Annotated in this window: 168 protein-coding genes, 1 tRNA gene and 1 riboswitch; of the genes, 72 read left to right on the top strand and 97 right to left on the bottom strand. The window is 73.0% G+C overall.

The annotated features are described in order from the left end of the window. Positions 1-150 precede the first annotated feature (150 nt). The 7 genes from ACZ5D2_RS20230 to ACZ5D2_RS20200 form a co-directional block, all read right to left on the bottom strand. Complete coding sequence (locus ACZ5D2_RS20230) at positions 151-1194, bottom strand: zinc-dependent alcohol dehydrogenase family protein (RefSeq protein WP_371679156.1); 1044 nt, start codon at positions 1192-1194, stop codon at positions 151-153. A gap of 19 nt (positions 1195-1213) precedes the next feature. Continuing rightward, a complete protein-coding gene (locus ACZ5D2_RS20225) occupies positions 1214-1930 on the bottom strand; it encodes a lysoplasmalogenase (protein WP_371679155.1) in 717 nt (238 codons plus the stop codon). After that, on the bottom strand, positions 1927-2826 hold the full coding sequence (locus tag ACZ5D2_RS20220; RefSeq protein ID WP_468930843.1) for a sterol desaturase family protein: 900 nt from the start codon (positions 2824-2826) through the stop codon (positions 1927-1929). The genes ACZ5D2_RS20225 and ACZ5D2_RS20220 overlap by 4 nt, the downstream gene beginning before the upstream one ends. 186 nt (positions 2827-3012) lie before the next feature. After that, positions 3013-4233 carry an amidohydrolase family protein gene (locus tag ACZ5D2_RS20215; protein ID WP_371679153.1) on the bottom strand — a complete coding sequence of 407 codons (1221 nt, stop codon included), beginning with the start codon at positions 4231-4233 and terminating at the stop codon, positions 3013-3015. Continuing rightward, positions 4233-5516, bottom strand: coding sequence for an amidohydrolase family protein (locus ACZ5D2_RS20210; protein WP_371679152.1), 1284 nt, complete (start codon positions 5514-5516; stop codon positions 4233-4235). Before ACZ5D2_RS20210 ends, ACZ5D2_RS20215 begins: the two co-directional genes overlap by 1 nt. A gap of 11 nt (positions 5517-5527) precedes the next feature. Next, complete coding sequence (locus ACZ5D2_RS20205) at positions 5528-6412, bottom strand: SDR family NAD(P)-dependent oxidoreductase (RefSeq protein WP_371679151.1); 885 nt, start codon at positions 6410-6412, stop codon at positions 5528-5530. Between the two features lies 1 nt (position 6413). Next, positions 6414-7211 carry an acetoacetate decarboxylase family protein gene (locus ACZ5D2_RS20200; RefSeq protein WP_030233462.1) on the bottom strand — a complete coding sequence of 266 codons (798 nt, stop codon included), beginning with the start codon at positions 7209-7211 and terminating at the stop codon, positions 6414-6416. Between the two features lie 111 nt (positions 7212-7322). Here ACZ5D2_RS20200 and ACZ5D2_RS20195 point away from each other — a divergent pair, with 111 nt between their 5' ends. The 6 genes from ACZ5D2_RS20195 to ACZ5D2_RS20170 all read left to right on the top strand — a co-directional run bounded on the left by ACZ5D2_RS20195 (position 7323) and on the right by ACZ5D2_RS20170 (position 13705). Further along, positions 7323-7976, top strand: coding sequence for a TetR/AcrR family transcriptional regulator (locus tag ACZ5D2_RS20195; protein ID WP_371679150.1), 654 nt, complete (start codon positions 7323-7325; stop codon positions 7974-7976). Between the two features lie 114 nt (positions 7977-8090). Then, positions 8091-10727, top strand: coding sequence for an MXAN_6230/SCO0854 family RING domain-containing protein (locus ACZ5D2_RS20190; RefSeq protein ID WP_371679149.1), 2637 nt, complete (start codon positions 8091-8093; stop codon positions 10725-10727). Positions 10728-10776: 49 nt separating this feature from the next. After that, positions 10777-11754, top strand: a complete 978-nt coding sequence (locus ACZ5D2_RS20185; protein WP_371679148.1) for a DEDDh family exonuclease — start codon at positions 10777-10779, stop codon at positions 11752-11754. Between the two features lie 85 nt (positions 11755-11839). Then, a complete protein-coding gene (locus ACZ5D2_RS20180; RefSeq protein ID WP_078950449.1) occupies positions 11840-12073 on the top strand; it encodes a hypothetical protein in 234 nt (77 codons plus the stop codon). A gap of 80 nt (positions 12074-12153) precedes the next feature. Further along, the gene (locus ACZ5D2_RS20175; RefSeq protein WP_371679147.1) at positions 12154-12939 is read left to right on the top strand and encodes an SURF1 family cytochrome oxidase biogenesis protein; all 786 of its coding nucleotides are present in this window, start codon (positions 12154-12156) and stop codon (positions 12937-12939) included. Between the two features lie 10 nt (positions 12940-12949). Further along, entirely contained in the window at positions 12950-13705 is a 756-nt protein-coding gene (locus tag ACZ5D2_RS20170) for an SDR family oxidoreductase (protein ID WP_371679146.1), read from the top strand. A gap of 24 nt (positions 13706-13729) precedes the next feature. Here ACZ5D2_RS20170 and amaP read toward each other — a convergent pair whose 3' ends face one another. From amaP to ACZ5D2_RS20130, 8 genes are all read right to left on the bottom strand, one after another. After that, positions 13730-14287, bottom strand: coding sequence for an alkaline shock response membrane anchor protein AmaP (gene amaP / locus ACZ5D2_RS20165; protein WP_371679145.1), 558 nt, complete (start codon positions 14285-14287; stop codon positions 13730-13732). Between the two features lie 4 nt (positions 14288-14291). Next, the gene (locus tag ACZ5D2_RS20160; RefSeq protein ID WP_371679144.1) at positions 14292-14921 is read right to left on the bottom strand and encodes a DUF6286 domain-containing protein; all 630 of its coding nucleotides are present in this window, start codon (positions 14919-14921) and stop codon (positions 14292-14294) included. Next, positions 14819-15250 (bottom strand): Asp23/Gls24 family envelope stress response protein, encoded by a 432-nt coding sequence (locus ACZ5D2_RS20155; protein WP_371679143.1) that lies wholly within the window; start codon positions 15248-15250, stop codon positions 14819-14821. Before ACZ5D2_RS20155 ends, ACZ5D2_RS20160 begins: the two co-directional genes overlap by 103 nt. Beyond that, the gene (locus ACZ5D2_RS20150; RefSeq protein WP_266838355.1) at positions 15247-15444 is read right to left on the bottom strand and encodes a hypothetical protein; all 198 of its coding nucleotides are present in this window, start codon (positions 15442-15444) and stop codon (positions 15247-15249) included. The genes ACZ5D2_RS20155 and ACZ5D2_RS20150 overlap by 4 nt, the downstream gene beginning before the upstream one ends. Positions 15445-15462: 18 nt before the next feature. Further along, complete coding sequence (locus tag ACZ5D2_RS20145) at positions 15463-15894, bottom strand: Asp23/Gls24 family envelope stress response protein (protein ID WP_371679142.1); 432 nt, start codon at positions 15892-15894, stop codon at positions 15463-15465. A 196-nt stretch (positions 15895-16090) separates the two neighbouring features. Beyond that, on the bottom strand, positions 16091-16870 hold the full coding sequence (locus ACZ5D2_RS20140) for an enoyl-CoA hydratase/isomerase family protein (protein WP_371679141.1): 780 nt from the start codon (positions 16868-16870) through the stop codon (positions 16091-16093). Positions 16871-17034: 164 nt separating this feature from the next. Further along, positions 17035-17256, bottom strand: coding sequence for a helix-turn-helix domain-containing protein (locus ACZ5D2_RS20135; protein WP_007263382.1), 222 nt, complete (start codon positions 17254-17256; stop codon positions 17035-17037). A gap of 353 nt (positions 17257-17609) precedes the next feature. Next, a complete protein-coding gene (locus ACZ5D2_RS20130) occupies positions 17610-19208 on the bottom strand; it encodes an ABC-F family ATP-binding cassette domain-containing protein (protein ID WP_371679140.1) in 1599 nt (532 codons plus the stop codon). Positions 19209-19447: 239 nt separating this feature from the next. Here ACZ5D2_RS20130 and ypfJ point away from each other — a divergent pair, with 239 nt between their 5' ends. Further along, positions 19448-20338, top strand: coding sequence for a KPN_02809 family neutral zinc metallopeptidase (gene ypfJ, locus ACZ5D2_RS20125; protein ID WP_371679139.1), 891 nt, complete (start codon positions 19448-19450; stop codon positions 20336-20338). A gap of 68 nt (positions 20339-20406) precedes the next feature. Beyond that, a complete protein-coding gene (locus ACZ5D2_RS20120; protein ID WP_371679137.1) occupies positions 20407-20802 on the top strand; it encodes a VOC family protein in 396 nt (131 codons plus the stop codon). A gap of 23 nt (positions 20803-20825) precedes the next feature. On the opposite strand, the gene ACZ5D2_RS20115 is transcribed toward ACZ5D2_RS20120, so the two are convergent. Together ACZ5D2_RS20115 and ACZ5D2_RS20110 are read right to left on the bottom strand one after the other, a co-directional pair. Then, on the bottom strand, positions 20826-22241 hold the full coding sequence (locus ACZ5D2_RS20115) for a hypothetical protein (protein WP_371679136.1): 1416 nt from the start codon (positions 22239-22241) through the stop codon (positions 20826-20828). Positions 22242-22371: 130 nt separating this feature from the next. Further along, positions 22372-23502: an alpha/beta hydrolase family protein gene (locus tag ACZ5D2_RS20110; protein WP_371679135.1), complete on the bottom strand. Its 1131-nt coding sequence runs from the start codon at positions 23500-23502 to the stop codon at positions 22372-22374. Between the two features lie 321 nt (positions 23503-23823). Here ACZ5D2_RS20110 and ACZ5D2_RS20105 point away from each other — a divergent pair, with 321 nt between their 5' ends. The 7 genes from ACZ5D2_RS20105 (at position 23824) to ACZ5D2_RS20075 (ending at position 32517) form a co-directional block, all read left to right on the top strand. After that, on the top strand, positions 23824-25104 hold the full coding sequence (locus ACZ5D2_RS20105) for an inorganic phosphate transporter (RefSeq protein ID WP_371679134.1): 1281 nt from the start codon (positions 23824-23826) through the stop codon (positions 25102-25104). Positions 25105-25132: 28 nt separating this feature from the next. Next, entirely contained in the window at positions 25133-25354 is a 222-nt protein-coding gene (locus tag ACZ5D2_RS20100) for a hypothetical protein (RefSeq protein ID WP_371679133.1), read from the top strand. 164 nt (positions 25355-25518) lie between these two features. Beyond that, positions 25519-25605, top strand: a riboswitch (cobalamin riboswitch). A 59-nt stretch (positions 25606-25664) separates the two neighbouring features. After that, entirely contained in the window at positions 25665-26648 is a 984-nt protein-coding gene (locus ACZ5D2_RS20095) for a cobalamin biosynthesis protein (RefSeq protein WP_371679132.1), read from the top strand. Further along, positions 26645-28165, top strand: coding sequence for a cobyric acid synthase (locus tag ACZ5D2_RS20090; RefSeq protein WP_371679131.1), 1521 nt, complete (start codon positions 26645-26647; stop codon positions 28163-28165). The genes ACZ5D2_RS20095 and ACZ5D2_RS20090 overlap by 4 nt, the downstream gene beginning before the upstream one ends. A 172-nt stretch (positions 28166-28337) precedes the next feature. Further along, a complete protein-coding gene (locus ACZ5D2_RS20085; RefSeq protein WP_371679130.1) occupies positions 28338-30446 on the top strand; it encodes a putative cobaltochelatase in 2109 nt (702 codons plus the stop codon). After that, positions 30446-31045, top strand: coding sequence for a cob(I)yrinic acid a,c-diamide adenosyltransferase (cobO, locus tag ACZ5D2_RS20080; protein WP_371679129.1), 600 nt, complete (start codon positions 30446-30448; stop codon positions 31043-31045). The genes ACZ5D2_RS20085 and cobO overlap by 1 nt, the downstream gene beginning before the upstream one ends. Further along, positions 31039-32517, top strand: a complete 1479-nt coding sequence (locus ACZ5D2_RS20075; protein ID WP_371679128.1) for a cobyrinate a,c-diamide synthase — start codon at positions 31039-31041, stop codon at positions 32515-32517. Before cobO ends, ACZ5D2_RS20075 begins: the two co-directional genes overlap by 7 nt. Positions 32518-32530: 13 nt before the next feature. On the opposite strand, the gene ACZ5D2_RS20070 is transcribed toward ACZ5D2_RS20075, so the two are convergent. Continuing rightward, positions 32531-33256: a ZIP family metal transporter gene (locus ACZ5D2_RS20070; RefSeq protein WP_371679127.1), complete on the bottom strand. Its 726-nt coding sequence runs from the start codon at positions 33254-33256 to the stop codon at positions 32531-32533. A gap of 109 nt (positions 33257-33365) precedes the next feature. Here ACZ5D2_RS20070 and cobC point away from each other — a divergent pair, with 109 nt between their 5' ends. Continuing rightward, the gene (gene cobC / locus ACZ5D2_RS20065) at positions 33366-34787 is read left to right on the top strand and encodes an Rv2231c family pyridoxal phosphate-dependent protein CobC (RefSeq protein WP_371679125.1); all 1422 of its coding nucleotides are present in this window, start codon (positions 33366-33368) and stop codon (positions 34785-34787) included. A 65-nt stretch (positions 34788-34852) separates the two neighbouring features. Here the strand turns inward: cobC and ACZ5D2_RS20060 are convergent, their stop codons facing one another. Next, entirely contained in the window at positions 34853-35770 is a 918-nt protein-coding gene (locus ACZ5D2_RS20060) for an SCO1860 family LAETG-anchored protein (RefSeq protein WP_371679124.1), read from the bottom strand. Between the two features lie 307 nt (positions 35771-36077). Then, complete coding sequence (locus tag ACZ5D2_RS20055; RefSeq protein WP_371679123.1) at positions 36078-37172, bottom strand: amidohydrolase family protein; 1095 nt, start codon at positions 37170-37172, stop codon at positions 36078-36080. A gap of 64 nt (positions 37173-37236) precedes the next feature. On the opposite strand from ACZ5D2_RS20055, the gene ACZ5D2_RS20050 reads away from it, so the two are divergent. Continuing rightward, on the top strand, positions 37237-38307 hold the full coding sequence (locus ACZ5D2_RS20050) for an aminotransferase class V-fold PLP-dependent enzyme (protein WP_371679122.1): 1071 nt from the start codon (positions 37237-37239) through the stop codon (positions 38305-38307). Positions 38308-38373: 66 nt separating this feature from the next. Here the strand turns inward: ACZ5D2_RS20050 and ACZ5D2_RS20045 are convergent, their stop codons facing one another. The 8 genes from ACZ5D2_RS20045 to ACZ5D2_RS20010 form a co-directional block, all read right to left on the bottom strand. Beyond that, entirely contained in the window at positions 38374-39441 is a 1068-nt protein-coding gene (locus tag ACZ5D2_RS20045; protein WP_371679121.1) for an aminotransferase class V-fold PLP-dependent enzyme, read from the bottom strand. Between the two features lie 133 nt (positions 39442-39574). Next, a complete protein-coding gene (locus ACZ5D2_RS20040) occupies positions 39575-40282 on the bottom strand; it encodes a DsbA family oxidoreductase (RefSeq protein ID WP_371679120.1) in 708 nt (235 codons plus the stop codon). Positions 40283-40350: 68 nt separating this feature from the next. After that, on the bottom strand, positions 40351-40842 hold the full coding sequence (locus ACZ5D2_RS20035; RefSeq protein WP_371679119.1) for a GNAT family N-acetyltransferase: 492 nt from the start codon (positions 40840-40842) through the stop codon (positions 40351-40353). A 64-nt stretch (positions 40843-40906) separates the two neighbouring features. Continuing rightward, entirely contained in the window at positions 40907-42355 is a 1449-nt protein-coding gene (locus ACZ5D2_RS20030) for a peptidoglycan D,D-transpeptidase FtsI family protein (protein WP_371679118.1), read from the bottom strand. 62 nt (positions 42356-42417) lie between these two features. Next, a complete protein-coding gene (locus ACZ5D2_RS20025) occupies positions 42418-43083 on the bottom strand; it encodes a response regulator transcription factor (protein WP_266838377.1) in 666 nt (221 codons plus the stop codon). After that, positions 43080-44495, bottom strand: coding sequence for a sensor histidine kinase (locus tag ACZ5D2_RS20020; RefSeq protein WP_371681315.1), 1416 nt, complete (start codon positions 44493-44495; stop codon positions 43080-43082). The genes ACZ5D2_RS20025 and ACZ5D2_RS20020 overlap by 4 nt, the downstream gene beginning before the upstream one ends. A 207-nt stretch (positions 44496-44702) precedes the next feature. Beyond that, complete coding sequence (locus ACZ5D2_RS20015; RefSeq protein ID WP_371679117.1) at positions 44703-45686, bottom strand: hypothetical protein; 984 nt, start codon at positions 45684-45686, stop codon at positions 44703-44705. Between the two features lie 161 nt (positions 45687-45847). Then, positions 45848-46684, bottom strand: coding sequence for an IclR family transcriptional regulator (locus ACZ5D2_RS20010; protein ID WP_371679116.1), 837 nt, complete (start codon positions 46682-46684; stop codon positions 45848-45850). 137 nt (positions 46685-46821) lie between these two features. Between ACZ5D2_RS20010 and ACZ5D2_RS20005 the strand changes: the two genes are divergently transcribed. The 4 genes from ACZ5D2_RS20005 to ACZ5D2_RS19990 all read left to right on the top strand — a co-directional run bounded on the left by ACZ5D2_RS20005 (position 46822) and on the right by ACZ5D2_RS19990 (position 50288). Further along, positions 46822-48366, top strand: coding sequence for an aldehyde dehydrogenase (NADP(+)) (locus tag ACZ5D2_RS20005; protein WP_371679115.1), 1545 nt, complete (start codon positions 46822-46824; stop codon positions 48364-48366). A gap of 85 nt (positions 48367-48451) precedes the next feature. After that, a complete protein-coding gene (locus tag ACZ5D2_RS20000; protein WP_371679114.1) occupies positions 48452-48673 on the top strand; it encodes a hypothetical protein in 222 nt (73 codons plus the stop codon). Positions 48674-48739: 66 nt separating this feature from the next. Then, the gene (locus ACZ5D2_RS19995; protein WP_371679113.1) at positions 48740-49999 is read left to right on the top strand and encodes a TerD family protein; all 1260 of its coding nucleotides are present in this window, start codon (positions 48740-48742) and stop codon (positions 49997-49999) included. 112 nt (positions 50000-50111) lie between these two features. After that, positions 50112-50288 (top strand): hypothetical protein, encoded by a 177-nt coding sequence (locus ACZ5D2_RS19990; RefSeq protein WP_371679112.1) that lies wholly within the window; start codon positions 50112-50114, stop codon positions 50286-50288. Positions 50289-50361: 73 nt separating this feature from the next. On the opposite strand, the gene ACZ5D2_RS19985 is transcribed toward ACZ5D2_RS19990, so the two are convergent. Together ACZ5D2_RS19985 and ACZ5D2_RS19980 are read right to left on the bottom strand one after the other, a co-directional pair. Beyond that, a complete protein-coding gene (locus tag ACZ5D2_RS19985) occupies positions 50362-51810 on the bottom strand; it encodes an alkaline phosphatase PhoX (protein WP_371679111.1) in 1449 nt (482 codons plus the stop codon). Positions 51811-52090: 280 nt separating this feature from the next. Beyond that, complete coding sequence (locus ACZ5D2_RS19980; RefSeq protein ID WP_371679110.1) at positions 52091-53569, bottom strand: hypothetical protein; 1479 nt, start codon at positions 53567-53569, stop codon at positions 52091-52093. A 348-nt stretch (positions 53570-53917) separates the two neighbouring features. On the opposite strand from ACZ5D2_RS19980, the gene ACZ5D2_RS19975 reads away from it, so the two are divergent. The 3 genes from ACZ5D2_RS19975 (at position 53918) to ACZ5D2_RS19965 (ending at position 56768) form a co-directional block, all read left to right on the top strand. Next, on the top strand, positions 53918-55759 hold the full coding sequence (locus ACZ5D2_RS19975) for an endonuclease/exonuclease/phosphatase family protein (protein ID WP_371679109.1): 1842 nt from the start codon (positions 53918-53920) through the stop codon (positions 55757-55759). Positions 55760-55823: 64 nt separating this feature from the next. Beyond that, entirely contained in the window at positions 55824-56279 is a 456-nt protein-coding gene (locus ACZ5D2_RS19970) for a GNAT family N-acetyltransferase (RefSeq protein ID WP_371679108.1), read from the top strand. A 234-nt stretch (positions 56280-56513) separates the two neighbouring features. Continuing rightward, positions 56514-56768 (top strand): hypothetical protein, encoded by a 255-nt coding sequence (locus tag ACZ5D2_RS19965; protein WP_371679107.1) that lies wholly within the window; start codon positions 56514-56516, stop codon positions 56766-56768. Positions 56769-56817: 49 nt separating this feature from the next. Here ACZ5D2_RS19965 and ACZ5D2_RS19960 read toward each other — a convergent pair whose 3' ends face one another. The 3 genes from ACZ5D2_RS19960 to ACZ5D2_RS19950 form a co-directional block, all read right to left on the bottom strand. Further along, the gene (locus tag ACZ5D2_RS19960) at positions 56818-57363 is read right to left on the bottom strand and encodes a hypothetical protein (RefSeq protein WP_371679106.1); all 546 of its coding nucleotides are present in this window, start codon (positions 57361-57363) and stop codon (positions 56818-56820) included. A gap of 201 nt (positions 57364-57564) precedes the next feature. Next, complete coding sequence (gene dapD, locus ACZ5D2_RS19955) at positions 57565-58545, bottom strand: 2,3,4,5-tetrahydropyridine-2,6-dicarboxylate N-succinyltransferase (protein WP_371679105.1); 981 nt, start codon at positions 58543-58545, stop codon at positions 57565-57567. 9 nt (positions 58546-58554) lie between these two features. Beyond that, positions 58555-59784, bottom strand: a complete 1230-nt coding sequence (locus tag ACZ5D2_RS19950; protein ID WP_371681314.1) for an MFS transporter — start codon at positions 59782-59784, stop codon at positions 58555-58557. Between the two features lie 93 nt (positions 59785-59877). On the opposite strand from ACZ5D2_RS19950, the gene ACZ5D2_RS19945 reads away from it, so the two are divergent. Continuing rightward, entirely contained in the window at positions 59878-60753 is an 876-nt protein-coding gene (locus tag ACZ5D2_RS19945; RefSeq protein WP_371679104.1) for a winged helix-turn-helix transcriptional regulator, read from the top strand. A gap of 36 nt (positions 60754-60789) precedes the next feature. On the opposite strand, the gene ACZ5D2_RS19940 is transcribed toward ACZ5D2_RS19945, so the two are convergent. Both ACZ5D2_RS19940 and ACZ5D2_RS19935 read right to left on the bottom strand, forming a co-directional pair. After that, entirely contained in the window at positions 60790-61335 is a 546-nt protein-coding gene (locus ACZ5D2_RS19940) for a TetR/AcrR family transcriptional regulator (RefSeq protein WP_371679103.1), read from the bottom strand. After that, entirely contained in the window at positions 61335-61658 is a 324-nt protein-coding gene (locus ACZ5D2_RS19935; protein ID WP_371679102.1) for a DMT family transporter, read from the bottom strand. The genes ACZ5D2_RS19940 and ACZ5D2_RS19935 overlap by 1 nt, the downstream gene beginning before the upstream one ends. Positions 61659-61766: 108 nt before the next feature. Between ACZ5D2_RS19935 and ACZ5D2_RS19930 the strand changes: the two genes are divergently transcribed. Continuing rightward, entirely contained in the window at positions 61767-62597 is an 831-nt protein-coding gene (locus ACZ5D2_RS19930) for a hypothetical protein (protein ID WP_371679101.1), read from the top strand. Here ACZ5D2_RS19930 and ACZ5D2_RS19925 read toward each other — a convergent pair. The 10 genes from ACZ5D2_RS19925 to ACZ5D2_RS19880 form a co-directional block, all read right to left on the bottom strand. Further along, entirely contained in the window at positions 62594-63961 is a 1368-nt protein-coding gene (locus ACZ5D2_RS19925) for a hypothetical protein (RefSeq protein ID WP_371679100.1), read from the bottom strand. The genes ACZ5D2_RS19930 and ACZ5D2_RS19925 overlap by 4 nt on opposite strands. Continuing rightward, positions 63958-65376 carry a hypothetical protein gene (locus tag ACZ5D2_RS19920; RefSeq protein ID WP_371679099.1) on the bottom strand — a complete coding sequence of 473 codons (1419 nt, stop codon included), beginning with the start codon at positions 65374-65376 and terminating at the stop codon, positions 63958-63960. Before ACZ5D2_RS19920 ends, ACZ5D2_RS19925 begins: the two co-directional genes overlap by 4 nt. Positions 65377-65528: 152 nt before the next feature. Then, entirely contained in the window at positions 65529-65873 is a 345-nt protein-coding gene (locus ACZ5D2_RS19915) for a metal-sulfur cluster assembly factor (RefSeq protein WP_030388904.1), read from the bottom strand. After that, positions 65870-66331, bottom strand: coding sequence for a Fe-S cluster assembly sulfur transfer protein SufU (gene sufU, locus ACZ5D2_RS19910; protein WP_030237123.1), 462 nt, complete (start codon positions 66329-66331; stop codon positions 65870-65872). The genes ACZ5D2_RS19915 and sufU overlap by 4 nt, the downstream gene beginning before the upstream one ends. 36 nt (positions 66332-66367) lie before the next feature. Beyond that, positions 66368-67624 (bottom strand): cysteine desulfurase, encoded by a 1257-nt coding sequence (locus ACZ5D2_RS19905; protein WP_285537575.1) that lies wholly within the window; start codon positions 67622-67624, stop codon positions 66368-66370. After that, positions 67621-68385 (bottom strand): Fe-S cluster assembly ATPase SufC, encoded by a 765-nt coding sequence (sufC, locus tag ACZ5D2_RS19900; RefSeq protein ID WP_030237127.1) that lies wholly within the window; start codon positions 68383-68385, stop codon positions 67621-67623. Before sufC ends, ACZ5D2_RS19905 begins: the two co-directional genes overlap by 4 nt. Before the next feature lie 7 nt (positions 68386-68392). Continuing rightward, positions 68393-68710 carry a bifunctional 3-phenylpropionate/cinnamic acid dioxygenase ferredoxin subunit gene (locus tag ACZ5D2_RS19895; RefSeq protein ID WP_030237129.1) on the bottom strand — a complete coding sequence of 106 codons (318 nt, stop codon included), beginning with the start codon at positions 68708-68710 and terminating at the stop codon, positions 68393-68395. After that, the gene (sufD, locus tag ACZ5D2_RS19890) at positions 68710-69888 is read right to left on the bottom strand and encodes a Fe-S cluster assembly protein SufD (protein WP_371679098.1); all 1179 of its coding nucleotides are present in this window, start codon (positions 69886-69888) and stop codon (positions 68710-68712) included. The genes ACZ5D2_RS19895 and sufD overlap by 1 nt, the downstream gene beginning before the upstream one ends. Positions 69889-69965: 77 nt before the next feature. Further along, positions 69966-71381, bottom strand: a complete 1416-nt coding sequence (gene sufB / locus ACZ5D2_RS19885; RefSeq protein WP_214930288.1) for a Fe-S cluster assembly protein SufB — start codon at positions 71379-71381, stop codon at positions 69966-69968. Then, positions 71378-72115 carry a helix-turn-helix transcriptional regulator gene (locus ACZ5D2_RS19880; RefSeq protein WP_371679097.1) on the bottom strand — a complete coding sequence of 246 codons (738 nt, stop codon included), beginning with the start codon at positions 72113-72115 and terminating at the stop codon, positions 71378-71380. Before ACZ5D2_RS19880 ends, sufB begins: the two co-directional genes overlap by 4 nt. Positions 72116-72611: 496 nt before the next feature. Here ACZ5D2_RS19880 and ACZ5D2_RS19875 point away from each other — a divergent pair, with 496 nt between their 5' ends. From ACZ5D2_RS19875 to ACZ5D2_RS19860, 4 genes are all read left to right on the top strand, one after another. Beyond that, positions 72612-73538, top strand: coding sequence for an ABC transporter ATP-binding protein (locus ACZ5D2_RS19875; RefSeq protein ID WP_371679096.1), 927 nt, complete (start codon positions 72612-72614; stop codon positions 73536-73538). Continuing rightward, a complete protein-coding gene (locus ACZ5D2_RS19870) occupies positions 73535-74302 on the top strand; it encodes an ABC transporter permease (protein WP_371679095.1) in 768 nt (255 codons plus the stop codon). Before ACZ5D2_RS19875 ends, ACZ5D2_RS19870 begins: the two co-directional genes overlap by 4 nt. An 88-nt stretch (positions 74303-74390) precedes the next feature. Next, positions 74391-75527 (top strand): hypothetical protein, encoded by a 1137-nt coding sequence (locus tag ACZ5D2_RS19865; protein ID WP_371679094.1) that lies wholly within the window; start codon positions 74391-74393, stop codon positions 75525-75527. A 4-nt stretch (positions 75528-75531) separates the two neighbouring features. Continuing rightward, the gene (locus ACZ5D2_RS19860; protein ID WP_371679093.1) at positions 75532-76521 is read left to right on the top strand and encodes a COX15/CtaA family protein; all 990 of its coding nucleotides are present in this window, start codon (positions 75532-75534) and stop codon (positions 76519-76521) included. A gap of 40 nt (positions 76522-76561) precedes the next feature. Here ACZ5D2_RS19860 and ACZ5D2_RS19855 read toward each other — a convergent pair whose 3' ends face one another. From ACZ5D2_RS19855 to ACZ5D2_RS19845, 3 genes are all read right to left on the bottom strand, one after another. Next, positions 76562-77656, bottom strand: coding sequence for an amidohydrolase family protein (locus ACZ5D2_RS19855; RefSeq protein ID WP_371679092.1), 1095 nt, complete (start codon positions 77654-77656; stop codon positions 76562-76564). A gap of 242 nt (positions 77657-77898) precedes the next feature. Next, the gene (locus ACZ5D2_RS19850) at positions 77899-78243 is read right to left on the bottom strand and encodes a hypothetical protein (protein WP_371679090.1); all 345 of its coding nucleotides are present in this window, start codon (positions 78241-78243) and stop codon (positions 77899-77901) included. A gap of 24 nt (positions 78244-78267) precedes the next feature. Next, positions 78268-79215, bottom strand: coding sequence for a heme o synthase (locus ACZ5D2_RS19845; protein WP_371681313.1), 948 nt, complete (start codon positions 79213-79215; stop codon positions 78268-78270). Between the two features lie 312 nt (positions 79216-79527). On the opposite strand from ACZ5D2_RS19845, the gene tkt reads away from it, so the two are divergent. The 5 genes from tkt to pgl all read left to right on the top strand — a co-directional run bounded on the left by tkt (position 79528) and on the right by pgl (position 86238). Then, positions 79528-81615 (top strand): transketolase, encoded by a 2088-nt coding sequence (gene tkt / locus ACZ5D2_RS19840; protein WP_371679089.1) that lies wholly within the window; start codon positions 79528-79530, stop codon positions 81613-81615. Positions 81616-81651: 36 nt separating this feature from the next. Continuing rightward, on the top strand, positions 81652-82770 hold the full coding sequence (gene tal, locus ACZ5D2_RS19835) for a transaldolase (RefSeq protein WP_371679088.1): 1119 nt from the start codon (positions 81652-81654) through the stop codon (positions 82768-82770). Positions 82771-82772: 2 nt separating this feature from the next. Continuing rightward, entirely contained in the window at positions 82773-84302 is a 1530-nt protein-coding gene (gene zwf / locus ACZ5D2_RS19830; RefSeq protein WP_280914814.1) for a glucose-6-phosphate dehydrogenase, read from the top strand. Further along, on the top strand, positions 84299-85339 hold the full coding sequence (opcA, locus tag ACZ5D2_RS19825) for a glucose-6-phosphate dehydrogenase assembly protein OpcA (protein ID WP_468930790.1): 1041 nt from the start codon (positions 84299-84301) through the stop codon (positions 85337-85339). The genes zwf and opcA overlap by 4 nt, the downstream gene beginning before the upstream one ends. A 119-nt stretch (positions 85340-85458) precedes the next feature. After that, positions 85459-86238, top strand: a complete 780-nt coding sequence (gene pgl, locus ACZ5D2_RS19820; protein WP_371679086.1) for a 6-phosphogluconolactonase — start codon at positions 85459-85461, stop codon at positions 86236-86238. Between the two features lie 60 nt (positions 86239-86298). Here the strand turns inward: pgl and pgi are convergent, their stop codons facing one another. The 13 genes from pgi to ACZ5D2_RS19755 form a co-directional block, all read right to left on the bottom strand. Then, a complete protein-coding gene (pgi, locus tag ACZ5D2_RS19815) occupies positions 86299-88002 on the bottom strand; it encodes a glucose-6-phosphate isomerase (protein WP_371681312.1) in 1704 nt (567 codons plus the stop codon). Between the two features lie 166 nt (positions 88003-88168). After that, the gene (locus ACZ5D2_RS19810) at positions 88169-88504 is read right to left on the bottom strand and encodes an RNA polymerase-binding protein RbpA (RefSeq protein ID WP_007263454.1); all 336 of its coding nucleotides are present in this window, start codon (positions 88502-88504) and stop codon (positions 88169-88171) included. A gap of 179 nt (positions 88505-88683) precedes the next feature. After that, on the bottom strand, positions 88684-88914 hold the full coding sequence (gene secG, locus ACZ5D2_RS19805; protein ID WP_356214149.1) for a preprotein translocase subunit SecG: 231 nt from the start codon (positions 88912-88914) through the stop codon (positions 88684-88686). A 151-nt stretch (positions 88915-89065) separates the two neighbouring features. Then, complete coding sequence (gene tpiA / locus ACZ5D2_RS19800) at positions 89066-89854, bottom strand: triose-phosphate isomerase (RefSeq protein ID WP_266838409.1); 789 nt, start codon at positions 89852-89854, stop codon at positions 89066-89068. A 6-nt stretch (positions 89855-89860) separates the two neighbouring features. Then, on the bottom strand, positions 89861-91072 hold the full coding sequence (locus ACZ5D2_RS19795; RefSeq protein ID WP_371679085.1) for a phosphoglycerate kinase: 1212 nt from the start codon (positions 91070-91072) through the stop codon (positions 89861-89863). Positions 91073-91205: 133 nt separating this feature from the next. Beyond that, a complete protein-coding gene (gap, locus tag ACZ5D2_RS19790) occupies positions 91206-92210 on the bottom strand; it encodes a type I glyceraldehyde-3-phosphate dehydrogenase (RefSeq protein WP_030237192.1) in 1005 nt (334 codons plus the stop codon). A gap of 231 nt (positions 92211-92441) precedes the next feature. After that, positions 92442-95402, bottom strand: a complete 2961-nt coding sequence (locus ACZ5D2_RS19785; protein ID WP_371679084.1) for a M14 family metallopeptidase — start codon at positions 95400-95402, stop codon at positions 92442-92444. Between the two features lie 146 nt (positions 95403-95548). Beyond that, positions 95549-96544: a DNA-binding protein WhiA gene (whiA, locus tag ACZ5D2_RS19780; protein WP_030237199.1), complete on the bottom strand. Its 996-nt coding sequence runs from the start codon at positions 96542-96544 to the stop codon at positions 95549-95551. Beyond that, positions 96535-97611, bottom strand: a complete 1077-nt coding sequence (locus ACZ5D2_RS19775) for a gluconeogenesis factor YvcK family protein (protein WP_371679083.1) — start codon at positions 97609-97611, stop codon at positions 96535-96537. The genes whiA and ACZ5D2_RS19775 overlap by 10 nt, the downstream gene beginning before the upstream one ends. Further along, positions 97608-98555 (bottom strand): RNase adapter RapZ, encoded by a 948-nt coding sequence (gene rapZ, locus ACZ5D2_RS19770; protein WP_371679082.1) that lies wholly within the window; start codon positions 98553-98555, stop codon positions 97608-97610. The genes ACZ5D2_RS19775 and rapZ overlap by 4 nt, the downstream gene beginning before the upstream one ends. Next, the gene (gene uvrC / locus ACZ5D2_RS19765; RefSeq protein ID WP_371679081.1) at positions 98552-100603 is read right to left on the bottom strand and encodes an excinuclease ABC subunit UvrC; all 2052 of its coding nucleotides are present in this window, start codon (positions 100601-100603) and stop codon (positions 98552-98554) included. The genes rapZ and uvrC overlap by 4 nt, the downstream gene beginning before the upstream one ends. 131 nt (positions 100604-100734) lie before the next feature. After that, on the bottom strand, positions 100735-101514 hold the full coding sequence (locus tag ACZ5D2_RS19760) for a hypothetical protein (RefSeq protein WP_371681311.1): 780 nt from the start codon (positions 101512-101514) through the stop codon (positions 100735-100737). A 5-nt stretch (positions 101515-101519) separates the two neighbouring features. Further along, the gene (locus ACZ5D2_RS19755) at positions 101520-102170 is read right to left on the bottom strand and encodes a papain-like cysteine protease family protein (protein WP_371679080.1); all 651 of its coding nucleotides are present in this window, start codon (positions 102168-102170) and stop codon (positions 101520-101522) included. A 256-nt stretch (positions 102171-102426) separates the two neighbouring features. Between ACZ5D2_RS19755 and ACZ5D2_RS19750 the strand changes: the two genes are divergently transcribed. After that, positions 102427-103413, top strand: coding sequence for a hypothetical protein (locus ACZ5D2_RS19750; protein WP_371679079.1), 987 nt, complete (start codon positions 102427-102429; stop codon positions 103411-103413). A gap of 506 nt (positions 103414-103919) precedes the next feature. Then, positions 103920-104090, top strand: a complete 171-nt coding sequence (locus ACZ5D2_RS19745) for a hypothetical protein (protein ID WP_371679078.1) — start codon at positions 103920-103922, stop codon at positions 104088-104090. On the opposite strand, the gene ACZ5D2_RS19740 is transcribed toward ACZ5D2_RS19745, so the two are convergent. Beyond that, complete coding sequence (locus tag ACZ5D2_RS19740; RefSeq protein WP_371679077.1) at positions 104077-104508, bottom strand: Rieske (2Fe-2S) protein; 432 nt, start codon at positions 104506-104508, stop codon at positions 104077-104079. The two genes, ACZ5D2_RS19745 and ACZ5D2_RS19740, sit on opposite strands and share 14 nt — an antisense overlap. 83 nt (positions 104509-104591) lie before the next feature. Here ACZ5D2_RS19740 and ACZ5D2_RS19735 point away from each other — a divergent pair, with 83 nt between their 5' ends. Continuing rightward, positions 104592-105473: a carbohydrate kinase family protein gene (locus tag ACZ5D2_RS19735; protein ID WP_371679076.1), complete on the top strand. Its 882-nt coding sequence runs from the start codon at positions 104592-104594 to the stop codon at positions 105471-105473. On the opposite strand, the gene ACZ5D2_RS19730 is transcribed toward ACZ5D2_RS19735, so the two are convergent. Continuing rightward, positions 105463-106068, bottom strand: a complete 606-nt coding sequence (locus ACZ5D2_RS19730; protein WP_371679075.1) for a TetR/AcrR family transcriptional regulator — start codon at positions 106066-106068, stop codon at positions 105463-105465. The genes ACZ5D2_RS19735 and ACZ5D2_RS19730 overlap by 11 nt on opposite strands. 67 nt (positions 106069-106135) lie before the next feature. Between ACZ5D2_RS19730 and ACZ5D2_RS19725 the strand changes: the two genes are divergently transcribed. Continuing rightward, complete coding sequence (locus ACZ5D2_RS19725) at positions 106136-106786, top strand: NAD(P)-dependent oxidoreductase (protein WP_371679074.1); 651 nt, start codon at positions 106136-106138, stop codon at positions 106784-106786. 154 nt (positions 106787-106940) lie between these two features. Here ACZ5D2_RS19725 and uvrA read toward each other — a convergent pair whose 3' ends face one another. Further along, on the bottom strand, positions 106941-109943 hold the full coding sequence (gene uvrA, locus ACZ5D2_RS19720; protein WP_371679073.1) for an excinuclease ABC subunit UvrA: 3003 nt from the start codon (positions 109941-109943) through the stop codon (positions 106941-106943). A gap of 188 nt (positions 109944-110131) precedes the next feature. Between uvrA and ACZ5D2_RS19715 the strand changes: the two genes are divergently transcribed. The 3 genes from ACZ5D2_RS19715 (at position 110132) to ACZ5D2_RS19705 (ending at position 113023) form a co-directional block, all read left to right on the top strand. Continuing rightward, on the top strand, positions 110132-110824 hold the full coding sequence (locus ACZ5D2_RS19715) for a maleylpyruvate isomerase family mycothiol-dependent enzyme (protein ID WP_371679072.1): 693 nt from the start codon (positions 110132-110134) through the stop codon (positions 110822-110824). A gap of 26 nt (positions 110825-110850) precedes the next feature. Then, the gene (locus ACZ5D2_RS19710; RefSeq protein ID WP_371679071.1) at positions 110851-111507 is read left to right on the top strand and encodes an MBL fold metallo-hydrolase; all 657 of its coding nucleotides are present in this window, start codon (positions 110851-110853) and stop codon (positions 111505-111507) included. A 127-nt stretch (positions 111508-111634) separates the two neighbouring features. Next, a complete protein-coding gene (locus ACZ5D2_RS19705) occupies positions 111635-113023 on the top strand; it encodes an MFS transporter (protein WP_371679070.1) in 1389 nt (462 codons plus the stop codon). Here the strand turns inward: ACZ5D2_RS19705 and ACZ5D2_RS19700 are convergent. The 4 genes from ACZ5D2_RS19700 to uvrB all read right to left on the bottom strand — a co-directional run bounded on the left by ACZ5D2_RS19700 (position 113020) and on the right by uvrB (position 119213). Continuing rightward, on the bottom strand, positions 113020-114009 hold the full coding sequence (locus ACZ5D2_RS19700; RefSeq protein WP_371679069.1) for a TerC family protein: 990 nt from the start codon (positions 114007-114009) through the stop codon (positions 113020-113022). The two genes, ACZ5D2_RS19705 and ACZ5D2_RS19700, sit on opposite strands and share 4 nt — an antisense overlap. Before the next feature lie 261 nt (positions 114010-114270). Beyond that, a complete protein-coding gene (locus tag ACZ5D2_RS19695) occupies positions 114271-116322 on the bottom strand; it encodes a TerD family protein (protein WP_371679068.1) in 2052 nt (683 codons plus the stop codon). A gap of 58 nt (positions 116323-116380) precedes the next feature. Beyond that, positions 116381-116959: a TerD family protein gene (locus ACZ5D2_RS19690; RefSeq protein WP_356221145.1), complete on the bottom strand. Its 579-nt coding sequence runs from the start codon at positions 116957-116959 to the stop codon at positions 116381-116383. 88 nt (positions 116960-117047) lie between these two features. Continuing rightward, positions 117048-119213 (bottom strand): excinuclease ABC subunit UvrB, encoded by a 2166-nt coding sequence (gene uvrB, locus ACZ5D2_RS19685; RefSeq protein WP_371679067.1) that lies wholly within the window; start codon positions 119211-119213, stop codon positions 117048-117050. A 200-nt stretch (positions 119214-119413) separates the two neighbouring features. Here uvrB and ACZ5D2_RS19680 point away from each other — a divergent pair, with 200 nt between their 5' ends. From ACZ5D2_RS19680 to ACZ5D2_RS19670, 3 genes are all read left to right on the top strand, one after another. After that, the gene (locus tag ACZ5D2_RS19680; protein WP_371679066.1) at positions 119414-120334 is read left to right on the top strand and encodes a glycerophosphodiester phosphodiesterase; all 921 of its coding nucleotides are present in this window, start codon (positions 119414-119416) and stop codon (positions 120332-120334) included. Positions 120335-120378: 44 nt separating this feature from the next. Further along, complete coding sequence (locus ACZ5D2_RS19675) at positions 120379-120942, top strand: methylated-DNA--[protein]-cysteine S-methyltransferase (RefSeq protein WP_371679065.1); 564 nt, start codon at positions 120379-120381, stop codon at positions 120940-120942. A gap of 267 nt (positions 120943-121209) precedes the next feature. Continuing rightward, entirely contained in the window at positions 121210-122586 is a 1377-nt protein-coding gene (locus ACZ5D2_RS19670) for an MFS transporter (RefSeq protein ID WP_371679064.1), read from the top strand. Here ACZ5D2_RS19670 and ACZ5D2_RS19665 read toward each other — a convergent pair. After that, entirely contained in the window at positions 122576-122956 is a 381-nt protein-coding gene (locus ACZ5D2_RS19665; RefSeq protein WP_371679063.1) for a cupin domain-containing protein, read from the bottom strand. The genes ACZ5D2_RS19670 and ACZ5D2_RS19665 overlap by 11 nt on opposite strands. Positions 122957-123226: 270 nt before the next feature. Here ACZ5D2_RS19665 and ACZ5D2_RS19660 point away from each other — a divergent pair, with 270 nt between their 5' ends. Both ACZ5D2_RS19660 and ACZ5D2_RS19655 read left to right on the top strand, forming a co-directional pair. Then, positions 123227-124159 (top strand): pseudouridine-5'-phosphate glycosidase, encoded by a 933-nt coding sequence (locus ACZ5D2_RS19660; protein WP_371679062.1) that lies wholly within the window; start codon positions 123227-123229, stop codon positions 124157-124159. After that, positions 124156-125058, top strand: a complete 903-nt coding sequence (locus ACZ5D2_RS19655) for a carbohydrate kinase family protein (protein WP_371679061.1) — start codon at positions 124156-124158, stop codon at positions 125056-125058. Before ACZ5D2_RS19660 ends, ACZ5D2_RS19655 begins: the two co-directional genes overlap by 4 nt. A 159-nt stretch (positions 125059-125217) precedes the next feature. Here ACZ5D2_RS19655 and ACZ5D2_RS19650 read toward each other — a convergent pair whose 3' ends face one another. Next, the gene (locus ACZ5D2_RS19650; protein ID WP_371679060.1) at positions 125218-125889 is read right to left on the bottom strand and encodes a nucleoside/nucleotide kinase family protein; all 672 of its coding nucleotides are present in this window, start codon (positions 125887-125889) and stop codon (positions 125218-125220) included. A gap of 92 nt (positions 125890-125981) precedes the next feature. On the opposite strand from ACZ5D2_RS19650, the gene ACZ5D2_RS19645 reads away from it, so the two are divergent. Together ACZ5D2_RS19645 and ACZ5D2_RS19640 are read left to right on the top strand one after the other, a co-directional pair. Then, a complete protein-coding gene (locus ACZ5D2_RS19645) occupies positions 125982-127427 on the top strand; it encodes a WGR domain-containing protein (protein WP_371679059.1) in 1446 nt (481 codons plus the stop codon). A 177-nt stretch (positions 127428-127604) separates the two neighbouring features. Beyond that, positions 127605-128258, top strand: coding sequence for a DUF2293 domain-containing protein (locus ACZ5D2_RS19640; RefSeq protein ID WP_371679058.1), 654 nt, complete (start codon positions 127605-127607; stop codon positions 128256-128258). Positions 128259-128265: 7 nt separating this feature from the next. Here the strand turns inward: ACZ5D2_RS19640 and ACZ5D2_RS19635 are convergent, their stop codons facing one another. Beyond that, positions 128266-128694, bottom strand: coding sequence for a MarR family winged helix-turn-helix transcriptional regulator (locus ACZ5D2_RS19635; RefSeq protein WP_371679057.1), 429 nt, complete (start codon positions 128692-128694; stop codon positions 128266-128268). Positions 128695-128835: 141 nt separating this feature from the next. Between ACZ5D2_RS19635 and ACZ5D2_RS19630 the strand changes: the two genes are divergently transcribed. Further along, a complete protein-coding gene (locus ACZ5D2_RS19630) occupies positions 128836-129747 on the top strand; it encodes an MBL fold metallo-hydrolase (protein WP_371681310.1) in 912 nt (303 codons plus the stop codon). Positions 129748-129782: 35 nt separating this feature from the next. On the opposite strand, the gene ACZ5D2_RS19625 is transcribed toward ACZ5D2_RS19630, so the two are convergent. Further along, on the bottom strand, positions 129783-130490 hold the full coding sequence (locus ACZ5D2_RS19625; RefSeq protein WP_371679056.1) for a chaplin: 708 nt from the start codon (positions 130488-130490) through the stop codon (positions 129783-129785). A gap of 126 nt (positions 130491-130616) precedes the next feature. Between ACZ5D2_RS19625 and ACZ5D2_RS19620 the strand changes: the two genes are divergently transcribed. Continuing rightward, the gene (locus ACZ5D2_RS19620; RefSeq protein ID WP_371679055.1) at positions 130617-131165 is read left to right on the top strand and encodes a hypothetical protein; all 549 of its coding nucleotides are present in this window, start codon (positions 130617-130619) and stop codon (positions 131163-131165) included. Here the strand turns inward: ACZ5D2_RS19620 and ACZ5D2_RS19615 are convergent. Together ACZ5D2_RS19615 and ACZ5D2_RS19610 are read right to left on the bottom strand one after the other, a co-directional pair. Further along, on the bottom strand, positions 131146-132354 hold the full coding sequence (locus ACZ5D2_RS19615; protein WP_371679054.1) for an SWIM zinc finger family protein: 1209 nt from the start codon (positions 132352-132354) through the stop codon (positions 131146-131148). The genes ACZ5D2_RS19620 and ACZ5D2_RS19615 overlap by 20 nt on opposite strands. Then, on the bottom strand, positions 132351-135191 hold the full coding sequence (locus tag ACZ5D2_RS19610; protein WP_468930849.1) for a DEAD/DEAH box helicase: 2841 nt from the start codon (positions 135189-135191) through the stop codon (positions 132351-132353). Before ACZ5D2_RS19610 ends, ACZ5D2_RS19615 begins: the two co-directional genes overlap by 4 nt. Before the next feature lie 483 nt (positions 135192-135674). On the opposite strand from ACZ5D2_RS19610, the gene ACZ5D2_RS19605 reads away from it, so the two are divergent. Then, the gene (locus tag ACZ5D2_RS19605; RefSeq protein WP_371679052.1) at positions 135675-135938 is read left to right on the top strand and encodes a DUF6343 family protein; all 264 of its coding nucleotides are present in this window, start codon (positions 135675-135677) and stop codon (positions 135936-135938) included. A gap of 1 nt (position 135939) precedes the next feature. Here the strand turns inward: ACZ5D2_RS19605 and ACZ5D2_RS19600 are convergent, their stop codons facing one another. The 4 genes from ACZ5D2_RS19600 to rpsA form a co-directional block, all read right to left on the bottom strand. Beyond that, entirely contained in the window at positions 135940-136272 is a 333-nt protein-coding gene (locus ACZ5D2_RS19600; RefSeq protein ID WP_371681308.1) for a tetratricopeptide repeat protein, read from the bottom strand. A 172-nt stretch (positions 136273-136444) separates the two neighbouring features. Further along, positions 136445-137074, bottom strand: coding sequence for a dephospho-CoA kinase (gene coaE, locus ACZ5D2_RS19595; protein ID WP_468930764.1), 630 nt, complete (start codon positions 137072-137074; stop codon positions 136445-136447). An 81-nt stretch (positions 137075-137155) separates the two neighbouring features. Next, a complete protein-coding gene (locus ACZ5D2_RS19590; protein WP_371679050.1) occupies positions 137156-138094 on the bottom strand; it encodes a PAC2 family protein in 939 nt (312 codons plus the stop codon). Between the two features lie 179 nt (positions 138095-138273). After that, a complete protein-coding gene (gene rpsA / locus ACZ5D2_RS19585) occupies positions 138274-139794 on the bottom strand; it encodes a 30S ribosomal protein S1 (RefSeq protein ID WP_371679049.1) in 1521 nt (506 codons plus the stop codon). A 340-nt stretch (positions 139795-140134) separates the two neighbouring features. Here rpsA and ACZ5D2_RS19580 point away from each other — a divergent pair, with 340 nt between their 5' ends. After that, a complete protein-coding gene (locus ACZ5D2_RS19580; protein ID WP_371679047.1) occupies positions 140135-140983 on the top strand; it encodes a class I SAM-dependent methyltransferase in 849 nt (282 codons plus the stop codon). Position 140984: 1 nt separating this feature from the next. After that, positions 140985-143645: an ATP-dependent RNA helicase gene (locus ACZ5D2_RS19575; protein ID WP_468930758.1), complete on the top strand. Its 2661-nt coding sequence runs from the start codon at positions 140985-140987 to the stop codon at positions 143643-143645. Here ACZ5D2_RS19575 and pgfA read toward each other — a convergent pair. The 3 genes from pgfA to ACZ5D2_RS19560 all read right to left on the bottom strand — a co-directional run bounded on the left by pgfA (position 143635) and on the right by ACZ5D2_RS19560 (position 146284). Then, positions 143635-144609 carry a cell envelope lipid trafficking protein PgfA gene (pgfA, locus tag ACZ5D2_RS19570; RefSeq protein ID WP_468930755.1) on the bottom strand — a complete coding sequence of 325 codons (975 nt, stop codon included), beginning with the start codon at positions 144607-144609 and terminating at the stop codon, positions 143635-143637. The two genes, ACZ5D2_RS19575 and pgfA, sit on opposite strands and share 11 nt — an antisense overlap. 12 nt (positions 144610-144621) lie before the next feature. After that, positions 144622-144762, bottom strand: a complete 141-nt coding sequence (locus ACZ5D2_RS19565) for an SPW_0924 family protein (protein ID WP_106979781.1) — start codon at positions 144760-144762, stop codon at positions 144622-144624. A gap of 160 nt (positions 144763-144922) precedes the next feature. Further along, positions 144923-146284 carry a lytic transglycosylase domain-containing protein gene (locus tag ACZ5D2_RS19560; protein ID WP_468930752.1) on the bottom strand — a complete coding sequence of 454 codons (1362 nt, stop codon included), beginning with the start codon at positions 146282-146284 and terminating at the stop codon, positions 144923-144925. A gap of 148 nt (positions 146285-146432) precedes the next feature. On the opposite strand from ACZ5D2_RS19560, the gene ACZ5D2_RS19555 reads away from it, so the two are divergent. Continuing rightward, positions 146433-147305 carry a DUF4184 family protein gene (locus tag ACZ5D2_RS19555; RefSeq protein ID WP_468930749.1) on the top strand — a complete coding sequence of 291 codons (873 nt, stop codon included), beginning with the start codon at positions 146433-146435 and terminating at the stop codon, positions 147303-147305. Positions 147306-147338: 33 nt separating this feature from the next. Here ACZ5D2_RS19555 and polA read toward each other — a convergent pair whose 3' ends face one another. Next, complete coding sequence (polA, locus tag ACZ5D2_RS19550; RefSeq protein WP_468930746.1) at positions 147339-150059, bottom strand: DNA polymerase I; 2721 nt, start codon at positions 150057-150059, stop codon at positions 147339-147341. A gap of 239 nt (positions 150060-150298) precedes the next feature. On the opposite strand from polA, the gene ACZ5D2_RS19545 reads away from it, so the two are divergent. From ACZ5D2_RS19545 to ACZ5D2_RS19510, 8 genes are all read left to right on the top strand, one after another. Then, on the top strand, positions 150299-152569 hold the full coding sequence (locus ACZ5D2_RS19545) for an FdhF/YdeP family oxidoreductase (protein WP_371679041.1): 2271 nt from the start codon (positions 150299-150301) through the stop codon (positions 152567-152569). Between the two features lie 53 nt (positions 152570-152622). Further along, entirely contained in the window at positions 152623-153081 is a 459-nt protein-coding gene (locus ACZ5D2_RS19540; RefSeq protein WP_468930743.1) for a PaaI family thioesterase, read from the top strand. A gap of 490 nt (positions 153082-153571) precedes the next feature. Further along, on the top strand, positions 153572-153895 hold the full coding sequence (locus ACZ5D2_RS19535; RefSeq protein WP_468930740.1) for a hypothetical protein: 324 nt from the start codon (positions 153572-153574) through the stop codon (positions 153893-153895). A gap of 300 nt (positions 153896-154195) precedes the next feature. Beyond that, a complete protein-coding gene (locus ACZ5D2_RS19530) occupies positions 154196-155425 on the top strand; it encodes a branched-chain amino acid ABC transporter substrate-binding protein (protein ID WP_371679037.1) in 1230 nt (409 codons plus the stop codon). Between the two features lie 118 nt (positions 155426-155543). Beyond that, the gene (locus ACZ5D2_RS19525) at positions 155544-156473 is read left to right on the top strand and encodes a branched-chain amino acid ABC transporter permease (RefSeq protein ID WP_371679035.1); all 930 of its coding nucleotides are present in this window, start codon (positions 155544-155546) and stop codon (positions 156471-156473) included. A gap of 5 nt (positions 156474-156478) precedes the next feature. Continuing rightward, on the top strand, positions 156479-158296 hold the full coding sequence (locus ACZ5D2_RS19520) for a branched-chain amino acid ABC transporter permease (protein WP_371679034.1): 1818 nt from the start codon (positions 156479-156481) through the stop codon (positions 158294-158296). 3 nt (positions 158297-158299) lie between these two features. Next, on the top strand, positions 158300-159397 hold the full coding sequence (locus tag ACZ5D2_RS19515; RefSeq protein WP_468930734.1) for an ABC transporter ATP-binding protein: 1098 nt from the start codon (positions 158300-158302) through the stop codon (positions 159395-159397). After that, the gene (locus ACZ5D2_RS19510; RefSeq protein ID WP_280914703.1) at positions 159394-160110 is read left to right on the top strand and encodes an ABC transporter ATP-binding protein; all 717 of its coding nucleotides are present in this window, start codon (positions 159394-159396) and stop codon (positions 160108-160110) included. The genes ACZ5D2_RS19515 and ACZ5D2_RS19510 overlap by 4 nt, the downstream gene beginning before the upstream one ends. A 75-nt stretch (positions 160111-160185) precedes the next feature. Here the strand turns inward: ACZ5D2_RS19510 and ACZ5D2_RS19505 are convergent, their stop codons facing one another. Further along, positions 160186-160842: an ANTAR domain-containing response regulator gene (locus ACZ5D2_RS19505; RefSeq protein WP_356222476.1), complete on the bottom strand. Its 657-nt coding sequence runs from the start codon at positions 160840-160842 to the stop codon at positions 160186-160188. 100 nt (positions 160843-160942) lie between these two features. Here ACZ5D2_RS19505 and ACZ5D2_RS19500 point away from each other — a divergent pair. The 4 genes from ACZ5D2_RS19500 (at position 160943) to ACZ5D2_RS19485 (ending at position 162924) form a co-directional block, all read left to right on the top strand. Continuing rightward, a tRNA-Leu gene (locus ACZ5D2_RS19500) sits at positions 160943-161015 on the top strand. A 90-nt stretch (positions 161016-161105) separates the two neighbouring features. Beyond that, the gene (locus tag ACZ5D2_RS19495; RefSeq protein WP_468930846.1) at positions 161106-161810 is read left to right on the top strand and encodes a helix-turn-helix domain-containing protein; all 705 of its coding nucleotides are present in this window, start codon (positions 161106-161108) and stop codon (positions 161808-161810) included. Positions 161811-161856: 46 nt separating this feature from the next. Further along, the gene (locus tag ACZ5D2_RS19490; RefSeq protein WP_371679032.1) at positions 161857-162108 is read left to right on the top strand and encodes an EF-hand domain-containing protein; all 252 of its coding nucleotides are present in this window, start codon (positions 161857-161859) and stop codon (positions 162106-162108) included. Between the two features lie 75 nt (positions 162109-162183). Beyond that, complete coding sequence (locus tag ACZ5D2_RS19485; RefSeq protein ID WP_371679031.1) at positions 162184-162924, top strand: SDR family oxidoreductase; 741 nt, start codon at positions 162184-162186, stop codon at positions 162922-162924. 53 nt (positions 162925-162977) lie between these two features. Here the strand turns inward: ACZ5D2_RS19485 and pyk are convergent, their stop codons facing one another. Then, positions 162978-164405 carry a pyruvate kinase gene (pyk, locus tag ACZ5D2_RS19480; protein WP_371679030.1) on the bottom strand — a complete coding sequence of 476 codons (1428 nt, stop codon included), beginning with the start codon at positions 164403-164405 and terminating at the stop codon, positions 162978-162980. 157 nt (positions 164406-164562) lie between these two features. After that, a complete protein-coding gene (locus ACZ5D2_RS19475; protein ID WP_371679029.1) occupies positions 164563-165267 on the bottom strand; it encodes an SIMPL domain-containing protein in 705 nt (234 codons plus the stop codon). Positions 165268-165395: 128 nt separating this feature from the next. On the opposite strand from ACZ5D2_RS19475, the gene ACZ5D2_RS19470 reads away from it, so the two are divergent. Further along, on the top strand, positions 165396-167198 hold the full coding sequence (locus ACZ5D2_RS19470) for a bifunctional metallophosphatase/5'-nucleotidase (RefSeq protein ID WP_468930727.1): 1803 nt from the start codon (positions 165396-165398) through the stop codon (positions 167196-167198). A gap of 138 nt (positions 167199-167336) precedes the next feature. Here ACZ5D2_RS19470 and ACZ5D2_RS19465 read toward each other — a convergent pair whose 3' ends face one another. Both ACZ5D2_RS19465 and ACZ5D2_RS19460 read right to left on the bottom strand, forming a co-directional pair. Continuing rightward, on the bottom strand, positions 167337-168746 hold the full coding sequence (locus tag ACZ5D2_RS19465; protein ID WP_371679027.1) for a lysine N(6)-hydroxylase/L-ornithine N(5)-oxygenase family protein: 1410 nt from the start codon (positions 168744-168746) through the stop codon (positions 167337-167339). Further along, complete coding sequence (locus ACZ5D2_RS19460) at positions 168743-170134, bottom strand: pyridoxal phosphate-dependent decarboxylase family protein (RefSeq protein ID WP_371679026.1); 1392 nt, start codon at positions 170132-170134, stop codon at positions 168743-168745. Before ACZ5D2_RS19460 ends, ACZ5D2_RS19465 begins: the two co-directional genes overlap by 4 nt. Positions 170135-170488: 354 nt before the next feature. Between ACZ5D2_RS19460 and ACZ5D2_RS19455 the strand changes: the two genes are divergently transcribed. Next, positions 170489-172333 carry a hypothetical protein gene (locus tag ACZ5D2_RS19455; RefSeq protein ID WP_468930723.1) on the top strand — a complete coding sequence of 615 codons (1845 nt, stop codon included), beginning with the start codon at positions 170489-170491 and terminating at the stop codon, positions 172331-172333. Here ACZ5D2_RS19455 and pepN read toward each other — a convergent pair whose 3' ends face one another. The 5 genes from pepN to ACZ5D2_RS19430 form a co-directional block, all read right to left on the bottom strand. After that, on the bottom strand, positions 172334-174850 hold the full coding sequence (gene pepN, locus ACZ5D2_RS19450; protein WP_468930721.1) for an aminopeptidase N: 2517 nt from the start codon (positions 174848-174850) through the stop codon (positions 172334-172336). 86 nt (positions 174851-174936) lie between these two features. Next, positions 174937-175260 (bottom strand): chorismate mutase, encoded by a 324-nt coding sequence (locus ACZ5D2_RS19445; protein WP_030242160.1) that lies wholly within the window; start codon positions 175258-175260, stop codon positions 174937-174939. Between the two features lie 65 nt (positions 175261-175325). Then, on the bottom strand, positions 175326-176480 hold the full coding sequence (locus ACZ5D2_RS19440; protein ID WP_468930717.1) for a sensor histidine kinase: 1155 nt from the start codon (positions 176478-176480) through the stop codon (positions 175326-175328). Between the two features lie 85 nt (positions 176481-176565). Next, a complete protein-coding gene (locus ACZ5D2_RS19435; RefSeq protein ID WP_371679022.1) occupies positions 176566-177222 on the bottom strand; it encodes a response regulator in 657 nt (218 codons plus the stop codon). A gap of 244 nt (positions 177223-177466) precedes the next feature. Next, positions 177467-178285, bottom strand: a complete 819-nt coding sequence (locus ACZ5D2_RS19430; RefSeq protein ID WP_468930712.1) for a S1 family peptidase — start codon at positions 178283-178285, stop codon at positions 177467-177469. Positions 178286-178371: 86 nt separating this feature from the next. Here ACZ5D2_RS19430 and ACZ5D2_RS19425 point away from each other — a divergent pair, with 86 nt between their 5' ends. Both ACZ5D2_RS19425 and ACZ5D2_RS19420 read left to right on the top strand, forming a co-directional pair. Continuing rightward, positions 178372-179268, top strand: a complete 897-nt coding sequence (locus ACZ5D2_RS19425; RefSeq protein WP_468930709.1) for a hypothetical protein — start codon at positions 178372-178374, stop codon at positions 179266-179268. A 127-nt stretch (positions 179269-179395) separates the two neighbouring features. Then, complete coding sequence (locus tag ACZ5D2_RS19420; protein WP_371679019.1) at positions 179396-180058, top strand: HAD family acid phosphatase; 663 nt, start codon at positions 179396-179398, stop codon at positions 180056-180058. Positions 180059-180080: 22 nt separating this feature from the next. On the opposite strand, the gene ACZ5D2_RS19415 is transcribed toward ACZ5D2_RS19420, so the two are convergent. The 5 genes from ACZ5D2_RS19415 to ACZ5D2_RS19395 form a co-directional block, all read right to left on the bottom strand. Then, on the bottom strand, positions 180081-180371 hold the full coding sequence (locus tag ACZ5D2_RS19415) for a hypothetical protein (RefSeq protein WP_468930705.1): 291 nt from the start codon (positions 180369-180371) through the stop codon (positions 180081-180083). Between the two features lie 667 nt (positions 180372-181038). Further along, on the bottom strand, positions 181039-181299 hold the full coding sequence (locus ACZ5D2_RS19410; RefSeq protein WP_371679017.1) for a DUF397 domain-containing protein: 261 nt from the start codon (positions 181297-181299) through the stop codon (positions 181039-181041). Continuing rightward, a complete protein-coding gene (locus ACZ5D2_RS19405) occupies positions 181259-182107 on the bottom strand; it encodes a helix-turn-helix domain-containing protein (protein WP_371681306.1) in 849 nt (282 codons plus the stop codon). Before ACZ5D2_RS19405 ends, ACZ5D2_RS19410 begins: the two co-directional genes overlap by 41 nt. 160 nt (positions 182108-182267) lie before the next feature. Next, a complete protein-coding gene (locus ACZ5D2_RS19400) occupies positions 182268-182930 on the bottom strand; it encodes a DUF4360 domain-containing protein (protein WP_371679016.1) in 663 nt (220 codons plus the stop codon). A 35-nt stretch (positions 182931-182965) separates the two neighbouring features. Continuing rightward, positions 182966-183616, bottom strand: coding sequence for a DUF4360 domain-containing protein (locus ACZ5D2_RS19395; RefSeq protein WP_371679015.1), 651 nt, complete (start codon positions 183614-183616; stop codon positions 182966-182968). Positions 183617-184086: 470 nt separating this feature from the next. Between ACZ5D2_RS19395 and ACZ5D2_RS19390 the strand changes: the two genes are divergently transcribed. Next, positions 184087-184635, top strand: coding sequence for a DUF1062 domain-containing protein (locus tag ACZ5D2_RS19390; protein ID WP_371679014.1), 549 nt, complete (start codon positions 184087-184089; stop codon positions 184633-184635). The last annotated feature ends 100 nt before the right edge of the window (positions 184636-184735 follow it).

The raw sequence follows: 184735 nt of genomic DNA, 5'->3' as shown, positions 1-184735 counted from the left end.
TTTTTTCTCTGTTTCTTCGTGGGGGCCCAACACCCCCCCCCCCCCCCCCCTTCCTTCCCCCCCCCCCCCCCCTCCCCCTCTCCCCCCCCCCCCCCCCCCCCCCCCCCCCCCCCCCCCCCGCACCCGCGCGTCAGGGCGTGATCAGGACCTTCAGGGCTTGATCAGGACCTTGAGGGCGCTGCGGTCGTCCATCGCGCGGTAGCCGTCCGGGACCTCGTCCAGGGACACGGCGCGGTCGAAGACCGGCGCCGGGTCGATGGCCCCGCTCAGCACGTCCTCCAGCAGCTCCGGGATGTACGCGCGGACCGGCGCCACACCGCCGCGCAGCGAGATGTTGCGGTCGAACATCACGCCCAGGTCGAGGCCGGTGCCGCTGCCGTGCGGCACGCCGACGTAGCCGACGGCGCCGCCGTCGCGGGTGATGTTCACGGCGGTCCGCATGGACTGCTCGGTGCCGACCGCCTCGATGACGGAGTGCGCGCCCTGCCCGCCCGTCAGCTCGCGGACGGCCGCCTCGGCGGCCTCGCCGCGCTCGGCGACCACGTCGGTGGCTCCGAAGAGCCTGGCTATGTCGGTACGGACGGTGTGCCGGCCGAGGGCGATGATCCGCTCGGCGCCGAGCCGCTTGGCGGCCAGGACGCCGCACAGCCCGACCGCGCCGTCGCCGACCACGGCGACGGTGGAGCCCTTGCGGACCCCCGCGCCCAGGGCGGCGTGGTGGCCGGTGCCCATGACGTCGGAGAGCGCCAGCAGGCCGGTCAGCAGGTGGTCGTCGGAGACGGCCTCGGCCGGCAGCTTCACCAGGGTGCCCTCGGCGTGCGGGACCCGGACGGCCTCGCCCTGGCCGCCGTCGTGGCCGACCGAGCCCCAGAAGCCGCCGTGCACGCAGGAGGTGTACAGGCCTTCGGAGCAGTAGTCGCAGGTGCCGTCGGACCACATGAAGGGGGCCACGACCAGGTCCCCGGCGCGCAGGCCGGAGACGGCGGAGCCGGTCTCCTCGACGACGCCGAGGAACTCGTGCCCGATCCGCTGGCCGGGCTGGCGCTCGGCCTCGCCGCGGTAGGCCCAGAGGTCGCTGCCGCAGATGCAGGCACGCAGGACGCGGACGACGGCGTCCTCGGGGCGCTGGATCGCAGCGTCGGGCACCTCCTCCACGCGGATGTCGTGCGGGGCGTGGATGACGGTGGCGCGCATGGTGGTGCAGCCCTCCGGATCAGTTGGTTGAGTCTTGTATGACTTCCCTACGGTACGCCTGCGCCGGTGCGGTCGTGCCCACGGCCAGCAGGTACTGGGCCACCAGGTAGGTGGCCATGATCCAGAAGTCGGGGCGGGGCGGCTGGGGCCACTCGGCGACGCCGGTCGCGATGAGGGTGTCGGAGAGCAGGAACAGCGCGCCGCCGATGCCCGCGGTACGGCCCGGCGCGCTGGAGCGGTAGGCCATGGCGGTGAGCAGCAGGCTGTACCCGGCGACGGGGACGCGCAGGCCGGCCGGCAGGTCCCCCCAGAGCAGCGCGACGGTCCCGACGAGCGCGAGGGCGTACGCGCCCCCGAGCGCGGGGCTCGTCCGGCCGCGGCCGAAGAGCACGAGGTAGCAGACGTGCCCGGCGGCGAAGGAGCCCATGCCGACGAGGAAGGCGGGCTCGGCGTCGAAGAGCAGGGCGAGGTCGCCGCCCCAGCCGAACAGCAGGGCGGCGATCAGCAGGCGGGGGGCGCGGCGGGTGACGACGTGGGCCACCAGCAGCGGCATCAGCAGCGGCTTGGCGATCACGTGCCCGAGGTGCCAGCCGGCCAGCAGCGCGCCGAGGTCCACGGCGGCGGCCACGCCGAAGCCGACGAGCAGCGCCCGCCCGGCGGCGCCGGCCGCGGGCCGGGGCCCGGCGCCCGCGCGGCGGGCCGCCCAGGACGGCGTACGGGACCCGGTGGCACTCACGCGGCGCGCTCCGGCTCCGGCTCCGGCGCGGCGGCGGGCGCGCCGCCCGCCCCGGGCGCCCGCTCGGCGACGGGCTGCCAGCCCGGCCCGCGGAAGACCCGCCCGGCGCGCTCGCGCCAGTTGTCGGCGGCACGCACGTCGCGGGCGATGGCGGCGTACTCGTGGGTGGCCACGCGCAGCGGGTTGTGGGTGCCGATGTTCTTGGTCAGCCCGTAGACGGGCCGCTCGGTCTCCCCGACCCAGGACCCGAACATCCGGTCCCAGACGATAAGGATGCCGCCGAAGTTGCGGTCGAGGTAGCCGCCCTGGGAGGCGTGGTGTACGCGGTGGTGCGAGGGGGTGTTGAAGACGTACTCGTACGCCCGCGGCAGCTTCCCGATGCGCTCGGTGTGGACCCAGAACTGGTAGAGGAGGTTGATCCCGTAGCAGAAGGGGATCGCGGCCGGGTGCACGCCGAGGGCGACCATGGGCAGGTAGAACCACCAGGTGGTGGCACTGGTCCAGGGCTGGCGCAGGGCGGTGGTGAGGTTGAACCTGCGGCTGCTGTGGTGGACCACGTGGCAGGCCCACAGGATGCGGATGACGTGGTGCAGCCGGTGCTGCCAGTAGTAGAGGAAGTCCTGCACGAGCAGCATCAGCAGGGCGGTCCACCACAGGAACGGCACGCGCAGCGGGGTCAGTTCGTAGACGGCCGTGAAGACGGCGACGACCGGGACCTTCCAGAGCAGGTCGAAGCCGATGCTGCCGATGCCCATGGTGACGCTCGTGACCGCGTCCTTGGCGTCGTACCCGGCGGCGTCCTCGTCGGGATGCAGCCGGTAGCTCACCACCTCGACGACGGTGAGCAGGACGAACGCGGGTATGGACCACAGCACGACATCGGGCAGGTTCGGCATGCCCGCACCATAGAGGCGCCCCAGGGGGCTCCGCTAGAGGTTGTTACCGATCGGTATCCGACGAAGTTACCGGCGGTACCCCCACCGCGGTCCGGGCTTCGGGCACGACCCCGCCGGAGCGGCTCACGCGGCTGCCGTGAGCCGCTCCGGCGGGCGCCCGGGCGCTGTCACCGCGCCCGGGCGCTGTCACCAGACGCGTACCGAGGCGCCCCGGGCGAAGGCCGGGCTGGTGGCCTCGGCCGGGATGTGGGTCAGGGGTTCGGCGATCTCCGAGACCAGGGGGCCGTGTTCGGCGGCCAGGGCGTCCAGGAGGGGGAGGTCGAAGCCGTAGACGCGGGCGGCGTTGCCGCCGACCATCGCCGCGACCTCCTCCCTCGGCAGGCCCGCGTACGCGATGCGCAGGCCCTCCCGGGAGAAGGGGGTGGTGCCCTCGTCGTGGGGGTAGTCGCTGCCCCACATGATCTTGTCGAGGCCGATCCGGTCCCGCAGCGGGACCTCGTGGGGGCGCATGAAGCTCGCCCCCACGAAGCAGTTGTCCCGCCAGACCTCGCTGGGGCCCCGGCCCATGCCGTCGGCCAGGCCCGCCCCGAACTTGGCCTCCGCCGTGGCCGAGGCCGTGACGAGGCGGCCGTGGTAGTAGTCCAGCATCTCCAGGACGCCCGGGATCCAGCCCGAGCCCTGCTCGGTCAGGACCAGCTTCAGGCCGGGGTGGCGGCGGAAGGCCCCGCCGAAGATCAGGTGCCACAGGGCGCGGTGGGAGAACCAGGTGGTCTCCACCATGAAGACGGCGCGGGCCGCCGGTTCGTCCCCGAGCGGGGGCGAGGCCGAGCCGCCGTGGTGGTTGACGGGGACGTCGAGTTCCGCGCAGACGGCCCAGATCGGGTCGTAGACGGCGGAGTAGAGCTCCGGGACGGGTGAGCCCGGGGGGACTCCGGGCAGGAGGATGCCGCCCGTCAGGCCCGCCTCCCGGGTGCGGCGGATCTCCCGGACCGCCTCGTCCACGTCGTTGAGCAGGATCTGCGCCACCCCGGCCCGCCGGCCCGGCGCGTCCGCGCAGAAGTCGGCCAGCCAGCGGTTGTGCGCCTGCAGGCCCGCCCAGCGCAGCTCGTACTCCGCGGCCGTGGGCGGCTGCGTCATCAGGGAGGCCGCGGGGAAGAACGGCGGGATGGTGTTCGGGAAGAGGACCTCCGCGACGATGCCGTCCGCTTCGAGTTCGGCCAGCCGGCGGGCCGAGTTCCAGTTGCGGTCGGCGGTGTCGGCGAGGAGGTCCTCGTACGGGTTGACGTAGCCGGCGGCCCAGGCGTCGAAGGCGTCGTGGTGCCGCTTGGCCAGGTACGGCCGGTAGTCCGGCAGGTCGGCGCCCGCATGGCAGTCGGCCGAGACGACCGTGTAGCGGTCCCCGGCCATCAGGAGACCCCCAGGACCGGGAAGTCGCCGCCGGTCAGCCAGTGCCGGCCCGTCTCGCGGGAGCGGGCCCAGGAGGCCTCCACCGCCGCCTGGTCCGGGGACTGCCCGAGCCCGTCCGGGGTGGGGCCGATCCGGCGGGCGACCGGGGCGAGCTTCGCGGTGTCGAAGCCGAAGACCTCGGCCGCGGCCAGACCCAGCATCCGGCGGGTCTCGGCCACCGGGATGTCGTGGAAGGTGTTGCGCAGCCAGTTGCGGGTGTCGGGCCAGGTGCCCTCGGGGTGCGGGAAGTCCGAGCCCCACAGGATGTTGTCCACGCCGATCTCGTAGCGCTGGGCGAGTTCGCGCCGCTTGGTGTTCGTGGCGCAGATGAACACCTGGCGGTCCAGGTACTCGCTCGGCGGGCGCTTCAGCTCCGCGAACGGGGAGAGCTTCTTGCCCCCGTGCGCCCCGAGGTAGAGCCGGTCCATGAACCAGAGCTGGTTCGGCAGCCACCAGCAGCCCGACTCGGCGATGCCGAACCTCAGGCCCGGGTGGCGCTCGAAGACCCCGGACCAGAGCAGGAACCACAGCGGGCGGGCCGGCCACCAGGTGACCTCGGAGACGTAGATGCCGAGGTGGTTCCCGTACTCGTGGCGGGGCGCGGCCCCCGAGTGGGTGACGATCGGCATCGCGGTCTCGGCGGCCGCCGCCCACACGGGGTCGTAACGGCGGTCGTGGTAGGGCGCCTTGTCCACCCACATGGACGGGATCATCAGGGCGCCGAGTCCGGACTCCTTGGCCCGGTGGACCTCGGCCACCACCTTGGCGGGCTCCGCGGTGACGGGCAGCAGGGCGACCCCGCAGTGGCGTTCGGGGTTCTGCGACACGAACTCCGCCAGCCAGCGGTTGTGCGCCTGCGCCCCCGCCATGCCCAGCTCGGGGTCCTGGTCGCCGGAGAGGCCGAGGCCGACGCCGAAGGGGGCGGCGGTCTGGCTGTCGACCGCGTCGGCATCGGGGAAGACCACCTCGGCGGCGACTCCGTCACCGTCGAGTTCCTTGAGCCGTTGGCCGGCGTCCCACCCGCCCTTGAGGCCCTCCTCGTGGTCGTGGAACCACTTCTGGGCGAAGGCCTCGTTGCGGACCCCCAGGCGGGTGGCCTCCTCGCGGCGGGCGTCGCGCTGGCCGAGGAACTCGTCGAACCGAGGGTGGAAGCGGGAGTCGAGGTAAGGGCGGTACCGCTCGGTCGGCAGGCCCGCGTGGCAGTCGGAGGAGATGATCAGGTACGGGTCTTCGTACGCGTTCACTGCACGGCCCCTCAGTCGAGGATGAAGCTTTCCAGGTAGGCGGGGTTGGCGCGGTCGAGCATCGACCGCGAGCGGGCGCGGATCTGCCGGTCGCTGTGCTCGCTCGCCGGGAGCATCCAGAACCGGTCGGCGCGGATGCCGTCGACGACGTGCTCGGCGACCTCCTCGACGGGGGTGAAGGCCACCTCGTGGCCGGCCTGTTTCATCGCGGCCTCGTACTGGTCGAGGCTGCGGTACGGGGTCCGGCGAGGCCGCTGCTTCGCGTAGCGCTCGGGCCGGTTGCGGTGGGACTCCCACAGGCCCGTGCGCAGCATGTGCGGTCCGGGGAAGAGGACGGAGGCGCCGACGGCCGCGCCCTCCGCCCTGAGGTGGGCGTACAGGGACTCGGTCATGGTGACCACGGCCGCCTTGGTGACGGCGTAGACGGAGGCGGTGGGCAGGGGGGCGATGCCGCCGTCGCCGGAGGAGGTGTTGACGACGTGCCCGGGGCCGCCGGCCTCGATCATGCGGGGGACGAAGGCCTGGATGCCGTGGAAGACGCCCCAGACGTTGACGGAGAAGGCCCACTTCCAGTCGTTGGGCTCGTGCTCCCACATCCGGCCCTCGGCGCCCGAGCCGACGCCCGCGTTGTTGCACAGCACGTGGACTGCGCCGAAGGCGTCGTAGGCGGCGTCGGCCAGGGAGAGCACGGAGTCGCGGTCGCTGACGTCGACGACGCGGGCCAGGACCTCGGCCCCCTCGGCGGCCAGCTCCCCGGCGGCCCCGTGCAGGGCGCCCTCCTCCACGTCGGCGAGGACCACCTTCAGTCCCTCGGCGGCGAAGCGGCGGGCCATGGCCAGGCCGATGCCGCTCGCGGCGCCGGTGACGACGGCCACCTGTCCCGGTTCGAGGCGCATCTCAGACGCTCCCCTCGGGCGGTCCGTCGAGGATCTGCATCGGGTCGTCGTAGCGCTGGTGGACGTACGGGAGCAGGGCCTGGGCGCTGACGCGCTCGACGGCCCGGCCCTTCTGGTCGGTGGTCTTCTCGCCGATGGTGATCTCGACGACGCGGCGTACGGGGAGATCGGCCACGGGGTCGTACATCGACTCGCGGAGCACCACGTCACCGGTGATGTGCTCCAGCTTGCGGACCTTCTCGTTGCGCGTGCAGTGGACGAGCACCGGGTCGGACTCGAAGCCCGAACCGTCCACCGCGGGGAGGAACTTGAAGTAGAAATCGGTCTTCAGGACGGGCTCGGGCAGCGGCAGCGGGCGGTCCACCGCCCCGCGCACCTCGACGAAGGCGATCCCGTGCCGGGCGAGGGCGGCCCGCACGACCAGACCCTCGCGTTCGACGGTCACCTCGCCCAGCTTCTTGGGCTCGCCGAACACCTCGCGGCCACCGGTCAGGGCGCGCTCGTGCGTCATCGGCATGACCAGCGGGTACCAGCCCTCGACGCCGCCGTGCCGGGCGGCGACGGCCACCGAGCCGGCGCCGAGCGGGTAGCCCGGGAGGTCGACCTTGCTGATGTTGGCCCGCACCAGGGGCCGCTCGGCGGGCTTGAGCGGGGGCGGCAGGACGGCCGCCACCACGTCCGGATCGCTCTCCCAGACGGCCACGACCCCGGTGGACCAGATGTCGGGGAGCTTCGAACTCTTCTCGCGCGACGCCGCGATCTCGGCCTCGGTGCGCGCTCCGTACCGTACGCGTGCCATGAATCGCACCCTCCTTCGGTCGGTCTGTAACACAGTTACACCGCCGCCGATGAAGGGTAAAGACCCCCGCACGTACCGAAACTGACGGATCGACAGATTGGCGGACGGCCCATGGCGAGGAACCCGCTGACCCGTGAGGAGGTACTGGGAGCGGCCGCCGCGCTGGTCAGACGGCACGGTCCGGCGGCCCTGACCATGCGCGGGCTCGCCGCCGACCTGGGCACGGCGGTGACCTCCATCTACTGGCACGTCGGCAACCGCGAGTCCCTGCTCGACGCCCTCGTGGAACGCACCGTCCAGGAGATGGGCGCCGTCCGCCCCGTCGGCCGCACCCCGGCCGACCGGATCCTGTCGGTGGCCCGGATCCTGCGCCGCGAACTGCGCGGGCGCCCGCACCTGATCGCGATGGTCCACGAGCGCGGCCTCACCGAGCGGATGTTCCTGCCCGCCCAGCAGGCCCTGGTCCACGAGGTGCACGCCGCCGGGCTGCGCGGCGCCCGGGCCGCCGACGCCGTGCGCGCGATCCAGTTCCAGATCGTCGGCTTCCTGCTCGTCGAGCGCAACCGTGAACGCTCCCCCGCCCAGTCCCCCGCCGAGGGCGACCTCTGGGACCCCGCCGCGGCCCCCGACGACCCGGCCCTCGCCCGCGCCCTGTCCCGCCCGGCCGACCCGGAACGGCTGTTCCTGCTGTCGGTGCGGGCCCTGACCGAGGCCCTGCTCGCGCCGCCGGGGATTAAGGGTTTGCCCGGCCGCCCGGGCCCGTGATGGGATCCATGACGCGGGGGCGGCTCCGCGGCGTGCATCCTTCTCTCCTTCTACGACGAACCCGCGCGCCCACTCTCCGCCCCCGCTTTGTCGTTCGCGGAGGGGAAATCACGCGTGTCCACCATCGAGTCCGTGCTGCTGCGCCGGCTTCAGACCGTCTACGTCGACCACGTGCCCGGCCCGGAAGGGACCCCGGAGCGGACTCCGGAGCGGACCCCGGCAGCGGCCCCCGCCCCGGCCCCGGGCCTCCGGCGCGTGGAGACCGACCTCCTCGACCGGGGCCAGGCCCCGACCCCGCAGCTGTACGCGGCCCTGAACGCGCTCGGCCCCGCCGAACTGGCCGCCGCCGGGGCCCGGCTGAACGCCCTCGCCGACGAGCTGCTCGGCTCCGACCGCACGCACGTGCCGCTCTTCCGCCGTTTCCCGTTCTCGGTCACCCGCGACACCGACCGGCTCTACGTGGCCAGGGTCTTCAGCTTCCTCGCGCAGCAGCCCGCCCAGCCCTGCGTGCTGTGCGGCGAGAGCGGCACCGTCCACCCCGTGGCCCCCTGCGCCCACCTGGTGTGCCGCCTGTGCTGGGACGGCGCCGACTACGCGGGCTGCCCCGTCTGCCACCGCCGCGTCGACCCCGCCGACCCCTTCCTGCGCACCGCCCCGCGCACCCCGCTCAAGGCGGCGCCGATCGGCCCGCTGCGGCTGCTGCGCCTGGGCGCCGACGCCGGGGCGGACGCCTTCGCCGAGGTCCGGTCCCTGGTCGCCCGCCGGACCCCGCTCTCCCCGCAGGACCGCGAGGACCTGGCCGTCCTGCTGGCGGCCGCCCCAGCGGACCCCGGCTGGCTGCCCGCGGAGATCCCCGTACGGGAGACCAGGGCACTGGTGCTCGCCGCCCTGCTGCCCGGAGCCGGCGACCGGGCCCCGCTGCTGCGGCACCTGACCACCGCCACCGACGTGCTGCGCCTGCTGGCCGTGCTGTCGGGCGGGGAGGCCGGGCTGCTGCCGGCGCCCCGGTTCGCCACGCTCGCCCGGCCGCTGCGCCGGGAACTCCTCGCGGTGCTCGACGCGTTGAACCCGCAGTACCTGGTCGAGGACCTGCTGCGGCATCCGGTGGCCTGGAAGCGTGCCGCCGAGAGCCTGCACCCCTTCGAGCGGCACGCCCGGCACCCGCGCGCCGCGCTCGCCTTCGCCGCGCTGCGGGGCACCACCGTGTCCCCGGCGACCGCCTTCGGCACCGCCCTGCTGGAGTCGGCCGCCGCGCACCCCGAGGCCGTGCGGGTCGCCGGGGACCGGATCCTGCCCGCCACCTGGGCCGGCCGGCTGGAGCGGGCCCTCGCCTCGGGGGACGCCGCGGGCGCCGTCGTACTCGCCGGGCAGCGCCCGGGCGAGCTCGTACGCCGCCTCGACCACCTGCTGCGGCTGCACCCGGGCGCCGAGCCGCTGCCTGAGCTGCGGCGCGCGCTGGCGCGCGCGCTGCCCGCCGTCGCGCCGGGCCCGCTGCTGTCCGCGCTCGGCGCGCTGCGGCCCCGGGCCGAGGACCGCGGCGGCGGCCGCCGGGTGTTCTTCCCGAACGGCCGGGTCGCCCGCGCCCAGGTGGCGTGGGAGGAGCGGGCGCCGCTGCCCGCACCCCTCGTCGAGGAGGTCACGGCCCGGCTGGAGGCCGAGGTGCTGCGCCGGTTCGGCGCCGCGCCGGGGGACCCGTACGAGCTGGCCGTCCTCGACTCCGGGCTCGCCGAGCTGACCGTGCCCTTCGGCGAGCGCACCACCGCCAGGGCCCTGGTCGCCGTCCCGCGCGGCAGCGTGCAGCGGCTGCCGGAGGACGAGGTGCTGCGGCTGTTCCTGCACTGGACCGAGCCCGAGGGCCAGATCACCGACCTGGACCTGTCGGTCGCCTTCTTCGACGCCGAGTGGCGGTTCACGGGCCTGTGCGACTACACCTCGCTGCGCCACGGCCCGCGCGGCACCGCCACCCACTCGGGCGACCTCACCTCGGCGCCCGCGCCGCTCGGCGCCACCGAGTACGTGGACCTGGACCCGGCCGCCCTCGCCCGCAACGGGGACCGCTACGCCGTCCCCCTGGTCCTGAGCTACAACAACGTGCCCTTCGACACACTGCCGGACGCCTTCGCGGGCTTCATGGGCCTGCCGGCCGACGGCCCCAGGGACGCCTCCTACGATCCGCGCACCGTGCGCCAGCGCTTCGACCTGGCCGGACGGTCGCGGGTCTGCATGCCGATGGTGGTGGACCTGGCCGCCCGGCGGGCGCTGTGGGCCGACGTGCACCTGCCCCCGTCCGGCGGTTTCCAGAGCGTGCGTTCGCACGGGGACCGGCTGGCGTCCGTGGCCCGCGACGTGTGGGAGCACTTCGGCTCGGGCACCCGTACGACCCTGTGGGACCTGGCGGTGTGGCGGGCGGCGGCCCGCTCCCGCGAGGTGGCGGTCGTGCGCCGGGCACCGCATCCCGTCCTTCCCGACGAACTGTGGCTCTACCGGGCCGGGGCCGGGGAAACGGTGGCCGGATTCGCCGCCCGGGTCGCCGCGCTGGAGGAGCCCCAGGAACGGCGGGAGCCCGCCGATGCCGACGCGGCCGCCGGTGAACTGGCCGCCGGAAAGCGGGTCTTCCTCGCGACCGTGCACGCGGTCCCGGCCCCGCGCGGGGCTTCGGGGACCGCGTACCGCCTCTTCCCGGGGCCCGGCGAAGTGGCGGGATCCCTCACCCCGGTGAGCGCGGCGGACCTCGTGGCGGAGCTGTGCTGAAGGGCCATCGGGCCACGGCTGTCGGTCGGGGCCGATATCCTCTGTGACCATGCTCGACGACCGTACGACCGCAGACACGACGTGGCCGACCGCGTACCCCAAGGGGTACGCGGTCGTCGACGTGGAGACCACCGGGCTCGCTCGTGACGACCGGATCGTGTCCGCCGCCGTCTACCGCCTCGACGCGCGGGGCGAGGTGGAGGACCACTGGTACACCCTGGTCAACCCGCGCCGGGACCCGGGTCCGGTCTGGATCCACGGGCTCACCAGCGAGATGCTCGCCGACGCGCCCCTCTTCGAGGACATCGCCGAGGAGTTCGCGGAGCGGCTCGCGGACCGGGTGCTCGTCGCGCACAACGCCATCTTCGACTGGCAGATGATCGCCCGGGAGTACGCGCGGGCCGCCCGCACCGCCCCGGTGAGCCAGCGGCTGTGCACCATCGCCCTGTCGAAGGAACTGGCCCTGCCGCTGCCCAACCACAAGCTGGAGTCGCTCGCCGCGCACTACGGCGTGGTCCAGCAGCGCGCCCACCACGCGCTCGACGACGCCCGGGTGCTGGCGGAGGCCTTCCGTCCGTCGCTGCACACGGCCGCGCGGGGCGGCGTACGGCTGCCCCTGCTGGAGTGCCGCGCGCTGACGGAGTGGTCGGACTCCCCCGCCACGCCCCGGATCGGCTACCAGGCCTCGTACGGCGGCTCCGGCACCTGGCGGGCCTCGCGCAAGCGGCCGCCGTGCCCGTACCCCAACCCGGGGCGCTTCGAGGACGGCACGCCGCTCAAGCAGGGCATGCGGGTCGCGTTCTCCGGTGACACCTCGGTGGACCGGGAGCTGCTGGAGGACCGGGCGGTGGAGGCCGGCCTGCACGTCGCGACGAGCGTGTCGCGGCTCACCAGCCTCCTGGTGACCAACGACCCCGACTCGGCGACCTCGAAGACGGTCAAGGCGAAGGCCTTCGGCACCCCGGTGGTGGACGAGGCGGCCTTCACCCAGCTGCTGCGCGACGTGGCGCCCGCGCCGGAGTGTTAGGGGCGTTGCTCCGGCCGGGTGCAGGGGCCGCGACTCACCCCGGTTGATCTTGTTCCGGCCGTCCGTCGTGCGCAGCATGCGGCGCATGGCACGTTGTGAGGTCTGCGGAAACGATTACGGCATGTCCTTCGAGGTGCACGCGCAGGGCGCGGTGCACGTCTTCGACTGCTTCTCCTGCGCCATCCACCGCATGGCGCCCATCTGCGAGCACTGCCGGGTCCAGATCATCGGGCAGGGCGTCGAGGTCCAGGGGCAGTGGTTCTGCGGCGCGCACTGCGCCCGCGCGGAGGGGAAGGTGGGCATCACCGACCGCGTCTGACCCCCGCTTCCCCCGTCGTCCCGACCCCGGACGGCCACCCGGCCGCCGGGGTCCCCGTCGCTGCGGGTACCGTCGTGGGCGTGTACCGCTTCGTCCTGACCCGGCAGTGGGTGTGCCTCACCCTCATCGCCCTCGTCCTCATCCCCGCGATGATCAAGCTGGGGTTCTGGCAGTTCCACCGCCACGAGCACCGCGTCGCGCAGAACGAGCTGATCGCGAAGAACCTGTACGGGAAGCCGGTGCCGATCACCGAGGTCACCTCGCCCGGCCACACCGTCCCGAGGGCCGACTACTGGCGCGCCGTCACCGCCACCGGCACCTACGACCCGGCGCGCGAGGTGGTCGTGCGGATGCGCACCTCCAACGACGACAAGGTCGGTTTCCAGGTCGTCACCCCGCTGGTGCTGGCCGACGGCCGGGTGGTGCTGGTCAACCGCGGCTGGGTCGCGGGCGGCGACGACCCGCGCGCCTATCCGCCGGTGCCGGCCGCGCCCGCGGGCGAGGTCACGGTCACCGGGCGGCTGAAGGCCGACGAGACCAGCGGCGACAGCGGGATCAAGGACCGCAAGGGCCTGCCCGACCGCCAGGTGATGCTGATCGACAGCGGGCAGCAGGCGGCCGCCCAGGGCCGGCCCGTCCTCGGCGGCTACCTGGAACTCACCGCCCCGCTCCCGCCGGGCGGCAGCCCGGAGGCGGTGGCCGAGCCCGATCACGACTCGATCGGCCCGCACATGGCGTACGCGGTCCAGTGGTGGCTGTTCGCGGCGGCGGTACCGGTGGGCTGGGTGGTCCTGGTGCGCCGGGAGAAGCGCGACCGCGAGGAGGCCGCGGCGAAGGCCGTGCCACTGGAGCCCGCTTCGGCGTAGCGTGACCCGCATGGATCTTGGACTGAAGGACCGTGTCTACATCGTCACCGGAGCCACCCGCGGGCTCGGCTTCGCCTCCGCGCGGGAACTGACCGCCGACGGGGCGAAGGTCGTACTGACCGGCCGGGACGAGAAGCGGGCGGCGGACGCCGCGGCCGAACTCGGCCCGAACGCGCTGGGCCTGGCGGCGGACAATTCCGACCCGGAGTCGGCGGCCCGGCTGGTGGCCACCGCGAGGGAACGCTTCGGCCGCTTCGACGGCATCCTCATCAGCGTCGGCGGACCGCCGGCCGGCAGTGCGGCGGACAACACCGACGAGCAGTGGACGACGGCCTTCGAGTCGGTCTTCCTGGGCGCGGTCCGCCTCGCCCGCGCGGCGGCGGAGGCCCTGGGCGAGGGCGGGGTCGTCGGTTTCGTGCTGTCGGGCTCCGTCCACGAACCGATCCCCGGCCTGACCATCTCGAACGGCCTGCGCCCCGGGCTCGCGGGCTTCGCGAAGTCCCTGTCGGTGGAACTGGGCCCGCGCGGGATCCGTGTGGTCGGGCTGCTGCCGGCCCGGATCGACACCGACCGGGTCCGTGAGCTGGACGCGCTGTCCGGGGACGTGGACGCCGCCCGCGCGGGGAACGAGTCCCGGATCCCGCTGCGGCGGTACGGAACGCCGCAGGAGTTCGGGCGGACGGCGGCCTTCATGCTGTCCCCGGCGGCCTCCTACCTCACCGGGGTGATGCTCCCGGTGGACGGCGGCTCGCGCCACGGTTTCTGAGCCGCGCTCCCGGCGGGCGCCCCGTCAGGTCACGCGCCGCGCGTGGTGGGAGGCGACCTCCAGGCGGGCCTCCGCGGGCAGTTCCGGGAGGCCCGCCGAGGTCCGGGCGTGCGTGAGGACGGGGCCCGCGAGCCCGGCGAGCGCGTCGGCGGGCACGGCGTGGGGTTCCAGCTCCAGCGCGATGCGCAGGGCCGGGGAGCCCCGCCGGCCCCGGAGGGCGACCTTGCACCCGGCGACCCCGTCGAGCGCTCCCGCCTCGGCTGCCACCGCCGCTTCCAGCGTGTGGCCCCGCAGCAGGGCGTACGCCCCGTCGCCGGTGTCCACGGGCAGCGCCGGGAGGCGGGAGCGCCGCAGCTGCGCCAGCAGCCACCACAGCGCGAGCAGGACGCACACCGCCAGGGCGGCGAGGAGCGCCCACCACCACCAGCCCTCGGGGTGCCCGTACCGGCGGCGGGCCTCGGCCGTGAGCAGGGGGGCGTGCCGGCCGCCGAGCGGCCGGGAGCCGGTCAGCAGGCAGACCCCGGCGGCCAGCAGGACCAGCCCGGTCAGCCCCAGCAGGATCCGGTTCACCACTCCGAGCATCCGCTCACCTCCTGACCCTGACCCGGGGCCGCGGCGGATGCGCGAGGCCCAGTTCCTCGATGCCGACGGCGAGCACCTCGTCGAGGTCGGCGCGTACGTCGTCCAGTTCGCGGAAGTGCGAGGTGGCCCGGATCCCGACGCGGCCACGGCCCATGCGCACCCGGACCGACCGCACCCCGGAGACCTCCATGGCCCGGTCCCGCAGCACCAGGGCGGCGGCCTTGCGCCGGATCCCCGCCCGCACGCCCGGCTCGGCCCGCATCGGCAGCAGCCCGCGCACTCCGGGGGCGAGGGCCAGCAGCAGGAGGACGGCCCCGGCCAGTGCGAGGAGCGCGCCGGCCACCAGTACCCCGGTGTCGGCCGGGGTGTGCCGTTCCAGTTGTCCGGCGAGTTCGTGGCGCCAGCCCATCGCGGGCCGCCCGGCCCGTACGCCGGCCAGGTCGTAGAGGAACAGCCCGGCCAGCGCGAGCACCGCCAGTGCGGTGAGCCCGGCGGGGATCCGCCGGGCGGAGCGGAAACGGTGCGGGGTCGTCACCGCAGCCGCCGGACGCGACCGGCGGAGGCCGGCCGGTGCTGCGGTGGGTGCAGGTGTTCGATGTCGATGTCGACCTCGGGGACGGTCATGCCGGCGCACTCCTCGATCCGGAGGGCGACCCGGCGGCGGACGTCCGCGCACTGGATGGCGAGGTCGGAGGGGTAGGCCAGCTCCAGGCTGACCCGTACCCGGGCGATGTCGTGGTGGACGGTGACCGCCGCGTGCGGGGCCTGTCCGGGCAGGACGTCGAGGGCCTCCCGGGCGGCCTGGGCGGCGATCTTGGCGACGACCCGGTCGGCGATGCGGGTGGCCCCCCGCTCGGCGGGCGGCACCCGCGGCGGCACGGCCCGGGGCGCGGGGGTGGCCGGCGGGGTGGCCGGCGGTGTGCCCGGACCGGGGCCGGGCCGGGTGCCCGGATCGTCGCTCATCGGGGTCCGCGCCGGTCGTCGCGGCCGCGCGGGCGGAACAGGTCTCCGGCCTCCAGGTCCCCGTCGAGGAACCGGCCGACGACGAATCCGACGGCGCCGAGCGCCGCCACCAGCAGGAAGGCCCCGAAGCCACCGAAGTAGCCGGCGAAGCCGAGTGCCATGCCGGCCAGCAGGCCGGCGACCGCCATGCTCATGTGCGTGTCCCCTCCCGTCTAGTGGAGCCGGGACTCCGGTTCATCGTCTTCCTCGTCCGGCAGCTTGACGTCGCCGACCGCGATGTTGACCTCGACGACCTCCAGGCCGGTCATCCGCTCGACCGCCGAGATGACGTTCTCACGGACCGCCCGGGCGACGTCACGGATCGACACGCCGTAGTCGACGACGATCTCCAGGTCGAGGGCCGTCTGGACCTCGCCGACCTCGGCCTTCACCCCGCGGCTGACGGCGGACTTGGCCCCGCCGGGCACCCGGTCGCGAACGGCCCCGAAGGTACGGGAGAGGCCGCTGCCGCTGCCGAGGGCGTGGACGCCGACCACCTCGCGGGCGGCGAGCCCGGCGATCTTCTCGACCACCCCGTCGGCGATGGTGGTGCGGCCGCGGTCGGCGGGGGCCCTGCCGGAACCCCCTGATGCGGATTCGGTCATCGCTGGTCCTTTCGCGCCGTGCGGACTGCGGACTCCTGTCCACCGTAAGTCCCCGCGCGCACGAACGCGCCGGGACTACGCCGGCCGGCGGAACCGTGTGTCCGGTTCCGCCGGCCGGGTGGGCCCGGCGCGCGGTGACGTGCGGTGGCGCGGAGCGGCGGGAGGGCCGCCCCGGCGGTACGGGGTTTCGTCCGGGTCAGTCGGAGAGGCCCGCCAGGTCGCGCAGACGGCGGGCCTGCGCGGCCCGCTCGGCGGTGCGCTGGTCGTCGTAGGGGCGGGAGTTGGCCTCGCGGAGCAGGGCCTTGGTCTCGATCACCGCGTCGCGGGGCGGTGCGAGCAGTGCGGTGCTGAGGTCCTGAACGGCGGCGTCGAGCTCGTCGGCCGGTACCACCAGGTTGGCGAGGCCGACCCGTTCGGCCTCCTCCGCGTGCACGAAGCGGCCGGTAGCGCAGATTTCGAGCGCGCGGGCGTAGCCGACCAGTGCGGTCAGCGGCTGGGTGCCCGCGAGGTCGGGGACCAGGCCCAGGCTGGTCTCGCGCATGGCGAACTGCACGTCGTCCGCGACCACGCGCAGGTCGCACGCGAGCGCGAGCTGGAAGCCGGCGCCGATCGCGTGCCCCTGCACCGCGGCGATGGAGACGATGTCATTGCGCCGCCACCAGGTGAAGGCCTCCTGGTACTCGGCGATGGTGGAATCGAGGATCTCGTCGGAACCACGCGCCAGATCGAGGAAGGACGGCTCGCCCTCGAAGCCTTCGGGGGTGAACGCCTGCCGGTCGAGCCCTGCGGAGAAGGACTTGCCCTCGCCGCGCAGCACGACGACCCGGACGGTGCCCGGCAACGACCGTCCGGCCTCCGCCAACGCCCGCCAGAGCGCGGGGGATTGGGCGTTTCGCTTGGCCGGATTGGTCAGGGTCACCGTGGCGAGCGTGTCGTCGATGGTGAGCCGTACGCCGTCCTTGTCGAGCAGAGCCATCTGGTGCCTCCGGTGTGCAGTCGTGGCCGCATGCTCGGCCTAAGTGACTGCACAGTAACCACCCGGTCGGCCGCGGGGCCGACCGGGGGTCACCGAAGAACCGTGCGTGGAGCCGTACAAGCTGTCGCGCGCCTCCGGCGCCGGCCTCGGCCTGACGGCCAGGGTCAGGCCGCAGCCGCCTTCTTGCCGCGCGTCGCGCCACCGCGACCACGCAGCGTGACTCCGGACTCACTGAGCATCCGGTGGACGAATCCGTAGGACCGGCCGGTCTCTTCGGCCAGCGCCCGGATACTCGCACCGGAGTCGTACTTCTTCTTCAGGTCTGCCGCGAGCTTGTCGCGCGCGGCGCCGGTAACCCGGCTGCCCTTCTTCAGAGTCTCGGCCACCCGTGCCTCCTCGTGGGAAGTGCGCTCTGGACTTCTCATGATCACCCCTCCCCGGCTTCCTGGCCACCCATTCAGCAAGGTCGGTACGACGGCATTTCCCGGGGGGTGGACGCCCGAGCAGAACGGAATCTCCTCTTCCGCCGCATGACCTCCGTCACACTTCTCCGCCGCCGAGGGGAATCACCAGGTCAGGGGCCAGGCGCGGAAAAAATCCGGCCCCGGCCGCGCCTCGGGGAGGCTGCGGCCGGGGCCGTCGTACGGGGCGCGACGGTACGAGACCGTCTCACTCAGATGATGGATCACGCCTGAGCCGAATGATCCATAAGGAACTGGATCAGCGGGCCGGGGGCCCGTCAGGCGAGGGCGACCAGGTCACGGTAGTCCGGGCCCCACAGGTCCTCGACCCCGTCCGGCAGCAGGATGATCCGCTCCGGCTCCAGGGCCTCGACCGCGCCCTCGTCGTGGGTGACGAGGATGACCGCGCCCTTGTACGTGCGCAGCGCCCCGAGGATCTCCTCGCGGCTGGCCGGGTCGAGGTTGTTGGTGGGCTCGTCGAGCAGCAGCACGTTGGCCGAGGAGACGACCAGCGTGGCCAGGGCCAGCCGGGTCTTCTCGCCGCCGGAGAGCACGCCCGCGGGCTTGTCCACGTCGTCGCCGGAGAACAGGAAGGAACCGAGGGTCTTGCGGACGTCGACCAGGTCCAGGTCGGGCGCCGAGGAGCGCATGTTCTCCAGGACGGTGCGCTCCGGGTCCAGGGTCTCGTGCTCCTGGGCGTAGTAGCCGAGCTTGAGGCCGTGGCCGGGGACGACCGTGCCGGTGTCCGGCTTCTCGGTGCCCGAGAGCAGGCGCAGCAGCGTGGTCTTGCCGGCGCCGTTGAGGCCGAGGATGACCACGCGGGAGCCCTTGTCGATGGCCAGGTCGACGTCGGTGAAGATCTCCAGCGAGCCGTACGACTTCGACAGGCCCTCGGCGGTCAGCGGGGTCTTGCCGCAGGGCGCCGGGTCCGGGAAGCGGAGCTTGGCGACCTTGTCGGAGACGCGGACGGCCTCCAGGCCGGAGAGCAGGCGCTCGGCGCGCTTGGCCATGTTCTGCGCGGCGACCGTCTTGGTGGCCTTGGCGCGCATCTTGTCGGCCTGCGAGTTCAGGGCCGCGGCCTTCTTCTCGGCGTTCTGGCGCTCGCGCTTGCGGCGCTTCTCGTCGGCCTCGCGCTGCTGCTGGTAGAGCTTCCAGCCCATGTTGTAGACGTCGATCTGGGCGCGGTTGGCGTCCAGGTAGAACACCTTGTTGACCACCGTCTCCACGAGGTCGACGTCGTGGGAGATCACGATGAAGCCGCCGCGGTAGTTCTTGAGGTAGTCGCGCAGCCAGACGATCGAGTCGGCGTCCAGGTGGTTCGTCGGCTCGTCGAGGAGCAGGGTGTCGGCGTCCGAGAAGAGGATCCGGGCGAGCTCGACGCGGCGGCGCTGACCGCCGGAGAGGGTGTGCAGCGGCTGGCCCAGGACGCGGTCGGGCAGGCCGAGGGCGGCCGAGATGGTGGCGGCCTCCGCCTCGGCGGCGTACCCGCCCTTGGTCAGGAACTCCGTCTCCTGGCGCTCGTACTGCTTCATCGCCTTGTCGCGGGTGCCGCCGGAGCCGGTGGCGATGCGCTCCTCGTTCGCGCGCATCTTCTTGATCAGCACGTCGAGGCCGCGGGCGGAGAGGATCCGGTCGCGGGCGAGCACGTCGAGGTCGCCGGTGCGCGGGTCCTGCGGCAGGTAGCCGACCTCGCCGGAGCGGGCGATGGCACCGGCGGCGGGCTGGCCCTCGCCGGCGAGGCACTTGGTGAGCGTGGTCTTGCCCGCTCCGTTGCGGCCGACCAGGCCGATGCGGTCGCCCTTGGCGACGCGGAAGGAGGCGGACTCGATGAGGATGCGGGCGCCGGCGCGCAGCTCGATGCCGGTGGCGGTGATCACGGAAATACTCCAGGGCGGTGGGGACGGCGGAAGGGGGGCAGGACGCGCGTTGCTTCGACGCCGCTAATCCGCGAGGAGATTTGCCATGGGTTCATTCTACCGGGGGTGCGCAACCACTTTTCGGGGCCTCCCGTCCCCCGTTCGGCCCCGGGACGCCACCGGGGCGTCCGGGCGCGTATCAGGATGAAGGGGTTGATTCTCGCCGCAGGGGCGGCCACGGGACGCGAGGGCGGTGCGGTATGCAGTTCGACGACGACGCCAATCTGGACACTTCCGAGGTCAGTGACCAGCGCGGGAGCAGCATCCCGGGCGGGAAGGCCACGGTCGGCGGCGGGATCGTCGGGCTGATCGCCCTGGTGCTGGGCCTGCTCTTCGGGGTGGGTCCGGACCAGCTGGGGCTCTCGGACGGCAGCCCGCAGCCCGTGGCGACCTCGTCCTCGGCGGCCCGGGTGCAGCAGGCCTGCCGAACCGGGCAGGACGCGAACACCCGGGAGGACTGCCGGCTCGTCGCGGTGGTGAACAGCACCCAGGACTTCTGGAAGCAGGAGTTCCAAAGGCGCGGCGGGCAGTACTCCCCGGCGTCCACGGTCTTCTTCACCGGCCGGGTGAACACCGCGTGCGGCGCGGCCACCTCGGCGGTCGGCCCCTTCTACTGCCCCGCCGACCGGCAGGTCTATCTGGACCTGGGCTTCTTCGACGAGCTGCGGACTAAGTTCGGCGCGAGCGGCGGCCCCTTCGCCCAGGCGTACGTCGTCGCCCACGAGTACGGCCACCACATCCAGAACCTGACCGGAACACTCCAACGGGCCCAGGACGGGCGGCAGGGCGCGAACAGCAACGCGGTCAAGGTCGAGCTGCAGGCCGACTGCTACGCCGGGGTGTGGGCGCGCAACGCGACGAGGACCCCGGACGAGTCGACGGGGCGGCCGCTGATCACGAGCCTCACCGACCAGGACATCAGGGACGGCCTGGACGCGGCGGCCGCGGTGGGCGACGACCGGATCCAGGAGAAGTTCCAGGGCCGCGTCACCCCGGAGTCCTGGACCCACGGTTCCGCCCAGCAGCGCCGGCAGTGGTTCTACCAGGGCTACCGCACGGGCGACATGGCCCAGTGCAACACCTTCCGCTGACTGTCGGTGGCGCCTGCCATGCTGTGCTGCGAGTCACACGCGCACGTTCCTGAGAGGGAGTGATCGTCATGGCAGGCGTTCCGACCGTCTTTCCGACCCTGCTCTACCGCGACGCCAAGGCGGCGATCCGGCAGCTGACCGAAGCGTTCGGATTCACCCAGGTGGCGGTGTACGAGGGCGACGACGGCGCCGTGATGCACGCGGAGCTGGCGTACGGGAACGGCGCCGTGATGCTCGGCAGCAAGGGGCGCGGCGGCGCGTTCGACAAGGCCATGGAGGGCGCCGGCCCGTCGGGCGTCTACCTGGTGGTCGACGACGTGGACGCCCATCACCGCCGGGCCGTGGAGCACGGGGTCGAGATCCTGATGGAACCCACCGACCAGGACTACGGCTCGCGGGACTACATGGCGCGGGACACCGAGGGCAACGTCTGGAGCTTCGGGACGTACGCGCCGCAGGTCTGAGCCCGCGGCGCGTACGCACGCCGTCACGCGCCGCCGGTGTGGACCTGGAAGGCGGCCCGGCGGACGGCCTTGGCCAGGGCCGGGTCGGGGTGGGCGGCCGCGAGGGCGACCAGCACCTGCACCGTGCGGGGGTGGCCGACCGCGCGGACCTCGTCCAGGAGCCGGGGCACGGTGGTGCGGACGGCCGAGTCGAGGTGGCGGGCGAGCAGGTCGGCCTCGCCGTGGTCGGCGATGGCCGCGGCCGTGTCCACCCAGAGCCAGGTCGACTCCTCGGGGGTCAGGACGTCCTGGGCCTCGTCGGGGTCCACCCCGTCGTGCTCGGCGAGCCAGAGCAGGGCGTAGGGGCGCAGCGCGGGTTCCCGTACGGCCGCGCGGACCTCGGGCTCGGCGGGGGCGCCGACCACGCGCAGGGCCTCGAAGGCCAGGCCGCGCAGCAGGGCGTCCTCGCCGCGGGCGGCGTGCAGCAGCTCGCTGACGGCGTGGCCCACGGGCCGGGCTGCGAGCCAGGCCTGGTACTCGGCACGGGCCGGTCCGGGCGTGAGCCGGGCGCAGCCGTGCAGCATGGCGGCGGCGGACTGCTCGATGTTCCCGGCCGGGCTCTGCGCGGCGACGCAGATCTGCTCCAGCTTGACCCAGACGGCCCAGCTCCCCAGCGGGGTGAGGGTGGCGCGGGCGGGACCGAGGGTGACGGCGTCCACGGCGGCGAGGCCGCCGAGCGCCCAGCGCAGCAGCCGGGCGAGCGGGAGCGGCCGGGTCTGCGGGGCGGCGGCGGAGCCGGGAGCGGGACCGGGGCCGCAGGGGACCTCGCAGCGCTCGTCGCGCAGTTCGGTGACCCGCTGCCCGAGGAGGTCCAGCAGGTCCGGGACGGTCACGGGGCCGGCCGAGAGCTGGAGCAGCGACAGGAGCTGGGGCATCGCCTCGACGACCTCGGCGACGGCCGAGGCGGCGATGTCGGCGGGGGCCGGGTGGACGAGCGACCAGGCGTCGAAGAGGGCGACCCAGCCGCGCAGCACCGCGCTGTCGTCGCGGTCCCAGGCGCGCAGCCGCCAGCCGGGCCGGGCGTGGCCTCCGTGCACCTCGACGAGGCCCGAGAGGCGGGCGCGGTCCCAGCCGACCCGGATCTGGCCGTGCGTCAGGCGCAGCTCGCCGGCGGCCCGTTCGACGTCGGCGGCGGGCAGTGCGCCCGTCGGGGCGGGCCGGCCGCCGTCGCCCGCTCCGAGGTTCAGCTCGGCCCAGCGGGCCAGCCGTACCGCGTCGGCGAGGGAGGCGCGGGCCCGGTTCGCCAGGTCCGCCGTTGCGGGGGTGCCCGCCGGCGGGCGGGGGGCCGTCCGGGTTCGCCGGTCGGTCACCGCCTTGCGCGCCGTGGCGACGGAGCGCGGGGAGACGAGTCGGAGTCTGGAGTCGCGAGCCAACTGCTCATCAGGCTTTCGGGACGTCACGGAAGCAGTCTCGCCCGTCACTGGCCGAAAGCCCAAACGGAACCGGTCGTTTCCACAGGTCAGCGGGTGGACGAACCGGGGCAATCCCCCCTCCCTGCCTCCTCCGCCACAGCCCCTTCACATATAGGGGTCACATGAGGGGGACGAGGAAGCGGCGCAGCGCCTCCTCGTACCGGGCCGGGTCGGCGTTCCACATCGCCCCGTGCGCCGCGTTCCTGACGGTCTGCAGGGTGACGAGGTCGGGCCGGGCGGCGGCGAGCCGGCGGGAGGGTTCCCAGGGGGCGAGGGTGTCGTCGGGCCCGTGGAAGATCAGGACCGGGACGCGCAGGGCGCCGGGGTCGGAGCCCGGGGGCCGCCGGTCGGCGCGCAGTCCCGCGCGGCCCTCGGCCGCCCGGACCGCGAGCGGGATCAGCGGGGCCGGGGTGCGGCGGGCGGCGGCGAGCGCGCGCAGGGTGGCGTGCCAGTCCAGGACGGGCGAGTCGAGCACGACTCCGGAGATCCGGCCGGCCAGGGCGGAGCGCTCGACGGCGTGCAGGGCCATGGCGCCCCCGGTCGACCAGCCGTGCAGGATCACGCGCCGGGCCCCGTAGCGCACGGCGTAGCGGATGGCGGCGTCCAGGTCCCGCCACTCCGACTCCCCGAGGTGGCCGATGCCGTCCGGGGAGGCGGGGGCGCCGAGGTCCCCGCGGTAGGCGAGGTCGAGCACCGGGAGGCGCTGGCGCCGCAGGAAGGGCATGACCACCATCGGGTGCTCCCGCCCGGCCCCCAGCCCGTGCACGGTGATCACCCACGTGTCGCGGGCCTCGGGCACGAACCAGGCGGGGAGGGGACCCAGCTCCCCGGGGACGTCCACGTCGGCGTGGTCGAGCCCGAGGGCGGTGCGCGGGTTGCCCAGGTGGACCTGGGGGGTGAGGGTGACGCGGGTGCCGGGCTCGAGGCTGCCGTGGGTGACGGCGATCAGGCGGCGCACGACGGTGTCCGGGGCGGCCCGGCCCTCGTCGAGGACGGGCCCGACCACGGCGTGCACCCCGGGCGCGGCCAGTCCGTAGGTCCCCGGGCGCAGGGAGGCCAGGGAGCGGGTGAGCACCACGCGGCCGTCGCCGGCGGAGTGGACGCTGAGCCGGGGTCCGCCGGGCAGGGGGCGGCCCGGCTCGCTGCGCAGGGCGGCGTCGGCGGCGTACCGGCCGGCCGCGACGGCGGCCGCTCCGGCACCGATCAGGGTGGTGGTGACGGCCGCTGCCGTCGCTGTGGCGGTACGCACGGCTCCAGTGTCGGCGCGCGGGGGCGGGCGGGCCACCGGAGGGGATCCCGGCCGCGCGGACCGCGCCGCGATGGAACCGGAGTGATCTACCTCTCTTTCCCGGTCCGACCAGGAGGGCCGTACCGGCCGGAAGGCCTGTCCGGAGGAGCCCGTTCACCCGGCTCTGACATGCATTAATCGATATATCTACGACAGAATCGGGACCAAGGGCCCGATCGCGGGTCGGGGCGGGACACCATCCGTCCCGAGTCAGTTCATCTTCCGTTCACCCAGGTTGCCTACGGTCGCCGAGCCACTGACGTCAAACAGAAGCCTGGGTAAATGGAGCACATAACGCTTCTCCTCGGGATCGTGATCATCACCGCTCTCGTGTTCGACTTCACGAACGGTTTCCACGACACGGCCAACGCGATGGCCACCACCATCTCGACCGGCGCCCTCAAGCCCAAGACGGCGGTGGCCATGTCCGCCGTGCTCAACCTCGTCGGCGCGTTCATGTCCGTGGAGGTCGCCAAGACGATCTCCAAGGGCCTGGTCAACGAAGAGGGCATCCAGCCAGAAGTGATCTTCGCCGCCCTGGTCGGCGCGATCCTCTGGAACCTCGTCACCTGGCTGGTCGGCCTGCCGTCCAGCTCCTCGCACGCCCTGATGGGCGGCCTGATCGGTGCTGCGGTCGCCTCCGCCGGCCTGGGCGCGGTCAACGGCGACGTCGTCGTCACCAAGGTGCTGATCCCCGCGGTCGCCGCGCCGATCGTGGCCGGTGTGGCCTCGATGCTGGCCGCCAGGCTCACGTACAGGCTCGGTGGCAAGGTCGGCGAGAAGACCGCCACCAAGGGCTACCGCGCCGGTCAGATCGCCTCGGCCGGCCTGGTCTCCCTCGCGCACGGCACCAACGACGCGCAGAAGACCATGGGCATCATCACCCTGGCCCTCGTCGCCGGCGGCGCGCTCGCGCCCGGCTCGAACCCGCCGGTCTGGGTCATCGTCTCCGCCGGTCTGGCCATCGCCCTGGGCACCTCCATCGGCGGCTGGCGCATCATCCGCACCATGGGCAGTGGCCTGACCGACCTGCAGCCGCAGCAGGGCTTCGCCGCCCAGACCTCGGCCGCCAGCGTCATCCTGGCCTCCTCCAGCCTCGGCTTCTCCCTCTCCACCACCCACGCCTGCTCCGGCGCGGTCATGGGTGCGGGCCTGGGCCGCAAGGGCGGCGTGGTCCGCTGGTCCACCGCCACCCGCATGTTCGTCGCGTGGGGCCTGACCCTGCCGGCCGCCGCCCTGGTGGCCTCCGGTGCCGAGCTGGTCATGCGGACCGGTGACGTCGGCGTGGCCGCCGTCGCGGTCTTCCTGGTCGCCTCCTGCGTCGCCATCTGGGTCATCTCCCGCCGCCAGGTCGTCGACCACACCAACGTCAACGAGATCGACGCCGCCTCCACCGGGGCCGGCGACGAGCAGCCCGGCGTCGTCACCACCGCCATCGCGGCCGTGGCCGTCCCGCCGACCGCGGGTACGACGGCCGCCGTGACGGACGAGGACCTCAAGGCCACCATCCCGGCCGCGACGGCGAACCCGGCGACCCCCGCGGCTCCGGCCGCCGCGGTCTGACCCCGAGAACGACAGAGGAAACGGCAGTATGAAGATCGACTGGGCAGCACTCGGCTCCGTCTTCGGGGTCAGCCTCTCCGCCACCGTCGCCCTCGTGGCCCTGTTCACCCTGGGCCTGATGGGCCTCTCCAAGCACGAGGCCGCCACCGAGCAGGGCGGGGCCGCCACCCTGGCCCGCAGCGGTGCCTACGCCTGCTTCGCGCTCTGCGCCGCGGCCGTCACCTACGCGATCTACCTGATCGTCAGCTGAGGGTCCCCCGAAGCTCCTCGAAGGCTCCCCCCGGACTTCTCCCGGGGGGAGCTTTCGCATGCCCCCGCCTCCCCTTCGCCCTCCGTCCCACCGCAGGTCAACAGCGAGTTGACGGGCGTTCGCGGGGCGTGGTGGACTGCCCGAGCCATCACGGCGGCATGGAGAGGAAGTCCGGTGCGAATCCGGCGCGGTCCCGCCACTGTCACCGGGGGCCCCACGCGGCGCGTGCGGGACCCCGGGAGCCAGGAACTCTCGCCGCCGGACACGTCGAACCAGGGCGCGGACCCTGAGTGAGGACATACCTGCCACCATGCGTGCCGACCGCGTCTTCGCGTACGGCGTCACGGCGGGCCTGATCGGCGACCGGATCCTCGGGGATCCGCGCCGTGGGCACCCCGTGGCCGCCTTCGGACGAACCGCCGCCGCCGTCGAGGGCGCCCTGTGGCGCGACGACCGCGCCCGGGGCGCCCTGCACACCCTCGTCTGCGCCGGGGGCGCGGCCGCCGTCGGCGCGCTGGGCGCCCGCGCCGTGCGCTCCCGGCCCGCGGCCGCCCGTATCGCCCTGACCGCCGCGGCCACCTGGGCCGTGGTCGGCGGCACCTCCCTCGGCCGCGAGGCCCGCGCCATCGGCGGGGCACTCGCCGTCGGGGACGCGGAGGTCGCCCGGGAACGGCTCCCCCACCTGTGCGGGCGGGACCCGCACGCGCTGGACGAACAGCAGATGGCCCGCGCCGTCGTGGAGTCTGTCGCCGAGAACACCTCCGACGCGGTCGTCGGGGCCCTGGTGTGGGGCGCCGTCGCCGGGATCCCCGGGCTGCTGGCCTTCCGCGCCGTCAACACCCTCGATGCGATGGTGGGGCACAGGTCGCCCCGCTACCTGCGCTACGGCTGGGCCTCCGCCCGGCTCGACGACCTGGCCGGCTGGCCCGGGGCCCGGCTGACCGCCCTCGCCGCCGTGGCGGCCGGACCGGACCGGCGCGGAGCCCTGCGGGCCTGGCGCGCCGACGCCGCCGCCCATCCGAGTCCCAACGCCGGCCCGGTGGAGGCCTCCTTCGCCGGCGCCCTCGGCGTCCGCCTCGGCGGAACCCTGTCCTACGGCGGCCGGGTCGAACACCGGGCGGTGCTCAACGGAGCCGCCGGGCGGCCGGTGGAGGTCGCCGACATCGACCGTGCGGTAAGGCTGTCGCGGCGGGTCACCTGGCTGGCGCTGGGGGCCTGCGTGGCGGGCCGGACCCTGGCCTCCCGCGCACTGCGGAGCGCCCGTACCACCTCGACGACGAAGGGACGCGCATGAGCGGCGCGCGGCGCGGCGGCGGACTGCTGGTCGCCGGTACGACCTCGGACGCGGGCAAGAGCGTGGTCACGGCGGGCATCTGCCGCTGGCTCGCCCGGCAGGGCGTGAAGGTGGCCCCGTTCAAGGCCCAGAACATGTCCCTCAACTCCTTCGTGACCCGGGAGGGCGCCGAGATCGGCCGCGCCCAGGCCATGCAGGCGCAGGCCGCGCGGGTGGAGCCGACGGCCCTGATGAACCCCGTCCTGCTCAAGCCCGGCAGCGACCGCAGCAGCCAGGTGGTGCTGCTGGGCAAGCCCGTGGGCGAGATGAGCGCGCGGGGCTACCACGGAGGGCGGCAGGAACAGCTGCTCGGCATCGTCACGGACTGCCTGGAGCAGCTGCGGGGCACGTATGACGCCGTGATCTGCGAGGGGGCGGGCAGTCCGGCCGAGATCAACCTGCGCCGGACCGACATCGTGAACATGGGCATCGCGCGGGCCGCGCGCTTCCCGGTGGTCGTGGTCGGCGACATCGACCGGGGCGGGGTCTTCGCCTCCTTCTTCGGGACGACGGCGCTGCTCTCCCCCGAGGACCAGTCGCTGATCGCGGGCTACATGGTCAACAAGTTCCGGGGCGACGTCACCCTCCTGGAGCCCGGCATGGAGATGCTGCGCGGGCTGACGGGACGGGCGACGTACGGGGTGCTGCCGTTCCGGCACGGGCTGGGCATCGACGAGGAGGACGGCCTGCGGGTCTCCCTGCGCGGCGCGGTGCGCGAATCGGTCGTGGCCCCGCCGGTCGGCGAGGACGTGCTGCGGGTCGCGGTGTGCGCGGTGCCGCTGATGTCGAACTTCACCGACGTCGACGCGCTCGCGGCCGAGCCGGGCGTGGTGGTGCGGTTCGTGGACCGGGCCGAGGAACTGGCCGACGCGGACCTGGTCGTCGTCCCGGGTACGCGCGGCACCGTGAAGGCGCTGGAGTGGCTGCGCGAGCGCGGGCTCGCGGACGCCCTCGCCCGGCGGGCCGCCGAGGGCCGCCCGGTGCTGGGCGTCTGCGGCGGCTTCCAGTTGCTCGGCGAGCACATCGAGGACGAGGTCGAGTCGAAGGCCGGCGCGGTGGCGGGCCTCGGGCTGCTGCCGGTCCGGGTCCGCTTCGAACGGGAGAAGACCCTGGCCCGGCCGGTGGGCACGGCCCTCGGCGAGCCGGTGGAGGGCTACGAGATCCACCACGGCGTGGCCGAGGTCCTCGGCGGCACCCCCTTCCTCGACGGCTGCCGGGTCGGCGCCGTCTGGGGCACCCACTGGCACGGCTCGCTGGAGTCCGACGGATTCCGCCGGGCGTTCCTGCGGGAGGTGGCCGCGGCCGCGGGGCGCCGGTTCGTCCCGGCCCCGGACACCTCCTTCGGCGCGCTGCGCGAGGAGCAGCTCGACCTGCTGGGCGACCTGATCGCCGAGCACGCCGACACCGACGCGCTGCTGCGGCTGATCGAGGGGGGCGCCCCCGCGGGCCTCCCGTTCCTCCCCCCGGGCGCCCCGTGAGGGGGCGGGCCCCGCGGGCCGCGTGCGCGGGGACCACCAGGAGCGCGCACCGCATGGGCACGACCCTCCCGGGACCATCCCCGCGCGGGCGGGGAGCACTCGGCGACCCCTGCACGATCGGAGCACGTCGGCCCGTGCGTCGGCACGAGCCACTCGAAGGAGCGACCGTCTCATGAGCAGTCCCCATTTCCCCTTCTCGGCCGTGGTCGGGCAGGACGACCTGCGGCTGGCCCTCCTCCTCAACGCCGTGAGCCCGGCGGTCGGCGGCGTGCTCGTGCGCGGCGAGAAGGGGACCGCCAAGTCCACCGCCGTCCGCGCTCTGTCCGCGCTGCTGCCGCAGGTGGACGTCGTTCCCGGCTGCCGCTTCTCGTGCGCGCCCGCCGCTCCGGACCCGGGCTGCCCGGACGGGCCGCACGAGGCGGGCGCGGGCACGGCCCGTCCCGCCCGCATGGTGGAGCTGCCCGTCGGCGCCTCCGAGGACCGCCTCGTCGGCGCCCTCGACATCGAGCGGGCGCTGGCCGAGGGGGTGAAGGCCTTCGAGCCGGGGCTGCTGGCCGACGCGCACCGCGGGATCCTGTACGTCGACGAAGTGAACCTGCTCCACGACCACTTGGTGGACGTCCTGCTCGACGCCGCGGCGATGGGCGCCTCCTACGTGGAGCGCGAGGGCGTCTCGGTGCGCCACGCGGCCCGCTTCCTCCTCGTCGGCACGATGAACCCCGAGGAGGGCGAACTGCGGCCGCAGTTGCTGGACCGGTTCGGGCTGACCGTCGAGGTGGCGGCCTCCCGCGAGCCCGCCCAGCGCGTCGAGGTGGTCCGCCGCCGGCTGGCCTACGAGGACGATCCCGCGGGCTTCGCGGCCCGCTGGTCCGTGGACGAGCGGGAGGTGCGCGCCCGGGTCGTGGCCGCCCGGGCCCTGCTGCCGCAGGTGGTGCTGGGTGACACCTCGCTGCTCCAGATCGCCGCCACCTGCGCCGGCTTCGAGGTCGACGGCATGCGGGCCGACATCGTGATGGCCCGGACCGCGACCGCGCTGGCCGCCTGGGCCGGGCGGACCGAGGTGCGGAAGGAAGACGTGCGGCAGGCCGCGCTGCTGGCGCTCCCCCACCGCAGGCGCCGCAATCCGTTCGACGCGCCGGGTCTGGACGAGGAGATGCTGGACCGGATCCTGGACGGCTTCCCGGACGAGGAGCCGGAGCCCGAGCCCGACCCGGAGCCCCAGGGCCCGGACGGCGACGGCGACGGCGGCCCGGACGGGGACGGCGGCGGGGTCCCCCCGCAGCACGACGGGCCCCCCGCCCAGGACTCCCCCGAGGCCGCCCCGGACGCCCCCGACACCGCCCGCGAGGACGCCCCGCAGCCCTCCCCCCAGGGCTCCGGCGCCGCCGAGCAGGCCCCCGTGGGGGCCGCCGAGCCGTTCCGCACCAAGGTGCTCAGCGTGCCCGGTCTCGGCGAGGGAGCCGCGGGGCGGCGGTCCCGCGCCCGCACCGCCCACGGCCGCACCACCGGCTCCCAGCGCCCCCGCGGCCACCTGACGAAGCTGCACCTGGCGGCCACCGTCCACGCCGCCGCCCCGCACCAGAAGGCACGCGGGCGCGACGGGCGCGGGCTGGTCATCCGCAAGGACGACCTGCGCCAGGCCACCCGCGAGGGCCGCGAGGGCAACCTCGTGCTGTTCGTGGTCGACGCCTCCGGGTCGATGGCCGCCCGGCAGCGGATGAGCGCCGTCAAGGGCGCCGTCATGTCGCTGCTCCTCGACGCCTACCAGCGCCGCGACAAGGTCGGCCTGATCACCTTCCGCGGGTCCGGGGCCGAACTGGCGCTGCCGCCCACCTCGTCGGTGGACGCCGCGGCCGTCCGTCTGGAACGGCTGCCGACCGGCGGGCGCACCCCGCTCGCCGCCGGGCTGCTCAAGGCCCACGAGGTGCTGCGCGTCGAACGCCTGCGGGACCCGTCGCGGCGCCCGCTGCTCGTGGTCGTGACCGACGGACGGGCCACCTCGGCCGGTGTGCCGGGCGGCCGGGCGGGCGGCACGCCGCGTGAGCTGTCGGGCCGCAGCGCCCGGCTGCTGGCCGCCGAGGGGATCGCCTCGGTGGTCGTGGACTGCGAGTCCGGGCCGGTCCGGCTGGGACTGGCCGGGTCGCTCGCCGCCGATCTGGGGGCGCCGGCCGTGACCCTCGACGGGCTGCGGGCCGACTCGCTGGCCGGGCTCGTGAAGAACGTACGTACCGCGGTGACATCGACCGCATCACCCCACAGCGCCTCCAGGAGGGCCGCGTAATGCCGCAGGGACAGCCGTCCGTCGTTCCCGACGACGGACTCACGACGCGTCAGCGCCGCAACCGTCCGCTCGTCTTCGTCCACACCGGCCCGGGCAAGGGCAAGTCGACGGCCGCCTTCGGGCTGGCGCTGCGCGCCTGGAACCAGGGCTGGTCGATCGGGGTGTTCCAGTTCGTCAAGTCGGCGAAGTGGAAGGTCGGCGAGGAGAACGCGCTGAAGGTGCTGGGCGCTTCCGGCGAGGGCGGCCCGGTCGTCTGGCACAAGATGGGCGAGGGCTGGTCCTGGGTCCAGCGCGACGCGCAGCTCGACAACGAGCAGGCGGCGAAGGAGGGCTGGGAGCAGGTCAAGCGCGACCTGGCCGCCGAGACGCACCGCCTGTACGTGCTCGACGAGTTCGCGTACCCGATGCACTGGGGCTGGATCGACGTGAACGAGGTCATCGAGGTGCTGCGCAACCGTCCCGGCACCCAGCACGTGGTCATCACGGGCCGCAACGCACCTCGGGAGCTGCTGGAGTTCGCGGACCTGGTCACGGAGATGACCAAGGTCAAGCACCCGATGGACGCGGGCCAGAAGGGCCAGAAGGGCATCGAGTGGTGACGTCCGTGAACGTGCCCCGGCTGGTGATCGCCGCGCCGTCCTCCGGCAGCGGCAAGACCACCGTGGCGACGGGCCTGATGGCGGCCTTCGCGGAGCGCGGCCTCGCCGTGTCCCCGCACAAGGCCGGGCCCGACTACATCGACCCCGGCTACCACGCGCTCGCCACGGGCCGGCCCGGCCGGAACCTGGACGCCTTCATGTGCGGTCCGGAACTGGTGGCCCCGCTGTTCGCGCACGGCTCCGCCGGGTGCGACCTCGCCGTGGTCGAGGGCGTGATGGGGCTCTACGACGGGGCCGCGGGCCGGGGCGAGCTGGCCTCCACGGCGCAGGTCGCGAAGCTGCTGCGGGCGCCGGTGGTGCTCGTGGTGGACGCCTCCTCGCAGTCCCGGTCGGTGGCGGCGCTGGTGCACGGCTTCGCCTCCTTCGACCCGCGGGTGCGGCTCGGCGGGGTGATCCTGAACAAGGTGGGCTCCGACCGGCACGAGGTCATGCTGCGCGAGGCGCTGGAGGAGGCCGGGATGCCGGTCCTCGGCGTGCTGCGGCGGGCTCCGCAGGTGGCGACCCCGTCGCGGCACCTGGGGCTGGTCCCGGTGGCGGAGCGGCGGGCCGACGCGGTGGCCGCCGTGGCGGCCCTGGCCGAGCAGGTGCGGGCCGGCTGCGACCTGGAGGCCCTGCTGGCGCTGGCCCGTACGGCGCCGCCGCTGGACTGCGCGGTGTGGTCGCCCCGGGAGGCGCTGGCCGGGGTGGCGGAGGGGTCCCGGCCGGCGGCGCCGTCCGGATCGCCCGCCGGGTCTCCCGCGTCCCCCGCACCGGCCGGGCCGACCGGGCCGCGACCGGTGGTGGCCGTCGCCGGCGGGCCCGCCTTCACCTTCTCCTACGCCGAGCACGCGGAGCTGCTCACGGCCGCCGGGGCGGAGGTGGTCGCCTTCGACCCGCTGCGGGACGAGGCGCTCCCGGACGGGACGTCCGGCCTGGTGATCGGGGGCGGGTTCCCCGAGGTGTACGCGCCCGAGCTGTCCGCGAACGAGCCGCTGCGGGCGGCCGTGGCCGCCTTCGCGGCGGCCGGCGGGCCGGTGGCGGCCGAGTGCGCCGGGTTGCTCTACCTGGCCGGTTCGCTGGACGGGAAGCCGATGTGCGGGGTGCTCGACGCCGACGCGCGGATGTCGGAGCGGCTCACGCTCGGGTACCGGGAGGCGGTGGCGGTGGCGGACAGCTCGCTCGCCGCCAACGGGACGCGGCTGCGCGGCCACGAGTTCCACCGGACGGTGATCGAGCCGGGCGCCGGCACCACGCCGGCCTGGGGGTTCACTCATCCGGAGCGGCGGGTCGAGGGCTTCGTGCGGGGCGGGGTGCACGCCAGCTACCTGCACACCCACTGGGCGGCGCGGCCTTCCGTGGCCGCCCGCTTCACGGCGGCGGCACGGGCCGCCGCGGAGTCCGGGGCCGTCGGGGGCGCCCGGGACGGCGGGTGATCCGCGGGTGAGGTCAGTCCGCGACGCCGACCACGAGCCAGATCCCGGCCACTCCGCCCAGCGTGCACATCAGGGTGGAGAGGGCGGGGTGTTCGTGGTGCGCCTCGGGCAGGATCTCGGCCGCGGCGAGGTACAGCAGGACACCCGCGAAGAAGCCGAGGTAGGCCCCGAGGGGTTCCTCCGGAAGGGTGAACAGCAGAGTGGACGCGGCGCCCACGACCGGTGCCGCCGCGTCCGCGAAGAGCATCTTCAGGGCCTTGCCCCGGTCGTTCCCGTAGAGGGTGGTGAGGGTGTACGTGTTGAAGCCGTCGGCGAAGTCGTGCGTGAGGACGGCCAGTGCCACGGCGAGGCCCATCCCCCCGCCGACCTGGAAGGCGGCGCCCAGCGCCACCCCGTCGGCGAGGCTGTGGCCGACCATGGCGGCGGCGGCCGTGAGCCCGACCTGGGGGACCCGGCCGCCGTTCTCGGCGCCGTGCGACGCCTGGCGGACCGCCAGTACCCGCTCCACCACGTGGGCGATGAGGAACCCGCCCACGAAGAGCAGCAGGGCGAGCGGGACGCCGAAGAGCTCGTCGCCGGCGGCGTGGATCGCCTCGGGGAGCAGGTCGAGGCCCACCACGCCGAGCATCAGCCCGCCGGCCAGGCCCAGCACGAGGTGGCGGCGGTCGGTGACGCGTTGCGCCGTCCATCCGCCCGCCAGCGTCATCAGGAACGCGCCCAACGCCACGATCACCGCCATGTGCCCCTGAATACCGACTGTCGGCCGGGCGCGCACTTCCGCGCGCGGGTGGCGGGCGACACCGTGTTGACGACAGACAGACGCAAGTGACTACGAGGGGAGGACCCCGGTGGGCGAGTACGTGACCAAGCTGGTGGTCGGGGTCGGCGGACGGGCGGGGGTCTCCGTGGCGGAGGTCTGCGCGCTCGTCGAGGAGACGCTGCGGGGCGCCGGGCTGTCCACGGGGGCGGTGACGGCGCTGGCCACGGTGGAGTCCAAGACCCTGGAGGCGGGGATCGCCGGGGCGGCGGAACGTTTCGGTGTGCCTCTGGTCGGCTATCCCGCCGAGGAGCTCGCGCGGATCTCCGTACCGCATCCCTCCGGGGCCGTGCGCGAGGCCACCGGGACGGCGTCGGTGGCGGAGGCGGCGGCGCTGGCGGGCGGCGGGGAACTCCTGGTGCCCAAGCGCCGGTCGGTGGCGGCGACCTGTGCGGTGGCCACCGTGCAGGAGCACGACCTGCGCCACCACGGGGACGCGGAGGTGGTGGACGCGGGCGGCGCCCTGGTGGACCTGGCGGTCAACGTGCGGGCGGACACCCCGCCGGAGTGGCTGAGGCGCCGGATCGCGGACAGCCTCGGCTCACTGGCCGCGTACCCGGACGGCCGGACCGCGCGGGCGGCGGTGGCGGCCCGGCACGGGCTGCCGGTGGAGCGGGTGCTGCTGACGGCGGGGGCGGCGGAGGCGTTCGTCCTGATCGCGCGGGCCCTGGGCGCCGTACGGCCGGTGGTGGTGCACCCGCAGTTCACCGAGCCGGAGGCGGCCCTGCGGGACGCCGGGCACCGGGTGGAACGGGTGGTGCTGCGCGCGGCGGACGGGTTCCGGCTGGACCCGGCGGCGGTGCCGGAGGACGCCGACCTGGTGGTCGTCGGGAACCCCACCAACCCCACCTCCGTGCTGCACCCGGCGGCGGGGCTGGCGGCGCTGGCCCGGCCGGGACGGACCCTGGTGGTGGACGAGGCCTTCATGGACGCCGTCCCGGGCGAACGGGAGGCCCTGGCGGGGCGGATGGACGTGCCGGGGCTGGTGGTGCTCCGGAGCCTCACCAAGACGTGGGGGCTGGCCGGACTGCGGATCGGCTACGTGCTGGCGGAGCCGGAGGTGATCGCGAAGCTGGCGGCCGCGCAGCCGCTGTGGCCGGTGTCGACGCCTGCGCTGGTGGCGGCCGAGGCCTGTGTGGCTCCGGAGGCGCTGGCCGAGGCGGAGGAGGCGGCCCGGCGGATCGCGGTGGACCGGGCGCACCTGCTGGCCGGGCTCGCGGAGTTCGAGGAGATCTCGGTGGCCGGCGTCGCGGAGGGACCGTTCGTGCTGATCCGGGTGGCGGGGGCGGCGGAGGTCCGCACCCGGCTGCGCGCCCTCGGCTTCGCGGTCCGCCGCGGCGACACCTTCCCGGGTCTGGACGCCTCCTGGCTGCGCCTGGCGGTCCGGGACCGCGCGACGACGGGCCGGCTCCTCCAGGCCCTGGACCACGCCCTGGCGCTGGCCGCCCGGTAGCACCGGGGGCGCGGCCGGCCGGGCCCGGGGAGCGCGCCACCCGCCGGGCGGCGCGGCCGCGGACGCTACGAGGCCCTGCCGCGCCGGGTCACGACGAGCGCGCCCGCGCCGATGCCGAGGAGGAGCAGCGCGCCGCCCGCGACGTACGGGGGCACGGAAGCGGCTCCGGTCTCGGCGAGGTCGGCGTGGGTGACGGCCGTGCCCGGTCCGGTGGCGGCCTGCGCCTTGATGTCGGGCTTCGCCGACGGGCCCGTCGAGGGGGCGGGGCCCTCGGGGGCGGTGCAGTGCGCCTCGGCGAGCACGACCTCGCCGTCGACCTCGGCCACGTTCAGGTTCAGCGGGTTCACGGACACCTTCAGCCGGAGCGCGGACGCGGCGGCGGTGGTGGAGGTGGTCTGCGTTCCGAACAGCTCCAGGCTGACGAGGCCCACACCCGGGACCTCGACCTTGCTGGGACCGCCCGCCGTCAGGGTGACCTTCTTTCCGAGCGCGGTGACGGAACCGAGGACGTTCGAGCTCGCGACCGGCTTCTTGCCCGCCTCGCAGACGGCCTTGGAGGTGACCTTCTCCACCTCGATGAGGGAGAGCGCCGGCAGTCCGGGGACGTGCACCCTGGCGTGGGCGAGGTTCGCCTCCGCCTGGGCGCGGCTCTGGTCGGCGGTGGCCTTGGCGGTCGCGGCCTCCGCCTTCAGGACGCTCACCGGCTGCCCCTGTTCGGCTCCGTCGAGGGTGACGGTCAGGGCGGTCTTCTCGGCGGTGGCGGGGGCGCTGACCTCGTTGAGGGTGGCCTTCAGCGGTACGTGCACGGACTTGTTGAGCAGGCCGACGTCCAGTCCGGCCCGCAGGACGACGGCGCCGGAACTGCCCGTACCCGTACCGCCGCCGGGGCCGCCCGTGGCGAGGGCGGGCGGCGCGCAGAGCAGGGCCACCGTGCCCGTGGCGAGCAGAACGGCCGCGGGCAGGCGGAAGGTGTTGCTGTTCAAGATGGTGGAACCCCCAGGGAGATGGGCGCCGTCGCGGCGCCGCCAATGGGGGACATTGCGCGCGCCGACGGCTTCGACGCTCGAAATCTTTACGCACTGTGAGTGAACGGGCAGGCACCTGGCGTGAGTTCACCCCAACGGGTGGTTTCCATGCACGTATTCGATTTGTGGCGCCCCATTCGGCACGCGCGTTCCCTCCCGCCCCACCGCGGCGGCTGCCGGACTGCGGACCGGGCATCATGAACGACCGACGGGGCGCGGACGTCACGCCCCGTCAACAAGCGTCCGCCGGCGTCCGGGTGCGGTGCTAGGCGCGGACCTCGCCGTTCACGATCACGCGCTCCGGCCGGGCCAGGGCCCGCACGTCGGCCCGCGGGTCGGACGCGTACACCACGAGGTCGGCCGGCGCCCCTTCGGTCAGGCCCGGCCGCCCGAGCCACTCGCGGGCCGCCCAGGCCGTCGCCGAGAGGGCGTCCAGGGCCGGAATCCCGGCCTTGACGAGCTCCGCGACCTCGGCGGCGACCAGCCCGTGCGGCAGGGAACCCCCCGCGTCGGTGCCGACGTACACCGGCACGCCCGCGTCCCAGGCCGCCCGCACCGTGTCGTAGCGCCGCTCGTGCAGCCTGCGCATGTGCGCCGACCAGCGGGGGAACTTCGTCTCGCCGCCCGCCGCCAGCTTCGGGAACGTCGCGATGTTCACCAGGGTCGGCACGATCGCCACGCCGCGCTCCGCGAACAGCGGGATGGTGTCCTCGGTGAGGCCCGTGGCGTGCTCCACGCAGTCGATGCCCGCCTCGACGAGGTCGCGCAGCGAGTCCTCGGCGAAGCAGTGCGCCGTGACCCGGGCGCCGAGCCGGTGGGCCTCGGCGATGGCAGCCTCGACCTCGGCGCGCGGCCAGCACGCCGTCAGGTCGCCGGCGTCGCGGTCGATCCAGTCGCCGACCAGCTTCACCCAGCCGTCGCCGCGCAGCGCCTCGCGGCCGACGTACTCGACCAGGTCGGCGGGCTCGATCTCGTGGGCGTAGTTGCGGATGTAGCGGCGGGTCCGGGCGATGTGCCGGCCCGCGCGGATGATCTTCGGAAGGTCGGCGCGGTCGTCGATCCAGCGCGTGTCGGAGGGGGAACCGGCGTCGCGGATCAGGAGGGTGCCCGCGTCCCGGTCGGTCAGGGCCTGTTCCTCGGCGGTCTCCGCGTCGACCGGACCGTGGGCGTCCAGGCCCACGTGGCAGTGCGCGTCGACCAGACCGGGCAGGGCCCAGCCGGTGACGGTGGTGATCTCGCGGGCGGCGCGCGGCCGCTCCCAGGAGATCCGGCCGCCGACGATCCACAGCTCGTCGCGCACCTCGTGGGGCCCGACCAGGACCCGTCCCTTCACATGGAGCACACCGCTCTGATCACTCATGTCGGCACCCTACGCGCGTGCTGGGTACGCTCACCCGGTAACCCCGGACGAAGAGAGCACCGCCGTGACCCACCCCCTCCTGGACCTTCCGCCGCTGACCCCCGAGCGCTTCGCGACGATCGAGCGGGCAGTGGCCGCACTCCTCGGCACCCGGCAGGACGTGGTGATCACCCAGGGCGAGGCGCTGCTGCCGCTGGAGGGCTGCATCCGCTCGGGCGCGCGGCCCGGTTCGACGGCGCTGAACATCGTCACCGGGCCCTACGGGACCACCTTCGGCAACTGGCTGCGCGACGCCGGGGCCCGCGTGGTGGACCTGGCCGTGCCCTTCGACACGGCGGTCACCGGCGAGCAGGTGGCGCGCGCCCTGGCCGCGCACCCGGAGATCGACTTCGTCTCACTGGTGCACGCCGAGGCGGCCACCGGCAACACCAACCCGGTGGCGGAGATCGGTGAGGCGGTACGGGCCCACGGGGCGCTGTTCATGCTGGACGCGGTGGCCTCGGTGGGCGCCGAGCCGCTGCTGCCGGACGCGTGGGGCGTGGACCTGTGCGTGATCGGCGCCCAGAAGGCGATGGGCGGCCCGGCGGGGGTCTCGGCGGTGTCGGTGTCGGACCGCGCGTGGGACCGGTTCGCGCAGAACCCGGCGGCGCCGCGCCGCTCCTACCTCTCCCTCCTCGACTGGAAGGAGCGCTGGATCGACGGTGGGCGCAAGGCCCTGCTGCACGCGCCCGCGCAGCTGGAGATGCTGGCGCTGGAGGCCTGCCTGGACCGGATCTCGGCCGAGGGCCCGGACGGGGTGCCGGCCCGCCACCGAGCCGCCGCCCGCGCCACCCGGGCGGGCGCGGCGGCACTCGGCATCGCCCCGTGGGTCGCGGACCCGGCGCAGGCGGCGCCGGTGGCGACGACGCTGCGGGTCGCGGAGGCCGCCCTGGTGGTGGCGAAGGCCCTGTCGGCTGACCCGTCGGCCCCGCTCGCGGCGGGCGGCGGGGCCCTGGCCCAGGAGATGGTCCGGGTCAACCACTACGGCCCCGCGGCCTCGCCCGAAGGGGTCGCGGCCGCGCTGAACGCCCTGGCCTCGGCACTGTCCGCGGACCCCGCCCCGGCGCTGGCGGCGGCGACGGCGGCCTGGCGGTAGGGACTCGGGGGCCTCGGAGGCGGAGCCCCGGGGCGGGGTCTGGGCGGCGGGGTCGGGGTGGCGGGGTCAGCCGGCCAGCACGTCCAGCAGCCGGTCGACGTCCGCTTCCGTGTTGTACAGGTGGAACGAGGCCCGCAGCGCTCCGGCCCGGGCCGCGGTGGACACCCCGGCTTCGAGGAGCCGCGCCTGGTGGCCGGCGAGGCCCGGGACGGAGACGATCGGGGCCTCGCCCGGCACGGGTTCGTGGCCGAGGCGGGCGAGTCCGGCCCGGTACCGGGCGGCCAGCGCGGTGTCGTGCGCGTGCACGGCCTCGATGCCGACCCGCTCCAGCAGCGCGAGCGAGGGCTCGGCGGCGTGGTAGGCGAGGAAGGCGGGGGACTCGTCGAACCGGCGCGCGTCCCGGGCGAGTCGGCGCATCGGGCCGTAGGTGGCGTCCCACATCGACTCGGCGGCCACCCAGCCCGCGTGCAGCGGGACCAGGCCGGGCTGGGCCTCCTCGGAGACCGTGAGGTACGAGGCTCCCCGGCCGCCCAGCAGCCACTTGTACCCGGCGGTGACCGTGTACGCGTAGGGCGAGGCGTCGAAGGGCAGCCAGCCCGCGGCATGGGTCGCGTCGACGAGCATCCGTGCGCCGTGCGCGGCGGCCGCCGCGCGGATCGCGGCGAGGTCGGCGGTGCGCCCGTCGGCGGACTGGACGGCGCTCAGCGCGACCAGCTCGGTGCCCGCGTCCACGGCTTCGGCGAGGGACTCCAAGGGCGCGAAGCGGACCTTGAGGTCGCCGCGCACCACGAAGGGGTTCATGACGGAGGCGAAGTCGCCCTCGGGCACCAGGACTTCGGCGCCGGCCGGCAGGGAGGCCGAGACCACTCCGACGTGGGCGGCGACGGAGGAGCCGACGGCCACCCGTCCGGCGTCGACGCCGACCAGGCGGGCGAAGGCCGCCCGGACCCGGTCCACGCGCTCGAAGTCGCCGAATCCGGCGGGCAGTCCGGCCCCGGCGGCCTCGGCGAGCGCCCGCACCTCGGCCACGGCCGCGCGCGGGAGGATCCCGCTGGTGGCCGTGTTGAGGTAGGTGGTGGAGTGCGCGAACTCGGCGCGGCACAGGTCGGCGAGAGGAAGGTCCGTGGCGTCCATGGCGTCAACTCTGCGCCAGGATCAACTCAAAGTCCATTGCCTTTTTATGCAGGCGAACCCAAAGGTCGACTTATGAAGAGGAGGGGGCGGGGGTCCGCGCACCGGAAGCCCCGCCCCCGCCCCTCCCGCCGGGTCAGGCCTGGGGAACGGCGCAGGCCCCGTCCGGCTCGCAGGCCTCGGCGGCGGCGTCCGTCCCGACCGGCTCGCGTCCGGCCCAGGCCTGCTCCAGCGCCTGGGTGAACACCTCGGCCGGCTGGCCGCCGGAGATGCCGTAACGGCGGTCGAACACGAAGAACGGCACGGCGTTGGCGCCGAGTTCGGCCGCCTCGCGCTCGTCCGCACGGACCCCGTCGGCGTAGGCGGACTCGTCGGCGAGGACCTCCCGGGCCTCCGCCTCGTCCAGCCCCGCCTCCACGGCGAGCGCGACCAGCACCTCGGGGTCGAAGACCGACCGCTCCTCGGCGAAGTTGGCCCGGTAGGCGAGGTCGAGCAGCTCCTCCTGGCGGCCGCGGGCGGCGGCCAGGTGCAGCAGCCGGTGGATGTCGAAGGTGTTGCCGTGGTCGCGGCCCTCGGTCCGGTACGTCAGCCCTTCGGCGCGGGCGCTCGCCGCGACGTGCTCCTCCATGCCGCGCGCCTCGTCGAGGGTGCGGCCGTACTTGCGGGCCAGCATCTCCAGCACGGGGGCCGTGACGCCCTTGGCGCCGCCCGGGTCGAGCTCGAAGGACCGGAAGACGACCTCCACCTCGTCGCGGTGCGCGAACGCGGCCAGGCCCTTGGTGAAACGGGCCTTGCCGATGTAGCACCAGGGGCAGGCGATGTCGCTCCAGATCTCGACGCGCATGATCCTTCTTTTCTCCGGGTTCTGATGGGGATGAAACGGTTTGCGGTTCAACCATCCATCGGCCCGTCTCATTCCCCGGACGCGCGGGGCACCCGGAGCCAGAGGGTGCGGTGGGTGCCGGAGGGGGTGTCCGCCGGGTCGGGGCGCCAGCCGTGGGAGGCGTAGAAGGCCTGGGCGCGCAGGTTGTGCCCGTAGACCTCCAGGCGGACCCGCTCGATCCCGGCCCGGCGCCAGGCGTCGAGGCAGGCGGCGTGCAGGGCGGCCCCGGTGCCCCGGCGCCAGTGGGCGGGGTCGACGTGGAGCTGGGTGAGGGTGGTCTCGCCGCCGACGGTGAGGTAGGCGGCCACGCCGGTGACCTCTCCGTCCCGTTCGGCGCAGAACACCCGGCCCTGCGACTCCGCCCGGCCCACCGCGCGGGCCCAGCCCTCGCGGGACCGGGCCAGTTCCGCCGCGCCGCTGTACTCCTCCTCCGGGACGCGGCCCCGGTAGTAGGTGGCGCGCGCCCGGCTGTGCAGGGCGGCGATGGCGGCGATGTCGGTCGGGAGCGCGGTCCTGATCATGGGAGGGAGAACGCGCCGGTAACCCCGTTCGGTTCCCGGCGCGTCGTCCTCTCCCGTGCGACCGTCACTTCTTCAGCCAGGCCGCCATCATCTTCTGGGCGATCGGCGCGGCCAGCTTGCCGCCGCCGATCTCGGAACGGTCGGTGTCCGAGTTCTCGATCATCACGGCCACGGCGATCTGCTTGCCGCCCGACTTGCCGTACGAGGTGAACCAGGCGAGCGGCGGGATGTTGTTGTCCACGCCGCGCTGGGCGGTACCCGTCTTGCCGCCCACCTCGGCGCCCGCCACCTGGGCGGGCTTGCCGCCGCCTTCGCTGGCCACCGTGCGCATGGCGTCCTGGAGCATCGAGGCGGTCCTCGCGCTCATGACCTCCTGCGACTTCGGGTTCTTGAAGCTCTCCAGGACGTTGCCGTCGGCGTCGGTGACCTCGGAGACCATGTGCGGCGCGACGAGCTTGCCGCCGTTCGCGATGGCGGCGGTCACCATGGAGATCTGGAGCGGCGTGGCCTGCACGTCGAACTGGCCGATACCCGTCTGCGCGACCTGGTCGACGGACATCTTCTTCGTCGGGTACTTGCTCGCCGGGTTGGTGCGGACCGGGGTGTCGATCTGGACGTTGAACCCGAGCTTCTCGGCCGTCGCGCGCATCTTGTCCTGGCCCAGCCGGGAGGCCAGCTCGGCGAAGACGTTGTTGCAGGACAGCTTGAGGGCGGTGCGCGCCGAGACGTTGTTGCAGGCGGCGTCGCCCGCCTCGCTGGGCAGGTTCGTGCGGGTGCCCGGGATCGTGTACGGGGCCGCGATGCCGGTCGGCGCGTCGATGTTGGTGACCAGCCCGTTCTCGATCGCCGCCGCGAGGGTGACCAGCTTGAAGGTGGAACCGGGGGCCTGCGGCTTGCGCAGCGCCACGTTCTCCATGGCCTTGCCCTGGTCGGCCGACAGTTCCTTCCAGGCCTCCGCGTCGTTGGCTCCGGTGATCCGGCCCGGGTCGTACGAGGGGTTGTTGACGACGGCGAGGATCTCTCCCGTCGCCGGGTCCATGGCCACGGCCGCACCCTGCTTGCCCTGCAGGGCGTCGTAGGTGGCCTTCTGGACGTCCCTGTCGATGGTCGTCAGGACGTTGCCCGGATCGGCCCGCTTGTTGGTGAGCGTGTCCATGACCGTCTTGAGCCGGCTGTCGGAGCCGTTCAGGACGTTCTTGTAGACGCCCTCCAGCATCGTGGTGCCGTAGGCCTGGGAGCTGTAGCCGGTGATCGGCGCGTAGAGCGGGCCGTCGACGTACGTCCTCTTGTACCCGAAGTCCTTGCCGCCCGTCTTCGTGGAGCCGGTGATGGCCTGCCCGCCCACGATGATGTTCCCCAACGGGTTCTCGTACTGCCCGATGAGGTTGCGCCGGTTGTTCTTGTCGTCTGCGAGGGCCTGGCCTTGGTATGCCTGCACCCAGGTGACCCGCACCAAAAGGGCCAGCACCAGAAGCAGACAGAAGACCGACGCACGCCTGATCGTCTTGTTCATCCCCCTGAAGGACGCGCGGACGGTCCCGTGCGTTCCGCTCTGCCCCGATTGTGGCGGGGTTCTCAGCCTTTCCTCATGATGAAGCCTCCCTCGTAGGCGGCGATGACCGCCTGGGTGCGGTCGCGGGAGCCGGTCTTGGCCAGGACGCCGGCCACGTGCGTCTTGACGGTCTGCGGGCCCACCCCCAGGTGCTCGCTGATCTCGTGGTTCGACAGGCCGGAGGCCATCAGGCGCAGGACGTCCGCCTCGCGCTCCGTGAGCCGGGAGGCCCAGACGGGGGCCGCGGCGGCGGCCGCGGCCGTGTGCGCCGCCGCCAGCGCGCGGACGGCGGCCGGGAAGAGCAGCGAGTCACCCCGGGCGACGAGTCGGACCGCGCCGATCAGCTCGTCCGCGTCGGCCCGCTTCAGCAGGAACCCGGAGGCGCCCGCACGCAGCGCGTCGTAGACGTAGGCGTCGTTCTCGAAGGTGGTGACGACCACGATCCGGGGCGGTTCGGCCATGGTCGCGAGGATCTGCTCGGTGGCCCGGATGCCGTCGATCTCCGGCATCCGGACGTCCATCAGCACCACGTCCGGCGCCAGTGAACGGACCAGCCCGACGGCCTCGGCTCCGGAGGCGGCCTCCCCGACGACCTCCAGATCGGGTTCGGCGTCGAGGATGACGCGCAGGGCGGTACGGACCATCCGCTCGTCATCGGCGATCAGCACGCGCAACGGCGGCCGGCTCATCGCCGGGCCCCCGGGGGGCGGCCCACGGCCCGCCCCACGGCCACGTTCCCGTCGGGGGACTCCCCGGCGGACCCCCGGACGGATCTCTCGGCGAACCCGCCGGGGGAGCCGCCGTCCGGCCCGTCGGGGGTGAGGCCGAGCGGCAGGGACGCCCTCAGGCGCCACCCGCCGTCGTACGGCCCGGCCTCGACGCGGCCGCCGAGCAGCGCGGCCCGCTCGGCGGCGCCCCGCAGCCCGCGGCCGCCGGTGGTGCGCCGTTCTTCCCCCGCACGCGGGGTGGGGGACTGCGCCGTCGGGTTGGTCATGGTGATCTCCAGTTCACGGTGACGGTCGGACGTGTGGACCCGGATCCGCAGGGCGACCGGCCCCGCCCCGTGGCGCAGGGCGTTGCTGAGGCCCTCCTGGACGATCCGGTACGCCTCGCGCGAGGCGATCGCCGGGAGCTGCGCCCAGTCCCCGGCCGGCCCGGGGTGCTGCTCGGCGGTGATGGCGGTGCCGCCCGCCCGGCTGCGGGCCAGCAGCCCGTCGAGGTCGGCCGCCAGGGTCGGGGCGGGCGCCGCGTCGGCCCGCGCCGGGTCGCCGTCGCGCAGCAGGCCGAGCACGGCGTCCAGCTCGCCCACGGTGCGCCGGGTCGTGTCCTCGATCGCGGCGAGCGCCTCCCGGACGAATCCGGGGTCGCTGTCGAGCACCCGCCGGGCCGCGCCCGCCTGGAGGGTGACGGCGCTCAGGGCGTGTCCCACCGCGTCGTGCAGCTCCCGGGCCAGCCGGTTGCGCACGGCGAGGTCGGCCGCCCGTTCCTCGGCGGCGGCCAGCCGGTCCGCCGCGGTCGGGCCCAGCAGCACGGGCGCGAGCCGGGCCAGCTGCGCCCCCGCCCCGGCGGCGCAGAGGACGACCCCGGCCAGCAGCCCCACCCCGAGCACGGGGGCCACGAACGCCCCGGCCGTCGTACTGAGCCGGCCCATCCCGAGGTGGGATCCGCGCAGGGTGTCCGAGAGCGGCAGCACGATCAGCACGACCGCCATGGGCGGCGCCGCGAGACTCACCCCGCTGACCACCGCGCCGACCCCCAGGTGCAGGGTCCACCAGGCGGAGGCCCGCCACCGGGTCGCCCAGGACCGGGCCTGCCCCTCGGCCAGGGTGTCCCCCGGCACCCCGCACATGGCCCGCACCGCGGCCACCGACAGCGGCCGCACCAGCCCGACCAGCCCGGTGACGGCGGCCAGCGGAAGGGCGGCGGCGTAGGCGATCAGGGTCAGCCCGATGGAGTTCATCGCATTGACCCCGCCGGCTGCCATGCCGACCCCGACCTGGGCGACCAGGAGGTAGGGCATCAGCAGAGCCCCGCCGAGTATCTGGTGCACCCACCGCAGCCGGGCCCGCGCTCCCAGCGCCCGCCCCGCCCACTCCCGCACCCGCCGCGTCCACCCGCGCACCGCCTCCGGGTGCCCCGGTCCCGGTCCCTCCCCGTCGAACCCGCTCACCACTCCCCCGATCGCTCGCGCCCGCCCCGCACGGCCCCGCTCCGCCCCGTCCCCCGGTGCTCCGTCCCCCGGTGCTCCGCCCTCGGCCACCGGCCCGGGCCCCGGGCTCCGTCCCCGGCCACGGGCGTCCGCGCCGCCTCAGGCGGTCCGGCGGGACCTCAGGAACCGTATGAGGACTCCGGCCGAGAGCAGCCCGGTGATCATCTGGCCAGCGTAGGTCAGAGTGACCGCCAGGGTGGCCCCGTCGCCCGAGTCGAGCTGCGGCCCCAGGGCCGAGAGCAGCATCCACGTCCCCCAGCTGAACGTCGCGCCCGCGCCGATCCAGGCGAGGGCCAGCCGCAGGTCCGCACGGCCCCTCCCGCCGCGGGCCAGCAGCAGCGCCCCCGCGGCGGCCGCGAACGCGCAGACCGTGTGGGCCGCGGACACCACTCCCGTCTCCGCCGAGTACACCGCGGCCTGGTGCGCGGAGAGCCCGGCGCTCCCCCCGAAGGCCCAGTACAGGTCCGCCGCGCCCACGGCCGCGGCGCACACCGCCGCGGCTCCCGCCACCACCCCCGTGGGAGACGGGAGCCGCCGGCCGGCCGCGCCCTGCCAGAGGCCGCCCCAGCGCTTGCGCGCGTAGGGGACGAACAGTCCGGCCAGGGCGACCGCCTGGATGATGAAGCCGCTGTAGACGACCACGAACACCCAGGGTTCGAGGAAGGGCTTCGACGCGGCCCGGACCCGCTCGTCCGCGCCCATGCCCAGGGCCTTGACGAGGAGTTGGGAGGGGTAGCCGAGGACGATCGGGGTGAGCAGCCCGGTGGCGACGAAGACCGGCAGGGTCAGCAGCCAGGACGGCACCCGCATGCCCCAGGGGCGGGTGAGCACCAGCACGAGCAGGATCACGCAGGCGTCCATCGCCAGCGTCACGGAGTTGGCGACCGTGAAGAACAGCCCGGGCTTCAGCAGGATGCTGTCCTCCGGTATGCCGAGATGGCTCCCGGCCACCCAGGCCGCCTTGAGGGTGAGGTACGGCAGGGTGGCGGCCAGGGCCGCGCCCGCCAGGATCCGCCGCCCGGCCCCCGGGTGGGGAGCCGTCGGCCGCGTCGGGGCCGTTGTCTGCGCCGCTCGTGTGGTCATGTCCCAACGGTCCCGTGCGCGGCGCCCCGCCACCTCCCCCACGAAGGTGATCCGTCTCCCCCACCCGGGGGAGGAACCCACACGTCCGCAGCGCACCACCGCCCACCGCACGCCCCACCCGCACGCCCCCACCCGGGCAACCGTCCGCCCCGGGGACCCGCTCACATCCGCCGCGTCACCACCGACAGCCGGTCCCGCGCCTCGAACAGCGCCGCTTTGATCAGCTGTTCGTGCCCCGGCGTCAGCCGCGCCACCGGCACCGAGCAGCTCACCGCGTCCCGCGCCGGCGTCCGGTACGGCACGGCCACCCCGAAGCAGCGCAGCCCGAGGGTGTTCTCCTCGCGGTCCAGCGCGTACCCCTGCTCCCGCACCAGCGCCAGCTCCTCGACCAGTTGCTCCCGGTCGGTGATGGTGTGCTGCGTGACCGCCTCCAGCCGCCGGGGCAGCAGCCTGCGCACCTCCTCGTCGGTGTGCGTGGCCAGCAGCGCCTTGCCGAGCGCGGTCGAGTGCACCGGCAGCCGCCGCCCGACCCGGGTGAAGGGCCGCAGGTAGTGCTGGGACTGCCGGGTCGCGAGGTACACCACGCTGGTCCCGTCCATCCGGGCCAGGTGGATGGTCTCGGTGGTGTCGTCCGAGAGCCGGTCCAGGGTGGGGCGGGCCGCCGCCACCACCTCGTCCCCGTCGATGTACGAGCTGCCGACGAGCAGGGCCCGTACGCCGATGCCGTACCGGGTGCCGGTGGCGTCCGTCTCCACCCAGCCCAGGTTCACCAGGGTGCGCAGCAGCATGTAGAGGCTGGACTTGGGCAGGGAGAGGTCGTTCTGGATGTCGGCGAGGCTGTGCAGTCCCGGCCGGGCAGCGAAGTGCTCCAGCAGCAGCACCGTGCGCACCGCCGACTTCACGGGCGCCGCCCCGGCCGCCTCCCCCGTCTCAGCCGTCCCGCCAGTCTGCCCCGTCACGTCTGTCCTGCCAGTCTCACCCGTCTCGGCTGTCGTCATGCGCCTGCTTCCCCTCTGGTCGGCTCTGATCGCCACTTGTCACGCGGTGGACGCGGAAATAGAGTCCGCAGCAGAAGTGATCATTCATCCACCGGAACGGCGTTCAGAATACTGAACGATCCAGGAGGCAGCGGGCCATGGCAGCGACACCAGTCTGGAGTGTGGACCCCCGCACCGGGAAGCAGCGCGAAGAGGTCACCACCGAAGCGACACCCCCGGACGTGGACCGGGCCGTCCGCGCGGCGCACTCCGCCCGCGCCGCCCTGGCCGACCGCACCACCCGCGTCGCCTTCCTGCGCACCGCCGCCGACCTGCTCGACGAGGCCGGCCCCCTGGTCGTCGAGACCGCCGACGCCGAGACCGCGCTCGGCCAGGCCCGCCTCACCGGCGAACTCGCCCGCACCACCGGCCAGCTGCGGGCCTTCGCGGACTCCGTCGAGGAGGGCTCCCACCTCGACGTCCGCATCGACCGCGCCGACGCCACGCTCACCCCGCCGCGCCCCGAACTGCGCCGGTACAAGGTGCCGCTCGGCGTGGTCGCCGTCTACGCCGCCTCCAACTTCCCGCTCGCCTTCTCCGTCCCCGGCGGGGACACGGCCAGCGCCCTCGCCGCCGGCTGCCCCGTGGTCGTCAAGGCCCACCCCGACCACCCGGCCACCTCCGAGCTGTGCGCCGCGCTGCTGCGCCGGGCCGCGGAGGCGAGCGGGCTGCCGCCCGAGGTGGTGCACGTCGTGCACGGCTTCGACGCCGGGCTGGAGCTGGTCCGCCACCCCCTCGTCACCGCGGCCGGGTTCACCGGATCCCTGCGGGGCGGACGGGCCCTGTTCGACGCGGCCGCGGCCCGGCCGGTCCCCATCCCCTTCCACGGCGAACTCGGCTCCCTCAACCCCGTCGTGATCACCCCGGCGGCCGCCGCCGAGGGCGCCGAGGAGATCGGTGGCGGCCTCGCGGGCGCGGTCACCCTCGGGGTGGGCCAGTTCTGCGTCAAGCCGGGCCTGGTCCTGGTCCCCGAGGGCCCCGACGGCGACCGGCTCGCCGGCAGGCTCGGGAAGTCCCTCGGGGAGACCGGACCGGGGGTACTGCTGGACCACCGGATGCGGGAGAACTTCCTCGCCGGCGTCCGCGAGCGGGCCGCGCTGCCCGGCGTCACGGCCCCCGTCCTCCCGGGCCCCGGCGGGGAGCACTCCGTCGGCGCGGGCTACCTGAGCGTCCCGGCCGCGACCCTCCTGGAGGGCGGCCCCCACGAGGTGCTCCTGGAGGAGTGCTTCGGCCCGGTGACGGTCGTCGTCCGCTACGCCGACCCGCGCGAGGCGACCGAGGTGCTGGCCCGGCTCGGCGGCAACCTGAGCGCCACCCTCCACCTGTCCGCCGCCGAGACCGAGGGCGCCCCGGGCCCGGCCGGCTCCCCGTCGGCCGCCGAACTGATCGGGCAGGTCACGGAGCTGGCCGGGCGGATCGTGGTGAACGGCTGGCCGACCGGGGTCGCGGTGGCCCCGGCCCAGCACCACGGCGGCCCCTACCCGGCGGCCACCTCCCACTCCACCTCCGTCGGCGGCACCGCGATCGAGCGCTGGCTGCGCCCGGTGGCGTACCAGTCCGTCCCGGACGCGCTGCTCCCGCCGGAGCTGCGCGAGGCCAATCCCCTGGGACTGCCCCGCCGGGTGACCGGAGGGGAGCGCTGAGCCCACGGCCGCGGGCGCGCCCCGGGCCGGGCCGGGGCCGCTAAATCCGTTGCCCGCCCCGCCGTCGGCGGGGCAGGCTGCGCGCATGCCGAAGCCGCACGGGTTCACGTACGAGGTACGCCACGACCGCACCGTCGTCATCACGCACCAGGGCCGCGCCGCGGGCACCCTGCGCGGTGGCCGGGCCGACAAGTTCCTGGCCGAGGTGGAGTCCGGTGACTCCCAGCTGGTGATGGCCCGCTGGACGGGCTCGTACAAGTTCGGCAACGAGCGCACGGCACGCGACCACCCCCGCAACCGGCGCTGACCCGGCCTCCGGGAATCTCCCGCGAGGGTAAGGGAACGGCAAAGCGGCTCCGGTCGTTCTCCGGGCATGACCGCTATGACCCCTGGTTCCAACCTGCCGCTCAACACCGTCGGCGTGACGGTGGACGTGGCCGCCCCGGTGCGGCTCGACGTGTCGGGCCTCCTCCTCGCGGCGGACGGCAAGGTGCGTTCCGACGCCGATTTCATCTTCTACAACCAGCCGTCCGGGCCCGGTGTCAGCTACCGGTCCGGTGGCGGGGCGGCGCCGGACTCCATCACCGTGGACACCGGCGCGCTGCCTTCCGGCATCGAGCGCATCGTGGTCACGGCCAGCCCCGATGCCGCCGGGCAGACCTTCCAGGGCATCGAGCCCACCGCCACCGTGCGGGACGCGGCGTCCGGAGCGGTGATCGCCACCTTCACCCCGCCGCGGCTGGGCCCGGAGACCGCCCTCGTGGTCGTCGAGGTCTACCAGCGCGGCGGCGTGTGGAAGGTCCGCGCGGTCGGCCAGGGGTACGCCAACGGCCTCGCCGGCATCGCGACGGACTTCGGGGTCTCCGTGGACGAGGAACCGGCCGCCCCCGCGGCCGCGGCCCCCGCCGCCCCGCCGGTGCCCCCCGCACCTCCCGCGCCTCCCGCACCCTCGGTCTCGCACCCGGTCTCCCCCTGGCTCGGCGGTCCGGCCGCCGACGGGTCCGCGACGCCCGCCGCCCCGCCGGCCGCGCCCGCCACCGCCCCGGCCGGCGCCGGGAAGATCAACCTCGACAAGGGCCGGGTCAGCCTCCAGAAGAACCAGACGGTCTCCCTGGTCAAGGGCGGGCGCCCGCTGCTCTCCCAGGTCAAGATGGGCCTCGGCTGGGAGCCCGCGTTCCGCGGCGCCGACATCGACCTCGACGCCTCCGTCATCGCCTACGGCCCGCAGCGCAACCACATCGACAGCTGCTACTTCGGCAAGCTCTCCATCCTGGGCGGCGCGATCAAGCACTCGGGCGACAACCTCACCGGCGAGGGCGCCGGGGACGACGAGGTGATCGTCGTGGACCTCGGCCGGCTGCCCGCCGAGGCCACCGGCCTGGTCTTCACGGTGAACTCCTTCTCCGGCCAGAAGTTCACCGAGGTCGCCAAGGCCTACTGCCGGCTCATCGACGCGGCGAGCGGCGAGGAGCTGGTGCGCTTCGACCTCACGAGCGCCGAGCCGCAGACCGGGGTCATGATGGCCAAGTTGATCAAGCAGTTCTCCGGGGAATGGGAGATGACGGCCATGGGCGACTTTGTGAAGTCCCGCACAGTGCGCGGCATGGTCAAGCCCGCCTCGCAGGCACTCTGAGCAGGTGGGCGGGCACATGACGCGACCGGGCACTCGGGGAAGCGCCACCGGGTGATGGATGCCACGCGTAATCCGGAGGTGGCTGTCAGTGCCCGCCCGTAGCCTTGAACCCATGCAGAACACACTCCGGCCCGCTGGCCCCGCGCGCCCGTCCGCCGCCGAGGCGAACGAGGCGATACGGCTGCTTGTCGAGACCCGGGTGGACGAGGAGTGGCCCTCGGAGGCGTACGAGTTCCTGCTGGAGGAATGGGCCGCGGCCTCCCGTGCGGAGGTCTGCGCGGACCGGTGAGGCCCCGCCCGGACGGGCGGAGCCCCACGGCGTCCGCGGTCGGGCCGTACGGCGCCGGCGCCCGGGCCCTGCCTCAGCGGTCGCGCCGCCAGGGGCCGGTCACGGCCAGCATGATGCCGGGCTCCTGGATGTTGGCGTACAGGGTGCGGCCGTCGGGGGAGAAGCAGACCCCGGTGAACTCCGAGTACTCGGGCGCCTCGGCGGTGCCGATGTTCAGCTCGTTGCGCGCCAGCGGGTAGACCCGGCCCGACTCGGTCGCCCCGAGCAGGTGCTGCAGACCGCTGCCGTCCTCGGCGATGACCAGGCCGCCGTACGGCGACACGGTGATGTTGTCGGGGCCGTCGTAGCCGCCGTCCGCCCCCGGGGCGGCGTTCACCCCGATCAGGACGACGAGGCGGATGGTGCGCCGCTTCGGATCGTAGAACCACACCTGGCCGTCGTGCGCGGCGCCCGGGCTCTCCTCCCGCGCGTAGGAGGACACGAAGTACGCGCCCCCGTCAGCCCACCACATCCCCTCCAGCTTGCGCGCCCGGGTCACGGCGCCCGCGGCGAACTGCTTGCGCACCGGGACGGTCCGCGCGTCGCGGTCGGCGACCGCCACCCAGTCGACCCCGTACACGGTGCCGGTCTTCGTGGCGCGCGAGAGGTCGTCCACGAACCGGCCGGAGGAGTCGAAGCACTTGGCGGCCGCGAGCACCCCGGCGTCGGCCGCGAGCGTACGGAGTCTGCCGCGCCCGTGCCGGAAGCCCTGCGGCGGGGTCCAGCGGTAGAGCAGCCCGTTGGGACCGGAGGCGTCCTCGGTCAGGTAGGCGTGACCCTGGCGCGGGTCGATGACCACGGCCTCGTGGGCGTACCGTCCGAACGCCTTGACCGGCTTCGGGTCACGGTTGGCCCGGCGGTCGTTGGGGTCGACCTCGAAGACGTAGCCGTGGTCCTTGGTCATGCCGTTCTTGCCGGCCAGGTCCTCGGTCTCCTCGCAGGTCAGCCAGGTGTCCCAGGGGGTGGCCCCGCCGGCGCAGTTGGTCGACGTACCGGCGATGCCCACCCATTCGGCGACCTCGCCGCCGCGCCGGACCTCGACGACGGTGCAGCCGCCGGCCGCGGCCGGATCGTAGACCAGGCCTTCGGTGAGCGGGACGGGGTGCGCCCAGTTCGCGCGCGGCCCCTTCAGCTCGTGGTTGTTGACGAGGAGGGTGACCCCGCGGTGTCCCTCGAACGTGGCCGTCCCGTCGTGGTTGGACGGGGTGCTCTCGCCGGTTTCGAGGGTGGTGACACCGCTGTGGGTGATCACGCGGTAGGTGAACCCGGCCGGGAGCGCGAGGAGTCCGGCGGGGTCCGGCAGGAGCGGGCCGTAGCCGGGGCCGTGGGGGCGGCCGTGCTCGTCGTGCCCGTTCGCGCCGGGGCCGTCGTCGGCGGCCAGGGCCCCGGGGGCGGTGGCCAGGGCGCCGACCGTTCCGGTGAGGGCGACACCCGCTCCCGCGATGACGGTACGGGCGGTGAAGTCTCTGCGGCTGAGGGGCATCGGGTCTCCAGGGTGGGGAGGGGGTGCGCCTGACGTACGGTCGTCGGCGCACACGCTCCCGCCCGTACGTGAACGGCGGCTGAACTACCCCGAAAGCGGAGCCGACCCCTTGCCGGTGGCCGGAATGGCGTACTCCGGCCACTCGAACGGCTGGTTGTGCACCGGCCGCCCGGACGCCCGGCCCGGCCGGGACCCCCGAACCGGCCGGAGCCCCTGGGCGCCCCACGCCTTCCGCCGCCGGGTCAGGGCCCGCGTCCCGGCCCTGACCCGGCCGGACCGGTCAGGGCCGGCGGGAGCGGGCCTTGAACGCGGCCTTGCGCGCCTCCTTCGAGGACTTCTTGTCGGGGTGGAGCCGCCCCATGGCCTCCAGCACGTACCCCGTCGCGGGGTGCTCGACCCGCCATGCCAGCTCGAAGAACTCGTTGTGGTGCTCGGTCAGCGTCCGCATCAGCAGCGGCAGCTCCTCGGTCTCCCCGTCCGCGGCGAGCTGCGCGGCGATGGTGTCGACCGTCAGCCACAGCACCATCTCCGGGTCCGGCGCCGGTACGTCGGTCACCCCGTGTTCGGCGAGCCAGACCCGGGCGAGCCCGCCGAGCTCCGGGTCGTCCAGCACGGCCCGGACGGCCGGCTCGGCCTCCCGCCCGGCCGGGGTCAGGGCCTGCTGGCAGCGCAGCCGGCGCAGCGGGGCGGCCTCGTCTGCGCCGCGGGCCGCGGCGAGCAGCTCGGCGACCGCGGCGGGCAGTTCACGCCCCGCCAGCCACTGCTCGATCTCGGCCTGCGCCGCGTCCTCGGAGTAGAAGGAGACCGCGTCGAGCAGGGCATCGGCGCCCTTGCCGGCGAATTCGCCGAGGGCGGGGGCCTCGACCCCGGCCTCCAGCATGCGGGCGCGGACGCCGTACAGGCCGAGCGGGGTCAGCCGGACCATCCCGTAGCGGGACACGTCCTCGTCGTCCTCGATACCGGTGTCGGGGAGGTCGTCGGCCTCCGTCATCAGCTCCTCGTCGACGGGGCGGAACTCCACCAGCCCGATGGGCTCCAGCTGCCGGAACTGGTCGTCGAGGCGCATCATCGCCTCCGAGACCTGCTCCAGGACCGCGTCGGTGGGGTCGCCCATGTCGTCGGGCACGATCATCGAGGCGGCGAGCACCGGAAGCGGCACCGGCCCCTCGCCCGCACCGCCCTCGCTGACGGTGAGCAGGTAGAGGTTGGCGAGGACCCCGTCGAGGAAGTCGGCCTCGCGCTGGGGGTTCCAGTCGAGCCGGTCGAAGTCGATCTCGCCGCCCGCGTCCAGGGCGTCGACGAGGTCGTCCAGGTCGGGCACGGCGGCGTCGGCGAGGACGGCGTCCAGGGCCGCGAGCCACAGGTCGAGCACGTCGCCGGGCGCGCCGTCGGCGACCAGGGCGAGGTCCTCCCCGGGGGCGGCGGTGCCGTACTCGGGCTCGGCGCCGTCGCCGCCGCCCTCGACGTCCTCCTCCGGCTCCGTCACGTCGACCAGGCCGGTGTCCACGGCGACCCGCCAGGCCTGGGCCGCGTGGCCGGGGCTGTCCTCGTCGTCGGCGTCGAGGCCGAGCAGTGCCACGGCCTCGGCCAGCTGCCGGGCAACGAGTTCGCCGCCGACGTCGACACGGGTGTCGGGCCCGGCCCAGCGGGCGAGGCGTACGGCGCGGGCGAACAGCGGTGCGACGAGGGCGTCGCGGGCCAGCTCCGCATCGGAGTGCAGCCGTACCGGCGGCAGCGTGGGGTGCGGCTCTGCGGACATGCGGTGGTTCTCCTCGGGCGGGATGCGTAGAGCGGTTCGGACGGGACGCGCGGGACGGCGGGACGGTCGGGGGGTGGTGCGGGGCGGTGGGGCGGGGGATTGTGCGGACGATGCGCGGAGACGGCGCCGGGGAGGCGCTACGGACGGGCCGTCATGCCTGGTACGGCGTACCAGGGTAGACGCATTTCGGGCAGCCCCGGCGGGCCATCGCCTTTGGTTCATCCCACAGTCAACTCTTGTCTTCCCTGGAGGCCTTGACAACTTCCCTGGTCACACAGGAAATTGACGCGCGTAGATGTACCGGGGCCCATGAGGCCCCCTTCCTCCACACATCCGGAGTTCCCGCCCATGCGCTCCTCGCATCCCCGTTCCGCCGCCGTCGCGGCCCTCGTCGCCACCGCCCTGGCCTCCGGCCTGCTCGCGGGCACCGCCGGCGCGGCCGAAGGCGTCGTGTCCGCCGATCCGATACGCATCCACGACATCCAGGGCACCACCCGGACATCCCCGCTCAACGGCAAGCCGGTCGCCGACGTCCAGGGCATCGTCACGGGCGTTCGCACCTACGGCTCGCGCGGATTCTGGATCCAGGACCCCGACGCCGACGACGACCCCGCCACCAGCGAGGGCATCTTCGTCTTCACCAGTTCGGCCCCGACCGTCGCCGTCGGCGACGCGGTCAAGGTCTCGGGCACGGTCGGCGAGTACGTCCCCGGCGGCGTCAACTCCGGCAACCAGTCGGTCACCCAGATAGCCAAGCCCACCGTCACGGTGGTCTCCTCCGGCAACGCGCTGCCCGCGGCCGTCGCCGTCAACGAGTACTCGGTACCGGCCGCCTACGCCCCGGCGGGCGACCCGGCCGCCGCCAACAGCATCAACGGCCTGACCCTGGAGCCCTCGCGCTACGCCCTGGACTACTACGAGTCCCTGGAGGGCATGAACGTCAAGATCGGCACCTCGCGCGTGGTCGGCGCCACCGACCCGTACAGCGAGATGTGGGTCACGGTGAAGGGCTGGGAGAACACCGCCAAGCGCGGCGGGACGCTCTACGGCTCGTACGAGTCCCAGAACACCGGCCGCCTCCAGGTCCAGCAGCTCGCGCCGGTCGCGCAGCAGCCGTTCCCGGTGGCCAACGTCGGCGACAAGCTGACCGGGACCACCGAGGGCCCCCTCGACTTCAACCAGTTCGGCGGCTACACCCTGGTCGCCCGCACCCTGGGCACCGTCAAGGCGGGCACCCTCGCGCCCGAGAAGACCAAGCCGCAGGCGGCGAACGAGCTCGCGGTGGCCACGTACAACGTCGAGAACCTCGACCCGACCGACCCGCAGACGAAGTTCGACAACCTCGCCAAGGCGGTCGTGGAGAACCTCGCCTCGCCCGACATCCTGGCCCTGGAGGAGATCCAGGACGACAACGGCGCCAAGAACGACGGCACCGTGTCGGCCGAGCAGACGCTGACGAAGTTCACGGCGGCCATCGCCGCCGCGGGCGGCCCCGCCTACCAGTGGCGTTCGGTCAGCCCGGAGAACAACAAGGACGGCGGCGAGCCCGGCGGCAACATCCGCCAGGTGTTCCTCTTCAACCCGGCGCGGGTCTCCTTCACCGAGCGCGCGCCCGGCGACGCCGTGACGGCGACCGGGGTCACGACGGAGAACGGCAAGGCCGCGCTGACCCACTCCCCCGGCCGGATCGACCCGGCGAACCCGGCGTGGGCCGACAGCCGCAAGCCGCTGGCCGGCGAGTTCGTCTTCAAGGGCAAGACGGTCTTCGTCATCGCCAACCACTTCTCCTCCAAGGGCGGCGACGAGGGCCTGACCTCGGTCCACCAGCCCCCGGTGCGCTCCTCGGAGACCAAGCGACTGCTCCAGGCGCAGGCCGTGAACGGGTTCGTGAAGCAGCTGCTGGCGGCCGACAAGCACGCCTCCGTGCTCGCCGTCGGTGACATCAACGACTTCGAGTTCTCCGGCACCGCGCAGGCGCTGGAGGACGGCGGGGCGCTGTACTCGGCGATCAAGTCGCTGCCGAAGGCGGAACGTTACTCCTACGTCTACCAGGGCAACGCCCAGGTGCTGGACCAGATCCTGGTCAGCCCGGGGGTCAAGAACTACGCGTACGACAGCGTGCACGTCAACGCCGAGTTCTCCGCCCAGAACAGCGACCACGACCCGCAGGTGCTGCGCTTCCGCCCGTAGTCCCTCCTCTGACCGCAGGGAGCCCGGCCGCCGTCCCGGCCGGGCCCCCTGCCATGCTCAGGTCATGATCTTCCGCCTCGCCACCCGCCAGGACCTGCCCGCCGTACTGGCCCTGCTGGCCGACGGGGCCGGGGACCGAACCACCGGTCCGGTCCCGGTCGAGGCCGGCGCGGCCCACGAGCGGGCCTTCGCCGCCATCGAGGCCGACCCCCGCAACGAGCTGCTGGTCCTCCAGGACGGGGACGCGCTGATCGGCTGCCTGCAGCTCACCTACATCCCGGGCCTGGGTCAGGGCGGGCGGGAGCGGGCGCTGGTCGAGGCGGTACGGATCCGCGCCGACCGGCGCGGCGGTGGCCTCGGCGCCGAGCTGATGGGTCTGGCGGTGGAGCGGGCCCGCGGGCGGGGCTGCGGCCTGGTCCAGCTGACCAGCGACAAGCGGCGGACGGCCGCGCACCGGTTCTACGAGCGTCTCGGTTTCGCGCGCAGCCACGAGGGGTTCAAGCTCCGTCTGGAGCCGTAGCGGCGCACCGGAGCCGTGGCGGCGCACCGGAGCCGTGGCCGTCGGTCACTCCGTGGCCACCGACCGGAGCCGCGACGGCCGTCCAGCCCGTACGGGAGGGGACTTTCGCCCCTGGCGTGACGCTCGCCACACACCTCCCGATTTCGGCTGGTTGTGGTGTTGAGTGTCTGCACGCCCGATCGTCCGCCCCGGCTCCGTACCGGCTCGCACCGTACGCACTCATCGGAGGACCGCGTGTTCCCCTCCATCTCCCCCGCCCAGGAAATCGGCCTGGCCGTGCTGCTCGTGGCGGCGCTCGTCTGGGTCCTCGGCCTCGGCCACATGCTGCGGGACAGCCGCCTCCACCACCCCGATCCGGGCGCCCACGACGGCCTGCCGGCCATCCCGGCCCAGCGCACCGCCGGTGCGCACCCCATGGAGTCGGTGGAGCTGACGGAGGCGGAGGAGCAGGCCTTCGCGGGCCTGATCCGCACGATCCCCCTGCACTGACGCGGCACCGTCCCGGCACCCTCGGCAGCGCCCGGCCCCGCACGCTCCGTCAGCCCGGCGCCATGGCCTCCCGCACCGCCTCCACGAAGGCGTCGCGGCTGCGCCGGGCCGCGACACGGCACCGGTTCATCAGCTCCCGGTGCTCCTCGGCACGGTCCGCATCACCCGAACACACGGCTTCGTGAAGCCGGCGGGCCGCGCTCCAGAATCCGTTCACGGTCTCGTAGAGCTCACGGACCGCAGCCCCCACGTCCGCGGGCCCTTCCAGGAACGCCACGTGCATCGCGCTCATCAGCACGGCCCGCTCCGTACGCGACTCGTCCAGCAGGAGCGCGAACGCGTCGGGATCCCCCGCGACGGCGACCATGTCCCCCACCCTGCTGTGCAGGACGCCGGCGGCCTTCGCGAACTCCGCGTAGGCCGCCCGGCGCTGCTGGTACCTGTGCTCGGCCCGTGCGTGCCGGAGCTGCGCGAGTTGCGCCTCACGGCTCAAGAGCGCCTGCGTCCTGGCGGCTCGGGAGGTGAACCAACCCGTGGTCGCGCTGGCCACGACGGCCGCGCCGGCGGCTATGAGGGCCGTCCATAATGCATCCATGGGTCGAGGGCAGGGCCGGGTGAACGGCTTCGCGCACGGGCCCGTACGGCATCGGCGGAGCCGGAACGCGTGCGCCCTCCCGGGCCCGCGCGGGGCCGTGGGAGGGCGCTCGTTGGTGACCGACGTTGACCACCGGTGGCGGCTCAGCCGCTGGTCAGGGCGTTGGTCGGGTGCTCAGCCGCAGGTGAGGGCGGCCGGGCGTCAGTTGTGGCTGTGCAGGACCTCGTTCAGGCCGCCCCAGGCCGCCTTGTAGGGGCGGGCCTCGACGGCGCCGGTGACCGAGTTGCGGCGGAAGAGGATGTTGTCGGCGCCCGAGAGCTCCAGGGCCTTGACGATCTCGCCGTCCGGCAGGGTCACGCGGGTGCCCGCGGTCACGTAGAGGCCGGCCTCGACGACGCACTCGTCGCCCAGGGCGATGCCCACGCCCGCCTCGGCGCCGATCAGGGTGCGCTCGCCGATCGAGATGATCTGCTTGCCGCCGCCCGAGAGGGTGCCCATGGTGGACGCGCCGCCGCCGATGTCGGAGCCGTCCCCGACGACGACGCCCGCCGAGATCCGGCCCTCGACCATGGAGGTGCCGAGGGTGCCGGCGTTGAAGTTGACGAAGCCCTCGTGCATGACGGTGGTGCCCTCGGCGAGGTGCGCGCCGAGGCGGACGCGGTCGGCGTCGGCGATGCGCACGCCCTTGGGGGCGACGTAGTCGGTCATGCGGGGGAACTTGTCGATCGAGGTGACCTGGAGGTGCAGGCCCTCGGCGCGGGCGTTCAGGCGGACGGTCTCGACCTGGTCGACCGGGACCGGGCCCAGCGAGGTCCAGGCGACGTTGGCCAGCAGGCCGAAGACGCCGTCGAGGTTCTGGCCGTGCGGCTTGACCAGGCGGTGGCTGAGCAGGTGCAGGCGCAGGTACGCGTCGTGCGCGTCCAGCGGCTTGTCCTCCAGGGAGGCGATGGCGGTGCGGACGGCTACGACCTCGACGCCGCGGACCGCGTCCGAGCGGATGGCCTTGGCCGCGGCCGCGCCGAGGAGCTCCACGGCCTGCTCGGCGGTGAGGCGCTCGGTGCCTGCCGGGCCGGGCTCGGCGACCAGCTCGGGGGCGGGGAACCAGGTGTCGAGGACGGTGCCGTCGGCGGCGATGGTGGCAAGTCCGGCGGCGACGGCGCCGGTGGTACGCGTAGCAGTCATATCCGAAACCTAACCGGCGACGGCCTTCGGTCGCGAACCGGTCTCATGTGCCGGTCGTACGCGTCGCCTCACCTCCCGCGCACCCGTGACCAGCACGATCCCCCCGGCAGCCGCGCCGAGCGCCGCGCACAGCGGCCACAGCAGGTCCGGCGCGGTGTCGTACAGGGCTCCCCCGAGGGGCGCGGCGAGGACGAACCCGCTGATGGAGACACCCGCGTACAGGCTCTGGAACCGGCCGACGGCGTGCTCGGGCGACTCGTCCGCGACGTACGCCGTGGCGGTGGTCTTGTAGAGGATCTCCCCGAGGGTGAGCAGCAGCATCATCGCCACGGCCGTCGCGGTGCCGACCCCCGCCATCAGCATCGCGTAGCCGCCGCCCACCAGCACCAGCCCGACGCCGATGACGTGCAGCGGGGAGCGCCGGCGCAGGGCGAGGGCGGCGGGGATCTCCAGGAGCAGGATGACGCCGCAGTTGACCCCGATGAGCCATCCGTACGCGCGGGTGTCCAGACCGTGGTCGGCGAGGTAGACGGGGAAGGTCGTCAGGTGCTGCCGGTAGACGACGTCGACGACGGCGATCGCACCGAGCAGGACCAGTACGGCGGGCCGCGCCCGCAGCTCCGGCCACAGCCCCCCGCGGCCCAGACCCCCGTCCGGGGCCGCGGGAGGGGCGGTGGCGGCCCGGGCCGGGACGACCCGGGCGGTCCAGAGGGCGAAGAGGAGGGTGCCGAGGCCGTCCGCGACGAAGAGCCAGTCGTAGGAGAGCCCGGTCGCGATGAGGGATCCGAGGGGTCCGCCCACCGCGAAGCCTCCGTTGGACAGGCAGCGGGTGACGGCGAAGGCCTGGCGGCGGGAGCCTTCCTGCACGGTGACGGCGACCAGCGCGGAGTTGGCGGCGCGGATCACCCCGGATGCGTACTGGGCGAGCGCCAGCAGGAGTGCCAGCGGGAGGGTGGGGACCGCCGGCAGGGCGACGAGGGCCGTTCCGCCGAGGGCCGAGGCGGCGAGCAGCACCCGGCGGTGGCCGAAGCGGTCGCCGTACCAGCCGCCGGTGAAATTGCCCGCGACCAGGCCGATGCCGCCGATGCCGACGACCAGGCCCGCCCCGGTGGCGTCGAGGCCGCGCGGGCCGGTCAGGTAGAGGAAGACGAAGACGACGGTGAAACTGGCGACGGCGTTGACGAAGATCCCCGCAGCCAGCAGCCACACGACCTTCGGTAGGTCCTTGAGCCCCTGCAGCACACCCGTGCCCCCTTGCGTCCCCGAGTAAGTTCCCTTTAGGAACGGACTATGTCAGCATGACAGCCTGGGGTCAACGGACAAAGGAGTGCCATGGCCCAGCGCACACACCTCGGCGACGCGGACTGTTCCATCGCCCAGGCCCTCGACGTCGTGGGCGACTGGTGGACGCTGCTGATCGTGCGCGACACCGCGCGCGGTCTGCACCGCTTCGACGAGCTCCAGCGCGAGCTGGGCATGTCCCGCAAGGTGCTCGCCGAGCGGCTGAAGCTGCTCGTCGAGGCCGGGGTGCTGACGCGCACGCCGTACCAGGAACGCCCGGTGCGGCACGAATACCGGCTGACCCCGCGCGGGCGGGGCCTGCTCCCGGTCCTGGTCGCCCTCCAGGACTGGGGCGACGCCTGGATCCTGGGAGAGGGAGAGATGACGGCGACGACCGAGGAGTCCTCGAAGGAGGCCGCGCGGGTGCACGCGCTGCGCGGCACCCGACTGCCGGAGCTGCTGCTGCCGGACCGTTTCGGCGAGCTCCGCGACGCGGTGGCGGACACGCCGTTCACCGTCCTGTACTGCTTCCCCGGCGCGTACGCCCGGAGCGAGTCCTACCCGCCCGGCTGGGCCGGGATCCCCGGGGCGAAGGGGTGCACGCTGGAGTCGTGTACCTTCCGCGACCAGCTCGCGGAGTTCACCGCGGCCGGCGCCACCGTCCACGGGGTCTCGACCCAGCGCCCGGACGAGCAGCGGGAGTTCGCGGAGCACGAGCGACTGCGCTTCCCGCTCCTCTCGGACGCGGAACTCGACCTGGTGACGGCCCTGCGACTGCCGACCTTCCGCGCGGGCGGGGTGAGCCGGCTGAAGCGGCTGACGCTGGTCGTGGACCGGGAGCGCACGGTGCGCGAGGTGTTCTACCCGATCCGGGACATCGAGGCGAGCGTCGCCGCGGCCCTGGAGGCGGTCCGCTCCGCACCCTGAACCGCGGCGGCCTCCGGCACGGCGACATCGCGCCGCTCACGGCCGGCGGGGCAGGCCCAGGACCCGGGCGAGGATCTCGCGGGCGTACGCCTCCTCGTACGGGGAGTCCGTCAGCAGGACCTGGAGGCAGATGCCGTCCATCACGGCCACCAGCGCCCGCGCCGTCACCGGATCGGTGTGTTCCGCCAGCGCCTCGGCCACCGACTCCAGCCACTCGGCCGCGACCGGCCGCAGCGCGGGCCGGCGCAGGGCGGCCAGGTAGAGCTCGTACTCCAGCTCCGCCCGCCCCCGGTCCGCCGCCAGGACCTCCCCCAGCAGCCGGGCCAGGGCATCCGCCAGGTCCTCGCCCCCGCGCGGCGCGAACGCGGGCGCGTAGGCCTCGTTGGCCTGCCGGAGGGCCGCCACCAGCAGATCGTCCAGGCTCTTGAAGTGGTAGGTCGTCGAGCCGAGCGGCACGTCCGCCTCGGCCGCGGCGCTGCGGTGGCTCAGCCCCGCGATCCCCTTGTCCCCCACCACCCGGATCGCGGCGTCGATGATCCGCTGCCGCCGCTCCGGGTCGTACCGGCGCGCTCCGGCGGCCATCAGTGGGCCGCTCCGCCGAGGTTCAGCAGGACCACCCCGGCGACGATCAGTGCGATCCCGGCGAGTTTCGCGGCGCTGGCGGCCTCCCCCATGAACACCATGCCGATGGCGGCGATGGCGGCGGTGCCGACTCCGGCCCAGATCGCGTACGCCGTGCCGACCGACATCGATCTGAGCGTCTGTGCGAGCAGGCTGAAGGCCACCACGTAGCCCAGCAGCGTCCCCAGTGAGGGCCAGAGCCTGGTGAACCCCTCGCTGTACTTCATCGCGGTGGTCCCGGCGACCTCGGCGGCTATGGCCGCCGCAAGCAGTACGTACGGCATGCGTACAACAGTACACATCGATGCGTACACATGTACACACGCAAGCCTCAGGACACTCACAGGCTCCGGTACTACGGTGTCCCCCCGCACACGACAGGGGGACCGCGCATGGCACAGCACTGGACCCACAGGGGCGGCGGCTGGCTGCCTCCACAACGGCCCCGGCCGGGCGTGGTGCCCCTGCGCCCGCTGGGGCCCGGCGACATCCTCGCGGGCGCCTTCACCGCCCTGTCCCGCTACGGCGGCCGGCTGTGCGGTGCCCTGCTCCTCGGCCAGCTCGCGGCGGGGGTACTGGTCGTCGCGGCGGCGGGGGCGGCGGCCCTGGCCTCGCTCAGCCCCCGGGCCGGCGAACGGGCCTTCGTATGGGTGCTCCTCCCGGCGGCGGCCCTGTTCCTGGTCTTCACCTGCGCGCTGGCCACCGCCCTGATCGCGGCCCTGCTGCGGCCGGCGGTCCTGGGCCGCGCCGTGACCGTGCCGGGGCTCCTCGGGGCCGCGCTGCCCCGTACCCCCCGGGTGCTCGGCGCCCAGCTGATGGCCCTGCTGACGGCGGCGGGCCCGGGTGCGGCGGCCCTGGCGGCGGGGCTGCCGCCGCCGGTGCTGCTGCCCCTGGCTCCGCTCGCCCTGTGGCTGGGCGTGCTGTTCTCGCTGGCGCCCACCGCCGCCGGGTACGAGGGACTCGGCCCGGTGGCGGCGCTGCGCCGCTCCGCCCGGCTGGTGCGGGGTGCCTGGTGGCGCACCTTCTGCTGGACCGCACCGGCCGTCGCCTTCACCGCGGGTGCCGGGTACGCGCTGCTGGCGCAGGCCGGCCTCCCGGGCGCACTGGCGGCCCTGGTCCTGCTGCCGGCCTTCCCCCAGCTGCCCGCCGGTCTCCTCTACGTGGACCGGCGGATCCGCCACGAACACCTGGCGCAGACCCTGACCGCAGAAACGGCCCCCTAGGAAAGCGTGAACCAGGCGGCCCGTGCCTTCTTCCACTCCGGGTGCGTCAGGTCCTTGGCCTCGGTGCCGTCGCCGTAGAGGTCGGCCGATCCGCTGTCGGTGACCAGCTGCACCCGGGCCCCGGGGACCGTCAGGTCGGGCACGTCCACGATGGCCTCCCAGCCGCCCGGGTCGGTGGTCGGCAGGTCGGCGCGCTTGACCGGGGCGTGGCCGGGAACGCCGTCCCACTGGTAGAGGGCGTAGGGGTCGGAGTTGTCGTCGGCGGCCCAGGAACCGGCCAGGATCAGGTACTGGCCGGCGGCGTTCTTGCGGATGTCGCGGACCGCGAGCCCGCCGAGGTCCAGCTCGATCCCGGCGCCGAAGACGGCCTTGGAACCGCTGGAGAGGACCTTGTCGAAGTTGGTGACGGGCACGAGCAGCGCCTTGCCGCCGGGCACGGCCGGGGCCAGCGGGGCACGGAAGCCCAGGTAGGCGGTGGTCGTGGACCCCGGGGCGAACTCCAGCCCCTCCACGTTGAAGCCGTCGATCTGCTTCGGCGCCTCACCCGCGGCCGTCCCCGCCGCGAAGCCGTAGCGGTTGCCGTTCGCCGTGTCCCAGGCCACGAGGTCGTCGCGGAGCTTCTTGTACGAGCGCCCGTACGCGAGCTGGGTTCCGGAGCCGGAGCCGCTCACCGTGGTGGTGAAGACGGTGTTGCGGGGGGCTTTGTACTCGCCGTCCTTGTTGTTGCCGAGCGAGCCGGTCCAGTAGATGGTGTCGCCGATCCGGGTCGCGCCCTCGATGTCCACCTCCTTGGTGACGCCGAGCTGGGAACTGAAGTCCCAGGTCCTGACGGGTGCGGCGGAGCGGGAACGGTCGTACAGGCGCAGCACGTTGGACTCGTCGTCGGCGACCACCGTGTAGCCGCCGCCGACGTCCACGGCCGCCGAGGAGTCGGAGGCGCCGCTGAAGTAGCGGGCGTCCGCCGGGTTCTGGACGGCGGCGGAGGCCGCGTAGGAGAGGGTCTTGGTGGCGCTCTTGCCGCCGAGTCCGCTCACCTTGATGGTGAGGTTGGCGTAACCGCGGCCGCGCGCGGTGACGGCGAGCTGCCGCACGGCGCCGGCGCCGGTCACGGTGACGTCTCCGGTTCCGGCGACGGAGGTCTTGCTGGAGGCGGTGGCGCTGACGGTGAGAGCGGAGACGTCGGCCCCGCTCTGCCCCACGGCCACGTCCACGGTCTGGTCGCCGACCCCGCCGACGGCCCCGGACAGGTACGAAGCCGAGAACGAGATGGTCGGTGTGCCGTAACTGACCGCCTGGGCAGGGGCGTTGAGGCCGGCCAGGAGGATCGCCGCGAGCGCGGCCGTACCCAGGTGCTTGTTGTTCATCGGTGTCCCCCACGAATCGGGCCGAGCGCGAACCACGCGGAGCGGGACTTCTTCCACTCCGGGTGCGTCAGGTCCTTGGCTTCGGTGCCGTCGCCGTAGAGGTCGGCGGCACCGTTGTCGGTGATGAGCTGTACGCGGGCGCCGGGCACCCGCAGGTCGGGCACGTCCACGATGGCCTCCCAGCCGCCGGGGTCGCCGGTCGGCAGGTCGGCACGCTTGTGCGGGGCGTGGCCGGGGACCCCGTCCCACTGGTAGAGGGCGTAGGGGTCGGAGTTGTCGTCGGCGGCCCAGGAACCGGCCAGGATCAGGTACTGGCCGGCGGCGTTCTTGCGGATGTCGCGGACCGCGAGCCCGCCGAGGTCCAGCTCGATCCCGGCGCCGAAGACGGGCTTCTCGCCGGCCGCGAGGACCCGGTCCAGGTTGGTGACGGGCACGAGCAGCGCCTTGCCGCCGGGCACGGCCGGGGCCAGCGGGGCACGGAAGCCCAGGTAGGCGGTGGTCGCGGACCCCGGGGCGAACTCCAGCCCCTCCACGTTGAAGCCGTCGATCTGCTTCGGCGCCTCACCCGCGGCCGTACCCGCCGCGAAGCCGTAGCGGTTGCCGTTCGCCGTGTCCCAGGCCACGAGGTCGTCGCGCAGGCCCTTGTAGGCGGCGGTGAAGGTGACCTCGGTCGAGGCGCCGGAGCCGGTGATCCGGGTGGTGAGGACGGTGTTCCGTTCGGCCTTGTACGTGCCGTCCTTGTTGTTGCCGAGCGAGCCGGTCCAGTAGACGGTGTCGCCGACCCGGGCGGCGGCCTCGATGTCGGCCTCCTTCTTCGCGCCCAGCGCGGGGCCCAGGTCCCAGGTCCTGACGGGTGCGCCGGAGCGGGAGCGGTCGTACAGGCGCAGCACGTTGGACTCGTCGTCGGCGACCAGGGCGTAGCCGCCGCCCACGTCCACGGCGGCCGAGGCGTCGGAGGAGCCGGTCAGGTAGCGGGTCCCGACGGCGGCGCCGGTCCGCGCCGAGGCGGCGTAGGAGAGGACGGCGGTGGCCGTCCGGCCGCCGCGGCCGGTGACGCGCAGCGTGAGGTCGGTGTACCCCCGGGCACGGGCGCGGACCGTCAGCCTGCGGTCGCCGTCCGGCGTGCGCTCCTGCCGTACGTCGCCCACCGCGGCGACGGCCGGGTTGCTGGAGGAGACCACCTGGAGCCGCAGGAACCCGGCCGGGACGCCGGCCTGCTCCACGTCGGCCGTGACGCTGGGGTCCCCGAAGGCTCCCACGGCGCCGCTGAGGTGGCCGGCGGACAGGGTGATCGTCGGAGCCGCGTATCCCGTGTCCGCGTGGGCGGGCACGGCCAGCCCGGCCAGGAGCAGGGCCGCGGCTCCGGCGGCGCCCACGGCGCCGCAGCGGCGGGCCGGTGAAAGGCGAACGGTCACTGGGGTTCCTCTCGTGTGCGCCGTCCGTCAGGACGGCCATCGAGAAGATTCGGCCACCGTGGCCAACTCCTGGTGCACTTCACTTGTCGGGCCGGAGAACAGGGAGGGCCCCCGGCACGACCGCGCCGGGGGCCCTCTCACTTACGCGTCGGTCAGACGTTGAAACCGAGCGCGCGCAGCTGCTCACGGCCGTCGTCCGTGATCTTGTCCGGGCCCCACGGGGGCATCCAGACCCAGTTGATGCGAAGTTCGTTGACGATGCCGTCCGTCGCCGACTTCGCCTGGTCCTCGATGACGTCCGTCAGCGGGCAGGCCGCCGAGGTGAGGGTCATGTCGAGGGTGGCGATGTTCGCGTCGTCGATGTGGATGCCGTAGATCAGGCCCAGGTTGACGACGTCGATGCCCAGCTCGGGGTCGACCACGTCGTAGAGGGCCTCGCGGACCTCTTCCTCGGTGGCCGGCTTGATCGACGCCTCGGGCGTCGCGTTCTCGGTCATGCCGTCTTCCTCTCCGCGTCGCCCAGCACCTGGGCGGTCGCGTCCTTCCACGCCATCCAGCTCAGGAGAGCACACTTCACGCGCGCCGGATACTTGGAGACGCCGGAGAAGGCGACCGCGTCCTCCAGCACCTCCTCCATGGCCTCGTCGGGCTCCAGCTTGCCCTTGGACTGCATCAGCTCCAGGAACGTGGCCTGGATCTTCTGCGCCTCGGCCAGCTGCTTGCCGACGAGCAGCTCGTTCAGTACGGACGCGCTGGCCTGGCTGATGGAGCAGCCCTGGCCCTCGTAGGAGACGTCGGTGAGCGTCTCCCCGTCGTACTTCACGCGCAGCGTGATCTCGTCGCCGCACGTCGGGTTGACGTGGTGCACCTCGGCGTCACCGTCGCGCAGGCCGCGGCCGTGCGGGTGCTTGTAGTGGTCCAGGATCAGGTCCTGGTACATCGAATCCAGCTTCACTGCGTCCTCGTCAGCCTCGTGTCGTCCGACTCTTCGTCATCCGAAGAAGTTCCGTACGTGCTCCAGCCCGTCGATCAGCGCGTCGACCTCGGCAGGAGAGGAGTACAGGTAGAACGACGCTCGCGTCGTCGCGGGAATTCCGTACCGCAGGCAGACGGGGCGCGCGCAGTGGTGTCCCACGCGGACCGCGATGCCCTGTTCGTCGAGCACCTGGCCGACGTCGTGCGGGTGGATGTCCCCGAGCGTGAAGGAGATCGCGGCGCCGCGGTCCTCGGCCGTGGTCGGGCCGATGATCCGCAGGTCGGGCACCTCCAGGAGGCGCTTGACCGCGTACTCGGTGATCGCGTGCTCGTGGGCGGCGATCTTCTCCATGCCGATCGAGGTCAGGTAGTCCACGGCCGCGCCGAGGCCGACGGCCTGGGCGATCGGGGGCGTACCGGCCTCGAACTTGTGGGGCGCGGGAGCGTACGTCGACGAGTGCATCGAGACGGTTTCGATCATCTCGCCGCCGCCGAGGAACGGAGGCAGGTCCTCCAGCAGCTCCTGGCGGCCCCACAGGACGCCGATGCCGGTCGGGCCGCACATCTTGTGGCCGGTGAAGGCCACGAAGTCGGCGCCGAGGGCCTGGACGTCCAGCGGCATGTGCGGAGCGGCCTGCGAGGCGTCGATCAGCACCAGCGCGCCGACCTCCTGCGCGCGCCGGACGATCGCCTCGACCGGGTTGACCGTGCCCATGATGTTGGAGACCAGCGTGAAGGAGACGATCTTCGTCTTCTCCGTGATGACCTCTTCGATGTTGGACAGGTCGAGCCGGCCGTCGTCGGTGAGGCCGAACCACTTCAGCTTCGCGCCGGTGCGCTGCGAGAGCAGCTGCCACGGCACGATGTTGGAGTGGTGCTCCATCTCCGTGATGGCGATCTCGGTCTCGCGGTCGACCCGGTAGGGCTCCTCCGCCCAGCCGAGCATGTTCGCCACCAGGTTGAGCGACTCGGAGGCGTTCTTGGTGAAGATCACCTCGTCGCGGCTCGGTGCGTTGATGAAGGCGGCGACCTTGTCGCGGGCACCCTCGTACAGCGCCGTGGCCTCCTCGGCGAGCACGTGCACGCCGCGGTGGACGTTGGCGTTGTGCCGCTCGTAGTACTCGTTCAGCGCGTCGAGCACCTGGCGCGGCTTCTGCGAGGTCGCCGCGTTGTCCAGGTAAACGATCTTCTTCCCGTCGTGGACCACACGATCCAGCAGGGGGAAGTCCTTGCGGATCGCCTCGGTGTCGAGGAGGCCAGGCAGCTGTGTCACGCGGTCGCGCCACCCTTCACGTACTTGTCGTAGCCCTCGGCCTCCAGCACGTCGGCCAGCTCGGCGCCGCCGGACTCGGCGATGCGGCCGTTGGCGAACACGTGCACGAAGTCGGGCTTGATGTAGCGCAGGATGCGCGTGTAGTGGGTGATCAGCAGGGTGCCGACCTCACCGGTCTCGCGGACGCGGTTGACGCCTTCGGAGACGATGCGCAGCGCGTCGACGTCCAGGCCGGAGTCGGTCTCGTCGAGGATCGCGATCTTCGGCTTCAGGAGCTCCAGCTGGAGGATCTCGTGGCGCTTCTTCTCACCGCCGGAGAAGCCCTCGTTCACGTTGCGCTCGGCGAAGGCCGGGTCCATCTGGAGCTGCTCCATCGCGGACTTGACCTCCTTCACCCAGGTGCGCAGCTTGGGGGCCTCGCCGCGGATGGCCGTGGCCGAGGTCCGCAGGAAGTTGGAGACCGAGACGCCGGGGACCTCGACCGGGTACTGCATGGCGAGGAAGACGCCGGCGCGGGCGCGCTCGTCGACGGACATCTCCAGGACGTCTTCGCCGTCGAGGGTCACGGTGCCACCGGTGATGGTGTACTTCGGGTGCCCGGCCAGCGAGTACGCCAGCGTGGACTTGCCGGAGCCGTTCGGACCCATGATGGCGTGCGTCTCACCCTGCTTGACGGTGAGGTCGACGCCCTTGAGGATCTCGCGGGCGCCGTTCTCGGCCTCGACGGAGACGTGCAGGTCGTGGATTTCAAGCGTTGCCATGGATACCTCAGGACTCCTGGGTGAGGGAGACGAGCACGTCGTCCCCTTCGATCTTTACGGGGTAAACGGGTACGGGGCGGGTCGCGGGCAGACCGGAAGGCTTCCCGGTGCGCAGGTCGAAGGCCGACCCGTGCAGCCAGCACTCGATCATGCAGTCCTCGACCTCGCCCTCCGAGAGCGAGACGTTCGCGTGCGAGCAGATGTCGTTGATCGCGAACACCTCGCCCTCGGCACGGACGATGGACACCGGCGTGCCGTCGAGTTCCACCCGCTTGGGGGTGTTCTCCTCCAGCTCGCTCAGCGCACAGGCCTTGAGGTAGCTCATCAGACGGACGCCGCCAGCTCGGTCTCGATCCTGGCGAGCAGGCGCTCCTCGATGTCGTCGACACCGATCTGCTGGACGAGCTCGGCGAAGAAGCCGCGCACGACCAGACGGCGGGCCTCGTCGGCCGGGATGCCGCGCGCCTGGAGGTAGAAGAGCTGCTCGTCGTCGAAGCGGCCGGTGGCGGAGGCGTGGCCGGCGCCGACGATCTCGCCGGTCTCGATCTCCAGGTTCGGCACCGAGTCGACCCGCGCGCCGTCCGTCAGGACGAGGTTGCGGTTCATCTCGTAGGTGTCGGTGCCCTCGGCGCTCTTCTCGATGAGCACGTCACCGATCCAGACGGCGTGGGCGTCCTGGCCCTGGAGCGCGCCCTTGTAGACCACGTTCGACTTGCAGTGCGGGGCGTCGTGCGTGACCAGGAGGCGGTGCTCCTGGTGCTGGCCGGCGTCCGTGAAGTACAGACCGAGCATCTCGGCCTCGCCGCCGGGGCCCGCGTAGGCGATCCGGGGGTGCAGACGGACGAGGTCGCCGCCGAAGGTCACGACCACGGACTTGAAGCTCGCGTCGCGGCCGACCAGCGCGTTGTGCTGGGAGGTGTGGACGGCGGTGTCGTCCCAGTCCTGCACGGACACGAAGGTCACCTTGGCGCCGTCGCCGACGAGGATGTCGACGTTGGCGGCGCGGACGCCGTCACCGGTGTGGTCGATCACGATGATCGCCTCGGCGAAGGGCTTGATGTCGAAGACGGTGTGACCGAAGGTCGTGCCGCCCTCGCCGTGCAGGGCGACCCTGATCGGCTCGGCGAGCACGGTCTCCTTGGGCACGGTGACGACCGTGGCCTTGGCGAACGAGGAGAAGGCCTGCGCGGAGACGCGGTCGACGGGCATGCCGGCCTTGCCGATCCGCTCGTCGCCGCGCTCGACCGACTCGACCGTCACGCCCTCCGGCGCGTCGATCTGGGCCTTCATGGTGCCGTCGGCGACCGCGGTGCCGTCGTGCAGGCCCTTGAGGCGGGCGAGCGGGGTGAACCGCCACTCCTCCTCGCGGCCGTGCGGAACCGGGAAGTCGGCCACGTCGAAGGACGGCGGCGCGCTCATCCGGGTGGCGACGGTGGACTCGGCGGCCACCGCGATCGCGCCGGCGGTGGTGGAGCCCGCCGGGATGTTCTGAGCCTCAGCCATGGCTGTCGTGTTGCTCGCTCTCTTAAAAAACGCTGCCTACGTCAAAGAATGTGCTGGATGCCGGGCGGCGGCCGGGACTAGCCGACCGAGCCCTCCATCTGCAGCTCGATCAGCCGGTTGAGCTCCAGGGCGTACTCCATGGGCAGCTCGCGCGCGATGGGCTCGACGAAGCCGCGCACGATCATGGCCATGGCCTCGAACTCCGTCAGACCGCGGCTCATCAGGTAGAAGAGCTGGTCGTCGGAGACCTTGGAGACCGTGGCCTCGTGGCCCATGGAGACGTCGTCCTCACGGACGTCCACGTACGGGTACGTGTCCGAGCGGGAGATCGTGTCGACCAGGAGCGCGTCGCAGAGCACGTTCGACTTGGAGCCGTGGGCGCCCTCGCCGATCTCGACCAGGCCGCGGTACGAGGTGCGGCCGCCACCTCGCGCCACCGACTTGGAGACGATGTTGGAGGAGGTGTTCGGCGCCATGTGGACCATCTTGGAGCCGGCGTCCTGGTGCTGGCCCTCGCCCGCGAAGGCGATGGAGAGGGTCTCGCCCTTGGCGTGCTCGCCCATCAGGTAGACGGCCGGGTACTTCATGGTGACCTTGGAACCGATGTTGCCGTCGATCCACTCCATGGTCGCGCCCTCGTACGCCACGGCGCGCTTGGTGACCAGGTTGTAGACGTTGTTCGACCAGTTCTGGATGGTCGTGTAGCGGCAGCGGCCGCCCTTCTTCACGATGATCTCGACCACGGCGCTGTGCAGCGAGTCCGAGGAGTAGATCGGGGCGGTGCAGCCCTCGACGTAGTGGACGTACGCGTCCTCGTCGACGATGATCAGCGTCCGCTCGAACTGGCCCATGTTCTCCGTGTTGATACGGAAGTAGGCCTGGAGCGGGATGTCGACCTTCACGCCCTTGGGGACGTAGATGAAGGAGCCGCCGGACCACACCGCGGTGTTCAGCGACGCGAACTTGTTGTCGCCGACCGGGATGACCGTGCCGAAGTACTCCTGGAAGAGCTCCGGGTGCTCCTTGAGCGCGGTGTCCGTGTCGAGGAAGATGACGCCCTGCTCCTCCAGGTCCTCACGGATCTGGTGGTAGACGACCTCGGACTCGTACTGGGCCGCGACACCGGCGACGAGGCGCTGCTTCTCCGCCTCCGGGATGCCGAGCTTGTCGTACGTGTTCTTGATGTCCTCGGGCAGGTCCTCCCAGGAAGCGGCCTGCTTCTCGGTGGAACGCACGAAGTACTTGATGTTGTCGAAGTCGATGCCGGAGAGGTCGGAGCCCCAGTTCGGCATGGGCTTCTTGTCGAACAGCTTGAGGCCCTTGAGGCGGAGCTTCAGCATCCACTCCGGCTCGGACTTCTTCGCCGAGATGTCGCGGACGACGTCCTCGGACAGACCCCGCTTGGCAGCGGCACCGGCCGCGTCGGAGTCGGCCCAGCCGTATTCGTAGGTGCCCAGGCCATCGAGCTCAGGGTGAGCAGTCTCCGTGGTCATGCGGGGTTCCTCCCGGCCGTACTTGCAGATACTGATGTGTCGGTCTGTGTGGCGCTTCGCGGAATGAACGTGGTGCACACCCCGTCGCCGTGGGCGATCGTGGCGAGGCGCTGCACATGCGTCCCGAGCAGCCGCGAGAAGACCTCGGTCTCCGCCTCGCAGAGCTGCGGGAACTGCTCGGCGACGTGTGCGACCGGGCAGTGGTGCTGACAGAGCTGTTCACCGCTGTGCGGACCGGGAGCGCTCTTCGCCGTAGCAGCGTACCCGTCCGCGGTCAACGCCTTGGCCAGGGCCTCGGTGCGGTCCGCGGGGGCGGCCGCGTCGACGGACTCCCGGTAGGTCTGCGCCTGCGCCTCCATGCGCGCCCGGGCGAAGGCGGCGACGGCCGCCTCCCCCTGCTCGCCCCCGCCGACGGACTGCGCGATCCAGCGCAGGGCGTCCGCGGCGAGCGTGTCGTAGGACTGGTCGAAGGCGTCGCGGCCGCAGTCGGTGAGCGCGAAGACCTTGGCGGGCCGGCCCCGGGTGCGTGCGCCGTACACACGCTGCTCACGGGGTGCGACCACGTCGTCGGCGACGAGCGTGTCGAGGTGGCGGCGGACGGCGGCCTGGGTGAGGCCGAGACGCTGCGCGAGGTCGGCGACGGTGGAGGGGCCGTGGTCCAGGATGGACCGCGCGACCCGGTTGCGGGTTGACCGCTCCCCGGTCGCGAGCTCCCCCTGGGGGGCCTCGCTCATCCGTTCGCCGTATTTCACAACGCCATTGTTGCGTAATTAAGCGAGCTCCGACAAGCCGTGACGGAGGCCACGCCTGGTGGCATCCATCACTAAGGGTTACCTAATTTGTCGACGGAGAGTTAACCGGAGGGGATTGCTCCGCATCCACGCCGGGCCCCTCCGTGCACCGGCAAAGGGCTCCCACCAGCAAGCCTCCACCCACACTGTGGCCGGACGCGGTGAACACGGGATTCCGGAAAAGATCACGGAAACCGACTGGGCCGACCGGGATCGCGGGACCGAAAAGAGCCGTGTCCGCGACGCGATGTCCGCATCCGGAGGGCACGAAAACCGCCCCCGGGCGGCCGGAGGACGGAAATCCCGGCCGCGTTCCGCCGCGTTCCCAGGGGCTCCACCGGCCCCACGGGGCCGGTGGGGGGTCACCTCCGCCGGGGCCGTGCCCCCCCCCACCCCCAGGACCGGGGACCCCCCGGCGGCCTCCGTAGACTCACCCCCCATGAGCAACGACCCCGCCGTGGAGATCCGCGGACTGGTGAAGCGGTACGGCACCAAAACCGCCGTGGACGGCCTCGACCTCACCGTCCCCCGCGCCCGCGTCACCGCGGTCCTCGGCCCCAACGGCGCGGGCAAGACCACCACCGTGGAGACCTGCGAGGGCTACGTCCGCCCCGACGCCGGCACCGTCCGCGTCCTCGGCCTCGACCCGGTCGCCCGCGCCGAGGCCCTGCGCCCGCGGATCGGCGTCATGCTCCAGTCCGGCGGGGTCTACTCCGGCGCCCGCGCCGTGGAGATGCTCCGCCACGTGGCCAGTCTCCACGCGCACCCGCTGGACGTGGACACCCTCGTGGAACGCCTGGGCCTCGGCGGCTGCGGCCGCACCCCCTACCGCCGGCTGTCCGGCGGCCAGCAGCAGCGGCTCGCCCTGGCCCTGGCCGTCGTCGGCCGCCCGGAGCTGGTCTTCCTGGACGAGCCCACCGCCGGCCTCGACCCGCAGGCCCGCCGCGCGACCTGGGACCTCGTACGGGAACTGCGCTCCGACGGGGTCACCGTCGTCCTCACCACCCACCACATGGACGAGGCCGAGCAGCTCTGCGACGAGGTCGCCATCATGGACGCCGGCCGGGTCATCGCCCACGGCAGCCCCGAGGAGCTGTGCCGCGGCGGCGCCGAGAACACCCTGCGCTTCACCGGCCGCCCCTCCCTCGACCTCCCCTCCCTGCTCAAGGCCCTGCCCGACGGCACCCAGGCCGCCGAGCTCACCCCGGGCTCCTACCGGGTCACCGGCGAGGTGGACCCGCAGCTGCTGGCCACCGTCGCCTCCTGGTGCGCCCAGCACGGGGTGCTGCCCAGCAGCCTCTCGGTGGAGCGGCACACCCTCGAAGACGTCTTCCTCGAACTCACGGGCAAGGAGCTGCGTTCATGAGCGCCGGTACGTTCACCCCCCGTCCGGGGGCCGCGCCCGTGTCCCGCATGATCGTCGCGCAGACGGCACTGGAGACCCGGATGCTGCTGCGCAACGGGGAGCAGCTGCTGCTCACCGTGATCATCCCGGCGCTGCTGCTGACCCTGTTCTCCGCCGTGGACATCGTGGACACGGGTGCCGGGAAGTCCGTCGACTTCCTCGCGCCGGGCGTCCTCGCGCTCGCCGTGATGTCCACCGCCTTCACCGGGCAGGCCATCGCCACCGGCTTCGACCGCCGCTACGGAGTGCTCAAGCGGCTCGGGGCCTCCCCGCTGCCGCGCTGGGCGCTGATGGCCTCCAAGACCCTGTCGGTGCTGGTCACCGAGGTCCTCCAGGTCGCCCTGCTGACGGTGATCGCCCTCGCGCTCGGCTGGTCCCCGCAGGGGAACCCGCTGTCGGTCGCCGCCCTGCTGCTGCTCGGCACGGCCGCGTTCTCCGGGCTCGGGCTGCTGATGGCGGGCACCCTCAGGGCCGAGGCCACGCTGGCCGCCGCCAACCTGGTGTTCCTGCTCCTGCTGGTCGGCGGCGGGGTGATCGTGCCGCTGGAGAAGTTCCCCGGCGCCGTGCAGTCCGCCCTGGGGCTGCTGCCGATCTCGGCGCTCTCCGACGGCCTGCGCGAGGTGCTCCGGCACGGGAGCGCGCTGCCCTGGGGCGACGCGGCGGTCCTGGCCGTCTGGGCCGTGCTGGGACTGGGAGCGGCCGCGAAGTTCTTCCGCTGGGAGTGAATCCCGTCCGCCGTGCGTTGGGCAGGCAGGAGGTTGACCGCCTCCGCTCATCGATGACGCACGACGATCGGGACCCCGGGGGACGGGCATGGCGCAGCGGGAGGCCGTTCTGCGGCTGGACGAACAGTGGGCGCGGATCCGCTCGGGGGCCGCGCACGCGGATCCCGGGGAGAGCGACCGGCTGCTGGCCGAGCTGATCGGGGCGCTGCGCGAGCCCGCCCGGACCGATGCCGACTGCGCGGCCCGGCTGGGGCTGCGCCTGGGGGACCTCGCGGCCCGCCGGTTCGCGGCCGGGGACCGGGCCGGGGCGCTGGCCGCCATCGAGGAGGGGCTGCGGCACGCGCGGCAGGCCGCCGGGCACGCTCCGGAGTACGCCCGGTGGTACGCCCGGGGTCTGATCAACCAGGGGGTCTGGCTGTCCTGGCCGCTGAGCGACGCGGACCGGCTGCCCCGGTATCCGCTGGGCGCGGGCGGCGAGAGCGGCCCGAGCACCATGGAACGGGCGGCCGGGGAGCGCGCCCGCGATCTGACCCGGACGGCCGTGGAGGTGTGGGCCTCCCTGGACCAGCACGACCCCGTCAACCGGCGGGGGCTCGCGCAGGCCAAGGTCTTCCTCGGGGACCGCCTCGCCGAGCTGGGCTTCGCCTCCGACGCCGTCGCCTGGGCGGTGGACGCCGAGGCCGGTTTCCGCCGGATGCTGCTCGCGGCCCCCGCGCCCGAGGAGGCGCAGGAGGCCGAGGAGGCCCTGGACCACATCGGCCGCCAGCTGGAACTGCGGCTGCGCTTCCTGACCTTCGAGTCGCTGGCCGGCCTGCGGACCGAGGGGCTGCTGCCGGAACGCCTGCTCCCGCAGGCGGTGGTGGCGGCCCGGATCCAGGGCGTGGCGGAGGCGGAGATCGCCGCCCGGCTGGGGCTGGACGCCGAGCAGGTGGTGACGATGCTGGAGGTCACGCCCTGGCTCGCGGTGTGGCGGATCGAGGTGCGCGGGCCGGACGGGCTGTGGGCCGCGCAGCCCGCGCCGTGGCGCGACTCGGCGGAGGTGAGGAACCGGACGGCGGAGGACGTGGCGGCCGGGTTGGTACGGGGGTTCATGGACTCCGCGGCCTACCCGGGCGACGGCGCGCTGTGGCGGGTCCGCGTCTGGTGGCACGCGGAGGGCGACCCGGCCGGAGCCAGGTTCCGCCTGGTCATCGGGCCCGACTCACCAGCCGCCACCCCCTCGTGAAAGTTTGCACAAGGCGGCCTTTACGATAGGGGCCGTGTTGAACCCCTTCGCATATCTCGCCGGCCGCTGGACCCCGTCACCCCGGACCGTCCGGCGCGCCGCGCTCGCCGCGCTCGTCATGAGCGTGCTCATCGTCGTCACCGGTGGCGCGGTGCGGCTCACCGGATCCGGTCTCGGCTGCGACACCTGGCCCAAGTGCACCGACGACAGCCTGGTCGTGACGCAGGCGCAGGGCTTCCACGGGGCCATCGAGTTCGGCAACCGCATGCTGACCTACGTGCTCTGCGCGGCCGTCGGCGGGATCATCCTCGCGGCCCGCTCGGCCACGCCCTGGCGGCACTCGCTGACGCGGCTCGGCTGGCTCCAGTTCGCGCTCGTGATGGGCAACGCGGTCCTCGGCGGCATCACCGTCCTGACGGGGCTCAACCCCTACAGCGTGGCCGGCCACTTCCTCCTCGCCACCAGCCTGATCACCGTCACCACCGTCACCTGGCAGCGCGTCGGCGAGGGCGACAGCGCCCCCCGCCCGCGCGTGCCCGGTCCGGTGCGCAAGCTCTCCTGGGCCCTGGTCGCGACCACCCTGGTGCTGATCGCGGCCGGTACGGTCGTCACGGGCTCCGGCCCGCACGCCGGCGACAGCAGCGAGATCAAGCGCATGCCGTTCGACTGGGCCACCACCGCGCACGTGCACGCGATCGCCGCCTGGCTGGTCTGCGCGCTCGCCGTCGCGATGTGGCTGGTGCTGCGCGTCGTGGACGCCCCCGACGACACCCGGGCCCGCGCCCGTGACCTGCTGGTCGTCCTGCTCGCCCAGGGGGCCATCGGCTACGTCCAGTTCTTCACGGACGTGCCCGAGGTGCTGGTCGCCGTGCACATGCTGGGTTCCTGCCTGGTCTGGATCTCCGTGCTCCGCGTGGTGCTGAGCCTGCGCGAGCGCTCCGCCGACCGGGCGGAGGTCCCGGCGCGGGACGACGCGCGGCTCTCCGCGGTCTGACCCGTCCCGGCCGCCCCGGCTTCCGGGGCGGCGGCCGTCCTCAGCCGCGCTCGTCCAGCCGGTAGACGCGCCGGGCGTTGTCGGCCGCGACCATCGCCGCCACCCGGTCCGCGTCCCGCCAGGACCAGGCCCCGTCGGCGACCCAGCCGCCCAGGACCCGGCCCAGCGCCTCGCGGAACACCAGCGCGCCGACCGCGTGCAGCTCCGGCAGGCGCCGGCCACCGCTGGAGAACAGCAGCTTCCCGAAGGGCGCGAGTTCCAGCACCTCGGCCAGGACGGCGGCGGCGCGGGCACCCGTCGCCGCGAGGGCGGGTCCGAGATCGGCGTGGACGTGCGGATGCGCGGCGGCCAGCCCGGCCGTGTGCCGGTGGTACGGGTACCCGCCGAGCAGCACCAGCTGCGTCCCCAGGCCCTCGGTGGCCCGTACGAACCCGGTCAGCGCCCCGGGCTCCCGCGCCCCGGTGTGCAGCTGGACCGGCAGCCCACAGCTCACGGCGCTCCACAGCAGGTGCCGCAGGAGTACGGGGTCCCGTACGGCCCCTCCCGCGGCCCGTCCGGCCAGCCACCGCCCGGCGGCCCCGCGCACCTCGCCGGGTCCCGGCGGGCTCGGGTCGTCCGCGAGCGCGCGGGCGTATCCGGTGGCGGCGCCGCAGCCGAAGGCGACGGCCGAGGCCGCGGCGTGGTGGACGGCGCCGCCCAGGTTGGCCAGGAACGCCGCGACGGTCCCGGAGGTGTCGGCGGCCTGCTCGGCGAGTGATTCCAGCCGGACCACCTCGAAGGCCTCCGCCTCCCCGGCGAGTGCCAGCTCCTTGGCCCCGGTGAGGTCCCCGGACGCCCCCGTGTCGACCAGGTGGGCGCCCACCCCGGAGCCGCGCAGCAGCCGCCGCGCGGTCTCGGCGGGCCCGAGTTCGCGCCGCCGGGCCAGGTAGCGGGCGGGCGGGCAGTGGGGCTCCAGCCCGAGCAGCGGCGGGCACCAGCGGCGCACGGCGAAGCCGGCCTGGGTGTCGAAGAAGGTGGTGCCGGCGGCGGGCGGGCCGGCCGCGCCGGTCAGCTCGGCCTCGAACGTGGCGAGTCCCAGCTCCGTGCGGAGCACTCCGTGGCAGTGCTGGTCCACCAGGGGCGGCGTTTCGATCATCCGGGCATCCCGTTGCGGACGTGAGGAAGCGGGTTCCACGGTCCTAACGGGTGAGCGGGGCAGTTGGTTGTGCTCGCGCTGTTGACCGAGCGGGTCCGGCCCGATCCGGCACGGGGCTCCCGGGCCGGAGGGGCGCGCCGGGGGCAGGTCCGGGCGCCCGGAGAGGACCCGCGGAACGGGGGTCCTCTCCGGGCGCCCGGACCCGCGGGCCCGGCACCGGCGCCCCGGAGGCGGAGGAGCCCTCAGGAAGAGGGGCCGCCGAGCTGGATGCCGGCCATGCGCGTCCACTCGTACGGGCCGGTCCGGACGCGGGCGGCGAACTCTCCGTCGAACTCGTCGTGGAGGGTCAGCCCGGCCTGCTCGGCGGCGAGCCGGGCCACGGTGTGCGTCCGGGCGACCAGGTCGCCCCAGCCGCCGTCCGTGCCGACGAGCACGATGCGGGTGCCGGCCTGGCCGATGTGGGCGAGGTGGCCCTCGGCGCCGCCGTGCTGCTTGGCGAACGCGCCGATCTGCCGGGCCAGCTTCGTCGCCCTGCGGGCCTGCTTCTTGTCTGCTGCGGTGTCTGCGGTCTCCGCGGTCTCTGCCATGAACGGCATGCTACCGGCGAGTAATCAACGGAGGAAGGGATCCACGGCCACGGCGACGAAGAGGAGCGACACATAGGTGATGGACCAGTGGAACAGCCGCATCTCCTTGAGCTTCGCACCCGTCACCCCGGCCTTGGCGCGGGCGCTCAGCGCGTGCGCCTCCCACAGCCACCAGCCGCCGGCCAGCAGCGCGACCGAGGTGTAGAACCAGCCGGTGTACCCCAGCGGGGTCAGCAGCAGCGATACCGCCACCATCACCCAGCTGTAGAGGACGATCTGCTTGGCGACGGCCTTGTTGCCCGCCACGACCGGCAGCATCGGCACGCCGACGCGCGCGTAGTCGTCCTTCACCTTCATCGACAGCGGCCAGTAGTGCGGCGGCGTCCAGAAGAAGATGACGAGGAAGAGGATGACCGCGGCCCAGGAGACCTCGTTCTTGACGGCCGACCAGCCGATGAGGACCGGCAGGCAGCCCGCGATCCCGCCCCAGACGATGTTCTGCGCCGTACGCCTCTTGAGCAGCATCGTGTAGACCACGACGTAGAAGAGGAGCGCGCCGAGCGAGAGCGCGGCCGACAGCCAGTTGATCAGCAGACCGAAGAACAGGGTGGAGATCACGCCGAGCGAGATGCCGAAGACCAGGCACTCGCGCGGGCTCACCATGCCGGTCACCAGCGGACGCTGCGCCGTACGGTCCATCAGCGCGTCGATGTCGCGGTCGATGTACATGTTCAGCGCATTGGCGCCGCCCGCGGAGAGGTAGCCGCCGAAGCAGGTGGCGAGCACCAGCCACATCGGCGGCACGCCCTGCTCCGCGAGGAACATCACCGGCACTGTGGTGATCAGCAGAAGTTCGATGATCCGCGGCTTGGTCAATGCCACGAAAGCCATGACCCGGGCCCCGAACGGCCGGTGACCGGGGCTCGTCCCGAGCACCCCCGCTGGACGGGATTCGACGGCCGTCACGCACACCCCTGAGAGAGAATCCAGCAAGCTCCGACTCGGACCCTTCAGGACATGAAGGCCCGGTAAAGGCTTGCGCGTACCACGCCACTCTAGACGTTGCACTTGCGTCGCCCCGCGCGGGGGTCGTCTCGTGTTGGGCCGATCGGACCGGACGGACGGTTCACACGTGCGGACGCCGGATGAACAAGGGGCACCGACCTGGCGACGCACTGCCTGCACTCGAATAGCCCCACGCCCTCGCGGGGGTAGGCTCGGAATCGCGCCGGTGCGTCGTTCGTCACCGGGAATACAACATGTGGAGAGGAGCCCTGACCAACGGTGAGCACCAAGCCGACCACCACAGAGCTCGAATGGACCGAACTGGACCAGCGGGCCGTCGACACCGCCCGCATCCTGGCCGCGGACGCGGTCCAGAAGGTCGGAAACGGCCACCCCGGTACGGCGATGAGCCTGGCCCCCGCCGCGTACACCCTCTTCCAGAAGGTCATGCGGCACGACCCGGCCGACCCCGAGTGGGTCGGCCGTGACCGTTTCGTGCTCTCCGCGGGGCACTCGTCCCTGACCCTCTACACCCAGCTCTACCTGGGTGGCTTCGGCCTGGAGCTGGACGACCTCAAGGCGTTCCGCACCTGGGGCTCCAAGACCCCCGGGCACCCGGAGTACGGCCACACGGCCGCCGTCGAGACCACCACCGGCCCGCTGGGCCAGGGCATCGCGAACGCGGTGGGCATGGCCATGGCCGCCCGCTACGAGCGCGGTCTGTTCGACCCGGAGGCGGCCGCCGGCACCTCCCCGTTCGACCACATGGTCTACGCGATCGCGGGCGACGGCTGCCTCCAGGAGGGCATCTCCCACGAGGCGTCCGCGCTGGCGGGCCACCAGAAGCTCGGCAACCTCGTGCTGCTGTGGGACGACAACCACATCTCCATCGAGGGCGACACCGAGACCGCCGTCTCCGAGGACACCCTGAAGCGCTACGAGGCGTACGGCTGGCACGTCCAGCGCGTGGCCCCGCAGGCAAACGGCGACCTCGACCCGAAGGCGCTGTTCGAGGCCTTCCAGGCCGCCAAGGCCGAGACGGAGCGCCCGTCCTTCATCGCGGCCCGCTCGATCATCGCCTGGCCGGCCCCGCACGCCCAGGGCACCGAGGCCTCCCACGGCTCGGCCCTCGGCAACGACGAGGTCGCCGCGACCAAGCGCGTGCTCGGCTTCGACCCGGAGCAGACCTTCGAGGTCTCCGACGCGGTCATCGGCCACACCCGCGGCCTCGTGGACCGCGGCCGTGACGCCCGCGCCGCCTGGGAGAAGGAGTTCTCCGCCTGGCGCACCGCCAACCCGCAGCGCGCGACCGAGTTCGACCGCGTCAACGCCAACGAGCTGCCCGCCGGCTGGGAGGACAAGCTCCCCGTCTTCGAGACCGGCAAGGGCGTCGCCACCCGCGCCGCCTCCGGCAAGGTCCTCGAAGCGCTCGGCGCGATCATCCCGGAGCTGTGGGGCGGCTCGGCCGACCTGGCCGGCTCCAACAACACCACCATCGACAAGAACTCCTCGTTCCTGCCGGTGGGCAACCCGCTGCCGGAGGCCGACCCGTACGGCCGCACCATCCACTTCGGCATCCGCGAGCACGCCATGGCCGCGGCCATGAACGGCATCGCCCTGCACGGCCACACCCGCATCTACGGCGGCACCTTCCTGGTGTTCTCCGACTACATGCGCAACGCCGTCCGGCTGTCCGCGCTGATGCACCTGCCGGTGACGTACGTGTGGACGCACGACTCCATCGGCCTCGGCGAGGACGGCCCGACCCACCAGCCGGTCGAGCACGTCGCCGCGCTGCGCGCCATCCCGGGTCTGAACGTCGTCCGTCCGGCCGACGCGAACGAGACCGCCATCGCCTGGCGCGAGGTCCTGCGCCGCCACACCAAGGTGTTCGGCAAGGGTGCCCCGCACGGTCTGGCGCTGACCCGCCAGGGCGTGCCGACCTACGAGCGCAACGAGGACGCCGCCAAGGGCGGGTACGTGCTGTTCGAGGCCGAGGGCGGCCCCGCGCAGGTCGTGCTCATCGGCACCGGTTCCGAGGTCCAGCTCGCCGTCGCCGCGCGCGAGGCGCTGCAGGCCGAGGGCGTTCCGGCGCGCGTGGTCTCGATGCCGTGCGTCGAGTGGTTCGAGGAGCAGGACCAGGAGTACAAGGACAGCGTGCTGCCGCCCTCCGTCAAGGCGCGAGTCGCGGTCGAGGCCGGCATCGGCCTGACCTGGCACCGTTACGTCGGTGACGCGGGCCGGATCGTCTCGCTGGAGCACTTCGGTGCCTCCGCCGACGGCGCCGTCCTGTTCCGCGAGTTCGGCCTCACCGCCGAAGCCGTGACCGCAGCAGCCAAGGCCTCCATCACCGCCGCCGCGCGCTGAGTCCGGCACCAGAACCAAGTAGGAGATGCAATTCCCATGACAGACGCACTCAAGCGCCTCTCCGACGAGGGCGTGGCGATCTGGCTGGACGACCTGTCCCGCAAGCGCATCACGTCCGGCAACCTCGCCGAGCTCATCGACCAGAGCCACGTGGTCGGTGTGACCACCAACCCGTCGATCTTCCAGAAGGCGATCAGCAGCGGTGACGGTTACGAGCAGCAGCTCGCCGACCTCGCCGCCCGCAAGGTCACCGTCGACGAGGCGATCCGGATGATCACCACGGCGGACGTCCGCGACGCCGCCGACATCCTGCGCCCGGTCTTCGACGCGACCGAGGGCCAGGACGGCCGCGTGTCGATCGAGGTCGACCCGCGTCTGGCGCACGAGACCACGGCGACCGTCGCCGAGGCCAAGCAGCTCGCCTGGCTGGTGGACCGCCCGAACACCCTGATCAAGATCCCGGCGACCGAGGCCGGCCTGCCGGCGATCACCGAGGTCATCGGCCGGGGGATCAGCGTCAACGTCACGCTGATCTTCTCGCTGGAGCGCTACCGCGCGGTCATGGACGCGTACCTGGCGGGCCTGGAGAAGGCGAAGGCCGCCGGCCTGGACCTCTCCGAGATCCACTCGGTCGCCTCCTTCTTCGTGTCCCGCGTGGACAGCGAGATCGACAAGCGCCTCGACGGCATCGGGACCGACGAGGCGAAGGCCCTGAAGGGCAAGGCGGCCCTCGCCAACGCCCGTCTGGCCTACGAGGCCTACGAAGAGGTCTTCTCCTCCGAGCGCTGGGCGGCCCTGGACCGGGCGCACGCCAACAAGCAGCGCCCGCTGTGGGCCTCGACCGGCGTCAAGGACCCGGCCTACAAGGACACCCTGTACGTGGTGGACCTGGTCGCCCCCGGCACCGTGAACACCATGCCCGAGGCCACCCTGGAGGCCACCGCCGACCACGGCGAGGTCTCCGGCGACACCATCCGCGGCACGTACGAGCAGGCTCGCGCCGAGCTCGACGCGGTCGCGAAGCTGGGCATCTCGTACGACGATGTGGTGCAGCTGCTCGAAGACGAAGGCGTCGAGAAGTTCGAGGCGTCGTGGAACGACCTGCTGAAGTCGACCGAGGCGGAGCTCAAGCGCCTCGCCCCCGCGGAGGACTGAGTATTTTGTCGGTGAACGGAGCGAACCCGCTTCGTGACGCACAGGACCGGCGGCTCCCGCGCATCGCGGGGCCGTCCGGCCTGGTCATTTTCGGCGTTACGGGTGACCTGTCGCGCAAGAAGCTGATGCCCGCCGTCTACGACCTGGCGAACCGCGGCCTGCTGCCGCCGGGCTTCTCCCTGATCGGCTTCGCCCGCCGCGAGTGGCAGGACGAGGACTTCGCGCAGGAGGTGCACGACGCTGTCAAGCAGCACTCCCGCACCCCCTTCCGCGAAGAGGTCTGGCAGCAGCTGGTACAGGGCTGCCGGTTCGTCCAGGGCGATTTCGACGACGACGCGGCCTTCGAGACCCTCAAGGCCACCATCGAGGAACTCGACAAGGCACAGGGGACGGGCGGCAACTTCGCCTTCTACCTCTCCGTGCCCCCGAAGTTCTTCCCCAAGGTGGTCCAGCAGCTCAAGGACCACGGTCTGGCGCAGAAGGAAGGCTCCTGGCGGCGCGCCGTCATCGAGAAGCCCTTCGGCCACGACCTCAAGAGCGCGGAAGAGCTCAACAAGGTCGTCCACGAGGTCTTCCCCCGTGACGAGGTCTTCCGGATCGACCACTACCTCGGCAAGGAGACCGTCCAGAACATCCTGGCGCTCCGCTTCGCCAACACCATGTTCGAGCCGATCTGGAACCGGTCGTACGTCGACCACGTGCAGATCACCATGGCGGAGGACATCGGCATCGGCGGCCGGGCCGGCTACTACGACGGCATCGGCGCCGCGCGCGACGTCATCCAGAACCACCTGCTCCAGCTGCTGGCGCTGACCGCGATGGAGGAGCCGGGCTCCTTCCACCCCAAGGCGCTGGTGGCCGAGAAGCTCAAGGTGCTGACCGCCGTGGAGCTGCCCGAGGACCTGGGCAAGCACACCGTGCGCGGCCAGTACTCGGCGGCCTGGCAGGGTGGCGAGAAGGTCGTCGGGTACCTCGAAGAGGACGGCATCGACCCCAAGTCGAAGACCGACACCTACGCGGCCATCCGCCTGGAGATCAACAACCGCCGCTGGGCGGGCGTCCCCTTCTACCTGCGGACGGGCAAGCGCCTGGGCCGCCGGGTGACCGAGATCGCCGTGGTCTTCAAGCGGGCGCCGTACCTGCCGTTCGAGTCGGGCGCGACCGAGGAGCTGGGGCAGAACGCCCTGGTCATCCGGGTCCAGCCGGACGAGGGCGTGACCGTCCGCTTCGGCTCCAAGGTGCCGGGCACCTCCATGGAGGTCCGGGACGTCACGATGGACTTCGCCTACGGCGAGTCCTTCACCGAGTCCAGCCCCGAGGCGTACGAGCGGCTCATCCTCGATGTCCTCCTCGGCGACGCGAACCTCTTCCCGCGTCACCAGGAAGTCGAGCTGTCCTGGAACATCCTCGACCCGATCGAGGAGTACTGGGACAAGCACGGCAAGCCCGCGCAGTACCCGGCGGGCACCTGGGGGCCGGTCGAGGCGGACGAGATGCTCGCACGAGACGGACGGAGCTGGCGCCGGCCATGAAGATCGACCTCACGGAGACCACCTCCAGCAAGATCAACGCCGCGTTGGTGCAGGCGCGCCGGGACATCGGCACGCCGGCCATCGGCATGGTCCTCACGCTGGTGATCGTGACCGACGAGGAGAACGCGTACGACGCGCTCAAGTCGGCGAACGACGCGTCCCACGAACACCCCTCGCGGATCGTCGTCGTGGTCAAGCGGGTCAGCCGTTCCCCGCGCAGCCGCCGTGACGCCCGCCTCGACGCGGAGCTCCGCGTCGGGGCGGACGCGGGCAGCGGGGAGACGGTCGTGCTCCGCCTGCACGGCGAACTGGTCGACCACGCCCAGTCCGTGGTGCTCCCGCTCCTGCTGCCCGACGCCCCCGTGGTCGTCTGGTGGCCGGAGGGTGCTCCCGCGGACCTGGCGGGCGACCCGCTGGGCGCGCTGGGACAGCGCCGGATCACCGACACCTACTCCTCGGAGAAGCCCGTCGCCGCGCTCGGCGAGCGGGCGGCGGCGTACGCGCCGGGTGACACCGACCTGTCCTGGACCCGGATCACCCCGTGGCGTTCGATGCTGGCCGCCGCGCTGGACCAGCAGAGCCTGTCGGTCGCCTCGGCGACCGTCGAGGGCGAGGACGAGAACCCGAGCTGCGAGCTGCTGGCCATGTGGCTGGCGGACCGTCTCGGGGTGCCGGTCCACCGCGCCCGCTCCGGCGGGCCGGGGCTGACCGCCGTACGGCTGGAGACCAAGGACGGCTCGATCGTCCTGGACCGGGCGGACGGCGCGCTGGCGACGCTGTGCATGCCGGGGCAGCCCGACCGTGCGGTGGCGCTCAAGCGCCGGGACACGGCCGAGCTGCTGGCGGAGGAACTGCGCCGGCTGGACCCGGACAACACCTACGAGGCCTCGCTGAAGTTCGGCGTGGCCCGTCTGGAGGCGTCCGCCCCGGCCTCCGCCGCGGCTCCGGCCGAGGCGGAGCCCGAGGCTCCGGCCGAGGCCCCGGCCCCGGCCAAGCCCGCCGCCAAGCCGGCGGCGAAGAAGGCCCCGGCCAAGTAGCGGTACCGGTGAAGGGCGGAGCGGCTCCCCGCCCCGCCCTTCACCCGTTCCCCGGTGCTCCGCCCCGGACCGGAACCACCGCACGACCCGAACTACCAAGAAGGCGGCAGCACATGGGTATGACGACTCCCCAGGTCGTCGTCCACCGGGACAAGGAGCTGATGGCGCAGGCCACGGCCGCCCGGCTCATCACGAAGATCGTGGACGCGCAGGCCGCCCGTGGCAGCGCCTCCGTGGTCCTGACCGGCGGCCGCAACGGCAACGGCCTGCTCGCGGCCCTCTCCGTCGCCCCCGCCCGGGACGCGGTCGACTGGTCCCGCATCGACCTCTGGTGGGGCGACGAGCGCTACGTCCCCGCCGACGACCCCGAACGCAACCACGTACAGGCCCGTGAGGCCCTCCTGGACTCCGTCCCGGTGGATCCCGCGCGGGTGCACGTCATGCCCGCCTCCGACGGCCCGTACGGGGTGGACGTGGACGCCGCCGCGGCCGCCTACGCGGCGGAGCTGAAGCGGGCCTCCGGGCCGGAGGACCACGGTCCGGTCCCCACCTTCGACGTGCTGATGCTGGGCGTCGGCCCGGACACGCACGTGGCCTCGCTGTTCCCGGAGCACCCGGCGACCCGGGAGACCGAGCGCACCGTCGTGGGCGTGCACGGCGCCCCGAAGCCCCCGCCCACCCGGGTCTCCCTGACCCTCCCGGCGATCCGCGCGGCCCGCGAGGTGTGGCTGCTGGCGGCCGGCGAGGACAAGGCCGCGGCGGTGGCCGTCGCGCTCGGCGGCGCGGGCGGGGTCCAGGCCCCCGCCGCGCAGGCCTACGGCCGCAGCCGCACGCTGTGGCTGCTGGACCGGGCGGCGGCGGCCAAGCTGCCGGCCGGGCTGTACTCCCCGGCGTCCTGAACGGGCGGAAGCGCCCCGCACCGGTCGGTGCGGGGCGCTTCCGCGTTCACGCCGGAGGGCTCAGCGGCCGCGCAGTTCCCGGTACCGGGCCACGAGCGCCCGCGTCGAGGGGTCCAGGCCCGCCACGTCGGCCCCCTCCACCAGTGCGGGCTCCAGCCGCTTGGCGAGGACCTTGCCGAGCTCGACGCCCCACTGGTCGAAGGAGTCGATGTTCCACACGGCGCCCTGGACGAACACCTTGTGCTCGTAGAGGGCGATGAGCTGTCCCAGTACCGACGGGGTCAGCTCGCGGGCGAGGATCGTCGTCGTCGGGTGGTTGCCCCGGAAGGTCTTGTGCGGGACGAGCTCCTCGGCGACGCCCTCCGCGCGCACCTCCTCCGGCGTCTTTCCGAAGGCCAGGGCCTGCGTCTGGGCGAAGAAGTTGGCCATCAGCAGGTCGTGCTGGGCCACCAGGCCGGGGAGGAGGTCCTCCACCGGCCGGGCGAAGCCGATGAAGTCCGCCGGGATCAGCTTCGTGCCCTGGTGGATCAACTGGTAGTACGCGTGCTGCCCGTTGGTGCCGGGGGTGCCCCACACGACCGGGCCGGTCTGCCAGTCGACGGGGTCGCCGTTGCGGTCGACCGACTTGCCGTTGGACTCCATGTCGAGCTGCTGGAGGTAGGCCGTGAACCGCGACAGGTAGTGGCTGTACGGCAGGACCGCGTGGGACTGCGCGTCGTGGAAGTTGCCGTACCAGATCCCCAACAGCCCCATCAGCAGCGGCGCGTTCTCCTCCGGCGGCGCCGTGCGGAAGTGCTCGTCCATCAGGTGGAAGCCGTCCAGCAGCTGCCGGAAGTGGTCCGGGCCGATGGCGATCATCAGGGAGAGCCCGATGGCCGAGTCGAAGGAGTAGCGGCCGCCGACCCAGTCCCAGAAACCGAACATGTTGGCCGTGTCGATGCCGAACTCGCCGACCTTCTCCTCGTTGGTCGACAGCGCCACGAAGTGCCGGGCGACGGCCTCTTCACCGGCCCGCAGCTCCGTGAGCAGCCAGTTCCGCGCCGAGGTGGCGTTGGTGATGGTCTCGATGGTGGTGAAGGTCTTCGAGGCGATGATGAAGAGCGTCTCGGCCGGGTCCAGGTCGCGCACGGCCTCGTGCAGGTCCGCGCCGTCGACGTTGGAGACGAAACGCACCGTCAGGTCGCGGTCGCTGAAGGCCCGCAGGGCCTCGTACGCCATCGCCGGGCCGAGGTCGGAGCCGCCGATGCCGATGTTGACGACGTTCTTGATGCGCTTGCCGGTGTGGCCCGTCCACTCCCCCGACCGGACCCGGTCGGAGAAGGCCGCCATCTTGCGCAGGACCGCGTGCACCTCCGGGACGACGTCCTCGCCGTCGACCTTCACGACGGCACTCTCAGGGGCGCGCAGCGCGGTGTGCAGGACCGCCCGGTCCTCGGTGATGTTGATCTTCTCGCCGCGGAACATGGCGTCGCGCAGTTCGGCGACGCCGGTGGCCGCGGCCAGTTCGCGCAGCAGCGCGAGGGTCTCGTCGGTGACGAGGTGCTTCGCGTAGTCGATGTGCAGGTCCCCGGCCCCGAGGGTGTACTTGGTGCCACGCTCCGGGTCCGCCTCGAACAGCTCCCGCAGATGCGTCTGCCCCAGCTCTTCGCGGTGCTTGCCGAGCGCGTTCCACTGCGGCGTCCGGTCAAGCCTCGTACGTCCCGCCCGTCGCCCGCCACCACCCTCGCTCGACGCGCTTCGCGCGGCGGCCTGGTTTGCGTTCATCTCGGACATCAACCCACTTCTTCCGTCCTGTTGTGCCCCGCCGCCTCCAAACCTAAGGGATCCGAGGGGGGACAACGGACAAAAAGGGGCCCGGCCCGCGGGATTCGCTCTCCCACGGGCCGGGCCCCGAGTCACTCTCAAGGGTGGTGCCGGTTGTCGCCGGTCCTCAGATCTCGCCGCGGAGCTTGGCGAGGGCCTCGGCGAGGATGGCCTCGCCGTCGGCGTCGGTGCGGCGTTCCCGTACGTACGCGAGGTGCGTCTTGTACGGCTCGGTGCGCGGCGGCGCGGGCGGGTTGTCCCGGTCCTGGCCGGCCGGGAACCCGCAGCGCGGGCAGTCCCAGGTGTCCGGCACCTGTGCGTCGCTGGCGAAGCTCGGCTGCGTCTCGTGCCCGTTCGAGCACCAGAAGGAGATGCGCAGGCGGGGCGCGGATTCACCGCGCTCGGCCTCGCCCATCGGCCCGGCTCCGACCCGACTTCCACGAATCGCGTTGCCACTTGCCACGGTCGTAACTCCCTGCGTGATGGTGCCGCGGAGCGAGAGGGGATGTCCGCTGCGGGCGCCCCAGTCTACGGAAGGCCCAACGCGCGTCCACTAACCGGAGTTACTCGCTCCAGCCGTGGACGCAGGACCTCATGATAGGCGGGGCGGAGCCGACGGGACCGGCACAATGGCCAGAACGGTCAGCTGCCCGACTTCGTGAGCAGGCCGAGCGCCACGATGCAGGCGAACCACAGGAGCCCGATCACGACGGTGATGCGGTCGAGGTTGCGCTCTGCCACGGAGGAACCGCCGACCGAGGACTGCATGCCGCCGCCGAACATGTCGGACAGACCGCCGCCCTTGCCCTTGTGCATCAGCACGAGCAGCATCAGCAGGGCGCTGAAGACGACCAGGGCGATCGAGAACCCCATAATCACGGCTGATTCCTACTTTCTGGGCATTCTGGGCTTTCAGGTTTTACCGGGCCTGCGACGCCCGCGGGGGCCAGCGGCTGCCGATCGCAGCCCCCTGGCCCCCGCAAGGGTACGACGGATCCGCCCTACCGCATACTCACCGGTCGCTTCACTGGTCGCGGAAGCGGACGATCTTGACGAACTCGTCCACGTCCAGCGCCGCGCCGCCGATCAGGGCGCCGTCGACGTCGGGCTGCGCCATGATCGCGGCGATGTTGCCGGACTTCACGGAGCCGCCGTACTGGATGCGGACCTTGTCGGCCAGCTCCTGGGAGTACAGCTCCGCGAGGCGGCCGCGGATCGCTCCGCAGACCTCCTGGGCGTCCTCGGGGGTGGCGACCTCGCCGGTCCCGATGGCCCAGACGGGCTCGTACGCGATCACGATGGACTCGGCCTGCTCGGCCGGGACGTCCTTGAGACCGCCGTCGACCTGGGCCAGCGTGTGCGCGACCTGGCCGCCGGCCTTGCGGACGTCCAGGCCCTCGCCGACGCACAGGATCGGGGTGAGCCCGTGCTTGTAGGCGGCCTTGACCTTGGCGTTGCAGACCTCGTCGCCCTCGCCGTGGTACTGGCGGCGCTCGCTGTGGCCGACGGCCACGAAGGTGCAGCCGAGCTTGGCGAGCATCGGGCCGGAGATCTCGCCGGTGTAGGCGCCGGAGTCGTGCGCCGAGATGTCCTGGGCGCCGTACTTGATCTTCAGCTTGTCGGCGTCGACCAGGGTCTGGACCGAGCGCAGGTCGACGAAGGGCGGGAGCACCGCCACGTCGACGGCGTCGTAGTCCTTGTCGGCGAGGGAGAAGGCGATCTTCTGGGTGTGGGCGATGGCCTCAAGGTGGTTGAGGTTCATCTTCCAGTTGCCCGCCATCAGCGGGGTACGGCCGTTGGCAGCAGCAGTCATAGGGGTTCAGCCCTCCAGGGCGGCGAGGCCGGGGAGCGTCTTGCCCTCGAGGTATTCGAGGCTGGCGCCACCACCGGTGGAAATGTGACCGAAGGCGTTCTCGTCGAAGCCCAGGATGCGGACCGCGGCAGCGCTGTCGCCGCCACCGACGACGGTGAAGGCGTTGCTGTCGACGAGGGCCTGCGCGACGGCCTTGGTGCCGTTCGCGTAGTCGGGGTGCTCGAAGACGCCGACCGGGCCGTTCCAGAACACGGTCTCGGCGTCGGCGATCTTCGACGCGTAGAGCTCACGCGTCTTGGGGCCGATGTCGAGGCCCTCCTTGTCGGCGGGGATCTTGTCCGCGTCGACGGTCTCGAAGTCGGCCGGGGCCTTGGTCTTCAGGTCGGGGAAGTCCCCGGAGACCAGGACGTCGACCGGCAGGACCAGCTCGACGCCGTTCTTCTCGGCGCGCTCCATGTACTCCGTGACCTTGCCCAGCTGGTCTTCCTGGAGCAGGGAGATGCCGACCTCGTAGCCCTTGGCCTTGAGGAAGGTGTACGCCATGCCGCCGCCGATGAGGAGGCGGTCGGCCTTGCCGAGGAGCTCGTCGATGACGGCGAGCTTGTCGGAGACCTTGGCGCCGCCCAGGACGACCACGTACGGGCGCTTGACCTCGGCGGTGAGCTTCTTCAGGACGCCGACCTCGGTGGCGATCAGGTAACCGGCGGCGTGCGGGAGGCGCGCGGGCAGGTCGAAGACCGAGGCGTGCTTGCGGTGGACGGCGCCGAAGCCGTCGCCGACGTAGACGTCGGCCAGCTCGGCGAGCTGGTCCGCGAAGGCGCCGCGCTCGGCGTCGTCCTTCGCGGTCTCACCGGCGTTGAAGCGCAGGTTCTCGATGACGGCGACCCGGCCGTCGGCGAGGGCGGCGACGGTCTCCTTGGCGGAGGAGCCGACCGTGTCGGTGGCGAACGCGACGTCCGCGCCGAGCAGTTCGCCGAGCCGCTTGGCGGCCGGGGCCAGCGAGAAGGCCGGGTCCGGGGCGCCCTTGGGGCGGCCCAGGTGCGAGGCCACGATCACGCGGGCACCGGCCTCGGCGAGCTTCGCGATCGTCGGCTGGACGGCGCGGATGCGGCCGTCGTCGGTGATCTCACCGTTCGCGAGCGGCACGTTGAGGTCGGCGCGGACGAAGACCCGCTTGCCGGTGACGCCCTCGGCGAGCAGTTCGTCGATCGTCTTCATGTGTTTCCTACTCCTTAGGAGACCTTCACCCGGAGGGCGAGGACGGGAGGGCCAGGCAAGCCACAGGGCCCGAACGGCGCTTCATCGCGCCGAGCGGACCCTGTGCTCACATGGTGGTGCCTTGCCCTACGTTTTAGAGCTGACCGCCGACGAAGACGGTGAGGTCGACGAGGCGGTTGGAGTAGCCCCACTCGTTGTCGTACCAGCCGATGACCTTGACGCTCTTGCCCTGGACCATGGTCAGGGAGGAGTCGAAGGTGCAGGAGGCCGGCCAGTTCACGATGTCGGAGGAGACGATCGCGTCCTCGGTGTAGTCGAGGATGCCCTTCAGCTGGCCCTCGGCGGCCTTCTGGAAGGCGGTGTTGACCTCGTCCTTGGTCACCTCGCGCTCCAGCTCGATGACCAGGTCGGTCACGGAACCGGTGGGGACCGGGACGCGCATCGCGATGCCGTCGAGCTTGCCCGCGAGCTCCGGAATGACCAGGGCGGTGGCCTTGGCGGCACCGGTGGTGGTCGGGATGATGTTCTCGGCGGCGGCACGGGCGCGGCGCAGGTCCGAGTGCGGGAAGTCCAGGATGCGCTGGTCGTTCGTGTAGGCGTGGACCGTGGTCATCATGCCCTTGACGATGCCGAAGTTCTCCAGGAGGACCTTGGCCATCGGCGCCACGCAGTTGGTGGTGCAGGAGGCGTTGGAGATGACGTGGTGGTTGGCCGCGTCGTACTTGTCCTGGTTGACACCCATCACGATCGTGATGTCCTCGTCCTTGGCCGGAGCCGAGATGAGGACCTTCTTCGCGCCGGCGGCAAGGTGCTTGGAGGCGTCGGCCTTCTTCGTGAAGATGCCGGTCGACTCGATGACGATGTCGGCACCCAGCTCGCCCCAGGGCAGGTTCGCGGGGTCGCGCTCGGCGAAGGTCTTGAAGGTGTTGCCGCCCACCGTGATGGTGTCGGCGGTGTGGGAGACCTCGGCCTTGAGGCGGCCCAGGATGGTGTCGTACTTGAGCAGATGCACCAGGGTGGCGTTGTCAGTCAGGTCGTTGACACCGACGATCTCGATGTCCGCTCCCTGCTCCAGGAGCGCCCGGAAGTAGTTGCGGCCAATTCGGCCAAAACCATTGATGCCTACGCGGATCGTCACGAACCGATCTCCTCGTTGGTACGCCGGCCTGTCCGCCGGCGAGCTGTATGGGATGTCCCCGACCGCTTACGACCCTACCTCTCCGTGAGCTTGGGAGTGACATCGACGGGAGCCGGACACTCCCCCACTCCGTGGGGGGACCCCCGCGAGGCCCTGTACCAGACGCCCTGGCACGGGACCTCGGGGACTTTCGGCCCCCTCACGCAGTGTGATCGGGGGTGGGGCCGCAGGTCAGTGGTTCAGCGAGCGGAGCGCCTTGCCCAGGAGTACGGCGCGGTCCGCCGCGGCCGGTACGTGCTCCAGGCCGAAGCCGAGGAGCACGGTGTCACGCGTAGTGACCGCGGCATAGGACTTGAACAGTTCGCCCGACCTGGACCAATCGCCCGGAACATCGGGACTTCCGGCAGGTGCGCCCTGGGCCGTCCACGCGCCGAGCGAGCTCTCGAAGCCCTCGACGGCCTGGTCGGTACCGCCCAGGGAGACCCGGGCCTCGTCCGCGAAGACACCGCGGCCGCCCGAACCCGGGTCGGTGACGTAGGAGAGCGAGACCTCGACGGTCTTGCCCGCGTAGGCGCTCAGGTCGAAGGAGACCTGCTTCCAGCCGCCCGAGGATCCGGTGAAGCTGTTCCACGCCCCGCTGGTACCGCTCGGTGAGCAGCCGCCGCCGTCCAGGGTGAGGTAGTGCCGCAGGAAGGGGTGGTCGTTGACGAAGAATCCGGCCTCGCACTCCGCCGGGACTGTGGTGGAGCTCAGCCCTCCCGAGTCCGGGAGTGTGGTCCAGTCCTCGCCCCCGGCGGTACGGGCCTCCAGGACGGCGTGGTCGTAGCCCTCCTCGGTGTTCCAGTTGAGGGCCATCTTCAGCTGCGGCTGCTCCGCGGCGGTGACCTTGGTGAGGTCGACGGTCCGCGTGAGGCGCTTCCAGTCGTCGTCCTCGTGGGTGGCCGCGGCCATCCCGCTGCCCGCGTACGGGGCGTACGGGTTCACGACCCCGGCGTACTGGCCCGCCTGCGCGCTCTTGAACTGCGGGAACTGCGCCGCCGGCAGGCTGTCGGAGGTGACGGTGTAGGCCCCGGGGGCGTCGAGCGGGTTGCCCGGCGCGCCGGCCAGGCCGCCCTTGACGCCCGCGAGGGAGCCGGCGCCGGTGAAGCCGGTGGGGCCGGAGACGCTCGCCCGCCCGTAGGCGCCGAGGTAGTACTGGCTGAAGTCGTCCGTCAGGGCGCGGCCGACCTGGGCCCGGCCGCCCGCCAGTTCACCGGCCTCGATCAGCTTGCCGCCCTCGTTGAGGAAGTCGCGCACGGCCAGCTGCGTCTCGCCGCCGGGCGCCTTGGCCCCGGTGTAGTGGACGGTGGTGGAGAAGTGCGAGAGCACCCCGAGGTGGTGGGGGACCCCCTGGGTGGCCACGTCCCAGACGGCGGCCGACTTCCCGTTGGCGCGCAGCGCGTCCACGTAGGTCTGGGCCTGCTGGGCCTTCGCGCCCTCCTCCGCGATCACCAGGACGTCCGCGCGGGGGCGCTGCGCCACGGTGTACGTGAAGTGCTCGCTGGAGACCTGCTTGTCGGAGCGGTCGCGGCCGGTGAACCACACCTCGACCTTGTCGCCGGGCCTGGCCCCGTCCACCTTGGCCCGGTACTCGTCGAACCAGTTGTTGTCCTCGCCGCCGTAGACGTCACCGCCCTTCCAGGCCTTGAGCGCGTCGTCGTGCGTGCGACCGCCGTTGATCCGGAAGGTGAGCCGCTTGTCCTTCAGGGCCTTGCGGGCGGTGACCGCGACCGTCTGGTCCTCGCCGCGCTCCACGTAGGAGGTGGTGAAGGTGTCCGGGGTGAAGTCGGCTGCGCTCAGGCCCACGGAGGAGGAGGGCTGGTCCGGGTGCGCGGCGCTCTCACCGACGGACAGCGCGAAGGAGACGTTCTTGGCGAACTCCTGCTGGATCAGCTTCTCGTCGTCCGGGAAGTTGAATCCGGAGGCGCAGTCCTCGGGCTTCCACCGGTCGTTCGGGTCGATCGCCGAGGCCGTCTGGCAGGTGGTCATCTCCGGCGTGAACATCATGACGCCGTTCACGTTGGCCGCGTGGCCGTCCGCCTCGCCGTTGGTCGTGTACAGCTCGGAGGAGAGCTGCGGGTAGTAGCCGGGGACGGCGGACTTCTCGGGGGTGCCGGCGAGCGCCTTGTAGGCGACGTCGTCGGGGGTCGGGGTGGCCACCTGCCAGCCCACTCCGTAGAGCAGCAGCTCGGAGGCCGAGTGGTAGTTGATGGCGTACCGGAAGCCGATGCGCTTCTCGAAGGCGTCCAGGGCCCTGGTCTCGGGCTCGGAGGAGGCGCTCGGGCCGCGGTAGGTCTCGCTGGAGAGGCTCGGGGAGGAACCCTCGTTGTCGTAGCCCCACTTGTAGGCGAAGTTGCGGTTGAGGTCCACGCCGTCCACGGCCGTGATCTTGCCGTCGCCGTTGTTGTCGTGGAGGTTCTTGCGCCACAGCCGGGCGCTGTCGGCGGTGAACGTGTAGTCGTAGCCGTCGGGGTTGGCGGAGAGCAGGAACCACAGCTCGGTGGAGTCCACGAGCCTGGTGATCCGCGGGTCCTTGCCGTACTCGTCCAGCGTCTGGTGCATCAGCCGCCGGGTCATCTCGGGGGTGATCCACTCACGGGCGTGCTGGTTGGACATGTAGAGGACGGACGGCTTGTCGCCGTCCCTGCCCTTCTTCGCGTCCTTGCTGACCTTGAGGGCGAGGATGTCCTTGCCCTGGACGGTCTTGCCGATGGAGACGACCTTGGTGAGCCCGGGGTTCTGCTGCGCGGTCCGCAGGATCTCCTCCTGGAGGCCGCCCTTGCCGCTGTACGGGCGGAAGACCCCGTCCCCGGCGGCCTTGGCACGGGCCAGCCCCTGGGCGGAGACCTTGCGCTCGGCGAGTTTGACGCCCTGGGCGGCGAGTCCCGCGGCCTGGTCCCCCGTGAGGAAGAGCTCGACCTTCGCGGTCCCGGTCTGCGGGGCGCGTTCGGCGAGCTCGTGGGCGTCCTGGCCGGCGGCCAGGACGAGCGGGACCTGTTCCTTGGTGATGTCGGCGTCGTAGACCCGCACCTCGTCGGCGCCGGATGCGGTGCCGGACGCGGGCTGGGCGTGGGCCGTCACGGGTAGTGCGGCGAGTGTGGTTCCGAAGACGAGTGCGCTTGCGGCGAGGATCGATCTCGCGCGTTGCCTCATGTGCCCCCCTGGGCGTCGTCTGCCACGAAAGCGTGCGGACGCCAGGCTCACGACCGGCCCGTGCTCATGTCAATGGGGCGTACCGAGAAGGGGCCCGCACGGGTGAGCGTGCGGGCCCCTGCGGACCACGTGCGGACGTATCCGGGTCAGCCGGCCATGTTGTCGGCCAGCTCCTCGCTGAGGTCCAGGTTGGACTCGGTGCCCGGGATGCCCAGGTCCTGCGCCCGCTTGTCGGCCATGGCGAGCAGGCGGCGGATCCGGCCGGCGACGGCGTCCTTGGTCAGCGGCGGGTCGGCGAGCGCGCCCAGCTCCTCCAGGGAGGCCTGCTTGTGCTCCATGCGCAGCCGGCCGGCCGCGGCGAGGTGCTCGGGAACCTCCTCGCCGAGGATCTCCAGCGCGCGCTGCACCCGGGCTCCGGCGGCCACCGCGGCACGCGCCGAGCGGCGCAGGTTGGCGTCGTCGAAGTTGGCGAGGCGGTTGGCGGTGGCACGCACCTCGCGCCGCATCCGCCGCTCCTCCCAGGCGAGCACCGACTCGTGGGCGCCGAGCCGGGTCAGCAGGGCGCCGATCGCGTCGCCGTCCCGGACGACGACGCGGTCCACCCCGCGCACCTCGCGCGCCTTGGCGGCGATGGAGAGCCGGCGGGCGGCGCCCACCAGGGCCAGGGCGGCCTCGGGGCCGGGGCAGGTGACCTCCAGGGAGGAGGACCGGCCCGGCTCGGTGAGGGAGCCGTGGGCCAGGAAGGCACCGCGCCAGGCCGCCTCCGCGTCACAGGTGGCCCCGGAGACCACCTGCGGGGGAAGGCCCCGGATCGGGCGGCCGCGGCCGTCCACGAGGCCCGTCTGGCGTGCCAGCTGGTCCCCGCCCGCGACGACCCGGACGACGAAGCGGCTGCCCCGGCGCAGTCCGCCCGGGGCCATCACCACCAGGTCGGAGGAGTGGCCGAAGATCTCCAGGATGTCCTTGCGGAGCCTGCGGGCGGCGATGCCCGTATCCAGTTCGGCCTCGATGACGATGCGGCCGCTCACCAGGTGCAGCCCGCCCGCGAACCGAAGGATCGCCGAGACCTCCGCCTTCCTGCAGCAGGTCCGGGTGACGGGGAGGCGGGAGATCTCATCCTTCACCGCGGGCGTCATCGCCATGGGCCGATCCTTCCATGCATCCGAAAAATACGGTCGTACGCGGCGGCCAGCAGCTCCGGGTCGTGCTTCGGAGAACCGTCCTGCCTGGCCACGGGGGCCAGCTCGACCGCGGCACCGAACCGTTTCGCGGCATCGGCGAGGGACTCGCGGTCGGGCACGGCGGCCTCGTCGGCCAGCACCACGTCCAGGGCGAGTTTAGGGGCGTGTCGGGCCAAAACCTCCAAATGACGCTGCGGAGAGAAGCCCTCTGTTTCACCGGGCTGCGGTGCGAGGTTCAACGAGAGGACCCGCCGGGCCTTCGTCTCCATCAGCGCGTCGAGCAGTTCCGGCACCAGCAGGTGCGGAATGACCGAGGAGAACCAGGACCCCGGGCCGAGCACCACCCAGTCCGCGTCCAGCACGGCGGCGACCGCCTCCGGCACGGCCGGCGGTCCGGCGGGAACGACCTGGACGGAGAGCACCTCACCCGGCGTCAGCGCCACCGTGGCCTGTCCCCGTACGGTGTCCACGTCCTCCGGGCGCGCCGGGTCGTGGCCCTTGACCAGCGCCTGGAGTTCCAGCGGCACCGCCGACATCGGCAGCACCCGGCCCTGCGCGCCCAGCAGCCTCCCGACCAGGTCGAGGGCCTGGACGGGGTCGCCGAGCTGCTCCCACAGGGCGACGATCAGCAGGTTGCCGACCGCGTGCTCGTGGAGATCGCCGGCCGACTGGAACCGGTGCTGGATCACGCGCGCCCAGGTCTGGCCCCAGTCGTCGTCCCCGCACAGCGCGGCCAGCGCCTTGCGCAGGTCGCCGGGGGGCAGCACGCCCAGCTCCTCCCGGAGCCGGCCGCTGGAGCCGCCGTCGTCGGCGACGGTGACCACGGCCGTGAGCTCGCCATCACCGGTGATCCGGCGCAGGGCCGCGAGGGAGGCCGACAGGCCCATGCCGCCGCCGAGGGCGACGACCTTGGGCGCGGCATGGGCCGCGGCCGCGCCGCGGCGGCCGGGGCGCGCCGCCGCGCCGTCCTCGCCCCGGCCGGGGGCGAGGCGGCGCAGGCGGCGCAGGCGCAGGGTCCGTCCGGTCACTCGCGCCCCATGTCCCTGTGGACGACGACGGTCTCGACTCCCTCGGAGGCGAGGCGGGCGGCGAGCTTCTCGGACATGGCGACGCTGCGGTGCTTGCCGCCGGTGCAGCCGACCGCGATGGTCACGTACCGCTTGCCCTCGCGGCGGTAGCCGGTGGCGATGAGCTGGAGCAGCTCGGTGTAGCGGTCGAGGAACTCCTTGGCGCCGGGCTGGCTGAAGACGTAGCCCGAGACCTCCTCGTTGAGCCCGGTGAAGGGGCGCAGCTCCGGCACCCAGTGCGGGTTGGGGATGAAGCGGCAGTCGACGACGAGGTCGGCGTCGACGGGGAGGCCGTACTTGTAGCCGAAGGACATGACGGTGGCCCGCAGCTCGGGCTCCTCGTCGCCCGCGAACTGGGCGTCCATCTTCGCGCGCAGCTCGTGCACGTTCAGGCTGGAGGTGTCGATCACCAGGTCCGCGTCCCCGCGCAGCTCGCGCAGCAGGTCACGCTCGGCGGCGATCCCGTCGACGATGCGGCCGTCGCCCTGGAGGGGGTGCGGCCGGCGGACCGACTCGAAGCGGCGCACCAGCGCGTCGTCGGAGGACTCCAGGAAGACGATGCGCCGGGTGACCCCGCGGGCCTCCAGGTCGGAGAGGGACTCGCGCAGGGCGTCGAAGAACTGGCGGCCGCGGACGTCGACGACGACGGCGATCCGCGCCACGTTGCCCTGGGAGCGGGCGCCGAGCTCCACCATGGTGGGGATCAGCGCGGGCGGAAGGTTGTCGACGACGAACCAGCCGAGGTCCTCCAGACACTTGGCCGCGGTGCTGCGGCCGGCCCCGGACATCCCGGAGATGATCACCAGTTCGGGGATGGCCGCCTCGGCGTTGTCGCCGGGCTCCACTGTCGTGCCCGTACTCACCTGTGCTCCGTCTCGGTCGTGCGCGGTCTCGTGCTCGGTCATTGCTCGGTCCCCCGTTCGGACGCTGCTCCCGCCGGCGCGGGTGCCTCGTCCTCCATGATCTCTCCTGTCGCCGTGTTCACGGCAGGACCGGCCGGGGGAGCCTGGGCGAGGGCCGCGGCCACGGTCTCGGCCGTCTTGCGTCCTATGCCCGGGACCTCGCAGATCTGGTCGATTGTCGCCTGTCTCAGCTTCTTCACCGAACCGAAGTGCTTGACCAGGGCCTGCTTGCGGCTCTCGCCGAGGCCCGGCACCTCGTCCAGGGGCCCCGATTTCAGGCGCTTGCCGCGCTTGTTGCGCTGGTACTGGATGGCGAAGCGGTGGGCTTCGTCACGGACCCGCTGGAGCAGGTAGAGGCCTTCGCTGGTGCGGGGCAGCACGACGGGGTCGTCCTCGCCGGGCAGCCAGACCTCCTCCAGCCGCTTGGCCAGGCCGCACACCGCCACGTCGTCGATCCCGAGCTCCTCCAGGGCCCGCTTCGCGGCCGCCACCTGGGGCTGCCCGCCGTCGACGACGACCAGCTGGGGCGGGTACGCGAAGCGCTTGGGCCGCCCGTCGTCGTCCGGCACGCCCACCGCGCTCCCGTTGTCGGCGGCATCCTGCGCGTCCTGCGCGTCCTGCGCGTCCTCGGGGGACCACTCCCCCGTCTTCAGCTTCTCCTGGAGGTAGCGGCGGAAGCGCCGGGAGACCACCTCGTGCATGGAGCGGACGTCGTCCTGTCCCTCGAAGGACTTGATCTGGAAGCGCCGGTACTCGCTCTTGCGGGCGAGGCCGTCCTCGAAGACGACCATCGAGGCCACCACGTCGTCGCCCTGGAGGTGGGAGATGTCGAAGCACTCGATGCGCAGCGGGGCGCCGTCCAGCTCCAGGGCCTCGGCGATCTCCTCCAGGGCGCGGGAGCGGGTGGTGAGGTCGCTGGCGCGCTTGGTCTTGTGCAGGGCGAGGGACTGCTGCGCGTTGCGGTGGACGGTCTCCATGAGGGCCTTCTTGTCCCCGCGCTGCGGGACGCGCAGGCTGACGTTCGAGCCGCGCCGCCCGGCCAGCCACTGGCCCAGGGCCTCGGTGTCCTCCGGGAGCACCGGGACCAGCACCTCCTTGGGGACGGCCTCGCCCCTCTCCTCCCCGTACAGCTGCTGCAGGGCGTGCTCGACGAGCCCGGCGGTGTCCACGGCCTCGACCTTGTCGGTGACCCAGCCGCGCTGGCCGCGGACCCGGCCGCCGCGGACGTGGAAGATCTGCACGGCGGCTTCGAGCTCGTCCTCGGCGACCGCGATCAGGTCGGCGTCGGTGGCGTCGGCGAGGACGACGGCGTTCTTCTCCATGGCCCGGCGCAGGGCCCCTATGTCGTCGCGCAGTCGGGCGGCCTTCTCGTACTCCATCTCCTCGGCGGCCTCGTGCATCCGCTGTTCGAGGCGGCTGAGGTAGGTGCCGGTGCGGCCCGCCATGAAGTCGCAGAAGTCCTCGGCCAGTTCCCGGTGCTCCTCGGGCGTGACCCGGCCGACGCAGGGCGCGGAGCACTTGCCGATGTAGCCGAGCAGGCAGGGCCGGCCGATCTGGGCGGAGCGCTTGAACACCCCGGCGGAGCAGGTGCGGACCGGGAAGACGCGGAGCATCAGGTCGACGGTCTCGCGGATCGCCCAGGCGTGCCCGTACGGGCCGAAGTAGCGCACGCCCTTCTTCTTGGGGCCGCGCATGACCTGCACGCGGGGGTACTGCTCGTTCATGGTGACGGCGAGGGAGGGGTAGCTCTTGTCGTCCCGGTACTTGACGTTGAACCGGGGGTCGAACTCCTTGATCCAGGAGTATTCGAGCTGGAGCGCCTCGACCTCGGTGGAGACCACCGTCCACTCGACGGAGGCGGCCGTGGTGACCATGGTGGCGGTACGGGGGTGCAGGCCCGCGATGTCCTGGAAGTAGCTGGCCAGGCGCTGGCGCAGGCTCTTGGCCTTCCCGACGTAGATCACCCGGCGGTGCTCGTCGCGGAACTTGTAGACCCCCGGGGAGTCGGGGACCTGCCCGGGCTCGGGACGGTAGCTGGAAGGGTCGGCCATGCCGCCCACCCTACTGGCGCGGGCCGACAACGGGCCGTACGCCGGCCCTGCCGCCCCGCCCCGGGGAGGGGGCGGGGCGCGCCCCGCGGGTCCCGCCCCCTGGCGGCGACCGGGACCCGCGGGGCGGGGGGTCAGGCCCGGGTGGTGCGACGGCGGCGCAGCAGCGGGAGCGAGCCCGCCGCGCCCAGCGCGAGTACCCCGGCGCCGCCCGCCAGCACCGCCGCCGGCGGCGGCCCGGCCGGGTCCGGTGCGGGCTCCGCGAAGCCGCCCGCCCCGCCGGCCTTCGCGTAGGCCGAGCCGGGGAGCTGGTCCCCGTAGGCCTTGATCACCCGGGCCCGGTAGGCGGCGAGCGTCGTGCCCCGGTCGCCCACGGCCCGTACGGCGTCCTCGTCCAGCGGGAGCACCCGCTCGCCGCCGGCCACGTACCAGGCGTCGATCTGCGGTTCGCGGAAGACGGTGCCGCCGGGGAGTTTCGCGGCGCCGAGCCGCGCGTAGCGGAATTCGTCGTCGCCGGTGGCGATGTTCACCACCTGCCAGCCGTCCCCGGTCCTCGCCGTCCACAGCGCGGCCCTCTGGCCGTCCGAGGAGACCGCCTGGCTGGCGAGGAACTCCAGCCGGGCGACCGGGGCACCGGCCTTGCCCGCGACGAAGTCCGGGGAGAGGTAGCTGACGGGGATCGCCCCGCCCTCGATCCGGGGCTGCGCGGCGGTGAGCGACACCTTGCCCTCGCGGGCGAAGAACCGGGAGAGGGTGGCCAGGGTGCCGGGGGCGGCGGCGGCCTCGTGGGCGGCCGCCCGGTTCTCGGTGGTGGCCGACTGCGGCTGGGGTACGGGGGCCGCGGCGGCCGGTCCGGCGGTGGCAGCCAGGGCGACGACGGCGAGGGCGGCCGCGGCGGCGGAGCGCACGGTCATGGCGGTCACGCCCCGATCCGGTAGAGGGAGTGGGTCCAGGAGAAGGTGCTGTTGTCCACGTACCAGGCGTGCGAGGCCCAGTTGTAGCGGTCGCTGGAGGGCCAGGGGTCGCCCCAGTAGACCCAGCTGCCGGCGGTGTCGTAGCCGTAGAGGACGTGCATGTGGCCGCCGCCGTTCGACCACTGGATGCGGGTCTCGACCGGCCGGTCGTTGTTGATCTCGGTCTGGACGGTGGAGTACTGGAGCCAGCCGGTCACGTAGCTGCCGGAGTTGATCCCGGCCCAGCGCAGGGCGGTCTGGACGTTGCCGAGGGTGGCCTGGTTGTCGGGGCACTCGGTGTTCTGCTGACGGTTGAAGGCGGCGTTGCAGAACTGGTTCTGGCTGTAGGTGCGGCCGAACCAGGTGGCCACGGTGTTCCCGCTCGCCGCCCAGCACCAGTTGCTCTTCTGCTGGGCCTGCATGGTGATGTTCAGGCGCTTGTACGCGAGGGCCGCGCCGGGGGTGTCCGGGGCAGTGGTGGCGGTGGCTGCGGCTGCGGCTGCGGTGCCCGTTCCCGTGGCGGCGGTGGCGGTACCGGCGCCGAGGGGTAACAGGACGAGGAGCAGGGCGGCGAGCAGGGCGGCCGGGGACAGCCGCCTGGTTCTGTCGGTGCGCATCGCGTTCCTCCCGAGGTGGGGACCCGAGGTGGGAAGTGGGGGGGGGGATGGAGGAGCGCGTCCGGACGCTGTGGAGGAGCATCGGGGAGTTGTCGCGACCAGGTCAACACGCTTCAATACGCGGTGACATCGCAGTGTGAACGGTGGGGCTGTGGTGTGAACGGTTGCTGTCGTTCCACCAGCTCCCCCGGAACCACCGGCCCGGCCCCGCCCGGTCCCCACGCCGGCGCGTGTGAACGTTCACGAAGGAGTCGCCATGCGACCGACCGGCGACCGGACACGGGCGGCGGGCGGCACGCAGGGATGCGCGACGGACTCGGCCGTCACGGCCGAACTCCGCCGCCTGCTGCGCGAGGGACCCTTCCACCTCGCCCTGCGCGCCGCCCTCGCCGTCCGCGGCCTGCCCCTGCACCGGGTGCAGCACCGGCTCGCGTCGCGCGGCATCAAGGTCGGCGTCACCAGCCTCAGTTACTGGCAGCAGGGCGCCCGCCGCCCGCGCCACCCCGAGTCGCTGCGGGCCGTCGCCGCCCTGGAGCAGATCCTGGAACTGCCCGACGGCGCCCTCCTGCGCCTGCTCACCGGCACCGGCCGCGCCGGCGGGCCCGGCGGCCGCCCGGCGGCCCGTTCGTACCGGGCCCTGGTGAGCGTCGGCGCGGCGGTGGAGCAGCTGCTGGACTCGATGGAGCTCCCGGCGGACGGCGGGCTGCACTCGGTCGGCCACCACGAGCGGGTCCGCATCGGCCCGGCCGGCGAGCTGTGCGGCCGGGAGTCGCAGCAGATCGTCCGGGCCCACCGCGACGGCGTCGACCGCTACCTGGCCGTCCACCACGGCGACCCCGGCTGCGACTCGTCCCGGATGGGGGTGACGGCGTACGAGAACTGCCGCACGGGCCGGGTGCGCCACCACCCGGAGGCCGGGGTGGTGGTCGCCGAGCTGCTCTTCGACACCCGGCTGCGGTGCGGGGACACGTACGTCTTCGGCTACGGGATCGAGGACGGCACGGGGGCGCGCAGCACCGAGTACGTGCGGGGCTTCAGCTACGCGGGCGGCCAGTACATGCTCCAGGTCCGCTTCGACGAGGCGGCCCTGCCGGTGCGCTGCCGCCGCTTCGCCCGCACCGGCCCGCAGGCGCCGCGCACGGGTCTGGCGGACCTCACCCCGAGCGGGCGGCACCGGGCCGTACACCTGGTGGAACAGACCGTCCGGCGCGGGATCCTGGGCATCACCTGGGACTGGGATTAGGGGGTGTCTGACGGATGTCCGTGGGGAAGGAGCGGCGTCCGGTGCGTGCTCTCGGCGTGCCGACCGGAAGCCCGCGTACCGGACGTACTTGGGCTTTCGGTCGGTGCGGCGAGAGTGCGTGCCGGGCGTCGCGACGCCGCGGAGATCCGTCAGACACCCCCTAGCGCCGACCCCGGAAACGGGAGGCCCCGCGGCCGGTTCCGGGGCACCATGTCGCCATGAACGACACCCGAAAGGCACATGCCGCGTAGGAAGCCGGCGCGGGTCCGCGGGAACGCGCCCCCACACGGCCGCCCGGCGCACGGGCGGCGGGCGGTCCCCGGCCTGTCCGGCCGACCCTCGCCGAGATCGCCCGGATCGAACGCCGGCCCTCCTGGCCCGGGCCCGTCTTCGAGGCCTGGCGCCGTTGGCACGCCCTCGCCCGCGCACCCGGGCCGTGGGCCATGTACGCCGTGGATGGGGTCTGTCCGTGCTGCGATCCCTTCGCGGGAGCGGGGGTACGGGCCGTGCTGGAGGCCGCGTGCCGGGCACTCCCGCCCCGCGCCGCCCGCGAGCTGCGCACCGTACTGGCCCCGCTGGACGCCCGTTTCCTCGCCCGCACCCTGGCCGACCCCTTCGCCCGGCCCCTCCCGGACTCGGCGCGGTCCCAGGGGCGCGGCCGGTTCAGCCGGCGATGAGCTTGCCGTTCTCCGCCTTGACCGGGACGGCCGGGAGCGGGTCGTTCGCCGGGCCGCGCAGCACCTTGCCGGTGGTCACGTCGAAACGGCTGCCGTGGCAGGGGCAGTTGCCCTCGCCCTCGACGATCTTGTCCAGGACGCAGCCGGCGTGCGTGCACTGGGCGCTGAAGGCCTTGTACTGGCCCTCCGCCGGGCAGCTGACGACCACCTTGCGCTCCCGGAACAGCTTCGAGCCGCCCACGGGGACGTCGGCCACGGGGCCCAGCTCGACCGGCTCCTTGGGCAGGGCCGGGCTGCCCGCGCCGCTGTCGGTCGCGGTGGAGCAGGCGGAGAGCGTCGCCCCTGCGCCCACGGCCCCGGCGAGTGCTGCGGCGCCCTTGAGGACGGTACGGCGGGCGGCGGGCTGCGACGCGGACATGCGGTTCTCCTGGCGCGAGGGTGCGGTGCCCGGGGCCGGGCCCACCCGACGATACCGGCGCCCGATGGGGTACTTTCCCCCGCGTGATCGTCGTCGGTGGAGAAGCCCTGATCGACCTGGTGCCCGTCGCGCAGCCGCCGGGGGCGCTGCTGCCCCGGCCCGGTGGCGGGCCGTACAACACGGCGCTGGCCCTGGGCCGGCTCGGCGCCGGGGTGGCCTTCTGCTCCCGGGTGTCGTCGGACGGCTTCGGCGAGGGCCTCCTCGCCGGACTGCGGGCCGCCGGGGTGGACCTCTCGCTCGTGCAGCGCGGCCCCGAGCCGACCACGCTGGCCGTGCCCTCGCTGGGCCCGGACGGCTCGGCCGCGTACCGCTTCTACACCGAGGGGACCGCCGACCGGCTCTTCGCCCTGCCGCCCTCGCTGCCGCCGGGCGTACGGGCCCTCGCGCTGGGGACGTGCTCGATGGTGCTGGAGCCCGGTGCGAGCGCCTACGAGGCCCTGCTGCGGCGGGAGTCGCGGCGCGGGCTGCTGACCCTGCTCGACCCCAACATCCGCCCGGCGCTGATCGCCGACCCGGCGGCCTACCGGGAGCGGTTCCTGGGCTGGCTGCCGTACGTGTCGGTGCTGAAGCTGTCGGAGGAGGACGCCGCCTGGCTGGGCGGCCGGATCGGCGACTGGCTGGCGGCCGGGCCCTCGGCGGTGGTGCTGACCCGGGGCGCGGCGGGGCTGACGGTGTGGACGGCGGAGGGCGAGGAGTACGGCGCCGCGGCCCGCCCCGTCACCGTCGCCGACACCATCGGAGCCGGGGACACGGTCAACGCGGCCCTGCTGCACCGGCTCGCGGGCGCCGCCGGCCCGGTGGACTGGCCGGCCGTCCTGGACTTCGCGGCGCGGGCCGCCGCGCTGACCTGCACGCGGGCGGGCGCCGAGCCCCCGTACGCGGCGGAGCTGGGGCTCAGCCGATAGCGGCCCACAGGGTGCGGGCGATCGCGGGGGCGAACTCCTCGACCGGCTGGACCGCTTCGACCCCGGAGAAGTGCAGGAAGAAGGCCCGCTGGAAGCAGGCGCCGAGCAGCAGGGCCGCGGCGGCGCGCGGGTCCGCGCCGTCCCGGAGCCGGCCCGCGTCCCGTTCCCGGACCAGCCGCCCCTCCAGGGCTTCCAGCACCACGTGGGGGCCCGCGCCGATCTCCCGGACGCCCTCGCGGTGGCGGCTGAGCAGGACGGGTTCGGCGAAGAGCGAGGCCGCCAGGGGCATGGCGTCGGCGTAGAAGAGCGCGGCGTGCCGGGCGATGTCGGTGAGCGCCTCCTCCACGGTCCCCTCGCCCGGCCCTGCGGTGAGCGCGGTCATGAGCGGACCGGCGTTGGGGGTGCGCTCCATCAGGACGCGGACGAACAGCTCTTCCTTGTTGGCGTAGTGCTTGTAGAGCGCGGCCTCCGAGCAGCCCGCCTCGCGGGCGATCGCCTTGGTGGTGGTGTTGGCGAGGCCGATGGTGCGCATGAGGGTTTCACCCGCGTCCAGGAGACGCTCGGGGGTGGGCCGGCTTGACTTCGGGGTGAGCATTCACTCACTCTAATGGAGACAGGGGTGAGTAAATACTCACCCACCATGGTTCGGCCAGGGGGTCACGATGGAACTCACGGTGTTCGGAGCCACCGGCGGCGTCGGCCGCGAGGTCGTCCGTCAGGGCCTGGCGGCGGGCCACGGGGTGACGGCGGTCGTCCGCGACCCGGCCCGGCTGGACGTCCCGCCGCACGACCGGCTCCGGGTGGCGGTGGTGGCCGACCTGACGGACGAGGACGCGCTGGTCCCGGTCCTGGCCGGGCGGGACGCGGTGGTCTCCGCGCTGGGCGCCGCGGGCAACAAGCAGGCACGGCTCCGCCCGGTCACCGGGCCGGCCCTGCGGGCGGTCGTCTCCGCGATGGACCGGGCGGGCGTGACCCGGCTGTCGGCGGTCAGCGCCGCCCCGCTCGGGCCCGACTCCCCGGGGGACGGCCTGTTCCTGCGCGCGGTGCTCTACCCGGCGCTGCGCCGGGCCCTGCGCGACCTGTACGCGGACCTCGCGGTCATGGAGGACACCCTGCGCGCGAGCGGGCTCCGGTGGACCGTGGTCCGGCCGCCGCGCCTGCTGGACCGGCCGCACACGGGCCGCTACCGCCGCGCCCTCGACGCCAATGTGCCCGGCGGCAAGGTCATCGCCCGCGCGGACGTGGCGGACGCCCTGCTGAGCACCCTGACCGACCCGTCGACGGAGTGCCACGCCGTGGGCGTCGCCGCCTGACCCGGCGGGCCGTCCGTCCCGGCATCCCCCGGTGGGCGGCCGTACGCCGGCAGCGCCACCGGGGCCGACCCGCTCGGGGGAGGGGTCGGCCCCGGCCGCCGTGCGGGGGGCTCGCCCCCGCACGGCGGGCTTCCGCCGTTGCCCGCTACGGCTGCTACGCCTTGCGGGCGCGCGTCGCCTTCTTCGCCGGGGCCGCCTTCTTGGCGGCGGCCGTCTTCGTCCCCGCGGCGGCCGTCTTCTTCGCCGCGACGGCCTTCTTCGCGGGCGCCGCCTTCTTCGCCGTCCGCGCCGGCGGCTCCGCCGCGTCCGAGACCCGGTCCGCTCCGAGGATGTCCCGCAGGAACTTGCCCGTATGGCTCGCGCCCACGGACGCCACCTGCTCGGGGGTGCCCTCGGCGACGACGAGCCCGCCGCCGTAGCCACCCTCCGGGCCCATGTCGACGACCCAGTCCGCGGTCTTGATGACGTCCAGGTTGTGCTCGATGACGATCACCGAGTTGCCCTTGTCCACCAGGCCCGACAGCACCTTGATGAGCTTGCTGATGTCCTCGAAGTGCAGACCGGTCGTCGGCTCGTCCAGGACGTACACCGTCCGGCCCGTCGACCGCTTCTGCAGCTCCGACGCCAGCTTCACGCGCTGCGCCTCGCCGCCGGACAGGGTCGGCGCGGACTGTCCGAGCCGGACGTAGCCCAGACCCACCTCGTTCAGCGTGCGCAGGTGCCGCGCGATCGTCGGCACGGCCTCGAAGAAGTCCAGCGCCTCCTCGATCGGCATGTTCAGGACTTCCGCGATGGACTTGCCCTTGTAGTGGACCTCCAGCGTCTCCCGGTTGTAGCGGTCGCCGTGGCAGACCTCGCAGGGGACGTAGACGTCCGGCAGGAAGTTCATCTCGATCTTGATCGTGCCGTCGCCGGAGCAGTTCTCGCACCGGCCGCCCTTGACGTTGAAGGAGAAGCGGCCCGGCAGGTAGCCGCGCACCTTCGCCTCCATCGTCTCAGCGAAGAGCTTGCGCACGTGGTCGAAGACGCCCGTGTACGTCGCCGGGTTGGACCGCGGGGTGCGGCCGATCGGCGACTGGTCCACGTGCACGACCTTGTCGACGAGGTCGTCGCCGTCCACCCGCGTGTGCCGGCCGGGGACCGACCGGGCGCCGTTGAGCTCGCGGGCCAGGTGCGTGTACAGGATGTCGTTGACCAGCGTCGACTTGCCGGAGCCCGATACGCCCGTCACCGCGGTGAGCACGCCCAGCGGGAAGGACACGTCGATGTCCCGCAGGTTGTTCTCCTTGGCGCCGTGCACGGTGAGCCTGCGCTCCCCGTTCACGGGACGGCGGACGTCCGGCACCGGGATGGACCGCTTGCCCGACAGGTACTGCCCGGTCATCGACTCGGAGTTCTTCAGCAGCTCCTTGAGCGAACCGCTGTGGACCACCTTGCCGCCGTGCTCGCCGGCGCCGGGGCCGATGTCGACGACCCAGTCGGCCACCTTGATGGTGTCCTCGTCGTGCTCGACGACGATCAGGGTGTTGCCCATGTCCCGCAGCCTCACCAGCGTCTCGATCAGCCGGTGGTTGTCCCGCTGGTGCAGGCCGATGGACGGCTCGTCGAGTACGTAGAGCACGCCGACGAGGCCGGATCCGATCTGCGTCGCGAGGCGGATGCGCTGGGCCTCACCACCCGAGAGGGTGCCGGCGGCGCGGTTCAGCGACAGGTAGTCCAGGCCGACGTCGACGAGGAAGCGGAGCCGCTCGTTGACCTCCTTGAGGACCCGCTCGGCGATCTTCCGGTCGCGGGCGTCGAGGGTCAGCCGCCCCAGGAAGTCCGCGCATTCGCTGATCGACATGGCGGCGACCTCGGCGATGGACCGCTCCATCACCGTCACCGCGAGGACGATCGGCTTGAGCCTGGTCCCCTCGCAGGTCGGGCAGGGCACCTCGCGCATGTAGCCCTCGAAGCGCTCCCGGCTGGCGTCGCTCTCGGACTCCGCGTGCCGGCGCTTGACGAAGGGAACGGCCCCCTCGAAGGCGGTGGTGTACGCGCGCTCGCGCCCGTAGCGGTTGCGGTAGCGGACCTCGATCTGCGTCTTGTGCCCGTACAGCAGGGCCTTCCTGGCGCGCAGCGGCAGCCCGGCCCACGCGATGTCCGTACGGAAGCCCAGCTCCTGCGCGAGGGCGCCGACGAGCCGCTGGAAGTAGTCCCTGGTGTGCCCGAGCGACCACGGCGAGACGGCGCCCTCGTCCAGGGACTTGTCCTCGTCCGGGACGATCAGCTCCGGGTCCACCTCCATGCGCGTGCCGATGCCGGTGCACTCGGGGCAGGCGCCGAAGGGGGAGTTGAAGGAGAAGGAGCGGGGCTCCAGCTCCTCGAAGGAGAGGTCGTCGTAGGGGCAGTAGAGGTGCTCGGAGTACATCCGCTCACGCTCGGGGTCGTCCTCGGCGAGGTCGACGAAGTCCAGGATGACCATGCCGCCGGAGAGGCCCAGCGCGGTCTCGACGGAGTCGGTGAGCCGGCGCTTGGCGCTGTCCTTGACGGTGAGGCGGTCGATGACCACCTCGATGGTGTGCTTCTCCTGCTTCTTCAGCGTGGGGGGCTCGGAGAGCTGGATGGTCTGGCCGTCCACCCGGGCCCGGCTGTAGCCCTTGGTCTGGAGGTCCGCGAAGAGGTCGACGAACTCGCCCTTGCGCTCGCGCACCAGCGGCGACAGCACCTGGAACCGGCTGCCCTCGGGCAGGGCGAGGACCTTGTCGACGATCGCCTGCGGCGACTGCCGGGAGATCGGGCGGCGGCACTCGGGGCAGTGGGGCTTGCCGATGCGGGCGAAGAGCAGGCGGAGGTAGTCGTAGACCTCGGTGATGGTGCCGACGGTGGAGCGGGGGTTGCGCGAGGTCGACTTCTGGTCGATCGAGACGGCCGGGGAGAGGCCCTCGATGAAGTCGACGTCGGGCTTGTCCATCTGCCCCAGGAACTGGCGGGCGTAGGAGGAGAGCGACTCGACGTAGCGGCGCTGGCCCTCGGCGAAGATCGTGTCGAAGGCCAGGGAGGACTTGCCCGAGCCGGAGAGTCCGGTGAAGACGATGAGTGAATCGCGGGGCAGGTCGAGCGAGACGTTCTTCAGGTTGTGCTCGCGAGCGCCACGAACGATGAGACGGTCGGTCACGCCGGTCCGCACCTTTCTTGAGAGAAGCGGGGGCACGGGCCCCGGCTATCCAGGGTATGGGGGGCGCCTCTGCGACGGAGTGGGTCTGGACTTCCGAGCGTATAGCACGCACATTCGATTTACGGCACTCCCGGTACCGCTTCACCCGATCGTGTGGCGCGGGCCCCCGGGCCACTAGGCTCGGTTCCATGACTGATCATGTGCACGACCTGCGATCTGTACGTGAAGCCACGGACCGGCTGCTGAACGCGGTCGCGAAACTGGACAACGCCGCCCTCGCCGAGGAGTCACACCTCCCCGGCTGGACGCGTGGCCACGTCCTGGCCCACCTCGCACGCAACGCGGACGCCCTCGTGAACGTCTTCGAGGGCCGCCCCATGTACGAGAGCGGCACCGCCCGCGACGCGGACATCGAGCGCGACGCCGGCAGGCCCCTGGAAGAACACCTCACGGACCTCCGTGATTCCGGCGCCCGCTTCCTGGCCACGACCGAGCCCGCCCAGGACTGGTCGCGCACGGTCGAGCTGCGCAACGGCGTCACCGACCTCGCCTCCAACGTGCCGTTCCGGCGCCTGGTCGAGGTCGAGCTGCACCACGTCGACCTGAACATCGGCTACGAGCTCACCGACCTCTCCGGCGAGTTCACCGAACGGGAGATCGCCTTCCTCGCGGACCGCTGGTCCGGCCGCCCGGAGGTCCCGCCGGTGACCCTGGAGGCCGCGCCCGGCCTGGTCTGGCACACCGGCGGCACGGAGGGCACCCCGGTGACCCTCTCCGGCCCCACGGCCGAGCTGCTCGGCTGGCTCGCCGGGCGCGGTCTGCGCGGCGCCCATCTCGCCGTCGAGGCCGGCGACGGCCTGCCCGAGCTCCCCCCGCTCTAGGACCGCACACCCTTAGGATCAACGACATGACGTACAGCGGAGCGGTGAAGGTCGGCGGCCCTGCCGACGTGCACGAACTCGCGGACCTGATGATCTCCAAGGTCGCCGTGGGCCCCATGAACAACAACGCGTACCTGCTGCGCTGCCGGGCCACCGGCGAGCAGCTGCTGATCGACGCGGCCGCCGAGGCGGACACGCTGATCAACCTGATCGGCGACGACGGCATCGCGTCCGTCGTCACCACCCACCGGCACGGCGACCACTGGGGCGCCCTCGCGGACGTCGTGGAGGCCACCGGCGCCCGGACGTACGCGGGCGCCCTCGACGCGGAGGGCATCCCCGTCGCCACGGACGTGCCGGTCGGGGACGGGGACAAGATCACGGTCGGCCGGGTCGAGCTGACCGCGCGCCACCTGGTCGGCCACACCCCCGGCTCGATCGCGCTGATCTACGACGACCCGCACGGTCACCCGCACGTGTTCACCGGCGACTGCCTCTTCCCGGGCGGCGTCGGCAACACCCACGACGACCCGAAGGCCTTCGCCAGCCTCATCGACGACGTCCAGCACAAGCTCTTCGAGCAGCTGCCGGACGAGACCTGGGTCTACCCGGGGCACGGCAACGACACCATGCTCGGCACCGAGCGCCCGCACCTGGCCGAGTGGCGCGAACGCGGCTGGTGATCCGGGTCGGCGCCGGGCTCGGCGCCGGGCTCGGCGCCCGGGTCAACACCGGCCGGACGTGCACTCCTTCCGGTCGATGATCACCGAACGCCCGTCCCGAGGGGCGGGGCGGGGTAGTTGCTGCACCATGCAACAACACCCCGTCCCCTCCCCCGGCTCCTCCCCCTCGATGGCGCGGATCGCCTCGGCCTCGCTCGCCGGCACCGCCATCGAGTTCTACGACTTCTTCGCCTACGGCACGGCCGCCGCCCTGGTCCTCGGCCCGCTGTTCTTCCCCGCCTTCTCCCCGCTGGCCGCCACCCTCGCGGCCTTCGGCACCTTCGGCATCGGCTTCCTCGCCCGCCCCCTCGGCTCCGTCGTCTTCGGCCACGTCGGCGACCGCTACGGCCGCCGGCCGGTGCTCCTCGGCTCGCTGCTGCTCACCGGCGTCGCCACGGTGGCCGTCGGCTGCGTGCCCCCGTACGCCTCCATCGGCATCGCCGCGCCCGCGCTGCTGCTCCTGCTGCGCTTCCTGCAGGGGCTCGGACTCGGCGGCGAGTGGGGCGGGGCGGTGCTGCTCACCGCCGAACACGCCCCGGAGCGGCGGCGCGGGTTGTGGTCGAGCTTCCCCCAGATGGGCCCGCCGGTCGGCTTCCTGCTGGCCAACGGCCTGGTGCTGGCGCTCTCGGCGGCCCTGACCGACGCGCAGTTCAGCGCCTGGGGCTGGCGGGTGCCGTTCTGGGGCGCGGGGCTGCTGGCACTGGCGGGGCTGTGGCTGCGGCGGTCCGTCGAGGAGACCCCGGAGTTCCGCGCGCTCACCGAGACGGGCCGGCGGGCCGAGGCCCCGCTGACCGAGGTCGTGCGCGGCCACTGGCGGCTGCTGCTGCTGACCGGCGGGGCGATGGCGTTCGGGTACGCCGTCTTCTACGCGGTCACCACCTGGTCCCTCTCGTACGCGACCGGGCACCTGCGCGTGGACCGCACCGTGATGCTGGCCTGCGTGATGGCCGCCGTCCTGGTCCAGGGCCTGGCCACCCCGCTGCTCGCGGTGCTCGGCGACCGCTGGGGGCGGCGTCCGCTGTGCCTGGCCGGCAGCGCGGTCTGCGCGGTGTGGATGTTCCCGTTCACGGCCCTGCTGCGCACCGGGGAGCCGCTGCTGATCACGCTGGGCTGCGTGGTGGCGCTGTTCGGGATGATCATGGCCTTCTCGGTGGTGGGCGCGTACCTGCCCGAGCTGTACGCCCCGCGGATCCGCTGCACCGGCGCGGCCGTCGGCTACAACCTGGGCGGGGTGCTGGGCGGCGCGCTGACGCCCGTCGTGGCGACGGCCCTGGCGCAGGGCTCCGGGCCGCCCTGGGGCGTCGCGGTGTACCTGACGCTGGTCTGCCTGGCGAGCCTGGCCTGCTTCGCGCTGCTCCCGGAGACGAACCCCGCGGTGCTCCGCACGGGCGCGGGTCCGGGCCTGGGCGCGGACACGGGAACGGGGGCGGCCGAAGCGGCCGCCCCCGTCCAGGCCCCGTCGGAGCGCCTGGGCTAGGCGTCGACGCTCCGGGTCCGCGGGTCGGCGGCGGCTTCGGCCGCCGCCTGCTTCTTCGAGGCCACCAGGCTGGTGATGGTGGTGATCACCAGGACACCGCAGATGACGCCGAGGGAGACCGGGATGGAGATCTGCGGGACGTGCACCCCGGACTCGTGCAGGGCGTGCAGCACCAGCTTGACGCCGATGAAGCCGAGGATGACGGACAGGCCGTAGCTGAGGTGGACCAGCTTCTTGAGCAGGCCGCCGATCAGGAAGTACAGCTGGCGCAGGCCCATCAGGGCGAAGGCGTTGGCGGTGAAGACGATGTACGGGTCCTGGGTGAGGCCGAAGATCGCGGGGATCGAGTCCAGGGCGAAGAGGACGTCGGTGGTGCCGATGGCGAGCATGACGACCATCAGCGGGGTCAGGATCCGCTTGCCGTTCTCACGGATGAAGAGCTTGGTGCCGTGATAGCGGTCGGCGACGCCGAACCTGGCCTCGATCGACTTGAGGAGGCGGTTCTCCTCGAACTCCTCTTCCTCCTCGTCCTTGCGGGCCTCCTGGATCAGCTTCCAGGCGGTGTAGATGAGGAAGGCGCCGAAGATGTAGAAGACCCAGGCGAAGCTGGTGATGATCGCGGCGCCGGCGGCGATGAACACCGCGCGCAGGACCAGGGCGATCAGTACGCCGACGAGCAGGACGCGCTGCTGGAGGTGGGAGGGCACCGAGAACTTCGCCATGATCAGGACGAAGACGAAGAGGTTGTCCACGCTCAGGGACTTCTCGGTGATGAAGCCGGCGAAGAACTCCTGGGAGGCCTGGCCGTTGCCGAAGAGGAACAGCCCCAGGCCGAAGAGGGCGGCCAGGACGATCCAGACGACCGTCCAGATGCCCGCCTCCTTGACGGAAACGTCGTGCGGTTTGCGGCCGATGAAGAAATCGGCGCCGATCAGGATGCCCAGACCGACGATGGTCAGCACCCATAGGGTCAACGAAACGTCCACGGTATTCACGCCTCCGGCGGATGGCTCAGAACTGGGTCAGCGTCATCGCTGCCGGAGGTCTCTTCCACCCGGGCGGCCCGGCGGCCGCGGGGCCGGCGCCCCGGGACCGACTGCGTTCACACGACCGCAGTGGTCCGTATTGACGGGTACGCCGCGCAGGAAATAGCAGGAATACTCCCCTCCGCAGATGCCAGGGTACCCGCGGAGGGGGTCAAAGGTAAAGAGAAAACCAAGGAGTGGTCAGCCGCCGGTCATGGCCGCTCACCGCCGGGCGGACCTCCGGTCCTGCGCGATCCGCTCCAGCGTCTGCTCCAGGACCCGGCTGCCCCGCGGCGGCAGGTCCGGCTCGAAGGTCCAGGCGTGCTGCACCCAGGGGTCGGCGAGGTGGTGGTCCGGCACCGGCGAGAGCCGCATCAGCGAGCGCCACAGCGGATCCAGCAGCGGCCCGTAGGCGGAGGCCTCGTCACGGTCCGCGACCATCAGCAGGTGCACGCCGACCGCCGGGCCCTCGTCGGCCAGGTAGCGCAGCCGGGTGACGGCGCGGTCGTCGAAGCCGTGCGGGAAGTCGTGCACGATCAGCAGCTGCTCGGCCCGGTCCACGTCCGGCGGCAGGTCCTCCGGAGCCCCCGCGCGCAGCGCCATCTGTACGAGGTCCACCCGCCGGGTCAGCCGCTCCAGGGTCCGGGTGACCCCCTCGGCCCCCGCCGCCGGCGGCGCGGCCAGCACCCCGGCGCGCACCAGCGGCGCCAGAGAGGCGGCGCCCGCCCCGGCCGCGTCGACGACATGGACGGAGAGGGCGTCGGCGGGGTGGACCGCGAGCAGCCGCACGGCGTGCGCGACGGCCATGTCCATGGCGGCGCGGCGCAGCCGGTCGGTGTCCATGGTCATGGCCGCCTCGGAGCCGGTGCGGCCGTTGTCGATCCACAGGCCGCGTTCCAGCGGGACCCGCATCAGCATGGGGATCCGCAGCTCCGGCCGCTCGGGCAGGCTCAGATCGCCCAGGCGCAGCGCCAGCGGGGCCTCGGCGGGTGTGCTCCGGCCGTGCCAGACGGGAGCGGCCCAGCGGGCGTAGGCGGGCGGCAGCGCGGGCTCCACCACCTCGGCCTCGGCGGTGAGCTGGGCCAGGTCGCGGTCGAGGACGGCGCGGGCCTGGGCCACGAGGTCGTCGCGGCGGGCCCGGGCGGTGTCGCGGGCGGCGTTCGCGGAGCCGTCGATCCGGCCCCGGGGGTCGGACAGTGCCTCGTCGAGCTCCCGGTCGAGGCGGGAGTCGGCGAAGTCGACGGCGCCGCGGTAGGCGGCCACGGTGCGGGCCAGGTCCTCGAACATGCCCCAGACCTGGTTGTAGAGGCGCTCGTCCATGGACCAGCCACTGGCGTCCCCGGCGACGGGACGCGGCGGCTGCCCCGGGTCGGCGGGTTCGGGGCGGGGGGCCGGCTCGGGGGCTTCGGCGCTGGTGCGGCGACGGCGCGGGTGGGCGTAGTCGATGGTCGGCGGGCCCCCGGCGGCGGCCGCCGCCCCGGCGCTCGCCCCGGTGGGGCCGCCGACGGTGTCCGCGCCGGACGGCCCGGAGGACGGGACGGGGCCGGGCGGGACCGGACCGGGCGTGCCCGCGTAGGGGGTGCCGGAGACCGGGAGCGGGTCCGGCGGCTCCGGGGCCGGCGCGGCGGGCCCCCCGGGGGCGCCCGGCGCCGCGTCCTGCGGGGTCCGCAGCCCGTGCGGGACGGTCGGCGCGGCCCCGGTCGGCAGGGTGGCCAGGGTGATGTCCCCGGAGGCCGTCAGGCCCAGGGCGGCGGCCGTCAGCTCGTCGGCGGCCGGGCCGGTCAGGCCGGAGTCGGCCAGGAGCGCGCCGAGGCCGCCGGCGTAGCCCTGGCCCACGGCCCGGACCTTCCAGGCGCCCTGGCGCCGGTACAGCTCCAGGGCCACGACGGCGCTCTCGGAGCCGAGGCCGGTGATGGTGTACGCCGCGAGCTCGGCGCCCTCCGGCTCGGCCACGGCCGCGTGCGGGGCGGCGACCGCGCCGAAGCGCGCGGGCCCGCCGGGCGGCAGCACCAGCAGCACCCGGACCCGGTGGACGGCCGCCCCGACCGCGTCGAGGTCGACGGTGAACCGGTGGCGGTCGCCGACCCGGTCCGGGACCTCCAGGCCCGGCAGGGCCCGGGCCCCGGGATGCGCCAGGGCCCCGGGACCGGCCGGCCGGCCCGCCTCGTCGCCGGTGACGGCCAGGGCCAGCACGGCCGTGCCGGCCGAGACCCGGATCTCCACCCGATTGCGGGACAGGGGGTGGTTCTGCCCCCGGACCAGTTCGGCCGTCATCGTGCAGCCCTCCCCCGTGCCTTCTTCTCTTGTTCCGTGGCGCTCTTGCCCGGTACCGCTACAGGTGCGGCAGGATCGCCGGCATCAGGTCCTGGAAGGTCCGGCCGTTGGCCGGGTTGCCGAGGGCCGTCATCTTCCAGCCGGAGCCCTCGCGGGACACCTTCGCCATGATCTGCGCCGTGTACTGGCCGCCGCCGTCGAGGGTGTAGCGGGCCAGCTCCTGGCCGTTGGTCTCGTCGACGATGCGGCAGAAGGCGTTCTGCACTTCCTGGAAGGTCTGGCCGGTGAAGGAGTTCACCGTGAAGACGATCTGGTCGATGTGCACGGGCACGCGCTGGAGGTCGACGAGGATGGCCTCGTCGTCCCCGCCCTGGCCCGCGCCGCCGACGAGGTTGTCTCCGGTGTGGCGCACCGAGCCGTCGTCGCTCTGCAGGTGCCGGAAGAACACCACGTCCACGGGCTGCTTGTCGGCGAAGAGCACCGCCGAGGCGTCGAGGTCGATCTCCCGGGTCCGCGAGCCGAACAGGCCCCGACGCTTGGCCGCCTGCCAGCCGAGGCCCATCCGGACCGCGGTCAGCGTGCCGCCGTCCGACTTCTGCAGACTGATGGCCTGACCCTTGGTCATGTTGACCGTCACGCGCTGTCCCCTCTCCGTAGCCCGCCCGACCGACGGGCGCGCAGCGTGTAACTGCGGCTGTGTCCCAACCCTACTGACCGCCCCGGGGTCAGGCGAGACCCGCTTCCTTCATCTGCCGGAGCTCCTTCTTGAGCTCGCCCACCTCGTCCCGGATCCGGGCCGCGACCTCGAACTGGAGCTCGGCCGCGGCGCCGCGCATCCGCTCGGTCATCTGCTCGATCAGCGCGGCCAGTTCGGCGGCGGGCCGGTCCGTGAGCACCTCGGCCGCCTGCGCGCCCTTCGCCCCCTTGGCGCCCTTGCCCGCCCTGCCCCCGGCGACGGCCGCGGCCGCCCTGCCGCCGAGCGCCGGCACCGGCGCCTTGGCGCCCTTGCCGTCCTTGGCCTGCCGGTAGCCGGTGCCGAGCAGTTCCTCGGTGTCCAGTTCCTCGCGGGCGATGGTGGCGACGATGTCGTTGATCTTCTTGCGCAGCGGCTGCGGGTCGATGCCGTTCGCCGTGTTGTAGGCGATCTGCTTCTCGCGGCGCCGGTTCGTCTCGTCGATGGCCTTCTCCATCGCCGGGGTCATCTTGTCCGCGTACATGTGGACCTGGCCCGAGACGTTGCGCGCGGCGCGGCCGATGGTCTGGATGAGGGAGGTCCCCGAGCGCAGGAACCCCTCCTTGTCGGCGTCGAGGATCGCCACCAGCGACACCTCGGGCAGGTCGAGGCCCTCGCGCAGCAGGTTGATGCCGACCAGGACGTCGTACTCGCCGGCCCGCAGCTCGCGCAGCAGCTCGATGCGGCGCAGGGTGTCGACGTCGCTGTGCAGGTAGCGGACCTGGATGCCGAGCTCCAGGAAGTAGTCGGTGAGGTCCTCGGCCATCTTCTTGGTGAGGGTGGTGACCAGGACGCGTTCGTCCTTCTCGACCCGCTGCCGGATCTCGTGGACCAGGTCGTCGATCTGCCCGTCGGTGGGCTTGACCACGACCTCGGGGTCGACCAGACCGGTGGGGCGGATGATCTGCTCGACGAACCCGTCGCCGCGGGAGAGCTCGTACTTGCCCGGGGTGGCGGACAGGTAGACCGTCTGGCCGATCCGCTCCTGGAACTCCTCCCACTTCAGCGGCCGGTTGTCGAGCGCGGACGGCAGCCGGAAGCCGTGGTCGACCAGGGTCCGCTTGCGCGAGGCGTCGCCCTCGTACATGGCGCCGATCTGGGGCACGGTGACGTGCGACTCGTCGATGACGAGGAGGAAGTCCTCGGGGAAGTAGTCGATGAGGGTGTTCGGCGCGGAGCCGCGCTCGCGGTCGTCCATGTGCAGCGAGTAGTTCTCGATGCCGGAGCAGGACCCGATCTGGCGCATCATCTCCAGGTCGTAGGTGGTGCGCATGCGAAGCCGCTGGGCCTCCAGCATCTTGCCCTGCTTCTCCAGCTCCGCGAGGCGCTCGGCGAGCTCCGCCTCGATGCCGGTGATCGCCTTCTCCATGCGCTCGGGGCCGGCGACGTAGTGGCTGGCGGGGAAGACGTAGAGCTCGCGGTCCTCGCTGATGACCTCACCGGTCAGCGGGTGCAGGGTGGACAGGGCCTCGATCTCGTCGCCGAACATCTCGATGCGGACGGCGAGTTCCTCGTAGACCGGGAAGATCTCGATGGTGTCGCCGCGCACCCGGAAGGTGCCGCGGGTGAAGGCCACGTCGTTGCGCGTGTACTGGATGTCGACGAAGCGGCGCAGCAGCTGGTCGCGGTCCATCTCCTCGCCGACCTTGAGCGGGACCATCCGGTCGACGTACTCCTGCGGGGTGCCGAGGCCGTAGATGCAGGACACGGAGGCGACGACGATCACGTCGCGCCGGGTCAGCAGCGAGTTGGTCGCGGAGTGGCGCAGCCGCTCCACCTCCTCGTTGATCGAGGAGTCCTTCTCGATGTAGGTGTCCGACTGCGGTACGTACGCCTCGGGCTGGTAGTAGTCGTAGTACGAGACGAAGTACTCGACGGCGTTGTTCGGCAGGAGCTCGCGGAACTCGTTCGCCAGCTGGGCGGCCAGGGTCTTGTTCGGGGCCATCACCAGGGTGGGGCGCTGGAGCTTCTCGATCATCCAGGCCGTGGTGGCCGACTTGCCCGTGCCGGTCGCACCCAGCAGGACGACATCCTTCTCACCTGCACGGATGCGCTTCTCCAGCTCGGCGATGGCCGTCGGCTGGTCGCCGCTGGGCTGGTAGGGGCTGACGACCTCGAAAGGCGCCACCGTGCGTTCGATCTTCGATACGGGCCGCATGGGTCAACCGTACGGCCCCCCACCGACAGTCAGCGCGGTCTGGTCCGTTTGTCGTAGTTCGGTGGCGGGGCCGTGATCGTCAACCCCATGATCGCCGTGGAACCCCTCCGTCAGTGCACGGCGGGCGCCGCCCCCGCAACGTCCGGGGCGCCGCGCCCGTTTGAGGCGAGAGCAGGCCTCACGACCCGAGGAGATCGCACATGCACGTCGTCCGACCCGCCGCCGCCGCGGCCGCCGCCTTCCTGGGCCTCGCCCTCGGCCTGCTGGGCGGGACGGCGTCGTCCGCCGCCTCCGGCGCCCCCGGCACGCCCGTCGCCCCCTCCACCGCGCAGAAGCGGTTCCTGGGCCCCGTCGTGTACGCCCACCGGGGGGCTTCGGCGTACGCCCCGGAGAACACCGTCGCCGCGATCGACCGGGCCATGTGGATGGGCTTCGCCTGGGTCGAGAACGACGTCCAGCGGACCCGGGACGGCGAGCTCGTGGTGATCCACGACGACACGCTGGCCCGTACGACCGATGTCGAGCAGGTGTTCCCGGGCCGCGAGCCGTGGGCGGTCAAGGACTTCACGGCGGCGGAGATCGCCCGGCTGGACGCGGGCAGCTGGTTCGGCCCGCAGTTCGCGGGCGCCCGGGTGCCGACCCTGCGGGAGTACATGGACCGGGTCCAGGACAACCAGCAGCGGCTGCTCCTGGAGATCAAGAAGCCGGAGCTGTACCCGGGGATCGAGGAGCAGACGCTGGAACTGCTCGACGAGCTGGGCTGGCTCGACGAGCGGCACGTGGCCGAGCGCCTGGTGGTGCAGAGCTTCAGCGCCGACTCCGTACGCACCGTGCACCGGCTGCGGCCCGACCTGGTCACGGCCCTCCTGGGCACTCCGAGCGTGGCCGACCTGCCGGAGTACGCCGAGTTCACCGACCGGATCAACCCGTCGTACACCACGATCTCGGCGGACTGGGTGAAGGCCGTGCACGGGCTGCGGGGCGCCCACGGCAAGGCCATGGAGGTGGACACCTGGATCGTCAACGACGCGGCCACGGCCCGCAAGGTGCGGGAGATGGGGGTGGACGGGGTCATCACGAACGCGCCCGACGTCGTACGGGAGGCGGTCGGCGGATTCTGACCGGCAGCGGCGGGACTGTCGGCGGGGCGCCGTACCGTGGGGGCGTGGACACCAGCGAGCGGCCCCGCGGGCCGCACCTCGAATGGACCGTCGTCCCCAGCGACATCGGCCCCCTCCTCCTGGCCGCGACCCCCGAGGGTCTGGTCCGGGTCGAGTTCCACGCCGCGCCGGAGCGGGTCGACCGGATGATCGGCCCGCTCGTCTCGCGGCTCGGCGCCGACGCCCGGCGGCCGGCTCCGGGCGAGGAGGAGCTGCTGGCCGAGCCGGTGCGCCAGCTCGCCGCGTACTTCGCCGGCACCCTGCGGCGTTTCGAGCTGCCGCTGGACTGGCGGCTCAGCTCCGGCTTCAACCGCCAGGTGCTGCGGGAGCTCGACCGCTCCGTGCCCTACGGATCGGTGGTCGGGTACGGGGAGCTGGCCGCCCGGGTCGGGCAGCCGGGGGCGGCCCAGGCCGTGGGCAACGCCATGGGGTCGAACCCGCTGCCCGTGGTCGTGCCCTGCCACCGGGTCGTGGAGAACGACGGGGGCATCGGGGGCTTCGGCGGCGGCGTGGAGACCAAGCGGATCCTGCTCGCCCTGGAGGGGTTCCTCCCCCAGCCCCTGTTCTGACCCGCCTCCCGGGGGCCCGACCGGCCGCTGTGCAGCCCCTTCCCGGCCCCCCTCCCGGCCCCCTCTTCCGCCCCCTCCCGACCTCCCCTTCCGCCAACGTCCTGACCTGCGCGTTCCGCCGGTCCCCGCGCCCGCATACCCGGTTCCCCCGGGCGGTGGCGGGTGGGACACTGCGGCGGTGACCCCTCCTGCCGCCGCAACCGGCCCCTCCGCGTACGTGCCCGCCCCGGTGCCGCCCACCGCGTACCCGCGACGGGGGTGTCGGGCGTGACCTCCTCCCCCGGGACGCCCCCCGGGCGCGGAGCGCCGGACACCTCTCCCGCGACCCCCGGCGCCTCCCCCGCGTCCCGTGCCGCCGGGGCCGGGCACGGCGGGCCGGTCGACGCCGCCGACCTGCCCCGGCTGCAGCGCCGGATCTCCGGGGTGCTGATCGCCGCCCAGATGCTGGGTGGCCTGGGCGTGCCCATCAGCATCGCCCTGGCCCCCGTGCTGGCCACCGAGATCAGCGGCACCGAGGCCATGTCCGGCTTCGCCTCCACGGCCGCGGTGATCGGCACCGCCCTGGTCTCGCTCCCGCTCGCCGCCCTGATGACCGCGCGCGGACGCCGCCCCGGGCTGGTGGTCGCCTACGCGATCGGCACCCTCGGGGCGGCCCTCGTCGTCCTGGCCGCCTCCGTCAAGAGCTTCCCGCTGCTCATGCTCGGCATGGCCGCCTTCGGCGCCGCGTCCTCCGCCAACCTCCAGGCGCGCTTCGCCGCCGCCGACCTCGCACCGCCCGACCGGCGGGCCCGCGCCATCTCCGTGGTCGTCTGGGCCTCCACCGTCGGCGCGGTGCTCGGCCCCAACCTCTCCGCCCCCGCCAGCGACAGCTTCGCCGGGACCTCCATACCCCAGACGGCGGGCCCCTTCGTCTGGGCCGGCGCCGTCTTCGTCCTCACCGGCACGCTGATCGCCGTGTTCCTGCGGCCGGACCCGCTGCTGACGGCACGGGCACTGGCCGGCCCCGATGAGCAGTCCCGTCAGAGCCGCTCGCTGCGCGCCGGGTTCAGCGCCGTCCGCGCCTCCCCACGCGCCCGCCTCGCGCTGCTCACCGTCGCCGTGTCCCACACCACGATGGTCTCGATCATGGTGATGACCCCCGTCGACCTCGGTCACCACGGCGCCGGCCTCAAGCTGGTCGGCCTGGTCATCAGCGGGCACATCGCCGGCATGTTCGCCTTCTCGCCCGTCATGGGGTGGCTCGCCGACCGGCTCGGCCGGCTCTCCGTGATCGGACTGGCCGCCGGACTGCTCTCGCTCGCCGCGCTGCTCGCCGGCACCGCCGGGGGCAACCACGCCCAGAGCGCGGCCGGCCTCTTCCTGCTCGGCCTCGGGTGGTCCGCCGGGATGGTCTCCGGATCGGCGCTGCTGACCGACTCCGTGCCGCAGCCCGCGCGGGCCGCCGTACAGGGACTGAGCGACCTGACCATGAACGCCTCCGCCGGGATCGGCGGAGCGGCGGCCGGGCTGGTCATGTCCCAGGCGGGCTACGGCTGGCTCAACGCGATCGGCGCCGCGCTGCTGCTGCCGATGGCGGCGCTCGCCCTGTTCACCGCCCGGCGCCACCCCGTGCGTCCGGCGCCCGCGAAGGGCGTCAGTAGCTGATGTGGTAGGCCTTGCGGAGCGTCTCGTGCACGGTCCAGGTGGTCCTGTCGCCCTCCCGGAGCACGCACGCGGAGCCCGGTCCGACCTCCAGGGTCGCTCCGCCCTCCACCTCGATCGTGGCCCGTCCGCCGACCACGACGAACAGTTCGTTGGCCTCCGTGTCGGTGACCACGCCCGGGGTGATCTGCCAGATCCCCCGGATCTGCGAGCCGTCCTCGGCCTCCCACAGGACCTTGCCCGTCACCACGGGGGTGCCGGAGACGACCTGTGCCGGGTCGAGGTCCTCGACCTCCAGTTCGGAGTCGGGGACGTCCGCGACGGACACGGCGAAGGAGGCGGGGGCGGGGGCGGTGTGATCACTGGTGCTCATGGCGCGCCAGCCTAATCCGGCTCTCCCGGGCCGGGGGGTGGCCAGAGCGTCCAGCGTGCACGCGGCGGACGCGTCACTCCGTCGAGCGCAAGCGGCACCCGCCCCTTTTCGGCCAGAGCGGTACGGGCGCTCCCGCGGCCGGGCGGATCCGCGGGGACACTGCGGGGCGGCGACCGCGCCGCCGCCCGCGGGGCCGCTCCGCGGGACGGGTTCGCGCCGGAGCTCGGACGGCGCGTTTGGGGGCGCGAATCCCGTGCCATGGATGGGGACATGCCACTGCACAGAGCATCCGAGGTCCCGGTCCTGTCGGAAGAGGTGCGCGAGGCGCTCGCCGCGCGCCGGCCCGTCGTCGCCCTGGAATCGACGATCATCGCGCACGGGCTGCCGCGCCCGCGCAATCTGGAGGTGGGCCTGGAACTGGAGGCCCTGGTCCGGGCGGAGGGCGCGGTTCCGGCGACGGTCGCGGTCCTGGACGGGGTGGCCCACGCGGGCCTGGACAAGGCCCGTCTGGAGCGGATCGCCGCGGGTGAGGGCGTACGCAAGCTCGGCCACCGGGATCTGGCCCCGGCCCTCGCGACGGGGGCGACCGGTGCGACGACCGTGTCCGCGACGGCCCTGCTGGCCGCGCGGGCGGGGCTGCGGGTGTTCGCCACCGGCGGGCTGGGCGGCGTACACCGCGAGTGGACGCGCTCCCAGGACGAGTCGGCCGATCTCGCGCTCCTCGCGCGGACCCGGATCACGGTGGTGTGCGCGGGGGTGAAGTCGATCCTGGACGTGCCGGCCACCCTCCAGCGGCTGGAGACCCTGGGCGTGGGGATCCTCGGCTACCGGACGCGCCGCTTCCCCGGGTTCTACCTGGCCGACTCCGGCGAGCCGGTCGACTGGACGGTGGAGCGGCCCGAGGAGGTGGCGGCGGTGATGGCCGCCCAGGACGCCCTCGGCGGAACGGAGTCGGCGCTGCTGGTGGCCAATCCGGTGGCGGAGGCCGAGCAGTTGGATCCGCGGCTGCACGACCGGGTCCTGGCGGAGGCGCTCGCCGAGTGCCGCGAGCGCGGCATCGCGGGGCAGGCGGTGACCCCGTTCCTGCTGGACTTCCTGGTACGGGCGACCGGCGGGGCCTCGCTGGAGGCCAACCTGGCCGCGGTACGGGGCAACGTGCGGCTAGGGGCGAGGATCGCCGGGGCCTGGGCGGCCCGCGCATGACGGCGGCACCGGGGGCGCTGGTGGTCGTCGGCGACGTGGTCACGGACGTGGTGGCGATACATCCGGAGCCTCTGGCTCCGGCCACTGACACCGCCGCCAGGATCCGCACCCTGCCGGGCGGCGCGGGCGCCAACGCGGCCTGCTGGGCGGCCCGCACGGGGACGGCCGAGGTACGCCTCCTCGCGCGGGTGGGCGCCGAATCGGCGCGCTGGCACGAGCGGGCCCTGGTCGACGCGGGGGTGCGGCCGCGGCTGGTGGTGGACCCGGCGGAACCGACCGGCACGGTGGTGGCCCTGGTCGGCAAGGACGCGGAGCGGACCTTCCTGACCGACAGCGGGGCCTCGCTGCGGCTGTGCCCCGCCGACTGGGCGCCCGCGCTGCTGGACGGCGCCGCGCACCTGCACCTGTCGGGCTACCTCTTCTTCGCGGACAGCAGCCGGGAACTGGCCCTGGTCGCGCTGCGGGCGGCCCGTACGCGGGGGGTGCCGGTCAGCGTGGACCCCGCTTCGGCGGGGTTCCTGGCCGCGCTCGGTCCCGAGCGGTTCATGGCCGCCGTGGCGGGGGTCGGCGCTCTCCTGCCGAACGAGGACGAGGCCCGGCTGCTGGCGGGGCTGCCGGAGCCGGCCGGGGTGGCTCGGGCGGCGGAGGAGCTGAGCCGGCGGGTGCCGCTCGTGGTGGTGACCCGGGGCACGGGCGGGGCGCTCGTCGCCGAGGCGGGCCGGATCACCGCGGAGGTCGCGGCGGAGCCCGCCGAGGCGGTGGACACCACCGGTGCCGGCGACGCCTTCACCGGCGGCTTCCTCGCGGCCCGGCTCGCGGGCTCCGACCCGGCGGAAGCGGCGCGGGCGGGCTGCCGCGCGGCGGCCGAGGCGGTCACCCGCATCGGCGGCCGCCCCTGACCCCGGCCGGCACCGGGACCGGACAGGACGGCAGCTGCGGTCACGGACGGACGGCACCCCGCCCCGGCACCGACCCCGCCCGCCCGCCCCGCAAGGCCCCGCAAGGCCCCGCAAGGCCCGCAAGGCCCGCAAGGCCCGCAAGGCCCGCCGGAGCACCGGTCACCCGGTGTCCGCCCGGCCGGGGCACCCGGTCCACGCCGGGTGCCGTGCGTCGTCCGCCCGTACCAGCACGTCGGCGGCCGAGGCCGGCTCCGTCTCGCGGGCGTAGCGGGCGAAGGCGGGCAGGGTCCAGCGCGCGCCCTCCTCCGTACGGCGGGCCAGCGCCCCCGGCGAGAGGCTGATGTGCACGCTGAGGTCGAAGGGGAACCAGTGGCCCAGCAGGAGGGGCCCGTGCACGATCAGGACGCCGCCGGCGGGCAGTTCGACGTAGGGGCTGCGGGTGGCACGGTCGGTCACCGGGTCCCAGAGGTCCGGCAGCACCCGCCCGCTGCCGCCGGGGTCGGTCGGGCCGAAGACCTCGCGCCACAGCGCGCCGGTGTCGTACCAGCCGCCGAGGTACGCGTCCACGTCCTCCCGCCCGAACTCGAAGCGGAGCGAGGCCGGCCGCAGGAACCCCCCGGCCGCGACCACGAGCACCGAACGGCCGCGCAGCCGCAGCGCGTCGGCGAGCCGGCCCGCGAGCAGCCCGGTGTCGGCGGCGGGCGCGCCGTCGACGCCGACGCGCTGCCACACCCCCGTCCCGGCGCCGTCGGGGGAGGCCGCGCGGACGTCGTCGAGGTGGCCGGCGAGCCGCTCCGCCATCCGCTGCCAGGTGATCGCTTCGAGCTTCACGGACCCATTGTCAGTGGTGGGCCTTAGCTTTTTTCACGAGGGATCACCGGTGAGAAGGAGCCGTTGGCCCGGCTCGTGGGGAGGGGTCTGTCATGGCTCGGGAGACGACGTACCTGGAGCTGTCCCAGGAGGACGGCGCGGCGCACAAGTTCTACGAGGTGACCGTCGACGGCACCGAGGTCTCGGTGCGTTACGGGCGCATCGGCGCGACCGGCCAGTTGCAGGGCTCCTCGTTCCCGACGCCGGACAAGGCCCGCGCCGCGGCCGCCAAGAAGATCGGCGAGAAGGTCCGCAAGGGGTACGCGCCGGCGGTGCGGGGGGCCCGGGCGGCGCGGGCGGTGACGCGCCGGCAGGTGACCTCGGCGCCGTCGACGGCGCGCGCCGTGGCGCCGGTGCTGTGGCGCTTCCGCACCGGTTCCGCGGCCTTCGGCATCCACGTGGACGAGGACCGCTGCTGGGTCGGCAACCAGGCGGGCGACGTCTACACGGTGAGCCACGGCGGTGAGGTGCTGGCCCGCTACTCGCTGCCGGACGGGGTGAAGTGCCTGGTCGCGGACGAGTTCTGGATATACGCGGGCTGCGACGACGGCACGGTGTACGACCTGTCCTCCAAGGTGCCGTTCGGGGCGTACGACATCGCGGCGGACGTGGACATCTTCTGGCTCGACATCCGTGAGGGCGTGCTGAACGTCGCGGACCGCAACGGCGGTCTGACGGTCATCGACCACGAGGACGAGTTCCAGTGGTCGCGCAGGTCCTCGGGGTCCAACGCCTGGATGGTCCGGGCCGACGACCGGGCCGTCTACCACGGGCACAGCCTGGGGGTGACGGCCTACGCCCCGGACGGCGGCGGGCAGCTGTGGCACACGAACACCAGCGGCTCGGTGCTGTTCGGCTGGCAGGAGCGGGACGCGGTGTACGCGGGGACGGGCCGCAACAGCGTGCAGCGGCTGTCGAAGGCGACGGGCGCGGTCGAGGCCTCGTACCGGTGCGACGCGGCCGTGTACTCCTGCGCGACCTCCCCGGACGGGCGGCACGTGTTCGCCGGTGACCTCGCCTCGTCGGTGTACTGCTTCGACGCCGAGGGGAACAGGCTCTGGAAGCTGGGCACGGGCAGCGGTTCGGCCCTGTCCATGCAGTACCTGGACGGGCGGCTCTACCTGGTCACCACGGACGGGTCCCTGGTGTGCGTGGACGCGAGCGAGGCGGCGATCGCGGCGGCCCAGCAGGGTTCCGTCCCGGCGCCGGTGGACGTCAAGTCGGCCGCGGCCCTGCCGGTGTTCACCCCGGCGGTTTCGGCCGCGGCGGTGGCCACGGTCTCGGTGGCCGCGGTCCCGACGGGCACGGTGGTCGTCGAGTGCGTGCAGCAGGGCGGCCGGATGCGCGTGCAGGTGGTGTCCGAGGGCTTCGAGCCCTCCTGGAACGTCCAGTTCCCGCGCGGGATCCGGGAGGCCGGAGCCCGGTACGTGGTGGACGGACTGCACCCGGCGTCCGGGGGCTTCTACCGGGTGCGCGGCGAGATACGCCGCCTGGTCTGAGGACCACGGCGGGGGCGCGCCCGCGGGGCCGTGCCGTGGCGGACGGGGGTCACCACGGCACGGCCCCGCGGGCGTGCGCGCCGGGGGCACCTCACGAGGTCCGGGCCGATGTCACGGAGGGCCGATTGCCTTTCCGGACAAGGTGATATGCGCACCGCACGGCGGTATCACAACGGCATGAGTCTCGTCGTTTTCGAGTCGCTGAAGCAGATCCACTGTGCCGAGTGCCGACGGGGCCCGCTGCGCCGTCTGGTGCGCGAGGCCGGTGTGCCCCGTTGCCTGGACTGTGCAGATCTGGGGCACCTGGTGTACCTGCCGCGGGGCGACGCCGCGCTCACCCGCCGCGCCCGGGAGGCCAGTTCGCTCTCCGCCGTCGTCGTGCGCCGGCACCGGCGGCGGCGCCGTTACGAACGCCAGGGCCTGCTGGTCGAGGACGCGGCCCTGGCCCGCGCCGAACGCGCCTGCCTCGCGGACGCCGAGGCCCGGGCTCGCCGCCGGGAGCGCGACCGGGCGCGCCGCGCGGCCGAGGACGTCCGGTTCACGGCGGCGTTCGCCGCCGAGATCACGCGGCTGTTCCCCGGATGCCCTCCCGAGCGCGCGGAGGCGATCGCCGCCCACGCCTCGGTGCGCGGCAGCGGCCGGGTCGGCCGCACCGCCGCGGGCCGGGCCCTGGACGAGCAGGCGGTGTCGGTGGCGGTACGGGCCGCCGTGCGGCACGCCGACACCGAGTACGACGCGTTGCTGATGTCGGGTGTCCCCCGGTTCGCCGCCCGCGCCCGTCTGGCGCCCCTGATCGACGCGGTGCTGGACGGCTGGCGCACGGCCGCCTGACGCCGGTTCACGGCGAGGTGACGGCCTGCTCCAGCAGTTGGTGCAGGACCCGCTTCTCCTGCTCGGTGAGCCCGGACAGCGGGGAGTCCACGACGAGGAGTTCGAGCAGGCGCGTCCGCAGCGCGGCGCCCTCGGCCGTGAGGACGAGGTGCTTGGCGCGCCGGTCGGTGGGGTGCGGATGGCGCTCGACCAGGCCCTGCTTCTCCAGCTTGTCGACGACGAAGGTGGTGTTGGAGGGCTCGCAGGTCATGCGTTCGGCGAGCTCCCGCATGGTCATCGGCCCGGTCATCTCGCGCAGCGCGGTCGCCTGGGCCGCGGTGAGGCCCAGGGTGGCGGCGCGCACCCGTACGTGTTCGGTGATCCGCTGGGCCAGTCCGTTCACCAGACCGCACAGCTGTCGCTCGGCGATGGGCTGTGGATCGGGTGACGTCGTCATGCCGCCACCCTATCAAACCCATCAAGCCTGAATATTTACAGCTTGAATCATTCGAGCTTGATGCTTATGGTGGGCGCCGTCGCCGCGGGACGGACCTGCGGCGGGCTGACGCGAGATCAAAGGAGATGGCCCGTGGCCGATGTGACGGTGGCTCAAGTGACCCAGGCGGCTCAGGTGACTCGGGACGCCCGGGACGGACGACGGAGCCGGCCTGCGGGAATCCGCTCGATCCAGCTCGGCGACACGAAGGTGACGTACGTTCCGGACGGCGATGTACGGCTCCGGCCGCTGCCGCTGCTCCAGGACACCACCGACGAGGTGTGGGCCGCGCACCCGGAGTACCTGGACGCCGACGGCCACCTCGTGGGGAGCATCGGCAGCCTGCTCGTGGAGCACGGCGACCGCGCGCTCCTGATCGACGCGGGCTTCGGCCCGCGGAGGTACGAGGCCCCGGACGGCCCCCTCGCCACGGTCCACGGGGGCGCCCTCCCGCAGCACCTGGCCGAACTCGGCCGCCGCCCGCAGGACGTCGAAGCGGTCGCCTTCACCCACCTGCACGTCGACCACCTCGGCTGGGCGTCCCTTCCCGCCCCCGGCGACGACGGGCTCCTGTTCGCCCACGCCGACCTCCTGGTCTCCGGGCCGGAGTGGGAGAGGCGCGACCTGCTGGAGGCCCAGGGCACGGGCGAGCAGGTCGCGGCCATGGCGCCGCAGGTCCGTACGATCACGGACGGGCAGGAGATCTTCCCCGGCGTCCACGTCCGGATCACCCCCGGCCACACCGTCGGGCACGCCGAGTACGTCATCACCGGGGGCGGGCGTCGCCTGATCGCCTTCGGCGACGCGGTGCACTCCCCGATCCAGATCGACCACCCGGAGTGGTCCTCGGCCTTCGACCACGACCCCGCCCTGACCGCCGGTCACCGCCGGCGTCTCGTCGCCGAGCTGGCGCGGCCCGACACGATCGGCTTCGGCGTCCACTTCGCCGACGTGGTGTTCGGACGTGTCCGCCAGGACGGGGACGGCCCGGCCTGGCAGCCCGTGGACGCCTGACCCCCGTCGGGGTCGACGGGACCGGCCGGCAGGGCCTAGTTCATGCGGAACCGGCGGTAGAGCACGACCCCGCCGAGCAGCAGCACGCCACTGCCGGGCAGCAGGTAGCCGAGGCCCTCGGAGCCCGTGTGGGCCAGGGCCGAGGTGTGGAGCGGGGGTACGGCCGGGGCGGGCGCGGACGGCGGCGCCGACGGGGTGACGGGGCGCACGGCGACGGGCGGCTGGGCCGGCTTGCCGACGGTCGGGGGCTGCTGCCCGTTGACGGAGGTGTTCCCCTGGGAGGCGTTGCCGACCCCGACCACGCTCACCGAGTTGCCGCTGATGTTGAGCGGCAGGTCGACGGGGAGCTGGAGGCCGTTGCCGGAGAGCAGCCCCGGGGAATCCTTTCCGCGTCCGTCGGCGACCGCTCCTCCCGCGTTGCCGGACGCGGATGCCGCCCCCTGCGCGGACGAGGCCGGACCGGCGGGCCGCGGCCGCGGATTCGCCTCGCCCGCGGACCCGTTGGCACAGCGGTTGCCGCTCGCGGAATTGAGCACCCCGACGACGCTCACCGTGTTCCCGCACACGTTCACGGGGACGTGCACGGGCAACTGCACCAGGTTCCCCGAGAGGAGGCCCGGCGAGCGTTCGGCGCGCCCGCCCGCGTCCGCGTCGGCGTGGGCGAGGGCGCCCACCCCCGCGACCGCCAGTCCACCGCCCGCGACCATCGCCGCGATCAAGCCATTCCGACGACTGTGACGCATCAGATTTCCTGCTTTCCGAAGGGGTTCGGGGCATCTCGCCCACACCGGAAACAACGCCGTGAACCCATTCGGGTTATAGAGCCGGTAGGCATTTCACTCCATCGTGTACTGGGTAGTGCCTATTTCATGACGGAACGACCGCTGCTGCTCCTGGACGTGGACGGCCCCCTCAACCCCTTCCGCGACCCCTTCGCCGCCCTGCGCGGGTACGCGAGCCACCGCATGCGCCCCGACGTCTGGCTCTCCTACCGCGACCCGGAGTCCCGCCGCGCCCGGCGCGGCCTGCGGGTCCGGCTGCACCCCACCCACGGGGCCCGGCTGCTGGCCCTGCCCTTCGACCTCGCCTGGGCCACGGCCTGGACGCACCAGGCCAACACCCTGATCGCCCCCCGCATAGGCCTTCCCGACGATCTTCCGGTCATCGAGTGGCCGGAACTCTTCGCCCGCGACCCCGACGGGCTCTTCTGGAAGACCCGGCCCCTCCTGGACTGGGCGGCCGGCCGCCCCTTCGCCTGGGTCGACGACATGATCACCGCGGAGGACCGGGCCTGGGTGGCCGCCCACCATCCGTCCCCGGCCCTGCTGCTGCGCGTCCACCCCCGCCACGGCCTCCGCGACCGCGACTTCACGGCCCTGTCGACGTGGGCCGCCGCCGTCACCGGGGCAGGGCCGTGAGGGGGTCCGTGGAGGCGGGGGCGGGGGTGGGCCACCAGTCGTCGCTGCCGGGACGGGATTCGTAGCCGTACCAGAGGCCCTCGCGGCTCAGGCGGAGCTGGCGGGTGCCCGAGGTGAGCCGGTTGCGGTCGGGGCGGAAGGAGCCCTGCCCGGCGGCGAGGAGGGCGGGCCGGGCCCGGTCGAAGGGGCCGGCCGGCGGATCCCAGGGCTCGTCGAGGACGGTCAGCGCGGACAGGCCGCCCTGGCGCCAGGCCGCGGCGGCGCGGGCCAGGTCGGTGCTGGTGCGGCCGGTGGCCCGGGCCAGGTCCCGGTACAGGGTGCGGGCGGCGCCGGTGAGGCCGGCCGTGGGATGCGCGGAGGCCAGCCGGACGGCGTCCTGCCACGGCGTGAGCCCGCCGGTCGGGTCGGCTCCGGTGCCGAGCAGGACGAGGGCGCGGGCGGCGGCGTCGGTGGCGAGCTGGTCCAGGGCCAGCGGGTCCGGGGCGGCCGGATCCGCCGGGTAGGCGGGCGGCAGGCCGACGGCGGCGGGCGCGGCGAGCGGGGCGGGCAGCGGGGGCAGGACCGTACGGACCACCGCCGCGCGGGCGGGGACGCCGGGGAAGTCCGGTGCGGCGTCGGGCTGTTCGCGGGCGGCGTGGGCCGCGTTGCGCCGGGCCAGCTCCTCCAGGAGCTCGCGCTCCCCGCGGCCGCGCAGGAGCAGCAGGACGAAGGGGTCCGCGTCCAGCAGCCGGGCCGCCCGGTAGCAGAGGGCCGCGGCGTGCTTGCAGGGCGGCCGCCCCACGTCCGGGCAGGAGCAGCGCACGACGAGCTCGCCCGCGCCGGGCAGGACCGTCCCCGCGAGGGACTGCGGGACCTCGCGCTCCAGCAGGGCTCCCAGGGCTGTCGGGTCCGCCGCCACCGCCTCCAGGACCTCGGCCCACTCGGTGTCGGTGAAGGCGCCCATCGACAGCTCGGTCCGGTACGGGCGGGCCCGGCTGCCCCGCACGTACGCCACGATCCGGCCCGGGGTGACCGTGACGGCGTCGACATGACCCTCGGCGGCGTACGCACGGCCCCGCGCGAGCCGGGCGGCGTCGTGCGCGCGCTCCTCCAGGGCGGCCACCCAGGCACGGCCCCACCAGGTGAGCGCCTCCACGCCCGCGGGCACCGTCTCGAAGGTGCGGCGGCGGTCGTCGCGCGCGGTGATCACGCCGGCCTCCGCAGGGAGACGAGATCGGCCAGCTCCCGGTCGGTCAGCTCGGTCAGCGCCGACTCGCCGGAGCCCAGCACGGCGTCGGCCAGGGCGCGCTTGGCCTCCAGCATCTCGGCGATGCGGTCCTCGACGGTGCCCTCGGCGATGATCCGGTGGACCTGGACGGGCTGGGTCTGGCCGATGCGGTAGGCGCGGTCGGTGGCCTGTTCCTCCACGGCGGGGTTCCACCAGCGGTCGTAGTGGACGACGTGTCCGGCGCGGGTGAGGTTCAGGCCGGTGCCCGCGGCCTTCAGGGAGAGCAGGAAGACGGGGACCTCGCCGGACTGGAAGAGGTCGACCAGTTCCTCGCGGCGGGCGACGGGGGTGCCGCCGTGCAGGAGCCGGCAGGGGATGCCGCGGTCGGTGAGGTGCTTCTCCAGGATCCGGGCCATCGTCACGTACTGGGTGAAGACCAGGACCGAGCCGTCCTCGGCCAGGATCGTGTCGAGGAGCTCGTCGAGCAGGGCGAGCTTCCCCGAGCGGTGCGGGATCCGGGCCGGATCCTCCTTCAGGTACTGGGCGGGGTGGTTGCAGATCTGCTTGAGCGAGGCCAGCAGCTTCATGATCATGCCGCGGCGTTCCATGCCCTCGCTCGACTCGATCACCGCCATCGCCTCCTCCACCGCCGCCTGGTAGAGCGAGGCCTGCTCCCGGGTCAGGGACACCGGGTGGTCCGTCTCGGTCTTGGGCGGCAGTTCGGGGGCGATCCCCGGATCGGACTTCTTGCGGCGCAGCAGGAACGGCCGCACCAGCGCCGCCAGCCGGGCGACCGCCGCCTCGTTGCCCCCGTCCTCCTCCTGCTGGTGCTCCACCGGGCGGGCGTGGCGGGCCCGGAAGGCGGTCAGCGGGCCCAGCAGGCCCGGGGTGGTCCAGTCGAGCAGGGCCCACAGCTCCGAGAGGTTGTTCTCGACGGGGGTGCCCGTCAGGGCCACGCGGGCCGGGGCGGGGATGGTCCGCAGCGCCTTCGCGGTCGCCGAGTGCGGGTTCTTGACGTGCTGGGCCTCGTCGGCGACGACCATGCCCCAGCTCTGCCGGGCCAGCTGGGCGGCCGCGGCGCGCATGGTGCCGTAGGTGGTGAGCACGAAGCCGCCGCCCGGCCCGTCCAGGCTGCGGCCCGTGCCGTGGAAGCGGCGCACCGGCGTCCCCGGCGCGAACTTCTCGATCTCCCTCTGCCAGTTGCCCAGCAGGGACGCCGGGCAGACCACCAGGGTCGGCTCGGGCCGGGCGCGGTGCAGGTGCAGGGCGATCAGCGTGACCGTCTTGCCCAGACCCATGTCATCGGCGAGGCAGCCGCCCAGCCCGAGCGAGGTCATCAGGTCCAGCCAGGCCAGACCCCGCAGCTGGTAGTCCCGCAACGTCGCCCTCAGCCCCGCGGGCGCCGCGACCGGCGCCAACTCCCCCGTCAGCCGCTCGCGCAGCGCGGCGAGCGCCCCGACCGGGACGGCCGGCACGCTCTCCCCGTCGACCTCGGCGGACCCGCTCAGCACGACGGCCAGCGCGTCCACCGGGTCCAGCAGCCCCAGCTCCCGCTTGCGCGCCTTGCGCACCAGCTCCGGATCGACGCGCACCCACCGGTCGCGCAGCCGGATCACGGGCCGGTGCGCCTGCGCGAGGGCGTCCATCTCACCCGGGGTGAGCCGGTCCCCGCCCAGGGCCAGCTCCCAGGAGAAGGCGAACAGCCCCGCCGCGTCGAAGAACGCGGTGCCGTCGGTGGCGGAACCGGGCGCGGTGGACCGTACGACGGCGGTCGCCGAGAGCGTACGGGCCAGCTCGCGCGGCCAGTGGACCGTGACTCCGGCCGCCGCGAGGCGGGGCGCGGCGGCGCCCAGCAGGTCTTCGAGCTCCGGGTCGGACAGGGCCAGGGCGTCGGGCACGGGCTGGTCGAGCAGGCGCAGCAGCGGCGGCCAGACCCGGGCGGCCCGGCGCAGCGCCAGCACGGCGTCGATCCGGGCGCGGGGGCCGAATCCGGCGGCGGCCGCCCCGGCCCACAGCAGCCCGGCATCGGTCACCAGGGTCGGGTCGGCGAGGCTGTGGACCTGGACGACGGCGGCTCCGGCACGGCGCACGTCCTCCGGCTCGGCCTCGTCGAACAGGCGGAAGGAGGACAGGTCGAGCCGCAGCGAGATGCCCACCCCCGCATCGGCGCCGGCCGCGACCTGCGTGGCCCACTCCCGTATCCCCGGCACCCGCTGCGGCTCCCGCGCGGCGAACGGCCGCCCGGCGGCGAACGGCGCGGCCGGGGTACGGGGCAGGGTGTCGGCCACGGCGTCGAGGAACGCCCGGACCAGGGCCTGCGGTTCGGGCAGCGTCAGCGGGCGGCGGCCGGCGAGCGGGGTGGCGTACGCCTCGTGGGGGAGGGCGGCCGCGAGGGCGCGCAGGTACGCGACGTCCTCGGCGTCGAGGGGCCCGGCCCGCCAGGCGTCGATCCCGTCGGGGGTGAGCCCCGGCAGCAGGCGGCCTCGCGCGGTGAGGGACAGCGCGAGCCGGGCGGCGGTGCCCCAGGCACGGGTGGCGGGATGCGCGGTGGGGCTGTGGGGCGCCCCGACGAGCACGGGCAGGGCCTCGGCCACGGACAGGGTCACGGCGGGCACGGTACGGGTACGCACCCCAGCGCCGTGCGGCCGGACCACCTGGAGCGGGCCGGGGGTACCGGTCTCGGGCAGCGGATCCCCTTCGGGGCACCAGAAGGCCATCCGGCCCTCACGGGGGACGGCGGCGGGAAGGAACACGGCGGCGCGGCGGAGCAGGGGCGACGGGGGCACGGGCGGCGGCCCCTGCCGGTACTGCTGCGGCATGGTCTGCGGTGTGCTCACGGCGCCCCCTCCCCGGTCTCCGGCCCCGCCCGGTCATGGCGGATCCACTGCCGCCGAGTCTAGGCGGACCCTCTGACAACCGCCGCTGACCTGCGCGGACACCCCCGGTGACGGCGGCCGGAGCGGCCGGGTGGGGGCGGGCGGCCGGGCGCGGGCGGCCGGGTGGGGCGAATCGAGCAGCCGGGGCGGACGGGGCCGGCCCGCGACCGGTCGGCGGGTCCGGCGGCCCCGCTCGCACGCGAACCCGTACACGGGCCGCCCCGCCGGGGCGCTGGTCCGCCAGGGCAGGCCGGAGTCGTCCGGCCGCAGGATGCCCGGGGATCCGCCGGGGCCGCTCCAGCGCAGGTCGAAGCACCACTCGCAGTCACATCCGGTGGCGGCGGCCTCCACCCTCGAAACCGCGGGCTCGGCCGCCGAGACCCGTAGGGGGAAGGCCGGTGGGACCATGGACATGAGGCGATGTCCATGCGTACCGGAAACGAGCCGGTGACCGCCCGCAGCCCGCTGCGCCTGCGGCTCTGGCTGAGTCTGTGGGGGCTGCTGTGGGGAGCCGCCGGGACGGCGGTGTTCTCGATGGCCGGCCTGCCCGGGTGGGCGGCGGCGTGCGCGGTCCTCGTGCTGGTCGCGGCGGTGGACATGGCCGTCGTCGTGCGGCACATCCACCAGGGGCCGCACTACCAGCCGGGCCCGGACGTGCCCCCGTACGAGCCTCCCCGCCGCCGCCCCTGAGTCACTTCTCGAAACGGGCCGCGGCCAGGTACTCGGGCTGCGGGTCGAGGGCGGCGGCGAGCCGGAAGTGGCGCCGCGCCTGCTCGTGCCGCCCGGACCGCTCGTGGGTCCGGGCGAGCGCGAAGTGGGCGAAGGCGTTGTCCGGCTCGCGCTCCAGCACCAGCGCGAACTCCCGCTCCGCCGACCGCAGCTGCGCCGACGCGAAGAAGGCCCGGGCGCGCAGCAGCCGGGCCGCGGTGTTCTCGGGGTGGGCGGCTATCACGGAGTCGAGGAGCCGGAGCGCGCCGCGCGGGTCGCGGGCGGCGAGCAGCCGCTCGGCGGCCCGGTAGTCGATGACGTGGGTCTCGGGGCTGGTCTCCTGCGGGCCCGAGCCCGCGCCCGGGGCGGGCGGCTGCTGGGGCGGCGGGGGCGGGGTATCGGACACGATGTCTTTCCTTCCCTCCGGGGGCGCGTTCAACGCCCCCCGTCGCCGCGCCTGTTCCACACCGCCGGCCGACCGCGCGGGCTCAGTCGCCGGCCGGGACCTCCGGAGCCGCGGGCTCCGCCGCCCGCGCCACGAGTTCCTTCCACACTGCGCGCACCTGCGGTTCCAGCGCCTCCAGCGGCCCGTCGTTGTCGATGACCAGCGTGGCCACCGCCAGCCGCTGTTCCCGCGTGGCCTGCGCCGCCATCCTGGCCCGCGCCTCCTCCTCGGTCATGCCGCGCAGCGCGGTGAGCCGCGCCAGCTGGGTCCCGGGGGCGGCGTCCACGACCACGACGAGGTCGTACAGGGGCGCGAGGCCGTTCTCCGCGAGCAGCGGTACGTCGTGCACCACGATCGCGTCGGGGCCCGCGGCCCGTTCCAGCTCGGCGGACCGGGCCCCGACCAGCGGGTGGACGATCGCGTTCAGGGTCCGCAGCCGCTCCTGGTCCGCGAAGACGACGGCTCCCAGTCTCGGCCGGTCGAGGGCCCCGTCGGCGGTCAGCACGCCGTCCCCGAAGGCCCGCACCACGGCCGCGAGCCCGGGGGTGCCGGGCTCCACGACCTCCCGTGCGATCCGGTCGGCGTCCACGACGACCGCCCCGTACCCCGCCAGCAGCCGCGAGACCTCGCTCTTGCCGGCACCGATTCCGCCTGTCAGGCCCACTTTCAGCATGCTCCGCACCCTAGGCCCCGCCGGCCCGCGAAGACCAGGCCCCCCAGGGCCACCCGCCCCGCCCACGCCGTACCCGGCTGCCTACGCCTCGCCCTCGCGCTCGGCGAGGAAGCGCTCGAACTCGCGGCCGATCTCGTCCGCCGACGGGATCTCGGCGGGCTCGGCGATCATGTTCCCCCGGGTTTCGGCCCCGGCCGCGGCGTCGTACTGGTGCTCCAGACCCTGGACCAGGCTGACGAGCTCCTCGTCGCCCTCGCGGATCTGCCGGTCGATCTCGGTCTGCGTGCGGTGCGCCTCGGTGCGCAGGGCGTGCGCGACGGCCGGCAGGACCAGCCCGGTCGCGGCGGTGATCGCCTCCAGCGCGGTGAGCGCGGCGTCCGGGTACGCGGAGCGGGCGACGTAGTGCGGTACGTGGGCGGCGACGCCCAGCACGTCGTGCCCGGACTGGCCGAGGCGGTACTCCACCAGCGACTCGGCGCTGCCGGGTACCTGCGCCTCGTCGAAGGGGCTGCGGTGGCCGGGCATCAGGTCGGTGCGGTTGCCGTGCGGGGTGATGCCGACGGGACGGGTGTGCGGGACGCCCATGGGGATGCCGTGGAAGTTGACCGAGAGCCGGACTCCGAGCCGCTCGACGATCTGGCGGACGGCGACGGCGAAGCGCTCCCACTCCACGTCCGGCTCGGGGCCGGAGAGCAGCAGGAAGGGCGCGCCGGTGGCGTCCTGGACGAGGCGGACTTCCAGCCGGGGTTCCTCGAAATCGGTCCAGTGGTCGCGCTTGAAGGTCAGCAGCGGGCGCCGGGCCCGGTAGTCCACCAGGCGGTCCGCGTCGAAGCGGGCCACCACCTGGTGCGGCAGGGTCTCCAGGAGCCGCTCGACGATCTGCTCGCCGGCCTCGCCCGCGTCGATGTACCCCTCGAAGTGGTAGAGCATGACCAGCCCGGCCGAGTCCTGGGCGAGCGCCAGGTCGGCCACCGCCAGGCCCTTGGCGTCCCATTCGTACAGACCCTGTGGATCAAGCACCCTCACCACTCCTCCCTCGCGCCGTGTTCTCCGGTGCCAACGTCCAAGGAGGCCCGGCCATTCCCCAGTTGGCGGCTTTCACAGGAAGAACGACGCGACAAGGCCCGCCCCCCGGAGGGGACGGGCCTCGTCGTTCAGCTCAGCTCACGCCGTGGCGCGACGCCTGTGCTGCGCTGCGATCAGCTCTGGCCGCCGGCCAGCTTCTCGCGGAGCGCGGCCAGGGCCTCGTCGGACGCCAGGGCGCCGGAGGTCTCGTCCGCACCCTCGGAGGAGTACGAACCACCGGAGATGCTGGCGCCGCCACCGGCGTTGCCACCGGCGGCCGGGGCGGCAGCGCCCTCGGCAGCAGCGGCCTCGTCGGCCTCGCGGCTCTTGATGACCTGCGCCTGGTGCTGCTCGAAGCGGACCTGCGCCTCGGCGTACTGACGCTCCCAGGTCTCGCGCTGGGTGTCGAAGCCCTCGAGCCAGTCGTTGGTCTCGGGGTCGAAGCCCTCGGGGTAGATGTAGTTGCCCTGGTCGTCGTAGGACGCGGCCATGCCGTACAGGGTCGGGTCGAACTCGACCGACGCCGGGTCGGCACCGAAGGACTCGTTGGCCTGCTTCAGCGACAGCGAGATCCGGCGACGCTCAAGGTCGATGTCGATGACCTTGACGAAGATCTCGTCGTTGACCTGGACGACCTGCTCCGGGATCTCCACGTGGCGCTCGGCCAGCTCGGAGATGTGGACCAGACCCTCGATGCCCTCGTCCACGCGGACGAACGCACCGAACGGAACCAGCTTGGTGACCTTACCCGGGACGACCTGACCGATCTGGTGGGTCCGGGCGAACTGCTGCCACGGGTCTTCCTGCGTCGCCTTCAGCGACAGGGAGACGCGCTCGCGGTCCATGTCGACGTCGAGGACCTCGACGGTGACTTCCTGGCCGACCTCGACAACCTCGGACGGGTGGTCGATGTGCTTCCAGGACAGCTCGGAGACGTGCACGAGACCGTCGACGCCGCCCAGGTCCACGAAGGCACCGAAGTTGACGATCGAGGAAACGACGCCGGAGCGGACCTGACCCTTCTGCAGGGTGGTGAGGAACGTCTGGCGAACCTCGGACTGGGTCTGCTCGAGCCAGGCACGGCGGGACAGGACCACGTTGTTGCGGTTCTTGTCCAGCTCGATGATCTTCGCCTCGAGCTCCTTGCCCACGTAGGGCTGGAGGTCGCGGACGCGACGCATCTCGACGAGAGAGGCCGGCAGGAAGCCACGGAGGCCGATGTCGAGGATGAGACCACCCTTGACGACCTCGATGACGGTACCGGTGACGATGCCGTCTTCTTCCTTGATCTTCTCGATCGTGCCCCAGGCACGCTCGTACTGAGCGCGCTTCTTGGACAGGATCAGACGGCCTTCCTTGTCCTCCTTCTGGAGAACCAGGGCCTCGATCTCGTCGCCGACCTTGACGACCTCGTTCGGGTCGACGTCGTGCTTGATCGAGAGCTCGCGGCTCGGGATCACGCCCTCCGTCTTGTAACCGATGTCGAGGAGAACCTCGTCCCGGTCCACCTTGACGATGACGCCGTCGACGATGTCGCCGTCGTTGAAGTACTTGATCGTCTCGTCGATGGCCGCGAGGAACGCGTCCGCGTCGCCGATGTCGTTGACCGCTACCTGCGGAGGGGTGGTGGCGGTGGTCTCGGTGCTGCTCGTCATGTGGGAAAGGGCTCCGGTTACGGACAGAAAGTCGTAGGTACTGCTACGCCGGGAGCCCTTATCGGCAACTGCCGAAGCCGGACAGCCAAGGAAGCCCCAGTTCCGCCAAAGCGGCAGGGCCTCGAAAACCGAGGGGACATCAACAGAAGCAAGCGCAGCCTGCTAGGTCTGAGGAGCACAGGCTCGCAGCGCAACTTGTAGCATACGGGGGCAGCCGGACAGGGTCAATGCGCGAAGGCGCACACTGCGGGCAGATCGCCGCACAACCGGCACAATTCGTGGGCGGGGACGCCCCGATGAGCAATCCAGAACCCATCCGCAGACTACGACGACGGGCCCCATGAACCAAGAGGACTACGCCCCCGAAGACGCGTACGACGCCGAAGGCGCCGACGGGGACGACGCCGAGGCCACCCGGCGTGACGCCGGGGAAGCGGAGAGCAGCCGGGCGAGCCGCGGCTGGTGGGACCGCAACGCCGACGACTACCAGAGCGAACACGGCGCCTTCCTGGGCGACGACCGCTTCGTCTGGGGTCCGGAGGGCCTCGACGAGGAGCAGGCCGCCCTGCTGGGGCCCGCCGCCTCCCTCAAGGACAAGGACGTCCTGGAGATCGGCGCCGGGGCCGCCCAGTGCTCGCGCTGGCTCGCCGCCCGCGGCGCCCGGCCCGTGGCCCTGGACCTTTCGCACCGCCAGCTCCAGCACGCCCTGCGCATCGGCGGCGACGTCCCGCTCGTCGAGGCCGACGCCGGCCGGCTCCCCTTCCGCGACGGGTCCTTCGACCTGGCCTGCTCGGCCTACGGGGCCGTCCCCTTCGTCGCCGACCCGGTGAACGTGATGCGCGAGGTCCACCGGGTACTGCGCCCCGGCGGCCGCTGGGTCTTCTCCGTCACCCACCCGCTGCGCTGGGCGTTCCCCGACGAGCCCGGCCCGGAGGGCCTCTCCGTCGCCGCCTCCTACTTCGACCGGACCCCGTACGTCGAGCAGGACGAGCAGGGGCGCGCCGTCTACGTCGAGCACCACCGCACCCTCGGCGACCGGGTCCGGGACGTGGTCGGGGGCGGGTTCCGCCTGCTGGACCTGGTGGAGCCGGAGTGGCCCGAGTGGAACACCCAGGAGTGGGGCGGCTGGTCCCCGCTGCGCGGCAACCTGATCCCGGGAACCGCGATCTTCGTCTGCGAGCGCGACTGACATGATCCGCAGCGCCGCCCTCGACGCCCTGCCCGTACGGGAGGCCCTGCCCGCGCTCGCCTCCGCCCTGGAGGACCGGGGCGCGGCGGTGCTGTGCGCCCCGCCCGGCACCGGAAAGACCACGCTGGTGCCCCTGGTGCTCGCGGGGCTGGTGGGGGGCGGCCCGCAGCGCCGGGTGCTGGTGGCCGAGCCACGGCGGATCGCCGCCCGGGCCGCCGCGCGGCGGATGGCGTGGCTGCTGGGCGAGCAGCCGGGTGCCTCGGTGGGCTTCACCGTGCGCGGGGAGCGGGTCGTGGGGCCCTCGACCCGCGTGGAGGTGGTCACCACCGGTGTCCTGCTCCAGCGGCTCCAGCGGGACCAGGAGCTGGCCGGGGTGGACGTGGTGGTGCTGGACGAGTGCCACGAGCGGCACCTGGACGCCGACACCGCGGCCGCCTTCCTCCTCGACGTGCGCGAGGCCCTGCGCCCGGAGCTGCGGCTGGTGGCGGCCTCCGCGACCACCGACGCGGCGGGCTGGGCCCGGCTGCTCGGCGGCGCGGGCGGGGACCCGGCGCCGGTGGTCGAGGCCGCGGGCGTCTCGTACCCGGTGGAGACCGTGTGGGCGCCGCCGGCCCGGCCGGTGCGGCCCCCGCACGGGATGCGCGTGGACCCGGCGCAGCTGACGCACGTGGCGTCGGTGGTCCGGCGGGCCCTGGCGGAACGTTCCGGCGACGTGCTGTGCTTCCTGCCCGGCGTGGGCGAGCTGGGCCGGGTCGCCGGGCAGCTGGGCGCGGTGGGGGCGGAGGTGCTCCAGGTGCACGGCCGGGCGGCCGCCGCCGTCCAGGACGCGGTGCTGACGCCGTCGGCGCACCGCCGGGTGATCCTGGCGACCGCCGTCGCGGAGTCGAGCCTGACCGTGCCCGGCGTACGGGTGGTCGTGGACTCCGGGCTCGCCCGCGAACCCCGCGTGGACCACGCGCGGGGCCTGGGCGCGCTGGCCACCGTACGGGCGTCCCGTGCCGCGGGCCGGCAGCGGGCCGGGCGGGCCGGGCGCGAGGCGCCGGGAACGGTCTACCGCTGCTGGGCACAGGCGGAGGACGCGCGGCTGCCCTCCTTCCCCTCCCCCGAGATCCGCACCGCGGACCTGGCGGCGTTCGCGCTCCAGGCCGCCTGCTGGGGCGATCCGGACGCCTCCGGTCTGGCCCTGCTGGACCCGCCGCCGGCCGGGGCGATGGCCGCCGCGCGGGAGGTCCTGTCGGTCGTCGGCGCGGTCGACCCCGCGGGCCGGCCGGCCCCGCGCGGGTTGCGGATGGCCCGGCTGGGGCTGCATCCTCGGCTGGCGCGGGCGCTGCTGGACGGTACGGAGGCACTGGGCGCGCGGCGGGCCGCGGAGCTGGTGGCGCTGCTGAGCGAGGAGCCGCCGCGGGAGTACGGGGACGACCTGGCCGCCGCCTGGCGGTCGGCCCGGCGCGGCGGCGACGCCTACGCGGGGCGCTGGCGGGCGGAGGTCCGCCGGCTGGAGCGTGCGGTGTCCCCGGCGGGCCGCGGGACCTCCGCCCCGGCGGGCGCGGCCGGGCCGGGCGTCCCGGAAGCCGCCGCGCGCGGTGTCTCCCCCGCCCCGCCCCTTGCCGAAGCCGGGACGCGGCCCCGGACCCCTTCGGGGTCTGCGGCCCCGGACCTCCGCGCCCCCGCCGCCGGCGAGGCCGGGACGGACGCCGCCGCCGGGCTCGTCGCCGCGCTGGCGTTCCCCGAGCGGGTGGCGCGGGCCAAGGGGGGCGGGGGGTTCCTCATGGCCTCCGGGACCGGGGCCGAGACCGGCGAGGGGTCGGGGCTGCGCAGCGCGCCCTGGCTGGCCGTCGCCGTCGCCGACCGGGCCGCGCACTCCGCTTCCGCCCGCGTCCGCCTCGCCGCCGTCATCGACGAGGACACCGCCCTGGCCGCAGCCGCCCACCTGCGGACCGGGGGCGAGGAGGTGCACTGGGAGGACGGGGACCTCGTGGCCCGCCGCGTCACCCGGCTCGGTGCGATCGAGCTGGCCTCACGCCCGCTGCGCGAACCCGACCCGGCGGCGGTCCGGGCCGCCCTGCTCGACGGGCTGCACGCGGAGGGCCTGGGCCTGCTGCGCTGGTCCGCGGACGCGTCGGCGCTGCGGGCCCGCCTCGGGTTCCTGCACCGCACGCTGGGCGGCGCCTGGCCCGACGTGGCCGAGGACGCGGCGCTGCTGGAGCGTGCCGACGACTGGCTGGAGCCGGAGCTTTCGCGGGCCCGCCGCCGCGCCGACCTGGCCCGGATCGACGCGGGCCAGGCCCTGAACCGGCTGCTGCCGTGGGCCACCGGCGAGGCCGTCCGGCTCGACGAGCTGGCCCCGGAGCGGATCGAGGTGCCCAGCGGTTCCCGGATCCGTGTGGACTACGGGGCCGAGCAGCCCGTCCTCGCGGTCAAGCTCCAGGAGCTGTTCGGGCTGGCCGAGACCCCGCGCGTGGCCGGGGTGCCGGTCCTGGTCCACCTGCTGTCGCCGGCCGGGCGGCCGGCCGCCGTCACGGCCGACCTGGCCTCCTTCTGGCAGGGCGGCTACCGGGCGGTCCGCGCCGAGCTGCGCGGCCGCTACCCCAGGCACCCGTGGCCCGAGGACCCGGCGGCCGCGGAGCCGACCCGGCACACCAACGCCCGGCTCAGGCGCTGACCCCGTCCTCCTCCCGCCGGCGGCCGCGGGCCTCCAGCCAGAGGGCCGCGGCGAGCAGGGCCAGGCCGACCGGGGCGAGGCCGGCCGGCGCGTACGTGTGGAGCGCGAGGACCTTCGTACGGTTCGAGGCGACCAGGTCGAAGGTGTACTTCGCGTAGTCGGGCCGGATCGTGACGTGCCCGGCGAAGGCGGTGAGCCGGCCTTCGGGAGCGCTCGCCGCGATGCCGCCGCGCATCTCCTGCTGGATGTCCTGCTCGGCGTTGACGGGGGCACCGGTGACGGGGTCGACCCAGAAGCGGGCCTTGACCGTGTACCAGAGGGTGGTGCCGGTGGTCTGCTCGATCGTCGCCGGGTCGATGCCCTCGATGGGCATCTTCTTCGGCATGGGCACCTTGGTCCAGGGAACGGTCTGCTCGAAGTAGTAGACCTCCATGCCCCGGTAGGTGCGCGGTCCGACGTAGTGGATCGGGGAGGAGGTGCGGGTCTGCGCGTCGAAGTAGAGGTAGTCGCGGGGTTCGGTGAAGAACGGCCACTTGAACTCGATGCCCTCGCGTGCGACCGGGTCCCCGTCGACCATCTCGCCGGTGGCGTGCACCGGGTCCTGGGTGTGGGCGTCGAAGAGGTAGCGCTCGGGGATCCTGGAGACCATCTTGCCGTCCGGCCCGATGATGTAGGTCAGGGTGTCCCAGACGACGACGTCCTTGCCCGCGTCGGCCTCGACCTCCCGGGACGCCTCGACGTTGCCCTTGAGGGTCTGGACGATGGTGACCTTGTCGACCTTCTTGGGCTGCATGCCGCCCGCGTAGTCGAGGAGGGTCGCGTCCTTGGCCTCCAGGACCATCTCCTGGTACTGGCCCGGCGGGATCTTGGCGAGCCTGGGGTACGCGTACCAGCGCAGCAGCGGTGCGAGGGCTGCGCAGAACACGGCGAGGGCAAGCAGGACGAGACTCGCTCTGCGTCGCACGGCCGGCCTCCTCTACTTTCCGGGCGCGGCGGGCGCGGTGGTGAGCAGGGGCTTGGGGGAGGTCTTGCCCTCCGGCGCCCCGAACGCCGTGACGGCGAGGACGAGGGCCAGGGCGGCGGCCAGCCCGATGGCGGCGGCGACGAGTGCGCGCATGCCGGGGCCTCCGATATCTGATGGGGCGTCAGGGAGGCGTACCGTAGCAACGCGGGGGCGAGATGAGAACCCGTCTGGACCTGCACCGGAAGAAGGCCCGTCCCGCCCGGGCGGCGGGCGGGACGGGCCTGTGGCCCACGGCGGGCGGCGGGAGCCGGCCCTACGGGGTTCGTGGGGGGAGCGCGCCCGGGGTGGGGCTCGCCTTGGGCGAGGCCGGGGCGGAGGGCGTCGCCGAGGGGGAGGCCGACGCGGAGGGGGTGGGCTTGGGGGTCGGGGTCGAGGTCGGGGTCGGCGTCGGCGTCGCGCTCGGGGTCGCGCTCGGGGTCGGGGTCGGGGTCGGGGTCGGGGTCGGGGTCGGGGTCGGGCTAGGCGTGGGAGTCGGGGTTGGGGTCGGCGTCGGGCTAGGCGTCGGCGTGGGAGTCGGGGTTGGGGTCGGGCTCGGCGTCGGGGTGGGACTCGGGGTCGGCGCAGGCGTCGGCTTCGGCGACGGGGTGGGCGTCGGCGTGGGGGTGGGCTTCGGGCCCGTCGGCTGCCCCGCACCCGTACCCGTACCCGCACCCGTACCGGCACCGGCACCGGCACCGGCACCGGCACCGGCACCGGCACCCGTACCGCCACCGCCGCCGGAACCACCCGCGTCCGGGACCTCGTGCGTGCCCTGGAGGTAGTACGCGTACCAGGACCGCACCGTCCTCAGGTACTCCCCGGACTGGTTGTAGGAGAGCACCGCCCGGTCCAGGCCCGCCCCGGTCCGCAGGTCACGGTTGCCGGCGCACAGGTAGCGGCCGGCCGCGAGGGCCGCGTCGTGGACGTTGTTCGGGTCGCGCCGTCCGTCGCCGTTCGCGTCCTGCCCCCAGGCCGCCCAGGTGGACGGGATGAACTGCATCGGCCCGACGGCCCGGTCGTACCGGGCGTCGCCGTCGTAGGCCCCGCCGTCCGTGTCGGAGATGTTCGCGAAGCCGTTGCCGTCGAGCACGGGCCCCAGGATGGGCCGCAGCGTGGTTCCGGCGGCGTCGACCTGCCCGCCGCGCGCCTGGCCCGACTCGACCTTGCCGATCGCCGCGAGCAGCTGCCAGCGCAGCCCGCAGCCGGGGTCGCTCTCCCCCACCTTCTGCTCGGCCCGCCGGTACGCGGCGAGCACGCTCGCGGGGATCCCCTGCGCGCCCTGCGACCCCACCTGCAGCACGGTCTGCAGGGACACCGGACCGGCCGCCGCGTCGGGCGCCGGACCGGGGGTCGGCCGGGCGGCCGCCTGCTCGCCCTCCGGCAGCAGCACGGCCGGGGGCTGCGGGCTGAGCAGCGGCGGGAGTTCGGTGAAGTAGGAGGAGTCGCCCCCGGCGGCGCCCGAGCCGCCCGCCACCGCGGCGGACTGCGAACCGGCGGTCTCCCCGGCCGCGGCCAGCCGGTCCGCGAGCCCGGCGGCCGGGCCCTGCGAGGCCGTCATCGCGGCGGCGACCAGAGCCGAGACCAGAGCGGCGGCCGCACTTCTGCGCAGGCCGCGTCCGACTATTCGTGCCGACATGAGCGGGACCCCTCCCCTAGACGTCCGCGTGACCCTACGTCAACTCCCTGCACACGGCACGCAATGCGGCCCGGAAATTCACCGGATCCCCACGTCCCTGCGCAGGTCACGCATACTGTCCCGACGACCGGGACCCAGGAGACGCGTCATGCCGTTCACTCTCAGCCATGCGGCCGCGGTACTCCCGGCCATCCGCCGGACCGGCCGGGCCCGGGGGCCCCTCGTGGCCTCCGCCCTGGTGCTGGGGTCCTTCGCGCCGGACACCTTCTTCTTCGCGGACGCCGTCGTCGAAGGCCTCATGGGCTACGGCACGTTCGCGCATTCGCTGCCGGGCGTGCTCACCGTGGACGCCGCCCTGACGGCCGTCCTCGCCGGGTGCTGGCTCCTGTTGCGCGAGCCGCTGGTGGCGCTGCTGCCGCGGGCCTGGCCGGGCAGGACGTACGCGTTCGTACGCGGCGCGTCCTGGCGGGAGCGCCGGACGCCCGCGCTGGCACTGTGGTTCTACCTGTCGGCGGTGACCGGCTCGCTCACCCACGTGGTGTGGGACAGCTTCACGCACCCGGACCGCTGGGGGACGAACGCGCTGCCGCGGCTGGGCGAACCCTTCGCCTTCGGCCTGCCCCTGTACTCCTTCGTCCAGTACGGCACTTCGGCGATCGCCGCCGGTGTGCTGCTCCGGTTCACCGCGACCGCGCTGCGCCGGCTGCCGGCCGCGCCCGTGCCTTCGGCGGTGCCGGTGCTCGGCCGCGCGGTGACGCTGTGGGCGTCCGCGCTGGTGGCCGTGTGCGTGGCGGTGGGGGTCACGCTGCGGGTGCTGCGCTTCTTCACGTTCTTCGACCGGATCCGCACCCCGCTCGACATCATCCCGACCGTCTGCTTCGGCGCGGGCGGCGGCCTGGCCGTCGGACTGCTGCTCTACGGGCTCCTCGTCCGCCTCCTGCAGCGCCGCGGCCGCCACCGCGACCGCGAGGACGGCGACCGCACCGGCCCGGACGCGCGGACGCCCGTCCCCACCGCCTAGGCGGGGACGGGCGCCGACGCGGCCGCGGCGGGGTCAGTGCGCGGCGGACTCCCAGTCCGTGCCGACGCCCACGGACACGTCGAGCGGAGCCCGCAGTTCGACGGCGGCGGCCATCTCGCGGCGCACCAGCTCCTCGACCCGCTCGCGCTCGCCGGGGGCGATCTCCAGCACGATTTCGTCGTGGACCTGGAGCAGCATCCGCGAGGTCAGCCCGGCCTCGGCGAGGGCCTTGTCCACGCGCAGCATGGCGACCTTGACGATGTCGGCGGCGGTGCCCTGGATGGGGGCGTTGAGCGCCATCCGCTCGGCGGCCTCGCGGCGCTGGCGGTTGTCGCTGTTGAGGTCGGGCAGGTAGCGGCGGCGCCCGAACACGGTCGCCGTGTACCCGGTCGCCCGGGCCTCGTCCACCACGCGCTGGAGGTAGTCGCGCACCCCGCCGAACCGCTCGAAGAAGGTGTCCATCAGACCGCGCGCCTCGGCGGGCTCGATGTTCAGCTGCTGGGCGAGACCGAAGGCGGACAGCCCGTACGCCAGACCGTAGGACATGGCCTTGATCTTGCGGCGCATCTCGGCGTCGACGGCGGAGCGCTCCACCCCGAACACCTGGGAGGCGACGGTGGTGTGCAGGTCCTCGCCCGACAGGAACGCCTCGATGAGGCCCTCGTCCTCGGAGAGGTGGGCCATGACGCGCAGCTCGATCTGGCTGTAGTCGGCCGTCATCAGGGACTCGTAGCCCTCGCCGACGACGAAGCCGCGGCGGATGGCGCGGCCCTCGTCGGTGCGCACCGGCACGTTCTGCAGGTTGGGGTCGGTGGAGGACAGCCGTCCGGTCGCGGCGACGGTCTGGCTGAAGCTGGTGTGCACCCGGCCGTCGGCGGCGATCGCCTTGACCAGGCCCTCCACGGTGACGCGCAGCTTGGCCTGCTCCCGGTGCCGGAGCATGATCACCGGGAGTTCGTGGTCGGTCTGCGTGGCCAGCCAGGCGAGCGCGTCCGCATCCGTGGTGTAGCCGGTCTTCGTCTTCTTCGTCTTCGGCAGGTCCAGCTCGCCGAAGAACACCTCCTGGAGCTGCTTGGGCGAGCCGAGGTTGAACTCGTGGCCCACCGTCGCGTGCGCCTCCTTCACCGCCTGCTGCACGGCCGCGGCGAACTGCTGCTCCATGCCCTCCAGGTGGTCGCGGTCGGCGGCGATGCCCGCCCGCTCCAGCCGGGCCAGCAGCTCCGAGGTGGGCAGCTCCATCTCGTGGAGCAGCTCGACGGCGCCGACCTCGGGCAGCTTCGCGGTGAAGGCGTCACCGAGGTCGAGGACGGCGCGGGCCTGCGCCATCAGGGCGTCGGCCTCGGCGGTCTCGTCGGCGCCGAAGGCCAGCTGGCCGTCGGCCGCCGGGGGCTGGAGCTCGCGGCCCAGGTACTCGACGGACAGCACGTCCAGCGCGAAGGACCGCCGGCCCGGCTTGACCAGGTAGGCGGCGAGCGCGGTGTCCATGGTGACCCCGGCCAGGGTCCAGCCGTGCTCCGGGAAGACCCGCATCAGGCCCTTGGCGTTGTGCACGACCTTGGGGCGGTCCGCGTCGGCGGCCCAGGCGGCGAAGGCCTTGTCGTCGGACTCGTCCAGGGCGGACGGGTCGAACCAGGCGGCCGCCCCGCCGGCCGCGGCCAGCGCGATCTCGGAGACGTTGCCCTGGCCCAGGCCCCAGCTGTCGACGGTGGAGACGCCGAGGGGGCCGTCCGCGTGGGCCGCGAGCCACGGCGCGAGCTCGCCGGCGCCCAGTACGGACGCGTCCAGCTCGACGCCGGCCGCCGGAGCGGGTGCCTCCTCCTCGGCCGCGCCCGGGTCCACGGCCAGCAGCCGCTCGCGCAGCGAGGCGTTGCGGATCTCCAGCACGTCCAGCACCCCGGTGACCGCGGACCGGTCGTAGGGGGCGCGCTCCAGGTCGGCAGGGGTCCTGGGCAGCTCCACGTCCTTGACCATCTCGGTCAGGACCCGGTTGAGCTTCACGGATTCCAGGTGGTCCCGGAAGTTCTGCCCGGCCTTGCCCTTGACCTCGTCGGCGCGCTCCACCAGCTCCGCGAACGACCCGAACTGGGTGATCCACTTCGCGGCGGTCTTCTCGCCGACGCCCGGGATGCCGGGCAGGTTGTCGGACGGGTCGCCGCGCAGCGCCGCGAAGTCCGGGTACTGCTGCGGGGTGAGGCCGTACTTCTCCTCGACCTTCTCCGGGGTGAACCGGGTCAGCTCGGAGACGCCCTTGGTCGGGTAGAGCACGGTCGTGCGCTCGGACACCAGCTGGAAGGAGTCCCGGTCGCCGGTGACGATCAGCACGTCGAAGCCCGCGGCCTCGGCCTGGGTCGCGAGCGTCGCGATCACGTCGTCGGCCTCGAAGCCGTCGACCGCGAACCGCGGCACCTTCATCGCGTCGAGCAGCTCGCCGATCAGCTCGACCTGCCCCTTGAACTCGTCGGGGGTCTTGGAACGGTTCGCCTTGTACTCGGGGAACTCCGTCGAGCGCCACGTCTTGCGGGACACGTCGAACGCCACCGCGAAGTGCGTGGGCGCCTCGTCGCGCAGCGTGTTCGCCAGCATCGACGCGAAGCCGTAGATGGCGTTGGTCGGCTGGCCCGTCGCGGTCGTGAAGTTCTCCGCGGGCAGCGCGAAGAACGCCCGGTACGCCAGGGAGTGCCCGTCCATGAGCATCAGGCGGGGGCGGTCCGCTGCGGTCGGCTGGTCGGTCTTCTTCGATGCTGAATCTGCCACGCCCCCGATCCTAGGGCTCCCCACCGACAATTCCGGCGCGGGCGACCGGCCGGCCATCCCGGGCGGGCGGCACCGCGCCCCGGCACCCGGCCGCCCCGGCACCCGGCCGCCCCGGTCCCGGCTCCGGCTCCGGCTCCGGAGGCGACGGACCGCCCTCCCCCTCCCCCCTCGGCCGTGCAAGGATCTGGCGGACGCGGCAGCACGTGCCGCGTCCGTACGTACGCTCGAAGGAGAGCGCGATGGCGACCAAGCCGCCCACAGGCGACCCCGTGCAGGACGCACCCCAGGTCACCCCGCCCCAGCACGCGGCCGCCGGCCTCCCGGCGATCGGACACACCCTCAAGATCGCGCACGCGCAGATGGGCCTGGCCCGCACCGCCCGCACCCTCCTCAAGGTCAACCAGAAGGACGGCTTCGACTGCCCCGGCTGCGCCTGGCCCGAGGGTGACAAGCGGCACACCGCCGAGTTCTGCGAGAACGGCGCCAAGGCCGTGGCCGAGGAGGCCACGCTGCGCCGGGTCACCCCGGCGTTCTTCGCCGAGCACCCCCTCGCCGACCTCGCGACGCGCTCCGGGTACTGGCTGGGCCAGCAGGGCCGCATCACCGAACCGATGTACCTCCCCGAAGGCGGCGACCGCTACGAGCCGGTGAGCTGGGAGCGGGCCTTCGAGGTCATCGCCGAGGAACTGCGCGCCCTGTCCTCCCCCGACGAGGCCGTCTTCTACACCTCCGGCCGCACCAGCAACGAGGCGGCGTTCCTCTTCCAGCTCTTCGCCCGCGAGTTCGGCACCAACAACCTGCCGGACTGCTCGAACATGTGCCACGAGTCCTCCGGCTCCGCCCTGAACGAGACCATCGGCATCGGCAAGGGCAGCGTCTCCCTCGAAGACCTCCACCAGGCCGAACTGATCATCGTCGCCGGGCAGAACCCGGGCACCAACCACCCCCGCATGCTCTCCGCCCTGGAGAAGGCCAAGACCGCCGGCGCGAAGATCATCTCGGTGAACCCGCTGCCCGAGGCCGGCACCGAACGCTTCAAGAACCCCCAGAACCCCCTCGGCATGCTCAAGGGCACCGCCCTGACCGACCTCTTCCTCCAGATCCGCATCGGCGGGGACCAGGCCCTCTTCCGGCTCCTCAACAAGCTCGTCATCGAGACCGAGGGCGCCACCGACGAGACCTTCATCGCCGAGCACACCCACGGCTACGAGGAGCTCGCCGCCGTCGCCCGCAAGGCCGACTGGGACGAGACCCTCACCGCCACCGGCCTCACCCGCCCCGAGATCGAACGCGCCCTGGCCATGATCCTGGCCTCCAAGCGCACCATCGTCTGCTGGGCCATGGGCCTCACCCAGCACAAGCACGCCGTCGCCACCATCCGCGAGGTCGTCAACCTCCTCCTGCTCCGCGGCGACATCGGCCGCCCCGGCGCCGGCGTCTGCCCCGTCCGCGGCCACTCCAACGTCCAGGGCGACCGCACCATGGGGATCTTCGAGCGCCCCGCACCCGCCTTCCTCGACGCCCTCGACCGCGAATTCGCCATCACCTCGCCGCGCGCCCACGGCTTCGACGTCGTCCGCTCCATCCAGGCCCTGCGCGACGGCGAGGCCAAGGTCTTCTTCGCCATGGGCGGCAACTTCGTCGGCGCCACCCCCGACACCGACGTCACCGAGGCCGCGGTCCGCCGCGCCTCCCTCACCGTGCACGTCTCCACCAAACTCAACCGCTCCCACGCGGTCACCGGCCGGCGCGCCCTGATCCTGCCCACCCTCGGCCGCACCGACAAGGACGTCCAGGCCACCGGCAAGCAGTTCGTCACGGTCGAGGACTCCATGGGCATGGTCCACGCCTCCCGCGGCAACCTCGCCCCCGCCTCCCCCCTGCTGCTCTCCGAACCCGCCATCGTGGCCCGCATGGCCCGCGCCGTCCTCGGCGACGCCTCCGCCACCCCCTGGGAGGAGTTCGAACGCGACTACGCCGCCATCCGCGACCGCATCGCCCGCGTCATCCCCGGCTTCGAGGACTTCAACGCCCGCGTCGCCCACCCCGGCGGCTTCCGGCTGCCCCACGCCCCCCGCGACGAACGCCGCTTCCCCACCAAGACCGGCAAGGCCAACTTCACCGCCGCCCCCGTCGAGTACCCGCGCGTCCCCGCCGGCCGCCTGCTCCTGCAGACCCTGCGCAGCCACGACCAGTACAACACCACCATCTACGGCCTCGACGACCGCTACCGCGGCATCACCGGCGGCCGCCGCGTCGTCATGGTCCACCCCGACGACGCAGCCGAGCTGAACCTGCCCGACGGCTCCTACACCGACCTCGTCAGCGAATGGAACGACGGCGTCGAACGCCGCGCCCCCGGCTTCCGCGTCGTGCACTACCCCACCGCCCGGGGCTGCGCCGCCGCCTACTACCCCGAGACCAACGTCCTGGTCCCCCTCGACTCCACCGCCGACACCAGCAACACACCCGCCAGCAAGTCCGTCGTCGTGCGCTTCGAACCGGCCTGATAGAACGGCACCGCACACATCGGTTAACGATCGTTGACGAACGGAGCAGACCCATGGGCGAGCAGCACGCCGTGAAGTTCCCGCAGGAAGTCCTCGACGAGTACACCACCCTGGGCATAGACCTGCCCGCGCTGTTCTCGGCGGGCGCCCTCGGGATCCGGATGGACATCCGGATACTGGAGGCCTCCGCCGAGCGGGTCGTCGCCACGATGCCCGTCGAGGGCAACACCCAGCCCTACGGACTCCTGCACGGCGGCGCCTCCGCCGTCCTGGCCGAGACCCTCGGCTCCGTCGGCGCGATGATGCACGGCGGCATCAAGAAGGTCGCCGTCGGCGTGGACCTGAACTGCACCCACCACCGCGGCGCCCGCTCCGGCCTGGTCACCGGCGTGGCCACCCCCGTCCACCGGGGCCGCTCCACCGCCACCTACGAGATCGTCATCACCGACGAACAGGACCGCCGCGTCTGCACCGCCCGCCTCACCTGCCTGCTGCGCGACACGGACTCTTAACAACAGAGCCGATACGGGCAGTTGTGCCACCACCGGCGCCGGTCTAGCGTTCCCGCATGGGATCGGGACCGGCGCCGCCGCGCACCACGACCGCGCGAACACTCACACTGACGGCCCTCCCGGCCGCCACCCTCCCCGGCTGCGCCGGCGCCCCCCGCGACACCCCGACCGGCGGGCCCCGGCGGTGAGCGGCGGCATCGGGCCCGTGGAGCCCGGGGAGGGCACGAGCGGCCGCGAGGGGCCGCGCCCGGGGCCCCGTACGCCCCGGTGGCTCGACCGCGCCCGTACGGCCGCGGGGCGCCACCGGCGGGTCCTGGTGGCGCTGGGAGCCGCGGCCGTTCTGGCCGCGGGCACCGCCCGCTGGTGCGCGACCCGGCCGCAGGCACCCCCGCCCGCGGCGCCGCCTCCCCCCTCCCAGGCGCTGTCCCTGACGTACGGGGAACCACTGGATCCGGCCCCGGCCGGAACCGCGTTCGCGTTCACTGTGCGTGTGCGGACCTCCTCCGGTCCGGCCGTCACGGTGGAGCGGATCGGCCAGCCGTCGGGGGCACTGAGCGTGATGATCCGGCCACAGCTGCCGGTCACGGTCGCGGCGGGAGAAGTCCGCGAGCTGATCCTGACGATTCAGGCGAAAGACTGCGTGCATGTAGCACGGAATTCCAGCCTCCCATTCTTGGAAGTAACCCTGAGTAATGGATTCCAGAAAGAGGATCACAGTTACATCCCCGGTGACCGATATGCGCGAGATCTTTCCGTCGCGCTGACCAGGGCCTGTCCCGAAGATCGAGACAACGGCACGCCTGCGCCGTCATGACCAAAACCCCCCAGGGTCCTGGCATGACAGGACCAAAACCACTCCACAGTCCTCACGCGTCTCAGCATGCGGACGCGACGAACCGGCCTGAATTCCCCCGTTCCACCCGCACAGATCCGCTATGTATTACGCCGTGGCATAACAAGAGAGTCACATCATTGGCCTCAGCCCTCCATATCCCCCGAAGAGCCGCCTAGAGTCACCGCCAGTTACCGCGACCGCCGGATTCGATTCAGTTCGGTTCCCCGCGTTCGACTCGACGCGTCCCACGGGGGACGCGGCGCCTGGAAAGGACTGATCGTGCGTCATCGTCAGCTCATCGCCGTAACCGCCGCTCTCGCCGCGGGCGCCCTCACCCTCACCGCCTGCGGCTCCCGCGACAGCGGCAGCACCGCCGGCGACGGTGGCAACACCACGGTCGTCATCGGCGTCGACGCCCCCCTGACGGGCGACCTCTCCGCACTCGGCCTCGGCATCAAGAACTCCGCCGACCTGGCCGCCAAGCAGGCCAACGAGAAGAAGTACGTCAAGGGCGTCACCTTCAAGATCCAGGCCCTCGACGACCAGGCGCAGGCCTCCTCCGGCCAGCAGAACGCCACCAAGCTCACCGCCGACAAGGACGTCCTCGGCGTCGTCGGCCCGCTGAACTCCTCGGTCTCCGAGTCCATGCAGAAGGTCTTCGACGACGCCAAGCTGGCCCAGATCTCCCCGGCCAACACCAGCCCGTCCCTGACCCAGGGCCCCAAGTGGGCCGAGGGCCAGAAGGTCCGCACCTACAAGAGCTACTTCCGCACCGCCACCACGGACGCCATCCAGGGCCCGTTCGCGGCGCAGTACCTCTTCAACAAGGCGGGCAAGAAGAAGGTCTTCATCATCGATGACAAGAAGACCTACGGCGCCGGCCTCGCCGGCACCTTCAAGGGCGAGTTCACCAAGCTCGGCGGCGCCGTCGCCGGCGAAGGCCACATCGACCCCGAGTCCAAGGACTTCTCGGCGATCGTGACCCAGGTCAAGAGCTCCGGCGCCGACGTCGTCTACTACGGCGGCGAGTACCCCGCGGCCGGCCCGCTCAGCAAGCAGATCAAGGCCTCCGGCGCCAACATCCCGCTCGTCGGCGGCGACGGCATCTACGACAAGAAGTTCGTCGAGCTCGCGGGCGACGCCGCCACCGGCGACTTCTCCACCTCCGTCGGCGCCCCCGTCGAGAGCCTGCCCTCCGCCAAGGAGTTCGTGGCCAACTACACCAAGGCCGGCTACAAGGACCCCTTCGCTGCCTACGGCGGCTACTCCTACGACTCCGCCTGGGCCGTCATCGAGGCCGTCAAGAAGGTCGTCGACGCCAACAACGGCAAGCTCCCCTCCGACGCCCGCGCCAAGGTCCTCGAAGCCGTCCAGGGCGTCTCCTTCGAGGGCGTGACCGGCAAGGTCTCCTTCGACGAGTTCGGCGACGCCACCAACAAGCAGCTCACCGTCTACAAGGTCGACGGCGGCGAGTGGAAGTCCGTCGAGTCCGGCACCTACGGCGGCTGACCTCCAACGGCTAGCCCGCTAGCTCGCTAGCCCCTCACCCCTCATCTTTGCCGCGCGGGGCGCGCACCATTGCGCCCCGCGCGGTGTCACATCCGTCGAAAGACTCGGAGGACCTGCGGTGCACGAACTGCCGCAACAGCTGGTCAACGGCCTGCTACTGGGATCCATGTACGGGCTCGTCGCCATCGGCTACACGATGGTTTATGGCATTGTCCAGCTCATCAACTTCGCCCACGGCGAGATCTTCATGACCGGCGGGTTCGGAGCCCTCACGGTCTGGCTGATGCTCCCCGGTGGCACCACCATGTGGGTGGCCCTGCCCCTCATGCTCATAGGCGCCATCCTCGTCGCCACCCTCATAGCCGTCGGCGCGGAACGCTTCGCCTACCGCCCCCTCCGCAGCGCACCCCGCCTCGCACCGCTCATCACCGCCATCGGCCTCTCCATCGTCCTCCAGCAGGCGGTATGGGCCTGGTACCCCGACGCGAAGTCCTCCGTCGTCTTCCCCGAAATCCCCGGCGGCCCCTTCCACATCGGCAGCATCACCATCCAGACCGGTGACGTCTTCCTCCTGATCGCCGCCCCCATCTCCATGGCCTTCCTCGGCTTCTTCGTCAAGAAGACCCGCACCGGCCGCGGCATGCAGGCAACCGCCCAGGACCCCGACACCGCGAAGCTCATGGGCATCAACACCGACCGCATCATCACGGTCGCCTTCGCCCTCGGCGCCACCTTCGCCGCCGTCGGAGCCGTCGCCTACGGCCTCAAGTACGGCGAAGTCAACTACCGCATGGGCTTCATCCTCGGCCTCAAGGCCTTCACCGCCGCCGTCCTCGGCGGCATCGGGAACATCTACGGCGCCATGATCGGCGGCCTGGTCCTCGGCCTCGCCGAGACCCTCACCACCGCCTACATCGCCGACGTCCCCGGCATGAGCCAGCTCGGCGGCCAGTCCTGGGGCAACACCTGGGCGTTCGTACTCCTCATCCTCGTGCTGCTCTTCCGACCCCAGGGTCTGCTGGGCGAGCGCGTGGCCGACAGGGCGTGAGAACCATGACGACTACCACCACGGACACCACGCAGCAGCCGGTCGCCACCGGCCGCCGGGGAATCACCCTCCCCGAGAAGACGGCCCGCGCCCTCGCCACCGCAGGCGGTGCCCTCACCGTCATCTCCTGCTTCCTCGCCTGGACCTGGACCTCCGCCTTCCCCGGTGACCTCACCGTCTACGGATACCCCGGCGGCCTCCAGTGGCTCGTCCTCGTCGGCGGCGCCCTCACCACCCTCTTCGGCCTCTCCTCCTACGGCGTCAAGGGCCTCCGCTGGCTCACCCCCGCCGGAGCCGACGCCGCGATCAAGCTCTCCGCCCTCGGCACCCTGCTCACCATGGCCTACACCGCCTGGGCGATCAGCAACACCCTCGGCGGCCTGGTCAACCTCGAACCCGGTGCGTTCGTCGCCCTCGTCACCGCGCTCGCCGCCTACCTCGGCGCCCGCTCCCTCCCCTTCGAGCGCCCCGCCGGCGACCCCGCGGACCCCGAAGACACCTGGTGGGAGCAGACCAAGCACAACATCGGCAACAGCTGGGCCGTCACCAAGGCAGCCCACGCCGGCGGCACCCCCAAGGCGGCCCGCGCCCTCCCGGCCTACGCCGAAATCCTCATCATCACCGCGGTCCTCGCCGTCGGCCTCGGCGTCTTCACCTACGGCGTCACCACCCCGTACCAGGAACTCTTCATCGGCTTCCTGATCGCCGCGGGCTTCGGCTTCACCGCACTCAACAAGGCCGGTCTGGTGGGCCGCTTCACCGCACTCACCGCCAAGCACCGCAACGTCGCCCTCGTCGGCGCCTTCGTCGCGGCCGCCGCCTTCCCCCTCACCCAGACCGACGACCAGTACGCGACCCTCGGCGTCAACATCCTCATCTTCGCCACCGTCGCCCTCGGCCTGAACATCGTCGTCGGCCTCACCGGCCTCCTCGACCTCGGCTACGTCGCCTTCCTCGGCGTCGGCGCCTACACCGCGGCCCTGGTCTCCGGCTCCCCCAACTCCCCCTTCGGAGTGCACTTCCCCTTCTGGGCCGCGATCCTCCTCGGTGCGGTCGCCTCCATGGTCTTCGGCGTCCTCATCGGCGCCCCGACCCTGCGCCTGCGCGGCGACTACCTCGCCATCGTGACCCTGGGCTTCGGAGAGATCTTCCGGATCTCCATGAACAACCTCGACGGCGTCTCCGGCCCGGACCTCACCAACGGCCCCAACGGCATCGCCGGCGTCCCCAACGTCGACCTCTTCGGCTTCGACTTCGGCGCCAGCCACAGCATCCTCGGATTCACCGTCGGCCGCTTCGCCAACTACTTCCTGCTGATGCTCCTGGTCACCCTCATCGTGATCATGGTCTTCCGCCGCAGCGCCGAATCCCGCATCGGCCGCGCCTGGGTCGCCATCCGCGAAGACGAGACCGCCGCCGAAGCCATGGGCATCAACGGCTTCCGCGTCAAGCTCATCGCCTTCGCCCTCGGCGCCACCCTCGCCGGCCTCGCCGGAGCCGTACAGGCCCACGTGAACTACACCGTCACCCCGGACCAGTACGTCTTCGCCAACGCCGTCCCCCCGAACTCCGCCTTCCTCCTCGCGGCGGTCGTCCTCGGCGGCATGGGCACCATCTCCGGCCCCCTCGTCGGCGGCGCCCTCCTCTTCATGATCCCCAACAAGCTCCAGTTCCTGGGCGAGTACCAGCTCCTCGTCTTCGGCATCGCGCTCGTCATCCTGATGCGTCTGCGCCCCGAAGGCCTCATCCCCAACCGGCGCAACCAGCTCGAACTCCACAAGGACCTCGAAGCGCCCACAGTCCTCGGCAAGACAGGGGCCTGATCCATGACCACCACCACGACCGAGACGACGACCGAGACGGTCCTCGACGCCCGCGGCGTCACGATGCGCTTCGGCGGCCTCACCGCCGTCAAGAACGTCGACCTGACCGTCCGCAGCGGCGAGATCGTCGGCCTCATCGGCCCCAACGGCGCCGGCAAGACCACCTTCTTCAACTGCCTCACCGGCCTCTACATCCCCACCGAGGGAGAAGTCCGGTACAAGGGCACGGTCCTGCCCCCCAAGTCCTACAAGGTCACCGCGGCCGGCATCGCCCGCACCTTCCAGAACATCCGTCTCTTCAACAACATGACGGTCCTGGAAAACGTCCTCGTCGGACGCCACACCCGCACCAAGGAAGGCCTCTGGTCCGCCCTCCTGCGCCTGCCCAGCTTCGGCCGCGCCGAAGAAGCCAGCCGCCAGCGGGCCATGGAACTCCTGGAGTTCATCGGCCTCGACCACAAGGCCGACCACCTCGCCCGCAACCTCCCCTACGGCGAGCAGCGCAAGCTGGAGATCGCCCGCGCCCTCGCCAGCGACCCCGGCCTCATCCTCCTGGACGAGCCCACCGCCGGCATGAACCCGCAGGAGACCCGGGCCGCCGAAGAGCTCATCTTCGCCATCCGGGACAAGGGCATCGCCGTCCTCGTCATCGAGCACGACATGCGCTTCATCTTCAACCTCTGCGACCGCGTCGCCTGCCTCGTCCAGGGCCAGAAGCTCATCGAAGGCACCGCCACCGAGGTCCAGAGCGACGAGCGCGTCATCGCCGCCTACCTCGGCGAGCCCTTCGAAGGCGCCCCCGGCGCCGAGGAGGCCGCGGAGGTCGAGGCGGCGGAGGCCGCGGCCACGGAGCCCGAGGCCACCACGGCCGAGGAGACCCCGGAGCCCGTGGCCACCGAGCCCGAGGCCGCGCCTGCCGCTGCCGAGGCTGCGGAGCCCGAGGCCCCGGCAGCCGACGCCACGGAGGCCGACGCCCCCGCGGCCGAAACCGCGGAAGCCGAAACCGCGGAGGCCGACGCCCCCGCGGCGGACGCCCCCGCGGCCGCGGCCGACGCCGCGGAGCAGGACAGCACCACCAGCACGGACGGAGAAGCCAAGTGACCGCCCTCCTCGAGGTCGAAGACCTCCGCGTCGCCTACGGCAAGATCGAGGCCGTCAAGGGCATCTCCTTCAGCGTCCAGGAAGGCGAGATCGTCACCCTCATCGGGACGAACGGCGCCGGCAAGACGACCACCCTGCGCACCCTCTCCGGCCTGATCAAACCGCGCGGCGGCCAGATCAAGTTCGAGGGCAAGTCCCTCAAGAAGGTCCAGGCGCACGACATCGTCGCCCTCGGCCTCGCCCACTCCCCCGAGGGCCGGCACATCTTCCCGCGCATGACGATCGAGGACAACCTCCTCCTCGGCGCGTACCTGAAGAACGACAAGGTCGGCATCCAGCAGGACATCGACCGGGCCTACGAGCTCTTCCCGATCCTGGGCGAGCGCCGCAAGCAGGCCGCCGGCACCCTCTCGGGCGGCGAGCAGCAGATGCTCGCCATGGGCCGCGCGCTCATGTGCCGCCCGAAGCTGCTCATGCTCGACGAGCCCTCCATGGGCCTCTCGCCGCTCATGATGCAGAAGATCATGGCCACGATCGCCGAACTCAAGGCGGCCGGCACCACGATCCTGCTCGTCGAGCAGAACGCCCAGGCCGCGCTGTCCCTGGCCGACCAGGGCCACGTCATGGAGATCGGCAAGATCGTCCTGTCGGGCCCCGGCCGCGAGCTCCTCGTCAACGAGGACGTCCGCAAGGCCTACCTCGGCGAGGACTAGTCCCCGCCACCCCCGCACACGCGTGAGGCCCGTCTCCCCCGAGGGGGAGACGGGCCTCACGCGTACGCCGCGCCGTTACTCCTTGGCGGCGTTCTGCTTCTTCTCCTCGGCGTCCTCGATGACCGCCTCGGCGACCTGCTGCATGGACATGCGGCGGTCCATGGAGGTCTTCTGGATCCACCGGAACGCGGCCGGCTCGGTCAGCCCGTACTGGGTCTGCAGGATGCTCTTCGCCCGGTCGACGAGCTTGCGGGTCTCCAGGCGGGCGGAGAGGTCCGCGACCTCCTTCTCCAGCGCCTTCAGCTCGGCGAAGCGGGACACGGCCATCTCGATGGCCGGGACCACGTCGCTCTTGCTGAAGGGCTTGACCAGGTACGCCATGGCCCCGGCGTCCCGGGCCCGCTCGACGAGGTCGCGCTGCGAGAACGCGGTCAGCATCAGGACGGGGGCGATGGACTCCTCCGCGATCTTCTCGGCCGCGGAGATCCCGTCGAGGACGGGCATCTTCACATCGAGGATCACCAGGTCGGGGCGGTGCTCACGGGCCAGCTCGACGGCCGTCTGCCCGTCCCCGGCCTCACCGACGACGGAGTAGCCCTCCTCCTCCAGCATCTCTTTCAGATCCAGGCGGATGAGCGCCTCGTCCTCGGCGATGACGACCCGGGTCGTCAGCGGCGGAACGTGCGACTGGTCGGCGTCGGGCGTGGGCGTCGACTCGTGCTCGGCGGTCACGGGGGCTCCTTGGTACGGGGCATAACAAGCTCCCCCGAGCCTACCTAGCTACGGTATCTTTGTGGCACGGAGGGTCTTAGGTATCCTTCGTTTCGAAGGGGCCCCGGTAGCCCAGCGGTAGAGGCCATGGATTCAAAACCCATTCAGCGTCGGTTCGAATCCGACCCGGGGCACTTCTCCTTCGATTTAAAGGTCGGCAGGCCCTTTTAGTGATCTTCACTCGTCGCAGTGAACAAGACTTCGATTTGCGGCCAAGTGGATGAATAGCCGCGAAGCTCTCACGCGGGGAACACAACCCAGGAATACGTGAGCACGCACTCGTCCTCCTCCGTCGCGGTGAGAGCAATCGATCCGTGGCCGAGAGACTCGACGTTCCGCGAGGAACGGTCGGCCGGTGGCGCCACGAAGACCGAAAACACAGGGGTGAGACCTACATCCACCCCACCGACTGCCCCATGTGCACGGACCACCCGCTCAACCGTTCGGCATACGCCTACCTGCTTGGCCTCTACCTGGGCGACGGGCACATCATCTCGAAGCACAAGCAGCACCACCTGTCCGTCTTCTGTGACGCGGCATGGACCGGGCTGATCGACGCCGCCGAAGAAGCGATGCACCGGGTGATGCCGCTGTCCAGGATCAGCCGCAGACAGCGGCAGGGGTGCGTCGAGGTCAAGTCCTACACCCAGCACTGGAAGCGCCTCTTCCCCCAGCACCCCTGGGCGTTCGTCCGGGGGCTGATCCACTCCGACGGATGCCGGACTACGAACTGGACCGTCCGCAACGGCAAGCGGTACGAGTATCCTCGCTGTTTCTTCACCAACAGGTCGACGGACATCACAAGCCTGCTGACCCGCACCCTCGACCTGCTCGGGGTCGAATGGAGACGGGCGAACGAGGCCAACGTCTCCATCGCCCGGAAGGAATCCGTCGCGCTCATGGACGCGCACATCGGCCCGAAGTATTGACCAGGTGCCGCCTAGGCTGGAGGCAACGACTACGAGGGGACCCGTGATGAGCGAGAAGGCCCGGACGCTGTTCGACGCGCTGGATCTGGACCACAACGGCGTGCTGACCCGCGCCGAGGTGATCTCGGCGTTGCGGAGCAAGGGGCCGACATTGGCGGCTCGGGGGGAGTTGCCGTTCTGGGCGGTGGGGGACGCGGAGGCGTCGTCGGCGTTGTTCGACGCGGCGGACGCGAACGGGGACGCGGTGCTGACGTTCGAGGAGTTCGCGGCGCTGGTGGACCGGCGGTTCGGCTGGTGAAGCGGGTCGGTGCGAGTGGATCATGTGTTACGTTTTTTCTGTAGTGATCGTTAGAGAATTACAGGGGGCTTTGCCATGGAACGAATCGCACTGGTCACGGGCGGAAGCCGCGGGATCGGCCGGGCCATCGCGGAACGGCTCGCGACCGATGGGCTCACGGTGGTGCTGACGTACGCCGGGAACGAGGCGGCGGCCCGGGACACCGTCGAGGGGATCGAGGGGAAGGGCGGGCGGGCGCGTGCCGTGCGGGCCGAGTTCGGGCGGCACGGGGACGCGGCGGGGCTCTGGGCGGCGTACGACGGACTGGGGCTGGGGCCGGTCGACGTGCTGGTGAACAACGCCGGGATCGGGATGCCGGTGCCGCTCGGGTCGGTCACCGAGGAGGAGTTCGACCGCGTCTTCGCGGTGAACGTCCGGGCGCCGTTCTTCCTGGTCCAGGAGGGGCTGGAGCGCCTGCGCGACGGCGGCCGGGTCATCAACATCTCCAGCGGCGCGGCCCGGATCGCGATGCCGGAGATCCTCGCCTACGGGTCCACCAAGGGGGCCCTGGACAATCTGACGCTGAACCTCGCGAAGGCGCTGGGCCCGCGCGGGATCACCGTCAATTCCGTGGCTCCGGGGATCGTCGACACGGACGTCAACGCGGGCTGGCTGCGCGGGAACGCCGAGGCCGAGGCGCACGCCGCTTCGCTGGCGGCGCTCGGCCGGGTGGGGCGGCCGGAGGACATCGCCGATGTGGTCGGCTTCCTCGCGTCCGATGCCGGCCGGTGGGTCACCGGCCGGGTGGTCGACGCGACCGGTGGGGCCGGGCTGTAGCCCGTGGCCCCGGGCCGGACCGGCCGGCCCGGCCGGTCCGGCCCCGTGCGGGGTCAGCGGACGGCGTCGCCGATGTGGTGGATGCGGACGAGGTTGGTCTTGCCGCTGACGCCGGGCGGGGAGCCGGCGGTGATCACGACGACGTCGCCGGGGACGCAGCGTCCGATGCGCAGGAGCTCTTCCTCGACCTGGGCGACCATCGCGTCGGTGGAGTCGACCTGGGGGCCGAGGAAGGTTTCGACGCCCCAGGTGAGGTTGAGCTGGGAGCGGGTGGCGGCGTCGGGGGTGAAGGCGAGGAGGGGGATGGGTGAGCGGTAGCGGGAGAGCCGGCGGACGGTGTCTCCGCTCTGGGTGAAGGCGACGAGGAATTTGGCGCCGAGGAAGTCGCCCATTTCGGCTGCGGCGCGGGCGACGGCTCCGCCTTGGGTGCGGGGCTTGTTGGTGTCGGTGAGGGGCGGGAGGCCCTTGGCGAGGATGTCCTCTTCGGCGGCTTCGACGATGCGGGCCATGGTGCGGACCGTTTCGACGGGGTATTTGCCGACGCTGGTCTCGCCGGAGAGCATGACGGCGTCGGTGCCGTCGATGACGGCGTTGGCGACGTCGGAGGCTTCGGCGCGGGTGGGGCGGGAGTTGTCGATCATCGAGTCGAGCATCTGGGTGGCGACGATGACCGGTTTGGCGTTGCGCTTGGCGAGTTTGACGGCGCGCTTCTGGACGATGGGGACCTGCTCCAGGGGCATTTCGACGCCGAGGTCGCCGCGGGCGACCATGATGCCGTCGAAGGCGGCGACGATGTCGTCGATGTTGTCGACGGCCTGGGGCTTTTCGATCTTCGCGATGACGGGGAGGCGGCGGTCCTCCTCGTCCATGATGCGGTGGACGTCTTCGATGTCGTGGCCGCTGCGGACGAAGGAGAGGGCGATGACGTCGGCGCCGGTGCGCAGGGCCCAGCGGAGGTCTTCGATGTCCTTGTCGGAGAGGGCGGGGACGGAGACGGCGACGCCGGGGAGGTTGAGTCCCTTGTGGTCGGAGACCATGCCGCCTTCGATGACGCGGGTGTGGACGCGGGGTCCGTCGACGGTGGTGACTTCGAGGGTGACGCGGCCGTCGTCGACGAGGATGCGTTCGCCGGGGGTGACGTCGTTGGCGAGGCCGGGGTAGGTGGTGCTGCAGGTGTGGCGGTCGCCTTCGTGGTGTTCGACGGTGATGGTGAATTCGTCGCCGCGTTCAAGGAGTACGGGTCCTTCGCGGAAGCGGCCGAGGCGGATCTTCGGGCCTTGAAGGTCGGCGAGGATGCCGACGCTGCGGCCGGTCTCGTCGGAGGCCTTGCGTACGCGCTGGTAGCGCTCCTCGTGTTCGGCGTAGGTGCCGTGGCTGAGATTGAGGCGGGCGATGTCCATTCCGGCTTCGACCAGGGCTTTGATCTGGTCGTATGAGTCGGTGGCGGGGCCCAGGGTACATACGATTTTCGCTCGGCGCATGGGTCGAGCGTATGCCCCTACCAGACAGTAGGAAATTGGTTCCGGGTGTCTACTCAACAACCTTTGGGCAAAAGGTTGTTGACAAATGTTGAATGTGCGCGGGGGTGCTCCGATGAGCACCCCCGACGGGGCACCGGTTCGGCGTTTTGTACGGGTTTCAGAGCTGCGGCGGGGTCATCGTGAAGCGGGCGTTCACCTGGGCGTAGACGGTCTGCCGCTGGGGTTCGAGGTCGAGGGGCGGGGCTCCGCCGTCCTCGGTGCCGCCGAAGGACATGGCGCGCATCATGCCGCCGGGGGCGGCCATGGCGACGGGGGCGGCGTTCTCGGCTCCGAGGTCGGCGAGTTCGACGAGGGCGGCGAGGTTCGCGCCGAGGGCCTGGGCGTATTCGCGGGCGCGCTGCACGGCTTCGAGGACGGCTTGCCGGCGGGCTTCGCCGTGGGCGGGCGAGGTGGGGCGCAGGGCCCACCAGGGGCCGTCGACCTGGGTGAGTTCCTGGTCGGCGAGGCGGGTGGTGAGTTCGCCGAGGGTGGTGAAGTCGTTGAGTTCGGCGGTGATGTGGACGCGGCCGTGGTAGGCGCGGATGCGTTCGCCGCGGCCGTGGCGGGTGAGTTCGGGGGTGATGGAGAAGGCGCCGGTCTCGATCTTCTCGACGGGTTCGCCGTAGCTCTTGAGGAGTTCGAGGACGGTGTTGTTGCGGCGGGTGAGGTCGTCGAGGGCGGTGCGGCGGTCGGTGCCGCGGGCGCTGACGGTGATGCCGATGCGGGCGATTTCGGGGTCGACTTCGAGCCTGGCTTCGCCGCGGACGGCGACGCGGGGGGTGTCGGGGGTTCCGTAGGGCTGGTGCGTGGCGTCCTGGGTCATGGATTCACTGTCGCACTGTCATTCGTGGGGGTGTGGTCATCGGATCGAAACCTGCCGGGGGTGTTGCTGGTTGTTACCCGTGGGTCAGAATCTACGCGCGTTGTTCACGCCTCAAAAGGGGAGATGGCATGGCGTTCGACCGTAGGAAGTTCATGGGGGCATCGGCCGCGACCGGTGCGGCCGTCGCGTTGGCGGGGGCCACGAGCACCCCGGCCTCCGCGCAGGAGGCGCAGGGGGCGTCGAAGGGGCCGCGGACGTACGCGTTCACGGTGATGGGGACGACGGACCTGCACGGGAACGTCTTCAACTGGGACTACTTCACGGACAAGGAGTTCGACGACAAGGCGCACAACGACGTGGGTCTGGCGAAGATCTCGACGTTGGTGAACCAGGTGCGGTCCGAGAAGGGCCGTTGCAACACGCTGATGATCGACGCGGGTGACACGATCCAGGGGACGCAGCTGTCGTACTACTACGCGAAGGTGGATCCGATCACCGCGCGTCGTGGTCCGGTGCATCCGATGGCGCAGGCGATGAACGCGATCGGGTACGACGCGGCGGCGCTGGGGAACCACGAGTTCAATTACGGGATCCCGGTGCTGCGGAAGTTCGAGGAGCAGTGTGATTTCCCGCTGCTGGGGGCGAACGCGCTGGATGCGAAGACGTTGCGGCCGGCGTTCGCGCCGTACAGCATGCACCGGTTGCGGACGCCGCACGGGCGGGACGTGAAGGTGGCGGTGCTGGGGTTGACGAATCCGGGGATCGCGATCTGGGACAAGGCGAACGTGGCGGGGAAGATGACGTTCCCGGGCCTGGAGGAGCAGGCGGCGAAGTACGTGCCGAAGCTGCGTTCGATGGGTGCGGACGTGGTGATCGTGTCGGCGCATTCGGGGTCGAGCGGTACGTCCTCGTACGGGGACCAGTTGCCGTACGTCGAGAACGCGGCCGGTCTGGTGGCGGAGCAGGTGCCGGGGATCGACGCGATCCTGGTGGGTCACGCGCACACGGAGATCCCGGAGTACCGGGTGAAGAACAAGGCGACCGGCAAGGACGTGGTGCTGTCGGAGCCGTTGAAGTGGGGGCAGCGGCTGACGCTGTTCGACTTCGAGCTGGTGTGGGAGAAGGGCCGCTGGTCGGTGGCGAAGGTGTCGGCGAAGGTGTTGAACTCGAACACTGCGGTCGAGGATCCGAAGATCGTGCGTCTGCTGTCGGACGAGCACCGCAAGGTGGTGGCGTACGTGAACCAGGTGATCGGTACGTCGACGCAGGCGATGTCGTCGGCGGAGGGTCCGGTGAAGGACGTGCCGATCATCGATCTGATCAATCACGTGCAGGCGGAGACGGTGAAGGCGGCGCTGGCGGGTTCGCAGTGGGCGGCGCTGCCGGTGCTGTCGCAGGCGTCGTGCTTCTCGCGGACGGCGGTGGTTCCGGCCGGGCAGGTGACGATCAAGGATGCGGCGGGGCTGTATCCGTTCGAGAACACGCTGGAGGCACGGCTGCTGACGGGTGCGCAGCTGAAGGATTATCTGGAGTATTCGGCGCGGTACTACGTGCAGACGGCGCCGGGTGGTGTGGTGGATCCGGCGAAGATCACGAATTCGGAGAGCGTTCCGGACTACAACTACGACGCGGTGTACGGGCTGTCGTACGACATCGACATCGCGCAGCCGGTGGGGTCGCGGATCGTGGGGTTGTCGTTCCAGGGGAAGCCGGTGGATCCGGCGGCGCGGTTCGTGTTCGCGGTGAACAACTACCGGGCGTCGGGGGGCGGGAACTTCCCGCACGTGCCGAAGGCACAGCAGTTGTGGGCGAATTCGGAGGAAATACGTAACACGATCATCCAGTGGGTGAAGGCGAAGGGGACGGTGGATCCGGCGGCGTTCGCTTCGGTGGACTGGCGGCTGACGCGGGCCGGGGTGCCCGTCTTCTAGGGCCTGGTGTTCCGGTGGGGGTCGGGGTTCGCGGTGGCGGACTCCGGCCCCCGGTGCGTTCGGGGGGGCGTGCGAACGGGGTGCGGGTGACGCCGGTGCCGGGGGTGGGGTGGGCCGGTCGGTGTCCTGGCCCGGGTTTCAGGGGTGTTCGACGAGGGGGAGCAGTTCGCCGGCGGGGTGGGGGCGGGTGTGTTCGCGCTGTTCGAGGCCGAAGGTGGTGAAGGCGGTGCGGTGGGGCTGGGGGTAGGCCTCTTTGTCGGTGAGGGTGTTGAGGATGGCGGCGCTGCGCCAGGCGGCGAGGCCGAGGTCGGGGGCGCCGACGCCGTGGGTGTGGCGTTCGCCGTTCTGGACGAAGACGCTGCCGGTGACGGACGGGTCGAGGATCATCCGGTAGCGGTCGTCGATGCGGGGGCGGCCGGAGGAGTCCTTGCGGAGGTAGGGGTCGAGGCCGGCGAGGAGGCTGGTGAGGGGGCGTTCGCGGTAGCCGGTGGCGAGGACGACGGCGTCGGTGGTGAGGCGGGAGCGGGTGCCCTGCTGGGTGTGCTCGATGTGGAGTTCGACTTTGGTGGTGGCGACGCGGCCTGCGGTGCGGACGCTGACTCCGGGGGTGAGGACGGTGTCGGGCCAGCCGCCGTGGAGGGTGCGGCGGTAGAGCTCTTCGTGGATGGCGGCGATGGTGGCGGCGTCGATGCCCTTGTGGAGTTGCCATTGGGCGGGGACGAGCCGGTCGCGGACGGGTTCGGGGAGGGCGTGGAAGTAGCGGGTGTAGTCGGGGGTGAAGTGTTCGAGGCCGAGTTTGGAGTACTCCATGGGGGCGAAGGAGGGTGTGCGGGCGAGCCAGGTGAGGCGTTCGCGGCCGTGGGGGCGGGCGCGGAGGAGGTCGAGGAAGACTTCGGCGCCTGACTGGCCGGAGCCGATGACGGTGACGTGGTCGGCGGCGAGGATGCGCTGCCGGTTGTCGAGGTAGTCGGCGGAGTGGATGACGGGGACGGTGGGGGCGTCGGCGAGGGGGCGCAGGGGTTCGGGGACGTAGGGGGCGGTGCCGATGCCGAGGGCGAGGTTGCGGGTGTAGGTGCGGCCGAGGGCTTCGGCTTCTCCGTCGGTGTCGATCTGGGTGTAGTCGACTTCGAAGAGGTCGCGTTCGGGGTTCCAGCGGACGGCGTCGACCTGGTGGCCGAAGTGGAGTCCGGGGAGGCGGCCGGCGACCCAGCGGCAGTAGGCGTCGTATTCGGCGCGTTGGATGTGGAACTGCTCGGCGAAGTAGAAGGGGAAGAGCCGTTCCTTGTGCTTGAGGTAGTTGAGGAAGGTCCAGGGGCTGGTGGGGTCGGCGAGGGTGACGAGGTCGGCGAGGAAGGGGACTTGGAGGGTGGCGCCGTCGATGAGGAGGCCGGGGTGCCAGCGGAAGTCGCGGCGCTGGTCGTAGAAGGCGGTGGCGAGGGTGCCGATGCCTTGTTGCGGGAGGCCGTGGGCGAGGGCGGCGAGGGAGAGGTTGAAGGGGCCGATGCCGATTCCGACGAGGTCGTGGGGTGCATCGAGCTGGGCGGTCATCGGTGGGTTCTGCCTTCCAGGAGGGCGACGAGGGTGTCCAGGTCCCTGGCCGTGGTGTGGGGGTTGAGGAGGGTGGCCTTGAGCCAGAGGCGGCCGTCGGCGGTGGCGCGGCCGAGGACGGCGGTGCCGTCCTGGAGGAGGGTGCGGCGCAGGGTGGCGAGCTGGTCGTCGTCCGTGGGGGTGGGTCGGAAGAGGACCGTGGTGAGGGTGGGGTGTGCGTGGAGTTCGAAGCCGGGGTGGGCGTCGAGGAGGTCGGCGAGCCGGTGGGCTGCTGCGCAGGTGAGGTCGATGAGGTGGGCGAGGCCGTCGCGGCCGAGTGAGCGCAGGGTGACGGCGATTTTGAAGGCGTCGGGGCGGCGGGTGGTGCGCAGGGAGCGGCCGAGGAGGTCGGGGAGGCCGGCGTCGGTGTCGTCGGTGGCGTTGAGGTAGTCGGCCTGGTGGGCGAGGGGGGTCAGGTCGGTGGTGTCGCGGACGGCGAGGAGGCCGGCGGCGACGGGTTGCCAGCCGAGTTTGTGCAGGTCGAGGGTGAGGGAGCGGGCGCGGGTGAGTCCGTCGAGCCGGTGGCGGTGGCGGGGGCTGAGGGCGAGGGTGCCGCCGTAGGCGGCGTCGATGTGGAGGTCGGCGCCGTGTCGGTCGCAGAGGTCGGCGAGGGGGGTGAGGGGGTCGATGAGTCCGGCGTCGGTGGTGCCGGCGGTGGCGGTGACGAGGACGGGGCCGGGGGTGTGGGTGAGGGCTTCGGCGAGGGTGGCGGGGTCGAGGGTGCCGTTGGGGGTGGGGAGGGCGCGGGCGGGGGGCAGTCCGAGGAGCCAGGCGGCGCGGGGGATGGAGTGGTGGGCGTTGGCGCCGTGCAGGACGGTCAGGTGGGGGCCGTGGCGTTCGCGGGCGAGGAGGAGGGCGAGTTGGTTGGCTTCGGTGCCGCCGGTGGTGAGGAGGGCGTCGGCGCGGGGGGTGCCGTAGAGCTCGGCGGCGAGGGTGCGGGTGAGGTGGGCTTCGATGGCGGAGGCGGCGGGGGCCTGGTCCCAGGAGTCGAGGGAGGGGTTGAGGACGCTCGCGGCGAGGTCGGCGACGGCGGCCACGGCGAGCGGGGGGCAGTGCAGGTGGGCGGCGCACAGGGGGTCGGCGGGGTCGGCGGCGCCGGCGGTGAGGGTGTGCACGAGGGTGCGGAGTGCTTCGTGGTCGCCGGTGCCGTGGGCGGGGAGTACGTCGCCCAGCGCGGCGGCGACGCGGGCGGCGACGGTGTCGGGGCCGCCGGCGGGGAGGGGTCCGCCGCGTTCCCGGGCGCCGGTGGTGAGGGCGGTGAGGGCGGTGTCGAGGAGGGGGCGCAGCGCGTCGGCGCCGTGGCGGCCGCCCGCGAGTGGAGGCGTCGGCGCGGGCGTGGGCACGGTCATGGGGCCTCCGGGGGCTGGGCTGGGCGTGGCGCTGCGTGGCCGAGGCTGGGCGGGACACCCGGCCGGTACAACGATCAGCCCCGAATGGGGTAACCGCCGGGGTGTGTCCGGGGTCGATTTCCGGCCGCCGCCCTTTCTTTTGCGGGAGGCGTCGGCTTCGGCTCCGGGTCGGGTGGCCGCGGGGCGCGGGGGTGGCCGGGTGGCCGTGGGACGTGGGTGCGGGCCGGGTGGGCGGTGGGGTCCGGTGGGGTGGCGGGCGGGTGTGGGGAAGTCTTGGGTCGCACGGCTCTGGGATGCGGGGCGTGGCGGGATTACATTGCCCACGGCCCACAAGTGCGCGGCTGGAGGCGGTCGATGGCGGGTTCCGGGGTGTTCGCGAGGGTGGGCGGCGCGGTGGGCGCCAAGACGGTCGGGGTGGTGGCCGCGGGGGTGCTGGTCGTGTCGGCGGGGGCCGGGGCGGGGGTGTGGTGGGTGTCGCGGGGGCCGGACGCGGTGGCGGTGGTCGAGCGGAGCACGTCCGTGGCGGTTCCGGCGGGCGGGGAGCGGTTGACGGTCGCGGGGTGTCTGGCGCACGAGACGGCGATCGGCGGGGGTTACCGGATCGCCGGGTCGGGCTTCGCGACGAACAGTCATTTCATCGGCGGGGCGTGGCTGGCGTCGGCGTTCAATCCGGGGTCGGACGGGGCGACGTTGACCTCGTACGCGTTGTGCGTGAACGTGAAGGCGGAGATCGAGCCGGGGCTGGACTTCACGTGGCGGGCGCACGCGTTCCGGGACCGCCCGAACAAGTTGCCGAACTCCCGGTTCGACGGGAGCATCCACGATCTGACGACGGACGGGCCGTTGGCGGGTGTGCCGGGGAACGCGGTGGCGACGCCGTCCTGCGGCGGCGGCTACACGATGGTGGGGGCGGAGTTCCGGGCGGGGCGGATCCTGGGGAACCGTGCGGTGGCGCCGGTGCCGTTGGACCGGTTGATGCCGGGAGCGGGTACGAGTACCGCCGCGTTCTGGGAGGTGTCGGTGAATCCGGGGACGGAGTTGAGCAGTCGTTCCTTCCCGATGTCGGATTCCTCGGACGTGGTGCGCAGGACGCGGATCGTGGATCCGCAGCCGCCGCAGGCCAATTTCGCGGTCGGGGTGCGGCCGGTGTGCGTGAAGGTGAACGACTGGTCGGTGGCGAGCGTGGAGGTGCCGGTCCCGGCGGGTGGCGCCGCGGAGGCGGTGGTGCGCTGTCCGAAGGGGCGCCTGGTGGTGGGCGGGGGGTTCCGGTTCCCGGCGCGCAACGAGTCGGGGGCGTTGGAGGCCCCGCAGCGGTTCTTCGGGGACGGCTGGCTGTACGCGTCGGCGGACGCTCCGGTGGCGGCGGGCGTGCCGTCGGGCCGGACGGTGAAGGACTGGCGTGTCACGGGGGTCAACCAGCAGCGGGCGGGGGCCCTGTACCGGGATTCGGTGTGGATCGAGCACAGTGACCGGGAGACGTCGACGGGCAACGGGTACTTCGACGAGCGGGCGCACGGCGCGGACGACCAGGAGCTGCGGACGTCGGCGATGCCGGCCGGGCAGCCGCTGGTGGCGGCCGTGGTGTGCGGGTCGGTCCCGGGTGTGCCGACCTCGCCGTCGAAGGGGGCGTCGGCGCCGGTCCCCGTACGGCCGGACCTGCCGTCGGTGGCGGTGGTGCCGCCCGGGCCGACGGCGGTCACGGTCTCGCCGGGGGTGTCCCCTGGGACGTCGCCCGGGGTGTCCGCGAGTGCGGGCACCCCGTCGGCCCCGGGCCGCTCCCCCGCGCCGTCCTCCCGTACGTCGGGTGCCCCGAACGGCGCGAGCGGTTCTCCCGGCACGGGTGTCCCCGGCACGCCGGGCGGTACGTCCTCCGGTCCCCCGGCGCAGCCGCAGCCGCCGGTGGTGTCGGTCCAGCGGCCGGGCGCGGGCGGGCAGTTGCGGCGGGGCTGCGAGGAGGTGTTCGCGGGGACGGCGCGGACGCGGCCGGGTGACCGGCCGCTGAGCGATCCGCAGTACACGGCCTGGCGGCTGACGGGGCCGGACGGGCCGGTGGCGCTGGGGGCGGGCCCGTCGGGCACGTTCCTGGTGCCGTTGCTGCCCGACGGGACGTATCCGCTGACGTTCACCGCCACCGACCCGGACAGTGGCCTGACGGCCACGGCCCGGGTGTCGGTGCGGGTGGTGGGCTGTCTGCGCTGATCAGGCTCCGCGCACGCGCAGGGCGCGGGCGAGGTCGTCGAGCCGGTCGACGAGCTGGCGGCGCAGCAGGGGCAGGATGGCGGGGTCTTCCAGGCAGGTGCGGCCGGCCTGGAGGTTGGCCTGGTCGACGGCGTGGGCGGGGAAGGCCCAGCGGCCGGCGGCCTGGCCGATGGCGGGTCCGCGGCGGGCGGCGAGGGCGACGGCGTCGGGGTAGAAGCGGGGGACGTACTCGCGTACGAGGTCGGCCTGTTCGGGCTGCCAGAACCCCTGGGCGGTGGCGGTGAAGAGGTAGTTGGACAGGGTGTCGTCGTGGAAGAGGCGCTGCCAGGCGGCGGCCTTGGCCTCGGGGGTGGGCAGGGCGGCGCGGCAGCGGGCGGCGCCCTCCTGGCCGGTGGCGCTGGGGTCGGCGGCGAGGGCGGCGTCGACGGCGGCTTCGTCGACGGCTCCGAGGACGGCGAGGCGGGCGAGGATGCTCCAGCGCAGTTCGGGGTCGAGGGCGGGGCCGCCGGCGATGGAGCCGTCGGCGAGCCAGGCGGCGATGGTGTCGGGCTGGGTGGCGCAGGAGATGAGGGCGCGTACGGCGGCGAGGCGCAGGCCGGGGTCGCTGCCGTCCTCGGTGCGGCGCAGGAGGTCGCGGGCGATGGAGCCGAGGGTGGCGAGGGCGGCGGCGCGCCCGTCGGGGTCGGTGTACTGGTCGGCGACGTGGGTGCGGGCGAAGGTGAGGACGCCCTGGACGACGGCGAGGTCGGTTTCCCCGGGGAGGTGGGCCTCGGCGGTGGCGAGGTAGGCCTCGGGTTCGAGTTCGCCGTCGCGGACCATGTCGCGCAGGGCGCCCCAGACGACGGCGCGGGTGAGGGGGTCGGGGATGCGGGAGAGGCCGCGCAGGGCGGTTTCGAGGGAGGTGTCGTCGAGGCGGACCTTGGCGAAGGTGAGGTCGCCGTCGTTGAGGACGAGCAGGGCGGGGCGGGGGCCGCTGACGGAGAGGACCTCGTCGGAGGGGACGTCGAGGTCGAGGAGTTCGGCGCGTTCCAGGAGGCCGTCGGGGGCGAGGGTGTAGGTGCCGGCGGTGATGCGGTGGGGGCGGCTGCCGTCGCGGTCGACGGTGAGGGTCCAGCCGCCGGGGCCGTCGCCGGTGGCGACGTCCTCGATGTGGGGGGTGAGGGTGTCGACGCCGGTGGTGCGCAGCCAGATCTCGGCCCAGGCGTGGACGTCGCGGTCGGTGTGGGCGGCGAGGGAGTCCACGAAGTCGGCGAGGGAGGCGTTGGCGAACCTGTGGCGGGCGAAGTGGGTGTTGATGCCGGCGAGGAAGTCCTTCTCGCCGAGCCAGGCGACGAGCTGGCGCAGGGCGGAGGCGCCCTTGGCGTAGGAGATGCCGTCGAAGTTGAGGAGGGCGGAGGCGGTGTCGGGGACGTCGTCGGGGCCGGGGGCGACGGGGTGGGTGGAGGGGCGCTGGTCGGCGTCGTAGCCCCAGGCCTTGCGGGTGACGCCGAACTCGGTCCAGGTGTGGGTGAAGCGGGTGGCTTCGGTGAGGGTCTGGTAGCCCATGTATTCGGCGAAGGACTCGTTGAGCCAGATGTCGTCGAACCAGGCGAGGGTGACGAGGTCGCCGAACCACATGTGGGCCATCTCGTGGGCGACGACCATGGCGCGGGTCTGGCGCTCGGTGTCGGTGACGGCGGAGCGGAAGACGAATTCGTCGCGGAAGGTGACGAGGCCGGGGTTCTCCATGGCGCCCGCGTTGAACTCGGGGACGAAGGCCTGGTCGTAGGAGTCGAAGGGGTAGGGCTCGGTGAACTTCTCGTGGTAGCGGTCGAAGCAGGCGGTGGTGACGGAGAGGATCTCGTCGGCGTCGGCGTCGAGGAAGGGCGCGAGGGAGCGTCGGCAGTGGAGGCCGAAGGGGAGGCCGGCGTGTTCGGTGGTGATGCTGTGCCAGGGGCCGCCGGCGACGGCGGCGAGGTAGGTGGAGATGACGGGGGTGGGGGCGGAGGTCCAGATGCCCGCGCCGTCAGTGTCGCGGTCGCCGGCGCGGGTGGTGATGCCGTTGGCGAGGACGCTCCAGTGGGCGGGGGCGGTGACGGTGAACTCGAAGACGGCCTTGAGGTCGGGCTGGTCGAAGGCGGCGAAGACGCGCTGGACGTCGTCCATGAACATCTGGGAGTAGACGTACGCCTCCCCGTCCGCGGGGTCGGTGAAGCGGTGCAGGCCCTCGCCGGTGCGGGAGTAGCGCATGCGGGCGTCGACGCGCAGCTCGTGGGGGCCTTCGGTGAGGCCGGTGAGCGGGAGGCGGCCGTCGTCGAGGGTGGCCGGGTCGAGGGGGTGGCCGTCGAGCGTGGCGGAGCGCAGTTCGTCGGGCTTCAGTTCCACGAAGGTGTCACCACTGGTGCGGGCGGTGAACCTGATGAGGGTGGTGGAGTCGAAGTTCTCGTCGCCGGTGGTGAGGTCGAGGGTGACGGCGTAGTGGTGGACGTCGAGGAGCTGGGCTCGGAGCTGCGCTTCGTTGCGCGTCAGTGCGGACATGGGGCCCATGCTGCCTGACGGTCGTGGCGCGGCCCAGGGGGCGGGCGGTGCCCCCGCCGCCGGGCGTCCGGGGGCGGGGGTCGCGGTTACTGGTCCTCGCCGGCGGCGATCGTCTCGTGGTGGCGGATGACCTCGGCGATGATGAAGTTGAGGAGCTTCTCGGCGAAGGCCGGGTCGAGCTTGGCGTTCTCGGCCAGCTGGCGCAGGCGCGCGATCTGGCTGGCCTCACGGCCCGGGTCGGCCGGGGGCAGCTGGTGCTTGGCCTTGAGGTGGCCGACCTGCTGGGTGCACTTGAAGCGCTCGGCGAGCATGTGGACCACGGCCGCGTCGATGTTGTCGATGCTGTCGCGCAGTCGGGACAGTTCGGCGGTGACGTTCTCGTCGACCTCGTCGATGTCGCTGTTGTTCATGGTTCCCGAGAATACGTGGCGGGGGCGGCCGGTACCGCGTCCAGTCGGTCCGTGAGACGGGGGCCTCACAGGGGCAGGACGGCGATGACGAGCCAGCCGCCTTCGGGGGCGGGACCGGCGGTGAGGGAGCCGCCGAGGGCTTCGGCGCGTTCGGCCATCCCGGCGAGGCCGTAGCCGCCGCCGCGGGCCTTGTCGGAGAGCCGGGCGGGGCGGCCGCCGTCGTCGGCGACGCGCACTTCGAGGCCGCTGGGCACGGTGCGCAGGCCGATGCGGACGGCGGTGGCGGTGGCGGCGTGCTTGGAGACGTTGGTGAGGGCTTCGAGGACGATGCGGTGGGCGGTGGCGGCCACGAGGTCGGGGAGGCGGTCGTCGAGGCCCTCCTCGATGGACAGGACGACGGGCGGGCCGGTGGCGGAGAACCGTTCGACGAGCCGGCGCAGGTCGGCGAGGCCGGCGACGGGGGTGGTGCCGGCGGGGGCGGCGGCGGCGTCTTCCTGGCGCAGGATCGTGACGAGGCGGCGCATGGAGCCGAGTGCCTCGCCGCCGGCGGTTTCGATGCGGCCGAAGATCTCGGCGGCGTGTTCGGCGGTGACCTTGGTGAAGCGGGCGGCGCGGGCCTCGACGACGATGCCGGTGACGTGGTGGGCGACGAGGTCGTGGAGCTCTCGGGCGAGCTCCAGGCGTTCGGCGGTGCGTACGGCGTGCAGCTCGCGCACGCGCTGGACGGCCTGGAAGCGCAGCAGGAGGGAGTAGGCGCCGACGACGACGGCGAGGACGGAGAAGAGCAGGGTGAAGCGGCCGGGGTCGGTGTCGCGGACGGGTACGGCCATGCAGCCGAGGCCGAGGAAGGGGCCGAGGACGGCGGCGGTGCGGACGGGGGCGCGGAGCAGGACCTGGGACAGGAGGACGAGCAGGGCGATGGCCTCGCCGACGCCCCAGACCACGTCGGGCGGGGTGCCGAAGATCAGGAGGAGGGTGACGGTCCAGGTGGTGGCGGCGGCGAACCAGGCGCGGGCGAGGAGGGGGAGGCCGGGCCAGGGGGCGGCGCTGAGGCAGACGAGGACGCCGGAGGTCCAGACGGCGGCGTGCGGGAAGCTGGGCTGGCGGGCGAGGGCGACGCCCTCGAAGGTGACGAGGCCGAGGAGGAGCAGGGGGAGCAGGATCCGGATCCGGTCGGCGGCCCGGGGATGCCGCCGCGACCATGCCGCGAGCGGGCTCACGGGGCGGCGCCGGTCGCCGGGCGCGGGCCGGGGCGGGACGCGGGCGTGGTGGCCGGCGGGGGCGGTGTGGGGCCGGGGCGGGGGGTCACGCGGGGCCGGCGGCGAGGCCGCTCTCCCAGGCCCAGGCGGCGATCTCGACGCGGTTGCGGGCGTCGAGCTTGGCCTGGACGTTGGCGAGGTGGGTCTTGACGGTGGACAGGGACACGTACAGTTCGGCGGCGATCTCGGCGTTGGTCAGCCCGCGCGCGAGGCAGCGCACGACCTCGCGTTCGCGTTCGGTGAGGGGTTCGGCGGGGCGGCGGGCGGCCTGGGCGGCGGTGGTGCGCGGGGCCATCTCGCGCAGCAGCCGCACGGTGATCGCCGGGGAGACGAGGGCGTCGCCGACGGCCGCCGCCCGGACGGCTTCAACCAGCATGGCCGGGCTCGCGTCCTTCAGGAGGAAGCCGGACGCGCCGCCGTGGAGGGCGGCGTGGACGTACTCGTCGAGGTCGAAGGTGGTGACGATGACGATGCGCGGGCCGTCGCTGCCGGTGAGGCGGCGGGTGACTTCGAGTCCGTCGAGCCGGGGCATGCGGATGTCGAGGAGGAGGACGTCGGGCCGGTGCTCGGCGACGGCGGCGAGGGCGGCCTCTCCGTCGACGACGTCGGCGAGGACCTCGATGTCCGGCTGGCTTTCGAGGATCATCCGGAAGCCGGTCCTGACCATTTCCTGGTCGTCCGCGATGACCACGCTGATCGTCATGCGCTGCCTTCCCCGCTGTCGCCCGCTGCCGCCGGTGGGTCCTTCCCGTCGGACCGGGGCGGGTGTCGGCCCGCGACCGCACGGCGGGCCGTCGGGAGGGTGTCACGGGGTGGGGGCGGCGGTGGGCCGGGCTCGCGACGGCTCTCCCGGGATTACGCACGTTCGGGGCAGCGCGCCTCGCCCTTCCGGCCCCGTCGGGGGCGGCCGGAAGGGCGAGGGGCGGGAGTGGGAGCGGGGGCCGGGGCTACAGGCCGGCCGCGGCGGCCTTGATGTCGGCGGCGAAGGTGGAGACCTCGGTGTAGACGCCGGGGTAGCCGGCGCGGGCGCAGCCCTCGCCCCAGCTGACGATGCCGACCTGGATCCAGGCGTTCGCGTTGTCGCGGCGGAACATCGGGCCACCGGAGTCGCCCTGGCAGGTGTCGACGCCGCCCTGGGCGAAGCCGGCGCAGATCTCCTCGCCGGGGGTGAGGTCGGAGCCGTAGGAGCTCTGGCAGGAGGCGTCGGAGACGAAGGGGACCTGGGCCTTGAGCAGGTAGCGCTGCTGGCCGCCGCCTTCGCGGGCGGCGCCCCAGCCGGCGACGGTGAAGGTGCCGTTGTCGTAGGCCTTGGTCTCGGCGATCTTGAGGGTGGGCTGGTTGATGGGCTTGGCGAGCTTGATCAGGGCCCAGTCGCGGCCCTTGCCGTTGTAGCCCGGGGCCTGGAGGACCTTGGTGGACTTGACCTTGACGGCGCTGGAGCTGTTGAGGTCGACGACACCGCCGGTGGCGGTGATGGAGGTGTTGTTGCCGGATCCGTCGACGCAGTGGGCGGCGGTCAGCACGATCTGCTGGGTGTAGAGGGCGCCGCCGCAGCCCATGGAGAGGCGGACCATGAAGGGGAACTCGCCCTGGGCGGCGCGGGTTCCGCCGACGACGGGGGCGGGGGCGGCGCTGGCGCCGGTGGGCTGGAGACTGACGGCCGCGAGGGCCACGGCGCCGGCGGCGAGGGTGCGCTGGAGGACTCTTGCGAGAGTGGCCACGGTCAACACACTGCCTTTCGTGGGGGGTTGGGCTGTGCGCGCCATCGGGTTCATGACACGTCCATGACACTCCTGCGTCGCCGCGGGCTTCAAGAAGGCCTTTTCGGACAACTTCCGGCCCGGGGGACGGCATGACGGACAACGGCCGCCGGAGCAGCCCCGTCGAGCACGGATTTCCGCACCTGGAGACGGTCCGCGCGGCGATCGGCGCACTCTTCCGCGCACTGACCGCCGACGGGATCCGGGCCTACGCCACGAGCCTGGATCCCGCCGAGGCGGCCTTCGGCCCCGACGAGGACCTGCACCTGGGGGCGCACCGGGTGGCGTCCGCCGTGGTGCGCGCTCTGCGGCTGCCCGACGCGCGGATGGTGGTCGCCTTCCGGCCGATGCGGGACGCGGCCACCGTGGAGCTCGCGGCGGGCCCCGAATACTTCGTGGAGGTCGACGACCGCTTCCGCGTCCACCGCCGCGACCTGGCGGCCGCCCTGGCCCACGAGGCCGCGCACGTGCTGCTGCACCGCCTCGGCCTGCGCTTCCCCACCACCGCCGACGACGAGGTCCTCACCGACACGGCCGCCGTCCTCCTCGGGGCCGGCTGGCTGCTGCTGGACGCCTACCGCGAGGACGCCCTGACCCACCAGAAGCTCGGCTACCTCACCCCGGAGGAGTTCGGCTACGTCCTCGCCCGCCGCGCCCGCCTCTTCGGGGAGGACCCCTCCCCCTGGTTCACCAGCCCCCGGGCCTACGAGGCCTACGTACGCGGCCGCGCGCTCGCCGACCGGGAGTGGCGCCGGGCACCCCTGGCCGGAGCGGGCCGGACGGAACGGCTGCGCTACGCCCGCGCCCGGCGGGCGGGGGCGGCACCGGCGCGCGGGGCGGCGTACCGGTTCGGACGGGGCGGGGACGGGGAGGTGCGGGTGAGCTTCCCGTGCCCGGTGTGCGGGCAGTGGCTGCGGCTGCCGACGGGCGGCGGGGCGCTGCGGGCACGGTGCGGGGTGTGCCGCACCGTGCTGGAGTGCGACCCCTAGGCGGGCTCCGAGGGGGAGGCTTCACCGGGCGGCCACGAAAAGTTTCCTACCGACCAGTAGACATAGGCGCGGCGCTGGCCGAATCTAAGCGCGTACATGTCAACGCATGCCCGAGGAGCGCCCCCACATGCTCGCAGCCCACCGCGCCCGCGCCGCCGCCGCGGCCGTCGTCGCCGCCACCGCCCTGACCCTGCTGCCGGCCACCGCCGCCGAGGCCGCCCCGGCCCCCGCGCCGGCGCCCGTCGCCGCCCCCGCCGCGTCCGCCCCCGGCGGCAACGCGGCCATCCTGGGCATCGACTACGCGACCTGGCAGCGCGACGTGGCCGCCGTCGTCGACGCCGCCCGCCCCGCCATCGAGCAGCGGATCGCCGCCTCCCCCGCCGGGGAGAAGCCGGCCATCGTCCTCGACATCGACAACTCCTCGCTGGAGACGGACTTCCACTGGTTCTGGACGTTCCCGACCCCCGCGATCGACAAGGTCCGCGCGCTGACCCGGTACGCGAGCGACCGCGGTGTGGCGATCTTCTTCGTCACCGCGCGCCCCGGCATCGTGTACTCCCTGACCGAGCGCAATCTGAAGGCGGTCGGCTACCCGGTCGACGGGCTGTACGTACGGGACCTGCCGGCCCTGTTCGAGCAGGTGAGCGCGTACAAGACGGCCAAGCGCGCCGAGATCGAGGCCCGCGGCTACACGATCATCGCCAACATCGGCAACAACGAGAGCGACCTCGTCGGCGGCCACGCCGAACGCACCGTCAAGCTGCCCGACTACGGCGGCAAGCTGTCCTGACCCGGGGCTCGCGGGGGCCGGGTCAGCCCCCGCAGCCCCCGCAGCCCCCGCACGCGCCACCGCAGCCGGACCCCGGGCCGGCTCCGTGGCCCTCGTTCTTCCAGTCGCCGCCACCGCCCTCGGTGGTGTCGTCGGAGTAGAACGCGCCCACGACGGTGATCACCAGGGGTATGGCGCCGATGGCGAGCATCCACCAGCCGAGGTGGTCCTCGATGCCCTGGAGGTCCGAGTCCATCACGATCCAGCCCAGCGCCCCCCACACCACGAAGGCCGACAACACGGCGACCTTGGCCCAAGGCTCTTCCTCTTCCATGCCCCACCGCCCCTTCCGTCGCATTCGGCGTGGTGGCGTTGTGCCCGCAGCACCGCGGCGGAACACCCAGCTCCGTCAGCCGGTACCGCGATCGCCCGCGATGGCGTTGACCGCCGCCCAGGAGAAGGCCATCGCCGGGCCGATGGTGGCGCCCGGACCGGGGCAGGTCTCCCCCATCACCGCCGCCGAGCGCCGTCTCGGTGTCCACCTGCCGGGGCGGCGAACGGGAACCGGCGCGGCCGGCCCCCGTGGTGGCGGCGTGCGCACGGGCCGTGTGACGGGAGCTCTACGGGGCCGGGCGGGCCGCCCGGACGCCCCCCGCGCCCCCGCGGGACCTCGAACCGGCGGTGCCGGCGCGGGCGATGGACAACATGTTGGGCCGGCTGCGGTTCAGCGAGTGGATGTAGCGGGTAGTCATATCCCATCGCACGAGAAAGGCTTCGGACCCGACCTCCCCGCCAGGGGGCCGGACCCGGAGCCTTCCTCATGCGCGTTCCCCGCGCGTCCCCTACGCGTAGCCGATGTGCACCCGGGGGCCACTCCGTCACAGACCCAGCCGGTGCCGAGCCCGCCGGGGACCCGCTTGACGGTGATGCGCATCGGCTCGCCGGTGTGCGGGGAGCCGGCCACGGAGTAGCAGCGGGCCGCGCCGCCGGGGACCCACGCGCTACAGGGCCCCGACGAAGGCCTCGAAGGCGGCCCGGCCGACGGTGAAGACGGGGCCGCCGGGGTTCTTGGAGTCCCGGACGGCGACGGCGCAGGGCTGGGCGAAGACCTCGACGCACTCGCCGCCTGTGCCGCCGCTGCGGCTGGCCTTGACCCAAGTGACGGGGCCGAGGGGGGCGCACTCGACGCAGTCGCCGCCGCTGGAGCCGCTGTACGACGACTTACGCCACGGCACCCACGTCAGATCCAGGCCGGTCTCCATAGCGTTCCTCCATTACCCGTGCGATCAGCGCCGCCGATGCTCCGGGCGACAGCGCCTCGGCTTGAAGGCGAGCGTATCCGACCGAACGTTCCCTGATCACTTGCGGATTGGCCGTCATATGGCCCGAGTCGTAGCTCTCGCTGTAGTGCAGGTCTGGGTCCTCATCGAACCGCAGGAGGTTGAACGAACCCATCATCCCGGCGTGTTGGCCCGCCGAAAAGGGAAGCACCTGGACATTGACCCACCGCCGGTCCCGCATTTCCAGCAAGTAGGCGAGCTGATCACGCATGATCTCCCGGCCGCCGATCTCACGATGGAGGACCGCCTCGTCAAGCACGACCCACAGCACAGGCGGGTTGCCGCGTTTGAGTATGCGCTGCCGGTCCATCCTCGCCGCCACCACCGTGTCCACGGTGTCGGGGTGGTCGATGCCGAGCACCGCCCTCGCGTAGCCAGGGGTCTGCAACAGCCCGTAGACCAGCTGGCACTGGTACGTGGAGATGTACTCCGCCTTCGCCTCCATCTCCGCGTACGCCTGGAACCAGTGCGGCAGCTGGCTGCGCAGGACCAGCCCGATCAGGCGGCTGAACATCCCACCCGTCCCCAGCGCAGCGTCGATCCGTTCGGAGAAGTCCCTTGTGGGAACCTTCCGCGTCGTCTCGATCTGCCCGATCAGGGACCCCGTACAGAAGACGATGCCCCCCAGGTCCTCCTGTTTCAGCTTCGCCTCCTCCCGCAGCCGGCGCAGTTCGGAGCCGTAGTAGTCCAGCGGCGAGGCGCTGGGGTCGAGGTCGCGGATGTTGACCATGAGGCGGTCACCCCCAAGTTCACGCCGGGTGGCGGCGTTCGTCGTGTCCGTCGCCGAGCGTAACCACTCCACCGCGTACCGGTACCCGGAATCCGGCAATCCGCACGGCGGAGGAGGCGGGGCCCGTCGCACGTCGGTCCCGCCCCCTCCGCCGCAGGGGCTACTTCTTCGGCGTCGGGCAGGTCGCCCAGGCGAGGTGGTACAGGGTGTTCACGCTGGCGTCGGTGGAGTCCATCGCCATGAAGCTGGTGGCGGTGGGGCTGGACGTGCCCGGGTTGACCCGGAGCTCGGTGTTGATGTTGAAGTTCCGCTTCTCACCGCAGGGGGCCCAGACGAGGTCGGCGTACTCCGTCTTGTCGGTCGACTGCCAGTTGTCGTTGAACGGGCCGCTGAACGTGTGGGTCCGCTGGGCGGTCTGCGGCATCCCCTGGAAGTAGTAGTTGGCACGTTCCACCCCGGTCGCACCGGGCTGAAGGTAGCCGAAGCCGCGGTAGTCGGCCTGGACGATCGCGTACGTGAAGCCGTTCGGCACGTGGACGCGGAGGTTGAGCTGACAGTTCTTGCGGAAGCCCGTGGGCGGGGCGCCGGGGCCGATCTGGGCCATGTACTCGCTGTAGGTGACGGTGAAGGCCGTGTTGTCGGGGGCGACGGCGACCTGGGCGGTGCCCTCGCGGCAGCCGGAGCCGTTGACGGTGGCGAGTTCGATGACGATCTTGTCGGGCGGGACGGTGATGGACGCCTGGGCCTGGACCGGGGCCCCGGTGGCGATCAGGGCGGCGGCCGCGCCGCCGACGAACAGGGTGCGGGACAGGGAATGCGACATCTTTGTCACTCCTTCTGCTTACGCGCAACGCGCTGTCAGGCGGCGGGGCATTCCTTCCACTCGAAGTGGTAGACGGTGTTCACGCTCCCGTCGGTGGAGTCCATGCTCATGAAGCTCAGGGCCGAGGGGCTGGACGAGCCGCCGTACACGCGCAGCTCGGTGTTGACGTTGAGGACGCGGGTCTCGCCGCAGGGGGCCCAGACCAGGTCGCTGTAGCCGGTCTGGTCGCTGGCCTGCCAGTTGTCCCCGTAGGGGCCGCTGAACTGGTGGGTGGTGCGGGCGGTCTGCGAGGCGCCCTGGAAGTAGTAGCCGGCGCGCTCCTGGCCGAAGGCCCCGCGCTGGAGGCTGGCGAAGCCGCGGTAGTCGGCGCGGGCGATGGCGTACGTGTAGCCCTGGGGTACGTGGACCCGCAGGGCGAGCTGGCAGTTCTTGCGGAAGTCGGTGCCGCCGGAGCCGGCGCCGGTCTGGGCGAGGTAGTCGCTGTAGGTGACGGTGAAGGCGCTGTTGTCGGGGGCCGCGGCGATGCTGGTGGTACCGGCGGGGCAGCCCGAGCCGTTGGCCCCGGCCACCTCCACGGTGACGCGTCCGGGCGGCACCGTAGGGGTGTCGGCCTGGGCGGGGGCGGGAGCGGCGACGGCCGCCAGGGCGATGGCGGCGGCCCCGAGGGTGAGTCTGCGAAGGCGCATGTCTGCTTCTCCGTCCGTAGGAGCGGGATTGGGCGTGGACATGCCATCACGGTCGGAGGGGTCCGGGAGGGGCGCGTACCGGACAAGCGGCCCGGGGCCGGGCCCGGCCGTCGCCCCCTGGCCGGAACCCGCGAGTCCGCAGCCCCCCGCGACCGCACCCATCAGCGGTGCTCCCCCACCGCGCGGCCCGCCGCACCGTCCCGGCGGCACACAGGATGTCCCGAACTCCGGCCCGGCGGATCCCGCCTGACCGGCCGCGCACGTGTCCGTGCCGCACGCCTTCCCTGCCGAAAACCGGTGGAACGGAGCCCCTGTCCGCCCTTACCGTGCTCCCGGACCACATCGCCCAGGCAAGGACGGCCCGTTGTACACCGTGTGAGACACCCCGAGTGCTGATTCGTAGCGCGTCGCGCCTCTTGCGCCGCGCTGCTTCCTGCTGCGGACTTCTCACTGAAAATCGGTGTACCCCTGTGCTCAACAACTGGGTCGTCATGCCCACATGCCTGCCGCTCGTCCTGCGCCGCTGCCACGCGTGCGCGTCCGACCGCTTCCGGGCGAACGGAAAATTCCGCGTCAACGCACACCACAAGCTCCTCGACGCCTGGCTCCTCGTGCTCTGCACCGGATGCGGGGAAACGGCGAAGCTCACGGTTCTGGAGCGGGCGAACGTGCGCTCCGTCCGGCCCGCGCTGCTGGACCGGTTGCACGACAACGACCCCGGCCTGGCGGCCGAGCTGCTCCAGGACCCGGTCCTGCGGCGGCGCAATCGCATCGCCCTCGACTGGGACGGTGCCTGGCGCCTCGACACAGGCGGATCGGACCACCTGGACCGCGAGGTGATCGACGTGTCCGTCCGCTTCGCGGCACGGATCCCCGTCCGGCCGCTGCGGCTGATCGCCGAAGGCTGCGGCCTTTCGCGGGCGGAGACGGAGAGGCTGGCAGAGGAGGGCAAGCTCGTCTCCGCGGTCCGGCTGGGCGGCAGGCTCTCCGGCGACTTCACCTTCACGCTCAAGCGCTGAGTCCCCCCGGGTGGGGGGGGGGGGGGGGGGGGGGGGGGGGGGGGGGGGGGAGGGGGGGGGGGGGGGGGGGGGGGGGGGGGGGGTGGTGGGGGGGGGGGTA

The sequence above is a fragment of the Streptomyces sp. NPDC031479 genome (assembly GCF_055581065.1).
Note: the sequence above shows the minus strand (reverse complement) of the source record. Positions and strands in the feature narration are given on the sequence as shown.

Excerpts from the sequence above, each read along its gene's own strand:
- ACZ5D2_RS20230 (WP_371679156.1), bottom strand. The coding sequence starts at position 1,194 with ATGCGCGCCACCGTCATCCACGCCCCGCACGACATCCGCGTGGAGGAG.
- ACZ5D2_RS20220 (WP_468930843.1), bottom strand. The coding sequence starts at position 2,826 with ATGCCGAACCTGCCCGATGTCGTGCTGTGGTCCATACCCGCGTTCGTC.
- ACZ5D2_RS20215 (WP_371679153.1), bottom strand. The coding sequence starts at position 4,233 with ATGGCCGGGGACCGCTACACGGTCGTCTCGGCCGACTGCCATGCGGGC.
- ACZ5D2_RS20205 (WP_371679151.1), bottom strand. The coding sequence starts at position 6,412 with ATGCGCCTCGAACCGGGACAGGTGGCCGTCGTCACCGGCGCCGCGAGC.
- ACZ5D2_RS20200 (WP_030233462.1), bottom strand. The coding sequence starts at position 7,211 with ATGGCACGCGTACGGTACGGAGCGCGCACCGAGGCCGAGATCGCGGCG.
- ACZ5D2_RS20195 (WP_371679150.1), top strand. The coding sequence starts at position 7,323 with ATGGCGAGGAACCCGCTGACCCGTGAGGAGGTACTGGGAGCGGCCGCC.
- ACZ5D2_RS20185 (WP_371679148.1), top strand. The coding sequence starts at position 10,777 with ATGCTCGACGACCGTACGACCGCAGACACGACGTGGCCGACCGCGTAC.
- ACZ5D2_RS20180 (WP_078950449.1), top strand. The coding sequence starts at position 11,840 with ATGGCACGTTGTGAGGTCTGCGGAAACGATTACGGCATGTCCTTCGAG.
- ACZ5D2_RS20170 (WP_371679146.1), top strand. The coding sequence starts at position 12,950 with ATGGATCTTGGACTGAAGGACCGTGTCTACATCGTCACCGGAGCCACC.
- amaP (WP_371679145.1), bottom strand. The coding sequence starts at position 14,287 with ATGCTCGGAGTGGTGAACCGGATCCTGCTGGGGCTGACCGGGCTGGTC.
- ACZ5D2_RS20155 (WP_371679143.1), bottom strand. The coding sequence starts at position 15,250 with ATGAGCGACGATCCGGGCACCCGGCCCGGCCCCGGTCCGGGCACACCG.
- ACZ5D2_RS20150 (WP_266838355.1), bottom strand. The coding sequence starts at position 15,444 with ATGAGCATGGCGGTCGCCGGCCTGCTGGCCGGCATGGCACTCGGCTTC.
- ACZ5D2_RS20145 (WP_371679142.1), bottom strand. The coding sequence starts at position 15,894 with ATGACCGAATCCGCATCAGGGGGTTCCGGCAGGGCCCCCGCCGACCGC.
- ACZ5D2_RS20140 (WP_371679141.1), bottom strand. The coding sequence starts at position 16,870 with ATGGCTCTGCTCGACAAGGACGGCGTACGGCTCACCATCGACGACACG.
- ypfJ (WP_371679139.1), top strand. The coding sequence starts at position 19,448 with ATGCAGTTCGACGACGACGCCAATCTGGACACTTCCGAGGTCAGTGAC.
- ACZ5D2_RS20120 (WP_371679137.1), top strand. The coding sequence starts at position 20,407 with ATGGCAGGCGTTCCGACCGTCTTTCCGACCCTGCTCTACCGCGACGCC.
- ACZ5D2_RS20105 (WP_371679134.1), top strand. The coding sequence starts at position 23,824 with ATGGAGCACATAACGCTTCTCCTCGGGATCGTGATCATCACCGCTCTC.
- ACZ5D2_RS20100 (WP_371679133.1), top strand. The coding sequence starts at position 25,133 with ATGAAGATCGACTGGGCAGCACTCGGCTCCGTCTTCGGGGTCAGCCTC.
- ACZ5D2_RS20095 (WP_371679132.1), top strand. The coding sequence starts at position 25,665 with ATGCGTGCCGACCGCGTCTTCGCGTACGGCGTCACGGCGGGCCTGATC.
- ACZ5D2_RS20090 (WP_371679131.1), top strand. The coding sequence starts at position 26,645 with ATGAGCGGCGCGCGGCGCGGCGGCGGACTGCTGGTCGCCGGTACGACC.
- ACZ5D2_RS20085 (WP_371679130.1), top strand. The coding sequence starts at position 28,338 with ATGAGCAGTCCCCATTTCCCCTTCTCGGCCGTGGTCGGGCAGGACGAC.
- cobO (WP_371679129.1), top strand. The coding sequence starts at position 30,446 with ATGCCGCAGGGACAGCCGTCCGTCGTTCCCGACGACGGACTCACGACG.
- ACZ5D2_RS20070 (WP_371679127.1), bottom strand. The coding sequence starts at position 33,256 with ATGGCGGTGATCGTGGCGTTGGGCGCGTTCCTGATGACGCTGGCGGGC.
- ACZ5D2_RS20055 (WP_371679123.1), bottom strand. The coding sequence starts at position 37,172 with ATGAGTGATCAGAGCGGTGTGCTCCATGTGAAGGGACGGGTCCTGGTC.
- ACZ5D2_RS20045 (WP_371679121.1), bottom strand. The coding sequence starts at position 39,441 with ATGGACGCCACGGACCTTCCTCTCGCCGACCTGTGCCGCGCCGAGTTC.
- ACZ5D2_RS20040 (WP_371679120.1), bottom strand. The coding sequence starts at position 40,282 with ATGCGCGTCGAGATCTGGAGCGACATCGCCTGCCCCTGGTGCTACATC.
- ACZ5D2_RS20035 (WP_371679119.1), bottom strand. The coding sequence starts at position 40,842 with ATGATCAGGACCGCGCTCCCGACCGACATCGCCGCCATCGCCGCCCTG.
- ACZ5D2_RS20030 (WP_371679118.1), bottom strand. The coding sequence starts at position 42,355 with ATGAACAAGACGATCAGGCGTGCGTCGGTCTTCTGTCTGCTTCTGGTG.
- ACZ5D2_RS20025 (WP_266838377.1), bottom strand. The coding sequence starts at position 43,083 with ATGAGCCGGCCGCCGTTGCGCGTGCTGATCGCCGATGACGAGCGGATG.
- ACZ5D2_RS20015 (WP_371679117.1), bottom strand. The coding sequence starts at position 45,686 with ATGACCACACGAGCGGCGCAGACAACGGCCCCGACGCGGCCGACGGCT.
- ACZ5D2_RS20010 (WP_371679116.1), bottom strand. The coding sequence starts at position 46,684 with ATGACGACAGCCGAGACGGGTGAGACTGGCAGGACAGACGTGACGGGG.
- ACZ5D2_RS20005 (WP_371679115.1), top strand. The coding sequence starts at position 46,822 with ATGGCAGCGACACCAGTCTGGAGTGTGGACCCCCGCACCGGGAAGCAG.
- ACZ5D2_RS20000 (WP_371679114.1), top strand. The coding sequence starts at position 48,452 with ATGCCGAAGCCGCACGGGTTCACGTACGAGGTACGCCACGACCGCACC.
- ACZ5D2_RS19995 (WP_371679113.1), top strand. The coding sequence starts at position 48,740 with ATGACCGCTATGACCCCTGGTTCCAACCTGCCGCTCAACACCGTCGGC.
- ACZ5D2_RS19990 (WP_371679112.1), top strand. The coding sequence starts at position 50,112 with ATGCAGAACACACTCCGGCCCGCTGGCCCCGCGCGCCCGTCCGCCGCC.
- ACZ5D2_RS19985 (WP_371679111.1), bottom strand. The coding sequence starts at position 51,810 with ATGCCCCTCAGCCGCAGAGACTTCACCGCCCGTACCGTCATCGCGGGA.
- ACZ5D2_RS19980 (WP_371679110.1), bottom strand. The coding sequence starts at position 53,569 with ATGTCCGCAGAGCCGCACCCCACGCTGCCGCCGGTACGGCTGCACTCC.
- ACZ5D2_RS19975 (WP_371679109.1), top strand. The coding sequence starts at position 53,918 with ATGCGCTCCTCGCATCCCCGTTCCGCCGCCGTCGCGGCCCTCGTCGCC.
- ACZ5D2_RS19970 (WP_371679108.1), top strand. The coding sequence starts at position 55,824 with ATGATCTTCCGCCTCGCCACCCGCCAGGACCTGCCCGCCGTACTGGCC.
- ACZ5D2_RS19960 (WP_371679106.1), bottom strand. The coding sequence starts at position 57,363 with ATGGATGCATTATGGACGGCCCTCATAGCCGCCGGCGCGGCCGTCGTG.
- dapD (WP_371679105.1), bottom strand. The coding sequence starts at position 58,545 with ATGACTGCTACGCGTACCACCGGCGCCGTCGCCGCCGGACTTGCCACC.
- ACZ5D2_RS19945 (WP_371679104.1), top strand. The coding sequence starts at position 59,878 with ATGGCCCAGCGCACACACCTCGGCGACGCGGACTGTTCCATCGCCCAG.
- ACZ5D2_RS19940 (WP_371679103.1), bottom strand. The coding sequence starts at position 61,335 with ATGGCCGCCGGAGCGCGCCGGTACGACCCGGAGCGGCGGCAGCGGATC.
- ACZ5D2_RS19935 (WP_371679102.1), bottom strand. The coding sequence starts at position 61,658 with ATGCCGTACGTACTGCTTGCGGCGGCCATAGCCGCCGAGGTCGCCGGG.
- ACZ5D2_RS19930 (WP_371679101.1), top strand. The coding sequence starts at position 61,767 with ATGGCACAGCACTGGACCCACAGGGGCGGCGGCTGGCTGCCTCCACAA.
- ACZ5D2_RS19925 (WP_371679100.1), bottom strand. The coding sequence starts at position 63,961 with ATGAACAACAAGCACCTGGGTACGGCCGCGCTCGCGGCGATCCTCCTG.
- ACZ5D2_RS19915 (WP_030388904.1), bottom strand. The coding sequence starts at position 65,873 with ATGACCGAGAACGCGACGCCCGAGGCGTCGATCAAGCCGGCCACCGAG.
- sufC (WP_030237127.1), bottom strand. The coding sequence starts at position 68,385 with ATGGCAACGCTTGAAATCCACGACCTGCACGTCTCCGTCGAGGCCGAG.
- ACZ5D2_RS19895 (WP_030237129.1), bottom strand. The coding sequence starts at position 68,710 with ATGAGCTACCTCAAGGCCTGTGCGCTGAGCGAGCTGGAGGAGAACACC.
- sufD (WP_371679098.1), bottom strand. The coding sequence starts at position 69,888 with ATGGCTGAGGCTCAGAACATCCCGGCGGGCTCCACCACCGCCGGCGCG.
- sufB (WP_214930288.1), bottom strand. The coding sequence starts at position 71,381 with ATGACCACGGAGACTGCTCACCCTGAGCTCGATGGCCTGGGCACCTAC.
- ACZ5D2_RS19880 (WP_371679097.1), bottom strand. The coding sequence starts at position 72,115 with ATGAGCGAGGCCCCCCAGGGGGAGCTCGCGACCGGGGAGCGGTCAACC.
- ACZ5D2_RS19875 (WP_371679096.1), top strand. The coding sequence starts at position 72,612 with ATGAGCAACGACCCCGCCGTGGAGATCCGCGGACTGGTGAAGCGGTAC.
- ACZ5D2_RS19870 (WP_371679095.1), top strand. The coding sequence starts at position 73,535 with ATGAGCGCCGGTACGTTCACCCCCCGTCCGGGGGCCGCGCCCGTGTCC.
- ACZ5D2_RS19865 (WP_371679094.1), top strand. The coding sequence starts at position 74,391 with ATGGCGCAGCGGGAGGCCGTTCTGCGGCTGGACGAACAGTGGGCGCGG.
- ACZ5D2_RS19855 (WP_371679092.1), bottom strand. The coding sequence starts at position 77,656 with ATGATCGAAACGCCGCCCCTGGTGGACCAGCACTGCCACGGAGTGCTC.
- ACZ5D2_RS19850 (WP_371679090.1), bottom strand. The coding sequence starts at position 78,243 with ATGGCAGAGACCGCGGAGACCGCAGACACCGCAGCAGACAAGAAGCAG.
- tal (WP_371679088.1), top strand. The coding sequence starts at position 81,652 with ATGACAGACGCACTCAAGCGCCTCTCCGACGAGGGCGTGGCGATCTGG.
- opcA (WP_468930790.1), top strand. The coding sequence starts at position 84,299 with ATGAAGATCGACCTCACGGAGACCACCTCCAGCAAGATCAACGCCGCG.
- pgl (WP_371679086.1), top strand. The coding sequence starts at position 85,459 with ATGACGACTCCCCAGGTCGTCGTCCACCGGGACAAGGAGCTGATGGCG.
- pgi (WP_371681312.1), bottom strand. The coding sequence starts at position 88,002 with ATGAACGCAAACCAGGCCGCCGCGCGAAGCGCGTCGAGCGAGGGTGGT.
- secG (WP_356214149.1), bottom strand. The coding sequence starts at position 88,914 with ATGGGGTTCTCGATCGCCCTGGTCGTCTTCAGCGCCCTGCTGATGCTG.
- tpiA (WP_266838409.1), bottom strand. The coding sequence starts at position 89,854 with ATGACTGCTGCTGCCAACGGCCGTACCCCGCTGATGGCGGGCAACTGG.
- ACZ5D2_RS19795 (WP_371679085.1), bottom strand. The coding sequence starts at position 91,072 with ATGAAGACGATCGACGAACTGCTCGCCGAGGGCGTCACCGGCAAGCGG.
- ACZ5D2_RS19785 (WP_371679084.1), bottom strand. The coding sequence starts at position 95,402 with ATGAGGCAACGCGCGAGATCGATCCTCGCCGCAAGCGCACTCGTCTTC.
- whiA (WP_030237199.1), bottom strand. The coding sequence starts at position 96,544 with ATGGCGATGACGCCCGCGGTGAAGGATGAGATCTCCCGCCTCCCCGTC.
- rapZ (WP_371679082.1), bottom strand. The coding sequence starts at position 98,555 with ATGACCGAGCACGAGACCGCGCACGACCGAGACGGAGCACAGGTGAGT.
- uvrC (WP_371679081.1), bottom strand. The coding sequence starts at position 100,603 with ATGGCCGACCCTTCCAGCTACCGTCCCGAGCCCGGGCAGGTCCCCGAC.
- ACZ5D2_RS19760 (WP_371681311.1), bottom strand. The coding sequence starts at position 101,514 with ATGACCGTGCGCTCCGCCGCCGCGGCCGCCCTCGCCGTCGTCGCCCTG.
- ACZ5D2_RS19755 (WP_371679080.1), bottom strand. The coding sequence starts at position 102,170 with ATGCGCACCGACAGAACCAGGCGGCTGTCCCCGGCCGCCCTGCTCGCC.
- ACZ5D2_RS19750 (WP_371679079.1), top strand. The coding sequence starts at position 102,427 with ATGCGACCGACCGGCGACCGGACACGGGCGGCGGGCGGCACGCAGGGA.
- ACZ5D2_RS19740 (WP_371679077.1), bottom strand. The coding sequence starts at position 104,508 with ATGTCCGCGTCGCAGCCCGCCGCCCGCCGTACCGTCCTCAAGGGCGCC.
- ACZ5D2_RS19730 (WP_371679075.1), bottom strand. The coding sequence starts at position 106,068 with ATGCTCACCCCGAAGTCAAGCCGGCCCACCCCCGAGCGTCTCCTGGAC.
- ACZ5D2_RS19725 (WP_371679074.1), top strand. The coding sequence starts at position 106,136 with ATGGAACTCACGGTGTTCGGAGCCACCGGCGGCGTCGGCCGCGAGGTC.
- ACZ5D2_RS19715 (WP_371679072.1), top strand. The coding sequence starts at position 110,132 with ATGACTGATCATGTGCACGACCTGCGATCTGTACGTGAAGCCACGGAC.
- ACZ5D2_RS19710 (WP_371679071.1), top strand. The coding sequence starts at position 110,851 with ATGACGTACAGCGGAGCGGTGAAGGTCGGCGGCCCTGCCGACGTGCAC.
- ACZ5D2_RS19705 (WP_371679070.1), top strand. The coding sequence starts at position 111,635 with ATGCAACAACACCCCGTCCCCTCCCCCGGCTCCTCCCCCTCGATGGCG.
- ACZ5D2_RS19695 (WP_371679068.1), bottom strand. The coding sequence starts at position 116,322 with ATGACGGCCGAACTGGTCCGGGGGCAGAACCACCCCCTGTCCCGCAAT.
- uvrB (WP_371679067.1), bottom strand. The coding sequence starts at position 119,213 with ATGCGGCCCGTATCGAAGATCGAACGCACGGTGGCGCCTTTCGAGGTC.
- ACZ5D2_RS19680 (WP_371679066.1), top strand. The coding sequence starts at position 119,414 with ATGCACGTCGTCCGACCCGCCGCCGCCGCGGCCGCCGCCTTCCTGGGC.
- ACZ5D2_RS19665 (WP_371679063.1), bottom strand. The coding sequence starts at position 122,956 with ATGAGCACCAGTGATCACACCGCCCCCGCCCCCGCCTCCTTCGCCGTG.
- ACZ5D2_RS19660 (WP_371679062.1), top strand. The coding sequence starts at position 123,227 with ATGCCACTGCACAGAGCATCCGAGGTCCCGGTCCTGTCGGAAGAGGTG.
- ACZ5D2_RS19655 (WP_371679061.1), top strand. The coding sequence starts at position 124,156 with ATGACGGCGGCACCGGGGGCGCTGGTGGTCGTCGGCGACGTGGTCACG.
- ACZ5D2_RS19645 (WP_371679059.1), top strand. The coding sequence starts at position 125,982 with ATGGCTCGGGAGACGACGTACCTGGAGCTGTCCCAGGAGGACGGCGCG.
- ACZ5D2_RS19640 (WP_371679058.1), top strand. The coding sequence starts at position 127,605 with ATGAGTCTCGTCGTTTTCGAGTCGCTGAAGCAGATCCACTGTGCCGAG.
- ACZ5D2_RS19635 (WP_371679057.1), bottom strand. The coding sequence starts at position 128,694 with ATGACGACGTCACCCGATCCACAGCCCATCGCCGAGCGACAGCTGTGC.
- ACZ5D2_RS19625 (WP_371679056.1), bottom strand. The coding sequence starts at position 130,490 with ATGCGTCACAGTCGTCGGAATGGCTTGATCGCGGCGATGGTCGCGGGC.
- ACZ5D2_RS19620 (WP_371679055.1), top strand. The coding sequence starts at position 130,617 with ATGACGGAACGACCGCTGCTGCTCCTGGACGTGGACGGCCCCCTCAAC.
- ACZ5D2_RS19610 (WP_468930849.1), bottom strand. The coding sequence starts at position 135,191 with ATGCCGCAGCAGTACCGGCAGGGGCCGCCGCCCGTGCCCCCGTCGCCC.
- ACZ5D2_RS19605 (WP_371679052.1), top strand. The coding sequence starts at position 135,675 with ATGCGTACCGGAAACGAGCCGGTGACCGCCCGCAGCCCGCTGCGCCTG.
- coaE (WP_468930764.1), bottom strand. The coding sequence starts at position 137,074 with ATGCTGAAAGTGGGCCTGACAGGCGGAATCGGTGCCGGCAAGAGCGAG.
- rpsA (WP_371679049.1), bottom strand. The coding sequence starts at position 139,794 with ATGACGAGCAGCACCGAGACCACCGCCACCACCCCTCCGCAGGTAGCG.
- ACZ5D2_RS19580 (WP_371679047.1), top strand. The coding sequence starts at position 140,135 with ATGAACCAAGAGGACTACGCCCCCGAAGACGCGTACGACGCCGAAGGC.
- ACZ5D2_RS19575 (WP_468930758.1), top strand. The coding sequence starts at position 140,985 with ATGATCCGCAGCGCCGCCCTCGACGCCCTGCCCGTACGGGAGGCCCTG.
- ACZ5D2_RS19565 (WP_106979781.1), bottom strand. The coding sequence starts at position 144,762 with ATGCGCGCACTCGTCGCCGCCGCCATCGGGCTGGCCGCCGCCCTGGCC.
- ACZ5D2_RS19560 (WP_468930752.1), bottom strand. The coding sequence starts at position 146,284 with ATGTCGGCACGAATAGTCGGACGCGGCCTGCGCAGAAGTGCGGCCGCC.
- ACZ5D2_RS19555 (WP_468930749.1), top strand. The coding sequence starts at position 146,433 with ATGCCGTTCACTCTCAGCCATGCGGCCGCGGTACTCCCGGCCATCCGC.
- ACZ5D2_RS19545 (WP_371679041.1), top strand. The coding sequence starts at position 150,299 with ATGGCGACCAAGCCGCCCACAGGCGACCCCGTGCAGGACGCACCCCAG.
- ACZ5D2_RS19540 (WP_468930743.1), top strand. The coding sequence starts at position 152,623 with ATGGGCGAGCAGCACGCCGTGAAGTTCCCGCAGGAAGTCCTCGACGAG.
- ACZ5D2_RS19520 (WP_371679034.1), top strand. The coding sequence starts at position 156,479 with ATGACGACTACCACCACGGACACCACGCAGCAGCCGGTCGCCACCGGC.
- ACZ5D2_RS19515 (WP_468930734.1), top strand. The coding sequence starts at position 158,300 with ATGACCACCACCACGACCGAGACGACGACCGAGACGGTCCTCGACGCC.
- ACZ5D2_RS19490 (WP_371679032.1), top strand. The coding sequence starts at position 161,857 with ATGAGCGAGAAGGCCCGGACGCTGTTCGACGCGCTGGATCTGGACCAC.
- ACZ5D2_RS19485 (WP_371679031.1), top strand. The coding sequence starts at position 162,184 with ATGGAACGAATCGCACTGGTCACGGGCGGAAGCCGCGGGATCGGCCGG.
- pyk (WP_371679030.1), bottom strand. The coding sequence starts at position 164,405 with ATGCGCCGAGCGAAAATCGTATGTACCCTGGGCCCCGCCACCGACTCA.
- ACZ5D2_RS19475 (WP_371679029.1), bottom strand. The coding sequence starts at position 165,267 with ATGACCCAGGACGCCACGCACCAGCCCTACGGAACCCCCGACACCCCC.
- ACZ5D2_RS19470 (WP_468930727.1), top strand. The coding sequence starts at position 165,396 with ATGGCGTTCGACCGTAGGAAGTTCATGGGGGCATCGGCCGCGACCGGT.
- ACZ5D2_RS19465 (WP_371679027.1), bottom strand. The coding sequence starts at position 168,746 with ATGACCGCCCAGCTCGATGCACCCCACGACCTCGTCGGAATCGGCATC.
- ACZ5D2_RS19460 (WP_371679026.1), bottom strand. The coding sequence starts at position 170,134 with ATGACCGTGCCCACGCCCGCGCCGACGCCTCCACTCGCGGGCGGCCGC.
- ACZ5D2_RS19455 (WP_468930723.1), top strand. The coding sequence starts at position 170,489 with ATGGCGGGTTCCGGGGTGTTCGCGAGGGTGGGCGGCGCGGTGGGCGCC.
- pepN (WP_468930721.1), bottom strand. The coding sequence starts at position 174,850 with ATGTCCGCACTGACGCGCAACGAAGCGCAGCTCCGAGCCCAGCTCCTC.
- ACZ5D2_RS19445 (WP_030242160.1), bottom strand. The coding sequence starts at position 175,260 with ATGAACAACAGCGACATCGACGAGGTCGACGAGAACGTCACCGCCGAA.
- ACZ5D2_RS19435 (WP_371679022.1), bottom strand. The coding sequence starts at position 177,222 with ATGACGATCAGCGTGGTCATCGCGGACGACCAGGAAATGGTCAGGACC.
- ACZ5D2_RS19430 (WP_468930712.1), bottom strand. The coding sequence starts at position 178,285 with ATGGCGCGCACAGCCCAACCCCCCACGAAAGGCAGTGTGTTGACCGTG.
- ACZ5D2_RS19425 (WP_468930709.1), top strand. The coding sequence starts at position 178,372 with ATGACGGACAACGGCCGCCGGAGCAGCCCCGTCGAGCACGGATTTCCG.
- ACZ5D2_RS19420 (WP_371679019.1), top strand. The coding sequence starts at position 179,396 with ATGCTCGCAGCCCACCGCGCCCGCGCCGCCGCCGCGGCCGTCGTCGCC.
- ACZ5D2_RS19415 (WP_468930705.1), bottom strand. The coding sequence starts at position 180,371 with ATGGAAGAGGAAGAGCCTTGGGCCAAGGTCGCCGTGTTGTCGGCCTTC.
- ACZ5D2_RS19410 (WP_371679017.1), bottom strand. The coding sequence starts at position 181,299 with ATGGAGACCGGCCTGGATCTGACGTGGGTGCCGTGGCGTAAGTCGTCG.
- ACZ5D2_RS19405 (WP_371681306.1), bottom strand. The coding sequence starts at position 182,107 with ATGGTCAACATCCGCGACCTCGACCCCAGCGCCTCGCCGCTGGACTAC.
- ACZ5D2_RS19400 (WP_371679016.1), bottom strand. The coding sequence starts at position 182,930 with ATGTCGCATTCCCTGTCCCGCACCCTGTTCGTCGGCGGCGCGGCCGCC.
- ACZ5D2_RS19395 (WP_371679015.1), bottom strand. The coding sequence starts at position 183,616 with ATGCGCCTTCGCAGACTCACCCTCGGGGCCGCCGCCATCGCCCTGGCG.